Raw genomic sequence first — 228,378 nt, forward strand, 5'->3', positions numbered from 1 at the left:
TCGAAGGTCATTGATCGTCACACATCAAGATCACCGGGCGGCTGTTCTGCGTTACGGGCACTGCCCCACAGAGATCACGATCTACGACTGCCGTACTAGTCATCCTCCACGAATACGACCTCGCGGCGCTTGCGGATCGCCGGGAGGACGGTGACGACGAGCGCCGCCACGGTCAGGGCCAGGAGCGCCGCGGAGATCGGCCGGGTCAGGAAGACCGACGCGTCGCCGCGGGAGATGATGAGCGCCCGCCGCAGGTTCTCCTCAAGCAAGGGGCCGAGGACGAAGCCGAGCAGCAGTGGCGCCGGCTCGCAGCCGCACTTGATCAGGATGTAGCCCAGGATCCCGAAGAACGCGATCGCGTAGACGTCGAACGCGTTGAACCCCAGCGAGTACGTGCCGATCGCGGCGAACAGGATGATCATCGGGAACAGCACCTGGTACGGGATGCGCAGCATGCGCACCCACAGGCCGATCAGCGGCAGGTTCAGCAGCACGAGCAGCACGTTGCCGATCCACATCGACGCGATCAGGCCCCAGAACAGCGCCGGTTCGTCGGTGATCACGTTCGGGCCGGGGGTGATGCCGTGGACGATGAACGCGCCGACCATCAGCGCCATGACGGGGTGGGCGGGCAGGCCCAGGGTGAGCAGCGGGATGAACGACGTCTGGGCAGCGGCGTTGTTGGCCGACTCGGGGCCGGCGACGCCCTCGATCGCGCCGTGCCCGAACTCCTGCTGCCGCTTGGAGATCCGCTTCTCGACGGCGTACGAGGTGAACGAGGCCAGCACGTGGCCACCGCCGGGCAGGACGCCGAGCGCGGCGCCGAGACCGGTGCCGCGCAGGATCGGGCCGACCATCCGGCGCCGGTCCTCGCGGGTCGGCCACAGGTTCTTCACCTTGCCGACGATCGCCGTGCGGGTCTGCTCGTTCTCCAGGTTGCGCAGGATCTCGGCCACGCCGAACATGCCGACGGCGACCGACACGAAGTCGATGCCCCCGTACAGCTCGCGCTGGTCGAAGACGAACCGGGGGGTGCCGGTGTAGAGGTCCTGGCCGACCGTGCCGAGCAGGACGCCGAGCGCGATCATGGCCAGCGCCTTGAGCGCCGTGCCGCGCGCCAGCGCGATCGACACGATCAGGCCGAGCAGCACCAGCGAGAAGTACTCGGCCGGGCCGAACTGTAACGCGACGCGGGCCAGCGGTGGGGCCGCGACGGCGAGCGCGACGGTGGCCACCGTACCCGCGATGAACGAACCGATCGCGGCGACCGCCAGCGCCGCGCCCGCCCGGCCCTGCCGGGCCATCTCGTGCCCGTCCAGCGCGGTGACCGCCGCCGACGACTCACCGGGCAGGTTGATCAGGATGGCGGTCGTCGAGCCGCCGTACTGCGCGCCGTAGTAGATGCCGGCCAGCATGATCAGTGCCGTCACCGGCTCGAAGCTGAACGTGATCGGCAGCAACATCGCCACCGTCGCCGTCGGCCCGATGCCGGGCAGCACGCCGACCGCCGTGCCGAGCAGCACTCCCACGAAGCAGTAGAGGACGTTCTGGACCAGGAGGGCCGTGGAGAAGCCCAGCGCGAGGTTGTCGAGAAGTTCCATGCCTCAATCCGGATGTCGCATCAGAAACCCAGCCACGGGCCCCATAGCGGGATCCGTACCTGAAGTCCGACGACGAAGATGAGCGTGGCGGCCACGGTCAGCCCGGCGGCCACGGCCACGGCCGTGACCGGACGTACGCGCGAACTGGCCAGCGTGGTGAGCAGGGCGGTCACCGCCGACGTCGGCACGAATCCGAGACCCCGTACGGTGAATCCGAAGAACAGGAGCGCGAGCACGATGACGGCGACCGCGCGCCAGGGGATCGGCCCGAACGAGACCACCTCGCCGGCGATGAGTCCCTTGACGACGATCGCCAGGCCCAGGGCGGCCACGGTCACGCCGACCAGCAGCGGGAAGGCGCCGGGGCCCATCCGCAGCGGGGTGCCCAGCTCGTAGCCGAGCGACCCCACCACGAACGCGCCACCGATCAGCACGAAGACGCCCCCGGCGAGGACGTCCGGGAAGGACCGGCGGCGCTCCATCACGTCCTCCCGAGGGGACCGTCGCCTTTAGGCGACGGGGGAATCGGGAGCGGGAGGGCCGCCAGGGCCTGAGCATGCCCTGGCCGGTCAGGTCTGTGCATCGGCATTCTCCGTTCGTCGCGCGTTAGATGAATGGTGCTGTTGTAATGATCGTGTGACTCGTCAGGTGCGCGCCTCCCTTGGCGCGGCGTATGACCTCGGGTACCACGGGGGGTGGTGCTCGAAGTATCGTCGCCCGGTTCTTGGTGGGCGGGTGAAGGATCGCTTGGAGGGGTTGATCCGCGTCAAGGGCGGTGAGCACGGCTGGGGGATCGTGGCGGTGGAGGTGACGCCCGGCCGCGTGCGTCTGTTGGACGAGCCGTATTCGAAGAATTCGCCGTCGTGTGTGGCCGGCCGGTTCAAGGGCTTCATCTCCCGCCACTTGCGTGCTGAGTTTGCGCATCTGCGCTCCTCGCTGCCTGCGCTGTGGTCGCGGTCCTGCTTCGTGGCCACGGTCGGCGTGGTGTCCGCCGAGACGGTGCGGCGCTCCATTGAGACGCGGTACGAGTGGGCGGCCATGGGCGGTGGCCGTGCGTAGGTCGTTCAAGTTCCTGTTGCGCCCCACTACCCGCCAGGCCGTCGCGCTGACCGCGTGCCTGGAAGATCACCGCGCCCTGTACAACGCCGCGTTGGAGCACCGCCGCGCCGCCTACGCCAAAGCGGGCGTGAGCATCAAGTACGGCGACCAATCGGCCGACCTCAAGCACATCCGCGCCGACGACACCGACGGTCAGGGACGGTGGTCGTTCTGCTCCCAGCAGGCCACGCTGCGTCGTCTTGACAAGGCGTTCGCCGCGTTCTTCGCCCGCCTCAAGGCCGGGCGCGCACCGGGCTTTCCCCGTTTCAAGGGCCGGGGCTGGTTCGACACGGTCGAGTGGCCGAAAGACGGCGACGGCTGCCGCTGGGATTCCCAGCCCGGACACCCGAGCGTGACGTTCGTCCGCCTCCAGGGCGTCGGGCATGTCCGCGTGCACCGGCACCGGCCGGTCAAGGGCCGGGTGAAGACGATCAGCGTGAAACGGGGAGGCAACCGCTGGTATGTGATCCTGTCGTGCGACGAGGTGCCCGCCGAGACGCTCCCGGCCACCGCCGCGGTGGCCGGGATCGACATGGGCGTGGCGTCGCTCGTCACCACCAGCGACGGCGAGCATCTGGCCAATCCGCGTCACCTGGCCGCGTCCGCCGAGCGGCTGGCCGCCGCCCAGCGAGACCTGGCTCGCAAGAAGCGCGGGTCCAAGCGGCGGCGTAAAACGGTCGCGCGGGTCGCCGCCCTGCATGGCAAGGTCCGCCGTCAGCGCCTGGACGCCGCGCACAAGACCGCCCTGAACCTGGTCCGTGACTACGACGTGATCGTGCACGAGGACCTGCGGATCGCGAACATGACCCGCTCGGCCTCTGGCACGATCGCGTGGCCTGGCCGGGGCGTCGCACAGAAGTCCGGGTTGAACCGCAGCATCCTGGACGCGGGCTGGGGGGTGTTCCTGACGATCCTGTCGCACAAGGCTGAAAGCGCCGGTCGAGAGCTGATCGCGGTGAACCCCGCCGGCACCTCCCGCACCTGCTCGCGCTGCGGGCACCGCGCGAAGGACAACCGCCTCACCCAAGCCGAGTTCCGATGTACGGCGTGCGGACATACCGCGCACGCCGACGTCAACGCGGCGATCAACATCCTCAGGGCAGGGCTTGCCCTTCGTCAGGCTGCGCAAGCGGCTTAGCGAGAAGCCGCTCCCTTCAGGGAGCGGAGGAGTCACCTCAGGAGGCCTTGACGCCGGCGTCGGCGATGATCTTCGCCCAGGTGCCGAGTTGCTCTTCGAGCTTGGCCCGGTGCGCCTGCGGGGTCGCGTTCTCGGCCGTGACCGGCGCGGTGCCGAGCTTGGCCATCTGATCGATGACCTTCTGGTCGGCCAGTGCAGCCTTCAGCGCCTCGGACAGCTTCTGGACGACCTCCTGCGGCGTGCCCTTCGGGACGTAGAGACCGTGCCACACGCTGACCTGGAGCTGGGGCAGCCCGGCCTCGGCCGTGGTGGGCACGTCGGGCAGGCTCTTCACCCGCTCCGGCGTGGTGACCGCGTACGCCTTCACCTCGCCCGCGGAGATCTGGCCGCTGGTGTTGGTCGTCTGGTCGCACATGAAGTCGACCTGGCCGCCGACCAGGTCGGTCAGCGCGGGGCCGGTGCCTGCGTACGGGACCTCCTGGAGCTTGACCCCGGCGGCGGTCTGGAACAGCAGGCCGCACAGGTGGGACGCGGCGCCGATGCCGGCGTTGGCCAGCGTGACCTTGCCGGCGTTCGCCTTCACGTGGGTCACGAGGTCCTTGAGCGTCGCGGGCGCGAAGTCCTTGCGGGCGACGACCGTCATCGGCACCTCGGTGACGAGCCCGACCGTCTCGAAGTCCTCAAGCGGCTTGTAGCCGAGGTTCTGGTACAGGGCGGGCGCCGTCGACATGCCGATGTGGTGCATGAGCACGGTGTAGCCGTCGGGATCGGCCCGCGCGACCTCGCCGGCGCCGACCGTGCCGCCGGCGCCCTCGACGTTCTGGACGACGATCTTGCCGCCGAGCTTGGCGGCCATCGGCTCGGCGAGCATGCGGGTGACGGTGTCGGTCGGGCCGCCCGCGCTGAACGGCACGACGAACGTGATGTTCTGGTCCGGATAACCTCCGCTGGTGGCACCTCCGCCGGGGGTGCCTCCGTTGCCGGAACAGGCGGCGACGAGCGAAAGGACACCGATCGCGGCGATCATCCGCGCGGCGGCCTGGTACCTGCTGGTCGTTCTCATATCGCGACCTCCTCATCAGCGCATTCGCGTTCGTCGGTGAGTGCGCCGCCTCAGTCTGGGCTGGCGAGGACGCGGATGGTGTCAGAGAAATCCCAAGGAATGCGGCAGATGTCAGAGAAATCCCAAGAACTGAAGGGCTAACGCGAGCGTGGAGCCGGGTCGTACAATCCGGTATGCGGATCACCATCATTGAGGATGACGACCGCGTGGCACGCGGTCTGGTGACCGTCCTGGCCCAGGCGGGCTTCGAGGTCCACCGCATCGCCACCGCCGCGGAGGCCGTGCGTGCCGCCCCATCCGATGTGGTCCTCGTCGACCTGGTTCTGCCCGACGGCGACGGACTCGACGTGATCCGCAAGCTGCGTGACCGCCCGGAGACCGCCGTGATCGCCGTGACAGCACGATCGGAGGAGCACGAACGCGTCCGTGGCCTGCGCGCCGGCGCCGACGACTACATCGTGAAGCCGTTCGGCATCCCGGAGCTGCTGGCCCGGATCGACGCCGTCCTGCGGCGCACCCGGGCGGCTCGTGCTCTGAGCACCCCGGACGAGCCGCTCGTCCTCGGCCCGATGCGCATCTGCGTCGGCACCCGCGAGGTCACGGTCGACGGCACACCCGTGGCGCTGACCCCCAAGGAGTTCGAGCTGCTCCTGCTGCTGGCCCGGCGGGCGCCGAACGTGGTGAGCCGCGACGTCATCCTCGACCAGATCTGGGGCGCGACCTGGGAGTCCTCGAGTCGCACCCTGGACACCCACATCGCGGCGTTACGGCACAAGCTGGTGCCGACCGTGCTCATCGGCACGATCCACGGAGTCGGCTATCGCCTCCTGGCCGATGGCCGGGGCTGATCGGCTGACGCGGTGCATCGTCGGCTGCTCGTCGTCCTGGTGCCCCTCGCGGTGCTGCTCGTCGCGGCGCTCGGGGTGCCGCTCAGCGTCACCGTGGCCGAGCGGGAGATGCAGGAGACGTACGTCGACCGGCTCAACGACATCGGCCGGTTCGCGTCGCTGGCCGAGTCCGCGCTGTCGACCGGGCGGACCGAGGCGCTCCACCAGGAGCTGGTGCACTACCACGAGCTCTACGGCATCCCGGTCGCGGTCATCAACACGTCGGGCACGGTGCTGCTCGGGCCGACCGGCGCGTACCAGGAGGCGGCTCGGGCCGAGCCGGCGCTGCCCCGGATCGTGACCGCGGCGCTGGCCGGGGCGAGGTCCGAACCGTCCGGGGAATGGGCGCCGTGGGACGACTCCAAGCTCGTGGTCGCGGAGCCGGTCGGCCGCGACAGCGAGGTCGTCGGCACCGTCGTGACGATCTCCGACCTGTCGAAGACGCGCCATCGCATCCTCGTGCGATGGGCTCAGCTCGCCGGGCTCGGGCTGCTGCCGTTGATCGCGCTGGTGACCGTCGCCTGGCCGGTGTCGGCGTGGGTGCTGCGGCCGGTGCGCGAGCTGGACGCGGCGAGCTCGCGGATCTCACAGGGCGACCTCACGATCCGGGCGGACGCCGAAGCCGGCCCGGTGGAGCTGCGGCGGCTGGCGGAGTCGTTCAACACCATGATGGACGCGGTCGAGAACGCCGTGCAGCGGCAGCGGGCGTTCGTGTCCGACGCGTCGCACCAGTTGCGCAACCCGCTGACCAGCCTCCGGCTCGCCGTCGAGAGTCTGGAACCATATCTGCGCGCGACCGGCGACGGGCGGCAGGTGTACGACGTCGCCGTCGACGAGCTGAAGGCGATGCAGCGGCTGCTGAACTCACTGCAGGCCAGCGCGCGGATGGAGAGCATCCGGACGGCGTCGCCGGTGGATCTCGACGCGGTGCTGGCGACCCGGGTGGACCGGTGGCGGGCGTTGACGGCGACGGCGGGACAGACCCTGGCGGTCGACGTGCCGCCGGGACTGCGGTTGCTGGAGCCGTCGGGCGGGCTGGGCAGCATCCTGGACGAGCTGATCAGCAACGCGTTACGGCTGTCGGACGCGCGGGTGGTGGAGGTGACCGCCCGGGTCGCCCCCGACAGGGTGGGTGCCGAACACGGCCCCCTTGGCGGAGCGGGCACCGGACCCGGCGCCGGCGCGGCGCCCGGAGGCGTGGTCACGATCGCGGTCCGTGACGACGGCCAGGGGCTCGACGCGTCCGAACGGGCCCAGGCGCTCCAGCGGTTCTGGCGGTCGCCGCGGCACCAGAACGTGCCGGGGACCGGCCTGGGCCTGGCGATCTGCGCCGACCTGGTCGGGGCGGCCGGGGGCGTGCTGCGGCTGGAGGAGGGCCTGCCGCGTCCGGACGGGTCCGGACGCGGATTCGCCGCGGTGGTCGCGTTGCCGGTCGTTCCACGGACGTCGTCGTCATCCGACGGCCCGGCTCCGTTGCCGACCTGAGGCTCCCGGCCCCGTCACCGGCCCGCCGCCGTCTCGAACTCCGTCACCGGGCCGCCGCTCCGCGCGACGGCGGGGCGACGGCGCTCGGCCGCCACCACCGCGTCGGTGCCGCTGTCCCGGGTCAGCGCTTGCGGTCGCGGAACCAGGCGGCCGCGCCTGGGTGGAGCGGCACCGACGCGGTGGAGATCCCGGTACGCACATTGATCTGCCACGCTTCGGGAACGTCCTCGGCGTCGTCACGGCCGGCGGAGATGATCGCACGGGTGTGCGTGAAGATCGTGTCGGTGATGGCGTAGACCAGGTCATCGGGCAGGTCGTTGCGCCCGAGCAGCACGTTCGGCACAGCGACGGTACGGGTGGCCGGGACGTCGGCGTAGGCGGTCGCAGGGATCATGGCCGGAGCGTAGGGACCGGGGAACGCCGTGAAGAGCGCGTCCGCCTGCGCGTCCAACGGGATCAGCCGGATCGGTCGCCGCCGCGCCAGCTCCGTGATGGCCGGTGTCGGAACGCCGGTCAGGGAGAACATCGCGTCGATCTCGCCGTCGCGCAGTGCCGCCGCCGATTCGGCCTGGCTGAGGTACCGACCGTCGGCCTTCAGCATGCCGAGTTCCATGACCCGCAGCGACGTGAACTCCGTGCCCGAGTCGCGGGCACCGAGAGATATGCGTTTGCCCTTGAGGTCCCGGAACTCGTCGATCGCTGAGCCGGCCATGACCACGAGATGCAGGTGACTGTCGTAGAGCCGGCATATCGCCGAGAGCCCCTCGGGCGCGCTGCCGTCGGTCGTGATCAGCGCGTCCAGGCTGGTCAGCCCAAGGTGCACCTCGCCGGCCCGCAGCATCCGAATGTTGTCAGTGGACGCCCCGCTCGGCACGGTGATCACCGCGGCGCCCGGCACCTGCTCAGAGATGTGCTGGGCCAGCGCACCGCCGATGCGCCGGTACACCGCTCCCGCCGGCCCGGTGGCCAGCCGCAGGTGGACCTTGCCGACCTCGGGCGGCTGGGAGCAACCGGCGAGCAGCCCTCCGGCGGCCAGGAGCATCGCCCGTCGGCTGAGCCGTAGCCCCAGGTTCAGCACCATGCCGAGATGATACGTACGTCAGCCCCAGTCTTCTGTTCGGCTGACCACGCGGGAAGACTTTCAGTTGGTTGGTCGCCGCGGCGATGTCGAGAATCCGTGACTGGCTCCGTCCCCGCAATGAACGCGACCACAATGGGTCGCACCAGCACCGAGGAGAACCACGATGGCCAAGTATTTGCTGCTGAAGCACTACCGCGGCGGCCCGGCACCGGTCAACGACGTGCCCATGGACAAGTGGACGCCGGAGGAGATCTCGGCCCACATTCAGTACATGAACGACTGGGCGACCCGGCTGGAGGAGACCGGCGAGTTCGTCGACGGTCAGGCGGTCGCCCCTGAGGGGATGTTCGTCCGGTACGACGGCGAGGGTCGCCCGCCGGTCACCGACGGCCCATTCGCCGAGACCAAGGACCTCATCGCCGGCTGGATGGTGATCGACGTCGACAGCTACGAGCGAGCCGTCGAGCTGGCCGGGGACCTGTCGGCGGCCCCTGGGGCGGGCGGGAAGCCGATCCACGAGTGGCTCGAGGTGCGCCCGTTCCTGGCCGCGCCGCCCACCATCACGGAGTGACCTCTCGGGTGAACGAGATCCTACTCAGGAGCCTCACGCCGAGCGTGCTCGCGATCCTCGTCCGCCGCGGAGCCGACTTCGCGGCGGCCGAGGACGCCCTGCAGGACGCGCTGATCGAGGCGATCCGCGTCTGGCCGGCCGACCTGCCGCAGGACCCGAAGGGCTGGCTGGTCACCGTTGCCTGGCGCCGGTTCCTCGACGCGACGCGGGCGGACGCCGCGCGCCGCCGGCGGGAGGACCTCGTCGACGAGGAGCCGTCGCCCGGGCCCGCGCCCGGGGTGGACGACACGCTCCAGCTCTACTTCCTGTGCGCCCACCCGTCGCTGACGCCGTCGTCCGCGGTCGCGCTCACGCTGCGCGCCGTCGGCGGGCTGACCACCCGCCAGATCGCCCAGGCCTACCTGGTGCCCGAGGCGACCATGGCGCAGCGCATCAGCCGGGCCAAGCGCCTCGTCTCCGGCGTGCGGTTCGACCAGCCCGGCGACGTCGCCACCGTGCTGCGCGTCCTCTACCTGGTCTTCAACGAGGGCTACTCCGGCGACGTCGACCTCGCCGCCGAGGCCATCCGGCTCACCCGGCGGCTCGCGACCGCGATCGACCATCCCGAGGTGGCGGGACTGCTCGCCCTCATGCTGCTCCACCACGCCCGGCGCGCCGCCCGGACCGCCCCCGACGGCAGCCTCGTGCCGCTCGCCGAGCAGGACCGCGCCCGGTGGGACACCAAGTCGATCGCCGAGGGCGTCGGGATCCTGCAGGCGGCCCTCGCCCGCGACCGGCTGGGCGAGTTCCAGGCCCAGGCCGCCATCGCGGCACTCCACGCTGACGCGCCCACCGCCGAGGAGACCGACTGGGTGCAGATCGTCGAGTGGTACGACGAGCTCGCGCGCGTGACCGACAGCCCGGTCGTCCGGCTCAACCGCGCGGTGGCCGTCGGCGAGGCGGACGGCCCGCGCGCCGGCCTGGCGGCGCTCGCGGCGCTGGACACCTCCCTGCCTCGCCACACCGCGGTGGCGGCCTACCTCCACGAGCGGGACGGCGACCTGGCGACGGCGGCACGGCTGTACGCCGAGGCGGCCCGAAAGGCACCCAACCTCGCCGAGCGCGACCACCTGACGCGCCAGGCAGCCCGGCTCAACGCCCGCCGGTCTCGCTGACGCGCGACACGGTGCGGCAGGCGCTGTCCGTCCCGCAACGTGAACGGCCCGCCGTGGCGGGGCCTGACGGGAACGGTTGGTACGTTCCACGGAGGATGGTCGGGAACGCTAGCTTCGGCAGGTCCGAAGCATGTTGAGCAAGGCCACCTTCTCCTTGCGGGTCACGAAGAGCCGGTAGTGGTGTTTCACGCTGATCCATGAGGTCGCGTACCGGCACCAGTGGGCGCGGCGTTGCGGGCGCCAGCTCTGCGGGCCCTGGCCGCCCTTGGCGATGTTGGCGGAGTGGCTGACGGTGAGGAGTTCGGGGCGGGTCAGGTCGTTGGCGAAGGCGCGCCGCTTGGCCTGGCTCCATCGCTTGGCCCCCGAGCGCCAGGCGTAGGCGAGCGGCACCACGTGGTCGACGTCCACGTGCTTCTCGCTCCTCAGCCACTTGCCGTCGTACGGGCTGTACCAGAGGCCCTTGACCGGGTGGCAGGCGGCGTTGCGGCGTACCCGCCGCCCGTCGCGGACCAAGACCGCTTCGCGAACGTCGCACGCGCCCTTGTACTGCGCCCATCGAGGCTGGAACCGCTTGCGGCTGTAGCCGCGGATCGATAAGGGCCTGGCGACCTTGAGCTGGGCCAGCCTGAGCCGGGCGAGGGCTGCGGCCTGGGCCTGTGATCGCTTGCGCGGTTCGGCCGCCGCCTGCGAGGTGGTGAAGACGGCGCTGATCGGGAGGGCCACGAGAGTGAGTACGGCGACGTGGGCTGCCCGCCTCAGGAAGATCATGGTTTCGCCTATACCCAGCGGCATCCCCGTTCACGACGGCGACCTCCAGGTTGCGAAAGCCTTAGGCGGTGGCAGCAGCGCTCGCCCTCGGACACGGAACCCGGCGGCGTGAACGATCACCCACCAGGTTTCGTCACGTCAACCGCCTATTCGAGGAGCTGCCGCGCCATCACCATCCGCTGGATCTGGTCGGTGCCCTCGTAGATCTGGGTGATCTCCGACGCCCTGCCCGCCCGCCTGAGGAAACCTCTCGACCAGGAGCTTGAGCAGGGGTTACGGTTGCGATCGGCTCTCATCGTTTCTCGTTGCTCTCGGCCTTCCCACGGAACAGGGCAGGAGGTTGCTTCATGGCGATCCCGAAGAAGGGCTCGCGGCTCATCACCGTCGACGGCACTAAATTCCGCTGGCGCGTCCGCCGCAAGCCCACGTACTGCCAGGGGAACAGTTGGGGCCCGATGACGTTCGCGGTGGAACTGGCCGACGCGTCGGGCCGCGTGCTCCTGGTGTCGCTTCCTTGCTCACGACCGGACGCGTGGTGGGGAGAGCGGACGATGGCCATACGGCCGGCGCTCGTGACGGCGACCATACGCATAGCGCTTGATCGCGGCTGGGATCCACGGCAAGCAGGCAGCGCCTTCAACCTCGAACTCACCGATGGCGACCTGATTCATGGAATGAACGGCCCGCCTGCGTACGGCGTCCCTTTCATGCGGAGATAGCCTCCTCCGCGACCAGGACGACCGTCCGCCTTCAGACGGACCGACTGCCCTGGCTCCGACACTCCAGGCCGAGGTAAGGGGTGATGTGACGCTGGCGACGTGCGCTCGTAGTGGCCGATGTTGTCGTCACCGTTCTCGTCAACAAGCTCACCACCTCGCTCACGGACATTTGGCGGAAACCCGGAGATGTGCGCGGCCACCGAAGTCAGTGTGGGCGTCTTTTACAATGAGCAAGCCGTCTCGCAAGGCGCTGTCGAAGCGCGCCCCTGTGGGCGGCACAGCACTTATCGGCCTTGGCGTGAATCATCGTTTTTCAGGGCTTGTCGTCGTCGACCGCTACGCTGCCCCGCATGAACGAAACGGCCGCGATCGAGACCTGGCGTCGTCTGCTGGACCCTGCCAAATCTTGGGTACTGTTCGCCCACGGAACCTGCGTGATCTTGATGGAGCCAGCGGAGGATCTCGTCCAGCAGGCGACCTCCCTCCTGAGGGAGTACGGTCCCGTTCACGCAGGCACACCGGCCGGAGACTTCAACACCATCGGCCTGGACGACGCGCCCGGCTGGGCCGTAACCGGCCACCACTCCGACATCCTCACCTATGTCGATCCCAGTGAATTGGAGAATCACGACGACCTCACGGTCGGCCTCTTCGGCCGCAGCAAGCGTGACCAGGACGGGCACGATCTGACCGTCATCCACGTCGAAGACAAACGCGCCTTCTGAGGCAGGCCTCCTGTTTACAAGCCACCTCGTGAGCGTCCTGGACCGTTCACTAAAGTCCATCGGTCCAGGTCGCAGCCCGGGAGTCATCAGGCTCGGCGTCCACCGCAGTCCAAGGTCATACGGGCTGCTGTTAGCATCCGCGTTAGCAAGATCAAGTTAGCGACTTCCCCTGCGCTCCGTACGCACAACCTGCTGTTCCGCTGGACGGACGACCACTTCATCAAGGCCAGGAGCTACAGCGAGACCGTGTGGAAGCCCGCCCTCGTCCAGGCCGGCGTGATTCCCTGCCCCGCTAAGGACTCACGCCAACACGTCCGCTTCCTCACCTCCCGCAAGGAAGGGCTTCATCAGCTTCGTCACACCTAGCCAGCGTCATGCTCGCTGGTGGGGTCTCGGTCAAAGAACTTGCCGAGTATCTCGAGCACGCCGATCCTGGCTTCACCCTGCGTGTCCACGCTCACATGATGCCGGGCTCACATGAGCGTGCCAGGCAGGTGATCGACAACCGGCTGTTCCACGCTTGCCGGGTGTCGGTCTCGAGGGCCGAACGCTCCACCAGCTCCCAGAAGCCGTCAGTGTCCACGGCTGCGATCATGACACCTCACGGGCCTCTTGCCCAGTGATCACGGAACAGCGACGGAACAGCGCCCTTCATACCGCTTGACTGGTACACGAAAACCCGGGACCGCACGCGCTCAGCCCCGGGTTTCTGCAGGCCATAGACCTATTTGAGAAGCTGCCGGGCCATGACCATGCGCTGGATCTGGTTGGTGCCCTCGTAGATCTGGGTGATCTTGGCGTCGCGCATCATGCGTTCGACCGGGAAGTCCTGGGTGTAGCCGTAGCCGCCGAGCAACTGGACGGCGTCGGTGGTGATGTCCATGGCGGCGTCCGAGGCGGCGCACTTGGCCGCGCTGGACAGGAACGTCAGGTCCTTCTGCGGCTTGCCGTGCATGGCCAGTTCGGACTTGGCCGCGGCATGGTAGGTGAGCTGGCGGGCCGCCTCCAGCTTCATCGCCATGTCGGCCAGCATGAACTGCACGCCCTGGAAGTCGGCGACCGGCTTGCCGAACTGGCGGCGCTCCTTGACGTAGCCGATCGCGTAGTCGAGCGCGCCCTGCGCGATGCCCAGCGCCTGGGCGGCGATCGTGACCCGCGTGTGGTCGAGGGTGGCCAGCGCGGTCTTGAACCCGGTGCCCGGCTCGCCGATCATCCGCCAGGCCGGGATCCGTACGTCCTGCAGGATCACCTGGCGGGTCGGGGAGCCCTTGATGCCCAGCTTGCGCTCCTTGGGCCCGAACGACACCCCCGGGTCGGCCTTCTCCACCACGAACGCCGAGATGCCCCGCGCCCCGGCGGCCGGGTCGGTGACGGCCATCAGCGTGTAGTAGTCCGACACCCCGGCGTTGGTGATCCACATCTTGACGCCGTTGAGCACGTAGTCATCGCCGTCGCGCACCGCGCGGGTCTTCATCGCGGCGGCGTCCGAGCCCGCCTCCGGCTCCGACAGCGCGTACGAGAACATCGCCTCGCCCCGCGCGACCGGCTCCAGGTAACGCCGCTTGACCTCCTCCGACGCCGACAGCAGCAGCGGCACCGTGCCCAGCTTGTTGACCGCCGGGATCAGCGACGACGACGCGCACGCCCGCGCCACCTCCTCGATCACGATCACCGCGGCCAGCGCGTCCGCACCCGCACCTCCGTACACCTCCGGCACGTGCACCGCGTGCAGGTCGGAGGCCACCAGGGCCTTGTAGACCTCCCAGGGAAACTCCCCGGTCTCGTCCGCCGCCGCCGCATGCGGGGCGATCTTCTCGTCGGCCAGCGCCCTGACCGTCTCACGGAGCAGATCATGCTCCTCAGCAGGTGCGTACAGAGGAAAGTCCATACCCCAGATACTAGGACGTCCGAGCATCTTGCTACCACTCGGTACGGTTTGCCCAAAACGCCAGGTGGCACAGAACGGTATAGCGGGGGCCCGGTAGCATGCCCTGGCGATCGAAAGGAGCTCACTCGTGCCATATCGCCTCACGGTGATCGGGACCGGTTATCTGGGCATCACACACGCGGCGTGCATGGCGGATCTCGGATTCGACGTCCTGGGCCTCGACATCGACGCCGACAAGATCCGCCGCCTCAACAGCGGTGAGCTGCCGATCCACGAGCCCGGCCTCGAAGCCGTGCTGCGTCGCGGCCTCGACTCCGGCCGCCTCCGCTTCACCACCTCGTACGAGGAAGTGGGCGCGTTCGGCGACGTGCACTTCGTCTGCGTCGGCACCCCGCAGAAGCAGGGCGAGTACGCCGCCGACGTCTCGTACATGGACGCCGCGATCGAGTCGCTGGCCCCGCACCTCGACCGTGAGTGCCTGGTGGTCGGCAAGTCGACCGTGCCCGTCGGCACCGCGGGCCGCCTCGCCGACAAACTCGCCCGGCTCGCCCCGGACGGCGTCGAGACCGAGCTGGCCTGGAACCCCGAGTTCCTCCGCGAGGGCTACGCCGTGAAGGACACCCTCAATCCCGACCGCATCGTGATCGGGGTCCGGTCGGAGCGGGCGGAGAAGGTGCTGCGGGAGGTGTACCAGCCGCTGGGCGAGGTGCCGATCGTGGTCACCGACTTCGCGACCGCCGAGCTGGTCAAGACCGCGGCCAACGCCTTCCTGGCCACCAAGATCTCCTTCATCAACGCCATGGCCGAGGTCTGCGAGGCCGCGCACGCCGACGTCAAGCAGCTGTCGGAGGCCCTGTCCTACGACGACCGCATCGGCGGCCGGTTTCTCAACGCCGGGCTCGGGTTCGGCGGCGGCTGCCTGCCCAAGGACATCAGGGCGTTCATGGCGCGCGCGGGCGAGCTGGGCGCCGACCAGGCGCTGACGTTCCTGCGCGAGGTGGACGCGATCAACATGCGCCGCCGCGCCCGCATGGTCGACCTGGCGCGCGAGCTGGCCGGCGGCTCCTTCCAGGGCTGTACGGTGGGCGTCCTCGGAGCGGCGTTCAAGCCCAACTCCGACGACATACGCGACTCCCCCGCGCTCGACGTGGCGGTCACCATAGGGAACCAGGGCGGGCAGGTCACGGTCTACGACCCGATCGCGCTCGACAACGCCCGCAAGGCGCACCCCGAGCTCCACTACGGCGGCTCGGCGCTGGACGCGGTCCGTGGCGCGAACGTCGTGCTGCTGCTCACGGAGTGGCCCGAGTTCGTCGAGCTCGACCCCGAGGAGCTGGGCCAGGCCGTCGCCACCCGAAAGATCGTCGACGGCCGCAACGCGCTCAACGCCGAGACCTGGCGCTCCGCCGGCTGGCACTACCGCGCCCTCGGCCGCCCGTAACCAACCCCCCGTGACCAACCCCCCGTAATCCCCAGCCGAACACGCCCAGGGCGTCAGTCCAGGCTCGCCGCCTCCGCGCGGAGCCGCTCGCCCTTGGCGTGGGCCTGGGCCTTCAGGTCCTCCTGGAAGTCCGCCATGCGCTGGCGCAGCCCCTCGTCGGAGACCCCCAGGATCCGTACGGCCAGCAGCCCCGCGTTGCGCGCCCCGCCCACCGCCACGGTCGCCACCGGCACCCCGGCCGGCATCTGCACGATCGACAGCAGGGAGTCCATCCCGTCGAGGTACTTGAGCGGCACCGGCACCCCGATGACGGGCAGCGGGGTCACCGAGGCCAGCATCCCGGGCAGGTGCGCCGCGCCTCCGGCCCCGGCGATGATCACCTTGATGCCCCGGGACGCGGCCTGCCGGCCGTACTCGATCATTTCGAGCGGCATCCGGTGCGCCGAGACCACGTCGGCCTCGAACGGCACGCCGAACTCGGCCACGGCCTCGGCCGCCGCCTTCATCACGGGCCAGTCGGAGTCGCTGCCCATCACGATGCCGATGGTCACGCCGCCTCCTTGGCCGCCGGAGCGGGGGTCGGGATCGTCACGAGTATTCTCCGGTGGTCAGGTAGACGGCGGCGTGCCGGGCACGGGCGCGTACGGTCTCGAGGTCGTCGCCGAGGGCGGTCACGTGGCCGATCTTGCGGCCCGGCCGCACCTCCTTGCCGTAGAAGTGCAGTTTGACGCCCGGGTCGTGGGCCATCACGTGTTCGTAGCGCTTGAACAGGTCGGGGTCGTCGCCGCCGAGCAGGTTGACCATCACGACGACGGGCGCGGTCATCGCCGGCGAGCCGAGCGGCAGGTCGAGCACCGCCCGCAGGTGCTGCTCGAACTGCGAGGTGCCGGCGCCCTCGATCGTCCAGTGGCCGCTGTTGTGCGGCCGCATGGCCAGCTCGTTGACCACCATCCCGCCGGCCGTCTGGAACATCTCCACCGCCAGCAGCCCTGTCACGCCGAGCTCGTGGGCGATCTCCAGCGCGATGCGCTGGGCCTGCGCGGCGTCCTCCGGGTCGAGGCCGGGCGCGGGCGCGAGCACCTCGACGCAGATGCCGTCACGCTGCACGGTCTCCACGACCGGGTAGCTGACGCCCTGTCCGTGGGGTGAGCGGGCGACCAGCACGGCCAGCTCCCGCTCGAACGGCACGAACGCCTCGGCCAGCAGCGGCACGCCCGACGCGAAGGCGGCCTCGGCGTCGGCGGCCGAGTGGCAGACCCACACGCCGCGGCCGTCGTAGCCGCCCCGGATCGTCTTCAGCACCACCGGCCAGCCGTGCTCGGCGGCGAAGCGGGTGACGTCCTCGACCCCGGACACCCGGGCCCAGGCGGGGCAGGGGGCGCCGAAGGAGGTCAGTCGCTCGCGCATGAGCGCCTTGTCCTGGGCGTGGACCAGCGCGTCGGCGCCGGGACGCACCGCGACGCCGTCGGCGGCCAGCGCCCTGATGTGCTCGGTCGGCACGTGTTCGTGGTCGAACGTGATCACGTCGCAGCCCTGGGCGAACGCGCGCAGGTCGGCGAGGTCACGGTAGTCGCCGATCCGGGTGTCGACGATCACTCGGGCGGCGCTCTCGCCGGGAGCGGCGGCGAGCACCCGCAACTCGACGCCGAGCGCTATGGCGGGCTGCTGCGTCATCCTGGCCAGTTGGCCGGCGCCGACCACGCCGACGACCGGCCCGATGGGGCTGTATGAACTCACGGCTTGTCAGCTTACCGGGGCGAAATGCCTTCTCATCCGTCGCGTCCCTGTTCAGCGGCACAGGTCGCGGCCGTTGGGGGCGATCTCACCGGGCTTGCCCTCGGGTGCGATAGTGGCCAGTACCCTGGGTAGGTCATGCCCCATATGCACCATGGACAGGAAGGACCGACCCGGAGACGTGGACTTCATAAGGCCCCTCTACCAGCGGTTCTCGGCCCTGCTGCATGAGCTGACCAAGTTCGGCCTGATCGGCATCGTGGCATTCGTCGTCGACACGGGCATGTACAACGTGTTCCTGGGGCTCGACATAGGCCCCATGACGTCCAAGGTGCTGGCCACGGTCATCGCGGCCACCTTCGCCTACCTGGGCAACCGGTTCTGGACGTTCAGGCACCGGGAGCAGAGCGGCCTGGGCCGCGAATACTTCCTGTTCTTCCTGCTCAACGGCATCGCCCTGCTGTTCGGGCTGCTGGTGATCGGTTTCACCAAATACACCCTGCACCTGGACGACCTGCTCAGCCTCAACGTGGCCAACATCGTGGGCGTCGGTCTCGGCACGTTGTTCCGCTTCTGGTCGTACAAGAAGTGGGTGTTCCTGGAGGCGACCGAGCCCATCCCGGTCGAGCTCCCCGACACCGAGATCAGGCAGGACCGCTGACGACCCGCGTCCGTTCGTTCTGCTCGGCGGGACGCAGGAAGATCGCGAACGTGGCGGGGCGGCGGCGGACGAGTTCGAGACGGCCGCCGTCGGCGGCGGCCAGCGCGCGGGCGAGCGTCAGCCCCAGGCCGGTGCCGCCGCCACCGCTGATGTTGCGCTCGAAGATCTTGGGCGCGATGTCGTCGGAGATGCCGGGCCCCTCGTCGGCCACCTCGATCACGATGTAGTTGTCGCCGCTCGTCGTGGTGATGGTGACCGTGCCGCCGCCGTGGCGGACGGAGTTTTCCAGCAGGGTGGCGATGACCTGGCCGAATCCGCCCGTGGTGGCCAGTGCTTTCAGGTCTCGGGTGCCCTGGAGCACCAGGTGGCGGCCCACTCCCCGGAAGACCGGCTCCCATTCGATGACCTGCTGGTCGATGACCTCGTCGATGCGGACGGGCTCGGCTTGGGCGTGGCGCTGGCGGCGGGCCGCGGCGAGCAGCTCGTCGATCACCGCGGTGAGCCGCTCGGCCTGCACGATGGCCGCCTCGCCCTCCTCGCGGACGATGTCGGGCTCCTCGGCGGCCGCGACGATCTCCTCCAGGCGCATGGTCAGCCCGGTCAACGGGGTGCGCAGCTGGTGGGAGGCGTCGGTGGCGAACTCGCGTTCGCGGGTGAGCAGATCGGAGATGCGGGTGGCGCTACGGTCGAGGACCTCTGCCACCCGGTCGAGCTCGGGGATGCCGTAGCGGTGGCGGCTCGGCCGGGCGTCACCGGAGCCGAGCCGTTCGGCGATCTTCGCCAGGTCCTGCAAGGGCAGCGTCAGGCGGCGTGACTGCACGATGGCCAGCCCCACCGCCACGGCGAGCGCCGCGCCGGCCAGGGCCACGATCAGCAGCAGGCGTGCGCGGACGTCCTGCTCGACCTGGGCCCTGTCGCGACTGACCCGGACGTAGATGCCGTTCTCGGACTGGGCGTCCTCGGCCATCTGCCGGCCGGTCGGCGGCGAGGTGCCGACGATGGTCGCCTTGGGAGGGTTCGCGCGTTCGTAGATCTGGATGTAGCGGCCTGGATATTTCTGTTCGAGCTGCTGAGGGTCCAGCGGCGTCTCCTGGATGCGGGCGTACTCGACTTCCCCCACCAGGCGTGTCGCCTCCGCCCTGAGCTCCTGAGCCGCCTCGTCGACGATCAGGCGGCTGACCACGATGCCCAGGGGGACCCCCAGCAACAGGACCGCGATGACCGCGACGACCAGGGTTGAGGAGAGCAGGCGGCGGCGCATCCCCTACTCGCGTTCGAACCTGAAGCCGACTCCCCGGACCGTGGTGATGTAGCGCGGTTTCGCGGCGTCGTCGCCGAGTTTGCGGCGCAGCCAGGAGATGTGCATGTCGAGTGTCTTGGTGGAACCCCACCAGTTGGTGTCCCACACCTCGCGCATGATCTGCTCCCGGGTCACCACCTTGCCCGCGTCACGGACCAGCACGCGGAGCAGGTCGAACTCCTTGGTCGTGAGATGCAGCTCCTTCTCCCCCATCCAGGCGCGCCTGGAGTCGGCGTCGATGCGGACGCCCTGCACGACCGGGGTCTCCGACGTGCCGCGCCGCAGCAGCGCGCGTACGCGGGCGAGCAGCTCGGCCAGCCGGAAGGGCTTGGTGACGTAGTCGTCCGCGCCGGCGTCGAGACCGACGACCGTGTCAACCTCGTCGACGCGGGCGGTGAGTATGAGAACCGGAGTGCCGTGCCCTTCGGCGCGGATCCGGCGAGCGACCTCCAAGCCGTCCATTTCTGGCAGACCGAGGTCGAGAACGATGAGGTCGATGCCCCCCGACAGAGCCCTTTCGAGGGCCTGCGGGCCGTCGGGGCTCACCTCAACCTGATAGCCCTCACGGCGCAGCGCGCGCGCGAGCGGCTCGGAAATCGAGGTGTCATCCTCGGCGAGAAGTACGCAGGTCATGAAGCGATCGTAGGACCTTAGGCGATCGTTTCCCGGGTACAGCGCACGGTTTGACTCGTCGTTGACCTATCCATTGACCTGGGCAAACGATGATAAACATCAGTTAGTCCGGCTTAAATTACCGTGATTGCCGGGATGAAAGGCGAAACTCGACTCTGGCGGGTCCAAAGAAACCCATGCGCCGTCCGGCGTGTCGCGTCGGAGGGTTTCGCACGGAAATGACGCGCGGTGGAACGGCTTGCGGCCGAACGCCTTGCCCCCGGAAACACGGGCGCCCGCCGGAGGCAGTCCGGCGGGCGCGTCGCGTGTCGTGAGTGTCGCCTGTCAGTCCTGAGGGACCTAGGCGTCCAGGAATTCCTTGGCCGACGTGTCCGCGTAGCGGGCGAGGTAGAGCTGCTCACCCAGCGCCTGGATGAGGCCGAGCTCGGTCTCCAGGTAGTCGATGTGCTCTTCCTCGTCGGCCAGGATCTCCTCGAAGATCCGGGCCGAGGTGATGTCGCCCTTCTCCCGCATCAGCGCGATGGCCGGCCGCAACCGCCGCACCACCGACAGCTCGACGTCGAGATCGGCTCTCAGCTGCTCCTCGACCGTCTGCCCGATGTGCAGCGTGCCGAGTCGCTGGTAGTTGGGCAGCCCCTCCAGGAAGAGGATGCGGTCGGTGAGGCGCTCGGCGTGGCGCATCTCGTCGAACGACTCGTCGCGGGTGTGCTTTGCCAGCTTGGTGTAGCCCCAGTTTTCCTGCATCTTGGCGTGCAGGAAGTACTGGTTGATCGCGGTCAGCTCAGCGGTCAACTGCTCGTTGAGCAGCTCAATGATCTGCTTGTCGCCCTGCATGGAACGGGCCCCCTGCGTTTAAGCGGTCGTCAGTTCTTCAGACCGCTTCAGGATTGCACAGATCTTCCGGACACAAGTCGCACAGTCCCCACCAGCGCCCGTGGTGTCGCGAACCTGGCGCGCGCTCCGGGCGCCTGACGCGATGCAGTCGTGCACATCGTTCTCAGTCACGGCACGACAGACGCAGACGTACATCCCGAGGGAGCCTCTCAAGCGACGGAACGCCCAACAAAGGTTAGGCATGCCTAAGATAACCCAATTCGGTAAGGCTTGCCTATGTGACCTGCGCCACATAGGTCGCGCTCCCTCGGAAGACTTCAGTGACCTCGGGCGATCCACTCCTCAAGATGCGGGGCCTCGGCCCTGATCGTGGTGGAGTCGCCGTGGCCGGTGTGCACCACGGTCTCGCCGGGCAGCACCAGCAACCGCGCCCGGATCGACTCGATGATCTGCTCGAACGAGGAGTGGGACCGGCCGGTCGCGCCGGGGCCGCCCTTGAACAGCGTGTCGCCGCTGAACACCGTGCCGGACTCGGGGGCGTACAGGCAGACCGCGCCCGGCGCGTGGCCCGGGGTGTGCAGCACCTCCAGCGCGATCCCGCCGACCTCGATCTTCTCGCCGTCGCTCAGCGGCAGGTAGGGGACCGTGTCGTCGTACACCTGCTCCCACAGCACCTGGTCGGCGGGGTGCAGCCGGATCGGCGCGCCGGTGAGGTCGGCGAGCTCGGCGGCGGCGTTGATGTGGTCGTTGTGCGCGTGGGTGCAGACGATGGCCTTGACCGTGCGCTCGCCCACGCGGTCGGCGATCGCCCGCGCGTCGTGCGCGGCGTCGATCACGATGACCTCGCGGGCGTCGCCGACCAGCCAGACGTTGTTGTCGACGTCCCAGGTGCCGCCGTCGAGCGTGAACGTTCCCGAGGTGATGACCCTGTCGAGCATCTAGAGGATCACCACCGAGCGCAGGACGTCGCCGCGGTGCATCTTGGCGAACGCCTCCTCGACCTGGCCGAGCTCGATCGTCTCGGTGACGAACTTGTCGAGCGGGAGCCGGCCCTGCAGGAACAGGTCGATCAGCATCGGGAAGTCACGGGACGGCAGGCAGTCGCCGTACCAGGAGGACTTGAGCGAGCCGCCGCGGCCGAACACGTCGAGCAGGGGCAGCTCCAGCTTCATCTCCGGAGTCGGCACGCCGACCAGCACGACCGTGCCCGCCAGGTCGCGGGCGTAGAAGGCCTGCCGGTAGGTCTCGGGACGGCCCACGGCCTCGATGACCACGTCGGCGCCGAACCCGCCGGTGAGGTCGCGGATGGCCTCGACGGGGTCGTTGGCGCGCGAGTTGACCGTGTCGGTCGCGCCGAAGTCGCGTGCCCATGCGAGCTTGCGGTCGTCGACGTCGACAGCGATGATCTTCGACGCGCCGGCCAGGGAGGCGCCGAGCACGGCCGCGTCGCCGACCCCGCCGCAGCCGATGACGGCCACCGTGTCGCCGCGCGTGACGTTGCCGGTGTTGAGCGCGGCGCCGAGACCGGCCATGACGCCGCAGCCGAGCAGCCCGGCCACCTCGGCGGGGGCGTCGGCCGACACCTTCGTGCACTGGCCGGCGGCGACCAGGGTCTTGCCCAGGAACGCGCCGATGCCCAGCGCCGGCGACAGCTCGGTGCCGTCGCTCAGCGTCATCTTCTGGGCGGCGTTGTGGGTGTTGAAGCAGTACCAGGGGCGGCCGCGCAGGCAGGCACGGCACTGGCCGCACACGGCCCGCCAGTTGAGGATCACGAAGTCGCCCGGCTCGACCTCGGTGACGCCCTCGCCGACCGCCTCGACCACGCCGGCCGCCTCGTGCCCGAGCAGGAACGGGAAGTCGTCGCCGATGCCGCCCTCGCGGTAGTGGAGGTCGGTGTGGCAGACCCCGCAGGCCTGGACGGAGACGACCGCCTCGCCCGGTCCGGGATCGGGCACGATCACCGTCTCGACTGACACTTCCTGGCCTTTACCTCGGGCGATGACGCCCTGCACTTCGTACGGCATGGCAGCCATCTTGTGTCAGTGGGGTGATCTCCGCAAGACGTGGGGCTGCACCACGCCGAGGCCGCGTGCCGATCGGCGCCTGATGCGGCGCACCTCGAACTCGGGCCGGTCGCCGAGATCCTCGGCCATGCCGGTGTCGACGACGATCGCGCCCGGCCGGGCGATCGTGGTGAGCCGGGCGGCCAGATTGACCGTGGTGCCGAACACGTCGCCCAGGATGGGCAGCACCGGCCCGTACGCGATGCCGATGCGCAGCTCGTCGGCCTCGACCAGGTCGAGCGCGATCGCCGCGGCCTGGGCCGGGGTCGGCGCGGTGAACAGCACCTCGTCGCCGAGCGTCTTGACCAGCCGGGCGCCGTGCGCGGCCACCACGTCGGCGGCGCGGGCCTCGAACCCCTCGACCAGCTCGGCCAGCTCCCGCTCGGTCAGCTCGCTGGACCGCCGGGTGAACGAGACGAGGTCGGCGAAGCCCACCGCCAGCAGCAGGCGGGTCGGCACCGCCTCGGCCTGGGAGTCGGCCATCGTGAGCAGGCGGGTGCCGGCGGCGGCGAGCTGGGTGCGCCAGACGTGGCCCAGCACCTCCTCGAAGCCGGGCAGCAGCTCCCGCGTGGTGTCGAGGATGCGGGTCAGGTCCGCGTCGGACGGCTCCTCGTCCGGCGGCAGCATCGCGCCGATCATGATCTCGGCCTGCCACTGGGCCAGCCTGGCCGTGGTCTGGCCGAGCGCGCGGGCCATCCGGATGACCGTCTGCTCGTCGAGCAGCTCGCTGTCGAGCATCATGCGTACCCGCCGCAGCGCGGCCACGTCGCCGTCGGAGAACGCGACGGCGTCGTCCGCGAGCGAGGCGAACCCGAGGGCCCGCCAGATGCGCTCAGTCAGGTCGGGCGGGACGCCCGCCTCCGCGGCGACCTCGCCGCGCGTGTAGCGGGCGGGCATGCCGAGGAGCAGACCGTCGATCTCCTCGGCGGTCGGCCTGCCCCTGGTCTCTGACGCGTCCACGGTGTGGAGGCTATGTCATGTCAGCGGCCGTCGATGGTGCCGTCGGAGGCGTCCTCCAGCAGGCGGAACAGATCGGTGCGGACATCCTGGATCTTGGGGATGTCGCGGAGCACGATCTGACCCCTGTCACCGGCGGACTCCACGGACAGGGTGCCGCAGCCGAGCAGCCGCTCGGCGAACGTCTGGTCGGAGCTGACCGTGTTGACCTTGGCCATCGGGATCTCGTCGGTCGACTTGTTGAGCACGCCCGTGCTGATCGTGAACCGATGGGTGGTGAGAACGTAGGCGGTGTTCTTCCACTGCAGGTAGGGGACGAACGTCCAGACGGTCAGCAGGATCAGCGCGACGACGCCTACGGCGATGCGCGCGAAGAAGGCGTACTCCCAGTCACCCGGGATGAAGTACAGTCCCGCGCCCGAGGCGGCGGCGATCAGCACGAGCGCGACGGCGGGGACGACGAGTCGCTTCCAGTGGGGATGGAAGGACCTGATGCGCCGCTCACCCTGCGTCAGATGGTGGTCCGGGATGGTCATGCGCAAATCGTGCCACCTCGGGGTCGCCCGCGGCTACGCCAAGGGGCGAACGTGCACCACGTCTCCGGCGCTCAGCGTGTGGCGCTCGCCGCCGGCCGTCACCTGGAGGTGACCGGCGTGGTCGATGCCGGTGGCGGTGCCGCTCAGGATGCGCTCGCCGGGCAGCTCCACCCTGATCTCGCGGCCGATGGTGGCGCTCGACGCCTGGTAGGCGGCGCGCAGCCCGCAGGCGTCGGCGTCGCCGGCGGCCTCGCTCCAGTCGCGGTAGTGCGTCTCGACCTCTCTGAGCACCGCGCGCAGCAGCGGATCGCGGTCGAGGAAGGGCGCGCTCCCGGCCCCGCCGGACTCGATGGCGAGCGAGGTGGCGCTCTGTACGGGCAGCTCGTCGGCCCTGACCGAGACGTTCAGCCCCATGCCGATGACCACGGCGTTGCCGGAGCGCTCGGCCAGCACTCCGGCCAGCTTGCGCTCGCCGATCAGCAGGTCGTTGGGCCACTTGAGGCGTACGTCCACCTCGGCCAGCCGGCGGACGGCCGAGGCGGCGGCCACCCCGAACAGCAGCGGGAGCCAGCCGAGAGTGCCGACCGGCGGCACCGGCCTGAGCAGGACGGAGACCGTCAGGCCCGAACGCGGTGGCGCGCTCCAGGCGCGGCCGAGCCTGCCGCGACCGGCGAACTGCGTCTCGGCCACCAGCACCGCCCCCTCAGCCGTGCCCTGGCGGGCGGCCTGGGCGAGGTCGGCGTTGGTGGAGCCGGTGCGTTCGACGACGGTCACCCCGGTCCACAGGCTGCCTGGACGGACCAGGGCGCGGTTGAGCGCCGCCTCCGAGAGCGGAGGGCGGTCGAGGTCGGAGTAGCGCGAGTCGGGCACCCTTCCATCTTCGCCGACGTATCGGGTGCCCTTCACCGACGCCGCTGTCCGGGCGTTCGAGCACCGCGGGCAAGATGGGGGCGAAAGACGTGAACAACCGGAATGTGGTGAGCGATTCATGGCGCGTCTGGACCCGCGCAACTGGGCGTCGTGGCGGCCGTTCGGTATCGGGCTGCGTAAGCCGAACAACTACCTGGAGCTGGCGAAGGCGTTCCGGTCGGTCAAGGGCAACCGGCGTTACGCGTGGCGGATCCTCAACCAGGGCACCTGCGACGGCTGCGCGCTGGGCACGCGAGGCATGCGCGACTGGACGATGGACGAGATCCACCTGTGCAACATCAGGCTCCGGTTGCTTCCGCTGAACACGATGCCGGCGCTCGACGTCTCCCTGCTGCGCGATGTCTCGGGCTTGACCGGCAGAAAGAGCGCGGAGCTTCGTGACCTGGGGCGGCTGCCGTACCCGATGCTGAGGCGCGCGGGCGAGCCGGGCTTCACCCGCGTCTCGTGGGACGAGGCGCTGGGGGTGGCGGCCGGCGGGCTGCGCGACGCGCGCTTCGGCGCCTACCTGACCAGCCGGGGCGTGCCGAACGAGAACTACTACGCGGCGCAGAAGGCGGTGCGCGCGCTCGGCACCAACAACGTCGACAACGCGGCCCGCATCTGCCACTCGCCGTCGACCGTGGCGCTCAAGGAGACGATCGGCGCGGCCGCCACCACCTGCTCCTACACCGACTGGATCGGCTCCGACCTGATCGTCTTCATCGGGTCCAACCCGTCGAACAACCAGCCGGTGGCGATGAAGTACCTCTTCCACGCCAAGAAGGCCGGCACCCGGGTGGCCATGGTCAACGCCTATCGCGAGCCGGGCATGGACAAGTACTGGGTGCCGTCCAACGCGGAGTCGGCGGTGTTCGGGACGAAGATCACCGATGAGTTCTTCGGCGTCAACGTGGGCGGCGACATCGGGTTCCTCAACGGCGTGCTCAAGCATGTGATCGAGAACGACTGGGTGGACAAGGTGTTCGTCGACGAGCACACCACCGGGTTCGAGCGGCTGCGGCGCACGGTGTCGGAGCAGTCGTGGGAGGAGCTGGAGGCGCTGTCGGGCGCCTCGCGCGAGGAGATGTTCCGGCTGGCCCGGCTGCTGGGCGAGGCCAAGTCGGCGGTGCTCGTCTGGTCGATGGGCATCACGCAGCACACCTACGGCGAGGACAACGTACGGGCGATCGTCAATCTGGCGCTGGCGCGCGGCTTCGTGGGGCGCGACCACTGCGGGCTGATGCCGATCCGCGGGCACAGCGGGGTGCAGGGCGGCGCCGAGATGGGCGCGTACGCCACGGGCCTGCCGGGCGGGCTGCCCATCACCGCCGAGAACACCGCGGCGTTCACCGAGCTGTGGGGCTTCGAGGTGCCCGGCACGCCCGGCCTGACGGCCGGCGAGATGATCGACGCGGCCCACGCGGGCGAGCTCGACGCGCTGGTCTCCAGCGGCGGCAACTTCCTGGAGGTGATGCCCGACCCCGGCTACTGCCGCGAGGCGCTGTCGCGGCTGGGGCTGCGCGTGCACATCGACATCGTGCTGTCGTCGCAGATGCTGGTGCCCTCCGACGGCGACGTGCTGCTGCTGCCCGCGCAGACCCGCTACGAGATGGTCGGCGGAGTGACCGAGACCTCGACCGAGCGGCGGATCATCTTCTCGCCGGAGGTCGAGGGGCCGCGCATCGGTGAGGCGTGGCCGGAGTGGAAGATCTTCACCGAGCTGGCCGCCCGCACCCGCCCCGAGATCGCCGCCGCCGTGCGCTTCACCGGCACGCCCCAGATCCGCGAGGAGATCGAGCGGGCCGTGCCGTACTACGAGGGCATCGCCGGCCTTCGGTCCTTCGGCGACAACGTGCAGTACGGCGGGCGTCACCTGCTCGCCGGCGGCCGGTTCCAGACATCCGACGGCCTGGGCAGGTTCTCGGCCGTCCGGCTGCCCGCCGTGGAACGTTCTGACGGCACGTTCACCGTGGCCACGCGGCGCGGCAAGCAGTTCAACAGCATGGTCCACGAGCACCGCGACGGCTTCAACGGCGCGACGCGCGAGGCGGTCCTGATGAGCCCGTACGACGCCGACCGGCTCGACCTGCCCGACGGCGCCGAGGTCGAGCTACGCTCCGGAGAGCGCACCTACCGAGGCAGGGTGCTGCGGGCGCCGCTGACGCCCGGCAACCTGCAGATCCACTGGCCGGAGGGCAACGTGCTGCTCCACGAGACGCGCCGCTCCCCCGACGCGAAGATTCCCGACTACAACGCCTCCGTGACCGTGCGGCGGCTGTGAAGGGGCGCCCGGGCCCGACGAGGCCGGTCCGCATCCTGGAGCTCTCGGGCGCCGGCTCCCGCGAGCGCCGCGACGACCTGGCCACCGAGGAGCCACTGGAGATCCGCCTCACCGCCCCAGGCGGCGCCCGCAAGACCGTGGCGATCACCATGCGGACCCCCGGCCACGACTTCGAGCTGGCCGCCGGGTTCCTGCACGGCGAGGGCCTGGTCGAACCGGGTGGCATCGCGGCCATCGGCTACTGCGTGGACGAGGACCTGCCGCCCGAGGCCCGCCACAACACGGTCACGGTGCGGCTGCACGGCCCGATCCCCGACCTGCCGGCGCTCGACCGTCACTTCCTGACGTCGAGCGCCTGCGGCGTCTGCGGCTCGGCCAGCCTCGACGCGCTCCGCGACCGCTGCCGCCCGCTCCCCCGCGGCGGCGTCGAGCTCGCCCCCGACGTCCTGTACGGGCTGCCGGAGAGCCTGCGCAAGGCGCAGGGGGTGTTCGGCAAGACCGGCGGGCTGCACGCGGCGGGGCTGTTCACCGCCGAGGGTGAACTGGTGGCGATCCGCGAGGACGTGGGCCGGCACAACGCGCTGGACAAGCTGGTCGGCTGGTCGGCCCTGAACGAGGTGCTGCCGCTGGACCGGCACGTGCTCATGGTCAGCGGGCGGGCCAGCTACGAGATCATGCAGAAGGCGCTGGCGGCGGGCGTCAGCGTGGTGTGCGCGGTGTCGGCTCCCTCGTCGCTGGCCGTCGACGTGGCCAGGGACTTCGGGATGACGCTCGTCGGCTTCCTGCGCGGGGAGCGGTGCAACGTCTACGCGGGACAGGAGCGGATCGCCTTCTGAAAAACTCCCCGGCCAGGGTCATCGGCTCGTCGATCATCGGCTTCCTGTTCCGCCCTGATCGAACCGATTCAGGTGTTCGACTTGAGGTGTTCCGCGCAGCACTGGACCGCGTCCGCGCGCAACTGGTCGAACGATCGGTTGCGCCCCACCGGCCGGGCCAGCAGGCCGAGATTGATGGCCTGTTCGAGCACGTCGGGGGCATCGGATTCGCGGTAACGGCGGCCGCCCCGGCTGACGTCGTTCATCAGAACCTTCTTGGGATCGATCAGTCGCCCGGTGTCCTTGCCCTTGCACTTCGCGGGAAGGGACCACGTCGCCGCAATGGCTGATAAGGCATCCGGAAACAGCAGCAGCCAGGCTTCGATCTCCGAGACGGCCAACGCATAGTGCGCCCGGCCAAGGGCGGACTCCAGGGCCTTCTGCACGCGTTCACGTACGAACGGATAATCATCGCTGTCGGCCTGGTCGAGGTCCTCGTGTACGAAAACGCACGCCACGCTGGCGTCATCCCGTACGGCCCGGGCACGTACCTTGCTTGCCAGGACTTCAGCGCGGGCGGTGAGGTTGGCGCCGGTGGCGTGATGAAGCCTTACCTTGTCGCCGATTTCCACGAGCCGACCGCGCATTTCTGGGCAGAAGTGCTCCAAGAGCACCCTCAGGGCGAGACGGTCATTCCTGTCCTCGCCGGCAACAACCACGACCGGCCTCTTCGTAGGCCGGACGCGGGTGCCTCCTTTCCGGCTCACAGATCACCGCCCAGCGCTCCCGAGAACCACAGTTCGCCGAGTGGAAGCCCTTCACTCGCCCGCACGATCTCCTCGACCTTGGCCGTCGAGATCGCCGGAATAAGGGAGGCTCCGTCGTCGCCACGCTCACAGATCACGATTTCCTCGGGCTTCAGGCGATCGACCAGGGCCGGTGAATGGGTTGCGATGATGAACTGGCTCCTCTCGCTGGCTTCTCGGACTCGCTCCACCAGCAATTCCAGCGCCTGGGGATGCAGGCCGTGATCGATCTCCTCTACGCAGGTCAGCGCGGGCGGGTCCGGATCGTGGAGCATTGCCAGCAATCCGAGCAACCGAATCGTGCCGAACGAGGCGTCCAGCAGTTGCGTGGACTCGCGTAGCCCTCGCTCTTTGAGCACCAGCACGACAGAGTGCGACGCACCGGAGGGATGCTCGAAGTCGAGCGCTTCGAGCTGAGGCAACACCTCAACGGCATCCGCTTGCAGCCGGTTCCAGGCGTCCCCGTGCCGATTACGGAGCCAGAGCAAGAACCCCGCCAGGTTGGCGGCATCGTCCCAAAGCCCTTCGGCTCCGCTCTTCGGCGCTCGCGATGGCAGGGACGCCCTCACCACGTCCACGTCGAAAACCCGGAAGGTACCGAGATGAGCGGCCACGCGCATCGGACCGAGGCTGAATCCCTCAGAGGACAGGCGGGGAAGCGTGGAGAGTCCGCTGCTCAGCGGCTGGATACCGATCTTCTCGACCGAACTCGCTTCCTTGTCGACCGAGAGGCTGTCGACGGCGCCTCCGTGGTCTCCCATCCGAATCACGTTGTCGGACAGCTCATCGGCTTCCGAAACGTCGACCTCCCGGGCCGTCGCCACCTCATCGAGGATCTTGATCGTCCGCAGCCGGTGCCGCTGGGTGCCGAATCGGAAGACCTCCTCTCGGGCCAGCGGTTCGCCGTGGATGGTCAAGATGTACTCGTCCGCGTGACCTTCAGCGGGTGATGACCAGTTGCCCTGAAGGCCGACGCTGATGTGCTCAGGCTGTACCTCGCCCCCACGGAACACCAGACGATCGAAACCGCCTCGTTCCTCGAGCGCAGGGCGGAGATCAGTGCGAACGATGTCGGCCAGGAACCGGAACACCTCCAGCACGTTGCTCTTCCCCGCGCCATTGGGCCCGACCAGCACGTTGACCGGCCCCAAAGCCAGACTGACTCGCCGCAGGCTCCTGAAATTCTCTACATGGAGCTCGGAAAGCCACCGCTCAGCCATCGTTCACCCCCTCCGTGATCCGCCAGAAAGACTGCTGACCATCGTATTCGCCAAGCCGCGCGAGCATCTCGCTCTCCAGCGGAGTCAGAGAATCGGCCGGCGGCATCCCCGCCGGTCACGGCCGGGGCGTTAAGGTGATGTCCGATAAACGGTCAAACCGGTAGCCACTGGGCACCGGCCGATGGTGGCGGAGCGTCCGGAAATGCTCATTCTGTTCGGCGTGCTCGCCGTGGCCAACCTGGTCTCCGTGACGTTGGGTATCGAGGCGCTGGAGTGGGCGACCAAGCCGCTGCTCTGCCTGGTGCTGGCGGTGTACGTGCTGCGGGAGGCGCCCCGGCATCGGCTGCTGGCGGCCGGGCTGGTGTTCGCCATGGCCGGGGACGTCGCGCTGCTGGTGGACGGGCAGGTCGCCTTCGTGGTGGGTATGTCGGCGTTCCTCGTCATGCAGGTCTGCTACCTCGCCGTCTTCACACGGGAGGGCGCCTGGTCCGGGCTGCGGGCCCGGCCCTGGATCGCGGGGACGTACCTGGTGGTCTGGCTGGGTGCCGGGGTCCTGCTGTGGGAGCCGCTGGGCGGGCTGCGGGTGCCCGTGCTGCTGTACGGGCTGGCGCTGGTGACGATGGCGGCGTTCGGGGCCGGGCTGAATCGCGTCGCCGGGCTGGGCGGGGCGCTGTTCGCGTTCTCCGACCTCCTGGTGGGGCTCGGCGTGACCGGGACGGACTTCACCGGCCGGAGCCCGGTGCTGATGGCGACCTATATCGCGGCGCAGTTCCTGATCGTCCGGGGCGTGATCGCCGGGCGATCCGTCGTCCGGAAGGACAGCCCGATCGCGCCCGTGAGCCACCCTTCGTAGGTCCTTCTCAGTGCTGCGGCAGCGCTTCGACGACCACCTCATCGTGCAATCGGGCCATATGCCCATGATCAGGTTGAAGCCGGACCAATGTCCAGGACCGTGGTCCGCCAGGACGCCGTCAGCCGGTGTTCTGCAGGCCCGCCGCCACGCCGTTGACCGACAGCAGGAGCAGCGTGGACAGCCGGTCGCGCTCGTGCTCCGAGGGGTTGCCGGTGCGCAGGGCCCGGAGGGCGCGTAGTTGCAGGTGCGAGAGGGCGTCCACGTACGGGTCGCGGAGCTGGACGGCCCGCGAGAGGACCTTGCGGTTGGCCAGCAGCCGTGCGTGCCCGGTGACCTCCAGCACGAGGGAACGGGTGCGGTCGTACTCCTCCAGCACCTGCCGGGCGAAGTCGGGCCGGCCGCCCAGCGCCAGGTAGCGCTCGGCGATCGAGCGGTCGGTCTTGGCCAGCGACATCTCGGCGTTGTCCAGCAGGGCGTTGAACAGCGGCCACTCCCGGTAGGCCGCCCGCAGTTCGTCCATGGAGCCGACCGAGGCGAGGCCGGTGCCGAGGCCGTACCAGCCGGGCAGGTTGACCCGGGTCTGGGCCCAGGCGAAGACCCAGGGGATGGCGCGCAGGTCGTCGAGCGAGCGCGGCGCGCCGAGGCCCCGGCGGGCGGGGCGCGAGCCGAGACGCAGGGAGCCGATCTCCTCCAGCGGGCTGACCAGGGCGAACCACTCCGGGAAGCCGGGCGCCTCGGTGAGCGAGCGGTAGGCCTGCTCGGAGGCGGTGGCGACCTGTTCGGCGAGAGGGCGGAAGCGGCTCGCGGCGGCGGCCGTGGCGGCGGCGACCGAAGGTGAGGAGGTCATCAGCACGGCGTTGGCGACCTGCTCCATGTGCCGGCGGGCGATCGCCAGGTGCCCGTAGCGGGCGAAGATGACCTCGCCCTGCTCCGTGACCTTGAAGCGGCCGGCGACCGAGCCGGGCGCCTGGGCGAGCACCGCGCGGTTGGCGGGGCCACCGCCCCGGCCGAGGGCGCCGCCGCGGCCGTGGAACATGAGCAGATGGACGTCGTGCTCGGCGGCCCAGGCGGTGAGCCGCTCCTGGGCCTCGTACAGGCGCAGGGTGGCGGCGGCCGGGCCGAGCTCCTTGGCCGAGTCGGAGTAGCCGAGCATGATCTCCAGGCTGCGCCCGGTGGCGGCGAGCCGGTCGCGTACCTGCGGGATCTCCAGCATGCCGGAGAGCACCTGCGGGGAGTTGGCGAGGTCCTCGCCCGACTCGAACAGCGGCACCACGTCCAGCACCGGCGCCCGGCTGCCCAGCGCGTGCTGGGCCAGCTCGTAGACCGCGGCGACGTCGGCCGCGTCGCGGGTGAACGAGACCACGTAGCGCGAGCAGGCTCGCACGCCGAAGCGCTCCTGGATCCAGGCGATCACCCGGATCGTGGCCAGCACCTCCTCGGTGCGTTCGGACAGCTCGCCGCCGGCGCGGAGCTCCTCCAGCGCCGCCGCGTGCACCTGGGAGTGCTGGCGTACCTCCAGCTCGGCCAGGTGGAAACCGAACGTCTCGACCTGCCAGATCAGGTGCTGCAACTCTCCGTACGCCTGGCGGACGGCGTGGCCCGCGAGTGACTCCTGGGCGAGGCGCAGGTCGGCGATCAGGTCGCCGGGCGCCAGGTAGGCGAGATCGAGGTCGCGGCGGCGGGTGGCCGCGATGCGGGCGGCCACGTACAGCAGCCACTGCCGGTGCGGCTCCTTGGGCGAGCGCGTGGCCAGCTCGGAGGCCAGCTCAGGGTGGCCGTCCCTGGCCGCGGCGAGCGCCGCGTTCAGGTCGAGAGAGGGCGGGGCGAACTGCGCGGAGGCGGTGAGCGTGCGGGCGATGCGCGTGGTGGCGGTCTCGAGCGCGGTCAGCACGTGCTCGGACTGGATCTGCACGGCCTCGCGGGTGACCTTGGCCGTCACGTTGGGGTTGCCGTCGCGGTCGCCGCCGATCCAGCTGCCGTAACGGATGAACGGCCTGGCCAGCGGGGGCCGGGTGCCGCTGTCGTCGCCGAGCGCGGCGTCGAGCGAGCGGTAGACCTGGGGGACCACCCGGAACAGCGTCTCGTCGAAGGCGGCCATGGCCGTGCGGACCTCGTCGAGCGGGTCGAGCTTGGTGGAGCGGAGCTGGGCGGTGCGCCACAGCAGGTCGATCTCCTCCAGCAGCCGCCGCGTGTTCTCGGCGCGCTCGGAGGCGCCGCGACCGGGCGTGTTGTAGTCGGTGAGCTGGGTGCTGACCCGCTGGATGGCGGTGACGACCGCGCGCCGGCGCGCCTCCGTCGGGTGCGCGGTGAGCACCGGCCGCAGCTCCATGCTCTCCACCAGCTCGGCGACGCGCTCACTGCCCAGCTCGTCTACGGCCTGCGCCAGCGACTCGCGCTGCACCCCGCCCTCGGTGTCGCGTTCGCGCAGGGTGCGGATGCGGTAGTGCTCCTCGGCCAGGTTGGCCAGGTGGAAGTAGCAGGTGAACGCGCGGGCGATCTGCACCGCCCGGTCGATCTCCCACTCGGCGACCATGGCGGTGATCTCGTCGGCGGAGGTCTCTCCCCTGCGGGCGGCGATGACGGCCTTGCGCAGCCGTTCGACGTCGGCCAACAGGTCATCGCCACCCTGCTCGGCGATCACCTGGCCGAGCAGTTTGCCGAGCAGCCGCACATCGTTGCGGAGCTCGTCGGGCATCTCTGTGACGGCCGCACTGCGACGCTCGATCCGCTGGTCAATCATGCTTCGCAGATTACAGAGTCACTCGGAACGGACGCAGACCGGTCTCGCCAAATGGACTAGACCACTGGTCAGGTGTGCCGCGAGACCGCCGCCACCAGCTCGGGGAACCGGGCGAACCCGATCTTGGCGCCGAGCCGCCTGCCGAGCGTCTCGGCCAGCAGCCCGTAGAACGGCGCCAGCACGCAGACCCAGATCCAGCCGAGCGCGATCGGGACCACGAACGGCAGCGACAGGACCACGATGCCGAGCAGCGCGCCCATGGAGGAGGCGAAGGCCTGGCCGCCCTGGCCGGGCGCGGCCCCGCTGAAGGCGTTGAGCCTCTCGGGCACCGTGTAGGGGATGGTCACGCTGGTCACCGAACCGACGCCGAGCCCGACGCCGAGGGCGCCCCAGCCGGCCAGCAGGGCGGGCGCGATCGCTCCCGGGTCGCCGGTGAACAGGCTCGCGGCGACGGCGATCAGTACGAGCACGGGCGTGGCGAGCGCGGCGTTGGCCAGGTGGCGCCCGGCCAGGTCGGTGCGGAAGCTCTCCTCGGAACCGCAGGCCACGACGTTCATCCAGATCGACGGCCCGTCGATGCCGTAGGTGTTGCCCGACTGCAGCGCGATCATCAGCGCGCCCGACGAGGTCAGCAGGATGGCCAGCCACGGACCGGCCTCGCCGCCGGTGCTGTTGCCGAGCGAGAACGCCAGCACGACGGTGACCACGACCGCGGAGAACCAGCCGACCCGGAACCGGGGCTCGCGCCGGATGTACTTGAGCTCCTTCGTCACCACGGCCGCCAGCGGCCCGTCGGGCAGGAAGCGGTCGACCAGGCCGCTCTCCTTGCGTACGGAGGCCGCCTGGGTGGAGGAGTCGGGCATGACCAGCGCCCGGCTGAGCGCCTTGATCCACAGCCAGCCGACCAGGAGCACGATCAGCGCCAGCACGGCCAGCTCGGCCAGGCCGACGAGCCCGCCGTCGGAGATGGCGTGGGCGGCCAGGCCCGAGGGCGCCCACCGGAAGGCGTCGGCGATGCCGCGCAGGATCGCCACCGGGTCGCCGAGGTCGCTGTTGACGAGCAGGTTGGGCAACTGGGCGAGCAGCACCACGAAGATCGCCGCCACGGCGAGCACGTCGCGCCCGCGCCGGGTGCGCAGCGCGCCGGAGAGCGCGGTGGTGATCAGCCGGGAGGTGACCAGGCAGAGCGCGAACTGCAGGAGCACCGCCACCAGCCCGACCAGCAGGCCGCCGACGCCGGTGGCCAGCCCGGCCAGCGCGCCGGCCGTGACGATCAGGGTCGCCGCGGGCCACACCCCGGTGGCGGACGCGGTGAACATGCCGAGCGCGAGCCGCCCGGTGCTCAGCGGGAACAGCGACAGCCGCGCCGGGTCGATCGTGTCGTCCAGCCCGAACGCGAGCAGCGGCACGATCATCCAGCCGACGAGGAAGAACGTGTAGACGAGGATCACGATGTCGGTCGCGAGGTCGTGCGGCGCCAGCCGGATCAGGCTCATCAGGAAGAAGCCCAGCGCCGCCAGCAGCACGGCCATGACCAGCGTGAAGACGAACCCGAGCTTGCGGGACAGGTCACCGCGCAGGTTGCCGGCCAGCAGGCGGAGCTTGAGCTGGGCGAAGAGCGCGACCGTGGTCACTTCGGCTCCCCGTCTCCGGCGCCGAGGTCTCCGGCTGCGACGTCCCTGGAGCGAATGTCTCCGGCGCCGAGGTCCCTGGAGCCGGTGTCTCCAGTGCCGAGGTCTTTGGCGCCGAGGTCTTTGGCGCCGAGCCAGGTCAGGCCGGTGTCGCCGCCGTCGCGCGGACCACCCACCAACGCCAGGAAGGTGTCGTTGAGGCTGCGGTCGCCGCGCACCTTCTCCAGCGGGCCCTGCGCCACGATGTAACCGCCGTTCATCACCGACACCCAGTCGCACAGCCGCTCGACGAGGTCCATGACGTGGCTGGAGAAGATGACGGTGGACCCCGAGGCGGTGAAGCGCTGAAGCACCTCGGTGAGCGTGTTGGCGCTGACCGGGTCGACCCCCTCGAACGGCTCGTCGAGGAAGAGCACCGAGGGGTTGTGCAGCAGCGCCGCCGCGAGCCCGATCTTCTTGCGCATGCCGGTGGAGTAGTCGACGACCAGCTTGTCGGCCGCTCCGGCCAGGTCCATCACCTGCAGCAGATCCTCCGCGCGCCCCTGGACGTCGGCCTTGGGGATGCCGCGGAGCCGGCCGCTGTAGTGCAGTAACTCCCTGCCCGACAGCCGCTCGAACAGCCGCAGCCCCTCCGGCAGCACGCCGATGCGAGCCTTGACCTGGACCTGGTCGCGCCAGACGTCGAGCCCGTCGACCTCGGCCCGGCCGCCGTCGGGACGTAGCAGGCCGGTGATCATGCTGAGCGTGGTCGTCTTGCCCGCGCCGTTGGGCCCGACGAGTCCGGCGAAGCTGCCCGCCGGGACGACGAGGTCGACCCCCGCCACCGCGATCTGCTGGCCGTACCGTTTGAACAGGCCTTGTGTGCGAACGGCGTCCGTCATGGAACCACTCTAAGAGGAGGGGTTACCCTTGCGCGCATGAGCGCTGTTGCCCCAATGCCGGACATACCGGATATTCACACCACTGCTGGCAAGATTGCTGATCTCGAGCGCCGGCTCGACCAGGCCGCGCACGCCGGGTCGGCGGCGGCTGTGGAGAAGCAGCACGCCAAAGGCAAGATGACGGCCCGCGAGCGCGTGCTGGCCCTGCTCGACGAGGGCTCGTTCGTGGAGTTCGACGAGTTCGCCCGGCACCGGTCCACGATGTTCGGGCTGGAGAACCGGCGGCCCTACGGCGACGGCGTGATCACCGGCTACGGCACCGTGGACGGGCGCCAGGTCTGTGTCTTCTCGCAGGACGTGACGATCTTCGGCGGCTCCCTCGGCGAGGTCTACGGCGAGAAGATCGTCAAGGTGCTGGACATGGCGCTGAAGACCGGCTGCCCGGTCATCGGCATCAACGAGGGCGGCGGCGCGCGCATCCAGGAGGGCGTGGTCGCGCTCGGCCTCTACGCGGAGATCTTCAAACGCAACGTGCACGCCTCGGGCGTGATCCCGCAGATCTCGCTGATCATGGGCGCGGCGGCGGGCGGGCACGTCTACTCCCCCGCGCTGACGGACTTCGTGGTCATGGTCGACCAGACCTCGCAGATGTTCATCACCGGACCCGACGTGATCAAGACCGTGACGGGCGAGGAGGTCACGTTCGAGGAGCTCGGCGGGGCCCACACGCACAACACCAAGTCGGGCGTGGCCCACTACCAGGCGTCCAACGAGGAGGACGCGCTGGAGTACGTCAAGTCGCTGCTGTCCTACCTGCCGTCCAACAACCTGGACGAGGCCCCGGTGTTCGAGCCGGCCGCCGACCTGGAGCCCGACGCGGAGCTCGACACGCTGATCCCCGACTCCGCCAACCAGCCGTACGACATGCACCGGGTGATCGAGCACGTGCTCGACGACGGGGAGTTCCTGGAGGTCCACGCGCTGTTCGCGCCGAACCTGGTGGTGGGCTACGGCCGCCTGGACGGCCAGTCGGTGGGTGTGGTGGCCAACCAGCCGATGCATTTCGCCGGCTGCCTGGATATCGACGCTTCCGAGAAGGCGGCCCGATTTATTCGAACATGTGACGCTTTCAATATCCCGATCCTCACTTTTGTTGATGTTCCGGGTTTCCTCCCTGGAACGGATCAGGAATGGAACGGAATCATCCGTCGCGGCGCCAAGCTGCTCTACGCCTACGCCGAGGCCACCGTCCCGCTGATCACGGTCATCACCCGTAAGGCGTACGGCGGCGCGTACGACGTCATGGGGTCCAAGCACCTCGGTGCGGACGTCAACCTGGCCTGGCCGACCGCGCAGATCGCGGTGATGGGCGCGCAGGGCGCGGTTAACATCCTCTACCGGCGCGAGCTGGCCGCGGCCGGTGACGCCGACGCCGAACGAGCCAGGCTGGTGACTGAGTACGAAGACACCCTGGCCAATCCGTACATCGCGGCCGAACGCGGCTACGTCGACTCGGTGATCAAGCCGTCCGAGACGCGGGCGCACGTCGTCCGGGCCCTGCGCGCGCTACGGAACAAGCGGGCCACGCTGCCCCCGAAGAAGCATGGGAACATCCCGCTATGAGCGGACACCTGCGTATTGTCCGGGGCGACGCCACCGCCGAGGAGATCGCCGCTCTCGTGGCCGTCTTCGCGGCCCGTCAGGTCGCTCCGGAGCCTCCGGCCCCGGCCAGAACACAAACATGGCGAAACCCATCAAGAGCCATGCGTAAGCCGCTCTCTCCAGGGAAGTCGGCTTGGCGGACGAGCGGCCTACCCTAGATAGATCCCGGGAAACGGGTGTCAAGTTCTCCGGGAGTTGGGACTATCTAGAGAAAGTGGACGTATATAGTCGGCCGATCAACTAACGCCGCGGCCTGGAGGACGACATGGCCATCCCAGACCTCATGCCGCACCCTGTGGCAGCTAAGTACGCCGTCCTGGTGGACGTCGGTTATCTCTACGCTGCAGCAGGTGAAGTGCTGCTTGGCGCGAAGGAACGCAAGGAATATCGGGTGGCCGCGGATGAGCTGATCCAGAGCCTCCAGAAACATGCATTGGAACGTATTTCCGGCGAACTCCTGCGGATCTATTGGTATGACGCAGCCCGTGACCGCGTGCCCACCGTCGATCAGCGGGTCATCGCCCAGCTCCCCTGGGTCAAGGTACGGCTTGGCAACCTCAACGCCCGTGGCCAGCAGAAGGGTGTGGACGCGCAGATCAGGAGTGACCTGGAGGCGCTGGCCAGGCACCACGCGGTGACCGACACCATCCTGCTGGCGGGCGATGAGGACATGGTGCCCGCCGTCGAGGCCGCCCAGGCGTACGGCGTTCGCATCCACCTTTGGGGCGTCGAGCCGCCATACGGCACCAACCAGGCCGAACGCCTCGTTTGGGAGTCCGACACCGTCGAAGTGATCACTGCTGATTTCCTGAGGCCCTTTTTCAGCCGTGCTCCGCAGCCTGTTCCGGTCGCACCGCCGGCCGCCGCTCCATCGCCCGCCCAGGTGTTCGCCGGACGGGCTCCGGTCAAGCCGCACGTCAAGCCCGGGCAGGTCGCCAAGCTCGGGCCCAGCCGCCCTCGGGTCGAGGACGTCGGCGAGCACGTGGCACAGAAGTGGATTCTCACCCGGGGCCGCGACAACATCCGCGACCTGCTGCCGGGGCCGATCCTGCCGACCGTCATCGACACGGAGCTGCTGATCGAGGCGGAGAAGGAGCTCGGCCACTCGCTGCGCCCGTTCCCCGAGGCCCGGGTCTGGCTGCGCGACGGGTTCTGGGCGCGCGTCTACCGGGAGTTCGACCTGGGGGTCGGGGTCTCGTCCAAGTGACCTGACCAGGGCCTCCGGCGTGGCCACGGAGGCCCATCGCGAATCGACCTCATCAGGGTGTCCGATTCCCGCCACTCGCCTGCCGTGGCCTGCTGACCTGCGATTTCACGGTGAGGTCCGATTTCCGCCGGTCACCGGATACCACCAGCGCATATCGTCGAAGACATGGCACCCATCGAGCTCGACTTCGACTCCTGCTACCGAGCGGTCTCCGCGCGGGATGCCCGGTTCGACGGGCGCTTCTACACGGCGGTGACGACCACGCGCATCTACTGCCGCCCGATCTGCCCGGCTCGCACCCCGGCGACGCGCAACGTGCGGTTCTACCGCCACGCGGCCTCGGCGGAAGCCGCCGGTTTCCGCCCCTGCAAGCGCTGCCGCCCCGAGCTCTCCCCCGGTGACCCCGGCTGGGACCTGCGCGGCGACCTCGTCGGCCGGGCGCTGCGGCTGATCGACGACGGCGACGCCGACGACAGCGGCGTGGCCGGGCTGGCCAGGCGGCTGCACATCACCGAACGCCACCTGCACCGGCTGTTCGTCGCCGAGCTGGGCGTGGGGCCGCTCGCGGTGGCGCGGACGAAGCGGTTGCTGCTGGCCAAGCAGCTGCTGACCGAGACCGCTCTGCCGGTGACGGAGGTGGCGTTCGCGGCCGGGTTCGGGAGTGTGCGGCAGTTCAACGCGGCCATGCGCGAGACGTACGGCTTCACACCGAGCGAGCTGCGCGCCACGGCCCGCGGCCCCGCGGCGGCCCGCGCCGTCCGCGGCGGTTCCGCCTCCGGAAACGGGGTGAGCGACGCCGGGCCGGACAGCGGGGTGGCCACGGCGCCGGCGGCGTTCCGGCTGCGCCTGCACCGGCGGGAGCCGTACGACGTGGAGGGAGTGTTCGGTTTCCTGGCCTCGCGGGCCATCCCGGGCCTGGAGGTGGCCGATGCCGCCTCCTACAGCCGCGCCGTCCCCGGCGGCACGATCACTCTCACCCCGAAGCCCGGCCACCTGGCCCTGGACGTCGAGGTGAAGGACACCCGGCAGCTTGCCCGCATCGTGGCCCGCTGCCGCCGCCTGCTCGACCTCGACGCCGATCCCCACGCGATCGCCGCCGCGCTGGGCCAGACGTCGCTGGCCCCGCTGGTCGAGGCGCGTCCGGGACTACGGGTGCCGGGCACGTTCGACGGGTTCGAGCTGGCCGTACGCGCCGTGGTGGGACAGCAGATCTCGGTCGCCGGGGCGCGCACCCTGCTGGGCCGCATCGTGGCCAGAGCCGGGCGCGGCATCGAGGGCACCGTGTTCACCCACCTCTTCCCCACCCCGGCCGAGCTCGCCGAGGCCGACCTCCAGGGCCTCGGCCTGACGAACCGCCGGATCGCCACCCTCAACGAGCTGGCCTCCCGTACCAGCGGCGGCCGGATCGACCTCGACGGCGGCCAGGATCCGGCCGAGGCCGTGACCGAGCTGCTCCAGGTCCCCGGCATCGGCCCCTGGACCGCGAGCTACATCGCACTGCGCGCGCTGCGCGACCCCGACGCCTGGCCCGTCGGCGACCTGGTGCTCACCAAGCGCCTGGCCTGCCTGGGCATTCCCGATGACCACATCGAGCGGTGGCGCCCCTGGCGGGCCTACGCCGCCCTGCACCTCTGGAGCTCAACATGATCGAAGCACAGGTCCTGCCGACCCCGATCGGCCCGCTGTCCGTTCTGACGCGCGAGGGCGTGCTCGTCGCGGCCGGCTTCACCGCCGACCCCGAGGAGATGTACGCACGGCTCGCGCCCGCCCTGCGAACCGAGGGCCTGGACGTGGTCGACGACCTCGGCCCCGCCGCCCAGGCGGTTCGCGACTACTTCGACGGCGACCTCACGGCCCTCGACGCCATCCCGGTCGAGCAGCCGGGCAGCACCACCCGCCGGCGCCTGCACCAGGCCCTGCGCGAGGTGAAGCCCGGCACCACGGTCTCCTACGCCCAGCTCGCCGAACGCGCCGGGCTACCCAGGACGGCCGCCCGCGCGGCGGGCTCGGCCTGCGCCCAGAACCTGATCGCCCCGTTCGTCCCCTGCCACCGCGTCCTGCCCAGTACGGGCGGATTCGGCGGCTACTACTACGGCGCTCCGGTAAAGGAATGGCTGCTGGCCCACGAAGCGGGAAAACTTTCGGTCATGACGTGACAGCGGTCGGTAACATCCCCGGGTGACCGGATCTTACGAGCACAAGAGCGAGTTCATCATCAGATGGCTCCGCAAGGAACAAGCCAGATCGGCGCCTCGGTCCGTGATCGGTTTCCTCGACGCTCGCGGCATCCCCGTGACCGACGAGGCCCGGGCCCGCATCTCCGGATGCACGGACGAGGCGCTGCTCGACGAGTGGACGTTCAAGGCGCTCAGCGTGCGAAGCGTTGACGAGTTGTTCGATTGATCAGAGCCTGGCGAGGGCCGGTACGGCAAGACCGTACCGGCCCTCCGGCGTCTGAGCGGACCTCGGCCACGGGTCCGCGCACGCCGCTCCGCACCTCGGGCCACGGTTGCGCACGTTGCTCCGCACTTCGACTACGGGTTGCGAACGTTGCTCTGCACCTCGCCGACCGGCACGTCGCGCGTGGCGCTCACCTCGACCGGGGCGAACTGGAACGGCACCACCCGGTCGGCCACCTGGACCGGCCAGGTGCTCGACACGGTCAGCTCGTAGACCTCACGCGGCTGGTCGATCGAGGCCCGCAGATACTGCACGCCGCAGGTGAACGCGGCGCCCTTGACGTAGGGGGTGCCGACCTGGCCACAGCCGTCCTGGACCACCTTCGCGCGGTCGTCGGTGGTGCCCGACGTGATCGTGATGTTCTGCCGCGTCGCGGTCACGGTCGCGCTCATGATGCCCGGCAGCGTCGCGGTGACCGAACGCTGGGAGTCGCCGGGGTTGTCGAGCCAGACGAAGGTGGGCAGGTTGACGTAGCTCTTGACGTCGGGATTGAGCTTGATGACCGGCTCGGGCACGGTCAGCGCGGCCCTGGCGATCTCCGCCAACTGCTCGAACGTGATCCCGGAAGGCGGCGTGGTGTCGGGCGGCACGAAGAGGAACAGCTCCAGCTCGGCCCAGCACGCCGCGCCCTGGGGATGGCTCGTGTCGTAGGCGGGCGTCCACCAGCGGCCCGGCTGGCCCTTCTTGTCCTTGAACTGCTGGACGAACCTGTTGAAGCTCTCGTCGTCGGCCTTGATCCTGGCGAACTGGGTGCGGGGGTCGGTCTGGAACTTCAGCATCGCTTCGGCGTCCAGGCCCGGTTCGTACCAGCAAGGACGCTTGACGCGGTAGCCGTCGCTCTTGCCGCCCTTGACGTCGCCCTTCAGGACGATGCTGGAGTTGGACAGCGTGATGCCCCGCTCGTTGCCGCGCTCGGTGCCCTCGATCGTCGTGTCGCCACCGGGCTTGGGAGTGGGGGCGAGGACCAGCAGCCCGGCGACCAGTGCCGGGACCAAGGGGTTCATCGAATCTCCTCAAGGCTGGAGACCCCGTCCTTCGGGGCGGGGAGGAAAGCTGTCATCAAAATCGAACAGGTGTACGATATTTAACGGATCTTGCGGTACGGTGTGCGGCGTGACGCAGATCGTGAAGCGGCCTACAGGTACCGCTTCCAGCGGAGAGGCGAAACGCCTGCGGAGCTGGTGTAAGACCTCAAGGGAAGTCCTCCTTCCTGGCGGGCGACCGGCGGTGAAACAGGAACCCGCGCGGGCGACCGGGGGAATCCCCCTCGTTCACGAGGCGGAGGATGTTTTGCACCTTTCGTCGTCGTTGGACACGAGTGCCCTGATGCGCCACACACCGTCGTCGCCGCGGTGCGCGAGCGCGGCCTGGTGGTAGGGCTCACGCGTCCAGTCGGGCTGGGACGCCACCGCCTTACCGGTGCGCGTGGAGATCAGGCGCAGCTCTGACTCGTCCACGCACATGTCGATCTGGGCCCCCTTGCTCCTGGCGGCGCTGACGTGCAGGTCGTAGAGCCGCGCGACACCGCGCAGCGACTGGTCGGTGTCGGTGAACTCCCGGATCCACTCGGTCGCCTGCACCTCCGCGTCGATCTCCAGGTCGCGGCTGTAACGATCGACGCCGGCGACCACGGCCTTACGGGTGCCGAGGTAGTAGTTGGTCAGCACCTTCAGCAGCGGGTCGGGGTTCGCCGGCCACTCGATGCGCACTCTCATCCCGCCGCCGACCGCGACCGTCTGCGGCCCGGCCGTGGGCGAGGCCCGTGCCGCCGTCTTCGCCGGGGACGCCGCCTCGCGCGGGGTGTAGGGCCGCTCGGCCTGGGCTGCGCACCCGGCCACCAGCAGCGCCAACGCCACGGCCCCCGTCATGGCCCTCGCCACGACCCCCGTCACGACCCCCGTCACGACCCCCGTCATGGCCCCCGTCATGGCCCTCGCCATGGCCCCCGAGCGGACTCTCGATGGGGCCCCCGACGGGACCAGCCGCATCACGCCAGCGCCTTTCCCGCCCGTAGGCGGGCGTTCGGTCGCGCATGAGTGCTCGGTCTCGCTGCCGACCTGGCACCGAGGTGGCCGTCGCGTCCGTGAACGGCCGGTCATACGCCCTGGCACGTCCCTTTCCGGTGAACCCGTCACGCGTCTCATGCCGTGGACTCCCTCACCACGTGCAGGCGCCACGACGGCAGCAGCTCGTCGATGAGCGCCTCGGTCTCGGGGGCCAGTCCGCCGCCGTACGCGTGCGAACCGGCCCTTCTGGTCAACGCCTCGACGACCGCGCGCAGCCGTACGAGATCGCCTGTGGCGTGGGTGGCGCGCAGCAGGTCGCGCCAGAGCCCCTCGTCGTCGGCGGCGAGCAGCAGGCCGGCCCGGACGGCCGCGACCGCGGCGTCCGGCTCCCCGTGCGCCAGCCTGATCTCGCACAGGCGGTGCGCGGCGTCGGCGACCCCGGCCGTCACGTCGTACTCCAGCTCGTCGGCGGCCAGCCAGGAGTATCGGCCGGCCGGACGCCCGCTCAGCAGGGGACCTCTGACCAGGCCGAGCGCCCTCTCCAGGAGCACGGCCCGCGCTGTGGGATCGCCGTGGGACCGGCGAACCATCTCGCGGAACAGCGCCCAGTCGGTGCGGACCTCGGGCCCCAGTCTGAGCCTGCCCGCCTCGTCGATGCGCAGGTGCCGCTTGCCCAGCCAGGCGGCGACCCGGGCGATCGTCGCGTCTCTGACCATGGGCTGCACGCCCCTCGGCCACAGCACGCCGCCCAGGACGACCGGATGCACGCCTCCGGGATGGGTGGCGAGGTAGACCAGCAGCTCGGCGGCGAGCGCCATCCGGCCTTCTTCCAGCGGGTCGAGGCCGACGATCTCGATCGGCCCGAGCATCCGCACCTCGACGGCGGGCAGGCCGTAGTCGGCCAGCGGCTCGGCCTCGGGGATGGCCTCGCCGTCGAGCTGCTCGGCCGTACGGAACAGGGCGACCAGGGCCTGGTAGTGGCGGCGTGGCAGGAGCTGCGCGGTCACCTCGAAGCCGAGTTCGGCGATCTTCGCCTTGCCGTCGTCGGTGATCTCCAGGGTCCAGGTGGCGTGCGGCACGTCGCCGGTCACCACGTATCCGGCTGTGTCCTTGCGGGCCAGAAGGGCCAGCCGTCTCGCCTCGTCGTGGCTCGGCGTCACCGCCGACAGCAGGTAGTGGGCGTCACGCGGGCGACCGGTGATCCGGCCGGTCAGCACCTCCTGGCGGGGGGCGGCGGTCGCCTCCAGTTCCGGCAGCACCTCGGCCAGGCCGCCCACGGCCCTGATGCGGTCGGGGGCGATCGCGGTCAGCTCCTCGCCGAACCCGACGAGCGTGATGCGCATGCGGTCGGACCACCGGTTGGTGGCCAGCTCGACGGCCAGCGCGGCGAGGGCGGCGGTGGTCTGCCGGCCGCGGATGTTGATCAGGCCCTGGGCGGCCTCCAGGTCGATCAGCACCCGCCCGCTCGCGTCGGTGCCGAGAGACACCAGCCCCGGGTAGGGGGCGCCGCCCAGTGGGTTCTCCCCCGAATCGGGCAGCAGGCGGCCCTCGTGGGCGGACAGCCGCCACACCTGGCCACCGTCCTGGGCGGCCCACGGTGCGGGCGCGTCGCCGTCAGGGGGATGGATCCACAGGTCGAGGTTGCGCGGCGACAGGTGGGCCGCGTAGACGGTCGGCGGAGTGCGGCCGGTCGTGGCCAGTTCGGCGCCGAGCAGCCTCAGGCCGACGTCGAGGATCCGGGTGCCGGGCGCGTCGGCGCCCAGCCGGAGCGCCACCTCGGCCTCGGCGGCGTCGTCGCGCGGGCGCACGATGCGGTGGCCGAACGCGCGCCGCCACAGCTGCGCGCGGCGCCGCCTGCCGAGCGCGGCCAGCAGCCCGGCGGCGGCCAGGGACGCCCCGGCGAGGTACTCGACGAGCTCCAGCCCGGGCCGCTGCTCCGCCGGTGCCTGCCGTTCGGCCGGACGCTGATCCTCGGCCGGACGCTGTTGGTCGGCGGGGCCCCGCCGGGTGTCGCGCGTCTCGCCGGCCTCGTGTTTTCCGTGCTTCTTCTCGACCGCCTGCTGCTGCTCCGCGCCGACGCGAGCCGGGCTGGTCGTGGCCCTGCCGGGGTGTTCGCGCAGCGTTTCGGCACGCGGCTGCCTGGCGGGGACGACGTGCACGTTGCGCGCGTCGTCGGGCATGTCGAGCACCCAGCCCGGCCTGATCAGGTCGGCCATCCGGAGGCGGGCGGCGTCGGGTTGCTCCTTGTGCTGGTTGAGCCGGAAGATCTCCGGATATCGCCGGCCGTCGCCCAGGCACTTCTCGGCGATCTCCCACAGGCTCTCGTGGTGGCGGCCGTGCGGCGGCTGCACCACGTACACCTTCTTGCTCCGCTGGGTCTCCAGCGGCTGCTCCACGACAGAAGCCGAGAACGCGACCGTCGTCATGGGCGGCGGGGCGGGCGGCGGTGTGCCGAGCCGCGCGATGGGCACGGCCGCCGCCCCGACGGTGAACAGCAGCAGCACCGCCGAGACCAGCCGGTTGGCCAGCCACTGGGTGCCGCCGGACAACGGCACCCTGGCCGGCATGCCGACCCGGCGGACTCCCGCGTACACCTCGACGATCACGCACGCGAACAGCTGCAGCCAGGCCAGCCAGACGAGCAGGACCAGCACGGCGGTGATCGTGGACGGGCCGACGCGGCTGGTGAGCAGGTCGAGGTCGAGCAGTTGCGGCCCGAGCGGCGGCCCGACGAACATGAGCAGGGCGTAGGGGACGCCGCCGACGAGCGCCACCAGCACCACGAGCGCCGCGAGCCCCGCGAGCACGTCGCCCGTGGACCTCCTCGCCGGGATGCGCGCGGGCGGCTGCGCGGGCATGCGCGCATGCGCGCGCCCGGGTGGGCGCACCGGCTCTCGCGTGGGCATCGCCTCTCCTTTCTCGCGTCCAGCGTCCTTCCACACCGATCTCCGGGCCACCGAGTGGTCGGAATCGGTCTGGCTCATCTGGCCTCGGGTCCGGCCGTCGCCGTGCCCTCCATCTCGGTGCCCGGGAACCCGATGGCCCCGAGGAAGAACGCGGTCCAGGCCACCTTGACGGTGACCGTCACCGCGGTCTGCCCCTGCTCAACGGCGCAGGTGCCGGTGGACACGTCGTCACCGCCGTGAGCCGCGATCACCTCGTCGGCCCTGGCGCACACCTGTCCCTCGTCCAGCAGCCGGGTCTGACCGGTGGCACGTAGGTGGTCGACGTCGATCGTGTCAGCGCCCGCGCGGGCGGCCTGCTCAGCGACGTCGGCGGCCCGCAGCCGGGCGTTGATCGCCGCCCCGCCGTCGACCAGCAGCCCGGCGAGCAGGAAGACGACCACGGAGAAGAGCACGGTGAACACCGACATGGACCCGCGCTCCCCGGCGGCCCTGGGGTTCAATCGATCCTCCGCAGCTGTTCGAGCGGCACCACGGCCGTGCCGGTCATCTGTTTGGTGCCGTTGAATCCCAGGAAGCTCAGGTCCAGCTCGCAGCTCACCTCGGCCTGCACCTGGCCACCCGCCTCCCACTCGGAGCCGGCCAGCGAGACGGCGGGCTGCGCGCACTGCCCCTGCAGCGCGGCCGTGGTGGTCGCCTCGGCGGCCGTGCCGGCGTCGTCGAACGTACGCTGCACCGAGGCGGCCCGGGCCGCGTCCCTGGCGGCCCCGTTGACCTGACCCTGAGCTTCGACGACCCGGCCGGCTCCGGCCAGGAACATCAGGAAGAGCAGGAAGACCGGGGCCAGCATGACCGTCTCCACGGCCATCGACCCCCGGTCACGCCTCGTTCGCAGGCTCATGCGCAGTCGTCACCCCCGTCGTCGGGCCGGAAGCACTCCACTGGCCCGCCCGCGGTGGCCGTGATCGTGAAGGTGAGCTCGGGCAGCAACGGGATGACCTGGACGGCGCTGCCCGTCACCGTGACGAAACGCTGGTCGGGCTCCCTGACCGAGGTGGTGGCCGTGGCGTCGGAGAGCAACCGGGGGCCGATCGTCCGCACAATGGACGTGGCCTTGGTCTGGGCCTCGCCCTCCCAGGAGCCCGAGTCGAACGGGGCCGAGCGGGCCACGCGGGCGCCCTCGCGGGCGGCGGCCTCCGCGACCTGGCGTCCGTGAAACCAGAGCGTCACCTGCACGATGAGGAGCACTACCGCGAGAACGACCGGCATCAGCAGGGCCAGTTCGACCACCGTGACACCGCGCTCGCGACCGAGCCGGCGTTCGCGACCGAGCCGGGACGAGATCACGTGTCCCCGCTACCGCCGCCGAAGGAGTTCTGGATATCGCTCTGCTTCTGCTCCACCAGCGTCTTGATCAGCGTGGCGAGGCCGAGCGCGACGCCGGCGATGATGGCGGTGATGATCACCCATTCGACGGCGGAGGCGCCCCGGCTGGGCGCGGTGCGGGCGCGATGGACGCGGACACCGAGGTAGGCCCGCAGGTAGATGATCCAGGGATGGTTCATGAGGACCCCAACATCTTCATAGCGGCTGGAAAACTGAGAAAAATCACGAAACCCGCGCAGAGCAGGAGCTGTGCCACGAGCATCGACTGGGAGCGCTCGCCGGCCCGGCCCTCGATCTCCGCGAGCTCGCGGCGGCGCAGTGTGGCCGCTCTGGCCGTCAGCGACGCCCGGACCTTGGCGCCGTCGTCGGCGACCAGGCCGAGCGCGGCCGACAGGTCGCGCAGCTCGTCGACGTTGATCTCCTCGCCGAGCTGGCCGAGCGCCTGCCACGGGGTGATGCCGACGATCCGGGCCCCGCTGAGCGCGTCGCGGATGCGGGCCATCGCCCAGTTGGGCTGGTCGCCGCTGACCGAGACCGCCATCATCAGCGCCTCGGGAACGCCCCGGCCACCCGCCAGGTTCATGGAGACCAGGTCGAGGAACGCGCCGACCACGTGCCTGAAGTCACGCCGCCGCGCCGCCGCGTCCCGCCTGACCTGTACGTCGGGCAGGAAGAAGAAGAGCAGGGCGGCGAGCACGGCGGCCCAGAACGGAATCGCGAGCGACGTGCCCCACTCCATCAGGACCAGCCAGCCGAGCAGCACGGGGAAGGCCAGCAGCCCGGCCGCCGCCAGCAGCGCCTTGGTGGCCAGGAAGCCCTCGAACGAGCGCCCGACCAAGGCCAGGTCGGCCTTGACCGAGCGGGCCTCCCAGCCGCGCGCGTGGTAGACGCGGGCCAGCCTGACGCCGACGCCCCGGCGGAAGGCGCTGACCTCCTCGTCGGGCAGCACGAGCTGGATGCGGGGCGCGCCCGCGTCCTCGCGCACCGCCTCGATCGCCAGCAATCGCGCCACCAGGCCCGGCTGGGCCGGGAAGATCGCGCGCAGCAGCAGGAACAGGCCGAACCCGAGCGCGCCACCGGCGAGTACGCCTTCAACCATTGCCGCCTCCGACCAGCAGACGTGTGGGCTTGTCGAACCGGGCGAGCCGCCGCATCCAGGCGAACCCGGCGCCGAACAGCCCGGCCACGACGGCGAGCACCGCCTGGCCGAGCAGGCCGGCGTATTCGCTGACGTAGGACGGGTTGAAGACGACGAGCAGGCCGGCGAAGACCAGCGCGGTGATCACCACGATCTGCACGCTGCGCCTCGTGGAGCGGCGCTCGGCCTCGACGCGGCGGCGCATGTCGAGCTCCTCGCGCGCCGACACCGCCAGTGCGCCCAGCACGTCGCGCAGGCCCGGGCCGCGCAGCTTGGAGTTGAGGATCAGCGCCGCCACCACCAGGTCGGCCGACGGGTCGTCGAGCTCGTCGGCGAACAGCGCCAGCGCGTCGGGCAGCGCCATCCTGGTGTGCAGCCGGTCGACCAGCGCCCGCAGGTGGGGTCTCAGCATGGGCGCGGCCGCTCTGATCGACGACGGAATGGCCTGTTCGAGCCCGGCCGCGCCGGCGATCGTGTCACGCAGCGACTCGGTCCAGGCGGCCAGCCCTTCGAGCCGGCGCATCGCCGCGCGCTCCTCGGCCGCGCCACCCGACAGGCCGCGCCAGGCGAACACCAGCAGCACCGAACCCACGGCGACCACCGGCCAGCGGGTGACCGCCAGGACGACGACGGCCACGACCGCGGCGATCGCGCCGCGCGTGGTCAGCATCCTGACCAGGTGGCGCTCGGGCTGCGACGGCTTGGGGCGCAGGCCGTACAGGGAGAGGATGAGCAGGAAGACGCCGCCGCCGGCGGCGGCGCCGGCGAACAGCGCCAGCGGGTCGAGAGGGATCATCACCAGCCTCCCGGGTGGTAACCGTGGGCGGCGAGCTCCTGCAGGCAGGAGACGGGGGCGTGGGGCAGGGCGGAGCCGTCGGGGCCCGGCGCGAACACCTCGCTCGACAGGACCCGGCCGTCGCAGCCGTTGACCTCGCGGATGCTGGAGACGTAGCGGCGCAGGGTGCCGCCGCGGTCGTAGTCGTTGCGTTTCTCGACGAAGACCACGAAGTCGATGGCGCCGGCGATGAGCATGTGGGTGGCGTCGATGGGGAGGCGCTCGTTGGCCTGCAGGGCGTAGGTGGAGATGCGGTTGAACACCTCCATGCTGGAGTTGGCGTGGATGGTGGACAGGGAGCCGTCGTTGCCCTGCGTCATCGCGTTGAGCATGGTGACGATCTCGTCGCCGAGCACCTCGCCGACGATGACGCGGCTGGGGTTCATCCGGAGGGAGCGCCTGACCAGCTCGGCCATGGTGATCTCGCCCTGGCCCTCGGAGTTGGGCAGCCGTTGCTCGAAGGCGACCACGTTGGGGTGGAGCTCGGGGAACTGGTCGAGACCGAGCTCAAGCGCGCGCTCGACGGTGATCAGCCGCTCGCCGGCCGGGATCTCGTTGGCCAGAGCTCGCAGCAGGGTCGTCTTCCCGGCGTTGGTGGAGCCCGCGATCATGAGGTTTTTGCGCGCGGTGACCGCGGCCGTCAGGAACCGGCCGATCTCGGGGCTCAGCGTGCCGTTGCCCACCAGGTCGGACAGGAACACCTTGCCGAGGCGGGCGCGGCGGATCGACACGGCCGGCCTGAGCGTGACGTCCATGACGGCGCTCAGCCGCGAGCCGTCGGGCAGTCTCAGGTCGAGCTGCGGGTTGGCGGTGTCGAACGGCCGGCTCGACAGGCCCGAGTAGGCCGCCAGGATCTGGATCAGCTCGATCAGCTCCTCGTCGGACTCGGCGACCGGATCGTGCGCGAGCTCCTGGCCGTCGGCGTAGCCGACGAAGACCTTGTCGCAGCCGTTGATGTCGATGTTCTCGACGTCGGGGTCGTCGAGCAGCGGCTGGAGTCGGCCCACGCCGAACAGCGCGGCGTGGATGCCGGCCGCCAGTGCCTCCTCCTCCTCGACCGTGGGCGGGGTGCGGCCCAGGCCGATCTCGTTGCGCGCGTGTTCCTCCAGCACCTGGGAGATCAGCGCCCTGGCGAACTGCCGCTCGTCCTCTCCGGTCATCGCGGCCAGCCCATTGGCCTGGTCGAGCCTGCGCTGGTGGGCCAGGCGGTCGCCGACCTCCTGGCGGAAGCGCTTCACGAGGGAGTGGTCGATCACGGGTGGCTCACCAGCCGTCCTGCGAGGTCGCGTGCCGTACGGATGAGCAGCGAACGGTCGAGCCGTCCGCCCCACTGGCCGCGCAGCAGCTCGGCGCCCTTGGGATCGTGGGCCAGGCCGTAGACGAACCCGACGGTCGAGCCCACGATGCGGCGTACGTCGTCGATCGAGGAGCGGTAGTTGCGCGGGTCGGCGATCACGACGACGCCGTGGGCCTTGGTGATCGAAAGGCGTTCGCGCAGGTGGGCGACGTGGTCGAGGGTGGCCCTGGTCAGCAGCACGACCTTCTCGGCCTCGGCCAGCAGGTCACCGAGCTGGGGGTGGGCGCCGAGGCGGCCGCAGTCGGCGATCACGTCGGCGTGCGGCACGGCGGCGAGCGAGCGGCCGAGCGGACCCCACAGCCAGGTCAGCCCGGCCGCCTGCTCGCCATGGGTGAGCCCGGCCAGCACGTCGAGCCCGCCCACGATCTTCTGCGTGTGCTCGTGGATCTGCGCCGGCTCCAGCCCGCGGCGCGCCGTCGCCGCCAGCGTGAGCAGGCCCTTGCCCGGGTTGAGCACGCCGCCGTCGGCGCTGGGCAGCCGGTAGGCGAGGTCACCGCCCGCGGGGTCGCATTCGGCGAGCAGCACGGGCCTCGGCCAGACGGCCGCCAGGGCCGTCGCGGCGGTGGTCACCCCTGGCGCGCCTTTGTCGGCGGCCAGCACGATCAGCGCCACCTCAGCGAGCCCCGGGCAGCACGGCCACCGCGATCTCACCGCTGGAGGCGTATCTGAGAATCTCCGGTGACGCCGTCGAGTCGACGATCACGGTGATCTGCCCGCTGCCGCCGGTCCTGCCCGGCGCTCCGACGCTGACCACGAGCGCACTCTGGGCGAGCACCCGGCTCTCCGTCTGGCTGGAACGGCCCGGCACGTGCACGACCTGCACCCGGTCGCCCTTGACGAGGCCGGCCGGCGCCTGGCCGGGCTTGAGCGCGAGCCCCACCTTGGCCTTACCGGGGCCCAGCTCCTGGCTGGCCGTGACGCCCATGTCGTCGATGAACAGGGTGCCGGGCAGGATGGTGACCGCGGCGAAGCTGTCGAGCACCTTCTGCCGCTGGGACCAGCTGACGTAGTCGATGCCGGTGTCGGCGATCTGCACCTCTTCGATCGCCTGCTCGGTGAACGGCTGGCCCGCGCCGACCTGCTCGGTGATCCTGATCGCGGAGATCCGGTCTCCGCTGCGCATCACGAGCAGCGTCGTGGCCAGCGCCCCGCCCAGGATGAGGAGCACCGCGAGGGCCGCCAGGGCAGGCTTCCGCTCGCGGGGTGGGACGGGGAGCTTGCGCGAGGCCGGGCCGGACAACCCCGCCGTGTTGACGGCAGGGTTGACGGCAGGCTTTTCGCTGGTCCTCATGGGTGGGGGGCTCCCATTTGTGAAATGTCGAATTCACGCCATTATGTGCAACCGCGCGGCGAGGCGGGGCTGGAACGCGAGGAACCATGCTCGTTTCGCAGGTGGGGTGGTGTCAACTCGACCAAATCCATGCCTGTTTTTTCTAGCGAGTTGACGCGCATACTTTCTACGGCTATGAGTCACATCTTCAACATGTGCAGCACTGTTCACGGATGTTTCGCGATTTACGGGCTCCGGGGCCTTTTGATCGCTTGGCCCGGTCCCTGCCGTTTAGCTCCTCGATCGCCGCCATCTGGCCTCTGGCCTGTGGCTACGGGCACCCTACTCGCCGCCGCCGACGATCCTGCCACATGCCCACCGCTTTTCGGACCGCCCCATCGAGGCTTTCGTCCCCCGTACGACAGGGGAGCCGGACTTACCGGAACCGCCCCTCGGAGGGGCCTTTCGAAGGGGTCTACCTGCGGTTAAAAGCGGCAAATAGCATGCGCGCGTTCGGAGGCCACCGGCTTTTCCACAGCCTTTTCGGCGGCGGATCGGTTATCCACAACTCGCGGATTCCATGCCATTGCCGTCAACCAGCGGGCTTAACGTCGCTTCGGGCGCTACCTTGGCGCCCGAGTTCTGACCGAGGAGACGGCCCATGCGGATCATGCTCACCGTGCTCGGCGGGCAGGGCGACCGTGACGTCGTGATCGACGGTGACGACGGCGCCACGGTCGCCGGGGTGAGCGAGGCGCTCGGCGGTCAGGAGCCGCTCGCCAAGGTCGTCCGGCTGCCCGGAGCGCGAGCGCCCTATGGCATGTCGGCCTCCGGCGGCCCGTCCTCCGTGCCCGATCCGCGCCGTTCGGGATCCGGACGGGGCGATCCGGATGGCGGGGCGGCCGGGGATTCCATGACGCTGTGGCGCAACGGGCGGCCCCTTGACCCGCGTGCGCCGGCCACGGCGGTGCTGCGTGACGGCGACAAGGTGACGCTCGATCCCCGCCTGGCGAGGTCCACGATCACCGAGGAGCCGGGCGGAGTGGCCGAGGTGCGGGTCGTGGGCGGGCCTGCCGCCGGCGCCGTGCATCGCCTGGGGCTCGGGGTGCACGTCATCGGGTCCGATCCCATGTGCGCGGTCGCCGTGCCGGATCCGATGCTGGCCCCCGAGGCCGTCACCCTCCGCGTGACCCCTGACGCGATCACCATGGAGCCCGCGCGGCGGGCACCGCCTGAGCAGGCCCCACGGCTGAGGTTGAAGGGCCGGTGGGCCGCGGAGGTCGCCGAGCTCACCGCGCGGGTCGCCGAGCGGGAGGCGGCCGAGCTGTCCTCCGACTCCTGGCAGAGCCCCGAGCTGGACGCGCGGCCACTCACCGAGGCGGCCGACTGGCCCGAGCACGCGGTGCTGACCTGCGGATCATCCGTGTTCACCCTGACCGCGATCGAGCCGAGGGACGCCCACCTCGCGCCTCGCCCCGAGGGCGGCGTGGCCTACAACCGGCCGCCCCGGCTCAGCCGCACCGAGGGACAACGGGCGTTCAAGAAGCCGCAGGAGCCGCGGCGGGCCGAGGGGATGCGGCTGCAACTCCTGGCGGCGTTCCTGCCGGCGGTGGTGGGCGTGACGCTCGCCTACGTGCTGAACCAGTGGTATTTCCTGCTCTTCGCCCTGATGACCCCAGTGATCATGATCGGGCAGTGGTGGAGCGATCGCCGTCATGGCAAAAAGCAGCACCGGAAGGCGGCCAAGGAGTTCAAGGAGCGGCTGGAGGCCTACGAGGCGGCAGTCGAGCGGGCCAGGGCCGAGAACGAGCTGGAGCGCAGGGCCGACGCGCCTGATCCCGCCCAGGTGCTGCTCACCGCCACGGGGCCGCGCAGGCGGTTGTGGGAGCGCCGGATCCACGATCCCGACTCGCTCCGGCTCAGGGTCGGCCTGGCCGACCTGCCTGCCGGGCTGGAGCTCACCGAGGAGCAGAGCGGCGGCCCCATCGACCCGCCCATCTGCCGCGCCGTGCCCGTGGCGCTGGCCATGCGCAGGCTCGGCGTGGCCGGCGTCACCGGCCCGCGCGACGCGGCCGTCGGCCTGGCCGGCTGGCTGATCGGGCAGGCCGCGACCCTGCACAGCCCTCGCGACCTCGCCGTCGTGGTCCTGTCCGCGCACCCCGACGGTGAGCGCCGCTGGGGCTGGGTGCGATGGCTGCCGCACTGCGCGCCACGCGGCGGCGAAGACTGCGTGGCGCTGGTCGGCACCGACCCCGAGTCCGCCGCGCGCCGCGTCGCCGAGCTGGCCTCCCTCATCGACGAGCGCCAGAACACCGCGATCCCCGAGCTCGGCAAGATCCCCACCGGGTGGGACGACCTCGGCGGTCCCGAGGCACCCGCCTTCGCCACCTTCGACGAGCGCCCCTACGACGTGCTGGTCGTGCTCGACGGCGCCCAGGTCCTGCGCGGACTGCCCGGCATGCCGCAGGTGCTGCGTCAGGGCCCGCGCACGGGCGTCTTCACCCTGGCGCTCGACGACGACCAGCGGCTGTTGCCCGAGGAGTGCGCGACGGTCGCGGCGTGCGGGTCCGACGGGCTCGTCCACCTGCGGGGCGGCGGGCTCGACGTCATCGGGCCGGTCCTGGGCGATCTCGTCTCACCGTCGTGGTGCGACCGCCTGGCCAGGGCCCTCGCGCCGATCCGCGACGTGAGCCGCGACGATCCCTCGGGCAACCTGCCCGGCGCGGTCCGCCTGCTCGACCTGCTGGGCCTGCGCTCCCCCTCCGGCCAGGAGATCGCCGCCCGCTGGCACGAGCAGGGCTCGACCAAGGCCGTGATCGGTGTCGGCCCGGACGGCCGCTTCTCGGTCGACCTCGGCCTCGACGGCCCGCACGGGCTGATCGCCGGCACCACCGGAGCGGGCAAGTCCGAGCTGCTGCAGACCCTGATCTGCTCGCTCGCCGTGGCCAACCGTCCCGACCAGCTGACGTTCGTGCTGATCGACTACAAGGGCGGCGCCGCCTTCAAGGAGTGCGTACGACTGCCGCACACGGTCGGCATGGTCAGCGACCTCGACGGCCACCTGACGCAGCGGGCCCTCGACTCCCTCGCCGCCGAGGTCCGCCGCCGCGAGCGCCTGCTTCTGGCGGCCGGCGCCAAGGACATCGACGACTACACCGGTGACCCGCTGCCACGACTGGTGCTGATCATCGACGAGTTCGCCGCGCTGGTGGCCGAGTTGCCCGACTTCGTGGCCGGGCTCGTCGACATCGCCCGCCGGGGCCGCTCGCTGGGCATCCACCTCATCCTGGCCACCCAGCGCCCGGCAGGTGTGGTGACGGCCGACATCCAGGCCAACACCTCGCTGCGGATCGCGCTCAGGGTCACCGAACCCATGGAGTCGACGGACGTCATCGACCTGCCGGACGCGGCCCACATCTCCAAGTCGACGCCCGGCCGCTGCTACGTGAAGTCCGGCGTGGGCGCCGCGACGGCCGTCCAGACGGCACGAGTAGGCGGTCGCAGCCCCCTGCCCGCCTCCGCGCCCCGGCCCGGTCCTTCAGCCGGAATCGGCCCTTCGGGGGATGGCTCCTCCACGGGTGGTTCCTCCACGGGTGGTTCCTCCGTGGACGGCACCTCCAGCGGTGGTTCCTCGTGCGGTGGTTCCTCAGGCAGTGGATCCTCGGGCAGCGGTTCCTCAGGCAGCATCAGGAGAGGACCTCTCGGGAGTGACGTTCCAGGAAGCGGAGTGGCCAGAGGCGGCCTCTCCGAAGGCAGCCCCTCTGGAAGTGGTCCGGGCCTTCCGGGAGGCAGCCCCTCTGCTAGTGGTCCGGGCCTTCCGGGAGGCAGCCCCTCTGGGAGTGGTCGCAGAAGGCTGTCTCCCTACCGGGACGGCACTCCCGGCCAGCGACCCGTCACCGGGCTCCACGCGGCTTCACCCACTCTCCGCACTGCACCTGGCCCACGAGAGGGCGGGCATGCGACAGGGAGCCTTCCCGGGGTCGGGAGGCCGGGTGGCGTGATCGGGATCGGGAGAGGCGCCGGGGACAGCGGGCCGGTGCGGGTGGTCGAGGTCAACTGGCGGTCGCTGGGCCGGGCGCTGCCCGCGCCGCCGGAGCCCACGGAGGAGTCGGCGGTCACCGACCTGTCGATCCTGGCCGACGCGGTCATCGAAGCCACCCGGCTGACCGGCGTACGGCAGCAGCCGAGTCCGTGGCTGGAGCCGCTCCCCACGCGGTTCGTCCTCGACGAGGTGTTCGGCGAGAACGGGGCGCGGGCCGGATCGGGGAAGGGGTCGCTCACAGGGCCGGGGTCACTCACGGGGCCCCGCTGGCTCGGGCCGGACGCGTGGCCCGCGCGAGGCTCGGAAGGATTCGGCGACGGCACCTCCACCGACCAGGGAACGTTCGGCGAGGTGCGGCCGCTGGCGTTCGGGGTCACGGACCGGCCGTGGGCGCAGGACCGGCGCCCGCTCGCGCTGGATCTGAGCCACGGCGGCCACCTCCTCATCGCCGGCGCGGCACGCAGCGGAAGGTCCACGGCGCTGCGCACGATCGCGGGCGCGATCGCCGCCCAGGCCTCTCCCGCCGACGTGCACATCCACGCGATCGACTGCGGCTCGGGCGCGCTGCTGCCCCTCGTGGCGATGCCGCACTGCGGCGCTGTCGTGACTCGCGACCAACTCGACCGCGTCGAACGTCTCCTCTCCCGGTTGAGGGCCGAGGTAGGCCGCCGCCAGCAGTTGCTGGCCGAGGCCGGCCACGCCTCACTGGCCGAATACCGCCAGGCCGGGCATCGCCTGCCGTGGCTGGTGTTCATGCTCGACCGCTGGGAGGGGTTCGTCGCGGCGTTCGAGGGCTACGACTACGGGCGGCTGCCCGAGGCGTTGCTGCAGTTGCTGCGGGAGGGCCCGGCGGTGGGGTTGCGTGCGGTCGTCACCGGCGACCGTTCGAGCCTGATGGGCCAGGTGTCCACGGTGTTCGACGACCGGCTGATCCTCCGTCTGGCGGATCCGTCCGACTACGGCTTGGCCGGGCTGCCCATCAAAGGGCTCCCGGCCTCCATGCCACCCGGCCGGGCCCTGTCGTTGGGTGAGCACGGCATCGTGGAGCACCAGATCGCCCTGCTCTCCAGCGACCCCTCGGGACCCGCCCAGGTGGCCGCCCTGCAGTCCCTGTCCCGCACCCTCACCTCCGGCTCCCGGCAGCGGGAAGAAGAGCGGCCGCTGCGGGTGGACGCGCTGCCGGTGCGGATCACCGCGAGCCAGACGTTCGACCTCGTGCCCGGTTTCCAGCCGCCCTCCCCGCTCTGGGCGCTGATCGGCGCGGGAGGTGACGCGCTGACGCCCCAGGGGATCGACCTGCTCGCCCAGGGGCCAGGCGCGGTGATCGCCGGGCCCGCGCGCTCGGGACGCTCCTCAACGCTGCTCACCGCGGCGAAGTCGTTGATCTCGTCCGGCACACCTGTCATCGCCGTAGCCCCCAGGCGCAGCCCGCTCAGGACTCTGGACGGGACGCTCGCCGTGCTGGACGGCAACAGTGACCAGCTCCAGGGTCTGGTCACCGGGCTGGAGCGCTACGTGGTGCTGGTGGACGACGCCGAGCTCGTCAACCCCGACTCACCGCTCGGGATGGCGCTGGACGAGGTGCTCCGATCGGGAAGGGACGGCGAGCACGGGCTGATCATCGCCGGGACCACAGGTGACCTGGCCACATCCTTCCGGGGCTTCACGGCTGAGACGCGTAAGGCTCGGACGGGCTTACTGCTGTCCGTGCAGAGTCCCTCCGACGGAGACCTGTTCACGATCCGGCTCCCGCGCGGCGCCGTCGGCGGGCCCCCAGGACGCGGCCTCCTCGTCACCGCGGGCGCCACCCTGCCGGTGCAGGCCGCCCTCCCCGACACGAGCACCTGACGACGCTAGACGCGGCCTCCTCGTCACCGCGGGCGCCCCTGCCGGTGCACACCGCCTCCCAGCGTGAGCGTCTGGCGACGCTAGTCGCCCTATCAGGCGCCAACGGGGCAGCCACAGTGCCTCACAGAGGGGGTGCTGCGTGGAGGTGGGTACGTGGGCTCGTCCCCGGTACGGCCACGGGTCTCAACATGGGGGCCGAGGCAGGGGCTCGTAACGCGGGAGCCCGCACTGGGAGCCCGACGCGGGGAGTGGCTATTGAGCGGACTGGAAGGATGACGACCGGCACCCGGGCCGATCGTCAGGCCGTGACCGGCGCCGGGTGGGCGTCAACGGATGGTGTCGTCGACGACTTCCTTGGCGGGGCCGCCCCACACGTCGTCGTCCTCGACGAGCCAGGTGGACGACTCGCTCGTGCGTTCCTCGCCGCCACCCGCGCCCATGCCGCCCATGGGCATGAAAGGCATGCCCATGCCGTTCATGCCGGTCATGTTGCCTCCGGCTCGGAGGCTAGTGGAACCGTTCATGTTCACGGGGAGGTTCGTGCCGACGTTCGTGCCGGTGCCTGGGATGCCTCCGCCCGGGACCGCGGTCGCCGAAGGGTTGCCCGCGGGCAAGATGGTGGTGGGCGAAGTCGAGGAGTTGGGGCCGATAGTGGAAATCGGCGCGGTGTCCAGCTTCGGCGGCTGGTAGTCGGACAGACCGGTCGACCGTGGGTCGGTGCCGTTGGGATTCGCGCTGCCGTTGGTGCCGTCGGGGTTCAGGGAGGCCGGGTCGATCCCAGGCTGATCGGTGCCAGGGATGTTTCCGTTCACGTTGTCGGTGTTCCCTGGCCCGTTGCCGTTCGGGTCGGTCACGTTGGGGTTCGTGGCGTTCGGGTCCGTGGCGTTCGGGTCCGTGGCGTTCGGGTCCGTGGCATTGGGGTCCGTGGCATTGGGGTCCGTGACGTTCGGATTCGTAACGCTCGGATTGTTGCCGTTCGGGTTGTTGTCGTAGGGGTTCGGGTTGTTGCCGTTCGGGTTGTTGCCGTAGGGGTTGGTGTCCTGGGGGCCGTTTTTCGGGTACTTGGGCGTGTCGCCGAGGTCGACCGGCTTGTAGGTGGGAGTTGGAAGAGCGGGAGCCGTGATGCTGGGCAGGTTCTTCTCAACCGTGTCGGGGATCTGCTGGTGGATCTTGGCGAGGTCGTTGGTGAACGCCCTCAGGTGCTGTCCAGCCAACTCGTCCTGCGAGCCCCACTCGACGCCCTTGTCAATGGTCTTGAACCAACCCGGCGTGGAATCGTCCCACGACCCCGACCACTCCTGGCTCCAGGCAAAGCTGTTGCTGTTCACGAAGTCCTGATGCTCGCGGATCGTGTCGCTCAGCGACGCAAGGGGCTTGCTCATCTTCTCGAGACCGTCGGACAGGTTGACGATGGTGTCGTGGAGCAGCCGTAGCGCCTTCTGCGCCTCGACGGACGCCTTCCCCTCCCAGATCTTGCCCAGTTCGACGCTTACCTTGTCGATCTCTTCAAGGGTCTTGACCAGCCTGGCGGACGCATCCTTGTAGGACGTGGAGGCCGTCTCCGTGGCTACGGGATCGAGCGCCTTGATGAAGTTCTTGATCTCGGCGACGCTTCTGCCGTCATCGTCGAGGTCGCCATTCATGCACTGCTTTTTGATCCAATGAGTCTGCTTGTCAGCCATGGGGCCTACACGCCTCCTCTCGGGAGGTTGGCGTTGTTGACGCCTGTGTAGTTACCGCCACCGGCGCGTACGAGCTCAATCGCGATGCGGAACTTCTCGTTGACCTGTCCGTAGATCTTGGTGAACTCTTCGTGTCCCTCCTGCACGGTGCGGACGAACGATCGCCCCGCGTCCCACCGTGCGATGGACATCACCTGATTTTCGAGACCGGAGAGATCGCCCCTGCCCTGTAGCTTCGACAGCGAGCCGGTGCCGGCCCCCGCCAGCTCGTCCAGCTCATCTTGAAGGCGCTGCGCCAGCTGGTCGAACTTGGTCTTCGGATCCTCCGGGTATTTGACACCGTCTCGTTCCGCGTCCAGTCCGGGCCAGCTCTTCCCGCAGGACTGGTGGTCCCCAGCAGCCACGACATCCTCCCGTCAGTAATGATCGTCACTTTACTGCCAGCATCACCACGTCGTACAGAAGATGACATATCCCCCGTGCTCCACATGCGTACCATGTCCCCGGAAGCTTGATCGGGATGGAGTGGCATGCAGACCCGTAAGGACCTTTATCAGGCGCATCGGCTGATGATGCAGCGCCTGGGCATGGCGTTGCTGCAGGCCGAGCCCGATGTGCCCGAGTCGCCGATGCGGCGGCACACGGTGGCGCTGTTCTGCGGGCTGATCATCGCCGCGCTGATCACAGCCGGGTTCGGCATCTGGGGGCTGCTCAAGCCCGGGAACGCGACGAAGCTCACCGATCCCGGGCAGCTGCTCGTGGAGGAGGAGAGCGGGGCGAAGTACGTCTACAGCGAGCAGGACAACAAGCTGCTGCCGGTCGCCAACTACGTCTCCGCGCGGCTGCTGCTCGACGCCTCCGACGTCAAGGTGCGCAACGTGTCCGCCGCCTCGCTGGCGGGCTTCGCCCGGGGACCGTACGTGGGCATCGCCGGGGCGCCCGACTCACTGCCCGCCAAGGAGAAGCTGGTCAAGGCACCCTGGTCGGTCTGCGTGGGTCAGACAGCCGACGCGTCCGGAGTGATCCAGACGTACGTAACGCTGGTGGGCGGCATCGACGTCGGCGGCGCTCCGGTCGGGAACGGCGCGATGGTCGTCACCGACGAGCAGCAGCAGGGCTGGGTGATCTGGTCCGACCAGAAGATGAAGGTCGGGCCTGAGGGCATCAACGCGCTCGGCGCCACCGTGATCAGAAAGGTGCCGGCCGCCTGGATCAACGCCATCCCGACCGGGCGCGACTTCCGCGGGCCGTCCATCCCCAACCGGGGCAAGGTGGTGCGGGGGCCGACCGGGAAGGCGGCACGCGTCGGTCAGATCTTCATGACGCCAGGCATCGCCGGCAGCGCGGACCGGTGGTACGTGCTCGCCCAGGACGGCCTCGCGCCGATCACGGTCACGCAGGCCACACTGATCCGCAACGACCCGGCCAGCAAGAGGGCGTACGGGCGCCGGCCGGTCGTGCCGATCGAGATCGACGCCGCGACCGCCAACTCGGTCCCGTCCAAGCTGCAACTCCTTGGCGGTGGGCTGCCCTCAACGATGCCGAAGGTGATCACGCCCTCGACGGAGGCCCCGCTGTGCGCCGTATACGCGGAGACGCAGAAGGGCTCGACGCGCGCCAAGATCACCAGCGGCGGCAGGATCGCGATTCCGATCCCCGCCACGACCGGCAACCAGGAGCACTTCGACCAGATCCTGCTACCGCCCGGCGGGGCCGCGATGGCGGGGCTGCTGCCGGGCGACGGGCAGTTGTCGGCGATCAACACCTACTACCTGGTCAGCGACCAGAACCGGCTCTATCCCCTGATGTCGGGGGCGCAACTGGAGACCTTCGGGTACGACACCTCGTCCGTCGCGCCACTCCCTGCCCAACTGCTGCACATGATTCCGCAGGGACCGCGGCTCGACCCGGCAGCCGCGCGCACCCCGGTGAAGATCAACGGCTAGCCGGGCCAGCGCCCGGAGCCGTGAAACGGCCCCGGGGCAGCATGATGAGAAGGTGCGCTGGAACCTGAGCCGGTGGTCTCGGTATATCCACACCGGACAGGTTCCCATTCCAGATCTGCCTGGAATGAGCAAAGGTCCGACACCCGATTGTGGTCGCGTTTACCGGAGTAAACGCGACCCCCGCGCAATGTTCCTTGACCCCGACCTATGGCGACGGCCGACGCGGCGCTCGCATCGCAAGCAGAGAAACGAGGCGTCTTAGGTGAGCTTGGGGGTATCCATGACCGGAGTAAGTGCTCCAGATTTTGGATCATTGGTGAGCTTGGCGCCTTGGTAGTGCATTCCGGCTTGCAGACCTTGGAACTTCATCCCCATCTGAGCGGTCAGCGACTGGATGCCGAAAACGATCATAACCGCCGCCATACCGAACTTCAGCATGTGCTTACCCAGTCCCATGATGCTGGTCCGAAGAGCCTGCAGGGTGGCCTGGATCGCCGCGGGGACAGTGGCGAAGGTCAATGGATTCGTATTGCTCAAGATCTGAAGCGTTACCAGCCCCATCATGGCCGTTCCAACTGTGAGCACGAACCATGAGAGACGGTCGTACCATTTCGCACTGCTACCGAGCACGTTACCCAACTCGGTACGCTGCTGAGCAAGCTCCACGGTTTGCGTAACGAACTGCTTGAGTATCTGTTTGACTGTCTCAGCCGTTCCGCCCTCCCAGTTGGCCACCTCTGTCAGGCGCCGATTCAGGTCGTTCACCGATTCCTGAAGGGCGTCGAGCTCACCGTTATTCTGCCACTTGTCTTTTGCATCGGCCATCGTTCCCGGGTTGGCCACAAGGGTCCAGAGAATTGCCGCGATGGCAGCAGCCGCAGGCCCGAGCACCGCCGCGCTGGCAGCGGCCAAAGTCGCCCCGGTAATGAAACGTTCTCGACCACCAACGTCCATGTCAGAAGTCCTCGTGCTTGAGGACCGCTGGCGCTACGTCCTCGTCCGTCTCCCAGTCCTCTTCGTCCCCGCGTAGCAGGTCGGAGCCGGAACCGTCCTTCTCTCTCTCCCCTTGCCCGGCACCCATGGGCGCCATCGGCATGAAAGGCATACCTCCCGGGCCGCCGAGGCCGTTCGCTGCCCCCTTGGCGAGAGCAGGAACCTGATTGCCGGGCCCCAATCCGCCGACACCGGTGCCAGTGCCAGAGCCCGTTCCGGTGACGGTGCCGGTGCCTGGCGAACCGGTGGTGAAGCGCGCCGGGTCCATCGAAGTGGCGCCCTCTGGCAGGCGGGGTTGCTGGATCGACGGCATGGTGGATGGATCGTAGCCGGCAAGGCCCGTCTTCGTAGGATCGGGAAGATTGGGATTGGCGAGATTCGGATCCGTGAGCTTGGGATCGTTGGGGTTCAGATTCGCGAGATCAGGATTCTTGAGGTTCTGATTCGCGAGATCGGGATTCGCAAGGCTCGGATCAGTCAGCCCGGAGCCGGGCAATCCGGAGTTCGGCAGACCAGAACCCGGCAAGCCGGAGTTCGGCAGATCGGTATTCGGCAAATCAGTGTTGGGCAGATCGGTATTCGGCAATTGGTAGTTGGGCAGGTTGGTGTTCGGCAGGCTGGTGTTCGGAAAATTGGTGTTCGGCAGGCTGGTGTTGGGCAGATTGGTGCTCGGAAAATTGGTGTTCGGCAGATTATTGATAGGCGAGTCGTCGTCCGACTTCGTGTACCTGCGATCCGCTTCGACGAACGCGGTCCGCCAGGAGTCCAGGACGTCCTGGGCTACCTTCAACACCTTGGCGTGCTCGTTACGTGCGTCAGTGTGCTTGCCGTTCAACTGCATCAAGTACAAGCCGTAGCCGGGCCACGCGAGGTCGGTGCCGTTGGTTCTTCCCAAAACGTTGTTGACCCGATCGCCGTCCAATTCGAGGGTCTTGCTGGTTTTATCTATCTCGCCTTTTTTGAACTTCACCCCGGACGACGGCGTGTAGTTCACCCCGATTGGCAGATCTCCGTTGGAGTACGGATATTCGTTACCCATCGCTCACCCCTAACCAGCAGGACGCCTCGATCAACCGATGCGTGGTTCGGTCACCGTATGAACCGTAGTCCAGATGTCACGCTCTTCGGTCAGGTTCGTCCCGACTTCTGTGCCCTCTCCCGACGTGCCGAGGCCCATGCCGCCCATCGGCATGAACGGCATCATTCCGGTGCCGACTCCCAAGGACCTCGCGGAGCCCGCAGGGCCGCCGCCAGGCGCTCCACCGATGGTCCCCGGGCCACCGAGGACCGACGGAACACCGGGCGAGTTGCCGGTCGTCACGGGGGTCAGCGTGGTGGCATTCGGAGTGCCCGTGAAGGGGGCACCTGTGTACGGGGAGCCGGTCGGGGTGCCCGTGAACGGGGTGCTCGTGAACGGGCTGGCCGTGGTCGTCTGCGGAGAGAAGTTCGCCACCTCGGTGAGCCGAGGGTCCTCTTTGCCGAGCACGGAAGGCACGGTGCCGTCGGTGAGACCGGTCTGCCGCTGGGTGCTGAGCGGGTCCGACCCGGTACCTTCCGTGACATTGGGATCTGTGGTGTTAGAGCCCGTGCCGTTCGGATCGCCGCCGTTGGTTCCCGTCGGGTCTGTGCCGTTGGGGTTCGAGCCATTGGGGTTCGAGTCGCTGGGATTGGAGTTCGGGTCGCTGCCACTGGACCCGTTGTTGCCGCCATCCGAGCCGGGCGAGAGCTGGTCTCCGGAGCCCGGAGACCCGGTGTCTCCTGAATTCGCCGAGAGATTGGACAGGACGACGGACTGCTGCTGGCCCGGCCCGCCGCCCTCGCCAGGGATCGCCACGGTGGGCAGCTCGTACGAGACGGTCATCGGGACGCTGACCTCGAGGATCTCGACGATCTTCTCGTTCAGCTCGCGCATCGCCTTCTGCGCCGCGGCGTCCTCGGCCGCCTTCTTCTGGAGGTACTGGGCCTCGACGTTCGCCTGCGCTTGACTGGTGCCCTCTACGTCGGGCGGCGGCGCGGGAGTGGCGATGCTCTGGACCTTGCTCAAGGTTACGGGCAACTGCTTGGCGTAGCTTCCGAGGGCTTCGTCCATCTGCTTCAGCTTGCTGGACAGCTCAAGGCCGCTGGCATGCATCAGCTGCATGGCCTTCTGCACCTGGGCCGCGGTCGGGCCCTTCCAGACCTTGGCGAGTTGGCCGGCGTGCTCGGTCAGCGCGTTGACGGCCCGGTCGACCGCCTTGGACGCGTTCTGGTAGGCGGATCCGGCGTCGTCGATCTCCCCCGGCTTGGTGTTGGTGAGGAGTCGCTCGATCTCTTTCCTCGGGGCTTTGACCGTCTCCCCTTGGGGGGTCGCCTCGAAGGAGCGAATGACGAGAACCTTACGCTCGCTACCCACGGTGCCCTTCCTCAGACCTCACTGCCGCCCTCGTTCTTGATGTTCGTGCCGGCGTACACGTCAGCGTTCGCCTCAATGGCCATGACCACGCGGTCATAGGCATTGATGAAGTCGGTGTAGGCCTGGAGGAACTTCGTGCCGGCGCTGTTCTCCCCGATGGTCTTGGTGAACGCCTGAGCGTCGTTCCACTGGCCCACCTGAGCCTCGGACAGCTGGGTGTCGCTCTGGAGCTGTCCAGCCTGCTTGTCGAGGCCCTTCACGGCCGCCAGCTCGCGTGCGACCGCGCGCATCTGACTGACTGAATACTGCACCGGCTCGCCGCCGTCGAGCCCTGGCCACTTCGGGTCAAGGACGAGCGGATCCTCGCCGCCTTCTATAGCATCCTTCTGCGTCATCTCGCCCCGTTAAAGACGTTGGCTCGGCCACCGCTCTCAGGCGATGACCGAGTCAGTGGGTTCGGTCTAGCTCTCCCACAGGCGGCGGTTGTAGTCCTCCGCCTGCTTGTAGTTCTGGTTGGCCAGCCCGACCGCTTGGGCGGCTTGGGCCAGCTGGTTGCCCATTTCCTTCTCCTGGGTGTCCCAGTAGGCGCGGTGCTTGTCGAAGAAGGACTTCGCTCCCTGGCCGTTATCGTCCACCCAGTGCTCCTGCAGCTCTCGCTGGATGTCGGCGTAGAGCTGGTCGGTGATCCGGTCGAGCTCGGTCACCACCTTGAGCAGGCCTTCCTGCGCGGCCTGCATCTGGACGAAGTTGACCTTCGTGAAGTCGTGCACGCGACCATCGGCCACAGCGATCTCCCTTGGTGCTGGTTGAAGAAGGTACGGGGCCTAGGCCCTCACGTTGATGAGCGCGTCGACCGAGTTCGTGTTGCTCTCGATGCCACCGAGGCCGATGTTGTGCGAGTCGGCTTCGGCCGCAGCGTAAGCCCCGGCACCCACGTTGAGGTGGTCGTAGATTTTCTCGAGGTCCTGGATGATCCGCTTGCAGATCACGTCCCAGGTGTCCATGTGCTGCTTGTACTTGACAGCGGCGGTGCCTTCCCACCCGGAGGCCACGCCAGAGGCGGCGAGCTCCTGCACGGTGGTGGCGACTCCCTTACGCAGACCTTCGATGTTCTGGGCAGCGACCTCGACGTACCCTGCTGCCGTCTTCAACTGGGCCGGGCTGGCGCCATAAAGTGCCACAGCGTTTCCTCTCCCGAGTTCTGAGCCTGTGCTTCCCCCGCGTCAAGCTCAACGCAACGGAGGGCATGATCGGCACGTATGCCATCAAAGGACACGGTAACCATCATTGGCAACATGACTAACAAGTACGTAGATCACTTCTAGATAACAGATCAACGACTTTCCGGGAAACATGCAGGTAGATCGCCTGGCGCTGGTTGACCGACTGTGGGGAATCCGAGTTGACGGATTCCTCCGGTTTGCCTTGGCACGGTGTCATCGCCCATGGTTGGTCTAGCGTTTGCGATCAACGTGGGGCGAGGGAGATCGCGGTGAGTGAGCAGAGCGTCGACAGTCTGATCAACTGGGGCACGACCGTCGGCCCGGCCCAGTCCGAGGTGGCCATGACCGGCTCGCCCAGCGAGATCCTGGCCGACCAGGTCGTGATCTTGGATCCGGCCGCCCTGCGCGACTCCCAGACCACCGATCTCCCCGCTCAGCGTGTGGACGAGTCGGCGAACGATGACGACGCGGATGACCAGCCCGGCAACCCGAAGACCACGGACGACGAGTCGGCCACGGATGATCAGGACCAATCCGCCGAGCAGGACACCGACCCGAACAAGACCGACCAGAACAAGACCGACGAGAACAAGACCGACGAGAACGACACCGACGAGCCGACCGACCCTGACAGCACCGGGGCACCGGCCGATCCCACCGACTCCGAAAACCCCGCCACCGGCGAGCCGACCGACCCCGCTTCTCAAGACCCCGCCGACCCGAGCGGTCCACCCGACTCCGCCTCAGACCCGGCCAACGCGGACGTCCCGTCCGCCCCCGAAGACTCCGCCACCGGCGATCCGACCAACCCTGGCGGCCCCGGCTCTGGAGATCCCGCCTCTCCGGGCGGCCCCGGCTCTGGGGATCCCGCTTCCGGAGACCCCACCAGCCCTGGCGGTCCTGGCTCGGGAGATCCCGCCAGCCCCGGCGATCCGGCCATCCCATCGGTCCCGACCGATCCCGGAAAGCCCGAGGATCCCACCGCTGGAAACCCCTTGGTGCCGGGTTCCGACCCCGCGAATCAAGTGCCTGACGTCGGCAAGCCGAAAGACGATCCCGCCAGCTCGGATTCGCCGGCGGTGCCCGGAGGCGGCAACGGCGGAGGCAACCCCGGCAGCGGGTCGCCCACCTCCCCCACGGGACCCGGCACCGGCAACCAAGGGGGCAACAACGGGCCCGACAAAGGGGCCAACAACGGCGACAACCAGGACAAAACGGCCAACAGTGCGGACATCAACAATGTCGCCTACATCATCATCAACCAGGTCACACCCCGCATCTCCAATGCCTTGGATTCCGCCACCGACAACCACGCCAGCGGCATGGCCTTCGGCGTAGCCGGCCTCCCTCTCGGCCTCAGCAACAACCGCACCAGCGACGCCCACGCCGCCTATCTGAGCCACGGTGTCACCCTGCTCCAAACGTGGGATACAAAGCTCAAAACGACCTCAGCCGTCTGGGAAAAAGCGGACGACAAGAGCACGGGCTAAGGACTGAATGCCGATGGACAACGCCTTCCTGCTGTACGGATCCGCCATCGCGGCCAGTTCCTTCGCCGCCACGCTCGTCCCAGGGCCTGCGACCTGGGCGATCCCCGTCACTATCGGCGTGCTCGCCAACAGCCCCGACGCGCAGTCGAGACTGGCCTCCAACTGGGGCACCTCCGCCAAGGAGCTGACAGCGGCCCACCAGGCGTTGGCCAAGACCAAGAGGGCCGGTTACCCCCAGGAATGGAGCGCCGGTGACAGGGAGGCATTCGAAAAGCGGGTGGACACCCTCATGGACCAGGTCACCAAGGCCAAGGACATCGTCGACGGCGCGAGCCAGACCATGAGGCTCTCGTCCACGGCGTCACAGGTCTGCGCCTACGTCTGCATGGCGGCGGCCGGCGTCATGCTCACCGCCGCCTATGCCGCCTCCATGTCAGCCACGGCGGGGCCGGCCGGCCTGATGGGCGGCCAGATGGCAGCGCGGTTCACCGCGTCCAAGGTGCTCACAGCGGTGAGCGGTGTGCTGCGCAAACAAAGCGCCATGTACGGCACGGCAGCCGGCATCCTGGTGCTCGGTGCCAGCTGGCACGGGCTGCAGTTGTACAACCTGAAGAGTCAGATCAGCAGCCCCGAAGGCGGCAAGCCGGACTTCAAGCAGGTGAGCCTCGAATGGAAGTAGGCGACGGTCAGAGGTCGAGTCGGCGGCGGATGCGGTCCAGCTCGCCCATCACGTCCTCGAAGGTCCGGTTGTAGGCCGCCTCGGCGCTCCTGACCTGGCTCAGCGCTCCCTCGGGATCGTTGACGAACCGCATGGGGTTGTCCTCCTCGCCGAAGACCTTCACCATCGCCTCGCTGATCTGCCGCTGCAGATCGTCCGAGGCCTCTCGGATGACCTCCTTGACCTTCTCCGAGAGTTCGGCCGAGCCCAGGCGCATCGCCTTGGGATGGAGTTCGAGCTCCCGCAGCCCCTCCCTGGCGAACTCGACCGTGACCAGGCCGTCCTCGTCCTCCGCCCGGCCGACCAGGCCCGCGATGGTCTTCTCGAGCTCTTCGACACGGGCGAACTGCCCGTCGGCGGTCTTGATGAGTTTCTCGATATCGATGTTCGCGAAATCCCCGAATTCCTGCACCGGCTGCTCCGTCCTGGCGGGATGAACGCCCAGCAAAGTAGCGCTCCGGGATCACATGCGCAATCCGGGAGACGTGCGCGGGTTCAATTCGTTCATCAGCTCCTCTGTGGCCGCCGCGGCGGCTTCCTCCGCGGCGCTGATGGCCGCCAGGATCGCGTCGGCGAGGCCCGTGGCGTCCAGTCGCCTTCTGCTCAACGGGCTGATCTCCAGGCTCACCAGGGCGCCCAGCGGGTCGGTTGCGGCCGTGATCCGGCCGTCGTCGGCCCGGCCGGTGAACTCCCGGGCGGTCCACTCCTCCACCAGCGTCTCGGCCCGCTCGGCGGCGGCCACCAGCTCGTCCAGCCTGGCCTGCGCGTCCCTGATCTCTTCCACGGTTCAATCCCCTCGCAGCACGTTCCGGACATGGGAGTCCAGCGGGTCATCACCGGACGTGGGTCCCGCCAGTCCCCCGGTCACCTCCGTCAGGCGCTCGCCCATCGCGAGGTGGGCCGCGACGATCGCCGCGCGGACCGCCTCGGCCAGCTCGACGTGGTCGAGGTCGCGCAGGCCGCGGGGATCGATGGAGAGCCCGACCAGGCGGCCGACGCCGGACACCTCGGCGCGTACGACCCCTGTCGAGTCGGTGCCTTCGAGCCTGACCTCTCTCATCTCCTCCAGCGCGCCGGTCAGCGAACCGAGCCAGGACTCCACCTCGCGCAGCAGGCCCGGCAGGTCGCCTTCGCCACCCTGGCCGAAGGCGGTGACCTCCTTCATGCCGGGATCCAGTTGTCGTCGATCTGGCCCGGAGCCTCGATCGAAGGAGAGAGATGGAGGTCGCGTGGCCCCAGATCCGGGTTGCCGGACCGGTAGAAAGCGCCCTTGAGATCGTTGAGCTTCAGCTCCAGCTTGTTGAGGTCGCCCTCGTAGGAGTTGTAGACGTCGGCGAACTGCTTGACGAGGTTGCCGACCGCGCTCATGAACAGGCCGACCTGCGTCATCAGGGCGACCCTGCCGATCGGGTGAGCGCTCGACGCCGTCAGCGCCCTGAGGACCGGGGCCGAGGTGGCGTACAGGCCGAACACCGACAGGTCGTACTCGAGGACCTCCTTGTACTGGCTCTGCATGGTGCCGCTCATCTCATCGGAGATCTTGCCGAGCTGGCCGTACAGGACGTTGACGTTGAACCGGATGTACGTCTGGAGCATCCGGACCGCGTGGCCCTTCCAGTGCGGCGCGATCTCGTCGAAGTAGGAGCGCCACAGGTCCGACCTGCTTCCCTCCAGGAGCCCGGACATCTCCTTCCACCGTTCGCGGCGGTCGTGGAACAGGAACGGGTTGCCCAGGTTGAGCGTGGCCGCCACGTCCAGGGCCAGCGCGGCGACGCCGATCCCGGACATCGCCATCGCGAGCCTGCTGGTCTGGCGTAGCGGGTTCAGCCGGCCGATCAGCCGCTGGTAGAAGCCGGGGTCGGTACGTGGAGGCGAGACGGTTACGGTCCGCTGGACGGTGCCGCCGGCGTTGGCGAGGTGAAGTTGCCGGGGGCCGGACGGCGCCGGGGTCCGGCCGGGCACGATCAGCTTCGACGGCTCGTTCGAGGGCATGGACATCGCGATCCTCAGACGGTCTGGACGGCGTTGGCCGTTTCGGCCGCGTGGTAGTTGTCCGCCGCTCTTGACACCTTGCCGCTGTCGGCCCTGAGCACGTCGACGAGGACGCCGGCGCTGTCTCGCCAGGTGTCGGCGATGGTGTTGAAGCGGCCGACGAACGGCAGGCCGATGATGGGGACCCCGGCCAGGGGGACCAGGTTCCAGCCGTCGAAGCGGGGCGCGCTCTGTTTGACGACGTCGACGCCGTCGGCCGAGGTGCCCATGGTGCCGGCGAAGCTCTTCAGGTAGGTCGTGTGGACGCCGTAGCCGCCCGTGCCGGTGCTTCCGGGGCGATCAGGGTCGACCGGGCGGTTGACCGGCTTGGCGGTCACCTGCGTGGCCCCCTGCGGCCGGAGGCTCGGCGCGAGACACACCGGGGGCGGGCAGGCGGGTGTGTGCGGGCACGGACTCACCACCGGCGATGTGCTCGGCCGCGCGGCGGAGGACGGTGTGAGGGACGGGCCCGCCATGGGATCTGAGTGCGACACCCGATCTTTCTACCGTCGATCTCCGTCGGCAACCATGATCAATTTTGTGTTTCCGCAGGTGACGCGGGAATCTTCAGCGCGACTTCACGTCCACGTCACCGGCCGCACCCTCTGTGGCCATCCGCCGGCTCACCCGGACAGGCCGCGTACCCAGGTGTAGACCTCGAGCACGCCGAGCGCGAGCGGGAACAGCGCGGCGACCAGCATCAGGTCGACGATGTCCCCCGCGCGTCCCCAGAACGGGGACGGCTTGCCCGACGGAAGCCAGACGCCGAGGCCCATCGAGATCAGCGCGGCCCACAGCAGCCCGATCACCAGCACGGCGGCCATGACGCCACCGCTGCCCGCGCTCAGCGAGATCGCCAGCATGGCCAGTCCGGCCATACCGGACAGGACGAGCCACAGCCGCTGCCCCACCCCGGCGAACACCCGGGCCCGCAGGATGACCGTCAGCGACAGGACGACGCTCATGGTCAGGGACATCCAGTGGCCGTCGAGCACGAGGAAGAAGTGTGTCGCGACGGTGACCAGCGAGATCCCGACGACCATGCCGGTGCCGTACCTTCTGGCCTGGACGGTGCGTTCCTTGATCTCGGGGGCGTCCAGCAGCTGGTTGTCGTTGCGCAACTCCTCGGCGGTCGTGGGCATCGCGGGCAGTGGCAGCCGGGCGATGCGGAAGGCGAGGGTCGGGATGAGCGGGCTGAGCGCCAGCAGGACGGTGACGGTGACCGCGGCGACCCCGGCGGGGGGAGGGCCGAAGACCATCACGACGGCCGTGCCCGCCGCGCCGGCGACGGAGGCGATGGCCGTGCCGAGGAAGCCCACCACCCCGTCGGAGATCAACGTGCCCGCGAACGTGGCCACGAGCGCCGTACAGGCCAGCGCGGCCAGCAGGCTGGGCGCGCCCGGGTCGAGCACGTTCACGGCGCTGGTGGGCGCGAGCAGCCCGCCCAGGAAGCCGTACGGCAGGGCCGCGTAGCCGGCCGGCACACCCGCCGAGGAGTCGCCCACGGCCCTGGACATGATGGCCCCGGTGATGATCAGCAGCAGGGCGAGAGCGCCCGACACGATGGCGGTCACCGTCCATGGCGGCCCCGCCAGCACCAGGGCCAGCGGTCCCACGCAGAGCAGTGCCGCGGCGGCGCCCAGGCCCAGCCGGCGCGTGTGTCCCTCACCCCAGGTGCCGGCCCGTTCCTTGACGCCCGTGGCGACCAGGTCCGCGACGTCGTCGTACAGGGCGGGCGGCAGCGCGAGCTCGCGCGGACGGAGGTAGAGCACCTCGCCGTCGAGCACGCCGAGCGCGGCGAGGCTCTGCCCGAGGTCCAGCGGCGGGCCGCCGAGCCTCTGGAGCACCCAGCCGGGAGCGGCGGCGGACTCGCCGCCGACCTCCCCCACGGCCCGCAGCAGGCCGGGCAGTACGTGCGGCATCGGGATGTCGACCGGCAGCGCCAGGTCGGCCCGTTTGCGCGGCGCCACGATCGTCACGTGGCACAGGGGAGGCAGCGGCGCGGCCATTTGAGGCAGGGCGCCCTGCGGTATGGGGCCATGGGGGCCTTGAGCCAGCTGCCTCACACCTGTTCTCCCTCTTCCCAAGATTCACAAGACATGACGAACATATCGGGCAACACGGCTTTCCGTCCTTCTGGTAGGAAAGTGATCCAACCCTCACAGGAGGCAGTCCCAGGGTGAGCATCGTCATCGTGCGCCGACCCGAGCGCCGTCCCAGTCCCAAACCGCCCCGCGGCGAGATCCTGCTCGAGTCACCCCCGGAGATCCCAGAAGTTCAGCCCCAGGGGATGATGGCGGTGATGACCTACCTGCCGATGGTGGCGGGCGGCGCCGCGATGGCGCTGATGTTCACCTCGGGTGGCAACGGCAACCCCCTCATGTACGTGGCCAGCGGATTGTTCGCCTTCTCCATGGTCGGCATGACCCTCGGCCAGATGGGCCGCCAGGCAGGCGAGCGCAAGCACCGCCTCAACGGCGCGCGCCGCGACTACTTCCGCTATCTCTCTCAGGCGCGCAAACGCTCCCGCCGGGCGGCCAAGCAGCAGCGCGAGGCCCTGGAGTGGAGCGGACCGGCGCCCGACTCGCTGTGGTGGGTCGCGATGAGCCAGCGGCTCTGGGAGCGCCGCCCGCGCGACGAGGACTTCAGCACCGTACGCCTCGGCACCGGCGTGCAGAAGCTCGGCATCCAGCTCGTGCCGCCCGACTCCAAGCCGGTCGAGGACCTTGACGCGCTTTCGGCCGGAGCGCTGCGCAGGTTCGTCCGGGCCCATTCCACGGTCTCCGAGCTGCCCGTGGCGGTGGCCCTCGGCTCCTTCGCCCGCATCAAGCTGAGCGGCGACCCCGGCGCCATGCGCGACCTGGTCCGGGCGATGATCGCGCAGATGACCGTCTTCCACTCCCCCGACGACATGCGGATCATGGTGTGCGCCTCCAGTGAGCTGATGCCCCAGTGGGACTGGGTCAAGTGGCTGCCGCACGCCCTGCACCCCGAAGAGGTGGACGCCGCCGGTCAGGTGCGGCTCATGGCCGAGAACCTCGCCGAGCTCGACCGGCTGGTCGGCGAGGACCTCAAGGAGCGGGCCCGCTTCCGGCCCGGTTCGCCCTCGGACGCGCTGCCGTACCACATCGTGATCATGGACGGCGGGCACGTGCCGCACGACTCGCAGCTCGCCTCGGACGCCATCCAGGGCGTGACGGTCATCGACCTGTCCGACAGCGCGGGCACCGTCGACGAGCAGAGCACGCTGCGGCTCGAGATCCAGCCTGACGGCTTCTTCATGGTCAAGATCGACCACGCGGGCAAGAAGAGCGCCACCAGGCTGGGCGACCCCGACAAACTCGACTACCTCCGCGCGGAGGGGCTGGCCAGGCAGCTCGCGCCGCTGCGCCTGTCGAGTGGCGTGGGCGGCGGCGAGGTGCAGGACGTGCTGGCCGCCAATACCTCGCTGACCGACCTGCTGGGGGTGGCCGACCCGACCCTGCTCGATCCGGGGCAGACGTGGCGGGCCAGGCCCGCCCGCAACAAACTGCGGGTGCCGATCGGGCTCGGCTCCGACGGCCGGATCGTCGAGCTGGACATCAAGGAGTCGGCGCAGGGTGGCATGGGCCCGCACGGCCTGGTCATCGGCGCCACCGGCTCCGGCAAGAGCGAGTTGCTGCGCACGCTGGTGCTCGGCCTGGCCATCACCCACTCCTCGGAGATCCTCAACTTCGTCCTGGTCGACTTCAAGGGCGGCGCCACGTTCCTCGGCCTGGACACCCTGTCCCACGTCTCCGCCGTCATCACCAACCTCGAGGACGAGCTGCCGCTGGTCGACCGCATGCACGACGCGCTGCACGGCGAGATGGTGCGCCGGCAGGAGTTGCTGCGCGCCGCCGGCAACTACGCCTCGCTGCGCGACTACGAGCGCGCCCGCGAGCAGGGGGCCAACCTGGCGCCGATGCCCACCCTGTTCGTGGTGCTGGACGAGTTCAGCGAGCTGCTGACGGCCAAGCCGGAGTTCATCGAACTGTTCGTGATGATCGGCCGGCTGGGCCGGTCGCTCGGCGTGCACCTGCTGCTGGCCTCCCAGCGCCTCGAAGAGGGGCGGCTGCGCGGCCTGGACACGCACCTGTCCTACCGGATCGGCCTGCGCACCTTCTCGGCCATGGAGTCGCGCGTGGTGCTGGGCGTGGCCGACGCCTACGAACTGCCGTCCTCGCCCGGCAACGCCTTCCTGAAGTTCGACACCAGCGGCATGACCCGGTTCAAGGCCGCGTACGTCTCCGGCGCCTACCAGGGCGACCCCCGTCAGGCCGGAGCCGCCGACGGCAGCACCGCGATCCGCAGGGTGGTCGAGTACACCCCGGCCTTCGCGCCCCTCCCGGTGGTGAAGGAGCCGAAGGCCGAGATCACGACGGGCCAGGAGAACAACGGCCCGCAGGTCAGCCTGCTCGACATCGTCGTGAAGCGGCTGAACGGAGCTGGGCCGGCGGCGCACCGGATCTGGCTGCCGCCGCTGGGCGATCCCTCCACTCTCACCCACCTGCTGCCGCCGCTGTCGATCACGCCGGAGCTGGGGCTGTCGACTCCGGGCTGGCCGGGGCGCGGCGGGCTGCACGCGGTGGTGGGCATCATCGACCGGCCGTTCGAGCAGCGGCGTGACCCGTTCTGGCTGGACCTGTCGGGCGCGGCCGGGCACGTGGGCGTGGCAGGCGGCACGCAGAGTGGGAAGAGCACCGCGCTGCGCACGCTGATCACCAGCATGGCGCTCACCCACACGCCGCGGGAGGTGCAGTTCTACTGCCTCGACTTCGGTGGCGGCTCGCTCGCGGCGCTCGACGGGCTGCCGCACGTCGGCGGCGTCGCGACCCGGCGGGACGGCGACCGCGTGCGCCGCACCATCGCGGAGATAGCCGCCATCCTGCAGGAACGTGAGCGGACCTTCAGCGAGCAGCGGATCGACTCGATCTCCTCCTACCGGCGGCAGGTGGCCGACGGGACCATCGAGGGCGACGGCTGGGGCGACATCTTCCTGGTCATCGATGGCTGGCTGACCATCAGGCAGGACCACGAGACGCTGGAGGGCGTGATCACCGACCTCGCGGGGCGTGGCCTGGGCTACGGCATCCACGTGGTGGCGGCCACCAACAAGTGGTCGGAGTTCCGGCCCGGCATCCGTGACCTGTTCGGCACCCGCATCGAGTTCAAGCTCGGCGACGCGTACGAGTCCGAGATCAACCGCAAGGCCGCGATGGCCGTGCCGGAGGGCGTGCCCGGCCGCGGGCTGACCAAGGACGGCATGCACTTCCTGTCGGCTCTGCCGAGGATCGACGGGGTGCAGAACGCCGAGGACCTGTCGGTGGGGGTTCGCTCACTCGTGCAGGCGGTGCGCGACGCCTGGCAGGGCCCCGCCGCGCCGGGCGTGCGGCTGCTGCCCGCGGTGCTGCCCGCCGAATCGCTGCCCGGCCCCGACCAGACGGGGCCCAAGCGCATCCCGATCGGCATCGACGAGGCCACGCTCTCGCCGGTCATCCTCGACCTCGACTCCGACCCGCACTTCATCGTGGTGGGCGACAACGAGAGCGGCAAGTCCAACCTGCTCCGGCTCATCTCGGAGAGCGTGGTGGCCAGGCAGACCCCGCGCGAGGCGATGCTGATCGTCATCGACTACCGCCGGGCACTGCTCGACACGGCGGTCACCGAGCACCGCATCGGCTACGCCGCGTCGAGCTCGGCCGCCATCGAGCTGATCAACAACGCCCGCGCGGCGCTGCTCAAGCGGCTGCCTCCCGCCGACCTGACACCCGACCAGCTCCGCAGCCGCAGCTGGTGGCAGGGCTCCGACCTGTACATCGTGGTCGACGACTACGACCTGGTCGCCGGCGCCACCAACCCGCTGCTGCCGCTGGTCGACCTGCTGCCCCAGGCCCGCGACATCGGCCTGCACCTGATCATGGGGCGCCAGATGGGCGGCGTCGGCCGGGCCATGTTCGACCCGATCATCACCAAGATCAAGGATCTGGCCAGCCCCGCGGTCGTCCTGTCCGGCAACAAGGACGAGGGATACGTGTTCGGCAACATCCGCCCGCATCCGCTCCCGCCCGGACGGGGCTACTTCATCGAGAGGCGTTTCGGCGCCCGGCTGACCCAGACCGCCTTCCTGCCGCCCCCGGAGACGGGCTGAGGCCGGATCGGTCACCATCCATCCCGACCTACCAGAAAGGGGGCACTCGGTGGCAGGCGTCGAGCAGAGCCGGAAGGCGCTGGAGCAGTTGCAGGAATCGGTGCACGATCGGAGCGTCGACCTGGTCAAAGTCAAGGACGGCAAGCCGGCCGCGTCGGGCGGGGCGTTCCCGGCGAAGCAGCCCGCGTCCACGATCTTCGGCGAACTCACCGACTCCGCCGGGCTGGCCTCGGCCGTGGAGACGGTCGAGACCAAGGTGGGCGACGAGCTCGACGCCGCCAAGAACCGCCTCGAAGGCGTCGAACGCGCCCTCGACCTGGTCCGCCGCAACATCAAGACGGCCAACGACGCCTCCACCGTGCCGGGCCCGTCGTGAGCCTGCGCGACCAGATCGCCGCCCTGCACAACGGCCAGAAGTTCACCGCCCTCATGGACAAGGTGGCCGGCGACCCAGCCGAGATCAGGCGCATCGCCACGCGCTGGACCACCGCCGGCAAAGGCATCGTGGGCAACACCAACGTCCTGGCGGGCGCGGTCGGCAAGATGGACGACTGGTGGAAGGGGGAGTCCGCGGACGCCTTCGTCACGTACATGGCCCGCTACAGCAAGGCGGGGCAGGGCATGAACGACGCCCTGGCATCCTGCGCCGGCTCCCTGAACGACGCGGCCGACGCGCTGGCCAAGGCCCGCAAGGGTGTCGACCAGATCGGCGAGAACCTGATCAAGGACGTCAACGCGCTGCGCACGACGTACGCCAAGGATCCCGAAGCCACCGAGGCCGAGGTCAACGCCGCCATCTCCCAGCGGGTCGGCACGGCCGCCGAGTCGGCGCAGACCTACGTCGACACGGCCACCACCGCGCTCTCCACGTCCCTGAAGAGCATCGGCAAGCGCTTCGGTGACGAGAAGACCCTCTTCTCCGACATCCCGCCCGCGGGCGACCAGACATTCGTCCCCGGCCCCGGCAACAAGGTCGAGTGGATCGCGGTGACGCCCGCCGAGCAGCGGCAGACCCAGCTCAGCGGCAACAGCAACGGCAACGGCAACGGCGGACCCGGTGCCACGGGAGGGCCCGGCGACACCGGAGGGAACAACAACAACTCCGGCACCTCGTCGGGCGGCAACACGCCCCGCCCGAAGCCCGAGGTCGTCGAATGGATCAAGGAAGCCCTCCGCATCATCAAGTCACCGGAGATGGCGGAGATCCTGCGTAAACGCAAGATCGACGTGAGCGACCTCGACCCGGACGATCCCGAGGACGTCGAACGGATCTGGACCATCATCCACCACGAGTCGAGCGGCAACCCCAGCGCGATCAACAACTGGGACATCAACGCCAAGAACGGTGTCCCGTCACAGGGGCTCATGCAGACGATTCCGCCCACGTTCGACGCCCACAGCCTGCCCGGTCACAAGAAGATCCTCGAACCGGTCGACAACATCATCGCGGGCGTGCTCTACACCTACAGCCGCTACGGCGACCTGAGCCGCCACCCGGGCATCGCCTCGCTGGAGAGCGGCGGCGGCTACCGCCCCTACTAGGGCGACCTTCCGGGAGAGGCTCTGCCGGACGGCGAAGGGCGTGCACCACGCGGTGCACGCCCTTGCTCTCGTCATCCGTTCCGGCAGGCCGGTCAGGAGGGTCTAGCCGCAGTTACCCCAGTCGGAGGTCGTGTTGTGCCCGCCGGCCGCGCCGAGGTAGCGGACGCACTTACCCCCGGCGTGGAGCTTCACCGAGGCGTAGTGCGGCTTGTCGCCGCTGTGGACCTGGCTCTGACCGTTCTGCACCTCAAGGGTGACGCTGATCCAGCTGGGGTTGCCGATGTTCGTGGTCTTCACCGTCACCGCGCAGTGCTCGCCGTTGCCGGCGTTGTAGAGCAGGTACGTGATGGCGCCCTCGAACGCGGTGGACCGCTGGATGGCGAAACCGTCGCCACAGACCTGGGTCGGGGAGTGCGGGTTGCCCGACGCGCTCGGGTGAGCCGACGGGGCCGGCTGGGTCGGCGCGCTGGAGGTCGGCTTCTCCGTCGGCGCGGGCTTCTGGGTGGTCGGCGTCGGCGCCTCAGGGGTCGGCGTCGGCGTCGGCGTCGCCGTGACGGTCACCGTCGCCTGGGGCTGCGGGGTGCCGGACGCGCTCGGCGTCGGCGTCGGCTGTACCGTCTTCGTCGCCTCGGGGTCCGGCGACTTCCTCCCGCGACCTCGCTCGGTGCTGGTCGGCGTGGACGTGACCGTCACCGTCGGCTGCGCGATCGCCTGGGTCGCGATCGGCTGGGTCGGCAGCGGGGAGGGCACCGTGCTCAGCTCCGGCACCGCGATGCTGCTCGGGTCGTCCCTGGGCATCTCGAACGGCAGCACACCGGTGGCCTGCGGCTCAGGCGTCTTCGCCCAGGGCACCGTCACCTCCGGCTGACCCGACGACCGCTGTTGCTGCTGCTGTTGCGGCGGGACCACGGGGGTGTCCGCGGAGCCCTGCTCGTTCGACACCGAGCCAGGCGGCGGCGTCTGGTCGCCGGAGGCCGACGCGGGCTGTAGCGACTGCTTCGGCGCGTACTGGCTCGCTCCCCACAGCCCCAGCGCGGAGACCAGGACGACCGCGGCCATCGCCGCGACCAGCCCGACGGGGAACTTCCTGGTCGGAGTGGCACTGGCGACGGACTTCACCGTCTCGGGCTGCGTCCAGGTCTCCTGCGGCTCCGGCGCGGACTGTGGCGGGCCCCACTGCGTGGAGGCGTCCGCCTGCTGGGGCACCAACGGCGCGGAAGGCGGCACCGGCGCGGGCGGCGGCACCGGCAGCCCCTGGATGGTCGCGTCCTGGTTCTGCGGCGCGATCGCCTGGCCGGGAGGCGGCGCCTGCGACGGCACCATGGGCGGCACCGGCGGCACCGGCACGCCGGGGCCGGCACCGGGCACAGCGAGTCCGGCACCCGGCACGGCGGGCGCACCCGGCACAGCGGGTCCGGCACCGGGCACGGCGGCGTTCTTGTCGCCCATCAGCCCCAGCAGCGCCGAGTACGTCGTCGGCCGCTGCCCCACGTCCTTGGACAGGGCCGACAGCACGACACCGCGCAGCGGCTCGGCCATGGCACCCAGCTGAGGCTCCGCGTCCTTGACGGCCTGCGCGTCGTGCCCGAAAGGCGGCCTACCGGTGGCGGCGAACGTCACGACCGCGGCCCACGAGAAGACATCCGTGTAGGGCCCGTACGGCTCCGAACTGAGCTGCTCGGGCGAGCGGTAGCCGATCTCGCCGACCGGCGGGCCGATCGCGATGTCCGTGACCCGGGGACCGTCGGCGCCGATGATCACGTTGTCCGGGGTGAGCCCGCAATGAGCCATGCCGGCCAGGTGGATGGGGGTCAGCGCGGTCAGGACGGAGACGGCCACCCGCTCAAGCGCGTCCCCGGTCAGCGGCCCCTCGGCCTTGACGAGTTCGGCGAGGCTACGGCCCTCGATGTGATCCCGGACGACGTACGGCCGCCCCTCCCATACCCCTGCGTCGATCACGCGCGCGACGTAGGAGCTCGAAATCCGTTTGGCGGACTTGAGGCGCTTGGCCTCCTCCGCGTGGGCAGGAGTCTCCGGCAACAACTTGATCGCGACCGTGGTGCCGTTCTTGCCCTTGCGGCCAAGGTAGACGACTCCCCGTGACCCCTCGCCGAGTCGCCCGATGAGCGTGTAGTTACCTAACTCCGCAGGGTCACGCGGGTGCAACGGGTCCATGTGCGCCCTTCCAAAGAATCATGTTTCGAGTCACATTGAACTAAATGTGACACACCAACATCACAGGCTTCGCCGCCAAACCGATTGTTACTCGATTGATCATTTACTGTGAGGGAACCGTCAGTTCGGGACCGGTCCACCAGGGTCAGCGTGCCCGTCCCCGGCAGTCGCCGCCCCAGGTGGAGGTCGTGCTGAACGAGCCGACCGCGCCCGTGTAGCGCACGCAATCGTCCTCGGCCCGCAGCTTCACCGGCCCCGCGTAGAACTCGTGGTCACCGTTGTAGGACTGGCGCGGCCCGTCCCGTACCTCCAAGGTGGCGCTGACCGGACCGGTCCTGCCGATGTCGCTGTTCTTCAGCGTCACCACGCAGTGCTCGCCGGTGCCGCCGTTGTACAGCTGGTAGGTGACACCGCTGGTGAACTGGGTGGACCGCTGGACGACGAAGCCGTCACCGCAGACCTGGACCGGCGTGTACGGGTTCGTGGTGAACGTCTGCGTCGCGGTCGGCTCGGGCGCCGGCGTGGTCGGCGCGGTCGAAGTCGTCGGCTGCTCCGTCGGCGTGGGCGCCTCGGCCGTCGGCGTCGCCGTGACGGTCACCGTCACCTGGGGCTGCGGGGAGTGTGACGGATTCGGCGCCGGCGGCTGCGTCGGGTGCGGCTCGGGAGACCTCCCGTCCCTCCGCCGGTCGGTCGGCTCCTGGGTGGGCGACGCCGTGACCGTCACCGTCGGCTGCCCGATCGCCTGGGTCGCGATCGGCTGCGTCGGCAGCGGCGAGGGGACCGTGCTCAGCTCCGGCATCGCGATGCTGCTCGGATCATCCCTGGGCATGTCGAACGGCAGCACGCCGGTGGCCTGCGGCTCGGGTGTCTTGACCCGGGACGCCTTCACCTCCGGCTCCTCCGCCGGCTGCTCCTGCTTCAGCGGCACGGCGGGGGTGTCGGCGGAGTCCTGCTCGTCCGCCACCGAGCCAGGCGGCGGCGTCTGGTCACCGGCGGCCGCCGCGGGCTGCAGCGACTGCTTCGGCGCGTACTGGCTCGCTCCCCACAGCCCCACCGCGGAGACCAGAACGACCGCGGCCATCGCCGCGACCAGCCCAACGGGGAACTTCCTGTTCGGAGCGGCACTCGCGGCCTGCACCGTCCTGGGCTGCCACCAGGTCTGCTCCGGCTCCGTCGCGGACGGCGACGGTCCCCACTTCGTGGAACCGTCCGTCTGCCGGGGCACCCACGACGGGGGAGGCGGCACCGGCAGACCCTGCAGCGGCTCGTCTTCGGGCGGCAGGCCCGCACGACCAGGAGGCGGCACCGGCAGACCCAGCATGGGCTCGTCGCCGGGCGGCAGGCCCGGACGACCGCGAGGCGGCACCGGCAGGCCCCACAGCGGCTCGTCGTCGTCCGGCGGCAGGCTCGCCTGACCGGGAGGCGGCATCGGCACGGCGGCGTTCTTGTCACCCATCAGCCCCAGCAGCGCCGAGTACGTCGTCGGCCGCTGCCCCACGTCCTTGGACAAGGCCGACAGCACGATGCCGCGCAGCGGCTCGGCCATGGTGCCCAGCTGAGGCTCCGCGTCCTTGACGGCCTGCGCGCCGTGCCCGGAAGGCGGCCTACCGGTGGCGGCGAACGTCACGACCGCGGCCCACGAATAGACATCCGTGTACGGGCCGTACGGCTCGGAGTTCAGCTGCTCGGGCGAGCGGTAGCCGATCTCACCGGCCGGGTCACCGATCGCCACGTCGGTGAGCCGGAGACCGTCCTCACTCATGATCAGGTTGTGCGGAGTCAGCCCACAATGAGCTATATCGGCCAGGTGGACAGGAGTCAGCGCGGTCAGAATGGAGACGGCGACCCGTTCGAGGGTGTCACCAGCCAACGGCCCCTCGGCCTCGACGAGCTCAGCCAGGCTGCGGCCCTCGATGAACTCCCGGACGAGATACGGACGCCCTTCCCACACCCCCGCGTCGAGCACCCGCGCGACATAGGAGCTCGACACCCGCATGGCGGACCTGAGGCGCCGCGCGACGTCGCCGGCGTCCGGCGCCTCCGCCAGGAGCTTGACCGCGACGACGTCACCGTCCTCGCCCCTGCGGCCGCGATAGACGACACCCCGCGGACCTTCGCCGATCCGCTCCAGCAGGGTGTAACCGTCTAACTCTTCAGGGTCAAAGGGGTCCATAAGCGCCCTTCCGATGACTAATCGTGTTTGCCGTCACAATGCACCAAACTGACACATCAACACCACTAGTCGCCGCCCGGCACCATCGTTATTGGATTGATCATCTACTGTTACGAAATCCCCGGTTCGAGTGACCGGAGCGCGGACGTCAGCGCCCGCCCGCGGACGCGTTCCGCTGGGTGCGGCCGCGGGAACGCCGAAGGGCGTGCACCACATGGTGCACGCCCTCGCTGCTCATCCACCCCGCCCCGGACGCCGGGGCACGAGTGGTCTAACCGCAGTTGCCCCACGTGGAGTTCGTGCTGAACGAACCGGCGGTGCCCGAGTAACGCACGCACTTGCCCTTGGCCTGCAGCTTCACCGGCCCCGCGTAGAACTCGTAGTTACCGCTGTCGGCCTGGCGCGGCCCGTTCTGCACCTCCAGGGTGGCGCTGACGGGGCTGGCCTTACCGATGTTGGCGTTCTTCAGCGTTACCACGCAGTTCTGGCCCGTGCCGCCGTTGTACAGCTGGTACGTGACACCGCCCGCGAACTGGGTGGACCGCTGGACGGCGAAGCCGTTACCGCAGACCTGGACCGGGGTGTACGGGTTCGTGGCGAACGTCTGCGTCGCGGTCGGCTTGGGCGCCGACGTGCTGGGGCGAGACGTCGCCGTCGGCTGGGTCGAGGCGCTGGGTGGGGTGCTCGGCTGGGCCGTCGTGGTCGGCATGGTCGAGGTCGTCGGCCGCTCCGTCGGCGTGGGCGCCTGGGTGGTCGGCCTCAGCGCCTCAGGCGTCGGCGTCGGCGTCATCGTCGGCGTCACCGTGACGGTCACCGTCGCCTGGGGCTGCGGGGAACCTGACGGATTCGGTGTCGGCTGTCCCGTCTGCGTCGCCTGGGGATCCGGCGACTTCCTGTTCCCACGGCCCCGCTGGTCGTCGTCCTCCTGGGAGGGCGTCGCCGTGACCGTAACCGTCGGCTGCGCGATCGCCTGGGGCACGGTCGGCTGCGTCGGCAGCGCCGACGGGACCGTGCTCAGCTCCGGCACCGCGATGCTGCTCGGGTCGTCCCTGGGCATCTCGAACGGCAGCACACCGGTGGCCTGCGGCTCAGGCGTCTTCGCCCAGGGCACCGTCACCTCCGGCTGACCCGACGACCGCTGTTGCTGCTGCTGTTGCGGCGGAGCCACCGGGGTGTCCGCGGAGCCCTGCTCGTTCGACACCGAGCCAGGGGCCGGCGTCTGGTCGCCAGAGGCCGACGCGGACTGCACCGTCTGCTCCGGCGCGTACTGGCTCGCTCCCCACAGCCCCAGCGCGGAGACCAGAGCGACCGCGGCCGTCGCCGCGACCAGCCCGATGGGGAACTTCCTGGTCGGAGAGTCGTTGTGGGCCCGCACCGGCTCGCGCGGCGACCAGTACTGCTGCTGTGGCTCCGTGGGCGGAGGAGGAGGTCCCCACTTCGTGGAGCCGTCCGCCTGCTGGGGCACCAACGGCGCGGGAGGCGGCACCGGCAGGCCCCGCAGGGGTTCGTCGTGGTTCGGCGGCAGGCTCACCTGGCCAGGAGGCGGCGCCTGTGCCGGCACCGGCGCGCCGGGTCCATAACCCGGCACACCGGGTCCGACACCCGGCATGGCAGGCCCCACACCCGGCACACCGGGTCCGGCACCCGGCACGGCAGGCCCCACACCCGGCACACCGGGTCCGGCACCCGGCACGGCAGGCCCCGCACCCGGCACAGCGGCGGGCTTGTCACCCAGCAGTCCCAGCAGCGCCGAGTACGTCGTCGGCCGCCGCCCCACCACCTTGGACAGGGCCGACGACACGATGCCGCGCAGCGGCTCGGCCATGGCGCCCAGCTCAGGCTCGGCATTCAGCACGGCCTGCGCGTCGTGCCCGAAAGGCGGCCTACCGGTGGCGGCGAACGTCACGACCGCGGCCCACGAATAGACATCCGTGTACGGGCCGTACGGCTCCGAGTTCAGCTGCTCGGGCGAGCGGTAGCCGATCTCACCGGCCGGATCACCGATCGCCACGTCGGTGACCCGGGGACCGTCCTCACCCATGATCACGTTGTGCGGAGTCAGCCCACAGTGTGCCAGGCCGGCCAGGTGAACAGGAGTCAGCGCGGTCAGCACCGCCACGGCCACCCGCTCAAGCGGATCACCCGACAACGGCCCGTCAGCCTCGACGAGCTCAGCCAGGCTGCGGCCCTCGATGAACTCCCGGACGAGATACGGACGCCCTTCCCACACCCCCGCGTCGAGCACCCGCGCGACGTAGGAGCTCGACACCCGCTTGACGGACCTGAGGCGCCCCGCGACGTCGCCGGCGTCCGGCGCCTCCGCCAGGAGCTTGATCGCGACGACGTCACCGTCCTCGCCCTTGCGGCCGCGATAGACGACGCCCCGCGGACCTTCGCCGATCCGCTCCAGCAGGGTGTAACCGTCTAACTCTTCGGGGTCACGCGGCAAGGAGTCCATGAGCGCCCTTCCAATGAAAAATCATGTTTCGCGTCACATTGAACCAAATGTGACACATCAACATCACCCGTTTGCGCACCAAAACGATCGCTACCGGATTGATCGTCCACTGTGCGGAACCCGTCAGTTCTGCTGACCGGCCCGCCAGCCACGCCGCCTGCCCATCGGCACCACCACGCGGGCGACGACCACGAACAACGCCAGGGTCAGCGCCCCCGCCCCCAGCGCCGTCGCCACGTCGATCGCCCGCTGGTCGACCGGCGGCGCCTTCGTCACCACCCCCTCGGCCAGCGGGGGCGGCAGCGGCGCGGCCACCGCGACCTGCTCGGACGGGAGCACCGCGGTGACCGCGAGCAGCGGATTGACCATGCCCGCCCCGGTGCCGTCGCCCAGCGCGCCGTCGGCCGTCTTCTCGATGCGCCGCCGTACCTGCTCGTTGTTCAGGCGCGGATACCTCGATCGCACCAGCGCGGCCACTCCCGCGACGTACGGGGCCGCGAAGCTCGTGCCCTTGAGGTCGTTGCGGAAGGACTGACCGGTCCAGGTGCTGGTGATCTTCTCGCCGGGGGCCACGACGCCGACCCTGGAGCCGGTGTTGGAGAAGTCGGACAGCCCGCCCTCCTCGCTCGCGGCGCCCACTGACAGCACGCCCTCGTAGGCGGCCGGATAGGCGGGCGTGGTGACCCCGTCCTTGTCGATGTTCCCGGCCGCCGCCACGATCACGATGTCGCGCGACAGCGCGTCGTTGATCGCCGCCTTCAGGTCGGGCTGGTCGCTCGCCTGCACCGAGACGTTGATCACGTCCACGCCGGCCGCCGCCGCCTTGCTGATCGCGTCCGCGAGCTTCCCGACATCGCCACTCTGCTCGTTGGTCTGCTTGTACGAGATCAGCCGGACCCCCGGCGCGACCCCGTAGAACGGGACGCCCTGCAGGTAGCGGCCCGCGATGATGCCGGCGGTCGCGGTGCCGTGCCCCATGCAGTCGCGATGACCCGTCTGGGTGAGGTCGACCTGCCTCAGGACCTGCCCGGCCAGGGAGGGGTGCCTGATGTCCACGCCGCTGTCGATGACCGCGACCTTGACGCCCTCGCCGCGGCTCAGCCTCCATACGTTGCGCGCGTCCAGGCGGCGCTGCGCCCAGGACTCCCCTACCTGCATCGAGCCCTTCTCGGGCTCACATCGAACGGGCGCGGCGTGTGCGGCGACCGGCACGGTGGCGACCCCCACGGCCAGCCCGCATGCCAGGAGCATCCGTACGATCATGACCGAGAAGCATATATTGCCCCGGTTTCGTATCCGGGCGGAAAACCCGGACACCAGAAGAGCACGGAGAAAAAGGCCCGGGCGTCAGAAAGCCCCGGCACGCTCGCCGGGGCTCTCACGCGGGCTTCAGCGCGTCGCGGACTCGATGTTGCCCCGGTAGGTGTTGATGACCCGGGCGGCCTCCTGCAGCTCCTCCGTCATCCGCTGGAAGGCGACCCGGTAGTTCTGCCAGGCGCCCTGGAAGCGCACGGCGCCCGGACCGGTCCAGGCAGTGCCGACCTTCGCCGCCTCGCGGTCGAGCGCGGTCATCGTGGTGCGCACGGCTTCGGACTGTTGGGTGAACTGGGTGGCCATCAACTGCATCTCGTTGGGGTCGCCACCGAGCAGACTCTGGCTCATGCATACCTCCTGGATCGTCGTGATAGCGCCCTCACCGTAGGCGCGGCACCAATCCATCGCCCGCGTTATACCGAGCGGCTATGGTCATCCAGAGGATTATTCGGATTTAAGGAGCATCCGGCCATGCGCGAGGTTGTGGTGACCGGCGGTGGCACCGGCATCGGATATGCCATCGCATCCGCATTCGTCTCACTCGGCGACCACGTCACGATCACCGGCCGCCGCGAGCACGTGCTCAAGGAGGCGGCCGGCCGTCTCGGCTGCGCGGCCGTGCCGTTCAACGCGGCCAGCCCCGTCGCCGTGCAGGAGGCCGTGACGAGCCTGCCCGAGCGCGTGGACGTACTCGTCAACAACGCGGGCGGCAACACCAACCTGGACCGCCAGGAGCCCGGCGACGGCGACCTGATGGCCGTGGCCGAGGCCTGGTGGGCCAACCTCAACGCCAACCTGATGTCCGCCGTGCTCGTCACGACCGCGCTGCTGCCGCGCATCGGCAAGGGCGGCCGGGTCGTCTCGATCGGTTCGATCGCCGCCCGTGGCACCGGCTCCGGCTCGTACGGCGCGGCCAAGGCGGCGCTCGAATCGTGGACCGCCGACCTCGCGGCCCAGCTCGGCGCCAAAGGGGCCACGGCGAACGTGGTCTCGCCCGGGCTGGTGGTCGACACGGAGTTCTTCCGCGGCCGGCTGACCGACGAGGGCATCAGGGCCCGGGTGGAGAACACCCGCAACGGCCGGCCCGGCACTCCGGCCGACATCGCCGACACCGTGGTCTTCCTCGCCTCACGGGGCGCGAGACACCTCACGGGGCAGGTGCTGCACGTGAACGGCGGCGCATACCTGGGCCGCTGACGGCGAGCCGACAGCCAGCACTTACACTCCCTTGAGTTGCCCGCCGAGGAAGGACGAACGTCGGTGCAGAAGGTTCTGATCGCCAACCGTGGTGAGATCGCGGTCCGTGTGGCCCGCGCCTGTAAGGACGCCGGGATCGGGAGCGTCGCGGTCTACGCCGACCAAGACCTCGACTCACTGCACGCGCGGGTGGCCGACGAGGCCTACGCGCTGGGCGGCCAGTCCCCCGCCGAGACCTACCTCGACTTCGGCAAGCTGCTCGACGTCGCCAAGCGCTCCGGCGCCGACGCGGTGCACCCCGGCTACGGCTTCCTCGCCGAGAACGCCGGCTTCGCCCAGGCCGTCCTCGACGCGGGCCTGATCTGGATCGGCCCGCCGCCCGCCGCCATCGCCGCGCTCGGTGACAAGGTGCAGGCCAGGCACATCGCCCAGAAGGTCGGCGCGCCGCTGGTCGCCGGCACCAAGGACCCGGTCTCCGGGGCCGACGAGGTGGTGGCGTTCGCCGAGGAGCACGGACTGCCGATCGCCATCAAGGCGGCCTACGGCGGCGGCGGGCGCGGCATCAAGGTCGCGCGCACGCTCGGCGAGGTGGCCGAGCTGTACGAGTCGGCCGTGCGCGAGGCCGTGGCCGCCTTCGGCCGCGGCGAGTGCTTCGTGGAGCGCTACCTCGACCGGCCCCGCCATGTGGAGACCCAGTGCCTGGCCGACCACGAGGGCAACGTGGTCGTGGTCAGCACCCGCGACTGCTCGCTCCAGCGCCGCCACCAGAAGCTGGTCGAGGAGGCGCCCGCGCCGTTCCTGAGCCAGGAGCAGCTCGACATCCTCTACTCCAGCTCCAAGGCGATCCTGCGCGAGGCCGGCTACGTCGGCGCCGGCACCTGCGAGTTCCTCGTGGGCCAGGACGGCACGATCTCCTTCCTGGAGGTCAACACCCGGCTGCAGGTCGAGCACCCGGTGACCGAGGAGGTCGCGGGCGTCGACCTGGTACGCGAGATGTTCCGCATCGCCGACGGCGAGACGCTCGGCTACGACGACCCGGTGCTGCGCGGCCACGCGATCGAGTTCCGGATCAACGCCGAGGACGCCGGCCGGGGCTTCCTGCCCGCGCCGGGCACGCTGACCGTCCTGCGCGCGCCGTCGGGGCCCGGCGTCCGGCTCGACTCGGGCTACGAGGCCGGGATGACCGTGCCGCAGACGTTCGACTCACTGGTGGCCAAACTGATCGTGACGGGGCGCACCCGGCGCGAGGCGCTCGAACGCAGCCGCCGGGCACTGGCCGAGTTCGAGATCGACGGCATGCCGACCGTGCTGCCCTTCCACCGCGCGGTCGTGTCCGACCCGGCCTTCGCCGCCGAGCCGTTCACCGTCCACACCCGGTGGATCGAGACCGAGTTCGACAACACGATCGAGCCCTACACGGGCGACGTGGCGGCCGACGAGCCCGCGACACGCGAGACGGTGACCGTCGAGGTCGGCGGCAAGCGCCTGGAGGTGGTCCTCCCGGCGGGCCTCGGCGTCTCGGGGGCTACGCCCTCCGCGAACAAGAAGCCCAAGCGTGGCGCGGGCGGCGCGAAGAAGGCGGCCGCGGGCGGCGACGCCCTGGTGAGCCCGATGCAGGGCACGATCGTCAAGGTCGTGGCCGGCGACGGCGACACCGTGGCCGAGGGCGACACCGTCGTGGTGCTGGAGGCCATGAAGATGGAGCAGCCGCTGACCGCCCACAAGTCGGGCACGGTCACCGGGCTCAGCGCGGCCGTCGGGCAGACCGTCACCTCCGGCGCGACGATCTGCGAGATCAAGGACGCCTGAGGACCTGGCGGTCCCATGCGCCATGCCTCCATCACGCCCCGTACGGGTAACGTGCGGGGTGAGGAACTTTGCCGATCGCCCGTTCGTCCTCATGGGCGAAGGAGGCTTGCTGCCAATGACCCATTCGCTGCGCCGAACCGGGGCCGCGTTCGCGGCTCTGATCGCCGGTCTACTCGTCGTCCTTGCGTTGTCCCCCGCCGCTCACGCGGCCGCGCCCCCTGACGCCGCGACTGTGCTGGCCCATTGGAAGGACCAGAAAGATCCCCTGTATGTGGCGTCCGGCTCCGCCTTGAGCTCGGACCAGCAGGACAAGATTCGCGACATTCTGCAGGATTCCAAGAGCGACATCTACGTCGCCGCGTTGCCCGACGGATCGGTGACCGACCCCAAGACCTATGTCGGCCAGCTGGGCGAGGCGGCCGTCAAGGCCAAGAACGGTGGCCAGGTCACCGTGGCCGTGCTCGACGGCAACTCGTTCTTCGCGGGCTCCAACTTCGGCCGCAGCGGGATGACCGACCAGTTGTCGAAGCTCGCCGTACGCAACAGCGACAACATCGTGAGCGGCATGGAGGACTTCGTCCAGCGGGTCAACCTGATGGCCGACGGCAAGACCAACTCCGCACTCAAGTCCGGCTCGACGAGCAGCGGCGGTGGCGGTGGCGGCGTGCTGGTCGGCCTCGGCGTGCTCGCGCTGGTCGGCGGCGGCGGCTACTTCCTCTACTCGAAGAACCGCAAGAAGAAGCAGGCCATCCAGGACGCCAAGGACCTGGCGGCGGTCAAGGGGACCGTCGAGGAGGACGTCACCAAACTCGGCGAGGAGATCACCTCGCTCGACACCGACGTCACGCTCTCCGGTCAGGGCGGGCAGCACATCGACGAGTGGCAGCAGGCGCTCGACTCCTACGAGAAGGCCAAGACGCAGCTCGCCGCGGTGGAGCGGGCCGACCAGGTGCGCGAAGTGACCCAGACGCTCGAGGACGGCCGCTACGCGCTGGCCGTGGTGAAGGCCAAGGTCAACGACCAGCCGGTGCCCGAGCGGCGCGCCCCCTGCTTCTTCAACCCGCAGCACGGCCCGTCCGCGCGTGACGTGCGCTGGGCTCCGCCCGGTGGCGCGGTGCGCGACGTCCCGGCCTGCGCCTCCGACGCCGAGGCCGTGGAGCGCGGCTTCGACCCGCAGATGCGCGAGGTCATGGTCGACGGCCAGCGCCGGCCCTACTACGACGCCGGCCCGGCCTACCAGCCCTACGCCTACGGCTACTACGGCGGCTTCGGCGACGTCATGACCGGCATGTTCATCGGCACGATGATGGGCTCCATGATGTCCGGCGCGATGATGGGCGGCTTCGGCGGCGGCTACTCCGACGGCGGTGGCGGAGACTTCAGCGGCGGCGGCGACTTCGGTGGCGGCGGCGGCTTCGGAGACTTCGGCGGCGGAGACTTCGGTGGTGGCGACTTCGGCGGCGGCGACTGGTAGTCCCCCGCTCCGACGATCGGGCGCGTTCCCTCCGGGGAGCGCGCCTTCGCCGTTGCAGGCGGTTGTAAGGGGCCTTCGCGCGAACCGCGCCGTGCACAGGGAGGGGGTCAGATGGCCGCTTCGGGCTGCATGAGGCGGCGGGCCGCCTCGGTGATGGAGCCGGAGAGCGACGGGTAGACCGCGAACGTGTGGGCGAGCTGGTCGACGGTCAGACGCTGCTGGACCGCGACCGAGACCGCCAGGATCAGCTCCGACGCCCGGGGCGCCACCACGACGCCGCCGAGCACGATGCCAGTGTTGGGCCGGCAGAAGAGCTTGACGAAGCCATCGTTGAAGCCCTGCATCTTGGCCCGGGCGTTGGTCGCCAGCGGCAGCTTGACCACGTTGGCCTCGATCTCGCCCGCCTCGATGGCCCGCTGCGCCACCCCGACGGCCGCGATCTCGGGGTCGGTGAAGATGTTGGAGGCGACCGTGGCCAGCCGGAGCGGCTGGACGGCCTCACCGAGCGCGTGCCAGACGGCGATGCGGCCCTGCATGGCGGCGACCGAGGCGAGCATGAGCACGCCGGTGCAGTCGCCCGCGGCGTAGACGCCGGGGGCGGAGGTGCGCGAGACCTTGTCGACCTTGACGAAGCCCTGGCGGTCGAGTTGCACCCCGGCCTCCTCCAGCCCGATGCCGCCGGTGTTGGGCACCATGCCGACGGTCATCAGCGCGTGGGAGCCCTCGGCCGTGCGGCCGTCTTCGAGCGTCACCACGACGCCGTCGTCGGTGCGCTTGACGGAGGAGGCGCGCGAGCGGCCCATGACGTTCATGCCGCGGCGGCGGTAGACCTCTTCGAGCACCTCCGCGCCGTCGGCGTCCTCGTTGGGCATCATCCGGTCGCGGCTGGAGACGAGGGTCACCTCGGCCCCGAGCGAACGGTAGGCGCCGGCGAACTCCGCGCCGGTGACGCCGGAGCCGACCACGATCAGGTGCTCGGGCACCTCGTCGAGGTCGTAGAGCTGACGCCAGTTGAGGATGCGCTCGCCGTCGGGCTCGGCACCCGGCAGGACGCGCGGCGTGGCGCCGGTGGCCACGAGCACCACGTCGGCCCGGATCGTACGGTCGCCCGCCCTGACCACCTGCGGGTCGACCAGCCGGCCACGCGCGTTGACGATCTCGACGCCCTCGGCGGCGACCCTGGTCGCGATGTCGGCCGACTGGGCCTGCGCCAGCTCCTTGACCCGCTTGTTGACCAGCGGCAGGTCCACGGTCGCCACGCCGATGTCGCCGTCGCCGCCACCGGAGAACGCGACGCCCAGCGAGGAGGCGTCGAGCAGCGCCTGCTTGCGGACCGAGGTGGCGATCAGCGTCTTGGACGGCACGCAGTCGGTCAGCACGCACGCCCCGCCAGGGCCGTCCTGCTCGACCATCGTGACCTGCGCGCCCAACTGCGCAGCCACCAGCGCCGCCTCGTAGCCGCCTGGTCCGCCACCGATGATCACAATCCTCGTCACATGTCCCATTCTTCCGCATGCCGCGACCCGCTGGAGAAACGGGGCGGCCGGCCGCGCGCTACTCTTGTCTGCTGTGCCTGTCTACGCCGCCTACGGCAGCAACATGGACCCGGAGCAGATGGCCATGCGCGCTCCGCACTCTCCGATGCGTGACGTCGGCTGGCTGCAGGGCTGGCGCCTGACGTTCGGCGGGGAGGACATCGGCTGGGAAGGCGCGATGGCCACCATCGTCGAAGATCCCGACGAGCACGTCTTCGTCGTCCTCTACGACGTGCCCGAGTCGGACGAGCAGTCGCTCGACCAGTGGGAGGGCGCGGCGCGCGGCCTCCACCACAAGGTGCGGCTGCGGGTGCAGACCCTTGAGGGCGACCAGGTGGCCTGGTTCTACGTGCTCGACGGCTACGAGGGCGGCCTGCCGTCCGCGCGCTACCTGGGCATCCTGGCCGACGCGGCCGAGCGGGCGGGCGCCCCCGACGACTACGTCAAGGAGCTGCGGGGACGCCCCTGCAAGTCGCTCGGCGACTAGCGCAGCGCGACGGGAGAGGCGCGCCTACGAACACGGCCACCCGCACAAGTCCGGCATGCTCACCCTGGAGAAGACACCATGACCCCAGCCGAGAAGGAAGTCGCGGAGCTCTGCGTCGAGCTGATCCGCGTCGACAGCAGCAACTACGGCGACGGCAGCGGCCCCGGGGAGCGCGCAGCCGCCGAGGTCGTCATGGCCAGGCTGGCCGAGGTGGGCATCGAGTCCACCTACATCGAGAGCGCGCCCGGCCGGGGCAACGTGATCACCCGCGTCGCGGGCACCGACCCGTCGCTGCCCGCGCTGCTGGTGCACGGCCACCTCGACGTGGTGCCGGCCAACGCGGCCGACTGGTCGGTCGACCCGTTCGCGGGCGAGGTGCGCGACGGCTACATCTGGGGCCGGGGCGCGGTGGACATGAAGGACATGGACGCGATGATGCTGGCCGTGCTGCGGCAGCTCACCCGCGACGGCCGCCGGCCGCGCCGCGACCTGGTCTTCGCCTGGCTGGCCGACGAGGAGGCGGGCGGCACCTACGGCGCCAAGCACCTCACCGCGCACCACCCCGAGCTGTTCGAGGGCGTCACCGAGGCGATCAGCGAGGTCGGCGGCTACTCCCTGGAGGTCGACCCGTCGCTGCGGCTCTATCTGATCGAGACCGCGCAGAAGGGCCTGGCCTGGATGAGGCTCGTCGCCGACGGCACGGCCGGGCACGGCTCGATGCTCAACTCCGACAACGCGGTCACCGAGCTCGCCAGGGCGGTGGCCCGCGTGGGCGCCCACGACTGGCCGATCACGCTCACGCCGACCGTGCGCCGGTTCCTGACCGAGGTCGCCGACGCCTTCGGCATCCCGTTCGACGAGGACGCTCCCGAGCCGATCCTGGAGCGGATCGGGCCGCTGGTCCGGTTCGTCGGGGCCACGCTGCACCACACGGCCAACCCCACCCAGCTCGATGCCGGCTACAAGTCCAACGTGATCCCCGGCCAGGCCACGGCCGTGATCGACGGGCGTTTCCTGCCCGGACACGAGGACGACTTCTTCAAGACCGTCGACTCGCTGATCGGGCCCAAGATCCGCCGGGAGTTCGTGCACCACGACATCGCGCTGGAGACCACGTTCGACGGCGCCCTGGTCGAGTCGATGATCGCGGCGCTGAAGGCCGAGGACCCCACCGCGCGGGCCATCCCCTACTGCATGTCGGGCGGCACCGACAACAAGACGTTCTTCGCCGACCTGGGTGTGCGGGGGTTCGGGTTCGTGCCGCTGCGGCTGCCGGCCGGCATGGACTTCGCCTCGATGTTCCACGGCGTGGACGAGCGGGTGCCGGTCGAGGCGCTTCAGTTCGGGGTGCGGGTGCTCGACAGGCTGCTCCTAAACTACTGACGTGAACAACCCCGACGCGAGCAACCCCGACGCGAGCAACGACGCCTACTCCCTGGCCCAGGAGGCCGCCGCCGCGCTGAGGAGCGCCGCCGGTCACGACACCTTCGACGTCGCCCTCGTCATGGGCTCCGGGTGGGTCCCGGCCGCCGACGCGCTCGGGCGGACGGTCGCCGAGATCCCCTTCACCGACCTGCCGGGCTTCTCGGCGCCCGCCGTGGCCGGGCACGGTGGCCGGATCCGGGTCGTACGCACCGACAGTGGCCGTCACGCGCTCGTCTTCCTCGGCCGCAGTCACCTCTACGAGGGGCACGGCCCCGAGGCGGTCGTCCACGGCGTGCGCACCGCCGCCGCCGCGGGAGTCCGCACGGTCGTGCTGACCAACGCGGCCGGCGGCCTGCGCCCCGAGACCCAGCAGGTCGGCGACCCGGTGCTGATCAGTGACCACATCAACCTGACCGGCACCAACCCGATCACCGGCACCACGTTCATCGACCTCACCGAGGTCTACTCGCGGCGGCTGCGCGCGCTCGTGCACGAGGTCGACCCGACCCTCGCCGAGGGCGTCTACGTCGCCTTCCGCGGCCCGACCTACGAGACACCCGCCGAGATCCGGATGCTGCGCACGTTCGGCGGCGACCTGATCGGCATGTCCACCGTGCTGGAGGCCATCGCCGCCCGCGAGGCCGGCCTCGACGTCCTCGGCCTCTCGCTGGTCACCAACGCGGCGGCCGGCCTGGGCGGTGAGGTGCTCGACCATGAGGAGGTCCTGGCGGTCGGCCGCGCCACCGCCGCCCGCATGGGCGTCCTGCTGGCCAAGGTCGTGGACCGGCTGTGAGCGACGACCTCCTCCGCCGGGCCCGCCAGTGGCTGCTCCAGGACCCCGACCCCGACACCCGGGCCGAGCTGTCCGGCCTGATCGAGCGCGAGGACCTCGCCGCGCTGCGCGAGCGCTTCCACACCAAGCTGGAGTTCGGCACCGCGGGCCTGCGGGGCGAGCTGGGCGCGGGGCCCAACCGGATGAACCAGGTCACCGTCATGCGGGCCGCCGCCGGGCTGGCCGGGGTGCTGGGCCCGGGGCGGCACGTGGTCGTGGGCTACGACGCCCGGCACAAGTCCGACGTGTTCGCCCGTGACACGGCGGCCGTGCTGACCGGCGCCGGGCTGCACGTCTCGCTGCTGCCCGGCCCGCTGCCGACGCCCGTGCTGGCCTTCGCCGTCCACCGGCTCGGCGCCGACGCGGGCGTGATGGTCACGGCCAGCCACAACCCGCCGAGGGACAACGGCTACAAGGTCTACTGGGGCGACGGCTCGCAGATCGTGCCGCCGATCGACAGCGAGATCTCCGCCGCCATCGACGCCGTGGGCCGGGTCGACCGGCTGCCGCTCGACGGGCCCGGCACCCTCACCGAGCTGGGCGACGCCATCGTCGACGACTATCTCGAAGCCCTCACCGCGCTTCCCCTCGGTGAGGCGCGGGAGCTGCGGGTCGCCTACACCCCGCTGCACGGCGTCGGCGGCGCCACCCTGACGGGCGCGTTCCTGGACGCCGGGTTCGAGAGCCCGATGTCGGTCGAGGAGCAGCGCGATCCCGACCCCGACTTCCCCACGGTCGCCTTCCCCAACCCCGAGGAGCCGGGGGCGATGGACCTGACCATCGCGCTCGCCTCCAAGATCAACGCCGACCTGGTGCTGGCCAACGACCCCGACGCCGACCGGTGCGCCGTGGGGGTGTCGCTGGGCGGCGGCACGTTCCGCATGCTGACCGGCGACGAGCTGGGCGGCCTGCTGGCCGAGCACGTGATCACGCACACCACCGGCGACCGCATGGTGGCCACCACGATCGTGTCCTCGACGCTGCTCGGCAAGATCGCGCGAGCGCACGGCGTGCGCTACGGCGAGACCCTGACCGGCTTCAAGTGGATCATGAAGGCGGGGCCCGGCCTCGTCTTCGGCTACGAGGAGGCGATCGGCTACAGCGTCGGCTCCGACGCCGGGCTGCCGGTGCGCGACAAGGACGGCATCGGCGCCGCGCTCACCGTGGCCGCGATCGCGGCGGAGGCCAAGCAGGCCGGCCGCACTCTGGCCGACCTGCTCGACGACCAGGCCAGGCGCTACGGCCTGCACGCCACGTCGCAGCTCTCGCTCCGGGTCGACGACCTGTCACTGATCGCCGACGCCATGGCCCGCCTGCGCGCCAAGCCTCCCGCCACCCTTGGCACCCGTACCGTGACCAGGATCGACGACCTGGCCGAGGGTGGCGAGCTGCCACCGACCGAGGGGCTGCGCTTCCTGCTGTCGGGCGACGCCCGGGTGGTGGTCCGGCCCTCGGGAACCGAGCCCAAGCTCAAGTGCTACCTGGAGGTTGTCGTCCCGGTGACGGGCGAGGTCACGTCGGCCCGCACCCACGCGGCCGAGGAACTGGAAGCTCTGAAAACAGACCTGGCCGCCACCCTGGGGCTATGACGCCGCCTGCCAGGACCACATCTGGACCCACCACTCTGGACCAACCAGACGTGGTCCTGTCGACGAGATGGTCTCATCGTGAGACCAATCTCCGGCATGGGCTCATGGAATCACATCGTGAGACCAATCTCCTTGTCAGTCTCATGGATGAGACTAATGCGGAGGTACAGACTGGCGCCTAGAGTCGAGGGACCAAGTTTGGCAGGTCCAAGTTTGGTGGGTCCAAATTTGGTCCCACCAAACTTGGACCCTCAGGTGTCATGGGGGCCCGGATGGACGGTTTCATCGGCCGGGATCGTGAGCTTTCGTCTCTGCAGCGGTTCTTCACCCGAGTAGGGGCGGGAGATCGGCCAGGGCGCGCCATCCTGATGCGTGGCCGACGTCGAGTCGGAAAATCGCGCCTGGTTGAGGAGTTCATCCTCCGGTCCGGGGTGCCCAGCTTGTTCTACACAGCAGCGCAGGAACCCTTCATCGAACAACTCGAACGGTTCAACGCGGACGCGGCGGCCTCGAATCTGCCTGACGCCTCTCTCTTCAACGAGGTAGCGCCGACCTCATGGGACAGCGCCCTGCGGCTCCTGGCCCATGCCATCCCCCAGGATTCGCCGAGCATCATCGTCCTCGACGAACTGCCCTTTATGATCAACGAGGATCCCCACCTCGAAGGCCAACTTCAGCGCCTCTTCGATCGCGAGTTCTCTCGCCGTCCCACGCTGCTCATCCTGATCGGCTCCGACATGTCCATCATGGAAGCCATCAACCAGTACAACCGCCCGTTCTACATGCGAGCGTCGGAAATGGTGGTAAATCCGCTCACTCCCGCGGATGTCGCGAGCAAGTTGGAATTGCCAGCCGCGGAAGCCATCGATGCCTACCTCATCTCCGGCGGGCTCCCCATGATCCTGGACGAATGGCCCGTGGGCGCCACCGCGAGTGAGTTCCTCGACAGCACCATCCCGGATGGCACGTCCGCGCTGACGGTGAGTGGCGAACGCGCCATGGCCGCGGAGTTCTCGCCCGACGCCCAAGCCAGAGTGCTCCTGAAGGCGCTCGGTTCGGGGCAGCGTACGTACTCGTCCATCATGAAGGCCGCTGGTGGGATAGGCAGCACCTCGGTCAAGAGGGGGCTGCAGATGCTCCTTGAGAAGCGCATGCTCACAGCCGAGCTTCCGCTGTCCACACGCCCAGCGAGAGAGACCCGCTACCACATCAGTGACGCGCATCTGCGGTTCTGGTTGTCCTTCATTGAACCGGGGCTGCCAGAGATCTATCGCGGGCGTGGTGACCTGGTGCTGCGGCGAATCCACACATCATGGACGTCATGGCGGGGGATGGCCGTGGAGCCGCTCATCCGCGAGTCGCTGCGGCGGATGGACGGGCTGCCCGAGGGTACGGGCGCCGTGGGCGGCTACTGGACCAGGACCAACGATCCTGAGATCGACCTCGTTGGCACCGACCGGGAGCCGGTGGCCAAGAAGATCACGATGGTCGGGTCGATCAAGTGGCTGGAGAACCGGCCGTTCGACCGCCATGACCTGAGCGAGCTGATCGTCCACCGGTCCAAGATGCCCGGGGCCGACACCTCCACGCCGCTCTACGCGGTCTCGCGCAGCGGGTGCGACGTGGAGGGGGTCAGGCACGTGACGCCCGAGCAGTTGCTGGACGTCTGGCGTTAGGCCAGGCGGAACTCCAGGTCGATGTCCCACTTGCTGGGGTCGAGCTCCACGCGTGGGTCGGTCCGGTAGAGCTCCAGGCGGCAGCCCCAGTGTTCGGCGCCGTCCTTCTCGGACATGTCCCACGCCAGGTCCCGCTCCGCCGCCCATTTCAGCAGCGCCTCGACGACGCCGGCGAGCTGGTCGGGGTGGCCGTGGTGGGTCACGGTCGCGTAGCGCCCGGCGGGCAGGTGGGCGGCGAAGATGTCGCCCTCGCCCGTCACCGGCTCCACGATCGGCACGCCGGCCTCGACCACCAGCCGGTCGGCCGCCATGTCGATGCTGTCGTAACGGAGAAACGGCGCTCCGGCCGGGGCGATCCCGCGCTGGGCGAGCCAGCCGACCAGCTCGCCGATGCGGTCGGCGACCTCGCTGAAGGTCGTCATGGTGATGGTCCTGCGCACCCCTACGTACGGACGGTCGGGGTGTTCCACGATGTTGGGCATTGTCGTCCTCCTTCACTCACCTGTACGAAGCAACTGCCCGGAACTCATCGGCAGGCCGAAGAACGGGAACAACCGGGTGTCCAGGCAGGTGATCGTCTCGGTGACGAACCCCCGCTCGATTTCGAGCACCACCAGGGCGAACGGCTCCCCTCGTACGTACTGGCCGAAGGCGGGCGAGCCGTTGGCCCGGACCGGGACCAGGCGGGAGCCGCCACAGGGCGCGTCGGCGCCCAGCATCGCCTTGCGGATCTCCGCACGCCCGCGCAGCCACCACGCGAACGGCGGCATCGACATCGTCGCGTCCTCGTGCAGCAACGAGACGAGCACGTCGACGTCGTAGCGTTCGAACGCGTCCACGTAGCGGGCCAGCAACCGCTCGTCCACCTCCTGCCGCGGCTCCGGGGAGGCGGGCAGGGTGGCCCTGGCCCGCTGCAACGCGCTGTTGACCGCCGCGACGCTGCCGCCGAGCAGTCCGGCCACCTCCGCCGCGCTCCAGCGCAGCACGTCGCGAAGGATCAGGACGGCCCGCTGGCGGGGCGGCAGGGACTGCAGCGCGGCGACGAACGCCAGCCGTACCGTCTCCTTCGCGACGGCGAGCTCGGCGGGGTCGGCGGGAAGCACGCGGCCGTCGGGCACCGGCTGGACCCACCTGTGGTCCGGCAGCGGCGCGCCGAGGTCGGCGCCGGGTGAGGAGGCGGGACCGAGGTCCATCGCCCGCGCCCGGCGCTGGGTGCCGCGCAGCATGTCGAGGCAGACGTTCGTGGCGATGCGGAACAGCCACGGACGCAGCGGCGCCCGGGCCGGGTCGTAACCGCCGCGCCAGGCCTTGACCAGCGTCTCCTGCACGGCGTCCTCGGCCTCGAACCCGGAGCCGAGCATGCGGTAGCAGTAGCCGGTCAGCTCGGTCCGGTGCGACTCCAGCTCGGTGGCGTCCACTAGGCCGGGACCACCTCGATCTGGAGCTCGGTCACCCACTCGTCGAGGTCGTCCGGGCAGTGCAGGGAGATCTCCCTGGCCAGGGCGACCGACCGGTAGCCGTTCTCCTCGATCCAGTGGGCCAGCGTCTGGAACGTCGTCCCGACCTCGTCCATGGAGCCGTGGTGGATGATCGTGGCCGCGGTCTCGATGCCGGGCAGGACGACCACCTCGAAGTCGTGGTCGTCGTGCGGGCCGGCGGAGACGGGGAACGCGGTGTGCACGCGCACGGCGCCGTCGTCCTCCGGGACGTAGTAGGCGATGCCGGGTCCCGTGATCGGCACGCCGGCGGACTCCAGCCGCGCGCAGATCTCGGCGAAGAGCGGCTTGATGACCGGGCCGATGTCCTCGGGCTCGTAACTCGCCGCGGTGGCGCTGAGCTCGGCGACCGTGATCGGGTCAAGCTTCTTGACCACGACTTCCTCGGGGTGCATGTATCCCTCTGTCTCGATGGTGCGGAGTCTCGCCTCGACCACGCGCAACCTGGCCAGATCGGCACTGATCTGCGCTTCCAGCTGGGCGCGGCGCAGCCGTACCATTCCGTGGAGCTCTGCCGCGGTCACCTTGTCGTCGAGGATCGTCCTGACCTGCTCCAGCGTGAAGCCGAGGTTCTTGATCGCGACGATGCGGTTGAGCCGGGACAGCTGCGCGGCCTGGTAGGAGCGGTACCCCGTGGCGGGGTCCACGTGCGCGGGTCGCAGCAGCCCGATCGCGTCGTAGTGGCGCAGCATGCGCACCGACACGAGCCCGAGCCTGGCGAAATCTCCGATGCTGAACATGACCTCTCCAGGTGTACGGGCTCACACGGTGTCAGGGTCAACACTAGGCAGGTTTCCTTTGATGGGTTATGTTCCATTTATGGCGACCGAACGTTCGGTAGGTGCGGCGTTGAAGGGCTACCTCACTGACCGCGACGCTGACGCGCGCCTGCGGATCAGGACGGCGGCCGTGCTGTTGTTCGCGCGGCAGGGTTACGCCGCGACGACCATCAGGGACCTCGCCCGGGCCATCAACATGACCAATGCCGGGATCTACCACCACGTGTCGAGCAAGGAGGCCCTCCTCGCCGACCTGATGCGGGCCGGGCACCGCGGGCTGATCGACTCGACCGATCTGATGTTGGACGGCGCCCGGCGGCCGGTGGACCGGCTCGCCCTGCTGATCAGCTCACTGACCGCCATCCACGCCCTCAATCCGATGCTCACCCGGGTGATGGACGGTGAGCTCCGCTCCCTCACCCCCGGATCGACCGCCCACGACGAGATCATCGCGCTGCGCGACGCCTACGAGGAGCGCTGGCGCCGCGCCCTCGACGACGGGGTCTCGGCGGGCGCCTTCCGCGTCGCCGACCGGAGGCTGACCCGCCTCGCCCTGATGTCCATGTGCACCGGCACCAGCGAGTGGTATCGCCCTGACGGTGACTCCACGCTGGAGCAGGTGTGCGCCGAATTCGTGGCGATCGGCCTGGCCGCGGTGCGCGCGCCCGCCCAGACCGTCGCGACGTGCGACTTCTCCCTGCTGCCGGCCTATCCGTGGGAGCCGCCGAATGTCTGACACGATCCCCGACTTACTCAGGTACGCCGCCAGAACGTACGGACGGCGCGAGTTCCTCCGCTTCCCGCACACTTCGCTGAGCTTCACCGAGACCGACGAACGGAGCGACCGGCTGGCCGGGGCGCTGGCCGCCAAGGGCGTGCGACCGGGCGACCGGGTGGCCGTCATGATGGAGAACGTCCAGGAATGGCCATTGAGCTGGCTGGCCATCCTCAAGGCCGGAGCGGTCACGGTGCCGGTGAACGTCCGGTATCGCGCGGCCGACCTGGAACACGTGCTGCGTGACTCGGGGGCCGTCGCCACCCTGACCACCTCCGAGCACGCCGCCCACATCCCCGGCACGGTCTACGACGTGCGGGACCTCGCCGCCGGCCGGTGGAGTCCGCCCGAAATTTCCCTCGACCGGCACGATGTAGCGAATTTTCAGTACACGTCGGGGACTACGGGATTCCCCAAAGCCTGCATGCTCACCCACGACTACTGGCTCAGAACCGCCCGGATCGTCGCCGACCGGATCGGAGTCCGCGACGACGACGTCATGCTGATCGCCCAGGCCTACTCCTACATGGATCCGCAGTGGACCATGCTCCTCTGCCTGCTCGGCGGCATCCCCCAGGTGGTGCTCCCCCGCTTCTCCGCCTCGGGCTTCTGGCCGTCGGTCCGCGAGCACGACGCGACCTTGACCTACGTGCTGGGGACGATGCCGATGCTGATGTTCAAGCAGCCGCCGCACCCCCTGGACCGGGACAACCGGATGCGACTCGTGCTCTGCTCCGGGATCGCCCCCGACCTGCACGCCGCCTTCGAGGAACGCTGGGGCGCGCCCTGGCGCGAGCTCTACGGCTCCACCGAGTCCGGCGCCGACCTGCTGGTCGCCCCAGAGGCGGCCGAGACGGTCGGCACCGGCGCCATGGGCCTGCCTCCCCCCGGCAAGGAGGTCATGATCGCCCGGCCGGGCAGCGTCCCGCCCGAGGAGGTTCCCGACGGGCGACAGGGCGAGATCGTGGTGCGGGGCATCCCGATGATGAAGGGCTACTGGAACCATCCCGAGGCCACCGCCCAGGCCTTCCAGGGCGGCTGGTACCACACCGGTGACCTGGGCTTCCGCGACGACGACGGCTACGTCCACCACTCGGGGCGGATTAAGGACATGGTCCGCAGGGGCGGCGAGAACATCTCCTGCGCAGAGGTCGAGCGCGTGCTCGGCCGGCATCCGGCGGTGCTGTCCGCCGCCCTGGTGCCCATCCCCGACGAGCTCTTCGGCGAGTTGCCGAAGGCCTTCATCCAGCTTCGTCCCGGCCACGCGCCCGACCGTGACACGGCCATGAGCGTGATCGGCCTGGCCAGGGAACGTCTGGCCAGATTCAAGATCCCGGCGTACGTCGAGTTCGTCGACGAGTTCTCACTGACACCGTCGGCCCGCATCGAGAAGCGCCACCTGCTGTATCCCGTACGCGATCAGCGTGCCGGAGCCATCGCCGTGGAACAGGAGACCCGATGATCGACGTGACCGTACGCGACGAGGTGGCCGTGATCACCCTGCGACGACCGGACAAGCTCAACGCCCTCACCGCCGGCATGCGCAGGCAGCTCGCCGCCGCCGTCCGGAGCCACGGGGACGGCAAAGCGGCCAGGGGCATCGTCGTCACCGGCACCGGGCGGGCGTTCTCGGCCGGCGAGGACATCAACGAGGCCGCCGGGCAGTCGCTGCTCGACGAGGTCGAGCTCTTCCACGACCTGACCAGGGCGGTGCTGGAAACCCAGGTGCCGGTCGTCGGCGCGGTCAACGGCCTGGCCGTGGGCGGCGCGGCCGAGTGGACGCTCTGCTTCGACTCCCGCATCGGCACACCGTCGGCTGAGTACTTCCTGCCGGAGAACCACATCGGGCTGTCCGTCTCCAACGCCTCCAGCCATCTGCTGCGCAGGCTGGTGGGAGGCCGGGCACTGCGGCTCGTGCTCGACTCGGCGCGGCTGAGCGCGGCCGAGGCGCAGTCGGCCGGGCTCCTGGACGAGATCGTCGAGCCGGACACGCTCGTGGCGACCGCGATCGGGCTCGTCCACCGGTGGACGCTGCCCGGCACGGCCACCGCCGTCCACCTGAGGCTGCTCCGGCCGTCACTGGAGGAGGTCGAACGGGCCTTCGCGGCCGAGACGGAGGCGGCCAGGCAGGTGGAGGAGACCGGGATCGCCCAGGCGGGCATGGAGCGCTTCATCAACCGGCGGACGGCCTGACGGCGGTCGTCGCGGCGGTCAGGGCACCACGAGCGCGGTGGTCAGGGCACCACGAGCGCGGCGATCACCAGCGCGAGCGCCACGGCGAGGACCGCGAACGAGTCGATCGCCCAGCTCTGCCGGACCGGGGCGGCCTGCTCGCCGCGCCGGCCGACCGCCTCGGCGCGCTCGGTGATCTGCTCGCCCAGCCAGTCGGCGTGCGTCTTGCCGGCGAACGCCTCGGCCGCGGCCTGCTCGCCCTTGGACAGGGTGGGCTCGGTCGGGAACCGGCCTCGCTGGGGCCTCGCCCCGACCCGGCGCCGTGCCTTGGCCCGCTCCCTGGCCGAACTGGTCGGAGTCCACAGGCGCAGGATCCGGTCGTCGCCGAGGTGGACGTTGATCGAGTGCGACACGGTCGCCTCCGTCACCGCCGCCCACGGCGCGTACGTGGTGCGCAGCGGGTTGCGGACGACCAACTCGTCCTCGGCGAGCACCGTGGCGGGCCGCAGCGCGGTCGTGTAGACGATCGTGGTCAGCACCCCGAGCACGGCCAGCGCCACCATCGACGGCTTGCCGGTGTAGCGGTAGATCAAATCGACCGTGTTGATCGCGACGAACGCCACCCACACCCAACCGAGGACGAAGGCGAACCGGGACCGGTAGACGTGCTTCACGACTGCCACTTGATCTGCGCGAACCCCGGCTTGATCACCCCGTTGATCAGCGCCAGCCGCTCGTCGAACGGGATGAACGCCGACTTCATCGCGTTGACCGTGAACCACTGCAGGTCGTCCCACCCGTAGCCGAACGCCTCGGCCAGCTTGGCGAACTCCAGCGACAGGTTGGTCGAGCTCATCAGCCGGTTGTCGGTGTTGACCGTCACCCGGAAGTAGAGGCGGCGCAGCAGCCCGATCGGGTGGTCGGCGATCGAGGTGGCGGCCCCGGTCTGCAGGTTGGACGTGGGGCACATCTCCAGCGGGATGCGCTTGTCACGCACGTAGGCGGCCAGCCGGCCCAGCTTGGCGGCGCCGTCGTCGGCCACGGAGATGTCGTCGATGATGCGCACCCCGTGGCCCAGCCGGTCGGCCCCGCACCACTGGATGGCCTGCCAGATCGACGGCAGCCCGAACGCCTCGCCCGCGTGGATCGTGAAGTGCGCGTTCTCCCTCTGGAGGTACTCGAACGCGTCGAGGTGCCGGGTGGGAGGGTAGCCGGCCTCGGCCCCGGCGATGTCGAAGCCCACCACGCCGACGTCGCGGTAGCGCACGGCCAGCTCGGCGATCTCCATCGAGCGCGCCTTGTGCCGCATCGCGGTCAGCAGGGTGCCGACCCGGATGCCGCGCCCCGCGGAGCCCTTGGCGAACCCCTCCAGCACGGCCTCGACCACCTCGTCGAGGCTGAGCCCGGTCGTGGTGTGCTGCTCGGGCGCGAAACGCACCTCGGCGTAGACGACGCCGTCGGCGGCGAGATCCTCGGCGCACTCGGCGGCGACCCGCATGAGGCTCTCCCGCGTCTGCATCACGCCGACCGTGTGCTCGAACGTCTCCAGGTAGCGCTCCAGCGACCCGGAGTCGGACGCCTCCTCGAACCAGGTGCGGAGGTTGTCGGGGTCGGTGGTGGGCAGCGCGCCGTAGCCGGTCTCCCGCGCCAGCTCCACGATGGTGCCGGCCCGAAGGCCGCCGTCGAGGTGGTCGTGCAGCAGCACCTTCGGCGCCCGCCGAATCTGGTCAATCGTGGGGCTCATCTCGCCATGATACGAGCCCGGCGGCGCCCCGGCTCTCCCGCACGCTCCACGGCTGGTCGGGGCGGGTCAGAGCCGGGTCAGACGCGGTGGGCGGCTTCGGGGGTGAAGGCCGGGAGGCAGACGGCGATGTATTCGGCGCCTTCGGGGCCGGAGCTGTAGCGGACCTTCTCGCCCGGCTCGGTGACCAGGCTCTGGCCCGCGCCGACCTCGATGGTGCCCCCGTCGTGCTCGACGATGACGGTGCCGCGCAGGACGACGGTGTATTCGGTGAACGACGGCGTCTGGGCCGGCTCCTCCCAGCCGGGCGGAGCGACCATGTGGGCGATGGAGACCGCCTCGTCGCCGCTGTTGACGCGGCCGACGTGCTCGTCGATGACCTTGCCGCCGGGCACCGGAATCCGGGTGGGCCCCTCGATCTTTCTCACCCGGTCAGTGTGCCACGTCGATGACCAGGCGGTCGGGGCCGGTGTACTCGCGAATCCGGAACGGCCTGCGCTCGGTGGCGAGCAGGGCGATGCCGACCCGGCCCTCGAAGTCGCCGGTCTTGACCACGTCCTTCACGGTGGTGAGCGAGGCGGGCACCGGGCCGCCCGTCCAGGTGGGGGTGCCGTCCTCGGTGTGGGCGTCGGCGTGGGTCAGCAGGAGGTGGAGGCAGGCGCGGCCGCCGAGGTCGACGGGATCGCCCGAGCCCTCCTGCTGCACCTTGTTCACCCAGCGCGCCGTGTAGCCGGGCAGCTCACCCCTGAAGTCGATCACCACGCGGTCGAACGTGTCGTGACGGCCGTAGCGGACCCCCGTCACCAGGGCCTGCTCGCGCCCCTCGTGCGGGACGTCCACCGCGGCGGTGCTGGTGGGCGCCGGGACCTGCGCGGTCGTCTCGCCGGGTGGCCGCGGCGTGGGGGTGCCGGGCCGCGCCGAGCCCGTCTCCTCGGTGTTCTGGGCGCCGCTCTCCTGGGCGCTGGTGGTCTGGGCGCTGCTGCTCGGCGTGGCGGTGCCACAGGCGGCCTGGGTCAGACCGCAGATCAGCACGGCGGCGCCCGCGATGACGCGAGGGTGCCACGCCGTACCGGGCCTGGGTGCGGGTGTCGGGCTCATGCCCGGTTGATGCCCGGTGGGTGATCGGGTGAAGCGGCGTGGCGGTGGATGGCATCGGGCTGCGGGCTTCCCTCCATTAGGAGCTCCCACTACTGTGATCATTCCCGCCAGGAGTCATATTCGTGAGTTATTCAGATGATTTATCGTCATTTATCGGTGAGTACGCCCCGGGGTTGCTCCGCACCGCGTACCTGATCACCGGTGATGCGCACCGGGCCCGTGGCCTGACCGTCGAAGCGCTGGTCGCGGTCGGCCGCCGCTGGTCGTCGCGAACGCGGCGCCCCGTCGACGCCGCGCTCCGGGAACTGTACCGGCGGGCTCTGGCCGTCCCCGCCTGGTCGCCCGCCGGCTTCCCGCTCGAAGTGCTGGACCCCGGAAACCGCGCCGCCGTGGTCGCCCTCTTCCACGACAGCCTCCATCCGCACCGCGCCGCCGAACTCTGCGGGCCCGGCCCCTTCCGGCACGAGGAGATCACTCGCTCCCTGCACCGCCTCCGCACCGCCTGGCCCCACCTCTTCACGCCGGACCCCGCCGACGACTCCGCCCGACCGGCCGCCCCCGAGACGGCCCCGCGGCCGGAGCCGGACGGGCCCGAGGTCGACCACCGCTCGGAACCGGACGGGCCCGAGATGGCCGCGCGGCCGGAACTCGCCGCCCCGGAGACCGCCCACCGGCCGGAACGGGACGGGCCCGAGGCGGGGGCCGAGGAGGTGTGGGCCGCGCCCGGCGCCGAGGGAGGCGCGGACGAGGCACCCGGATGGAGCACACCGAGCGCCGCCGAGGCTGTTCCGTCGCCGATGGAGGCGGCTCCGGCGGGGTTACCGTCCGAGCCGGCCCTGCACAGGGCCCTCGCGCGGATGTCGGCGGAGGCCACGGCGACGATGCGGGACCCCGCCGCCCTCGCCGTTCTCACCGGCGAGGTGCTCCGGGGGATCAAGCGCGGCAGACGGGTCCGCCGCGCGGTGGTGGGCACGGTGTCGGCGGGAGTGATCGCGTCGTTCGTGGCCGTCGTGTACGTCGGCCTCACACTGATCGCCGAGAACGCGAAGAACGCCGCGGACACCACGGACTCGGCGGCGTTCGCGACTCCGGAGGAGGACTCGTTCGAGTCGGAGACGCCACTGCCGGTCCCGGACCCGGTCCCGGAGCGGCTGGAGGAGGCCGTCCGGTTCGCCTATGTCGGCTATTGCCAGAGCTCCGACGCCGCCACCACCGATCCGGCCCCGTGCTCACAGTGGCGGCTGGTGACCGAGTCGAGCCACGAGTGGCGGATGGATGCCGCGCGAGCCGGGATGGGGAGGGGCACTGAGGGCACGGGCCCGCTGGCGCTGAGCCAGGACGGGCACCGCGTGGCCTACCGGACCACCGCGGGCGGTTACGCGGTCGAGGACCTGTCCACCGGCACCACGAGGACGGTGGACCTGGCTCCGCGATCGGAGACGACCTACATCGTGTCCTCACCCAACGGCCGCTACTTCGCCATCGGCTTCGACGGGGCGAAGGGAGCGGTGCTCGACTTCGACACCGGGACGACCAGCCCGGTGCGCGGCGGCAGAGTGCTGGCCGTGGGCGACGACGGGCTGCGGGTGGTCGTCGGCACCAAGGACGTCACGAACGTCCCCGGCCACGCGTCCATCACCACGCTCGGCATGGAGGACCCGTCCGGCCGGGGCGGTCGGACGTACCGGATCGATCCCGACCTCATCGGGTACGGCGCCGCGCTCTCCCCCGACGGCCGCACACTGGCCGTGGTCACCGGGGACGAGCGGCTGGCCCTGATGGACACACGCACCGGGCTGGTCACCGGGCCGCGTCCGGCACTGGACGCCTACGAGGTCGTCGCGGTCGAACGCTGGCTCAACCGGGACGAGGTGCTCATGCGCCTGTGGGACGACGAGTACATCGTCCTGTCAGCGGTGAACATCCGCACCGGCCAGGCGGAGCCGTACGCCGAGGAGGTCACGGAGGACCTGGACTACGCCTCCCCCCTCGGTCAGATGACCGAGTAGCCCCGTTCAATGCAACTGCATTTAATGCCATTGCATGAGTTTTCGGATAGTGGTAACCTCCGGCCATGGACGAGGAGGTTGTGGTCAGGACCTGGCAGTACGTCCTCTCCACCCACGCCAGGGCGATGTGCGCGCTCGAACGCGAGCTGGGCGACCGGCACGGGCTCGGCCCCAGCGAGTTCGAGGTGCTCGACCGCATCGTCCGTCACGACCGGCAGCTGCGACTGCAGGAGCTCTGTGACGAGGTCCACCTGAGCCAGAGCGCCCTGTCCCGCGTGGTGGCCCGGCTCGAGAAGGCCGGGCTCGTCTCCCGTGGCGCCTGCGACTCCGACCGGCGCGGCGTCTTCGTCTGCATCACCGACGACGGCCGCGCCCGCTACCACGAGGCGCTGCCGACGCAGCGCGCCGTGCTGGCCGAGGTGTTCGACGACAGCACCGCACTCGCCCGCTGACCGACCGCCTAAGCGGTGATGCGGTCGATGACCAGGGGCAGCAGCTCCTGGCCGGCCGGGCCGACCTCGTAGCCACCCTCCAGCGCGGCGAGCGCGCGCTCGAACCTGGCCGTCTCGTCGGCGTGCAGCGTCATCAGCGGCTGCCCCTCGCGCACCAGATCACCCGGCTTGGCGTGCAACGTGATGCCCGCGCCGAACGAGACCGGGTCCTCCTTGCGGGCGCGGCCCGCCCCCAGCCGCCAGGCCGCCAGGCCCACGGCGTAGGCGTCGAGCCGCCCGAGCACTCCGGACGTTGGCGCCTCGACCGTCATGGTCTCGGCCGCCCGGGGCAGGACCGCGTCGGGGTCGCCGCCCTGGGCGCTGATCATGCGGCGCCAGCTGTCCATGGCCGAGCCGTCCCGGAGGGCGTCGGCGGGGTCCTTGCCGGAGATCCCTGCCGCCTCCAGCATCTCCCGCGCCAGCCGTACGGTCAGGTCGACCACGTCGGACGGGCCGCCGCCGGCGAGGACCTCGACCGACTCCTCGACCTCCAGCGCGTTGCCCACGGCCCGGCCGAGCGGCCGGTCCATCGCGGTGAGCAGCGCGACCGTGCGCACGCCCGCGTCGGTGCCGAGCGCGACCATGGTCTCGGCCAGCTCGCGGGCCCGCTCCACGGTCTTCATGAACGCCCCGGAGCCGACCTTGACGTCGAGCACCAGCGAGCCGGTGCCCTCAGCGATCTTCTTCGACATGATGGACGAGGCGATCAGCGGGATCGACTCGACCGTGCCGGTCACGTCGCGCAGCGCGTACAGCTTCTTGTCGGCGGGCGCGAGCCCCGAGCCGGCCGCGCAGACGACCGCACCGGCCGAGCGGAGCACCGCCAGCATCTCGTCGTTGGACAGCGAGGCCCGCCAGCCGGGGATCGACTCCAGCTTGTCGAGCGTGCCCCCGGTGTGGCCGAGGCCGCGACCCGACAGCTGCGGCACGTACGCGCCACAGGCGGCCACCAGCGGCGCGAGCGGCAGGGTGATCTTGTCACCGACGCCGCCCGTGGAGTGCTTGTCGGCCGTCGGCCGGTCGAGCGCCGACCAGTCCATGCGCTCGCCCGAGCGGATCATCGCCTGGGTCCAGCCGGCGATCTCGCTCCGGTTCATGCCGTTGAGCAGGATGGCCATGGCCAGGGCGGACATCTGCTCGTCGGCGACCTCGCCGCGCGTGTAGGCGTCGATCACCCAGTCGATCTGGGCGGCCGTCAGCTCGTGACCGTCGCGCTTGGCGACGATGACCTCGATGACGTCCATCAGGTGGTCTTGGACAGGTCGTCGGGGCCGAACGCGTAGGGCAGGATCTCGGTCATCCGCCTGGGCCCGTCGATGGTCTCCACCAGCAGGTCGTCACCGCCGAACTCGAAGAGCAGCTGGCGGCAGCGCCCGCACGGCATCAGCAGCTCGCCGTGGCCGTCGACGCAGGTGAAGGCCACCAGCCGGCCGCCGCCCGACGCCTGGAGCGCGGAGACGAGGCCGCACTCGGCGCACAGGCCCAGCCCGTAGGAGGCGTTCTCGACGTTGCAACCGGTGACGATCCGGCCGTCGTCCACCAGGGCGGCGGCGCCGACGGGGAACTTGGAGTAGGGGGCGTAGGCGTGGTGCATGGCCTCGGCGGCCGCCGCCCGCAGGGCGTCCCAGTCGATGCTCATCAGTGTTGTTCCCCCCTGCGATAGCGCACGCCGTCGGCCTTGGGCATTCGCAGTCGCTGCGAAGCCACCAGCAGGACGAGCAGCGTGAGCACGTGTGGCGTGACGTTGACGAATTCGTCCGGCAGCTTGTCGACGGTCAGCCAGAGCCAGATCAGCACGATCGAGCCGGCGGCGGCCGCGGCCATGAGAGTGTATTCCCTCGCGCCCCTGGTCACGGCCTCGGCGGGCTGGCCGGACGCCAGCATCCCGCGCAGTTTGATGCCGATGTAGATCACCAGCAGCGCCGCCCCGAACAGCAGGAACGAGGTGACGGCGCCCGAGCTGCGCAGTTGCAGACCGTCGGCGTAACCGAACAGCGCCGCGCCCGCCGCCAGCCCACCGGGGCGCCAGTTGCCGAAGATCATGGCGGCCAGGCCGATGAACCCGCGTCCCCCCGTCTGGCCCTCGACGTACTTCGTGGAGACGAAGACCAGGAACACGCCGCCGAGCCCGGCGAAGGCGCCGGAGATGACGACCGCGACGTACTTGATCAGGGGGACGTTCACGCCCAGCGACTCGGCCGCCCACGGGTTCTCGCCCGCCGAGCGGAGCCGCAGCCCGAAGGCCGTGTGCCAGAGCACGAAGAACGTCAGCGGGAGCAGCAGCACGGCCAGGATGACCAGCACGTCCACGCCGTGCGTGAGGCCGCGCAGGATGCCCGCGACGTCGGAGAGCAGGAACCAGTGTGTTCGTTCCAGGCTGCCGAGCCAGTCCGGACCCGAGGACAACAGCGGCAGGCTGATCTCCGGCGCCTCCGACTTCAGCGCGGGCGAGGTGGTGATGCCGGCGCCCGCCTCACCGGCGCCGGTGCCCTCCTTGTAGAGCACCTCCGACAGGAAGCGGGTGACGCCGGGGCCGAGCAGGTTGATCGCTACGCCGCTGATGATGTGGTCGACGCCGAACGTCACGGTCGCGATGGCGTGGATCAGCCCGCCCAGCGCGCCCGCGATCAACCCGGCCAGCAGCGCGGCCATGGCTCCCCACTGGTAGCCGGCCCATCCGGCGAACCAGGTGCCGAGCACCATCATGCCTTCGAGGCCGATGTTGACCACGCCGGCCCGTTCGGCCCACAGGCCGCCGAGACCGGCCAGGCCGATCGGCACGGCCAGCATCAGCGCGGCGGCGAAGGTGCCGGAGGAGGTGATGTCGTTGGCTCCGGACATGATCCGCACCAGCGACATCAGCAGGATCAGCAGGGCGACGCCGATGAGCGCCAGGTGGTACTTGCGCACCTTGGTCGATGCGACGGTCGTCATGCTGCCACCTCAACGGGAGTGTTCCTGCCGAGCTGCTGCGCGGCCCGCCGTTCCTCGCGCCGCATCGCGATCCTGCTGGTGATCTCGTTGGCGATGACCACCAGGAGGACGATCGCGCCTTGCATGATCATGATGACCGAGGGGGGCACGCTGGCGAACTGCAGCGGCCCCTGCGCGCGGTCGAGGAAGCCGAAGAGCAGGGCGGCGACCGCGATGCCGGCGGGCTTGTTGCGGCCCAGCAGCGCGACCGCGATGCCGAGGAAGCCCAGGCCGGGGGTGAAGTTGGAGCCGAAGGTGTGCTTGTCGCCGAGGATCTCGGGCAGCCCGATCAGCCCCGCGATCGCGCCGGACAGCACCATCGCCGAGATGACCATCTTCTTCGGGTTGACGCCCGAGGCCAGCGCGGCCGACGGGTTGAGGCCGCTGGCCTTGACGTCGAAGCCGAACCTGGTGCGCTCCAGGAGCACCCAGAGCCCCACGCCCAGCAGGATCGCCACGACCAGGAACCCCCACAGCCCGCCACCACGGGGCGCGGGCAGCCCGAACATCTCGAAGAGCACGTTGAGGTTGGGGAACCAGGCCGACTCGGGCAGCAGCGGCGTGTTGGTGGTGAGCTGACCCTCGGTCCGCTGGCCGGTGAAGGGGCCGCGGACGAGGAAGGCGGCCAGCTGGATCGCGATGTAGTTGAGCATGATCGTGGAGATGACCTCGTTCACCCCCCGCGTCACCTTCATCACGGCTGGGATGAGCGCGTACAGGCCGCCCACGGCCGCGGCCACCACGATGATCACCAGGATCTGGATCGGGGCGGGCGCCACGAACAGCGAGCCGACGTAGGCGGCGCAGACGGCCGCGATCTTGTACTGTCCCTCGACGCCGATGTTGAAGAGGTTCATCCGGAACCCGATGGCCACCGCCAGGCCGGCGATGAACAGCGGCACCGACCGATTGAGCATGGTCGCGATGCCGTTGACCACCGAGCGCTCGGTCTCGCCGAAGTCGAAGAACGCGGCGAACGCTTGCATCGGGCTGGCGCCCGCCGCCAGGATCGCCACGCTGGAGATGGCGATGGCCACCACGATGGCGGCGACGGCGCCTGCGACGGTCAGCAGCGCCCGGAAGAGCCCTGCGGGCATCACGTCTCCTCAGTGCCGGTGATGGCACCGGTCATGTAGCCGCCAAGCCGCTCGGGCGTGACATCGGAAGGGTCGAGCCGGGCGACGAGCCGCCCCTTGTAGATCACGTGCAGGGTGTCGGACAGGCCGATCAGCTCGTCGAGGTCCGCCGAGATCAGCAGCACGGCCAGGCCGGCGGCCCGGGCGTTGCGCAGGTGGTCCCAGATGGCGGCCTGCGCGCCCACGTCGACGCCCCGGGTGGGGTGGGCTGCGATGAGGAACGTCGGCTCGCTGCTCATCTCGCGGCCGACGATCAGCTTCTGCTGGTTGCCGCCCGACAGGGCCAGGGCCAGGGTGTCGACACTCGGTGTGCGCACGTCGTAGTCCTTGACGATGCGCTCGGTGTCGGCCTTGGAGGCGCGCCGGTTGATCCAGATGCCGCTGCGCGCGGGTGGTCTGGTCTGGTGGCCGAGCACGCGGTTCTCCCAGAGCGACGCCTCCAGCAGCAGTCCCTGGCGGTGGCGGTCCTCCGGGATGTAGCCGATGCCCGACTCGCGGCGCTTCAGCGTCGACCAGGACGCGATGTCCTCACCACCGAGCGCGAGGTCGCCGTGAGCGGGGCGCATCCCCATGATCGCCTCGATCAGCTCGGACTGGCCGTTGCCCTCGACCCCGGCGATGCCGAGGATCTCGCCCTGGTGGATCTCGAATGACACGTCGTCCAGCAGCAGCCGCCTGCCCTCGGCGCGGAGCCGGTCGGCATAGGCGGAGACCGAGGCGCCCTTCGGGATCGGCCGGTGGCCGTCGGCCTCCATGGTCAGGCCGGACACCTTGAGCATCACGGTGTCGGTCACCGTCGACTCGCGGGTCTCCGGCGTGGGCAGCTCACTGCCGACCATGAGCTCGGCCAGCTGCCGGGCGGTGACCTCGCGCGGATCGACGCTGGCGACGGTGGTGCCGCGCCGGATCACGGTGATCGCGTCGGCGATGTTCAGCACCTCGTCGAGCTTGTGCGAGATGAAGATGACGGTGAGGCCACCGGCCTTGAGCTCCCGGAGGGTCTCGAAGAGCTCGTCGACCTCCTGCGGCACGAGCACCGCGGTCGGCTCGTCGAGGATCAGGATGCGGGCGCCGCGGTAGAGGACCTTGAGGATCTCCACGCGCTGCCGGTCGCCGACGCCGAGGTCCTCGACCAGCCGGTCGGGGCCGACCTGCAGGCCGTGGCCGGCGGCCAGCGCCTTGATGCGCTCACGCGCCTGGCGCGTGTCGAGGATGCCGAACTGCCCCGGCTCGGCGCCGAGGACGATGTTCTCCAGCACGGTGAAGTTGTCGGCCAGCATGAAGTGCTGGTGGACCATGCCGATCCCGGCCGCGATGGCGTCACTCGGCGTACGGAAGGTGACTTCCTGGCCGTTGACCTTGATGGTGCCCTCGTCCGGCTGCTGCATGCCGTAGAGGATCTTCATCAGGGTGGACTTGCCCGCGCCGTTCTCGCCGACGATCGCGTGCACCGTGCCGGGTTCGACGGTGAGGCAGACGTCGTGGTTGGCGACGACGCCGGGGAAGCGTTTGGTGATGCCCGCCAGCTCCACGGCGGGTCGCGCCGCGGCGAGGGGGTCCGAGCTCATGGGGTCTCTCCTAGACCGGCGGGATAAGCCGGAAGGCCCGGAAGCGTGGTCTCCGGGCCTTCCGTCGAAAGTCCTGCCTTGGTTACGGCTTGGCCGGAACCGTGATCTTGCCGTCGACGATGTCCTTCTTCGCCGCGTCGAGCTTGTCCTTGATGTCGTCGATCTCGCCACCGGTGGTGGCCAGGCCCACGCCGTCGACCTTGAGGTCGTAGATGACGTTGCTGCCGCCCTTGGCGCCGCCCTGGAAGGCCTTGACGTACTCGAACACGCCGACGTCCACGCGCTTGAGCATCGAGGTCAGGATGACCGACTGCAGGTCGGTCTCCTTGATGGTCTGGCGCTGGTCGGAGTCGACGCCGATGGCCTTCTTCTTGGCCGCTGCCGCCGCCTGGAACACGCCGAGGCCGGAGTCACCGGAGGCGTGGTAGACGACCTCCGCGCCGTCCTGGTACATCTTCTCGGCCACGACCTTGCCCTTGTCGGGGGCCTTGAAGCCGGTGAAGTCGCCGTCAGGGCTGAGGTACTTCACGTCGATCTTGGCGTCGCTCTTGACCGACTTGACGCCGGCCACGAAGCCCGCCTCGAACTTCTTGATCAGATCGTTCTCGACGCCACCGACGAAGCCGACGTGGCCGCTCTCGGCCTTGGTCGCAGCGGCGACGCCCGCCAGGTAGGAGCCCTGCTCCTCGGCGAACAGCAGGCCGGTCACGTTGGCGGCGTTGGAGGCCGAGTCGACGACCGCGAACTGGATCTCCGGGTATTCCTCGGCCGTCTTCTTGATGTCGTCGCCGTAGGCGAAGCCGACGCCGATGATCGGGTTGTAGCCCGCGTCGGCCAGCTGACGGAGCAGCTCACCGCGGTTGGAACCGTCGGACGCCGGGCTCAGCTCCTTGATCTCCGCGCCCAGCTCCGTCTTCGCCTGCTCCAGACCGGCGTAGGCGGAGTCGTTGAAGGACTTGTCGCCGCGCCCGCCGATGTCGAAGGCCAGGCCGACCTTGAGCGCCCCCTTCGGTGCCTCGCTGGAGGCGTCTCCGCTCGGCTGAGCACTGGTCGTGGATTCCGCCCCTGTGTTGCCGCCGCAGGCCGCGGCCGCCATGAGCATGGTGCCGGCCATCGCGCCAACGGCCATCCTGCCGAATCGCTTGCTGAGCAAGGCGACTCCTTCCGTCTCCCCGCCGCCAAACTTCATCGCGGGCGCGAAGAAATGTACGGCAACCCTGCACGGAAGATAGTTGCTTGACCAGGGCAGACCAAACCGGCACACAGGGTCGAAACCGCTCCGTTATCGACATCACTCGCGTCCGTGACCTGAATCCATGTACGCGTGACACGCGACACATGCGGAAGCTTTGCCGAACTTTGACCTCGAAGGGGCCCTTGCCGTCCGGTCGATCATGGCAGAGATTCCGAGCAAAGGTGGAATTTCCTCTGGAGTTCACATGCATCCTCGTAAGGTGGTGGCGGTGCCGCTGGCAGCGGTCCTCGCACTGGCCATGACCACGACACCCGCCACAGCGGCCGCGCCGTCGATCAGCGTCGCGGACAACGCCACCCAGCCGGTCTTCTCCCGGGCCGACGCGATCAAGCAGACCGTCTACGTCGAGGTGGAGGGGACCGACAGCGACAGCGACGGGAAGCCCGACCGGGTCGCCGTCGACATCCTGCGCCCCAAGGAGACCGACCAGGGCCTCAAGGTCCCCGTGATCATGGAGGCCAGCCCCTACTACTCCGGCGGCAACGACGTCGCCAACCACCCGGTGGACGTCGACGCGAACGGCAACCCCCTGCCCGACCTGCGCTCGGCTCCCACGAACAAGCTCGCCGCCGAGCCCTTCGCCGGCTACTACGACAACTACTTCGTGCCGCGCGGCTACGCGATCGCACTGGTGGAGAACCTCGGCAGCGGCCGCGCCACCGGCTGCCCCACCACCGGTGACCGCAACGAGACCGCCGGCCCCAAGGCCGCCATCGACTGGCTGAACGGCCGCGCCAAGGGCTTCACCCCCGAAGGCGAGCCGGTCTCCGCCACCTGGTCGACCGGCAAGGTCGGGATGATCGGCGTCTCCTACAACGGCACCCTGCCCAACGCGGTCGCCGCGACCGGGGTCAAGGGCCTGGAGACGATCGTCCCGATCGCCGCGATCTCCTCCTGGTACGACTACTACCGGGCCAACGGCGGCGTGCTCGCGCCGGGCGGCTTCCAGGGCGAGGACGCCGACGTACTGGCCAAGTACGTGCTCACCCGGGCCGACGGCCAGCAGGTGTGCGGGCCGGTCGTCGACCACCTCACAACGGCCCAGGACCGGATCACCGGCGACTACAGCCCGTTCTGGGACTCCCGCAACTACCTCAACGACGTGCGCAAGGTGAAGGCCAGCGTCTTCCTGGTGCACGGGCTCAACGACTGGAACGTCAAGACCAAGCAGTTCGCGCAGTGGTGGTACGCCATCTCCCAGCGGAACGTCCCGCGCAAGATCTGGCTGCACCAGGGCACCCACATGAACCCCTTCAGCCTCCGCACCGTCGAGTGGCTGCGCCAGCTGCACGGCTGGTTCGACCACTGGTTGTACGGGATCGACAGCGGCATCATGCGTGAGCCGCAGGCCGACGTCGAGACGGGCCCCGGCGAGTGGGGCCGGTACCGTTCCTGGCCGGTGCCCGGCGCCACCCCGGTCCGCCTGCGTCCGGGGGCGGGCGCGAAGCTCGGCCTGATCCCCCAGCCGCACAGCGCCAAGGAGACCTTCACCGACCAGAAGGCGCGCACGGCAGAGGATCTGGTGCAGTCGTTCCCCGCCGCCGACCCCAACCGCCTGGCCTACGTCACGCCCGAGCTGCCGGCGAACGTCCGGATCTCGGGCACTCCGACGGTGTCGGTCCGGGCCTCCCTGGCGGACGGCTCGTCGCCGTACCTGACGGCGCTGCTCGTCGACTACGGCACGGACGTCCGCGCGAACGGCACGCTCGTCCCCACCGGCGAGACGCTCTGCTACGGCGAGGGCGTGCCGGGTGACACGGGCTGCACCGCGCTGCGCCGGCTGGGCACCGCCACGACCCCGTACAAGATCGTCACGAGGGGCTGGCTGGACGTCCGCAACCGGAACCGCGCGGACCGGACCGAGCCAGTACGGCCCGGCCGCGAGTATTCCTTCGACTGGGACCTGCAGCCGACGGACTACGTGTTCAAGAAGGGGCACAAGCTGGGCCTCGTGATCATCTCCACGGACCGCGACTACACGCTGCGCTACCCGGAGGGGACCAGGATCACCGTCTCACCGTCGCGCTCGTCGCTCACCCTGCCCGTGGCGATCGGCAAGCTGACCTGACCGGCGAGCCGCCCTGGCCCGGAGACCGGGCCGGGGCGGCGCTCAGGCCGGAGTGGTGGTGGCGCCAGGCCGGAGTGGTGGTGGCGTCAGGCCGGAGTGGTGATCGACTCTTCGGTGACCGTGACCGGCCGCGACTCCCACAGGGCGGTGAGCGCGGTGGCGGCCATGAGGCGGACGCCCATGCCGATCGCCTCCTCGTCCACGTCGAAGGTGCCCTGGTGGATGTCGTACGTGAGCCCGCCCGGCGACCGGGTGCCGAGCCGGGCGAAGGCGCCGGGGATCGACTCGAGGTACCAGGCGAAGTCCTCGCCGCCCAGCGACTGCTGGGTGGCGACGACCGACCCGGTGCCCAGCGCGCGCTGAGCCGCCTCGGCCAGCATCTCGATGCTCATCTCGTCGTTGACCACCGGCGGCACGCCCCGGGTGTATTCCATCGTGGCCTCGACGCCGTAGGCGCCGGCGACGGAGTCGAGGAGGGCCTTGATGAGGTCGGGCGCGGCGTGCCAGGCGTTCTCGTCGAGGCAGCGGACCGTGCCCTCGGCGACGCCGTCGTCAGGGATCGCGTTGGCCGCCGAACCGGCCACGACCTTGCCCCAGACCAAGCTGAGCGAGCTGCGCGGGTCGACACGGCGCGACAGGGCGGCGGGCAGCTCGGTGAGGATCTTGGCGAGGGCGAAGACGAGGTCGGCCGTCAGGTGCGGCCGCGCGGTGTGGCCGCCGGGGCCCGACACCCTGATGACCAGCTTGTCGCAGGCCGAGGTGATGGGGCCGGCCTTGAGCCCGATCTGGCCGACGTCGACGCGCGGGTCGCAGTGCAGGCCGAAGATGCGGTCGACGCCGCTGATGCCGCCGTGGGCCATGACCTCGAGCGCGCCGCCGGGCAGCTCCTCGGCGGGCTGGAAGATGAGCCGGACCCGGCCGGGCAGCAGGCCGGCCGCGGCCTGCTGGGCGAGGAAGATCGAGGTGCCGAGCAGGATGGCGGTGTGCACGTCGTGCCCGCACGCGTGGCAGGCGCCAGGGGCGGTCGAGCTGTAGGGCACGTCCTTCTCGTCCGCGAGGGCCAGCGCGTCGATGTCGGCGCGGAGCGCGATGGTGGGGCCGTCTCCGCTGCCCACGTCGCAGATCACTCCGCTGCCTCTCGGCAGCACGGACGGCACCAGACCGGCGGCGGTCAGCCGCTCGGCGATCCGCTGCGTCGTGCGATATTCGGCGAAGGCCAGCTCAGGATGCATGTGCAGGTCGCGCCGGAACGCCACCAGCTCCCGCTCGTGCTCCGCCAGGAACGCGTCGAGTTCCCCCCGCAGCTCACGCCCCTGCATCAGTCACCGTCCCGTCACATGCCGTGCGACGGCCTCTACCCACCGTCACGCGGCTCATAGCATCAAATATCGTTTTTTGTCCGTCGGTGGTCTCACTTGTGGCAGCTGTCCGATCAGGGCAGCAGCCGGCGAAATCGAACCCTCATCCCTGGGATCCGGTGTCAGGGATCGTCAACACGGGTCGCGGGCCTCGGCCTCCTGTGTGTGGGAGAACCGCCGCAGCCTGGACCCCGCTGGCGGTGAGCCAGGAGCCCGATGGCGATGCTTCGACTTTATCGCTCTCGCGAGGTGCTTCGCCGACAACTACACCAAAAGTTGGCCGACGGCATGCCCGTAACCATGGGTGGTCACGGTGCGTGACCGCAGAGTTGATCAGGAAATAGTCATAAGGGATCATTAGCCGGTGACCCGATGAGCCCACTTCCAAACGTGCTCAGCGATTTCGAATCCTGTCACCTTCCGGCATGGTCATCACACTGCGGCGATGGCTGTTTCTGAGAAGAATGCGTGTTTCACTCGCATTATGATCACTAAAATCCCGTTCGGGGAGAAGTATGCACAGTTGAGCATCTTCGAGCCGAGCGAGGGGACCCTGGTGGTCGTACCCTCGCTCTCCCTGCCGCAGGACGAGTTGCGCCGCATCACCGGAGCCAGGTGGTACGAGGAGCGTCTCCTCTTCCTCTTACTCACGCTCCGCGAGCCCAGGGTCAAGGTGGTCTACCTCTCCTCCGCGCCCATCGATCCGGACATCGTCGACTACTACTTCAGCTTCCTGCCCGACCCGGACGACGCCGCCGCCCGGCTGACGTTGATCAGCCTCGACGACCCCACCTCGCAGCCGCTGACCAGAACCCTGCTCGCGCGACCCGACGCGGTCGAGCGGGTGCGCGCGGCCATCGACGGCGACGCCTGGATCGTGCCGTTCGTGCTGAGCACGCTGGAGGAGGAGCTCGCCTCGTCACTCAACGTCCCCATCTACGGTCCGGCCACGTCGCTCGCCTACTACGGCTCCAAGAGCGGGTCGCGCGAGGTCGGGCTGGAGGCCGGCGTGCCGATGGCCAGGGGGTTCGGCGACGTGCGCACGGTGGCCGCGATCGAGGACGCGCTGGAGTCGCTCCCCGGCGACCGGGTCATGGTCAAGCTGAACGACGGCTACTCGGGCCTGGGCAACGCCATCGTCAGCAAGAGCGACCGGCGAGGCACCAGCTTCTCGGCCGCGGGCGAGACCTGGGAGAGCTTCACCGCCAAGATCACCGAGCGGGGCGGCGTGGTCGAGGAGTTCATCGAGCACCGGCCGCTCTACTACCCGAGCGCGCTGGCCCGGATCACGCCGGGAGGCCACTACGACGTGGTCGCCACGCACGACCAGGTGCTCGGCGGCGTCAACAACGACGTCTACCAGGGCTGCACGTTCCCGGCGGCACCCGAGTACCGGGCCGAGGTCGGCGACTCGGCCGACAGGATCGCGCGGATCCTGGCGGAGCGGGGCGTGGTCGGGCTGTTCGGGATGGACTTCTTCGCGATGAAGACCGACGCGGGCTATGCCGCGCTGCTCTGCGAGATCAACCTGCGCATCGGCGGCACCACCCACCCCTTCGGGGCCGCGCTGCTGACCACCGGCGCCTCCTACGACCCCGGCACCGGCCTGCTGATGGCCGGCGACCAGCCGAAGTACTACACCGCGACCGACAACTGCGCCGCCGCCTGCCTGCGGGGACGCACCCCCGGCGAGGTCGTGCGGATGGTGGAGGGGCTCGGGCTCGGGTTCGACCCCGCCAGCCGTACCGGCAACGTCTTCCACCTGTTGGGAGCCATCCCCGAGCACGGCAAGCTGGGGTTCACCTCGATCGGCGACTCCCGCGCGGAGGCCGACGAGTTGCACCGGATCACTCGCCACGCGCTCTGCGGAACCCCCTCCATCCAATGACGCCGAGTACGATCCCCAGCACGACGTTGACGACGATCAGGATGCCGTGCACCACGTAGAAGCCGGTCTCGTGGCCGTCCGCCAGGTTAAACCCAAGATTGATCCACTCGAAGATCATGAAAACGCCGAGAATGATGAGGAATCCGGCGATCTTTCGCGACATAACCATCTCTCTTGTATCGAGGTCGGATCTTCGGGGGATGTGTCGCCACATGGGCAATGACTCGAAGCTACTCTGAGACCCGCCATGTGGACGAAACTGGTGCCTGTCACGGCACTCCTCACGACGGTCGCTCTCACCGGGGCCGCCTACGCCGCCCCCGCCACCCCGGTCGGGGGCGAGTCGCTGGGCAGCCGTGGACTCGTCTCCCCCGACGGCGTCAAGGCGCCGCCGAAGAGCAAGGCCACCTCGTACGTGATCGCCGACGCCGAGACCGGGCAGGTGCTCGCGGCGAAGAACCCACATGGCCGTCTCCTTCCGGCCAGCACACTCAAGGCGCTGACGGCGCTCACGCTCATCCCCCTGCTCGACAAGAAGCTCACGGTCAAGCCGAGCCAGAACGCGGCCAACCAGGAGGGCAGCGCGGTCGGGCTGACGACCAAGCCCATCTACAAGGTGGACGACCTGTTCAAGGCGCTGATGATGTCGTCCGGCAACGACGCCGCCATGGCGCTGGCCGAGACGAACGGCGGCCTGCAGAAGACGCTGCGCGACATGAACGCCGTCGCCAAACGTCTCCAGGCGAACGACACGGTGGCCAAGACGCCCAGCGGCCTGGACAAACCAGGGCAGAGCAGCTCGGCCTACGACCTGGCGCTGATCGCGCGGGCCGGCCTCGCCAACCCTGATTTCCGGCGATATATCAGCACCAAGACCGCCAAGTTCCCGGCGCCCAAGAACTATTACGAGATCAGCAACCACAACAAGCTGCTCTGGCGCTACAAGGGCATGATCGGCGTCAAGAACGGCTGGACGTCGAAGGCGCAGGGCAGCTTCATCGGCGCGGCCACGCGCGACGGCCACACGATCATCGTCACGATCATGCGGCACGAGGGCTACTTCTGGGACGAGGTGGCCGGCCTCCTCGACTGGGGCTTCGCCGCCAGGGGCAATGTCACGCCGGTCGGCCGGCTGGTCGACCCGCTCCCCGTCACGCCGCCGGTGGAGCGGCGGGTCACCGCGTCGCCGACCGCCTCATCACCCGTCAAGCCGCCGCCGATGCTCGACGCGTCCCAGCGCACCGACACCAGCCGCCTGGTGGGCTCGGCCGTCGTCGGCGGCGGGCTGCTGCTCGGGGTGACATGGCTCTGGTACGGCATCCGCCGCAAGCGCTCACGCCGCTGAGGAGCCACCCGCCGGCCCATCCGGCGCCCCGTCCTTCGATGGCCCGCCCGGTGAGGACCCGTCCTCCGGCGACCCGCTCGACGGGATCGGCGAGGGCACGGGAGGCGGGCAGAGCCCGGTCGTGGCCGTCCAGGCGGCGACGTAGAGCACGAGCCGGGCCGAGAAGTTGATCCAGAGCAGCAGGCCCACGATGACGGCGAACGTGCCGTACAGCGGGTTGCTGAGCGTGTGGCTCAGCAACAGCCCGGCCAGTTGCTTGAGCAGCCCGAAGCCGATCGCGCCGAGCAACGCGCCGCGGGCGACGTACCGGAAGGACCCGACCGGCGGGGCGACCCAGCCCAGCACGATCACGAACATCAGCCAGTCGGCGGCCAGCCCCGCCACGAGCCCGGCGAGGAACAGCCCGACCGTGTTGAGCGGCGTCGCGTCGAGGTCGAAGAAGCTCACCACCGTCGCCGTCGCCTGCGTGGCGAAGCCGGAGACCGCCACCGAGGCGAGCATGGTCAGCCCGAGCAGGATGAGCGAGACCAGGTCGCGCAGCTTGCCGAGGAAGAAGTTGAGCGGCGGCGTGGTGGTCATCGACATCTCGCGCAGCGCTCCGCGCAGCGCGTCGACGGCGCCCAGCCCGGCGTAGAGCAGGCCAAGTAGTCCGATGATCCCGGCGGTCGCCTTCGCCTGCCCGATGCCGCCGATGTCGAGTTGACCGGCGATGCCGGGAAGCTGGTCGTTGACGGCCTTGGTCAGCGCGTCGATGGCGTTCTGGTCGTTGCTCAGGACGTAGCCGAGCACCGCGAAGGCCAGCGCGATCAGTGGGAAGAACGACAGGAACACGAAGTAGGTGACCGCGCCCGCCAGCCGGTTGCCGCTCTGAAGCTCGTAGCGCTGGACGGTCCTGATCAGATGATCGAGCCAGTGGCGCCGCACCCTCCAGTCCTCGACCAGGCGGCGCCCCCTGGCCTTCACCGCCGCGATCCGCTCGGTCAGGCCTGACATCGTGCTCGCCCGCCGCCTTTCGACCCCATCCCGGGCTGCTGCCCCGTCCCGGCGGGAAGAGTCTGCCATCGCGGAGCCGGTTCGCCGCGGTTTCAGGCGCGCGTGGCGGGCACCGACCTGGCCCTGGCGGGCCGGTGCCCGGTCCGCCGGCCGTCAGGTGGGCAGGAAGCCGATGCGGTCGCGGACCTCGGTCATGGTCTGCTCGGCGACCCGGCGGGCACGCTCGGCGCCGATCGCCAGCAGCCGGTCGAGCTCGGTCTCGTCCGACAGCAGCTTCTCCGTACGCTCGCGGATCGGCGCGAAGGTGTCGGCCACCGCCTCGGCCACGTCCTTCTTGAAGGCGCCGTAGCCCTGGCCCTGGTAGCGGGTGACCAGCTCGGGGATCGGCGTGCCGGTCAGCGCCGACTGGATGCGCAGCAGGTTGGACACGCCGGGCTTGTTCTCCTCGTCGAAGAGCACCTCGGAGCCGGTGTCGGTGACCGCGCGCATCACCTTCTTGCGCAGCGGGCCGGGCTGCTCCAGCACGTCGAGGATGCCCGCCGGGCTGGACGACGACTTGGACATCTTGGCCGTCGGGTCCTGGAGGTCGGTGATCTTCTCGACCTCCTTGAGGATGTACGGCTCGGGCAGCGTGAACGTGTCGCCGAAGCGGTGGTTGAAGCGCTGGGCCAGGTCACGGGTCAGCTCGAGGTGCTGCTTCTGGTCGGCGCCGACGGGCACGCTGTTGGCCTGGTAGATGAGGATGTCGGCGGCCTGCAGGATCGGGTAGGTGAAGAGCCCGACGCTGGCGGCGCTCTCGCCGAACCTGGCCGACTTGTCCTTGAACTGCGTCATCCGGCCGGCCTCGCCCATGCCGGTCAGGCAGATCAGGATCCAGGCCAGCTCCGAGTGCTGGCGCACGTGCGACTGCACGAACACGGTCGCCCGCTCGGGGTCGAGCCCGGCGGCGAACAACTGCGCGGCGGCCACGCGGGTGCGGCGGCGCAGGTCGGCCGGGTCGGTCGGCACGGTGATCGCGTGCAGATCGACCACGCTGTAGAAGGCGTCGTGGGTCTCCTGCAGCGGAACCCACTGACGGACCGCACCCAGGTAGTTGCCCAGGTGGAAGGAGTCCGCGGTGGGCTGGATGCCGGAAAGAACACGAGGTCTGGCCATAGCAGGTAATTGTGTCAGGAATCCTGGTCGGTCGCCGACTCGATGACCGGACGGCGTTTCACTCTCACGCGGGCGATGCGGCGGACGTCGAGCTCGGTGACGGTCAGCTCGAACCCCGGCACCTCCACTTTCTCCCCCACGGTGGGGACGTGCCCGAGCACGGCCATCACGAACCCTCCCAGGGTCTCGTACGGCCCGCTGGGCAGCTTGATGCCGGTCTCGGCGGCGAAGTCGTTGAGGTTGGTCAGCCCGTCGATCTCGATCTCGCCGGCCGGGAGGACGACCGTGTCGCCCTCCACGTCGTACTCGTCCCTGATGTCGCCGATCAGCTCCTCGACCAGGTCCTCAAGGGTGACGATGCCGGCCGTGCCGCCGTACTCGTCGACCACGATGGCCAGGTGGTGTCCCTCGTCGCGCATCTCCGACAGGGTGGTGAGCACCCGCTTGGAGGCCGGCACGAATTTGACCGGCCGGATCGGCACCAGCTCGCTGATCGGCTCGATGCGGCCGGTGAGCACCGGGTCGAGCAGGTCGCGCACGTGCACGAACCCGATGACCTCGTCGTAGGACTCGCGGTAGACCGGGAAGCGCGAGTGGGGCAGCGCCGCCGCCAGCACCGCCGCCTCGGCCAGCGGGGTGTCGGCCTCCATGAACTCCACCTCGGTCCGCGGCAGCATCACCTCGCGCAGCTGGCGCTTGCCGGCGGCGAACACCTCGGCGATCAGGTGGCGCTCGTCGGCCGTGAGGTCGGTGTGGCCGACCACCATGTCGCGCAGCTCCTCGGTGGTCACCTCCTCGGTGTCGGCCTGCGGGTTGCCGCCCAGCAGCCTGACCACGCCGTCGGTCGACTTCGACAGCGCCCAGATGATCGGCCGCGACAGGGCGGCGATCCGGTCGAGGAAGGGCGCCACGAACAGTGCGAAGCCCTCGGCCCGCTGCCTGGCCAGCCGCTTGGGAGCCAGCTCGCCGAGCACCAGCGACACGTACGAGATGGCCAGCGTGACCAGGACGAGCGCGAGGACGTCGGCGACCGCGGCCGGCGCCCCCCACCGCTGCAGGATGGGCGCGAGCTGCATGCCGAGCCGGTCGGCGCCGAACGCGGCCGACAGCATGGTGGCGACCGTCACGCCGATCTGCACGGCCGACAGGAACCGGTTGGGGTCACGGGCCAGCTTGGCCACCCGCTCGCCCCGGCGGCCGTGCTGGGCGAGCTTGCGGACCTGACTCTCGCGCAGGCTGACCATCGCCATCTCGGCGGCCGCGAAGAAACCGCCGACCAGAATGAAGAGCAGGACCAGGACGATATTGGCCACGACGGTGTCAAACATGGTGGTTGGCAGCGTACTCAACGCCTTTCCCACGTATGCTGAACGGCGAGCCGTACAAAATCGAACATATTCCAACAGGGGTGAACATGAGGCTGCTGGTGACCGGGGGTGCCGGATATGTCGGCAGTGTCGTCGCGGCACAACTCGTCGAGGCGGGCCACGAGGTGACCGTGCTCGACGACCTGTCGACGGGGCACGCCGACGCGGTGCCGGAGGGTGCCCGGTTCGTCCAGGGATCGATCACCGAGCCCGGCGACACTCTGGCGGGCGTCGACGCGGTGCTGCACTTCGCGGCCAAGTCGCTGGTCGGCGAGTCGGTGGCCGATCCCGGTCTCTACTGGTCGCACAACCTCGGCGGCACGCTGGCGCTGCTGGAGGCGATGCACGAGCAGGGGGTGCGCCGGATCGTGTTCTCCTCCACGGCGGCCACCTACGGCGAGCCGGAGCGCTCCCCCATCCTGGAGACCGACCCGACCCGGCCCACCAACCCCTACGGCGCCTCCAAGCTGGCCGTCGACACCGCGCTCAGCGCGTACGCGGGGCTGCGCGGGCTCGGGGCGGTCAGCCTGCGTTACTTCAACGTGGCCGGCGCCTACGGCCGCTACCGCGAGCGGCACGCGATCGAGACCCATCTCATTCCCAACGTGCTCAAGGTCGCCACCGGCGAGCGCGAGTCAGTGAGCGTCTTCGGCACCGACTACCCGACTTCCGACGGAACGTGCGTTCGCGACTACATCCATGTGGCCGACCTCGCCCGCGCCCACCTGCTGGCACTGGAGGCGGTCACCGAGGGGGCGCACGCGATCTACAACCTCGGCAGCGGCACCGGCTTCTCCGTCCAGGAGGTGATCTCCGTCTGCCGCGAGGTCACCGGTCACGAGATCCCCGCCGTCCTCGGGGCCCGCCGCGACGGCGACCCGGCCGAGCTGGTCGCCTCCTCGGCGAAGATCCAGCGCGAGCTGGGCTGGAAGGCCGAGCGGCCGTCGCTGCGCGATATCGTCTCCGATGCCTGGGCAGCGCTTTCCGGCAAATGAGGTATGAGGCCACCAGATATATGCTCTGATACCGAAATGTGAGGAGCTTTTCACCAAGGGTCACGAAGCTGCTCTTCGCCGTCCTCGTCGTCCTGGGCAGCCTGAGCGCCGGCGCGGCCGTGGTCTTCGTCACCCCGAACCCGGCTCCGGCGACGGAACCGAGAGCTCCCTGCACCGTGACGGAAAGCCCCGGCTGACCGTTCAACGGTCGGCCGGGGCCGGGGTCGTCCTGGGGGTCTGGAGTACGAAGACCTAGATGAGGCCGAGGGACTTGACCGCGTCGCGCTCCTCGATGAGCTCGCCGACGCTGGCGTCGATGCGCTCGCGGGAGAAGGCGTCGATCTCAAGACCCTGGATGATCTCGAACCTGCCGTCCACCGCGCGCACCGGGAACGACGAGATGAGACCCTCCGGCACCCCGTAGGAGCCGTCGGAGACCACCGCGGCGGAGGTCCAGTCGGTGCCGTTGACCCAGTCGTGGACGTGGTCGATCGCGGCGTTGGCCGCCGAGGCCGCGGACGAGGCGCCGCGCGCCTCGATGATGGCCGCGCCGCGCTTGGCGACGGTCGGGATGAACGTGTCGCGCAGCCACTCGCCGTCGACCTGCTCGGCCGCGACCTTGCCGCCCACCTCGGCGCGGTAGAGGTCGGGGTACTGCGTGGCGGAGTGGTTGCCCCAGATCGTCATGTGCTTGATCTCGGTGACCGGCACCTGGAGCTTGGCCGCGAGCTGCGACAGCGCGCGGTTGTGGTCGAGGCGGGTCATCGCGGTGAAGCGCTCGGCCGGGACGTCGGGGGCGTTCTGCTGGGCGATGAGCGCGTTGGTGTTGGCCGGGTTGCCGACCACCAGGACCCTGATGTCGTCGGCCGCGTGCCCGTTGATCGCCTTGCCCTGCGGGCCGAAGATGCCGCCGTTGGCGCCGAGCAGGTCGCCACGCTCCATGCCGGCCTTGCGCGGCATGGCGCCGACCAGCAGCGCCACGTTGGCGCCGGCGAAGGCCACGTTGGGGTCGTCGGTGATCTCGATGCCCGACAGCAGCGGGAAGGCGCAGTCGTCGAGCTCCATGGCGGTGCCCTCGGCTGCCTTCACCGCCTGGGGAATCTCCAGCAGGCTCAGCTTGACCGGCACGTTCGCGCCCAGCAGTTGGCCCGACGCGATGCGGAACAGCAGCGCGTAGCCGATCTGACCGGCGGCTCCGGTGACGGTCACCTTTACGGGCGTGGCCATGGCCTTCCCCTAACTCACAGGACGTTGGTTGACTTTCGGATGTTACCCGCTCGTCATCCGCAGGGTTCCATCGCGGGCACCTTCAGCTCCGGAGCGAAGTCGACCTTGCCGAAGTGCCTGGTGAGGAGCTGTTTCATGGTGCCTGACCGGTAGAGGTCGGCGATCACGGCCTTGACCGCCTTGCAGGTCTTGACGTCACCCTGCCTGATGCCGACGGCGTAGCGCTCGTCGGTGAGCTTGGCGCCGAGAATCTTGTAGCGGAGGTTCTCGCGGCCGGCGAACCCGGCCAGGATGAGGTCGTCGCCGGGCACCGCGTCGACCTGACCGCTCCTCAGCAGGTCCATGCACTGCGCGTAGTCGCCGGCCGGCACGGGCTCCACCCGCACCTTGGCCTGCACCCTGCCGACCGACGGGCTGTCGGGGGCGCAGATCCTGCGGCCCTTGAGGTCGGCCAGGGAGTCGATGCCGACGCCGTCGCGGACCAGGAGGTCCTGGTGAGCCAGGTAGTAGGGGCCGGCGAATCCGTTCTCGCTCTTGTCGATGGAATAGGTGGCCAGCACCAGGTCCACCGAGCCGCCGGCCAGCGTGTCGGCCCTGTCGCCGCGCGACACCCTGACGAACTCCGTCTGTCGCGCCCCCAGTTCGGTCGCGATCCGCCTGCCCAGCTCGACGTCGAAGCCCTCGAACCCGCCGTTGCGCTCCAGGCCGATGCCCGGCAGGTCGCCCTTCACGCCGATCACCAGCTTGCCGGTCGTCGCCGCCTTGTCGACCACGCTGGTGAACGGCCCCGGCGACGTCGAGCCGCCCGTGGGCCCGGAAGGCCGCTGGCCGCCGAACGCGCGCTGCGGCCAGCCGTTCGCCACGGCCACGACCACGGCGCCGGCGATCAGGACCAGGGTGACGGCCAGGGCGGCCCACCACATCCGGCGCCGCCCCCGGCGCGCCGGGGACCCCGGCTCCGTGCCGGGCTGCGCCGCCCCTCCCGACGTCCAGGGCGTCGGCACGTCGCCCTCCCGCGCGGGCGCCCCCTGCCATGGCTCGGACGGGCCGGGAGTCGCTACGGGCGCCTCCGGAGGCTGCGGAGACCTCCCGGCCCGCGAGGACGTCCCGGCGCCCGGCGCGGACGTCCCCTGGTGTGGGGCGACGTCGGCGAGGGACTCGCCTGACCTGTGGCCCGCCAGTCCCTGCCGGGACTCGATCCGGGTGGCGGAGACCCGCTTGAAGGGCGTGGTGTCGTCGCTCGCCACCTGGACGCCCCGGGTGAGCAGGGCGGTGGACGCGCCCACCGACTCGGGCTGGCCGAGCAGCCGCAGCAGGATCTGGTCGGCCGAGGGCCGCTCGCCGGGCGCCTTGGCCAGCGCCGACCGCACGACTCCGCGCAGCGGCTCCGGCATCATGCTGACGTCGACCTCGTGGTTGAGGATCCGGTTGAGCACCACGGCGATCGAGTTGCCCTCGAAGACGGTCTGCCCGGTCGCCGCGAACGCGATGGTCGCCCCCCACGCGAACACGTCCGTGAAGGGCCCGACGTCGTCGCCGGCGATCTGCTCGGGCGCCATGTAGGCGGGGGTGCCGATGGCCCGGCTGGTGATCGTCCCGGTGGAGTCGATGATCCGCGCGATCCCGAAGTCGACCACCCGCGGCCCGTCGGCGGCGATCAGCACGTTGTCGGGCTTGAAGTCGCGGTGCACGATCGAGGCATGGTGGATCGCGGTGAGCGCGGTGGCGGTGCCGATGGCCAGCCGGTCGAGCGCCGTGCCCCGCAGCGGCCCGTCGTCGTCGACGATGTCGCGCAGCGCGCGCCCGTCGATGTACTCGCTGGCGATGTACGGCGTGTCGCCGTCGAGGTCGGCCTCGATGACCCGGGCGGTGCAGAACGACGCCACCCGCTGCGCCGCCTTCAGCTCACGGGCGAAGCGCGACCTGGCGATCGTGTCGCCGCTGAACTTGATGTGCAGCAGCTTGATGGCGGCTTGTTCGTCCTGCTCGTTGACGCCCAGGTAGACGATGCCCTGGCCGCCCTCTCCGATCCGTCCGGACAGCCTGAACGACCCCAGCTCGCCGGGGTCGCCGGCAACCAGCGGCGAGATCTGCGGCATTCGTCTTCCCCACATGTACACATTGCCCGACGAGGCAAACTTTACGACGCTCAGGAACTCATCAGTGAACTGTTAACCGTTCGTGACGTCAGGTTTCGCCGACCTTCTGTCAAGAATGGTGACGCACCCCTCCAATTCGCCAGAACCACGCATCGCGAGGAGCCCCACGAAAATGGACCGCGCATATGACATCGTGCTGTTCGGAGCGAGCGGGTTCACCGGCGCCCTTACCGCCGCCTACCTGGCGAAAAACACCGGCCCCGAGGTGCGGTGGGCGCTCGCCGGCCGCAACCACGCCAAACTGCGCGAGCTCGGCATCGACGCGCCGATCCTGGTCGCCGACGCCACCGACCCGGCCTCGCTGGCCGAGGTCGCGCGCCAGGCCCGGGTCGTGGTCACGACCGTCGGCCCCTACCTCACGTACGGCCGGCGGTTGGTGGCGGCCTGCGCGGAGGCGGGCACGCACTACCTCGACCTGACGGGTGAGCCTGAGTTCGTGGACCGTGTGCACGTCGACCACCATGCCATGGCCCAGCGGACCGGAGCGAAGATCGTCCACGCGTGTGGCTTCGACTCCATCCCCTACGACCTCGGCGTGCTCTACACGGTCAATCGGTTGCCCGAGGGAGTCCCGCTCAGAATCAGTGGCTTCCTGCGGGCCGACCTCCGGATGTCCGGCGGCACCCTGCACTCGGGCCTGACGGTCTTCTCCCGCCCGCTCCAGATGATCGCGGCGGCCACCCAGCGCTGGTCGGCCGAGCCCAGGCCCTGGGGGCGCCGGATCAGCTCCCGCGCGGGCGGCCTGCGCTACGTGGGCGGCTGGGCGCTGCCCATGCCGACCCTCGACCCCCGGATCGTCGGCTACTCGGCCCGGCTCCTCGACCGGTACGGCCCCGATTTCGAGTATCGCCAGTACTACGCGGTCAGGCGCCTCCCGGCCGCGCTGACGGCCGTCGCGGGGGCCGGCGCGCTGGTCGCGATGGCCCAGCTCCCCCCGGCCCGTGACTGGCTGATGAGCCGCCTCCAGCCAGGTGACGGGCCCTCTCCTGAGCAGCGGGCGCGGAGCTGGTTCAACGTCACCTTCCTCGGCGAGGGCGGCGGCGAACGCGTCGTCACCGAAGTCTCGGGCGGCGACCCGGGCTACGACGAGACCGCCAAGATGCTCGCCGAGTCGGCTCTCTGCCTGGCCTTCGACGACGTCCCCGAGCGGGCGGGCCAGCTCACCACGGCCAGCGCCATGGGCACGCACCTCATCGACCGCCTCGACCGGGCGGGCATCAGATTCCGAACTCGCACACCGACCGGAACATGACCTCCTGCCAGGGGCCCTCCACCTCGCCCTGCGCCGCGGTCACGGCCGTGGTCCCCCACCAGTGATCGACTTCGAACACGACCGGAGCGATCTCCGAGTCGAAGAGCTCACAGTCGGTGATCTCCAGGCCGAGCGTCAGCCGGAGCTGCCCGCCGGCCCGGATCGTGTGGGGAAACCGGCCGCCGCCCATCGAGGCGGGCGTGAAGCCGTCGACGGTCACCGAGGCGAGCCTGAAGCTGTCGGCGCGGATGCCGACCCCGGTGACCGTGACGGGCAGCCAGCCGTCGTTGACGAAGCTCAGTCGCGCCTCGGCCCTCGGATGCCGCGGCCGGCCGAGGTCGTCCTTGCCCCAGAGCATGTTGCTGCCGCTTCCCCAGGCGTGTGACAGGCGGGGCACGACCCCGCCGGCCTGCCATCCGCCCCCCACGAGGAGGGCGACCAGCGCGAGCGCGCACACCACCTCGGTCAAGCGCCTGCTCTCGCGCCTGGAGGCCAGGCCCGCCCTCTTGTCGAGCCGCTCCCACACGTCATCCCGGATCACGCATTCCCCCTGTCAGGCGTTTCCGAATTCTGCTACTTTTTCCGGCGTGACGAAAGTGGATATTTGTTACTAATCGTATTCCTGGCCGGTTTGGTGCTGGCGCTTCGACTCGCGTTGACGAGTGTTGACACGCCAATGGACCGCACGGTCGCGGAACGGTTCGCCCGCCGCCAACGGGTGGATTTCACCATTTTCAATGGTGATCGGATCCTGCTTTATCTGCAGGTCAGGCGTCGATACCGATGGCTGGGCACGGCAACGGGACTGGTGTGCTGCGTCGCCACTCTCACGCAGGGCGCGATTGTCATCAGCGCCTATCTCCCCCTGGCCGGGTGGCTGCTCGGGTCGATCGTGGCCGAAATCGGATTCGCCCAGTCCAGGCCTCGGGTGCGTCGCCGTCTCAACGTCCGGCTCGCTCCACCGAGACTCACTTCCCTGTGGCGGCTGGGCGCCTCGATCTCCGTTGCCGTCGCGCTCAGCGCCGTCGCGCGTTCGTACGGGACGGAGGTGGGGGTCAGGGAGCGGCTCTACGCCGTGCTCACCCTCGGCGTGGTGCTCGCCGTGCACCTGATCGTCAGGGACCTGCACCGCCGGGCACTGGTGGCGGGCCCGGCGGACCTGATGGGGGCCGAGCTCGCGATCCGCTCCGGATCCGTCCGCTCGCTGCTCGCGACCGGCACGACCGTCGCCCTGGGGACCGCGTTGGGCAGCCTGCCCGACCTTCCCGACCTAGGGCAACTGGCCGCGGCGCTGATCGCGCTCGGCCTGCCGCTCCTCGTCCTGGGCACCGTCACGGACACCTGGCAGGTCACGTACGCGTTGAGCGGACGCCTGGCCTGGCCCGCGCTGACCGCGACCCTGCTCGCCGCGGCGCTCACGGCGACGTCACTCGTCTGGGAACCACGGGAAGCGGGTGGAACCCCGCTGGACAACTGGTACGCCCTCCCCCACGCCCGGTTCGCCGACCTGGAGCAGCGAGCGGGCAAATGGCGGCTGTGGGGCCCGGAGGGCGGGATCCAGGTCGGACAGGCCAGGGCCTACCTCTCGGGTGACGGGACCGCCGCCAGACCGGCGCCTCTGGCCCTCAGCGGCGACGGCCGACACGTCGTCTACCTGGACCGCGCCTCGCGCCGCCTCGTCCTGGCCCACCTGCTGAGCAGGCGGGAGCGGCACCTCACCGGCCCTCTCGCCGACGAGGCCGTACCGGAGCCCGCCCTCTCCCATGACGGCCGGCACGTGAGCCTCACCACCGCCACCGGCGTGGAGCTGATCGACACCTCCACCGGCGCCCGCACTCCTCTCCCGGGCATCAGGCGCGTCCTCGGCCTCGGCCCGGACGGCGGCGTGGCCACGACCGGGCCCGCCGCCCTGCCGGGCTCGCCCGACACCGAGCTCGTCACCTTCGACCACTCGGGCAAGGTGCGGACCCGCGTGCCCTTCGATCCCACACTGCGCGTGCGGCTCTCCCCCGACGGCCGCACGCTGGCCGTCGTCACCCCGGACGAGGTCGTGACCATGGATCCCGGCACGGGCGAGGTACGCGGACGCGCCCGCCTGCGCCTGCCTGCCCACCCCGACGCCCCTGAGCCGCTGGGCTGGAACGAGGAGGGCCACGTGCTGGTGCGGATTGACCTTTATGGGCAGGCTAAAGGCGCCTATCACCTCGTCGACCCGGCCACGGGCAAGAGCCGGCCGCTCAAGGACATCCCCGACGACCTCCGGAACCCGGTGTTCGGCAAGGTTCCGTCCGGCGAGGACTCATGAGGAGCCCGTGGCTCTACGCCGTCGTCGCGCTGACGATCCTGGCCGCCGCCTGGGTCGTCGCTCCCCTGCGAGCCGAGCCGTCGCCCCGGTTCGTCCGCCCCTGGGCGGAGCAGCCCGCGTCCGCCCCCACCGTGCGCCAGCTCACCGGACCGGTGCCGGTCCCCATCCGGTACGCGTACGTGCCCTCCTGCCAGGACAACACCGGCGCGTGCCGTCACTGGATCCTGGTGTCGGCCCGAGGCGAGCGCTGGTGGCTGCCCGGCGCCGCGGACAGCGATTCCCTGACGCTCAGTGCGGACGGCCTGCGCGTGGCCTACTCGAGCGACGCGGCACGCGGATTCGTCATCCGCGATCTGAAGACGGGAACGACCAGACCTCTCCCGGTGAAGCGGGAAGCCTCCATCGGTGAGTTCTTCGGAGTTCGGCCCCCGCTGCTGTCTCCGGACGGCCGTTATCTGCTCGTCCAGCACGACCACTTGGACAAGAACGAGGAGGTGGTATCGGAGAGGCCACTGATCGTGGACACCGACCGGGGCACCGTGACCCGGCTGCCCGGCGGCGAGACGGTCATCGGCTGGACGGCGGCCGGGCTCGCCCTCGTGCGCGAGCGGAGCACGAACTCCCTGCCCGGGCATGTCTCCACGGCGTCGTTCGTCATCCGCTCACCCGGAGGCAAGGTCGTCCGCCGGACGGTCGTGCCGGGCAACCGGTCGCGGTCCTGGTTCTCCCCCTCGGGGCACACCCTGGCCTCGCTGGCCAGGGAGGCCACCCCCGACGACCTGGTCACCACGGGTGTGGTCCTCGTCGGCACGTCGAAGGGACACCCCACGCGCACGGTCACGCCGCGACAGCCGGTCGGCCGGCGGATCGCGGAGATCCTGCGCTGGGAGGACGAGAACACGCTCGTCGTCAGGACGGCCGAGGCCGGAAACGACAGCGCCTACCACCTCCTCGATCTGCAGGACGGAACCACGCGCCCGATCGAGATCAGCATCCCGGACTCTGCTGACCTGTGGGAAACCGCGCCGGTGCTGGGCAGCGTCCGTTAGTACGCCAGCGACCAGGTCTTGTACGAGGTGCGCAGGAACGGATCCTTGAACTTGGGATAGGCCACCGTGCTGACGTCGCCGTCGGAGGTGTAGCGCATGTCGGGGTTGCTCTTCAGCCAGTCGAGCCAGGCCGTGGAGCAGAACTGCGCGCAGTCGCCCTTCTTGTCCATGGCCCGGATGCGCGGGATGCCGAGCGGCTCGAACGACTTGCTGAACGGCGACGGCGACGGCGTGTAGCCGGCCAGGAAGACGCCGCTGTGCTTGTAGGTCGTGTCGTGGAACTTGCCGCGCGCGGCCCACTCCTTGGTGCTCGGCTGGTTGCCGTACGGCAGGGCGATGGTGACCGGTTTGACGCCCGCGAGGGAGCCGACCTCCTGGGCGATGCTGCCGATCTGCTCCATGACCTGCTCGCGTGGGCGGCCGCGCAGGTTGAGGTGGTCGCGCGTGTGGTTGCCGATGTCGAAGTTGTTGGCCTTGAGCCACTGCAGGGTCTGCGCCTGCTCCTCCCTGCCGATCTTGCCGAACATGTCGCGGGTCACGTAGAACGTCGCCACCGGCCGGAAGCCGGGGTTCTTGGCCGCGACGTCCTGCAGGATCGCGATCGCCGTGTCGGGCTTGACCTGGCCCATCTCGTCCAGCGTGAGCTGCGAGGGCGAGGAGTCGTCGAAGGTGAGCACGACGGGGTGCTTGCCCGCCGGGATGTCGATCTTCCCGGTGACGAACTCGGCCGCGGTGACGGGCACGTACCCGTCACGGACCAGCCGTTCGAGGTCCGAGCGGAACTGGCTGGGAGTGCGGTCGTCGGTCGTCGCCGGCTTCTCGATGACCCGATGGAACATCAGCACGGGCACCTGTCCGAGCTCGTTGGCCTTGACCTTGGCCGCGGCGGCGAGCTTGGCCGCCTGCGCCTTCTGGGCCTTGGCCGCCGTGTCGGCCTTGGTGCTCTTGGCCTGGATGACCGGCTCCTCGCCGCAACCGCTCAGGATCACGGCGGCCGCGACCAAACCGACCCCACTCATCAAACGCAGTCGCATCCGAACCCCCCCGAGACGCGCACGACTATTACGGGAAGGCTCCTACCCAGTTGATCAACTGGGCCACGCCCGTGACCTCCCAAGAGATGTCCCGGACAGCGAAAAGGGCCGCCCTCGGGCGGCCCTTCCCACAGCAGATGATCAAGTCATCTTCTTCTTGAGGTTCTCGTCCAGCGCGGCCAGGAAGTCCTGGGTGGTCAGCCACTTGGCGTCGCCGCCGACCAGCAGCGCGAGGTCCTTGGTCATCTGACCGCTCTCGACGGTCTCGACGCAGACCCGCTCCAGGGTGTCGGCGAACTCGGTCACCGCGGGGGTGTTGTCGAGCTTGCCCCGGTGGGCCAGGCCCCGCGTCCACGCGAAGATCGACGCGATCGGGTTGGTGGAGGTGGGGTTGCCCTTCTGGTGCTGGCGGTAGTGACGGGTGACGGTGCCGTGCGCGGCCTCGGCCTCGACGGTGCGGCCGTCGGGCGTCATCAGCACGGAGGTCATCAGGCCGAGCGAGCCGAAGCCCTGCGCGACGGTGTCGGACTGGACGTCGCCGTCGTAGTTCTTGCACGCCCAGACGTAGCCGCCCTCCCACTTGAGCGCCGCCGCGACCATGTCGTCGATGAGGCGGTGCTCGTAGGTGATGCCGGCCTTCTCGAACTCGGCCTTGAACTCGGTCTCGTAGACCTCGGCGAAGATGTCCTTGAACCGGCCGTCGTAGGCCTTGAGGATCGTGTTCTTGGTCGAGAGGTAGACCGGGTAGTCACGGGCGAGGCCGTAGCGCATGGAGGCGCGGGCGAAGTCGCGGATCGACTCGTCCAGGTTGTACATCGCCATCGCGACGCCGCCGCCCGGGAAGTCGTACACGTCGAGCTCGATCGGCTCCGTGCCGTCCTTGGGGGTGAACGTCAGCGTGAGCTTGCCCTCGCCGGGGATCTTCAGGTCGGTGGCGCGGTACTGGTCGCCGAAGGCGTGACGGCCGACGACGATCGGCTTGGTCCAGCCGGGGACGAGCCTCGGCACGTTGGACATGATGATCGGCTCGCGGAAGATGACGCCGCCCAGGATGTTGCGGATGGTCCCGTTGGGGGACTTCCACATCTTCTTCAGGCCGAACTCTTCGACCCGGGCCTCGTCAGGGGTGATCGTGGCGCACTTGACGCCCACACCGTACTTCTTGATGGCATTGGCGGCGTCGATCGTGACCTGGTCGTCCGTGGCGTCGCGGTGCTCGATGCCGAGGTCGTAGTACTTCAGGTCGACGTCGAGGTAGGGAAGGATCAGCTGGTCCTTGATGAACTGCCAGATGATCCGGGTCATCTCGTCGCCGTCAAGCTCGACGACCGGACCCTCCACCTTGATCTTGGGCATGCGAATGGTTCCCCTTCAATGAATCGATGCTTTGAGGCTATCGGACCGCCTCATCAACGGACGAAAAGGGACATCAGTAGCCCCTTGAGCGCGTTGTTCTCCAACAGGAGCGCGGTCAGCACGAGTACGAAGCCGAAGGCGCCGAGCGTGACGGAGTCGGTCCGCCGGCTGCGCACGGCGAGCTGCCCGCCGAAGCCGGAGAAACGGAGCGCGGCGCCGATCATCACGACGCCGCCGAGGGCGAACCCACCCCACCGTGGGTCCACCAGCAAGGTCACGGCAACGGCGATGACCGCACCCGCCAGGATCAGTGGGTACGGTCCCCAGCTCTCGGAGCTACGGCTCAACGCCCTGCTCACTCACGCTCATCGCTCCTCGATGGGCTTCCACTTCTGGTCACGCTCTCCGATGTATTCGCTGTCGGGGCGAATCAGGCGGTTGTCGGCATGCTGCTCGATCACGTGGGCCGTCCATCCGGACATGCGGCTGATCGAGAATACCGGCGTGAACAGGTCTGTCGGTATGCCCAGGTAGTGATAGACGGACGCGGCGTAGAAGTCGACGTTCGGGTAGAGGCCCTTCGTCTCGAAGACGACCTCCTCCATCTCCTTGGACATCCGGAAGTAGGTGTCGTCACCGGTCGACTCGGCCAGTTCCTGTGACATCCGTCGCAGGTGCGTGGCCCGGGGGTCCTCGGTCTTGTAGACGCGGTGCCCGAAGCCCATGATCTTCTCGCCGGCGGCCAGCTTGTCGCGGACGGCCTGGGCCACGCCCGTGGGCGAGATCGACTCCAGCGTCTTCATGACCTGCTCGTTCGCGCCGCCGTGCAGCGGGCCCTTGAGGGTGCCGATGGCGGCCACGATGGCGGAGTGCATGTCGGACAGAGTCGCCGCGCACACCCTCGCGGCGAAGGTGGAGGCGTTCATGGTGTGGTCCGCGTGCAGCACCAGGCAGGTGTCGAAGATGTCGACCTCACGCTGCGCGGGGGTGCGCCCGGTGACCTGCAGGAGGAAGTTCGCCGCGATGCTGAGGGAGGGGTCGGGGTCGGGGACGCTACCGCCCGTGCGGGCCGCGTGGTAGCGGGCGACCAGCAGGGGCTGCTGTGCGGTCAGCCGCGCGGCCTTGCCCAGGTTGGCCTCAGGGGCGATGGAGTCCTTGTCGGGATCGTCGGCACCGGACAGGGAGACCAGCGAGCGCAGCGCCTCCATCGGCTTCTGCTTGTCGGCGATCTCTCCGATGTTGGCGGAGACGAGCGCGCCGAGCTCCCGTCCGCGCACCAGCTCGGCGCCGTAGGCCGCCAGCTCCGCGCTGTTCGGCAGCTTGCCCCGCTGAAGCAGGTAGGCGGTCTCTTCGAACGTCGCTCGGCCGGCCAGGTCGTGGATGTCGTATCCACGGTAGAAGAGCCGACCGGCCTTCCCATCGATGTCGCTGAGCGCTGTGGACGCGGCCACGACGTCGGCCAGGCCTTTGGTGGGCTTGTCAGCCACTGTCGGGGGCGCTCCGCCTCCCGAGGCCCCCTCGCCCGAGGAATTCTGTTTCATGGTGTTTCCTCCGCTTTTCTTCGCTGGAAGTCTACCCGTGAGCAGGCAAAACCGTCCGCAAAGGTCCAGACCAATTTCATGCGGGATTCTGCTTATGGCAAAGAAGATTCCGCATCCCCTCGGTTGGGTAAGCCGGAGCTGTAGTAATAGTTACGGCGGGCTACCTGGGGAGGAACTGCCGTGGAGGGGCCGTTCATACGCATCGAGGACACTGGCGAGGTGGTCCCGTTGCGCCCCGAGATCACAACGGTAGGGAGGGGCCGCGGTGTCGACATCCGGCTGACCGATCCGAGTGTGTCTCGACTCCATGCCGAGTTCGTCAGGCGAGGACCCTACCTGTACGTCGTTGATCTGGGCCTGTCCCGCAACGGCACACGGGTGAATGGCAGGCCGATCGCCCGGAGGGTCCTTGACGACGGCGACGTCGTCTCCTTCGGGGCGGCGCGCGGTCGGGTCGGCGGGATTCCGCGCGAGGACTTCACGCCCGAAGTCGAACTCCGCAGGGCGGCGGCGCCCGAGCTGACCAGACGCGAGGTCGACGTGCTGACCTCGCTCTGCCGGCCGGCACTGTCGGACGAGGCGTTCGTGGCGCCGGCGACCGCACGCGAGATCGCCGACGACCTGGTCGTGACCGAAGCCGCGGTGAAGCAGCATCTGCTGCGGCTCTACCAGAAGTTCCGCATCCCGGAGGGCACCAACCGGCGCACGCGACTGGCCAACGAGGTCGTCGCGCTGGGCCTGGTGCGTCCGACCCCTGTGGTGCCACCGCAGCGGACGGGCACGCCTCCGGCCGAGCAGCAGGCGTCGGCGGCTGGACGCAGGGCTTCCTAGCGAGTGTCACCGCGCCCGGGAACCCGGGCGCGGTCACACCCGGGTTCCCAGTCCGCTCGTGCGATCAGCCGTGTACGAGCGGCGGGTCTTTCAGATGACGCGGAAGCCGTTGCTGGGTTTGCTGGTCCGGTTGACCCGGTCGACCGCCACCGCGTAGTAGTGGTCGCCCCGCTTGCCCTCCGGGTCCAGCCAGCGCACCTGCCGGTCACCGGGGACGACCGCGACCAGGTTGCGAGCGTCGCCGAACGCGTCCGAGGAGGCCCGGTCGGTGAAGCGGAAGATGGCGAACTGGAACGGCTCGTCCCTGCCGGTCGCCACAGCCCGCACCTCGACCCCACCGGAGCGGCGTAGCGCGTAGGCGATCACGGGCCGCTTCGGCGGCTCGCCTCCGGCCAGGCGGGGCAGCACCGGCGCGAGCGCGGGGCGCGTGTAGTGGTCGTTGACGGCGGTGCTGATCGACGCGATCCGGTCGGCGCGCAGGTCGTTGGCGTTGTACCAGATGTCGCCCGAGATCTGCGGGTGGCTCTGGTTGAGCGTGAGGTGCTTGGACAACTCGGCCGGGACCTGCCACTCCGGCGCCTGCGCCGGGTCGCCCGCCTTGTACGCCGCCTGCCCGATCCACAGCAGCGTGCCGGTGCCGTCGGCGACGTCCGACCACCACGGGACGAGCTTGGAGTAGTCGGCCGGCGGCTGCCCGATGTACCAGTAGAGCTGCGGCGCGATGTAGTCGAGCCAGCCCTTCTTCACCCAGCCGCGGGTGTCGGCGTGCAGGTTGTCGTAGGACTGGCCGCCGTTGGTGTCGGAGCCGAGCGGATCGGTGCCCTTGTTGCGCCAGATGCCCGACGGGCTGATGCCCCAGGCGGTCTCCGGCTTGACCTCGCGGACCCGCTGCTGCATCTCCGAGACCATCAGGTCGACGTTGTGCCGGCGCCAGGTGGCCAGGTCGGGGAAGCCCCCGCCGTACTCGGCGAACGCGGCGCTGTCGTCGAAGGCCGTGGTGTTGGTCGGGTAGAAGTAGTCGTCGAAGTGCAGGCCGTCGATGTCGTAGCGGATGAGCGCGTCGAGCATGGCGTCCTGGCAGAACTTACGGACCTCGGGGATGCCCGGGTTGTAGTAGAGCTTGCCGCCGAACGGCAGGATCCAGCCGGGATTTCTGCGACCGGGGTGGTCGGGGTGCAGTTGCGCCGGGTCGGCCTGCATGGAGACCCGGTAGGGGTTGAACCACGCGTGGAAGGCCAGGCCACGCTTGTGCGTCTCGGCCACGGCGAATCCGAGCGGGTCGTAGCCCGGATCCTGTCCCTGGGTGCCGGTCAGCCAGTGCGACCACGGCTCGTACGGGGACGGCCAGAAGGCGTCGGCGGTCGGCCTGATCTGCACGAACACGGAGTTGAGCTTGCGCTGCTGGGCGAGGTCCAGCCAGGCGAGGTATTCGGCCTTCTGCTCGTCGGCGGTGAGGCCCTGCTTCGACGGCCAGTTGATGTTGACGACCGAGGCGATCCACATGCCGCGCATCTGGCGCAGCGGAGGTGCCTGGTCGGCGGCGGCGAAGGCGGGCAGCGGCACGGCCGACGCGGCGACGGCGAGAGCGAGGCCCTTTAAGACGGTCCTTCTGCTGGGCATGGGGGGTGCCTCTCGAACTGTGGTTGTGTCCAGGGCGACGATGGCAGAAAATTACCTTCAGATCAATAATGGTGAAAGAAAATGCCGACTGACCGATCGGGGTGAGGGCGTCACCGGACACCGCCTCTTGGTCATGAGGCCGACCAAGGAGAGCTCATGACGGCTGACCTGCGCCGACTCGCGCTGACGGTGCTCCAGCCCGGCTACGAGGGCACCACGCCGCCCGACTGGCTGCGCCGGGCCCTGGGCGAGGGGCTCGGCGGCGCGGTGCTGTTCGCGCGCAACCGCCCTGACGCGGCGCACGTCCGTGAGCTGCGGGCGGCCAATCCCGAGGTGATCGTCGCGATCGACGAGGAGGGCGGGACGGTCACCCGGCTGGAGGTCGAGACAGGGAGCTCCTTCCCCGGCAACCGCGCGCTGGGCGTGGTCGACGACGTGAAGCTGACCGAGCGGGTGGGCCGGCAGATCGGCCGGATGCTCGCCGAGGCCGACATCACGCTCGACTACGCGCCCTCGGCGGACGTCAACTCCAACCCGGCCAACCCGGTGATCGGCGTCCGCTCGTTCGGACCGGCGCCCGACCTCGTCGCCCGCCACACCGTCGCCTACGTCGCCGGGATCCAGGGCGCCGGGGTCGCCGCCTGCGCCAAGCACTTCCCCGGCCACGGTGACACGACCACCGACTCGCATCTCGCCCTGCCGGCCGTGCACGCCTCCGCGGAGTCGCTGGCCGAGCGCGATCTGCCGCCGTTCCGCGCCGCCATCGAGGCCGGAGTCCAGTCGATCATGTGCGGGCATCTGCTGATCCCCGCCCTCGACCCCGGCACGCCCTCGACGTTCAGCCGGGCCATCCTCACCGAGCTCCTGCGGGACGAACTCGGCTTCGAGGGCATGCTGGTCACGGACGCGATCGAGATGGAGGCCGTGGCGGCGATGTACCCGCCCGGCGAGATCGCGGTGCGGGCGCTCGGCGCGGGCGCCGACGCCATCTGCGTGGGCCTGACGACCGAGGAGGGCCTGAACGAGATCACCGGCGCGATCGTGGCGGCGGTGCGCGACGGCGTCCTGCCCGAGGAGCGTCTGGCCGAAGCGGCCGCGCGGGTGCGCGCGCTCTCCGGCTGGTACGCCCGCCAGGCCGCCCGGCGCGAGCAGGCCGTGGCCGACGTGGATCCCGGCGTGGGCCTCGACGCCGCCCGCGCCGCGCTGACCGTGACGGGCACCGCCCGGCTGACCCGGCCGCCGCTGGTCATCGAGGTCAACACCCGCTTCAGCAAGGCCGTGGACCCGTCGATGCCGACCGGCCTGACGGCGGAGCTCACCCGGCTGCTGCCCGGCACCGAGCGGGTGCGGCTGGAGCCGGGAGGCGAGCTACCGCCGATGGGCGAGCCGGAGGCGACGCGGGCTCCCGAGGACGAGGCGCCGTCGCACGGCGGGCGGCCGGTGGTGCTGGTGGTGCACGACGCCGCCCGGCACGCGTGGGTGCGCGACAGGGTGGCGCAGGCCGTCCGGTCGCGGCCGGACACGATCGTGGTCGACACCGGCATCCCCGACGTCCCCTCAGGGGCGGCCCACCTCGCCACGCACGGCGTCTCCCGGGTCTCGGCGCGAGCGGCCGCCGAATGGCTCACCCGATGACCGACGGGGCCGGCGAACCCGCCAACCCGGTCGCGGCGGTGCGGGCGGTGCTGCCGTCGCTCACCCCGGCGGCGCAGGCCATCGCCCGCATCATCCTGGCCGACCCGAGGGTGGTCGTGCGGAGCACGATCACCGAGTTCAGCGCGGTGTCGGGCACCAGCGAGGCGACGATCGTCCGCACGGCCCGCGCGCTCGGCTTCACCGGCTACTCACAACTGCGCTTCGCGCTGGCGGCGGCCGTGGCCAAGGAGCCCGAACGCCTGGTGCCCGGCGACCTCGGGCCCGACGACCCGCTCACGGACGTGATCGCCAAGGTGGCGCGGGCCGAGTCGGAGGCGCTCGCCGACACGGCCGCCCAGCTCGACCCCGACATGCTGGGCGAGGTGGTGAGCGCCATCGCCGCGGCCCGGCGGGTGGACGTGTACGGCGTCGCGGCCTCGGGGCTCGTGGCCGCCGACATGTCGCAGAAGCTGCTGCGGATCGGCCTGTCCAGCCACCCGTTCAGCGACGCCCACCTGGCGCTGACCAGCGCCGCCCTGCTCCACGACGGCGACGTGGCGGTGGCCATCAGCTGCGGCGGCGAGACGCCCGACGTGCTGGTCCCGGCCCGCATCGCGGCCGAGGGCGGGGCCCTGGTGGTGGCGATCACCAACAACCCGCGTTCCTCGCTGGCGGAGCTGGCCCACCACACGCTGGTGTCGGCGGGCCGCGAGACCGCGTTCCGGCCGGGGGCGCTGGCCAGCCGGATCAGCCAGCTGCTGATCGTCGACTGTCTGTTCGTCGGCCTGGCCCAGCGCACCTACGACAAGGCCGACGCCGCCATCCGCGCCACCCGGGAGGCGACGGACCACTACCGGCGCCGCTGACGGTCACCACAGGGGAGACTGCGGACCGCGGCCGGCGCCGCTTACCTCTCGGCCCGGGTCACGGTCTGCGCCGCGAGGTCCGTCTCGATCCGGCCGGCCGTGGCCAGCAGCGGCGGCAGCAGATCGCGCCTGGCCCGCTGCAACGTCGTACGGCTGGCGTGGGTCGAGACGTTCACCGCGGCGACGGTCCGGCCCGTGCGGTCGCGGATGGGCGCGGCGATGGACCGCAGCCCCTCTTCGAGCTCCTGGTCGACCATCGCCCAGCCACGGGCGCGGACCCGGTCGAGCTCCGCGCGCAACGCGGCGGGCTGGGTGATGGTCCGCGACGTCAGCCGGCGCAGCTCGGCCCCTTCGAGGAACTCATCCAGCAGCTCGGAGGGGAGCGCGGCCAGCAGCACGCGGCCCATGGACGTGCAGTGGGCCGGGAAGCGGGTGCCGATGCTGATGGTCACGCGCATGATCCGGGCCGTGGCGACGCGGGCGACGTAGGCCACGTCCTCGCCGTCGAGCACGGCGACCGAGGCCGACTCGTGCACCTCGGCGGCCAGGCGTTCGAGATGGGGGGCGGCCACCTCGGGCAGCGAGAGGCTGGACAGGTAGGCGTAGCCGAGCTCCAGCACCCTGGGCGTGAGCGCGAAGAGCCGGCCGTCGCTGCGCACGTAGCCGAGGTCGGCGAGCGTGATCAGGAAACGCCTGGCCGCGGCCCTGGTGAGGCCGGTGGCGCGGGCCACGTCGCTGAGGGTCAGCTCGGGCGAGGTGGCGCTGAACGCGCGGATGACGGCAAGGCCCCGGGCCAGCGACTGCACATGATCAACCAAGTGAGGATCCTTGACAAGAGCCGACAAGAGTGTAGCTTCCACGACATCGGGGGCGTTCGGTTAGAGAATACATGTGCGCATCGCGAACAACTGGAGAAGATGTGCGTCGCACTCTCGTTGTCCCAGCCCTGCTGCTCCTCATCGCCGCCTGCGGCGGCCCCACCGGCCCGGCGGCGTCGCCGGGCGGGAAGACCAAGGTCAACGCCGGTGTGATCGCGATCGTGGACACGGCGCCGATCCATCTCGGCAAGGCCAAAGGCTTCTTCGACGAGCAGAACATCGACCTGACGATCACTCCCGTGCAGGGCGGCGCCGCGAGCATCTCGGGCGCCGTCAGCGGGCAGTTCCAGTTCGCCTTCGCCAACACCACCTCGCTGCTGACCGCCAAGCAGCAGGGGCTCGACGTCAAGGTGGTCGCCAACGGCGTCTCCTCCACCGGCGAGCAGGGCAAGGACTTCAGCGCGGTCCTGGTCAAGCCCGACAGCCCGATCAAGACGGCGAAGGACCTGGCGGGCAAGAAGATCTCGGTCAACCAGCTCAAGAACATCGGCGACACCACCGTCCGCGCCTCGGTGCGCAAGGCGGGCGGCGACCCGGCCGGCATCGAGTTCGTCGAACTGCCGTTCCCGGACGCGCCCGCGGCGCTGGAGAACGGCCGGGTGGACGCCATCTGGGTGGTCGAGCCGTTCGTCAGCCAGGCGATCAGCCAGGGAGCGCGGCCCGTCGCGTGGAACTTCGCCGACGCGGCGCCCAACCTGACCGTGGCGATGTACTTCACCACCGGCACGACCGATCCGGAGCTGACCAAGAGGTTCACCGCGGCCATGAGCAAGTCGCTGGAGTGGGCCAACGGCCACCCGGACGAGGTCAGGGACGTGCTCAAGACCTACACCAAGATCTCGCCCGAGGTGATCGCGAAGATCTACCTGCCGAAGTGGCCCGCCCAGGTCAACCGCGAGTCCGTGCAGACCATCGCCGACCTCGCCCTGGCCGACGGCGTGCTGAAGGACAAGGTCGACGTCTCCTCCCTGATGCCGTGAGGCGGCTGCTCTACGGGCTGATCGGGCCGGCCGGGCTGCTGGCGCTGCTGGAGGCGGCGCCGCGGCTCGGCCTGGTCGACGAGCGGTTCCTGCCGCCCGCCTCGGAGATCCTCGGCACGCTCGGCGCCGAGCTGACCACGGCCGCACTGTGGATCGCGCTCGGTGAGACCCTGCGCGGCTGGGCGGCCGGCCTGGCCATCGCCTTCGTCCTCGCGGTCGTGGCCGGGGTGGTCATCGGCATCGTCCCCGGCCTGCGGGCCGCGACGAACTCCACCGTCGAGTTCCTCCGGCCGATCCCCTCGGTCGCGCTGGTGCCCCTGGCCACGCTGCTGTTCGGCCCGTCGCTCGGGTCGACGCTCATGCTGGTCGTCTACGCGTCGTTCTGGCAGGTGCTGATCCAGGTCCTGTACGGCGTGGCGGCCGTGGACTCGGTGGCCGACGACACCGCCCGGTCCTACGGGCTGTCCGCCTGGTCGCGGGTCCGGCATCTGGTGTGGCCGACCGCGCTGCCGTACGTCATGACCGGGTTGCGGCTGGCGGCGGCGGTGGCGTTCATCCTGGCGGTCACCGCGGAGCTGGTGATCGGCAGCCCGGGGCTCGGGCTGGAGATCCAGGTCGCGCAGAGCAGCGGCGCGGTCGCCACGGTGTACGCGCTCATCGTGGTCGCCGGGCTGGTCGGCATCGGCGTCAACAGCGCCGTCCGGCTGCTGGAGCGACGGATCCTGGCCTGGCATCCGGCCGTCCGGGCGGAGGCCGTCACGTGAGGCTGATCAGACTCCTCGGCCTGCCGGTGCTGCTCGTGCTGGCCTGGTGGGCGGTCAGCGGCAGCTCGTTCTACCTGCCCGGCCCCGGCCGGGTGGCCGCCGCGTTCGCCGACACCTGGTTCTCGGCGCGGCTGGTCGAGGACGTGCTGCCCAGCGTGGGCCGGCTGCTCGCGGGCTTCGTCCTCGCCGCGCTGCTGGGCGTGGGGCTCGGGGTGCCGATCGGGCTCTCCCCCACGCTGCGGGCGATCCTGGAGCCGGTGCTGGAGTTCTTCCGGGCCATCCCGCCGCCCGTGCTGGTGCCGCTGCTGATGCTGCTGGCGGGCATCGACACCCCGATGAAGGTGCTGGTCATCGTCTCGGGCTGCGTCTGGCCGATCCTGCTCAACACCGTCGAGGGCGTCCGCGCGCTGGACGAGGTGCTCTCCGACACCTGCCGGATGTACGGCGTGCGAGGCGCCTCCCGGCTGCGCCGCTTCGTGCTGCGCGGCGCCAGCCCGCAGATCATGACCGGCCTGCGGCAGGCGCTGTCCATCGGGATCATCCTCATGGTCATCAGCGAGATGTTCGCCAGCTCCAGCGGGCTCGGCTTCACGATCGTGCTCTTCCAGCGGCAGTTCCAGATCGCCGAGATGTGGAGCGGGATCCTCCTGCTCGGGCTGCTCGGCCTGGCGCTCTCGCTGCTCTTCCGCCGCGTGGAGCGGTGGGTCCTGTCCTGGTACTACGGCAGTGGAGCGGCCCGTGCTTGACATCTCGGAGTTGCGCAAGGTCTACGAGAGCCCCGGCCGCAGCGTGGAGGCGATCCGCTCGCTCACCTTCACCGTCGGCGCGGGCGAGCTGGTGTGCGTGGTCGGGCCGTCCGGCTGCGGCAAGACCACCCTGCTGCGCTCCATCGCCGGGCTGCTGCCGGTGACCGGCGGTGAGGTGCGGGTCGCGGGCGTGCCGGTCACCGGCCCGCCGCCGCGGATGGCCGTGGTCTTCCAGGAGTACGGCCGCAGCCTGTTCCCCTGGATGACCGTGCGCCAGAACGTCGAGCTGCCGCTCAAGGAGAAACGCGTCCCGGCGCCGCGACGCCGGGAACTGATCGCCCGGTCGCTGCACGCGGTCGGGCTCGGTGACGCCGCCGAGGCCCACCCGTGGCAGCTGTCCGGCGGCATGCAGCAGCGGGTCGCCATCGCCAGAGCCGTGGCGTACGAGCCGCAGGTGCTGCTCATGGACGAGCCGTTCGCCGCCGTTGACGCGCAGACCAGGGCCGACCTGGAGGACCTGATCCTGGCCCTGTGGCGCGACCTGGGCGTGACCACGCTGTTCGTCACCCACGACATCGACGAGGCGGTCTACCTCGGCCAGCGGGTGATCGTGCTGTCGTCCTCGCCGACGGTGGTCATGGAGGACCTGAGGATCGACCTGCCACCCGAGCGCGACCAGCTCACCACCCGCTCGCTGCCCCGCTTCGGCGAGCTGCGCGGTCACATCTACGCCCAGATCCAGCGGGCCAGGGGGTCACGTTGACCACGGTCAGGGACGCGACGTTCGACGTGCTCAGGCGCACCGGCCTGACCACGATCTTCGGCAATCCGGGCTCCACCGAGATCACCCTGCTGACCGGGCTGCCCGACGACCTCAGGTTCGTGCTGGCCCTGCACGAGGGCTCGGTGATCGGCCTGGCCACCGGCTGGGCGATGGGGCACGACGCGCCCGCGCTGGCCGTGCTGCACACCACGGCCGGACTGGGCAACGCCGTCGGCGCGATCGCCACCGCGCGGGTCAACCGGGTGCCGCTGGTCATCCTGGTCGGGCAGCAGGACCGCAGGCACCTGGCGTTGGAGCCGTTCCTGGCCGGGCGGCTGACCGGGCTGGCCGGTGACTACCCGGTGCGCGTCGAGCAGCCGGGCCGGGCCCAGGACGTGCCCGGCGCCGTGGCCCGTGCCTGGCACGAGGCCGCCACCTTCCGGGGGCCGGCGCTGGTCGTGGTGCCCATGGACGACTGGGCGGCGCCGTACGAGGGCGAGGTCCTGGCGGCGCCGGCGCGGCTGCTGCGCCCGGTGGCCGTTGCGGACGCCGACCTCGGGCCGCTGGTCGAGCTGCTTGCGGGAGCCCGTTCGCCGGCCGTCGTGGCCGGCGCGGGGGTGCCCGCGCGCGGTGCGGACGGGGCGCCGGGCTGGGACTCGCTGGTCGCGCTGGCCGAGCGGCTGGGGTGTCCCGTCTGGCAGGAGTCCTTCGGGGGGCGGGCCGGGTTCCCGCAGGACCATCCGCAGTACGCGGGCGTGCTGCCCGCCGACCGGCCCCGCCTGCGCCAGGCGCTCTCCGGACACGACGTGGTGCTGGCGGTGGGCGCGCCGGTCTTCCGCCAGTACCCGTTCGCGCCCGGCCCGCTGGTCGAGCCGGGCACCACGATCGCGCTGGTGACCGCCGACCCGGCCGAGGCGCACCGGAGCCCGGCCGACCTGGCCTACCTGGCCGAACCCGCGACCGTCTGCGCGCGGCTGGCCGAGCTGGTGCCCGCCCGTCCCGCGCCGCCTTGGTCCGCGTCGCCGTCTCCGGAAGAGGACCCGCCGCGGGCCGCGCTCGCGCCGCCATCGCCGTTCTTGGGTGAAGACCCGCCGCGGTTCTTGGGTGAAGACCCGCCGCGGGCCGCGCTCGCGCCGCCACGGGAGGGCAGCCCGCTGCGGGCCGCGTACGTGCTGCGTGAGCTGGCCCGGCGGCTGCCGGGCGACGTGGTCCTGATCGAGGAGACCCCGTCCTCGCGCCCCGACCTGCACCGGCTGGTGCCCGCCCGCACCCCGCTCGGGTTCGTCTCGGCGGCCATGGGCGGCCTGGGGTTCGCCCTGCCCGCCGCGGTGGGCCTGCGCATGTCGCTGCCCGACCGGCCGGTGATCGCGGTCGTGGGCGACGGGTCGGCGCTCTACGGGGTGCACGCGTTGTGGAGCGCGGCCCACTACCGGGTGGGAGCGCTGTTCGTGGTGCTCGCCAACAGCAGGTACTCGGTCATGGACCGGCTGGCGGACGAGCACGGGGCCAAGGCGCCGTGGCCGGCGTTCGAAGAGGTCAGCATGAGCGGCCTGGCCCGGTCACTGGGCTGCGCGGCCAGGCGGGTGGTCACCGGCGAGGAACTCGCGGCGGCGCTCGACGAGGTGCTGCCGACGCTCGCGGCCCGCCAGGAGCCCCTGCTGCTCGACGTCGCCGTGGCCGTGGACCCGGGCTTCCAGCCCTGAGGCGCGGGCCCGGCCCCGCGCGGTCCTCGACGACGGCCGGGACGTGCCGACGGGGCTGGCCCCGGCCGGCCCGGCGCCGACGGGTATCGTTCACCCCGATGTTCAGACTGTGGACGACGAGGCGACCGGCTGGATGCCGCTGATGTCGCGAAGATCCGTCCTCTTGCTCGCCGGCCTCATTCTGGCCTCCCTCAACATGCGCCCGGCGCTCGCCGGGGTGTCGCCGCTGCTCGACGAGATCATGGCCGACATGGGGCTGACCGCGGCGGGCGGCGGCGCGATCACCACCGTCATGGTGGTCTGCCTCGGTGTGTTCGGCATGGTCACGCCCGCGCTGGCCAGGCGCATCGGGCTCGATCGGACCCTGTTCGCCGGCCTGCTCCTGCTGGCCTTCGGGATCGTGCTGCGCACCGTCGACGGCGTCTTCTGCCTCTACCTGGGCTCCGCCCTCGCCGGCACCGCCATCGCGGTCATGAACGTGGCCATGCCCGGCGTGGTCAAGCAGCACTTCCCCGACCGGGTCGGGCTCTACACCTCGATCTACGTCTCGGGCCTGGTGGCGGGCGCGGCCGCGGCCTCCGCGTTCGTGATCCCGCTCGAACAGGCCACCGGCGCCGGCTGGCGCGGCGTGACGGCCATGATGGCGATCCCCGCCGTGGCCGCCGCCCTGCTCTGGCTGCCGCAGGCACTCACGAGGCGGGAGGGCTCCGGCGGCGGCACGCGCCCCTTCGCCGCCCTGATGCGCGACAGGGTCACCTGGTACGTGACCGCCTTCATGGGCGTGCAGTCGCTGACCTTCTACATCGTGCTGGCCTGGCTGCCGACCGTCTTCCAGGAGGCCGGGCTGTCGGCCGACCAGGCGGGCTACCTGCTCGGCCTGACCAACCTGACCCAGGTGGTGTCCACGCTGGCGGTGCCCGTACACGCCGGGCGCAGGCGGTCACAGGTGCCGCACGTGACCGTGGCGGCCCTGCTGACCGTCGCGGGCTACACCGGCGTACTGGTCGCGCCCACGACGGCGCCGTGGCTGTGGGTGACCGTGCTGGGCCTCGGGCAGGGGGCGTCGATCGCGCTGGCGCTGCTCATCATCACGCTGCGGGCGCCCGACGCCGCCTCGGTGACGGCCCTGTCGGCGGTGGCCCAGTCGTGCGGCTACGTGCTGGCCGCGCTGGGGCCGGTGCTGATCGGCGTGCTCCGCGAGGCGTCGGGCGGTTGGACGGTGCCCCTGCTGGCCGGGGTGGCGGCCTGCCTGGTGCAGCTCGTGGCCGGCCTCTTCGCGGGCCGGCCACGACCGGACTAGCACGGCCACGCCTCGATCACGACGGCTCGACCGGACCAGCGTGGCCCACGCCTGGATCGACGCGGCTCGGCCGGGCCGCTTGGACTACAGCAGTTCGGCGGCCTCGACCACGTTGGACAGCAGCAGGGCGCGGGTCATCGGGCCGACGCCGCCGGGGTTGGGCGTCAGGAAGCCCGCCACCTCGGCCACGTCAGGGGCCACGTCACCGGCGATCTTGCCGTCGACCCGCGAGACTCCCACGTCGAGCACCGCCGCGCCGGGCTTGACCATGTCGCGGGTGATGAGGCCCGGCACGCCGGCGGCGGCCACCACGATGTCGGCCCGGCGCACGTGGCCGGCCAGGTCCTGGGTGCCGGTGTGGCACAGGGTGACCGTGGCGTTCTCGCTGCGCCTGGTCAGCAGCAGCCCCAGCGAGCGGCCCACCGTGATGCCGCGGCCGACCACGGCCACCTCGGCGCCCTTGACCGGAACGCCGTACTCCTGCAGGAGCAGCACGATGCCGTGGGGCGTGCAGGGCAGCGGCGCGTCGACCATGTGCACCAGCCGGCCGAGGTTGACCGGGTGCAGCCCGTCGGCGTCCTTGGCGGGGTCCATCCGCTCCAGCAGGGCCATCGTGTCGAGATGCTTGGGCAGGGGCAGCTGAACGATGTAGCCGGTGCACTCGGGTGAGGCGTTGAGCTCGTCGATGGCGGCCTCGACCTCGGCCTGCGTGGCGGTGGCCGGAAGATCGACGCGGATGGAGGCGATGCCCACCTCGGCGCAGTCGCGGTGCTTGCCGGCCACGTAGATCTGGCTGCCGGGGTCGTCGCCGACCAGAACCGTGCCCAGGCCGGGCGTGATGCCGCGGGCTCGGAGCGCGGCCACTCTGGTCGCCAGGTCTGCCTTGATCTTTGCGGCGGTGGCCTTGCCGTCGAGTTTCACTGCGCTCATGTCACGTCATCCTTCCACGCTGGCGGCGACAGAGTGGTTCCGGGGCCCTGTCCGGCCTGGTGACATCGTTGTCATTGATCTAGGAAGCGCATAGTGTGACGGTCGCCAGCACCGCGTACTCCGAGGAGTTCCCTTGCCCGCACGCCTGCTCTCAGCGGAGTCGACCGACCTGTTCGTCGGGTCGAAGGCCGAGCCGCACCAGGTGCTGAAGGTCACCGTCAGGCAGGGCGGAAGCGAGACGCCCCTGGACGTCCGGGGACGGGGGGTCTCGTGCGCGACGGCGGTGAGCGTGCCCCCGGGGGTGGGCACGCTCACTCTGGAGGTGCCGCTGAGAGTCTCCGCGCCGCCGGGCACGATCGTCCCGTGCCGGGTCACGCTCGGCGACGAGGCGCTGGAGGCCGAGGTCACGGCCGAGCGGCCCGGGTGGACGATGCACATGGTGTCGCACTTCCACTACGACCCGGTCTGGTGGAACACCCAGGCCGCCTACACCAGCCCCTGGGAGCTGCTGGCCGGCGACTCGACGACCCGGCCGCTCTGGGAGCGCAACGCGTTCGCGCTGGTGGAGGCGCACCTCGAGCTGGCCCTGCGCGACCCCGACTACCGGTTCGTGCTGGCCGAGGTCGACTACCTGAAGCCGTTCTTCGACGTGCACCCCGAGCGGCGGGCCGACCTGCGGGCACTGCTCCGCGAGGGGCGCGTGGAGCTGGTCGGCGGCACCTACAACGAGCCCAACACCAACCTGACCGGGGCCGAGACGACGATCCGCAACCTCGTCTACGGCATCGGCTACCAGCGCGACATCCTCGGCGGCGATCCCCGCACGGCGTGGCAGCTCGACGTGTTCGGGCACGACCCGCAGTTCCCCGGCTACCTCGCGGCGGCCGGGCTGTCCGGCAGCGCGTGGGCGCGCGGGCCGTTCCACCAGTGGGGGCCGATCTCCAAGAACTTCGGCACGGCCAAGGGCGACGCCGCCGTGATGCAGTTCCCCAGCGAGTTCGAGTGGATCTCGCCGTCGGGGCTGGGCGTGCTGACCCACTACATGCCGGCGCACTACTCAGCCGGCTGGTGGATGGACTCGTCTCCGACGCTGGAGGAGGCGGCCGAGGCCACCTACCGGCTCTACCGGTCGCTCAAGCCCGTCGCGGCGTCCCGGCACATCCTGCTGCCGGTCGGCACCGACTACACGCCGCCCAACAAGTGGGTGACGGACATCCACCGCTCCTGGGCCGAGCGTTACGTCTGGCCCCGGTTCGTATGCAGCACGCCGAAGGACTTCCTCCGGGCCGTCCGGGAGGAAATATCGGCATTCAGTCCGCAAACGCGGGACATGAACCCGGTCTACACCGGCAAGGACGTCTCCTACATCGACACCAAGCAGGCCCAGCGCGCCGCCGAGGTGGCGGCTCTCGACGCCGAACGGCTGTCGGCGTTCGCCGCGCTGCTAGGGCTCGGGCGCTACCCGCACACCGCGCTCGACAAGGTGTGGCGGCACCTCGCCTACGGCGCCCACCACGACGCGATCACCGGCTCGGAGTCCGACCAGGTCTACATCGACCTGCTCACCGGCTGGCGCGAGGCGCACGACCTCGCCGCCGGCGCCCGCGACCTCGCGCTGGACGCCCTGACCGGCCGGATCGCCGTGGACGGGCCGAGCGTCGTGGTCACCAACACCCTGCCGTTCGCCCGCGACGGCCTCGTACGCGTGCGGGTCGCTCCCGGCCTGCGCCCCGGCGACGCCCCCGCCGTGTACGAGGACGGCACCCTGACCTTCCTGGCCCGCGACGTCCCCTCGATGGGCTGGCGCGCCTACCTCCTCGCCGAGGGCGCACCGGGCGGCTGGCAGCCCATGGACGGCACGACCATCGAGAACGAACGCTGGCGCGTCACCGCCGACCCGGCCCGCGGCGGCGGCCTGACCTCGATCCTCGACCGGTCGAGCGAGCGCGAGCTGCTCACCGGGCTGGGCAACGAGCTGCGCCTGTACGACGAATATCCGCAGCATCCCGACATGGGCGAAGGGCCCTGGCACCTCATGCCGACCGGCGTCATCACCGGCTCGGGCTCGGCTTCCGGCTCAGACTCGGACTCAGGTTCCGGCTCAGACTCAGACTCAGACTCGGACTCAGGCTCGGGCTCAGGTTCCGGCTCGGGCTCGGGCTCGGGCTCGGGCTCGGGCTCGGGCCTTGTCGAGGCCAAGGTGGCGGGCGTGCGGGCCGAGGTGAGTCCTCTCGGTCAGCGGCTGACCGTCACCGGCCGGGTCGCCGACCTCGCCTACGAGCAGGTGATCACCCTGCTCACCGGCTCCGACCGCATCGACTTCGGCACCCGCGTGCTCGACCACACCGGCGCCGACCGGCTGCTCAGGGTCCGTTTCCCGGCCCGGGTGGAGGGCGCGCTGCCGGTCTCCGACGTCGCGGGCGCCGTGGTCGGGCGCGGCTTCGCGCTGCCCGACGTCGACTCCGCCCGGCACCCGTGGACGCTGGACAACCCGGCGAACACCTGGTTCGGCCTGTCGGCCACGGCCAGGGTCGACCTCGGCGAGGCGGGCGCTCGGGCACTCGGCGTCGCCGAGGTGGTCGTGCCCCGCCAGGAGGACGCTCCCCTGGCCCGCGACCTCGTGGTGGCGCTGGCCCGAGCGGGCGTGACGGCCACCACCTCGTCCGCGACCGGCTCCCGCTACGGCTGGCTGGACGTCGACTTTAACCTGCCCGACGTCCGCGTCATCCTGGGCGGGCCCGATGACAATCCGCTGGCGGCCGAGTTGCTCGACCGCAGCGACCCCGCCTACCGCGACGCGCTCAAGGCGGGCGCGCGGGCCGTCTGGGTGCCCGCCGAACGGCCGCTGGCCGAGGTCTGGCAGCCGAGCGCCGACCTGCGTGACGTACGCGCCCTGCCCGCGCTGATCGTCGCCGGCCCACTGCCGTCGCTGGTGTCGTGGCTGGTGGAGGATCTGGCCGACGCGACGATCGAGGCAGTCTGCCCGCTGGGCGGCGAACGGCTGGAGGACCGGACCGTCGCGCTGCTCACGTACGGGCTGCCGGGCTTCGCGGTCGACCCGTCGGGGGCGCTGCACCTGTCGCTGATGCGTTCCTGCACGGGCTGGCCGTCGGGGATCTGGCTCGACCCGCCCCGCCGCACGGCGCCCGACGGCTCGGCCTTCCAGCTCCAGCACTGGACGCACGAGTTCTCGTACGCGCTGACCGGCGGCGAGGGCGACTGGCGGGCCCGCGCGCTACCCGCGGCCGGCCAGGACTTCATCACCCCGCTGCTCCCCCGCGTCGTGGACGGGCCCGGCGGCGAGCTGCCGCCGGTGCACTCGCTCCTCAGCGTGGAACCCGCCCGCGACGTGCTGCTCGGCACCCTCAAGGCCACCGGCAACCCACACGCCCACGGCCTGGCCCGGCACGACGCCTCGGGCCTCACGATCCGCCTCGTGGAGTCGACCGGCCTCGGCTCGACGGCCGCGCTCCACTCGCCGGTCCTCCAACTCGACCGGCTGACCCGCTCCGACCTGCTGGAACGCCCCGGAGAGCCGGTGCGCGACCTCGTCCTCGACGGAGCGGAGGTGGCCACCTTCCTCGTCCCCGCCCCGCCGCCCGAGGCCACCGTCTTTGCGGCCACCCCTCAACGGCAGGCCCCGGCCGAAGCGTTGCCCGAGCCGGAGGCCACGGCCGGTGCCGCCGCCCCTCAACGGCGGGTCCCGGCCGAGGCCGCGTCGCCCGAGCTGGGAGCCACCGCCGAGGTCGCGCAGCCGGTCTACAGCCGCTACTGGCTGCACAACAAGGGGCCCGCCCCGCTCGGTTACCTGCCGGTGTCGATCGCGGTCACTCCCGGCCTGGTCACGCCGTCGGAGGCGTTCGAGGTGTCGGTGGTGGTCTCGTCACACCTGGTCGACGCGCCGCACGAGGGCGTGGTGGACGTACTCGTCCCCGATGGCTGGGCCGCCACGCCCGCCCGGCGGGTGTACCGCCTCGAACCAGGCGGTCACCTGCGCTTCCCCGTGACCGTCACACCGGGCACACCCGGTTTACCCCACATAACCGGCGAACCGGGCACACCTGGGCCCGGCCAGGGCCTGCACTTCGTCTCGGTCCGCACGTCCGCGGGCGGCCAGCCGATCGAGGACGTGGTCACCGTCGCGCTCGGCGACGCCCCCTCGCTGCCCGCCCCCGGTCCGCCCCCGGCTCCGGGCCAGGCGATTCACGGCACCATGGCCACCGAGGGGCCCGTCACGGGCCTGTCCGTCTCGCCGGCCGAGGAGTCGCTGTCCCTTCGTCCCGGTGAGCGTTCCTCGATCGAGGTACGCCTCACGAACGGCACCTCCGGCGAGATCAGGGGCGAGGCCCAGCTCGCGGCCCCCTGGGGCACCTGGGACCTGCTGCCCGAGGTCATCAAGGGCTTCAGCCTGCCGCCGGGCGGGTCGGTGACCGTCGGCTTCCCCGTCGAGGTGCCCGAGGACGCGCCCGCCGGGCACGCGTGGGCCATGGCCAAGGTCATGTGGTTCGGCCGCTGCCAGTACACCCCGGCCATCCGCCTGGAGGTGACCCGATGACCCGCCGGGGAGCGACCCCGGCGGGGGCCGAGCTCGGTCCGGTGGTCGGCTGGGTCGGCGGCCGGGCGATCCCGAGAGAAGTGCTGGATCGCCGGATCGGCGAGTTGCGCGACGGCCCACTGGCCGGGGCGTTGCCGGTGCCCGGGACCTCCGAGGACCGGCAGTTGGCCAGGTGGCTGGCCCAGGTGATCCTGACCGAGGCGCTCTGCGAGGACGAAGCCGCGGCCCGGGGCCTCGCGCCGGTCGCGGGCGGCCCGCTCGACCGGGTGGCGGCCGTGGAGCTGGGCTCCATCAACGCCTCCGCCTACAACGGCAGCCCCTGGGTGCGCGCGGTCTTCGTGGACGTCACGGCGGCTGTGGACGTACCCCCCGAGTGGCGCCGCCGTCCCCCGGACGCACCCCCCGGCCGACCGATCGCCGACCCGCACGTCGGGGCACCGCGACCAGCGCACGCGCATCCACCAGCTCGCGAGCCGCGACCGAGCGGCGAGGCGCCGGTGCCGCTGGACGAGGAGGCCGAGCGGTTCGCCGTGTGGCACGGGCTGTTCGGCGACCGCGCTCAGGCGGAGGCCGCCACCACCCGCGACCTGGACCCCCTGGGCGTCGTGCCCCTGGGCTCCCTGCCCACCGCCATCGCCGACGCCCTCCGCGCCGCCCCCGAGGGGACACGGGCGGGGCCGGTGGAGGACCCCCTGGGCTGGCACGTCGCGACGGCCCGGCCGGAGCCTGTTCCCTCCTCGGAACGGACCAACGACCACAGAACGGTCCCCGCCCTTGAGGGAGCCGCTCGCCAGGGAACCGTTCCCGCCCGGGAGCGGGCCGAGGACTCGTCGGAGGGTGCGGCGCGGCGACGCTCGTTCGCCCGCTGGCTCGACCAGCAGCGTGCCGAAAGGATCAGACTCGTGCCCGGTCTCGAACATCCTGGCGACCCCCGCCAGCCCGACAACCACCACAAGCACTGATGTCCCGCGTCCTCGCCGTCGACATCGGAGGGACCAAGCTCGCCGCCGCGCTGGTGGACGAGGCGGGGTCCGTTTCGCGTTCCGCCACCCGGCCGACGCCGCGTACGGACGTCATGTCCGCGCTCGCGGACCTCATCGGCGAGGTGAGCGGCGGCGAGTCTGCTCCGGAGGCGGCCGGCATCGGCTGCGCCGGGCCGCTGGACCTGGCGAAGGGGACCGTCAGCCCCGTGAACATGCCGAGCTGGCGCGATTTCCCGGTGCGCGACGAGGTGCGGCGGCTGACCGGGCTGCCGACCGTGCTGGCGGGCGACGCGCAGTGCTTCGCGCTAGGAGAGCACTGGCTGGGCGCCGGTCGCGGCAGCTCGTCGCTGCTCGGGGTCGTGGTGTCCACCGGCATCGGCGGCGGGCTGGTGATCGACGGTGTGCCGCTACTCGGCCCCACCGGCAATGCCGGACATGTCGGCCACATGACCGTGGACCCGTACGGCGAAAAATGCGAGTGCGGCGGGCGCGGCTGCGTAGAGCGCTACTCCAGCGGCCCCAACCTGGCGCGCTGGGCGCTGAGCAACGGCTGGAAGGCGCCGGACGGATCACCCGCCGACGCGCGGGCGCTGGCCCGGGACGCCACGGCGGGAGAGCCCGTCGCGGTGGCGGCGTTCGAGCGGGGGGCCAGGGCGCTGGCCGGGATGATCGCCTCGACGGCGGCGGCCACGGAGGTGACCAGCGTCGTCATCGGCGGCGGGGTCTCGGCGGCCGGGCCGGTGCTGTTCGAGCCGTTGGCACGGGCGCTGGACGACGTGGCGGGGCTGGCGTTCGTCAGGGCGGTGCGGGTGCAGCCGTCGACGCTGGGCGTCCGGGCGGCGCTGGCGGGCGCCGCCAAGCTGGCCTGGGACTACTCGCGCTCGGCGAGCTGAGCCTCGCGCCGCTCGATGATCCTGCGCGTGAACGGGATGACCTCGACGACCCGGCCGCCGAGGTAGGCGCCGGCGAAGGCGAGAGGCACCAGCACGAAGGGGCTGGCGGACAGCTCGTTCAGGCTCACGAAGGCGTACAGGATCGAGTCAAACAGCGCCATAAGGGGACTCCGAGGGAAGAAACAGACGGCGAGGCCCACAGATTAACCTCACCCGCCGCCTGTTCGCTCCCAACTTGGCGGAAGAAGCGCTCAGCGGAAGAAGCGCTCAGTGGAAGAAGCGCTCAGTGGAAGAAGTGGCGCGTCCCGGTGAAGTAGAGCGTGATGCCCGCTTTCTCCGCCGCGTCGATGACCTCCTGGTCACGTACGGATCCGCCCGGCTCCACGATGGCCTTGACCCCGGCCTCGATCAGCACCTGCGGGCCGTCGGCGAACGGGAAGAACGCGTCGGACGCCGCCACCGAGCCCTCGGCGCGCTCACCGGCGCGGGTGACCGCCAGGCGGCACGAGTCGACCCGGTTGACCTGCCCCATCCCGACGCCCACGGTCGCCCCGTCGGCCGCCAGCAGGATGGCGTTGGACTTGACCGAGCGGCAGGCCCGCCAGGCGAAGGCCAGGTCGGCCAGCGTCTCGGGCGAGGCCGCCGGGCCCGCCTTGAGCTCCCACTGCTCGGGCGCGTCGCCCGGTGCGTCGACCCGGTCGGCCTGCTGCACCAGCAGCCCGCCGTCGATCCGGCGGAACTCCGCCGGGTTCGCGGGGCCCTGCGGGCAGACGAGGAGCCGGATGTTCTTCTTGCGGGTCAGCACGTCCAGCGCCGCGGGCTCGTACGACGTCGCCACCACGACCTCGGTGAACACCTCGGCGATCTGCCCGGCCAGCTCGGCCGTCACGACGCCGTTGACCGCGATCACGCCGCCGTAGGCCGACACCGGGTCGCAGGCGTGAGCCTTGCGGTGCGCCTCGGCCACGTCGGAGCCCACCGCGATGCCGCAGGGGTTCTGGTGCTTGATGATCGCCACGCAGGGCCCGGTGATGTCCCACGCCGCCCGCCAGGCCGCGTCGGCGTCGAGGTAGTTGTTGTAGGACATCTCCTTTCCGTGCAGCTGCTCGGCGCCCGCCAGCCCGCCCGTGCCGGCGCTGTAGAGCGCGGCGGCCTGGTGAGGGTTCTCGCCGTAGCGCAGCGTGGACGAGAGCTGCCAGGTGGCCCCCATGAACGCCGGCCAGTCGCCTTCGGGCGCGTAGACGCTGCCGAACCAGGACGCGACCGCCACGTCGTAGGCGGCGGTCTGGGCGTAGGCGATGCCCGCCAGCCGCTTGCGCTCCTCCAGCGTGAACCCGCCTCCGCGCAGCGCGGCCAGCACGTCGCCGTAGTGGCCGGGGTCGACGACGACCGCGCAGGCGTTGTGGTTCTTGGCCGCGCCGCGGATCATCGCGGGCCCGCCGATGTCGATCTGCTCGACGCACTCCGCGTCGGACGCCCCCGAGGCCACCGTCTCCTGGAACGGGTAGAGGTTGACCACGACCAGCTGGAACGGGTCGATCTCCAGCTCCTCGAGCTGGGTCACGTGGCTCGGCTTGGACAGGTCGGCCAGCAGGCCCGCGTGCACGCGCGGGTGCAGCGTCTTGACCCGGCCGTCGAGGCACTCGGGGAACCCGGTCAACTGCTCGACCTTGGTCACCGGGACGCCGTAGGAGGCGATCGCGGCGGCGGTGCCGCCCGTCGACACGATCTCCACGTCGGCCTCGTCGAGCGCCCTGGCCAGCTCTTCGAGACCTGACTTGTCGTACACCGCGATCAACGCGCGCCTGATGGCGATGCGAGTCACGTGGATCCCCCTCCTGGTTGGTTGCCGATGCGGACGGTGCGTCCGCTGACCGTCCAGCCCTCGCGGGCCATCCGGCCGACGATCTCGACGAGCAGGCGCCGCTCGACGGTCTTGATGCGCTCGTGCAGGACCGCCTCGTCGTCGTCGGCCAGCACCCTCACGGCCTCCTGGGCGACGATCGGCCCGCTGTCGACACCGGCGTCGGCCAGCATCACCGTGCACCCCGTCACCTTGACCCCGTGGGCGAGCGCGTCACGCACGCCATGGGCCCCGGGAAAGGACGGCAGCAACGCCGGGTGGGTGTTGAGCACGGGGAAGGCGTCGAGCGTCGGCGCGCCAAGGATCTTCATGAACCCCGCCGACACCACCAGATCGGGCTCGTACGGCGCGATCCGGTCCGCGATGGCCCGATCCCAGTCGGCACGCGTCGGGTGATCGCGCAGTTTCTCGACGAAAGTCGGTACGCCCGCTCGCGCGGCCCTGGCGAGCCCTTCGATCCCCTCCCGGTCGGCGCCCACGGCGACCACCCGGGCACCATAGGACGGATCGGCGGAAGCGTCCAGCAGGGCCTGTAGGTTGGTTCCAGAGCCGGAGACGAGGACGACGAGCCGCCCAGCCTTTGACACGCAACACTCCAATGGGAAAACCGGGGTGGGGCTGCAAGCGTATCGGCTCCTCGCCCGGTCACGCAGAGGAGGTCAGGTGTCGACACCGGTGCAGGCACCGGCGGGTCAGCAGCCCGCCGATGCGGCGAGCCGCCGCGCGATCTGGTTGTCCATCGCCGCGCTGGCGATGACATTCATGCTGCCGCTCGCCGGTCTGGTGATGGCGTTGTTCGCGATCATCGCGGGCGCGCGGGCGGTCCCGCTGCTGAAGAGCGCGGGCAAGCCGGCGGGCATCGCCGTGGGCAGCATCGTGGTGTCCTCGATCGCTCTCACGCTCTCGGCGCTGACCACGGCGACGCAGCTCTACCTGATGGACGAATACTCGGCCTACCAGGAGTGCCTGAAGAGCGCGGGCACGGTCTCCTCACAGGGCGACTGCTTCACCCAGTTCAGGGACGCGGCCCAGAAGAAGCTGCCGCCCGACGTGCTCGACCTCCTGGGCTCCGTGCAGCCCTGACGCTGTCAGGCACCCTGTCAGTCACGGTCCCACGCGTAGGGATCGAGGTAGATGACGTGACCGCCTCGGTCATCTGACTCGTCCACGATGTCCTTGCGCGGCTGGGCCGCCGGTGGCGCCGCCGCGGGACGCGGGCGCGCCTGGGAGAGCGTCTCGGCCTCGGCGGAGGCGTGCTCGTCCTGCCAGTCGTCGCGGATGACCGGGATCGGCTGGGTGTCGGCCTCGGTGGCGTCCATCCAGTGGCCCGGCAGCGGGCGGGGGTCGGCCTCGGCCAGCCCCACCTTGCTCGCCGCCCTGGCGATCGCGGCTCCGGCCTTGCGCACGGGCACCGCGGCCTTGTCGAGCGGGGCGCGAGCGCGCCGGTTGAGCAGCAGCAGGTTGGTCACACCGGCCGAGATGCCCGCCGCGACGCCCACCTCCAGCGTGATGGAGAGGGCCACCTCCCAGGGTGACGGGCCGACGGCCGACATCCGGCCGCCGCCGATGGGGCCGCCGGACAGCGCGGCGAGCACGCCCGCCACGAGCCCGCTGGAGACGCCGGTGAGGAACCCCCACAACGGCGCCGCCTCGTACGACGGCGACGGCGAGATCCGGGCGACCACGACGCCGGCCACCATCCCGGCCGCGAACGGCACCGCGACGACCGCCATCATCCAGCCGGGCACGGTGCCGCTGTCGGGGAGCGCGCCCAGCAACGGCAGGCTCGGCACGGCGCCCAGGTGCACCCCCGTGGGCGCGACCAGCGTGCCCGTGCCGATCGCGAACCCGGGCCCGGCGATGTAGGAGAACGCCCAGATGACGACGTTGAGCAGGTAGAGCAGCTGGAGCAGCAGAAGCAGCAGCCCGCCGACGAGCCCGGGCGACAGCACGCCGGACAGCTCGCGCACCTGCCCGAAGTTGAGCGCCACGGCGACCAGCACCAGGACGAGCCCGGCGGCGAGCATCACCGCGGTGGCGACGGCGGTGCCGACGGTCAGCGCGCGGACCCGCTCGGGCAGCAGCCGCAGCATCGCCCGCCACGGCCCGATCGTGCGCGCGGTGGCCAGCACGCCCGCCAGGAAGGCCAGCGTGAAGTGGCTGAGCAGCGCCTCGCCGATGTACGGCTGGGTGATCTCGTTGCGGGCGACGAGCGCGATCAGACCGGCCAGCAGCGCGTAGGGGGCGGCCAGCGAGACTCCCGCCTGGATCACCAGCACGAGTTGCGCCCGGCGGCGGGCACCGGCCTGCTCGCGCGGGCTGTTCTTGGGCAGCCGCGCGGGCAGCCGCAGCCGCAGGTCGGCGTCACGCGCCATCCATCGCGCGGCACGGTAGAGCAGCAGCGCGGGCAGCAGCGTCAGGCCGAGCGGCAGCAGCCCGATCCGGCCGCCGGGGATCTCGAATCCGGCGTGGTGCGCGGCCAGCCACAGCTGCGCCGCGGTGCGGAACACCCCGGGCAGCCCCGCGCCCAGCGCGCCGCTGGGCGCGGCGATCCAGCCCACCAGCGTGAGCGTGGTGAGGACGGCCAGCCCGACGCCCAGCGTGCAGGCCGCGGCGAGCATCCCGGAGACGGGCAGCGGCCGCCGCGACTCGTCGTCGTCGGGCGAGACCCCGGGGAGCCTGCCGAGGACGGAACGGGGGGTCGTCCGCAGCTGGTCCAGAATCGCCGTCACAGTAGGCGATTTTCTCAATCTTTTCCGACCATCGCTTGGTTGACGCGCCGCACCGGACCGGGTTTGTGTCCGTCTGACGCTGTGGCGTCCAGGAAAGTGCCGAAGGCCCCGCGACCTGAGCGGTGCGGGGCCTTCGGGAAGGCAGGTCAGCGGGCCTGCATGATCTCGCGCATCAGGCGGGCGGTCTCGGAGGGGGTCTTGCCGACGCGTACGCCGACCTTCTCCAGGGCCTCCTTCTTGGCCTGGGCCGTGCCGGCCGAGCCCGAGACGATGGCGCCGGCGTGGCCCATCGTCTTGCCCTCGGGCGCGGTGAAGCCCGCCACGTAGGCGACCACCGGCTTGGTGACGTGCTGCTCGATGTAGGCGGCGGCCCGCTCTTCGGCGTCGCCGCCGATCTCACCGATCATCACGATCGCGTCGGTGCCAGGGTCCTCCTGGAAGGCCTGCAGGGCATCGATGTGGGTGGTGCCGATCACCGGGTCGCCGCCGATGCCCACGGCGGTCGAGAAGCCGTAGTCGCGCAGCTCGTACATGAGCTGGTAGGTCAGCGTGCCCGACTTGGAGACGAGGCCGATGCGGCCCGCGGTGGTGATGTCGGCCGGGATGATGCCCGCGTTGGAGGCGCCGGGAGAGGCGATGCCGGGGCAGTTGGGGCCGATGATGCGGGTCTTGTTGCCCTTGGCGACCGCGTAGGCCCAGAACTCGGTCGAGTCGTGGACCGGGACGCCCTCGGTGATGACCACACAGAGCGGGATCTCCGCGTCGATGGCCTCCTTGACGGCGTCCTTGGTGAAGGCCGGGGGCACGAAGGCGACCGACACGTCGGCGCCGGTCTGCTCCATGGCCTCCTTGACCGTGCCGAACACCGGCAGGCCCTCGTGCTTGGTGCCCGCCTTGCGGGCGTTGACCCCGCCGACGACGCGGGCGCCGGAGGCGAGCATGCGGCGGGTGTGCTTGGTGCCCTCACCACCGGTCATGCCCTGGACGATGATCTTGCTGTTCTCGGTCAGCCAGATAGCCATGTGTCACGCACCTACCGAAGCGAGCTCGGCGACCCGCTTGGCCGCGTCGTCCATCGTGTCTACCAGCTCGACCCGCGGGAGTGCGGCGTCGGCCAGGATCTGCCGCCCGAGCTGGGCGTTGTTGCCGTCGAGGCGCACCACCAGCGGGTGGGTCACGGCCTCGCCGCGGCTCTCCAGGAGCTTGAAGGCCGCCACGATGCCGTTGGCCACGGCGTCGCAGGAGGTGATGCCGCCGAAGACGTTCACGAAGATCGACTTGACCGACGGGTCGGACAGGATGATCTCCAGGCCGGCCGCCATGACCTCGGCCGACGCGCCGCCGCCGATGTCGAGGAAGTTGGCCGGCGAGGGCTTGCCGGGGAAGGCCTCGCCCGCGTAGGCGACCACGTCGAGCGTGGACATGACCAGGCCCGCGCCGTTGCCGATGATGCCCACGTCGCCGTCGAGCTTGACGTAGTTGAGGTCCTTGGCCTTGGCCGCGGCCTCCAGGGGGTCCTCGGCCGACTTGTCGGCGTAGGACTCGTGCTCCGGCTGACGGAAGACCGCGTTGTCGTCGAGCGTGACCTTGCCGTCGAGGGCCTTCACCTGACCGTCGGCCGACAGGATCATCGGGTTGACCTCGACCAGCGTGGCGTCCTCGTCGACGAAGCAGCACCAGAGCTTCTCGATGAGCTCGGCGGCGCCGTCGAGCGCCTGCTCGGGCAGCCCGCCCGCCACCGCGATCTCGCGCGCCCGCTCACGGTCGACGCCGGTCAGCGCCGAGACCGGCACCTTGGCGACCTTCTCGGGCGCGCTGTGCGCGACCTCTTCGATGTCCATGCCGCCGGCGGCGGAACAGATCGCGAGGAAGGTACGGTTCGCGCGGTCGAGCAGGAAGGAGAAGTAGTACTCCTCCGCGATCGCGCTGGCCTCCTCCACGAGCACCTTGTGGACCGTGTGGCCCTTGATGTCCATGCCGAGAATGGCCTGGGCCTTCTCGACCGCGTCCTGGGCGTCGTCGGCCACTTTCACGCCGCCGGCCTTGCCACGGCCGCCGGCCTTGACCTGGGCCTTGACGACGACGCGGCCGGTCAGTTGCTCGGCCGCCGCACGTGCTTCGTCCACAGTGTGCGCGACGATGCCGCGTGGCACCGGGATGCCGTAGTCAGCGAAGAGCTCCTTCGCCTGATGTTCGAACAGGTCCACGAGGGTCCGTCCTTGCTTGTCCGACAGATGTTCGACGGCCCGGGGCACCCCGTGCGTGCCGGGCGATTCCGCCAGTGAAGCCTAGCCCCAAGCTTGACCCGCCCAGGTCATCGGGGCCTCGGTTATCCCGTGATGTGACGGTGATCTTACTTCGCCACCATAACGGGCTACATCTGGAGAAAGGCAGCACCTCATGAGGCGATGGATCGCCGGAGCGCTGGCCGTTTCCGCCCTGACCGTCGGCACCCCCGCGTTCGCGCAGGTCAAGCCGGCGGATCCGGCCCGAGCGCTGAGCAAGCAGTTCGTCGCCGGGCAGGGCGTGCGGCTCACCGAGAAGACCCGCACCTGGGTCGGGCGCGACGAGTACATCGGATCCGTCCGGCAGGGCGTGATCGGGTTCGACGCCAAAGGCGTCACGGCCGTGGAGAACACCCGCACCCCGGTGCTCACCGCCAAGCTCCACAAGGAGTTGAAGGAGTCCGCCGCGAAGAACGAGGACGTGGCCGACGCGCTCGACCTCGCGACCGAACGGCTCTACCTGATCAGCAAAGGCAAGCGGCTCTACGTCAACGGAGGACTGGTCTCGGAGCTACTGCCCGAGGGCAAGTCCTGGGTCGGCATGCCGGGCCACCCCTACTCCGCCGCGTACGGCGACCAGTTGATCAACGTGTTCGAGCCGGCGACGCTCAGGCACCTGCTGGCCACGGCCGGCGGCCGGCGGGGCGACCAGTACCGCGGCTCGACGACGTTCGCGCAGCTGTACAAGGTCTCCCCCTCGTTCCGCGACCAGGGCGGCGCGCCCCCCAAGGGCGCGGTGGCCCGGACCGTCGTGTCGTGGCGGATCACGCTCGACGCGCGGAAGCTGGTCAAGCGGGTGGCGGTCTCGTGGACGATGCCCGTCACCAAGAAGATCTCGCTGAGGGGAGAGACCGAGACCCGCTACAGCGACTGGGGCACTCCGGTGAACATCACCGCTCCCCCGGCGGACCAGGTGGCCGACATGAAGGAAGTGGGCGACAGGTCGTTCGTGCCCCCGGCGCCGATCGACCGCGACTACGTCAGCGTCCCGCCCGACGACGACGGAAACACCGAGTAATTCAATTTCGGTCGCTTATCGTCATGACACAGGGCCCGACGGTGACCGTCGGGCCCTTCTGCACGAAAAATACACATGATTCATCCGCGATATTCCATGCTTTGAGATATTGCCGTGATCTTGATTTGCCAGAATCCCCAGGCGCCTAATTGTGAATCGAAGGGGATCCATATGAAGCGAATCATTACCGGCCTGGCCCTGGCGTCGGCCGCGGCACTCATCACGGCCACTCCCGCGCACGCGGCTCCGAAGAATCCGGTCGTCGCCGTCAAGAAGCAGTTCGTGGCCGGCCACGGGGTGAAGTTCGTCGACCGCGCCACCATTATCGCCGGTGGCATCCGCGACGTCGTCGTCCGCCGGACGGGGACGTACGAGTTCGGCAAGTCGGGTGTGAAGGCCTCCGACATCACCGGCAAGTTCGCCTTCAAGGCCAGCGACTTCGGCGAGGAGGCCGACTCGGAGATGGCCAAGGCGCTCACCACGCCGGAGCGCGTGATCAAGGTGGGCAAGTCGACCTACCTGTCCGGCGGGCTGTGGAACACCATGCTCCCCGAGGGCTCGACGTGGCTCAAGGTGCCCGGCACCACGCTCGGCGGCGTGACCGACGTGTACGGCCAGCCGCTGAACATCACCGAGCCCGCCACGCTCAAGACCCTGCTCAAGGGGGCCAAGCCCGCATCGGGCGGCTACACCGGCAAGATCACCGTGCGTGACCTGCGCGACGTCTCCACGTCCTTCCGCGCCGCGCAGTGGCTCAACAAGCCGACGGCCAAGACGCTGAAGAGCGTCATCTCCTGGCGGATCACCCTGGACGCCAAGGGGCTGCCCACGCGCCTGGTCTCCACCTTCCCGGGGACCGCCCTGGCGGCCGACGCGCCCAAGGGCCTGACCCTCAGCATCGACACCCGCTTCACCGGCTGGGGCAGCAAGGTCTCGATCAAGGCGCCGAACACCGACGAGGTGACGACCAACCTCGAAGAAGGCCAGAAGATCCCGGACAGCCTGACCCTCCCGCTGGGCTCCATCGCGCACTAGTTGGTCGATCAGGTTTTCTACGCTGGTCGGGATGGCCGGCGGTCGTAGGCGATCAACGATCGCCTACGGTCTGCCGATCATCCCGGTCGGCGTTGCTCGCCACCCGTTCGATCCAGATGTCAGCCGGGGCTCAGATCAGCGCAGACGGCGTGGCGCGTGGTCCAGAGGGTCCACTCTCGTGCTGGACGGCCAGCGGAGCGAGGGCGGCATCGATGGCGTCGGCCAGGCGACGGGGATCCGCTTCGGCGCGGGCGACGACATGGAGTCCCTGCATGAGGGTGAGCAGCAAGCGCGCGTGAGCCGCGCAGTCGATGTCAGGGCCGACCTCGCCGGATCGCTGCGCGGCGTCGAGGGCCGACTCCAGGCCGGTTTCCAGTGCGGCGAATCCGCCGCGGACCAGACGGCCCGCCACGTGGTCCTCCGGTAGCAGCTCGGCCGCGGTGTTGCCGAGCATGCAGCCACGGCCGGGTGTGGCCTGCGCGGCCTCGAGGACACTCAGGAGCAGCTCGCGGACACGCGGCAGGACGGGCCCCTCGGCGGCGATCTCGGTCGCCTGCTCCCGAGCGGCGTCTGCGTAACGCTCAAGCGCCCGCAGGAAGAGCGCATGTTTGTCGCCGTAAGCGGCGTACAGGCTGCCCGGCAACACGCCGAGCTCGTGCTTGAGGTCGCGCAGCGACGTTGCCGCGAAGCCCCGTCGCCAGAAGATCTCCAGCGCTCCCTGAACGACCTGGTCGTCGTCGAAGGAGCGCGGTCGGCCGGTTCGTGGCATGACCGGATCGTACAACTTTTTGACATCTCGTTCAAGAAGTGTACTGTCCAGGACATGACTTTTTGGTCATCCGACCAAAAAGTCGTCGGCCACTTCGAGGAGATCCCTGTGAGACGCCTATTCCTGCACATCAACGTGTCGCTCGACGGCTACATCACCACCCCGGCGGGTGACATCGACTGGCGATTCGCCGACGAGGAGTTCGAGCGCCACATCGACACCCTGCTGGAGTCCATTGACGGGATGGTCTTCGGCCGCACGGCCTTCGACCAACTGGCCGCGTACTGGCCGACGGCCGGGGACGAAGTCTCCGCCACGCAGCGACGTCGGATGCACGAACTGCCGAAGTACGTCCTGTCCCGCACTGCGCAACACGCGGAGTGGCACAACTCCCACCTGCTCGGCGACGATCCGGCCGCCGCCCTCGGCGACCTCAAGCGCCAGGGCGGACGCGACCTCGCGCTCTTCGCCGGCGGTCAGGCCGCCAGCTCCGCCATCCGTCTCGGCGTTCTGGACCAGCTACGGCTCATGGTCAATCCCGTCCTGCTCGGTGGCGGGACGCGACTGTTCGACGGTACGTATCCGACGGCGGATCTCCGGCTCACCGACACGCGCCGGTTCGCCTCTGGCGCACTGCTCCTCACCTACGACCTCACAGCTCCCCGAACGCCAACCCGGTGATCTCCAAGCCGGAGAAACAAGGCACGACCCGCCTGAGGGCCAGCTCACGATCCTCCAGTCGACACGAGCGGCCTGGAGCGCGAACTCCGCCGCACCCGCGCCTCCCGGGTGCGCGCCAGGCAGACGCCCGCCGAAACGGAGTGACACTTTCCGCCCTCCGCATACGTCCCTTATGGAGCAAGCGTGTGGCGGACGTGATCGGGGACGGACCATGGCTGAGGCGGTAGCCGAAGAGAGCGCGCTGGTCGCCGCGGCTCTTTCGGGCGACGAGAGCGCGTTCACCGGGCTGGTCGAGCGGCACCGGCGGGAAGTGCGGGTGCACTGTTACCGGATGCTCGGTTCCTTCGAGGAGTCCGAAGATCTGGCGCAGGAGACGTTCCTGCGGGCGTGGCGCGGACGCCAGACCTTCCAGGGCCGTTCCAGCTTCCGCACCTGGCTCTATCGGATCGCGACGAACGCGTGCCTCGACTTCCTCGACCGCAATCCCCGCCGTCCGCGCCCATCTGAGGCAGGACAGGAGCAGGGGCCGCACCCGGGCTCGTCGCCCGCCGAGATCCGATGGCTGCAGCCGTACCCTGACCGATGGCTGGAGCCGGTCGCGCCCGAAGGCGCGGAGCCGGACGCGGCCGTGGTGGGCAAGGAGACCATCGAGCTGGCGTTCCTCGCCGCCATCCAGCATCTGCCTCCCAGGCAGCGAGCCGTGCTGATCATTCGAGACGTCCTCGGCTGGTCCGCCAAGGAGACCGCCGCGCAGCTCGACGCCAGCCTCGACTCGGTCAAGAGCGCTCTGCAACGGGCGCGATCGACGCTGAAGACCCACCTTCCGGAACGGCGGCTCGAATGGGCGCCGTCAACGACTCCGACCGCGCGAGAGCACGCATTGCTGCGGCGTTTCATGGACGCCCACGAGAGAACCGACGCCGCCGCCCTCGCGAAGTTGCTGAGCGACGACGTGCGCATGACCATGCCTCCGCTTCCGTACCGGATCGCTGGTCGTGACGCGGTCGAGGCCTTCGCCGCACATGCCTTCGGGCCCGGGTCACCGCTGCACCGAGCGCGCTGGCGGAGTGTGCTCACCCGGGCGAACCGGCAGCCGGCGGTGGCGGGATACGTCCGGCTGCCCGGAGACTCCGGCTACCGGGCCCAAGTGCTCAACGTGCTGGAAATCACGGACGGGCGGATCACCGAGATCACCATCTTCGAGCCGCACCTGCTGGCCGCGTTCGGACTGCCGCTGGTGCTGCCCTCGGACGGCGACCCCTTTCAGCGGCCTCACCCGTCTCAACGGGGGACGACCGCGACGAGCGCGGTCGACCATGCTGAGGAGCGCACACGATGACGATCGACCATCGCGAAGCTGTGATGACGCTGCCGCAAGGCGACGTCCGGTTGCTGGACAGCGATGTGGCGCGGCGCCTGCTCGACTCGACCGAACTGGCACGGCTGGCGTACGTGGCGGCGGACGGCACACCGCGCGTGTTCCCGATGTTGTTCCACTGGACGGGCGACGACGTCGTCATGTCCACATTCGCGGGAGCGCGCAAGATCGCCGCTCTGCGGGCCAAGCCCGACGCCGCCATCACCATCGACGCCGCCTCGACGCCGCCCGAGGTGCTCCTCATCCGGGGGCGGGCGTCGGTCACCGATGTCGAGGGAATCGTGCCGGAGTACGCCCTGGCCCAGCACCGGTACGCCGGCGCGGAGCAGGGCGCGGCCAATGTGGCGGCGGTGGACCACCCGGGGACGAGGATGGCCCGCATCGCCGTCCGCCCCACCTGGGTCGGAGTGCTGGACTTCCAGACCCGCCTGCCCGGAGGCGCCGGCGTGGAGGACTTCGAGCGCCGGGGCCGATCGTGACTCGGCGCGTGACCTGAGCCGATCTCCAGTGCCCGCCGACAATGGTGTGAACGGTTACTCGCGCGGTAAATCGACGCCGGAGAGCTGAAAATGATCCGCGCGCATCAGTCGCGTGGCAGATGGCCCGCGCATCCAAAAGTCTCGGCCATGTCAGCGGATAACAGCGCACCCTATCCAGAGACCACGAACAGCGCCGCACAATGAATGCCCGGCCACGAATCGCGATGTACGGCGAACGCTTTGCCCACAAGGGTCCCGTAGTTTATGTCGCCCTCGTCGAACATTCGTCTGCCCCGTGAATTCGCGCCGCCCGGTCACCAGTTCGCCGAGGATCACCGTCCATATCAGACGTGCCAACGGGTCCGTGCTCCGAGGAGCCCCGCCCCATCCGAGATCAGCACTCTCACACCCGCCGGGGGGCCGAGATACGCCCGAAGATGAACTCGTTATCCGATTGTTACCCATACCGGTCCTCGTAACGGGTGTTTCGTTTGTCTACATATGTGACGCATCTTGCGAAGCACATAGCTATGGAGTACAACCCTTGAAACCCCTCCCCCGCATGCTGGCCATGGTCGCCCTGCTCTCGATGGCGGCCTGCACGGCGGAAGGCACGCCCGCGCCCGCCCCGCAAGCCGAGCCGGCTCGCGCCGTGAGCACCCCGGCGACGAGGACCCCGGAGGCCCAGGCCGCCGGAGCGGCCCAGAAGGCCACCCAGAAGAAGATCAAAATCGGGATCGCCGACATCACCCCGATGGGCGAGAAGACGGAGAAGGTGGGCGTCGGCTTCCCGATCATCGTCACGTTCGACCGCGACCTCAAAACCGTCAAGGACAAGGCGGCGGTCGAGGCGGTGCTGCAGGTCGAAGCCGACAAACCGGTCGACGGAGCCTGGCGCTGGGTGTCCCCCCGCAAGGTCATCTACCGGACCAAGACCTACTGGAAGCCGCACCAGAAGGTGCTCTTCAGGGCCCGTCTGAGCGAGGTCCCGGGCAACGAGAGCGCGAAGGACGTCAGCCGGAGGTTCGCCGTCGGCACGGCCAACATCTCGCTGGTCGACACCCGCAAGCACGTGATGAAGGTCTACCGCGACGGCAAGCTGGCCAAGAAGATCCCGATCAGCGCCGGCAAGGGCGGCATGATGCGCAACGGGGTCGACGTCTATCTGACGACCAGCGGTGTGCACCTCACGATGGGCAAGAAGGCCGTGGAGACCATGACGTCCTCCTGGCTGGGCGTCACCGACCCCAAGGACCCGCGTTACTACAAGGAGGAGATCCCGTGGGCCGTACGCATCTCCGCCAGCGGTGAGTACGTCCACCAGAGCGCCGGCTACTACCACTTCCTCGGCCGCTCCAACCAGAGCCACGGCTGCGTCCGCGCCACCCCCGCAGGAGCCAAGTGGTTCTACACGATCGCCCAGCGCGGCGACGTGGTCAAGATCACCGGCACCAAGCGCAAACTCGACTGGCGCAACGGCTGGAGCTACTGGCAGCTGAACTGGACCCAGTGGAAGAAGGGCAGCGCGCTGGCGACCACCGCGCGCTGACGGACCGAACGGGCTGACGCTCCGACGCTCCGGCCGGGGAGCCCGACCGCCTCCGGCCAGAGCGTCAGAGCGTTAGAGAGCCAGAGGGCCAGAGCGTCAGAGCGTCAGAGCGTCAGAGCGTCAGAGCGTCAGAGTTTCTCCAGCGGCGCGTACGCGAGCAGCAGCGTCTTCTCGCCACCGGTGCCGAAATCGATCTTGACCTTGGTCTTCTCGGCCATCCCGTCGACGGACACCACGGTCCCGAGGCCGAACGCGTCGTGGGAGACCCTGTCGCCCGGCGACAACGCCGGGATCGCGCGCGCACTCTTCTTGGCCGCCGCCTTGGGCGCGGGCTCGCGCCGGGTGGCCGCGCTCCACGCCGACTTCTCCGGGTCGGTACGCCAGTCGATCAGCTTGCCCGGCACCTCACTCACGAACCGCGAGGCCGGATTGAACGACGGCGAGCCCCACGAGCTCCGCACCGCGGCCCGGGTCAGGTAGAGGCGCTTCTGGGCCCTGGTGATGCCGACATAGGCCAGCCGGCGCTCCTCCTCCAGCTCCTTGGGCTCACCGAGCGAGCGGACGTGAGGGAAGACGCCGTCTTCCATGGCCGTCAGGAAGACGACCGGGAACTCCAGGCCCTTGGCGGTGTGCAGGGTCATCAGCGTGACCACTCCCTGGCCGCCGTCGGCGTCGGGGATCTGGTCGGCGTCGGCCACCAGCGACACCTGCTCCAGGAACTCGACCAGCGTGCCCTCGGGATTGGCCTCCTCGAACTCCGAGGCCACCGAGATGAGCTCGTTGAGGTTTTCCAGCCGTGACTCGTCCTGCGGATCCTCGGACGCCTCCAGCTCGGCGCGGTAGCCGGTGGCGACCAGCACCTCCTCGGCCAGCGCCGACGGGGGCATGCCCGCCCCCTTGGCGATCAGCTCTTCGACCAGCGCGACGAACTCCCTGATCGCGTTGAGCGAACGGGTCGCCATGCCGGGCGCCTCATCGGCCCTGCGCAGCGCCTCCCAGAACGGGATGCGCTCGCGGCTCGCGAACGCCTCGACCATCGCCTCGGCTCGGTCGCCGATGCCGCGCTTGGGCACGTTGAGGATGCGCCGCAACGACACCACGTCGAGAGGGTTGGCCAGCATCCGCAGGTAGGCCAGCAGGTCCTTGACCTCCTTGCGCTCGTAGAAGCGCACGCCCCCGACCACCTTGTAGGGCAGGCCGGTGCGGATGAAGATCTCCTCGAACACCCGGGAGGCCGCGTTGGTGCGGTAGAAGATGGCCACGTCGCCCGCCTTGACGCCCTCCTCGTCGCTCAGCCGGTCAACCTCCTGCGCGACGAACATGGCCTCGTCGTGCTCGTTGTCGGCGACGTAGCCGACGATCTTGGGACCGTCACCCTGGTCGGACCAGAGGTTCTTCGGCTTGCGCGACTCGTTGCGGGAGATGACCGCGTTGGCGGCGGCCAGGATGTTCTGGGTGGAGCGGTAATTCTGCTCCAGCAGGATCGTGCGCGCGTCGGGATAGTCGCGCTCGAACTCCAGGATGTTGCGGATCGTCGCGCCACGGAAGGCGTAGATCGACTGGTCGGCGTCGCCGACCACGCACAGCTCGGACTGGTCGGCGCCCGACCGGACCAGCTCGCCGTCGGAGGTGCGCAGCTCGGGACGGCCCACCAGCTCCCTGATCAGGATGTACTGGGCGTGGTTGGTGTCTTGGTACTCGTCGACCATGACGTGCCGGAACCGCATCCGGTAGTGCTCGGCCACCTCGGGGAACAGCTGGAACAACGTCACCGTGTTCATGATGATGTCGTCGAAGTCCATCGCGCCGGCCTCGGTGAGCTTGAGCTGGTAGCTCTTGTACGCCTCGGCCAGGGTGCGCTCCAGATGGGAGCCCGCCTTGTCCATCGCGGTCTCGTAGTCGATCAGCTCGTTCTTGAAGTTGCTGACCTGGGCGGAGAACGACCTCGGCGGATAGCGCTTGGGATCGAGGTCCATCTCCCGGCAGACCATCGCCATGAGCCGCTGCGAGTCGGCCTGGTCGTAGATGGAGAAGCTGGAGGGGAAGCCGAGCCGCTTGGCCTCGCGGCGCAGGATGCGCATGCAGGCGCTGTGGAAGGTCATCACCCACATGACCTTGGAGCGCGGGCCGACCAGCTTGTCGATGCGCTCCTTCATCTCCCGGGCGGCCTTGTTGGTGAAGGTGATCGCGAGGATCTCGCCCGGGTGCACCTCGCGCTCGGCCAGCAGGTAGGCGATGCGGTGGGTGAGCACCCGCGTCTTTCCCGAGCCTGCCCCCGCCACGATCAGCAGCGGGCTGCCGTGGTGGATCACGGCCTCGCGCTGCTGCGGGTTGAGGCCGTCGAGCAAGGGGTGGTCTACAGAGACATGGGTGGGCACCCATCTAGGTTAAGACGCCCCACCGACAATCGGCGCCCGGAATGCCCACCACGGGAACCCGGTTGACTCGGAGCAGGAGCCTGGAAGGGGAGACCATGCTGGCCGAAGGCGAGATCCACCGCGTACTGGTCGTGGCCGCGCATCCCGACGACGCCGATTTCGGCGCGGCGGGGACGATCGCGCTGTTCGGCGACAGGGGGGTCGAGGTGACCTACCTCCTGGTCACGGACGGTGACGCGGGCGGCAACGAGCGCACCCTGGACAACTCAGGCATGGCCGAGTTGCGCAGGACCGAGCAGACGGCCGCCGCCAAGGTCGTGGGGGTCACGGACCTGCGCTTCCTCGGCTACTCCGACGGCACCCTGGTGCCCTCACTGGAGCTGCGGCGCGACATCTCCCGGGTCATCCGCCAGGTCCGGCCCGACCTGGTAATCACCCATCACCCCGACCGCAACTACCAGTTCATCGGGCCCAGCCATCCCGACCACCGCGCGGTCGGCGGCTCCGCGCTCGACGCGGTCTACCCGGACGCCCGCAACCCCTATGCCGTCCCCGAACTGCTCCGCGACGAGGGCCTGGAGGCGTGGAAGGTGCGCGAGGTCTGGCTCATGGGCGGCTCGACGCCCAACCACTGGGTGGACATCACCGCGTCCGTCGACCGCAAGGTCGCGGCCCTGCAGTCGCACATCAGCCAGGTGTCGCACGTCGAGGGCTTCGCCGACTTCGTCAGGGCCCGCTCCGCCGCCTGGGCCGAACAGGGCGGTCTCGGCGAAGGCCACTACGCGGAGGGCTTCCAGGTCGTACCGACCGCCTGACCGTCGCGTCCAGGAGCACGAGTCGGCGTGAGCGCGGGGCCGCACGAAATCAGAGGCGCGGGGCCGCACGGAATCAGAGGTGCGGGGCCGCGCGGAGCGCACCGACCCCGACGGTACGGCGCACGGCGGGGGCACCCCTCCCGCCGCGCGCCCACGGCCTACGGCACGGAGCCGGGTGGCACCACCCAGAGCGACGCCTGCCCAGTGACCTCGGAGATGAGGTCGAAGTCACGGTCGTAGTGCAAAAGCGTCGCCCCGTGCACCTCGGCACAGGCCGCGATCAGCAGGTCGCTGGGCCCCACGCCTCTGTGCTGCGACTTGCGGGCCAGCAAGGCCTGTACGTCGAGCGCCCGCGCCTGCACGTCGTCATCGATGGCCAGGTGGCGGAAATCCTCGCGGAGATGCCGGGCGTCGCACTCGTAACCAGCGGGGTCACGGGCGCTGAAGAGGACCTCGAGTCGCGTGACTGTGCAGACGGCCAGCATCTTGTCCAGCAGCAGCGGCTCCAGCGCCCGCCCCACGACGGGGTTGGGCATGCGCGCCAGAGCGCTCTTGTCGATCAGGTAGACCACGCCTGTGGTCACCACGCATGCTTCATGAGCTCCGGATCCAGAAGATCGGTATTGTCCCGAGAGGTCCAGTACTCGAACGCTTCTCGCCGCTTTGCCCTTTCGGCGATCTCCGTCAGGGCGGCGTGGACTGTCTCCTTCATGCTCTTCGTCCCAAGTTCCACCTGGGCGACCTCCAAGAGCTCCTTGTCGATGTCGATGACCGTACGCATGCAACACCACCTCCGTACCTCCAGCGTATATCACTGATAGCGATCTTGATATACGCACTCACCGCGTCCGGTCGCTCACGGAAAGGCGTGAAGGTGACCTTAGAGCACGGGAGGCCAGCGCCTCAGGCCGTTTTCGCGCAGCCCACGGCGCCGGTGGAGGATCTTCATCCCCCAGAGGACATCCCTCATCCGCGCTTCGCGGCGAGGCGGGCGAACAGGTAGCCCAGCGAGTTGGTCGACACGTGCAGCATCGACGGCGCGAGCAGCCCGGCACGCCGGCGGAGCTCGCAGAAGAGCACGCCCGCCGCCCCCGTCGACACCACGCTGCCCGCCACCACCCGGGCCGTGTCGAGGCGCCCCGGCGACTCTCCGGCCGTGAGGGCGCCCAGCGCCGGGTTGGCTCGGGCCATGTCGATCGCGGGCAGGATGTGCCAGAGCCCGAACAGCGCCGAGGACACCGTCGTCGCGGTGCCGGTCCCGTGCGTACGGCGAAGCAGGGCGTACAGGACGCCCCGGAAACCGACCTCCTCCAGCAGGACCGTGCCCACCGGCACCTGCAGCAGGGCCTCCTCCAGGGCGCGCGACCGGGACAGCGAGAGCGCGCGGTCGTCGTGGAAGAGGGGGCGGGTGCGCGCCATCGCCACCCCGGCCGTGTAGACGCCGGCCACCCCCAGGGCGAGGACGCCACCGGTGAGGGCGCCGTGCCGTGGACGCTCGAAGCCGAGCTCCCGCCACGACAGCCCCGAGCCGCGCGCCATGGTCACCAGCGCGGCCGTGGCGGCGGCGGACGTGAGCGGGGCGAGCCTCGGCGCGACCCTGTTGTTCAGGATGTTGGCGACGGCGAGCACGGCGATCGAGGGAAGCAGCACCCTCGCAGGCTACGTCCACCCGCCCGCCCAAGACGGCGCGGAGGCGGAGATGCGGGGGGGTTAAGACGCGGCCGGGCTGCGCCAGCCCTCGGGGAAGCGGGTGCGGCGCCGCTCCTGCGGGGTGAGGCCGCCCCAGATGCCCTCGGACTCGCCCGCCCTTAACGCGTAGGACCGGCACTCGGCGACGACCTCGCAGGTAGCGCAGACCGCTTTGGCCCGCTGCTCCTGCGCGGGAGAGGGGGCGAGCGGGAAGAAGAGCTCAGGATCGCTGGATCTGCAAGCGCCCCCGCGCAGCCAGCCGGTCTCCTCCAAAGGCATGCGCCAACGCTACGACGAGGTCATGATCAGTCGCATCATCCTCTGGGTTGACCCTCATCTACATCCCACGTGGTCATCGCGGCTCAGCAGGACTCGACGCCTTCGTTGTAACCGACGGCGAACGACCGCTGGCGCTGCTTGGCCGTGCCGTGGGCGGCTGGGTCCAGCCAGTCGTCGCTGAGGTCTCCCGCGGCCTCCAGGCTCAGCAGCAGCTCGCGGCCGTCGCCCTCCTCGACGTTCAGCGCCCCGGAGTTGACCAGCGACGCCAGGGTGGCGCCTCCGTAGCAGTCGGCCTGCAACTCGGCCTGGATGTTGTGCCGGAAGTCGGCGCGCAGCTGGGCCTGTACGGCGTGCCCGAGCTCATGCGGGATGATCACGTAGACCGAGCCGTCGCCCATCTCCTTCCAGAGTTGTTCCATCCACACGTGGTCGTAGGCGATGAAGTGGCCCTTCCGGCAGTAGAACGCGTTCTTCGGCACGGCCCGGTGACCCGCGCAGGTCGGCCCGGAGTCGCCCGTATAGGCGATGAAGTCGTTGATGGGGTGGTAAGTCCAGCCGAACTTGGCGAACTGCTTCGTCCAGAACGCCTCGGTCAATTCCCTGGCGTCCCGCATGTCGTCCGCGAACGAATCGACCTTGGGGGCCTCCACGGGCAGAGGCACGGGCACAGGCGGCAAGGAGCCGCACCCCGACACCACGAGTGCCAGGGGCACCAGCGGCACCAGGAGAGCAGTCAAGACGCGTGTCACAGACTCACACTTCCCAGGTGTGAACCGGTTCATTCCCATGCATACGCTCGATGTACTCCAACGTCATCAACCGGAGCGCCTCGTGCCGGTCTCCACCGATCGCGCGAACCTTCTCCACCTGCCAGGTCGCACCGGTACGACCGGTCAGGCAGCGCCCCTCGATGACGCCGAGCAGCCGGTCGGCGACGGCCCCGTCCACGTCCCACAGGGCGAGCCCCTCGCCGGCCATCGGCAGCAGCCGGCGCAGGATCAGCTCGGCGGCGGACACCTCGCCCAGCCCCGGCCAGTAAAGGCGGGAGTCAATGCCGTACCGGGCGGCGGCGGCCAGGTTCTCCTCGGCGGCGGCGAACGACATCTGGCTCCAGATCGGCCGCTCGGCGTACGGCAGCACGCGCATCAGCCCGTAGTAGAAGGCGGCGTTGGCCGCGATGTCGACCACGGTCGGGCCGGCGGGCAGCACCCGGTTCTCCACGCGCAGGTGCGGGGCGCCGTCGGCCACCGCGTACACCGGCCGGTTCCAGCGGTAGATCGTGCCGTTGTGCAGGGTCAGCTCGTGTAGTTGGGGGATGCGCCCCTGGTCGAGGACGTCCCTGGGGTCCTCGTCCTCGCAGAGCGGCAGCAGCGCCGGGTAGTAACGGACGTTCTCCTCGAACAGGTCGAAGACGCTGGTGATCCAGCGCTCGCCGAACCAGACCCGGGGCCGCACCCCCTGAGCCTTCAGCTCGTCCGGACGGGTGTCCGTGGCCTGCTCGAACAGCGCGATCCTGGTCTCCCGGTGCAACTCCTTGCCGAACAGGTAGGGAGAGTTGGCCGCGACCGCCACCTGCGGCCCGGCGATGGCCTGGGCGGCGTTCCAGTGGGCGGCGAACGTCTCGGGGCTGACCTGGAGGTGCAGCTGGACGCTGGTGCAGGCGGCCTCGGGCGCGAGACTGTCGGCGTGCGTGTCGAGCTGCTCGACGCCCTCGATCGCGAGGTGCAGGTCCTCGCCCCGGGCGGCGAAGATCTGCTCGTTGAGCAGCCGGTAGCGTGGGTTGGACGACAGCGTCCCCTCGCCGATGTCCTCCTCGCGCAGCGTGGGCAGGATGCCGATCAGGACGAGGTGGCCGCCCTCGGAGCGGGCCCGGATCTCGGCGTGGTTGAGCCGGGCGCGGACGTCGTTCTCCAGCCTGAGCGCGCCGTCACCGCGCAGGTCCTGGGGCTGGACGTTGATCTCGACGTTGAACTGACCGAGCTCGGTCGCCCAGTCGGGCCGCGCTATCGCGGCGAGCACCTCGGCGTTGCGCATGTTGGCCTCGCCGGCCGAGTCCACGATGTTGAGCTCGATCTCCAGCCCGGCGAGCGGGCGGTCGTGCTCGAAGCGGGACTCACGGAGCATTCGTGCGAGGACGTCGAGACATCGCCGCACCTTTTCCCGGTAGTTGCGGCGGTCGTCCCGGCTGAAGACGACGGCTGGTACGTCCCTCCCCATATCTTGAAATGTCGCACGTCAGCCGCACCGAAGCCAGCCCACCCCACCCTCAGCACCGTCCGGGCGTCCAGATCGGCCGGCTAGACCAGGCGGCGCGCCGTCGCCCAGCGGGAGAGCTCGTGCCGGTTGGACAGCTGGAGTTTGCGCAGCACCGAGGACACGTGGGTCTCGACCGTCTTGACCGAGATGAACAGCTCCTTGGCGATCTCCTTGTACGCGTAACCTCGCGCGATCAGCCGCAGCACCTCCCGCTCGCGCTGCGTCAGCGAGTCGAGCTCCGGGTCGATCGAGGGCGCCTCGGAGGAGGCGAACGCGTCGAGCACGAACCCGGCCAGCCTCGGCGAGAAGACCGCGTCGCCGTCGGCCACCCGGCGGATCGCGTCGGTCAGCTCCTTGCCGCTGATGTTCTTGGTGACGTAGCCACGGGCGCCGCCCCTGATCACGCCGATCACGTCCTCGGCCGCGTCGGAGACCGACAGCGCGAGGAACCGCACCTGGGAGCCGGCGCCGAGGACCTTGCGCAGCACCTCCTGGCCGCCGCCGCCCGGCATGTGCACGTCGAGCAGGACCACGTCGGGCTCCAGCTCGGCGATCGCCTTGACCGCCGTGTCGACGTCCTCGGCCTCGCCCACGACCTGGATCGAGTCACCCAGCTCGGCCCGCACGCCAGAACGGAACAACCGGTGATCGTCGACGATCAGCACCCGCGTCATGGCTTCTCCACCTTCATGGTCAACATCACTTCCGTGCCCTCACCTGGCTCGGTGCGCACCCGGGCCGTGCCACCGTGACGTTCCATTCTCCCGATGATGGACTCCCTGATCCCCATCCGGTCGAGCGGCACCGTGTCGAGATCGAAGCCCTTGCCCCGATCCTTCACGAAAATCGTCACCTCTTCACCCTCCACTTCCGCGTATACGGAAATAGACGGACTCTCAGAGTATTTGGCCGCGTTGACCATCGCCTGCCTGGACGCGTTCAGCATGGCGGCGAGCTTGCCGGCCGAGTCGAGTTCGATGTCCCCCACGCAGACCACCTCGATGGCCACGCCGTGCGCGTCCTCCTCCTCGGCGGCGATCCGGCGGACCGCGGCGGCCACCGTGGCGTCCGCGTCCTGGGCCGGCTGGTAGAGCCAGTTGCGCAGCTCGCGCTCCTGCGCGCGGGCCAGGCGGGTGACCTCGCGCGGGTCCTGCGCGACGCGCTGGATCAGCGTGAGCGTGTGGAGCACCGAGTCGTGCACCATCGCGGCGACCTCGGCCCGCTCCTCCTGCCGGATGCGCTCGCGGCGCTCCAGCTGGAGCTCCTTCCACAGGCCCGCGAGCCACGGCGCGGCGATGACGGCCAGCCCGCCGACGACCACCACGGTGAACAGCAGGCCGGGCCGGGCCTGGGCCAGCTCGCCCTGAGCCGCCAGGAAGCCGGCCGCGCCGACGACGACCAGGGCCACGCCGAGCAGCGTGCGGACCCGGTTCTTCCTGATGCTCTGGGTCGCGCCGCTCACCCAGTTGCGGCGGCGTACCGGATCGGCCTGCTGCCACAGGATGAGCGCGCCGATGCCGCCCACCGCGAACGGCAGCATGCCGATGCCGCCCCTGGAGGCGCCGGTCAGCCACCCGAACGCCAGCAGCGCCATCCCGATCGCGCTGAACGCGGCCAGCTGGCTCCAGTCACGCGCGGGCGCGTGCCCCTCGTGCGGCTCGCGCGGCACGATCATCCAGAGCACCGCGTACGCCACGAAGCCGACCCCGTCGACCACGCTCAGCAGCACGAACATCAGCCGCACCACGACCGGGTCGAGCTTCAGCTGGCTCGCCAGCCCCTGCGCCACGCCGCCGACGAGGCGGCCCTCCATGGGCCGTGTCATCCGGCGGTAGGGCGCGTCGCCGCCGGGCTCGGCAAGTGTCTTCTGGTCAGCCATAACGCCACCATCGTCACACGCCACCGACGATTCGGACATCGGGAACAACCCCCAGGGTCAGCTCAGGGGTCTCCCCGATGCAGAGAACCACCGGTTGGGGCCACGATGGTGCCATGACAGAAGCACCGGCGAAGGAACCGGCCGCGCCTCCCCGGGTCCTGCGGCGCAGCGGCGAGGGCCGCTTCCTGATGGGCGTCTGTGCCGGACTCGGCCGCTACACCGGCATCGACCCCGTGGTGTTCCGCGCGGGGTTCGCGGTGCTCCTGTTCGGCTCGGGCGTCGGCCTGTTCCTGTACATCGCGGCCTTCCTGCTGATGAAGGACCCGGACGGCCGCCCCGGCTACATCGAGCACTGGAGTCGCCGCGACTTCGACGCCGACACCGTGATGGCGCTGCTGACGGCGGTGCTCGCGTTCGGGCTGGCGATCAACCTGACCACCGTCTGGCTCGACACCGGCACCCTGGTGGTCGGGCTGCTGCTGGCCGTCGCGCTGCTGGCCGCCCACTCCAAGGGCGTCGACCTGCTCGGCCTGGCCCGCTCGATGCCCGAGCGGCTCACCCGCCGCCAGGCCGCCCAGACCTACCCGCCTCCTCCCGTGGCGCCCGCCCCCGGCTTCCCCCAGCCGTACCCGTACGGCGAACCGCCGGTGGCGGCGGCCCACGGCTCCGTGGGCGTGAACACCATCCCCCGCCCCCCGTCTTCCGCCGAGGTCTCCCTGTCACCAGAGACGCCACCGATCCCGGATCCGACCGTCCCCCACAGGTCACCCGTTCCCTCGGCCACCTCACCGGGCGAGTCGGTCACGGCGCGCATCCCAGCGGACGACCTCCCCCATGCGGACACCCCGGCCGGTGACGCGTCGCGCGAGACCGCGCCGGCCGGAGACGTTCCTCCCGAGGACGGCGCCACCGAGGTGCCGCGCGAAGCCGCCGCGGCGACCGACGCCCCGCCGGCCGGCAGCGGTGACTCCCCGGGCATGGCCGTGAGCAGGGCTCCGCGCGAAGAGACGGCCGGCTCGCGGTACGCGGGCGCGACCGCGAGTGGCTTCACGCGCCTGGACAGGTCCGTGGGCGACGGAGCCTCCGGGGGCGGGCGGGACGGGGAGTTCGCCTCGTACGGAGCGTCCGGGGGCGGACGGGACGGGGAATTCGCCTCGTACGGAGCGCCGTTCGCGCCGCACGGCCCATACCGGCCGCACGACGCGTACCAGCCGCTCGACCCGAGCAGGCGCGCCGACCAATCCCCCTACGACCCGGCCCTGTACGGCAGGACGATGCCGCCGCACCGGCCGCGCCGGCCGCGCCCGCGATCGTTCATCGGCGCCATCACCATGTTGCTCGCCATCATCATTGGAGGGATCGTCGTGGCGGTCCAAGCCGGGTCGAGCCCCGGAGTGAACCCGATCATCGTGGGGGGCGCCGTCCTCGTCACGATCGGGGCGGGTCTGCTGATCGCGGCCTGGTGGGGCCGGGGCACCGGGCTGGTGGCCTCGGGCACGGCCGTGGCGCTCATGGTGGCCCTGGGCCTGACGCTCGGCGGCCTGCCGAAAAAGGTCGGCGACTCGGTGTGGAATCCGGTCACGGCCGCGGAGGCGAGCAAGGTGTACAACGTGGGGGCCGGTAGCGGCCGGCTCGACCTGTCGGAGCTCAAGCTGACCCCGGGCACGAAGGTGACGTTCAACGCGTCGGTATCGATCGGGGATCTGACCGTGATCACGCCGCCGACGGCCAAGGTGGAGGTGCACGCCACCAACAAGGTGGGCGACATCCAGGTGGGCCAGTCGCTGAGGAGTGGCGTGGACGTCAGGTTCGACACGGTGCTGGACCCGGAGACGCCGCCGGTGGGGAAGGTGTCGACGATCGTGCTCAACCTGAAGGGTGGCTTCGGCGACATGGACGTGCGTCATGCGGCATGACGTCGACCGGCCGCGCCGGCTGCACAGGACCGACTGGATGGCGCTGCTCAGTGGTGTGCTGTTCGTCGTGCTGGGCATACTGATCATGACCCGCGCGATCACGGATCCGCTGGTCCTGGTCTCGCTGCTGGTCGTCGGGCTGGGTTTCGCGGGTCTCGTGGCCATCGTCGCAAGGGTGATCCGCGGTAAATAACCCTTGACCGGGAAAAACACCGGCGTACGTTGGCATTTATCCGCCTTTCCCCCTGCTCCTGAGGGAGGACGTATGCCCCGGATCACCGTCACCGTTGACGGAGTCGGATACGAGGAGGAAGTCGAGCCGCGGCTCCTCCTCGTCCACCTGCTACGAGAACGACTGGGCAAGACCGGCACTCCTGTCGGCTGCGACACCAGCAACTGCGGCGCCTGCACCGTGATGCTCGACGGCAAGAGTGTGAAGAGTTGCTCCGTGCTGGCCGTCCAGGCCGACGGATGCGACATCGTCACGATCGAGGGGCTCGGCTCGGCCGGGTCCATGCACCCGATGCAGCGTGCCTTCCACGAAGAACACGCCCTGCAGTGCGGCTACTGCACGCCCGGCATGGTCATGGCCGCGATCGACCTGCTCAGGGATACGCCGGACCCGTCGGAGGAGGCCATCAGGGAGGGCCTGGAAGGCAACCTCTGCCGGTGCACCGGCTACTGCAACATCGTCCGCGCGGTACGGCGCGGCGCCCAGGAGATGGGGCAGGCGGTGAAGTCGTCATGACCGAACTGGACCCCGGCCTGGTCGGCGAGCAGATCGCCGAGAGCGGCCAGATCTCCGAGCCGGACGGCACCGGCGGGGAGATCGGCCGGTCGCGGCGGCGCAAGGAAGACGCCCGGCTGCTGACCGGGCACACCCGCTGGACCGACAACCTCACGCAGCCGGGACTGCTGCACGTCATGTTCCTGCGCAGCCCGATGGCGCACGCCCGGATCACCCGGGTGGACGTGTCGGGCGCGCGCGGCCTGCCGGGGGTGTTCGCCGCGTTCAGCGGCCAGGACTTCGCCGGCGAGCAGGGCAGCCTGCCGTGCGCCTGGCCGGTGAGCGAGGACATCGTGATCCCGGACCACCCGCCGATGGCCGTGTCGGAGGTGCGTTACGTCGGCGAGGCCGTGGCCTGCGTCGTCGCCACGGACCGCTACCGGGCGGCCGACGCGCTGGAGGCCATCGAGGTCGACTACGAGCCGCTGCCCGCCGTCGTGGACATGAACGACGCGCTGGCCGAGGGCACCCCGAAGGTGCACGAAACCGGCAACCAGGCGTTCACCGCCAAGATCACCTCGGGTGACATCGAGGCGGCGTTCAGGGACGCGCCGGTCCTCATCGACCGGACCTACATCCAGCAGCGGCTCATCCCGAGCGCGATGGAGCCGCGCGCGGTGCTCGCGAGCACCGACGGAGACGCCTTCACGCTGTGGACCTCCACCCAGATCCCGCACGTGCTGCGGGTCATGCTGGCCGTGACGACCGGCATCCCCGAGCACAAGATCCGTGTGGTGGCGCCCGACGTGGGCGGCGGGTTCGGCTCGAAGCTGCAGGTCACCGCCGAAGAGGTGTTGTGCCTGCTGCTCGCCCGCAGGCTCGGCAAGCCGGTCAAGTGGACCGAGTCGCGTTCCGAGGGCAACCTGACCGTGCACCACGGCCGCGACCAGATCCAGCACATCAGGGTGGCGGCGGAGTCCGACGGGCGCATCCGAGGGCTCCAGGTGAACCTGCTGGCCGACATGGGCGCCTATCTCATGCTGGTCACGCCGGGCATCCCGATGCTCGGCGCGGCCCTGTACAACGGCATCTACAAGATGGACGCGTACGAGTTCGGCTGCACGGGTGTGTTCACCACCAAGATGCCGACCGACGCCTACCGGGGCGCCGGGCGGCCCGAGGCGACGTACGCCATCGAGCGCGTCATGGACGAGCTGGCCGCCGAGCTGGGCCTGGACCCGGTGGAGGTGCGCCGGCGCAACTGGATCAGGCACGAGGAGTTCCCGTACACGACGATCGCCGGGCTGACGTACGACTCGGGCAACTACGAGGCGGCGACGGACCGGGCGATGGCGCTGTTCGGCTACGACAAGCTGCGGGCCGAACAGGCGGACCGGCGCGACCGGGGCGACCCGGTCCAGCTCGGCATCGGCGTCAGCACCTACACCGAGATGTGCGGGCTGGCCCCGTCGAGGCTGCTCGGTGAGTCCAACTACGGCGCCGGCGGCTGGGAGCACGGCTCGATCCGCATGCTGCCCACGGGCAAGGTCGAGGTGATCACCGGCACCTCCCCGCACGGCCAGGGACACGTGACGGCGTGGAGTCAGATCGTGGCCGACACGCTGGGCGTGCCGTTCGACGATGTCACGGTGCTGCACGGCGACACGGCGATCTCGCACAAGGGCATGGACACCTACGGCTCGCGTTCGCTGGTCGTCGGCGGCGTCGCGGTGCTCCAGGCGTGCGAGAAGGTCAAGGACAAGGCCCGCAAGCTGGCCGCGCACCTGCTGGAGTGCTCTCCGGACGACCTGGAGTTCGCCGGCGGCGCGTACAAGGTGCGGGGCACCGACTCGCAGAAGACCATCCAGGAGCTGGCGTTCGCCGCGTTCACGGCGCACAGCCTGCCAGAGGGCGTGGAGGCCGGGCTCGACTCCGACTCCACGTTCGACCCGGACAACTACTCCTTCCCGCACGGCACCCACCTGTGCGCGGTGGAGGTCGACACCGAGACGGGCATGTCGAAGATCCGCTCGTACGTGGCGGTCGACGACGTGGGCAAGGTGATCAACCCGTTGATCGTCGACGGCCAGGTGCACGGCGGCATCGCCCAGGGCATCGCGCAGGCCCTGTACGAGGAGGCCGTCTACGACGCGGAGGGCAACCTGCTCACCACGACGATGGCCGACTACCTGCTGCCGTCGGCGGCCGACCTGCCCACGTTCGTCACCGACCGGACCGAGACGCCGGCCACGAGCAACCCGCTGGGCGTCAAGGGCGTCGGTGAGGCGGGCACGATCGCCTCCACGCCGGCCGTCGTCAACGCCATCGTGGACGCCCTGCGCCCGCGCGGGATCCACGACGTTCAGATGCCGTGCACTCCCGAGCGTGTCTGGCGGGCCCTGGAAGGAGTTCGGCGATGATCCCTGCCACGTTCGACTACGTCCGTCCCGGCTCACTCGACGAGGCCTGCCAGGCGCTCGCCTCGGACGAGGACGCCAAGGCGCTCGCGGGCGGGCAGTCGCTGCTGCCCTTGTTGCGCCTGCGGCTGGCCTATCCGTCGACGCTGGTCGACCTCGGGCGGCTGCCCGAGTTGACCGGTGTGCACGACCGCGGCGACCACGTGTTCATCGGCGCGATGACCACGCATGACGAGGTGATGCGTTCCAGCCTGGTCAACTCGGCCTGCCCACTGGTGGCGCTGACCACCGCCACGGTGGCCGACCCCGCGGTGCGGCACCGCGGCACGTTCGGCGGCTCGCTGGCCCACGCGGACCCGGCGGCCGACCTGCCGGCCGTAGTGCTGGCGCTGGACGGCGTGCTCGTGGCCCGGTCGGCGGAGGGCGAGCGGGAGATCCCCGCCGCCGAGTTCTTCGTCGACTACCTGGAGTCCGCGCTGCGGCCGGGAGAGATCCTGCTCGGGGCGCGGATCCCCAAGCTGGGCGACGGCTGGGGCCATCACTACGAGAAGTTCCACCGGACCGCGCAGGCGTGGCCCATCGTCGGGGTGGCCGTGGCCGTCCGGCGTTCCAACGGCGCGATCCAGGAGGCCAGGATCGGGCTGACCAACATGGGCCCGACGCCCCTGCGGGCCCATGCGGTGGAGACCGCGCTGCAGGGCGCGGAGCTGGGTGACCAGGTCCGCCAGGCGTGCGAGCAGGCGGCGGCGGACACCTCGCCGTCGGGCGACCTGCACGCCCAGCCCGACTACCGCAGGCACCTGGCCAGGGTGCTGACCCACCGCGCGATCCGCGCCGCCGCCGGTTCTCCCTGACCTCGGCTCCGGGGGCGCCCCCTCTTCCGGGGCGCCCCCTTACCGACGTAACGTCGCAATAGCGGGAAAAGGAGCGGATCGATGGCGATGCGGTTCGAGCACGAGTTCACGGTTCCAGTGCCGATCGAGCAGGCGTGGGCGGTGCTGCTCGACGTGGAGCGGGTCGCGCCGTGCCTGCCGGGCGCCGCGCTCGACACCATCGAGGGCGACGAGTTCACCGGCCGGATGAAGATCAAGGTGGGACCGATCACCGTTACCTATCGCGGCTCGGCCAGGTTCGAGGACGTCGACAAGGACGCGCACTCGCTCACGATCCAGGCGTCGGGCAAGGAGGCCCGCGGCACCGGCACGGCCGCGGCCACCGTCAAGGCGACGCTGAGCCCGGCAGACGGCTCGACCGCCGTCGCGGTGGAGTCGTCGTTCAACGTGACCGGGCGTCCGGCGCAGTTCGGCCGCGGGGTGATGAGCGAGGTGGGCGGCAAGCTGATCGACAGGTTCGCGGCCAACCTCGCCGACCTGCTGGCCGAGCCGGTCCACGAGACCCCGGCCGCGCCCGTGCCGGTCCACGAGACCCCGGCCGCGCCCGTGCCGGACCACGTGACCCCGGCCGCGTCGGCCGCGCCCGTCCCCGAGGAAGTGGAGGAGCGGCACCTCAGCGCGGTGCCCTCGCCTCCCGACCAGGACGTACGGCCGACCGGCACGCTGCGCACCTCGCGCACGCCCGACGAGGAGGCGCTGGATCTCCTGGAGATCGCCGGCACGCCGCTGCTCAAGCGGCTCGCGCCGGTCGCCGGAGCGGTCGCCGCGCTGCTCCTCATCGGCTGGCTGATCAGACGGCTCATGCGCTAATTCCAGCAAAAACACCATCAAGTCCGGACACATCTCCTGAACTGGGGGAATGCCTCTCTGCACGTGTCTGACTCGGGGGTGTTGGCATGCCGGCGTGCAGTGTCGTCGTGATCACGTACAACGATGCCGGACGGCTGCCCAGGGCGGTGCGCTCCGTGCTCCGGCAGTCCCTGCGCGACCTCGAGGTCGTCATAGCCGACGACTCCTCCACCGACGAGACCCCCCGGGTGGCCGAGGAGCTCATGCGCGCCGACCCGCGCGTGCGCTACCTGCGCCGGCGGGCCAACAGCGGCGGCTGCGGCGCCCCGAGGAACGACGGCCTCGACGCCGCCACCGCGCCGTACGTGATGTTCCTCGACAGCGACGACGAGCTCCCCCGGCACGCCTGCAAGAGCCTGCTGACCGAGATCGAGCGGACCGGCGCCGACTTCGTCTCCGGGCAGATCTCCCGCCTGTACGAGTGGAACGGCCGCATGCAGCGCTACTACCCGGCGCTGTTCGCCAGGCGGCGGGTGGTGCCGGGCATCCGCGCCGAACCGGAGCTGTTCCTCGACTCCTTCACCACCAACAAGCTCTACAGCGTCCGCTTCCTGCGCGACGCGATGCTGCGCTTCCCCGAGGACATCCACTACGAGGACCACGTCTTCGCCACCGAGCTGTACGCCACGTCCCGCCGGTTCGCGATCGTGCCGTGGGTGGTCTACCACTGGCGCCGCGGGCGCGACCGCTCGTCCATCTCGCTCAGCATCAAGGAGATGGACAACGTGCGCCACCGGGTCGCCGCGGCCCGGCGGAGCGACGACGTGCTGCGCCGCCACGGCGCGGACGACCTGCTGGCCGCCCGGCAGGAACGCTTCCTGCGCCAGGACCTGCGCGTCTACCTCAACCCGCTGCCGACGCGAGACCGGGTGTGGGTCAAGGAGTTCGCGGCGGTCGTGCGCCCGTACCTGGCGGAGATCCCCGCCGAGGTGCCGCACCGGATCGACCCGATGACCCGGGTCTGCTGCCACCTCATCCTCGACGACCGGATCGACGACCTCAGGATCGCCGCGAGTTCGCTGGCCGGTCCCAAGGCGCCGCCCCGGGCCGCCGTGCACAGCGACGGCCGTACGTACTGGGGCACCACGGTCGCGCCCGGCATGGACATCACCGCCCTGCGGCTGGCCGAGCTGCCCTTCAGCGCCAGCCGGCTGCGGCACGAGGTGACCGAGATCGGCGCCGACGGGGGCCGGATCCGGATGACCGTGCACAGCTACGACCCGTTCGGCGCGCTGCCCGTCGAGTGGAAGGCGTTCCTGCGGCTCGGCCGGACGCGGATCCCCATCGAGCCCGAGCCGTCGGGCGAGGGCGGTTACATCAGCGAGATCACCTTCACCCCCCAGGCCTGCGAGCCGCGCATCGGCTTCACCCGCCTGTCCGACGGCCACACCACGACCGACCGGCTGATGGCCGACCCCGGCCTGCGGCCGATCGAGCTGCCGGGCGTCACCGTGACGACCGACGGCAACGCGGCCTACCTGCGCATAGGCTCCCGTTCGCGGCTGCGCCCACTGGCGCGGCGGATCAGGCGCGCGGCGCTGAGGCGCGTCAGCACGCCCGCCTGCAAGCTGCGCTTCTACAAGGCGATGATCCGCCTGCTGCCGCCCCGGCGCGACCTGGCCCTGTTCGAGTCGGACGTCGGCAAGGGCTGCACCGGCAGCCCGCGCGCCATCTACGACGAATTGCGGCGGCGCGCGCTGCCCATCGACGTGGTCTGGTCGGTGGCCAAGGGCCACCGCCGCGCCTTGCCCGCGGACGCGCGCGTGGTGCGCCGGGGCGGCTGGCGCCACGTCTGGACGATGGCCCGCGCGGGCGTCTGGGTGGACAGCCACGGCTTCCCGCTCGACTACCCGAAACCCCGCCGCACCCGCTACCTGCAGACCTGGCACGGGCAGGGCATCAAGTCCGTCGGCTTCGACGCGCCGGACCTGCGCGCGGACTTCGACCGGCCGCGCGCCCAGTGGCGCGCCGCCGTCGCCCGCTGGGACGCGCTGGTCTCGCCCAGCGAGGAGTTCTCGCGCCACTTCCTGGCCGCCAACGGCTACACCGGCCCCGTCTACAGGTACGGGACGCCGCGCTGTGACGCCCTGGTCAACGGGACGTCCCGGGACGACGTGCGGGCCCGGCTGGAGATCCCCGCCGGGCGCAAGGTGCTCCTGTACGCGCCCACCTACCGCGACCGGGCGAAGGGCAGCGGCGCCTCGGTGCGCGTGAACCTCGACCTCATGGCCGAGGAACTGCGCGGCGAGTGGGTGGTGGTGCTCCGGACCCACCCGGTGGAGACGTACGAGGTGCCGTCGCACCTGCGGCACTTCGTCCGGCCGGCCGGGTCGTATCCCGAGATCAACGATCTGATCCTGGCCTCCGACGCGCTGCTGACCGACTACTCGTCGGTGATGTGCGACTACGCGCTGACCGGCAGGCCGATGCTGTTCCACATCGACGACTGGGACGGCTACCGGCTCTCCGAGCGGGGCGTCTACCACGACCTGCCGGCCATCGCCCCGGGGCCGTGCGTGACCACGACCCGGGAGTTGATCGACCGGATCCGCGACCTGCCCGCCACGCACGCCTCCTACGCCGACCGGTACGCGGCCTTCAGGAAGTTGTGGTGCGCCGACGAGCGGGGCGACGCGGCGGCCAGGATCGTGACGGACTTCTTCGAGACCCGGGAGATTTCGTGAACGTGGTCTTCGCCTGCCTGGACGCCGACACGCTGGGCGGCGTCCAGCAGGTGACGCACACCCTGGCGCAGGGCCTGGCCGGACGCGGGCACGAGGTGCACGTCATCGGCGTGCACCGGGCCCGCGCGCCGTTCCGCTACGTGGACGAGCCGCTCTACCGGCAGCACGTGATCAGCCGCCACCCGCTGGACACCGTCGGCCGGTCGGCGCGCGCGGCGGCCGATCGCCGCCTGGCCAGGGTGCTCGCCGCCATGCCCCCCGGGTTCGTGATCATGACCTCGCCCGGGATGGTGACCCGGATGGCGGGCGCGGTGCCCGCCTGGCTGCGCCCGATCGGCCAGTACCACGGCTCCTACGAGCACGCCCGCGACTGCTGGCACCTCGACTCGATCCGCACCCACTACCCGGAGCTCGACCAGGCCGTCTTCCTGAGCCGGGACGACGCGTGGCGGTTCGCCGAGCACGCGCTGCTGCCCAACACCTGGTCGGTGCCCAACCCGCTGGCCGCCTGGCCGGAGGAGGTGTCGGCGCTGGACACGCCCCGGGTGCTGGGCGTCGGGCGGCTGGAGGGGGTCAAGCGGTTCGACCGGCTGATCAGCGCGTTCGCCAGGTCGGGCGCCTCGCCCGGGTGGGAGCTGCACCTGATCGGCGACGGCGCCGAGTTGGACCGGCTGCGCGCCCACGCGGCCCGGGAGGGCGTCGAGGAGCGGGTCGTCTTCAGGGGCCGCGTGCCCGCCGCCGAGATGTCGCGCGAATACCTCGGCGCCTCGATCCTGGCGGTGACCAGCGAGCACGAGGGGCTGCCCGTCGTGCTGCTGGAGTCGGCCGCGCACGGCGTGCCCGCGGTGGCCTTCGACGTGTCGGGCGGGGTTCGCTCGGTGGCTCCCGTGCTCGTCCCGCCCGGTGACGTGGACGCCTTCGGCCAGGAACTGGCCGGGCTCATGGACTCCACGCAGGAGCGGCGGCGGCTGGGCGCCACCGCCCGGGCCACGGCCGAGGCGTTCCTCCTCGACCACGTCCTGGACGGATGGGAGTCGCTGTTCGCTCACATCGAGCGCTGAGCCCCGCAGCGTCCGGCCGGCCCTCGTAGCCCTACAGCGTCCGGTCGGCCATCTCGGGCGAGTCGACCCGCTGGCGCGGCACGCCGGCGATCGCCCGCTGGCCGGTGGTGAGCAGCGCGGCCACCGGGCTGGGCTCGCGCAGCCGGTTGATGCGGTCGCGCATGTTCTTGCGCAGCCGGCTGGCGCGGCGCTTCTGCATGGTCTTCTGGCAGGCGGCCAGATGCGCCTTGGCCGCCGGAGCGGCGCCGGTCAGCTCGTAGCCCTGGCTCACCAGCCGGTCACCGAGGACGTCCTCGCACAGCGCGATCTCCCAGGTTTCGAGCCGTGCGGCCCAGCTGCCCACGCGGGCGCGGGTGACGTCGCCGTGCGTGTTGCTGTGCCAGACCTTGTGCACGGGCACGGCCACGCTGGCCGCCTCGCGCGGTGAGATCATCGCCTCGTCGAAGTCCTCCTCCAGGAAGACGCAGAGCTTCTTCAGCTCGGTCGACGGGTCGTCGGTGAGGTCCTCGTAGCGCAGCTCGTAGTAGCTGTCGGCGGCCATCGTCCGCCGCAGCTTGGCTCCGGCGTCCATCGCCTCGGCCCAGGTGGAGACCGCGTGGAAGGAGTTGTGCGTGAACCAGGGCATCTCCTTCAGCGAGGCCACGCAGTCGCGGCCGTCCCTGATCAGGTGGATGAACTGGGCGTCGGGGAAGAGCCTGAGCAGCATGTCGACCTGCTTGACGTAGCTGGGCCGCTTGTCGCCCCAGCGGGGCTTGTCGAAGCGGTCGGCGTACATCCGGAAGGTCGTCCCGATCACCGAGCCGAGCGAGCCGGGGCCCTCGACGCACTGCCGGACGAACTCGTCCTTGTCGATCTTGAGCTCGTGGAACTTCGTGGTCCGGTCGCCCGCGATCCACTCGGCGAGGGCCTGGCGGCGCTGCGCGAGGCGCATGTCGCCGAACATCCGGCGGCGTTGGTAGGCGGGTACGAGGTACCGCGTCTCCGGCGGCACCGCGATCCGCGGGTGCGAGTGAAGCATGAGCTGCAGCATGGTGGTGCCGGACCGCGGGCAGCCGACGACGAACACTGGGCGATCGGACATTTTGTTCTAACCCCCGAAAACTTAGACGAGAACGTGCTCTCGGTTCTCCACCTGGACGGGCACGGTGTGCCGGCGGGTGAAGATCCACATCCGGTAGACAAGGAAGATCTCGTTGGCGAGAAGCAGCGCGCCGGCGGCCGCCGCCACGGGGACCAGGGCCACCACTCCGACGAGCGGGGCCACCACGAACACCGCGGCGTGGAACTCGATGCCGCTGATCAGGTGGGACCGGACACGGCGACGCGCCAGATACTTGTTGAGCCGCTTCATGAACCGGCGCACCCTGATGGCCGGTGTGAGCGGCCTGCCCGGCGAGCCGGCCGGGCCCCGCCTGGCGGGCTTGCTCACGCCGAACCCCAGCGCCAGCTCCGCCGCCTCGGCCCGCGCCAGCTTGATCGTCTCCCGCACCCGCTTCATCTGCGGCGCGTTGACGTACCTGAACAGGTCGAGCACGGCCACCCCGGCCCCGAGCAGGATGTAGCGCACGTCCCCCGTGAGCGTGTACTGCCCGTACGCCAGTCCCATCGCGCAGAGGACCACCCTGACCCGATCACCCACGTAGTCGAGCCAGAGGCCGAAGGGCGTCCCCGTGCCCTTGAGCCTGGCGATCTTGCCATCGACGCAGTCGACCATGAAGCTCAGGTAGAACATGGCCGAACCCGCCACCAGCTGGTCCAGCGCGAAACAGACCGCCGAGACCAGGCCGAGGACCAGCGAGAACACCGTGAGCTCGTTGGGCGTGATCCGCGTGTGGTTGGCCACCAGGAGAGCCGCCCGGCACGCGACCGGGTCCACGACGTACACGGTCCACCAGGAATCTCTCCGCTTACGTGTCGCGTGGACGTCATCGAGCGAATAGGTCCTCATGGCTTCCAGCATGGCCACGACTCGCGCTCGGCTGATTACTCTCTGGAACTAATAGGAGATGTCCATGCCCGTTCTTGACCATCCCGGCACGGACAACCGCCACGGACGGTGACCGTCGCCGTCGCGGAAGCGCTCCTCCAGCACCAGCCCCCGGGTCTCGGCCCGGACGTGCAGCCGCCAGTTGGGCCGCCCGCCCTTGAGCCAGGCAGGGTCGATGGTCATGACGATCCCCCGGCCGCGCACCCGCCGCACCTCCAGCGGCACATGACGCTTGCCGTCGGTCAGCCACACCTCCAGCCGGCCCGGCCTGCGCCGCACGCGGTGGATCGACACCTCCGCGCGCACCACGAACCGGTCGCCGGTCCACTGGCAGTCCTCGACCGCGGCCATCAGCCTGAGCTCCTGCGTGGCGTCGTAGACCTCGTCGGGGATCTTGAGCGAGCGGTCGCGGAAGTAGGGGTAGTCGCCGTACCAGCCGGTCGTGCGCAGCCCGCGCGGCACGATCCTGGTGCCGTTCACGGCGGCACGCCGGAACTTGCGCACCTCCCGCAGTTGCTTGACCAGCCCGCGCTCGATCAGGTGCAGTTCGAGCCGGCGCAGCGACGACGCGGCGGCGAGCACGTCCGGACTCAGCGTGGCCACCCACTGGCGGCCCAGGTCGACCAGCGCCGGGATCTCGTCCCTCTCGGCCTGCTCCAGCGCCTGGAACAGGAAGACGGTGTCCTTCTCCAGGACCAGGCCGTCGAAGGCGTCGGCCAGGTCGGGCGCCTCCTCCTTCAGGAAGGACCTGACCTCCTGGATCGCGGTCAGCCGCTCGGCCAGGTTGGCGCACTCGGCCCGCCGCTGCGTGATCGACGTCTCTCCGGAGTCGCGCTCGCGCCAGTGGTAGACGACGTCGGACAGCACGTCCACGCTCGCGGCCAGCACGTGCGCCCGCATGCTGAGCGGCACGTCCTCGTAGATCCCCGAGGCGAACCGCAGCCGCTGCTCGTGCCAGAAGTCGCGACGGTAGACCTTGTTCCACACCGTCCGATCCCTGATCAGCACCCGCCTGTCCGTGATGTGGGTGCGCAGCACCTCACGCCTGAACACCTTCTCGTGCAGGGTCGACTCGGCCAGCTCGCCGTCCCTGAGCCGCCGCACCCCACCGCACGCGAGATCCGACCCGGTCCGCTCCAGCGAGGAGACCAGCGTCCCGTACGCCTCGGACGGCACGACGTCGTCGCTGTCCGCGAACGCCAGGTAGGTCCCGCGCGCCCGCAGCACCCCCTCGTTGCGGGCCGGGCCGGGGCCGCGGTTGGGCTGGTGGACCACGACGAACCGCGGGTCGCGGGCCGCGAAGCCCTCCGCGATCCGCGCGCTGCCGTCCCGCGAGCCGTCGTCGACGACGATGACCTCCAGATCCGGCAGCGTCTGGGCCGCCAGCGACTCCAGGCACTCGGTGATGTACGACTCGACGTTGTAGACCGGGACGACGACGCTGACCAGGGGCGCCATGCCGCGACTCCTTGTGTGCGGGGGATCCTTAGAGGGCAGGATGCCCCGGCCATCGCCGGAGGGCGGCGGGCGATGCCTCTCCCTGGTCAGCTCTTTACCGATCCGGCATCCGCTACGGTGTGAGACCGTGCCGACACCAGGCGTAGGGGGCGACGATGCTGAGGTCCGCCGGAGACCACGATCTGCCCGTCATGCTCCGCTGGCGCAACCATCCACGGGTCCGCGCCGCGAGCTTCACCACCCATGAGATCGGCGAGGCCGAGCACGCCCGCTGGTGGGCGGCGGTCAAGGACGACCCGGCCCGGCGCGTGCTGGTCTACGAGCACGACGGGGCCGCCGCGGGGGTGGTGACCTTCGCCGGGCTGCGGCCCGGCTCGCGGTGCGCCGACTGGGGTTTCTACCTCGACCTCGACGGTCTCGAACGGTCCGGCGCCCTGCTGCGGGCCTGGATCGGGCTGGAGCGGGCGGCCATCGACCACGCCTTCGGCCCGCTCGGGCTGACCACGCTCCGGGGCGAGGTGCTGGCCGGCAACGAGGCGGTCAGGCGGCTGCACCGCCGGTTCGGGTTCGCCGAGACCGGCCGGCACGCGCGAGACCTCGGCGGCGCGCCCGTGGACGTCGTCGCCATCCAGCTCACCAAGGAGGAAGACGCGTGATCGAGATAGCGGGCCGCGCCATCGGAGCCGACCGGCCGCCGTTCGTCATCGCCGAGATGTCGGGCAACCACAACGGCAGCCTGGAGCGGGCCCTCGCGATCGTCGACGCGGCGGCCGCCGCCGGGGCCCACGCGCTGAAGCTGCAGACCTACCGGCCCGACACCATCACGATCGACGCCGACGGGCCGGCCTTCCGGCTGGGCGACGGGCACGAGCTGTGGGGTGGCGAGCGTCTCTACGAGCTGTTCGAGCGGGCCCACACGCCGTGGGAGTGGCATGAGCCGATCTTCGACCGGGCCCGCGCGCTGGGGCTGGTGCCGTTCTCGTCGCCGTTCGACCCGACGGCCGTGGAGTTCCTGGAGAAGCTCGACGCGCCGGCGTACAAGATCGCGTCCTCGGAGATCGTGGACCTGCCGCTGATCCGGCTGGCCGCCGGCACCGGCAAGCCGCTGATCATCTCCACCGGCATGGCGTCGGCCGGCGAGATCCACGCCGCCGTGCAGGCCGCCCGCGACGGCGGCTGCACCCAGCTCGCCGTGCTGGCGTGCACCGCCTCCTATCCCGCCTCCCCCGCCGAGAGCAACCTGCGCGCGCTGCCGCTGCTGGCCGGGCTCACCGGCGCGGTCGTCGGCGTGTCCGACCACACGCCGGGCCTCGGCGCGGCGCTCGCGGCGGTGGCGCTCGGGGCCTGCCTGATCGAGAAGCACGTCACGACCGCCAGGAGCGACGGCGGCGTCGACGCGGCGTTCTCGCTGGAGCCCGCCGAGCTGGCGGCCCTGGTCGTGGAGAGCGAGCGCGCCTGGCAGTCGCTGGGCTCCCCGGTCATCGGCCCGCGCCCCTCCGAGCGCGAGGGGCTGCGCTTTCGCCGGTCGCTCTACGTGGTCCGGCAGGTGCGCGCCGGCGAGCCGGTGACCGGGCAGAACGTCCGCTCCATCCGGCCCGCCGGCGGCCTGCCCCCCGCGGCCGCCGCCGAGGTGATGGGCCGCCGCTTCACCCGCGACGCCGCCCCGGGCACCCCTCTCACCTGGGACCTCATCTGACCCCTCACCGAACCCTCACGGGACGCTCACCGGCCCCGATCTGTCGGTGTGTGACCTGTCAGAGGAGTCAGAGGAGCGCGAGCAGGGCGTCGGCGACGCGTTCCCTGCCCCTGCCGTCGATCAGGCCGCTGCCCCGCCTGCCGTACTTCTCGCGCAGCCCGGCGTCGGCGAGCAGGCGGGCCAGCGTCTCGGTGGCGGCGGCGTCGGCCTCGGGGCCGAGCCCGGCGGCGATGCCGTCGCGCACCAGCGGCTCGTAACCGACCAACTGGTTGGCCGCCACCCAGGTCAGCGCGGTCGGCACGCCCAGGTAGAGCAGCTCCCAGACGGTCGAACCGGCCGCGGAGATCACCAGGTCGGCCTCGGTCATCAGCTGGGGCAGGCGATCGGTGGGCGGGATGACGCTGACGGGCCCCTCGGCCCGGAACTTCCTGGGCGTGATCACCGTGGCGGAGAACGGCAGGCCGGTGTCGAGCAGCGCCCGTGTCCAGGCCGGCGCCACGCCCGCGCTGTCGGTGCCGCCGAAACAGCACAGCACCCGCGGCACAGCCCCCCTGCCTCCGGCGGACACGTCTCCGGCGGACACGTCTCCGGCGGGTTCGCGGACCTCGCGGACCTCGCGGACCTCGCGGACCTCGCGGACCTCGCGGACCTCGCGGACCTCGCGGACCTCGCGGACGTCGCGGACGCTGTCGCGCAGCAGGACGTAGCGGACGCCCGCCAGTCGCTCCCCTGCCATGGCGAAGGGCCGCAGCTCGGCGCCGAGGTTCTGGTCGAGGTAGAGATCGGCCTGCTGGCCGAGGGGGTCGCCGTCGACGATGGCGAGCACCGCCGCGCCGGTCGCCCTGATCGCCGCACCAGTGCCGGGAGCCAGCTCGTACGAGTCGAGCACGACCGCGCCGAGCCCCAGGTCGCGCACCAGCCCGGCGAGCCGGTCGGGCCGGTCGGGAGCCGGAACCAGCGGGAGCCCGCGTTCGAGCAGCTGGGTGCGCGCCCACGGGGAGCCGGCCAGGTTGCCGAGGAAGCACACGTCCACCCCTCGGGCGCACAGCTCCTCGGCCAGCGCGACGCAGCGCACCAGATGGCCCAGCCCGCTCTGGACGCCCGCGTCGCAGCGAATGCCGATCCCGCCCGTCATGCCTCCTGCAACGCCTTCTGCTCGACGTGCGCGTTGAGCAGGCGGATCTCCGGCCGGTCGCGCAGAAAGCCGGCCAGCGTCGCGAACGGCACGCACCGGTCGCCGAACTCGGCGACGACGCGCGAGATGAGCCGCCAGTCGTCCTCGGTGTCGAGCGTGACCCGCAGGTCGGCCGCGGCCGGGGCGTGGGCGAGGCCGAGCAGCCGCGCGCCGCCCGGATGCGTGTAGACGTAGGAGGTGACGTGGACGCGGTGGTGTCCGGTGGCCTCCCGGTCGGCCCGGCGCAGCGCGGGCAGGCCGACGATCTCGACGTCGAGGCCGCGCGGCAGCGTGCGGGCCAGGCCGGTGCTCAGGTAGTCGAGGCCGGGGACCGCCCGGTAGACCAGCGCGGCCTCGCGGATCACCTCGGGGTCGAGCAGCGGGCAGTCGGCCGTGATCCGCATCACCGCGTCACCGGGGCACGCGGCGAGCGCCTCGACGAACCTGGTGAGGACGTCATCGACCGGGCCCCGGTGCCAACGGACGCCGAGGGTGCGGCACTGCGCCACGACCGCGTCGTCGGCCGGCTCGGTCGTGGTCGCCACCACCAGGTCGTCGACGGCGCCCGCCTGGCGTACGGCTCGCACCACCCAGCCCAGCACCGAACGGCCGTGAAGGTCGCGCAGCACCTTGCCAGGCAGCCGCGTGGATCCCATCCGCGCCTGGATGATTCCGACAATCCGCACCGAAGCCCCAATCCCCCATGTGACCGTGCGTGGTCAATAGATCGCGCTATGCTACCGGCCGACTCGGACGACTACAGTGCGTAAACGCCATTCAGGGGGCCACGTGAGCATTCTCAGTGGATCGTCGGTTCTGATCACCGGAGGCACGGGGTCATTCGGCAAGGCGTTCATCCGGCACGCCCTCGACTCTCTCGACCTGCGCCGGCTGGTGGTGTTCTCGCGCGACGAGCTGAAGCAGTGGGAGGCCCGCCAGCTGTTCGGCGACGACCGGCGGCTGCGCTGGTTCATCGGCGACGTCAGAGACCGCGACCGGCTGACCCGGGCCATGCACGGCGTCGACCACGTGGTCCACGCCGCCGCCCTCAAACAGGTCGACACCGCCGAATACAACCCGTTCGAGTACGTCCGCACCAACGTGTCGGGGTCACAGAACGTGGTCGAGGCGGCGATCGACAGCGGGGTGCGCAAGGTCGTCGCGCTCTCCACCGACAAGGCCTCCGGCCCGGTCAACCTCTACGGCGCCACGAAACTGGTCGCCGACAAGCTGTTCGTGTCGGCCAACCACTACGCCGCCGGCCACGTCACCCGCTTCGCCGTGGTGCGCTACGGCAACGTCGTCGGCAGCCGGGGCTCGGTGGTGCCGTTCTTCCAGCGGCTGGCCGAGGAGGGCGGCAGCCTGCCGCTCACCGACAAGCGGATGACCAGGTTCTGGATCACGCTCGACCAGGCCGTGCGGTTCGTCGTCGAGTCCTTCGAGCTGATGCGGGGCGGCGAGCTGTACGTGCCGCGCATCCCCAGCATGCGGATCACCGACCTGGCCGAGGCGGTGGCACCCCGGAGCCCGGTCTACGAGATCGGCATCAGGCCGGGCGAGAAGCTGCACGAGGAGATGATCGGCCCCGACGACGGCCGCCGGGCGCTCCGGCTGGCCGACCGCTACATCGTCCAGCCGACGATCGCCACCTGGGGCTACCAGCCACCGCAGGGCGCCGAGCAGCTGCCGGAGGGCTTCTGCTACCGCTCCGACACCAACGACCGGTGGCTGTCGGTCGACGACCTGCGCGCCATCGTGGCGGCCGGCGTCTGATGCTCCCCTACGGACGCCACTCGATCACCGAGGACGACGTCGAGGCGGTCGCCGAGGTGCTGCGCGGCGACTGGCTGACCACGGGCCCGGCGGTCGGCCGGTTCGAGGCCGAGCTGGCCCGCTGGACGGGCGGCGTGCCGTGCCTGGCCGTCACGTCGGGCACCGCCGCCCTGCACGTCGCCTACGCGGCCGCTGGTGTCGGGCCGGGCGACGAGGTGATCACGTCGCCGCTGACGTTCGTGGCGACCGCCTCCACCGCCGTCCTGCGCGGGGCCCGCGTGGTCTTCGCCGACGTGCAGCCCGACACGGGCAACCTCGACCCCGGCGCCGCCTCGGCGGCGGTGACCGGCCGCACCCGCGCGATCACCGCGATCGACTACGCCGGCCATCCGGCCGACTACGACGAGCTGCGCGAGGTCGCCGGGCAGGCGGGCGCGACGCTGATCGGCGACTCGGCCCACTCTCTCGGCTCGACCTACCGCGACCGCCCGGTGGGGCGGCTGGCCGACCTCACCACGTTCTCCTTCTTCCCGACCAAGACCGTGACCACGGCCGAGGGCGGCGCGGTCGCGGTGGCCGACCCCGAGCGGTTCGCGCGGGCCTCCCGGTTCCGCAACCACGGGCTGGTCAGAGACCCCGCCGAGCAGCGCGACCCCGGACACGGCGACTGGCACCAGGAGGTGCACGAGTTCGGGCTCAACTACCGGCTGCCCGACGTGCTCTGCGCGCTCGGTCTCAGCCAGCTGCGGCGACTCGGGACCTTCCGGGCCCGGCGGGCCGAGCTGGTCGCCCGCTACCACGCGCTGCTCGGCGGTCTGCCCGGTCTCACGCTCCCGGCGCGGCGGCCCTACACCGCGCCGAGCTGGCACCTCTACCCGGTGCGCATCCACGACGGCCGCAGGCGGGAGGTCTACCAGCGGATGCGCGCGGCCGGCATCGGGGTGCAGGTCAACTACGTGCCCGCCTACTGGCATCCGGTGTTCGAGGACCTCGGCTACCCGCGCGGGCTCTGCCCCGAAGCCGAGGCCTACTACGCCGAGCAGCTCTCGCTGCCGCTCTTCCCCGACCTCACCGACGCCCAGCAGGACCGGGTGGCCGGCCACCTGGCCACCATCCTGCGCTGACCCGGCTCAGAGCTCGGCCAGCACCAGGCAGCCGTCGCCGCCCCGGTCCACCTCGAAGCGCCGGTCGGCGACGGTCGCCATGGGCCGCTCCCGGGTGCGCACCAGGGGCCTGATCTCCCGGCCCTGGTCGAGGACGACCTCCCACCTCGACTCCGGGCCCACGGACTCGTCGACGTCGCGCAGCGCGACCCGGGCCCGGAAGCGGTGCCCGGCCATGACCAGGGGAAAGTACATCTCCTCCCCGTCGCTCCTGCGCACCAGCCGGAGCACCGGATCGCCGTCGCCGAGATCGGCCAGCTCTCCCGACAGGACCAGGTCGTCGCCGTCGACCCGGCACTCGCCGATGACCGCCTGGGCCCGGCACAGCCGCAGCCCCCACACCCCTCTGCGGTTGCGGACGGGCACCAGCCAGGTGTTGCCCCGGCGCGCCGGGGCCGGCGGCACGAGCGGCAGCCCGCGCGGCGTGGCGACCCGTCCGGCCAGCCGCAGCCCGGTCGCCCGCAGCTCGACCCGCAGGTCCCACTGCCCCCTGCGGGTGAGCTGCGCCGTGGTCAGCGCGGCCGGGTCGAACGCGAACCCGAAGGGGAAACCGCCTCTCTCCCAGGTGACGCCGCGTCTGCCGGCCGGGCCGATGAGCGGCACGGTCTCCCCGGTGCCGCGCTCCTCCAGCCATACGCGCACAGCGGTCCGGCGCAGGTCCCTGCCGTCGAACCGGCCGGCGGACAACACCCCCTGGCCGTACAGGACGCCGTCGCGCCACTCCAGGGTCGTCAGCCGGGTCACCAGCTCCAGTTCGTCGGTGACGTCCGACAGGTGCTCGGGCATCGCCGGATGCCGGCCGTACCACTGCCTGCGGCCGAAGCCGGGGCGGCACAGGCGCGGCCACAGACGCTCGTCGCGTTCCTGCGTGAACAGGAACGCGAGGTCGTCCAGCCGCCGCCGGTGCAGCAGGTGCACGAGGAGCCGGTGCGCGTACGGGACGCCCAGCCACTCCTCCGGCGCGACACCGTCGAGGTAGCGGACGGCGAGGTCGACCAGCCCGGGATCGGCCGCGTCGCCCACGGCGGCCACGGCCTCCACCGCGACGGTCAGGTCGATGACCAGCGTGTCGCGGTCGAAGCACGGCTTCAGCTCGGGCGCCCGCTCGGCGAGCAACTCGGCCGTCTGCAGGACCGACAGCAGACGGTCGTGGAGGTTGTCCGGCTCCAGGCGGCACTGGGTGATCGAGGCGTTCTCCTCGTCGCGCTGCCGCCAGTGGTAGACGACGCACTTGAGCACGTCGACGGCGGCGGCTCCCACGTGGGCGGCGACGGAGACCGGCTGGTCCTCGTACCTGCGCTCAGGGAAGCTCAGCCCGAGGTCGTCCCAGAAGGAACGCCGGTAGACCTTGTTCCACACCATGCGGTCGCGGATCAGCAGCGGATGGCTGGTGATGTGGGTGCGCTTCAGCGGCTCGGCGAACGCCTTGCGGTGCGCCCAGGACGGCACGAGCAGGTTGCGCTGCAGCCGCATGACGTTTCCGCAGGCCAGGTCGGAGCCCGTGGACTCGAGCGACGACACCAGCCGCTGGAACGCGGTCGGCGGCAGCGTGTCGTCGCCGTCGACGAAGGCGAGGTAGCGGCCGGTCGCGTGCCGCACCCCGGTGTTGCGGGCGTGCCCGGCGCCGTGGTTGGCCTGCCGGATCAGCCGCACCCGCTCGTCGGCCGCCGACATGGCCTCCACCACCGCCGCGCCGTCGTCGTGGCTGCCGTCGTCGACACAGATCACCTCCAGGTCCCGAAAGGTCTGCGCCTCGATCGAGTCGAGGCATGCTCCGAGATACTTCTCCACGTTGTGGAACGGGACGATCACCGAAAGAACCGGCACGAGAGCCTTCTTTCCTCAGCGAGCTTTCCTCAGCGAGCTTCCTCAGCGAGCCACCTCAGCGAGACAGCATGCGCTTGACCCTGCGGGCCACCTTCCGCGGATGGACGAGGCGGCGGGAGAGGCGATATCCGAGCGTTCTGCGGTAGGCGGCCACCTTCCGCTGGCTCCTGCGCACCTTGGCCCGGGCGCGCACCAGCTCGCGCTCGCGGTAGGTGAGCTTGGTCTCCAGGCGCGCGACCCGGGCCAGAGCGGCGGTGAGCTGGTCGGCCAGGCGGTCGCGGGCGCCGAGCAGGTCGCGGTAGGTGGGCGACGCGTCAGGCACCTCGGCGGGCTGCCCCAGCTCGGCGTCGAGCTTCCTGGCCAGGTCGAGGTCGGCCTGGTCGCACGGCTTGCCGGCCATGCCGCACAGCGTCAGGGTCAGCTGGTCGGCCGCCAGCGGCCACGGCCACGGGTGGTGGTGACCCGCCGCCAGCAGCCGGACCGCGAACCTCCACAGGATCCGGCAGAGCAGCACGCGGGCGACCGGCGCGGTGGCCGGGGCGGGGACCGGGATGACGGCGGCGAAGTGCTCGCCGTCCCACACGAGGTTGTCGACCGTGGCTTCGCCGCCGTCGGTGACCCAGTCGGCCAGCTTGGCGAGCAGCTCGCGCACGGCGCGTACGTCCTCGCGGGCGCAGGCCTCGACCAGCAGCTCCTCCACGACCCGGCCACGCGGGATCGGGCGGGCGGCGCCGCCCGGCAGCCGCCTGATGGCCTCCGGCGTGATCTCGTGCACGGCCCGGCCCACCTCGATGAGGCCGGGCGGCAGCTCGACGTCGCCGGGCGGCGGCTCGACGTCGCCGGCGTCGCCCGGTCTGGTGGCGACCGCCACCCACGCCGGGGCCAGCTGCTCGCCGAGCCCGTGCCTGAACGCCAGCCGCGACAGCCGCAGCGGATCGGCGACGCGCATCGTGTCGCCGCCGCGCGCGCTGAGCGGGACCGTCAGGGCCTCCGGCAGGTTCCGCTCCAGCAACTCGCGGCCGAGCAGCGCGCGCGGCGCGCGGCGTCCGGGGTAGGCGGCGTAGCAGCGGTCGACGGCCAGCCCGGACGCCTCCAGCGCCCGGTCGAGGGGGCCGGAGCCGCGCGGGTGACTCGGGTCGAAGCCGTGCGGCTCCCACTGGCCGTCGCCGCCCTCCCGATCGGGAGGCCGGGCCTCGACGAACCGATCGATGCCGAGGTCGTTTGCCACGGCCAGGACCAGCCGGCCGCCCGGTGCCACGAGGGCGGCCAGCGCGTCGAGCGACGTCCGCCAGGCCGGCGCGGGTTCCTCGGCCGAGCTGGTGCGCTGGAGGCCGTCGAGCGCCAGGACCAGGTCGTACGGCTCCTCTCCGGTGAGCGCCCGCAGCCTGCCGCAGTGCACGGTCAGCGCGGGGTGGCGCTCGCCGAGCGCGCACGCGTCGGGATAGGAGCGCACCAGCACCGCGACCGACTCCGCCCGCGCGGCCACCGCGTCGACGAGCGCCTGCGGGTGCGGGCCTGCCAGCAGCACGCGGCCCTCGGCCGGGAGCAGCCGTCTGACCAGCTCCAGACCCGCTCCGCGCCAGTCGACGGGGTCGTCGGCGTCTGACCACAGCAGCATCTCGCCACCGATCAACCGGACGTTCTGGGGGGCCTCGTTCATGCGGATCGCACCCGCTTCCAGCCGAACATGCGCCGTAGCTCCTCCGGTGTCGCCTGGTGGTCGAATCCCAGCTCGCGGCGCGCGGTCTCGGCGGCCAGGGCACGATCGACGTGCACTCCGTGCAGCTCCGGCCACAGCCGCCGCCGCCGGGCCGTGCCGCCGTACTCGGGCCGTTCGTCCTCGTACTGCATGGGATCGCCGTAGACGGCGACGTCACAGCCGACCGAGACGCCGTAGAACAGCGCGCTGCCGAGCCGGTTGGAGGCCACCCGGCGGTGCCTGCGCAGCTCAATGAGCTGCCTGCGCAGGAACCCGCGCCCCTTGCGGTCCCAGCGCGAGCCGCGCTCGCCGTGACAGACCACCCGGAAACCCACCGATTCGTACGCCTGCCGAATGGCCGGATTGGCGAATTCGAGCCAGTAAAGGCAGACGGTCACCGGGCCGGTCTCCACCTCGCGGATCTCGGCGGCGAGACGGGCGTGATCACCGCGGACCGAGCTCTTCTCCCAGCCGTGGAACGGATACCAGATCGTCCCTTTCCGTTCCGGCACCCTGCCGAGATCGGGCTCCAGTTGAAGGAGGTAGACCCAGGGGGCCCCGATGACGTAGTGGCCCCTGCGCCCCATCGACCATCCGCGGCGTCTGAGCACGTCAGACCAGACGAAGCGGGGATATCCGGGGCTGCACCAGTGGTCGTCGGGCGGGAATCCGTGCAGGTAGTTCCAGCCGTGTTGCAGGAATCCCTGGATTCGTTTGGGCGTGTCGTCCGCCAGGCCGCAATATCTGCCGAGTATTCGGGAATGCCCGTACCAGTGATTGGACTTGTCCATCATTTCCCCTGTAGTGACCGGCGTGCCGCGTCTGAGATTCGCAGCCCGGCCATCGCACCAGAGGCGTTTATACGGTTCCATTACCCGCGACGGTTCCGGGTTTGAGCCATGCGCGATCAGGGCTACACTACGTTCCGGCACGACCACAGAGAGTGAGTCATCATGAGTCATCTCGACCGGCTGCGCGACGTCTTCCGCACCGCGCTGAGCCTTCCGGACGGCACCGACGTCGATGGCCTCGAATACCGGGCGATCCCGCAGTGGGATTCGCTCGCCCACATGGCGCTGGTCGCCGCGATGGAGGACGAGTTCGCCGTGATGATCGACACGGACGAGATGATCGACATGAGTTCGTTCGCGCACGCGGCCCGGCTGCTGGAGAAGCACGGTGTCAGCGCCGCGCTCTGACCCGCGCGTGGCGCTGGTCACCGGTTCGACCTCGGGCATCGGGCGGGCCGTGGCCGTCAGGCTGGCGAAGGCCGGGCACGAGGTCGTCGTGCACGGGCGCGACCAGGAGCGCGCGGCGAAGGCCGCGGCCGAGATCGCGGCCGAGAGCGGCGGTCGGGCCGGTTCCGTGCACGGCGACGTGGCCGACCCCGACGCGGTGTCCGCGATGATGCGCGAGGTCCGCAGGCGGCACGAGCGCCTCGACGCACTGGTGATCAACGCCGGGGTGCACGAGGCGGGGCTGCTCGGCATGATGTCCAGCGCCGCCGTGGTCAGGCTGTTCGAGACCAACGCGATGGGCGCCGCCCACACCCTGCAGGCGGCGGTCCGGCTGCTGCGCCGGGGCATGAGCCCGGCCGTGGTCCTGATCTCGTCGGTCATGGGCCACCGGGGGGCGCCCGGCCAGGCGATCTACGCCGCGACGAAGGCGTCCCTGCTCGGTCTGGCCACGGCCGCCGCCAGGGAGCTGGGGCCGGCGGGCATCCGGGTCAACGCGGTGGCCCCCGGCTACATCGAGACCGGCATGCTGGCCACCCTCGACGACCGGGCCCGCGCCGCGACGGTCGCCGCGACCCCGCTCGGCCGCCTCGGCAGCTCCGAAGACGTGGCCGCCACGGTGGCCTTCCTGCTCTCCGGCCACGCCGGCTTCATCACCGGCCAGGTCATCGGCGTGGACGGCGGGCTGGTGCTCTGAGGTGGCCGACTTCCCGCATCCAGACGCCCGGCTGGTCGTCGCCGGTGAGCCCGGCGCGCTCACGGGCGACGCGCTGGCCACCCGGATCGAGCGCACCGCCCAGGTCCTGACCCGGCTGCCACCCGGCCCGCTGTTCTGCGGGATGCGCAACGACCTGGCGTCCGTGGTGCGCTACCTCGCCGCGTGGCGGGCCGGCCGGCCGGTCGCGCTGCTCGACCCCGACCTCTCGGCCGGCGCGCTGACCGAGCTGATCGCGCGGTTCAGGCCCGCCGGGCTGACCGGCTTCGCGCACGCCGTCGAAGGCTCGCCGCGCGGCCGGCGCCCCGACGCCGAGCCGCATCCCGAGCTGGCCGTGCTGCTCGCCACGTCGGGCTCGACCGGCAACCCCAAGCTCGTCCGGCTGTCGCGGGCGGCCGTGCCGGCCAACGCCCGCGCCATCGCCGACACCCTGGCCATCGGCCCCGACGACGTCGCGCCGACCAGCCTGCCCCTCCACTACAGCTACGGGCTGTCGGTGCTCAACAGCCACCTCGTCGCGGGCGCGACCGTGGTGCTCACCGACGCGGGCCTGCTGGAGCGCTCGTTCTGGACCCATCTCGACGGCCACCGCTGCACCTCGCTCGCGGGCGTCCCCTACCAGTACGAGATGCTGCGCCGGCTCCGCTTCGACCCGGCCGAGCATCCCAGTCTCACCACGCTCACCCAGGCGGGCGGGCGGCTGCGGCCCGAGCTGGTGACCCGGTTCGCCGCCGTCGCCGAGCGCTTCTTCGTGATGTACGGCCAGACCGAGGCCACCGCCCGCATCGCCGTCCTGCCGCCCGAGCGGCTGCCCGACAAGCCTGGCTCGGCGGGCCTGGCCCTGCCGGGCGGGCGGCTGGCCGTCGACGGCGGCGAGATCGTCTACCACGGCCCCAACGTGATGATGGGCTACGCCGAGACCGCGGCCGACCTGGCCAGGGGCGACGACCTGGGCGGCGTGCTGCGCACCGGCGACCTGGGCCACCTCGACGACGAGGGTTTCCTCTTCCTGACCGGCCGGGCCAGGCGCATCGCCAAGATTTTCGGTGTCCGGGTCAACCTCGACGACGTCGAGAGGCTGCTGCGCGACTGCGGCCCGATCGCGGTGATCAGTGGCGACGACCGGGTGACCGTCTGGGCCGAGGGGCTCGACCGCGACGGCTGTGGCCGGCTCGCCCGGCGGCTGGGCATGGAGCTGCGGCTGCACTGGAGCGGCTTCGACGTGCGCGCGGTCGACCGGCTGCCGCTGCTGGCCACGGGCAAGGTCGACTACCGCGCGCTGGAGGCCCGCGCGTGACGGTCTTCACCCTGACGGAGGCCGAACGGGAGGCGTTCCTGCTGCCCCGGCTGGCCGCGCTGACCGCACGGCACCGCGACGCCTGCCCGCCTTACGCGCGGATCTTAGCCGCGATCGGGTCGGCGCCCCCCTACGCGCGGGTGGCCGACCTGCCGTGGCTGCCGGTGCGCCTGTTCAAGACCCACGAGCTGCGCAGCGTGCCGGAGGAGCGGGTGTTCCGGGTGCTGACCTCCAGCGGCACCACCGGGCAGGCGCCCAGCCGGATCCACCTCGACCGGGAGGCGGCGGCGGCCCAGCCGCGCATGCTGGCCGCGACGCTGAGGACCGTGCTCGGCGAGCAGCGGCTGCCCATGCTGATCGTCGACAGCCGCGCGGCGGTGCGCGGCCCGGCCCTCAGCGCCCGGGGAGCCGGCGTGCTCGGCATGATGAACCTCGGCAGGCACTACACGTTCGTCCTCGACGAGGGCGGCGAGGTCGACGCCGCGGCGGTGCGCGCCTTCCTCACGCGGCACGGCGGCGGGCGTTTTCTGATCTTCGGGTTCACCTTCATGGTCTGGCTTCACCTGCGTGAGCTGGGTCTCGACCTGTCCCGGGGGATCCTGATCCACTCCGGCGGCTGGAAGCGGCTGGCTGACCAGGCCGTGGACGCCGCCGGGTTCCGGAGCACGCTCCGCCGCGAGTGCGGGCTGACCCGCGTCCACGACTTCTACGGGATGGTCGAGCAGATCGGCACGGTCTTCCTGGAAGGCCCTGACGGCGACGGCCTCTACTGCCCCGACTTCGCCAACGTGCTGGTCCGCGACCCGGAGACGTGGGAGGAGGCTCCGCCAGGCGTGCCCGGAGTGGTCGAGGTGGTCAGCACGTTGCCCACCTCCTATCCGGGTCACGTCCTGCTGACCGAGGATCTCGGCGTCGTGCACGGGGTCGACGACGGCGTGTGGCCGGGCAAGCGCTTCTCCGTCCTCGGCCGGCTGCCCCGTGCCGAGGTCCGTGGCTGCAGCGACACGGCGGTGGCCACATGACACCCGCCGGGGCACTGGTCGAGGTGCTGTTTCCCGCGGCGAGAGCCGTGACGGCCGAGGCCCTGCTCGACGAGCTCGCCTCGGGTGGTGCGTTGCGGGCCGGAGACGGGCGGATGCGCGACTTCCTGGCGGCGTTCGGGCGGCGGCTGCTGGCCCCCGACTTGGCGCGGCGCCATCCCGAGCTGGCTTCGCTCGGCTTCTTCCTGCGGCCCGGCGAGCTGGCGCGCACCGTCGACGGGCTGCGCGGCCGGCACCTGCGGGTGCCGCGCGGCCTGATCCTGCACATCCCGCCCGCCAACGTCGACACCGTCTTCGTCTACTCGTGGGCGCTGTCCGCCCTGATGGGCAATCGCAACGTCGTACGGGTCTCACCGCGCTCTGGGGCCGTGGCCACGACGATCGTGCGGACCCTTCAGGAGACGCTCGCCGGCGCCGACCCGGTGGTGGCGGCGACGCAGCGCATCGTCACCTACGACCGTTCCGACGTCGTCACCTCGGCGCTCTCCGCGGCCTGCGACCTGCGGGTGATCTGGGGCGGCGACCGTACGGTGGCGGAGATCCGCCGGCATCCGCTGGCGCCGCACGCGCGCGACCTCACCTTTCCCGACCGGTCGTCGTTCGCGGTCGTCCGGGCGGCGGCGTGGCTGGAGGCTCCACCGGACACGCGTGACGCGGTGGCCGACGGGTTCGCGAGCGACTCCTACTGGTTCGACCAGGCCGCCTGCTCGTCGCCGCGCACGGTGTTCTGGGTGGGTTCGGCCGCCGACTGCGACGCGGCGCGGGCCGCGTTCACCACCTGCCTGGCGCGGGCGGTGGCGCGGCGGGGGTGGACCGTCGACACCGCGATGGCGGTCGAGAAGCGGGTGTCCACCTACGGCCTGGCCGCCGACGGCGCCGCCGGCACGATCGGCTTCCACGGCAACACCCTGGCCAGCGTGGTGCTGGCCGCCCCCGAAGCGGCGCCCCGGCGCTGGCTGGGCGCGGGCACGTTCGCGCACACCCGGCTCGGCGCCCTGGCGGAGCTGGCCAGGCTGGTGAGGCGCAAGGACCAGACGTTGACCCATTTCGGCTTCGCGCGGGCCGAGCTGGAGGCGCTGGCCGAGTCGCTGGCCGGACGGGGGGTCGACCGCATGGTGCCCATCGGCGGCGCGCTCAGCTTCCACCGGGTGTGGGACGGCGTCGACCTGCCGGCCGAGTTCACCCGCCTGGTCACCATCACCGGTTGACCCGGCGCGCCCGTCCAGATTTGGGCTTAAGGTGTCACCTGTGGTGGTTCACGGCTTGCTGGCCCTGTCACTGGCGACGAGCGTCCTCCCCGCCGCCGACATCCAGGCGAAGATCGACTGTTCCAAGGTCAAGTGCCTGGCGCTGACCTTCGACGACGGCCCGGGCAAGCACACCCGCACCCTGCTCGACCTGCTGAAGAAGGAGAAGGTCAAGGCGACCTTCTTCGTCACGGGCAAGTACGTCGAGGAGTCGCCGTCCGTCGTCAGGCGGGCCGCGCGCGAGGGGCACGCGATCGGCAACCACACCTACTCCCACCAGTCGCTGCCGCCGCTGCTCGCCTACGAGATCATCGACGAGATGCGCGCCGCCTCGACCGCCATCGAGGACGCGACAGGCAAGCGGGTGCGAATGTTCCGCCCGCCGTACGGGCACACGGACCAGCGGGTGCTGGGCATCGCGGGCGAGCAGGACCTCGCGCAGGTGCTGTGGACGGGCACCACGCTCGACTGGAGCCTGCGTGACGTCAAGAAGATCAAGGCCGCGGTGCTCCGGCTGGCCAGACGCGACGGCGTGATCCTGATGCACGACACGGTCCCGCAGACCGTCCAGGCCATGCCGGCGATCGTCAAGGAGCTGAAGAAACGCGGCTACCACCTGGTCACGGTGCCCGCGTTGGCGGGAGCCAAGGGGCTGGAAGCCGGCGTCAGCTACCCCTAGAGTTCGCCCAGTCCGGGGTTCTCCGGCGGCCCGGGAATGGAACATGCAGACCAAGACCGCGAAACGTTCGCGCTGGGTGCCGATCGCCACCTTCCTCGCCATTCAGGCCGTGCTCGCGTGCTGGTGGGCGGCCTTCTACCCGGGCCTGTTCAGCCGCGACTCGGTGCTGTACCTCCGCCACACGATGGCCGGCCCGTGGGTGAGCGACCATTCGGTGGCCTACGACGGGCTGCTGTGGCTGAGCATGCGGATGACCGGCGACGTCGGCCTGGTCACGCTGCTCCAGACGACCGCCATGGCCGCGGTGCTCACCTATCTCGCGGGCGCGCTCAAGGCGCTCGGCGCGCCGCGCAGGTCCACGACGGCGATCGCGATCCTGCTGCCGTTGCTGCCGCCGGTCGGCGCGTTCGCCGTCGCGCTGTGGAAGGACGTGCCGTTCACACTCTGCGCCGTCGCGATCGCCGCGGTGTGCGCGGGCCTGGCGGCGAACCGCACCCTCACCGGCGCGCGACTGGTCGCGCTCGGCGGGCTGATGACCGCTCTCGGGCTGTTCAGGGCCAACGGTTTCCTGGTCGTGGCGGTGGCCCTCGTCGTGCTGGTCGTGGTGGTCAGGACCAGGAGATCGTGGCTGGCGGTCGTCGGCGCCGCGGCGGCGGCCGTGCCCCTGCTGCTGAGCAACGTGGTCCTGCCGCACGTCGGCATCTCCGCCCCGTCCAGCACGTACGTCTACCACACGGCGTTCGGCGACGTCGCCGTCCTCTACCGCGACCATCCCGAGCTGTTCACCGACCGGGACCAGACCTTGATGACCGCCGTCGCGCCGCTGTCCAGGTGGCGTGAGGGCGGCACCTGCCACACGATCAACACGCTGATCTGGCGGCGCGACTTCAGCTGGCAGCAGGCCGACAAGCACGCGGGCAAGCTGCTGGGCCTGTGGAAACGCCTGCTGCTGGAGCACCCCGGCCTGATCGTGGAGGCCAGGCTCTGCAGGGGGCAGATCGCCTGGTGGCCGGCGGAGAACACGTGGGCCGTCGGCGGGGAGACCTACCACTTCTCGCTCCGGCCCACCGCCGAGACGTACATCGGCCCTGGCAAGGTGCCCGACTATCCCGAGCGGCAGGTCTTCTCGCTGCGGCCGAAGTCGCCCGACCTGCACCGGGTGGCCGAAGCCTGGCTGATCGGCAGCACGCAGTACGACTCGCTGATCTGGCGGGGCGCGCTCTGGGCCTACCTGTCGTACGTGGCCGTCGCGCTGGGGGCGTGGGCACTGCGCAACCGCTACGTGGTGGCCGTGGCCGCGGTGGTCGCCGGGCAGCAGTTGGCGATTCTGGCCAACATCTCGGCCCAGGACTTCCGCTACATGGCCACGCCCATCTACGTCGGCATGCTGCTCCTGCCGCTGCTGGTGTCCGCCGCCTGGCGGCTGGTCCGCCGGGGCGTCTTCGAGCGGCCGTCCCGACGCGACAGGCCGGCCGAGTGATCCCGTTCGGCCGCCCGTCGGGGCGGGCGGCCGAGCGAGGCTGTCAGCGGAGGGTGAAGGCGCGGAGCGTGGTCTGCTTGACGCGGTTGCCGGCCGCGTCCCACGCCTCCGCCTTCAGGCTGACCGCGCCCTTGGTGCCGGCCAGGCGCGGATACGTGGCCGAGGCGGTGTAGGCGCCTCCCCGTCCTCGGCGGACGTCAACGGCGGTCCAGCGCTGACCGTCGTCGGTGCTCATCCACAGCTTCAGGCCGGCGATGGCGGGCATCCGGGCGGTCCCCGGCGAGTGGTAGACGTTGACGTCGAAGGTGTGCCGCCTTCCCGCCGGCACGGAGTTGTCGAGCCCGATGTCGTCGGACAGGTCGTAGGAGACGAACACGACCGGCTCCGGCCGGCACGGGTCCGTGGCGCCGACCAGGGAGCCCAGGCAGTCTTGGCCGGGCAACGTAGCGCTCTTGGTGACCGTCTCGGAGCGGAAGGTCCACTCCGCCGTCGTCCGGGTGTTGGGGTTGTCGAGGGTCAGCCGGTAGTCCCCCGCCTCCTTGGGCAACGCGAATCCGGGGAGGCCACTCGTGAGGTCGAGCGGGATCTCCGCGCCGTTCCGGTAGAGGCGCGTGTCACCGAGCCAGATCATTCCGGTCTGGCTCTGTGCCCCGATCTCGTTGTAGTTGGTCCACAGGGTGTCGCCCTGCCGGCAGATCGAGCAGGCGGCGACGCTCTGCGGAGAGTCCTCGAGCAGCCGCTGGACCGAGTCGGGCACGGTGGTCGCGCCCGGCGTGAGCGGCCCGGCGTTCCAGTGCTGGGTGTGGCGGGCCGGCTTGTCGAACACGTGCAGCGTGCGGAGCGAGCGCTGCTGCTCGCTGCTCACCTCGCGGACGACGATCGTCTCGGGTTCGATCGGGCCGACGTACTCGGCGCGCCTGCCCGGTCCGTTGATCACCGGCAAATGCGCGGAGAAAATCCCAAGCTGCCCCTTCCTGATGAAGGACGACGCGACGAGGTAGTCCGTGGGGGCACCGGAGTGGTAGTGGGTGTCAATGGTCGCGAGCTGCTTGTTGGTGATCTTGAAGGTCAGCGTGGCGGGCACCCGGCCTCTCTCGGCGGGAGCCATCTGGTAGCCGTAGGACGCATGCGGCCTGCCCTGAACGGCGATGGTGACCGGCCCCTTGGCGAGCCGCTTGATCAGCGCTCGGGCCTCGCCGGGAGACACGGTCACGTAGGGGATGCCGATGGTCGCGGGGTTCTCCCAGGATTCGGGCCACACTGGCTCGGGGATGTGCGGCCCGTCCCCGCAGGAGTAGAGCGGCGCCGACGGCCACAGCAGGATTCCGGACGCTCCCGCCTCGCGGATGTTCCGGACGCGGTCCAGTTGTGCGCCACACTGGCCGTCGTCGTCGAGGAGCGCCAGCTTGCCGCGCAGGTCGAGCCCGGCCAGGTTCTCCGGCTTGCCGACCCCGGCGTCGACCAGGTTCGCGGTCAGGTCACCGGTGAAGGGGACGTACTCCAGCGGGGTGCCCTTGAGCAGGTCTCCGTCATGCGCCCAGACCTCCGGGTGCAGTTGGAGCGGGTCACGTCCGCGTACCTCCATGGTCACCTCGCGAGGGGCCAGCCCCCAGTAGGTGGCGAAGAGGAACTCGCTCTTGGTGACCTTCTTGGTGGGAGTGATCCAGTGCCGGATGAAAGGAGCGGACGACGTCATGGAGAACCAGGTGGTGCCGTTCTTGAGCTTGTGCTGGAAGTAGGTGAATCCCTGGGAGCCCGGGGACGCGACGGCCGGTTTCGGGGTGCTGAAGCCGATCTCCTTGAGCTTGCGCGCGTCCAGGGTGACCTCGGTGTCCTCGGCGACCTCGACCTCCGGTACCAGCGTCCAGCCGCTGTTCGACAGGTACGAGGACGGATCCACCCAGGTGACCGCCGCGCTGACGCTGTAGAAGCCACGCGGCACCTGGACCCGGAAGACACCGGGCGACTCCCACTGTGCGCGGCGGGCGACATCGCCCCGGTCGCCGGTGAGGTCGAGGACGCCGAGCACGCGCGGGTTCGCGGGCGCCCCTTCGCGGTCGAAGGTGCGGATGGTGAGCGTGACCTTCGGCGGCTCGCGGGTCAGGCCGACGGGGATGGTCAGGCGGGTGCCGTGGTCGTCGGTCGCGGTCACCGCGCCCGTGTACGTGCCCAGTCCGAGATCGGCCGAGGTCAACGTGACGGTGGCCTTGGCCGTCTGGCCCGCCGGAACCGTCAGCGTCCCGTCCACCGTCAGGGCGCCCTGGGGGACGGCTGCGCCGGCGACGGTCGCCAGCTTGGGGGTCAAGGTGAGGGTCACCGGCTGGTCGGACGTGTTGGCGTACACGATCTCCTTGCCGATCGGCGCGCTGCCTTCGTTCACCGCGCCGTAGTCGAGGTTCGCGGTGGCGGCGTAGACCCGCTGGGTGATCGCGTTCGCGAGGTCCAGCCGTCCGGCTCCACGCTCGTAGACGGTTCCGTCCACGTCCTTGGCGGTGCTCATCAGCGCGGCCTTCAGCTCGGCGGCCTTCCAGTCCGGGTGTTGCTGGGCGAGGATCGCCGCGGCTCCGGAGACGTGCGGCGTGGCCATCGACGTACCGGACGCCGCCGTGTAGGAGTCGTCGGCCGGGTTGCCCATGCTCGTACCGGCGGCGCGGGCGGCGACGACGTCAACGCCGGGAGCCGCGATGTCCGGCTTGAGTGCCCCGTCGAGCCGCGGGCCACGACTGGAGAAATAGGCCAGTTTGTCGTCGTTGTCAGTGGCCGCGACGGTCAGGGCGGACTGGGCGGCGCCGGGAGTCCCGACGGACTCGACCGCGCCGGCGTTGCCCGCGGCCACGACGAACAGCGTGCCGGTGTCGGCCGTCAGACTGTCGAGCGCCTGGCTCACCGGATCGGTGCCGTCGGTCGGGTCGCCGCCCAAGCTCATGCTCACGATCTTGGAGCCACTGGTGGCGGCCCACTGCATGCCCTCGATGACGTCGCTCCACAGGCCGCTGCCGGAGTCGTCGAGCACCTTGCCGACGACGAGTTTCACGCCGGGCGCGACGCCCTTGTACTTCCCGTCCGAGGCGGCGCCACTGCCGGTGATGATGGAGGCGACATGCGTGCCGTGCCCGTGGCCGTCCTTGACCGACTCGACGTCGGGGACGAACGACCGGGTCTCGGCGATCTTGCCGGCGAAGTCCGGATGGGCCTCGTCGATTCCGGTGTCCAGGACGGCGACCTTGACGCCGGTGCCCTCGAATCCGGCGGCCCACGCCTGCGGCGCGCCGATCAGCGGCACCGTCCGGTCGAGGTCGGCCGCGATCTTGCGGTCGAGCCACACCTTGGTCAGCCCGGCGCTGAGCGCACTCGCCGTCTTGCCCTCGGCCGTCCGGCCCAGCACAGCGGACCAGAACGTGGCGCTGCCGTCGTGCGGCACGGCCAGCGCGGCGGCGTTGATGCTGTCGAGAGTCCCGGTCGCCGAGCTGGCCGGCAGCGCCTCGGCGGTGGCCTTGAGGCCCTTCGTGGCCTCGGGATACTGCACGATCACCGGAGTGTGGGTCGACCGGTCGTTCGCGTAGCCGTGCTCGGCGAGGTATTTCACGTCGAACAACTCGCGGTCGACGCGCCCCGCCTCGATCGCGGGCAGCACGTCGTCGGGGTAGACGTAGAAGCCGTCGGGCGTCGCCTGGCCGTGGAAGACGGGCAGCGGCCTGCCGGGCCTGACGGCGGGCTTGGTCTCGAAGCCGTAGCGGCCGTCGCCCGCGTCGGTCAGCGTCACCTTGTCACCTGTGATGAGGGTGATCTCGTGCTTGCCCGGCTTGACGCCGTCGAGCGTGATCGGCCCTGAGGTCTGCCTGACCTGGGCCTGGTCCTGGGCAGCGGCGGAGCGGACCGGCACCGCCGTCGCGGCCATCGCGATCACGGCGACGGCCGCGACCGGCCATCGTCGCCGCGCGCCTGAGCGGATTTTCATGGGGGGTCTCCTGGGGGGTGTCAGAGTGGCTCGTACTCGTCGGCGCCGGCCTCAGCCTCGGGCAGGGCTTGCTCCTCGTCGGAAGGGTCGTCCCGAGGCTCATCCGGAGGAATGCACATGGGCAGAGCTTCGGTCAGCCAGAAACCCTTGTCATGAGTCGGATGACCTAATAAATGACGATCGATCCTGGCCCGAAGTCAGGACACGAGCCCGGATTCGAGGGCGCTGACCGCGAGTGCCGTACGGGAGTTGACACCGAGTTTGCGCATGGCCGAGTTAATCTGCGAGGCGACCGTCTTCGGTGAGCGCGACAGGACGACGGCGATCTCCCGGTTGGTCCTGCCGGTGGCGAGCAGGCGGACGACCTCCAGCTCGCGCGGTGAGAGCTGGTCACCGTAGCCGCGCCGGCCGCGCCCGCGCACCTCGACCTTGTGATCGCGCAGCAGGCTCGCCAGTCGCTCCGCCGCCGTCCGGGCGCCGAGGCCGGTCAGGCCCTGCAACACCAGCCGGGCCAGAGGGAGGGCCGCCTCTGTGTCGCCGGCGGCCAGCAGGCAGGCGACCTGCCGCTCCTGGGCGAGCAGCGCGTCGTACGGCCGGGGCAGCCGCTGCCAGGCGTCCGCCGCGCGGGCGTACGCGGCCGCCGCGTCTCCTCGCTCGGCACCCGCTTCGGCCAGAGCACCTGGCTCGATCAGAGCACGAGCCTCGGTCAGAGCACGAGCCTCGGTCAGAGCACGGGACTCGCTCAGAGCACGGGCTTCGGTCAGGATGGCGCGGCTCAGCTCCAGACCGGCCCAGCACGCCGGCGCGTCCCGGTCGCGTACCCAGTCCGCGAACGCGGAGACCAGGTCGGCGGCCTCGCCCAGCCGGCCGGCGGCCACCAGCGCCCGGGTGCGGGCCGGCGCGAGGTCGGCGGCCCACAGCCAGACGCCTTTGTCCGCCACCTGCCGGATGGGCTCGTCGGTGACCCGCAGTGCCTCCCCGACGGCTCCTCGCGCGAGCAGCAGCTCGCACAGGGCCGCCGCCGGCTCGGCCGCGAGCTCGGCGGCGCCGCGCCGACCGGTTTCCGAGAGCACGTGTTCGAGCCGCCCGCCAGCCTCGGGATCACCTGCCGCCGCGCGCAGCAGGGCAGTGACCAGTACCGCCTCCAGTCTCGTCACCGGCTGTAGCTCGTCGTTGTCCGCGAGAGCGGCGGCCCGCTCGGCCAGCCCCTGCCATTGCCCCCTGAACCAGTCCAGATGGACGCGGGTCGCTTCGATGATGCCTCTGTGGCGGAGGAACTGGTGGCGCTCGGCCATCGAGGCGGCCACCGCCAGGTGCCGGGCGGCCTCGGTGTAGCGTCCCCAGCGCACCGCGGCGTCGCCGAGGTTCATGCAGCCCTTGTTGACGTGCCGGGCCTCGTCGGCGGTGGCCGGGTCACCGGGCATCTGGGACGCCTCCGCCCAGCCTTCCTCCTCCCCCAGCATCAGCAGGGCGCTGACCCGCTCGACGAGCAGGCCGAGGCGCTCGATCGGGGGCAACGACTCGGCGGCCTCCGCCGCCCGGCGTAACCAGCGCAGGTGCGTGGACACCGGCGCCGACGGTTCGCGCGGCCAGCCGAGGGTGACCATGATCCGGGCAGCGCTGAGAGAGCCGGGCGGCAGGTGGGCGACCGCCTTCTTCATCTCGGTCTGACCGGCCTCGTACTCCTCCATGATCGTCAGCACCCGGCCCAGCTGGTAGCGGGTCTGCGCCGCCTCCACGGGCGACATCGTGTCCGAGTCGAGCGCTGAGCGCAGGCTCCGGACCAGCCCCTGGAAGCGGTCGTCACCGGTGAACGTGGAGAACGGCACCTTGACGACCAGCCGGGCGGCGTCGGACGCGGGCAGCTCGGGGTGGGTCAGCAGGTCGTACAGCAGCGACGTGGCTCCGGCCTCGTCGGCGGCGGCCAGGGCGAGATCGGCGGCCTGCTCGGCGTACCTCCTCCAGGCGGCCACGTCCCCGGCCTCGCGGAAGTGACGGGCCAGCTGGGACACCGGGGACGGCGTCCGGCCGGCCAGGGCATCGCCTGCTCGCAGGTGCATCGCCCGGCGTTCTGGCGCGGGGGTCGCCTCGTACACGGCCCGGCAGGCCAGTACGTGCCGGAACGACAGCAGCCCGCCGTCCTCGCGCAGCAGTCCGCAGGCCAGCGCCTCCACCAAGCCGTCCAAGGGACCGGCGAGCAGGGCGCCCAGGGTCGCCTCGTCCGCCGGGGCGGACAGCACCGCCGCCGCCTGGAGGACGGCCCGCGCGGGCGGGTCCAGCCGCGCGACTCGTTCGAGAACCGCGTCGCGCACGGTCGGGGGCACGTCGATCTCGGTGAGTTTGCGGCGCGCCCACTGCCCGTCCCGGCGGATCAGGTCCGCGCGGTCGTACAGCAGGCGTACGGACTCCTCGATGGCCAGCGGGATCCCGTCCGTGTGCCGGTGCAGCAGCGTGGCGAACGCCGGGGAGACCGGCTCGTCGCCCAGCATCGACGACACGAGACCACCGGTGTGCGCCACGTCCAGAGGCTCCACCGCCAGCCGCAGCCCCGTCGTGCCCGTGGGCAGCCGCGACGACAGCCGCAGGAGCAACGAGCCCTGCGGCACGTCGTTCGGGCGGTAGGTCACGACCAGGCTGGTCCGCAAAGGGTGCCGGGCGGCCAGGAACAGCAGGAACTCCAGCGTGGCCTCGTCCGCCCAGTGAAGGTCCTCCATCGCCAGCACCGACACCTGGAGGCGGTCCAGCACCTCGGCGAGGGCCCGGAAGAGCAGGTGCCGGGCGGCGCGGGCATCCTCCGGCGGATCCGGCACCCTGGGCAGTTCGTCCGCCCACTCGGGGAACAACGGCCGCAGCGCTCCGCCGAGCGCGCTCAGCCGCAGTCCGGCGACCTGGCCGGTCGCCTGGCGGATCGCGTCGACGATCGGGCCCAGCGTGCACGGCTCGCGAAAGGGCGGGCACGAGGCCACCAGGCTCCGCTTGTCGCGGGCCACCCGCGAACTCAGGAACTCTCGCAGCAGGCGGCTTTTGCCGACCCCGGCTTCTCCTTCGATGAGGACGATCGCCGGGCCTGCGGCCAGCGCCTGCTCGAACGCCGCGAGTTCCCAGTCGCGGCCGACCAGCGCGGGCATCGACATCAGGCGCGAGGCGCCGGCGCCAGGAGTCGCTGTAACAGCCACAGGCGGGAGCTCCCTACCGTGAGACCACGGCCCGCGAGATCCGCTCCCACCCGGCGATCGCCTTGACGAGACCACCGTTCCGGACACGGACTTCGGACCCGAGCGAACTACCGTCCGGCACAGCCGGAGCTAGATCATCATAGTCGTTATAGGCCACACGACACCAGGTTCGATCACCTCCGTGAAAGCGGTGAGCTCGGTGAGCCGCCCACGGGCCGGCTGTGGCGATTCGCGTGACGAAATCCCTGACGACCACCGACAGGATGTGCCGGTCCAGCGCGACGATCCCACGAAGATGAAGAGTTCGAGCGGGGAGGTGCCGGCTGCGCGTAGCGCCCGGTGCGGTCCCGCGCGGTCGATGATGGCGGGCGTCCCGACCTCCTGCTGCGCCTGGACCGCATCGGTGACCAGCAGCTGTGCCCGACACGATGAAGATCCTGGTACCCGGCGCTCCTTGCGGTAGCCACTTTTTTGTGGGTACTTGTCGGCCGCACCGAAGTGGCCTGAAGCTTGGTCGTGGGCGGTCGAAGGCCGTCAGATCCAGGATGAGATGGGCAGGTTGGCGGTGTATCAGGAGACCGGTTGGGGCTTGGCCAGCTGCTCCAGGCGGCGGTGGCCCCAGTCGGATAGAGACTCCAACGCTTCGGAGAGTTCGCGGCCGAACGGAGTGAGGGAGTACACGGTCTTCAGCGGTCGCACATCGTGCACCTCCCGGTGGACCAGTCCATCGACCTCCATCTCGCGGAGCGTCTGAGTCAGCACCTTCTCGGTGAGGCCCGGCAGTCGCCGGCGCAGCTCACCCGGGCGATGCGGACCGGAGTCCAGGAGCCAGAGCAACATCGTCTTCCACTTGCCGTCGATCACGGCGATCGCGGCGGTCACTCCGCAGACGTTCGGATCCTGAGCACGACTACGCGTCATCTTCATCCCCATTCATCACCGTTTGCTGTTTATTGAGGAGTTGAGGCATGACCTCGAACACTGAAGAGTCTGCCGTCACCGTACTCGGCCTGGGGCCGATGGGCCGGGCCCTGGCCGGTGCCTTCCTGGACGCCGGCCTGCGGACCACGGTCTGGAACCGGACGCCGGGCAAGGAACGGGAGTTGGTCGGACGGGGCGCGGTCGGCGCCCGATCGCCCGAGGAGGCGGTCGCCGCAAGCAGGTTGACCGTGCTCTGCGTGGTGAACTATGACGCGGTGGACGCCATCGTGCGGCGTGGCGCGGTCACCGACGCGCTCAAGGGGCGCACTGTCGCGAACCTGACCGCCGACACCCCCGACCGCGCCCGGGACACCGCGGCCTGGGCGGCCGAGCACGGCATCGGGTACCTGGACGGTGCGATCATGACACCGACCACGACCATCGGAACCCCGGACGCGGTGTTCCTCCACAGCGGTCCAGAGGAGCTTCACCAAAAGCACCGGCCGGTGCTGGACGCCCTGGGTGGCACCCACACCCACCTCGGTGCGGACATCGGCCAGGCGGCCGCGTACGACATCGCCTTGCTCGACATCTTCTGGACCGCGATGGCGGGTTACGCGCACGCGCTGGCCGTGGCGAGAGCCGAGGGGGTCACCGCGCGGGAGCTGGCGCCGTTCGCCACAGGCATCGCCACGATCCTTCCGGCGATCTTCGAGCAGTCTGCGGAGGAGGTCGACAGCGGGACGTTCTCCGGCGAGGACAACCCGATCACCTCGGCGGTGTCGTCCATGGCCCATATCGTCCACACCTCCGAGGCCCATGGCATCGACGCGGGCGTGATGCGTGCGGCTGAAGGCCTGGCGCGCCGCGCCATCGGACGGGGCCACGGCACCGACGGATTCCTCCGGATCACCGAGATCCTCAACCCTCGTTGATCACTGATATTCGATACCGCAGGACGAAAGTCAGAGGGCTGCCCGGGCCCGGCTCCGCGTATGTTCGACCGCATGGCCGACGACTGCTTCGCGCATCCACGGCTCGCCGCGATCTACGATCCGCTCGACCCTGACCGCGGCGATCTCGACGCGTACCTCCGGATCGCGGAAGAGTTCGAGACCCGCCGAGTGCTGGACATCGGCTGCGGCACAGGGGTGTTCGCGCTTCTCCTGGCCGACCGCGGGATCGAGGCCGTGGGCGTCGATCCCGCGCTGGCGTCCATCGACGTCGCTCGGGCCAAACCGGGCAGTGAGCAAGTGCACTGGATCTGCGGGGATGCGACAGACCTCCCGCCGCTGCGGGTCGACCTCGCGACGATGACGGCGAACGTCGCCCAGGCCATCGTTGATCCAGAGACGTGGCGGAAGACGCTACGGGGAGCGTACGAGGCACTTCGGCCTGGCGGGCATCTGGTCTTCGAGACCCGCGATCCGGCCGGACGCGCCTGGGAAGAATGGACCCGCGAGATCTCCTACAGCGTGACGGAGATTCCAGGCGTCGGATCCGTCGAGAGCTGGGTCCAGTTGATCGAGGTGAGTTGGCCTCTGGTGACGTTCCGCTGGACCTACGGGTTCGCCGCGGACGGCCAGGTACTGACGTCGGATTCGACCTTGCGATTCCGAGAGCGGGAGGAAGTCGAGCGGGACCTGGTCACGCACGGCTACGTGGTGGAGGACGTTCGCGATGCGCCCGACCGCCCAGGAAGAGAGTTCGTCTTCCTGGCACGACGTCCGTGATCTCAGTCAAGCTTCGATGGCACCGGACCACCACCGACTGAGAGGATGCCCCCCACACGATCTTCAGCGATGGCGGAGAGTTTTCGATGGACGAGGAGCGCGGCCGGAAGCTGGCCGGGATCAGGTCGAAGCTGGAGCTGCTCAAGCAGGTGGAGGCCGAGCACGGCTTCGGCGCCATCATCGAGGAGCCGAAGGAGCTGGAGCCCATCCCCGAGCTTCCCTCGGGGGTGACGGAGGTGTTCGGCCTGTTCCACCGGCTGAGCGGAGACTACTTCCGCTTCCAGCAGCCCCCAGAGATAGCGAGCCGCCAAGCCTGGGCCGACCGCCATGTCAATCCGCATTGCCCCCTGGGCAATCCACTCCATATCGGCTGCGAGCGCTACGGCGCTCCCGAGGACATCGAGTGCGGCAGCGGAATCTACCTCGACCTCCAGGGCGGGGACGTCTACTTCTGTGACGGGGACGACTACGTCTTCGCCTACAAGCACGTCGACGTCGAAGAGGTCGAGACCACGGAGCTGGCACTCGACATCGTCACGTTCTTCGACTTCCACGTCCTCGGCGAGGGCTATCCCCAGCTCATCGCGTCCGTCCTCGGGGGGCAGGCCGTCAACCGCCGCAAGCGGCGGGGCCGGCACCGGGACAGCTGGATGAGACTCCTGGAGAAGAGCGGCCTGGCGGCGGTTGAGGCTGCCTCCGGCAGAGTGCGCCGGCCGTCCAGGCGCTTGGCCAGGTCCGGCATGGACGGGTCAGGCTTGTAGCGTGCGGCCCCACTCGCGTGCTCGATCGAGTTCCCCGCCGCCCAGAGGGCCCGGGGTGCCCATGACGGTGAAATCCGTGCCACGTTCGGCCTGGATCTTGTGGCGCTTGAACGCCTTGACGATCGCCTTGCTCGCTGAACCGGCGAACAGACCACCGGTCGTGGTCGAGAAGGCGATGACCCGGCCGTCGACCGAGTCGATCCGGTCGATCCACTCGCGTACGCCAGAGGGCGGGGCGCTACCGCCCTTCTGCGCTGCCTGACTGCGCGAAGCGCTGCTGGGCAAGCCCATGTTGTGCGTGGGCGCACCGACAAGGACCAGGTCGGCGGACAGGGACGGCGGCGCGGAGTCGGCTGACACCACCTCGACCGCGGCACCGCCTGCGCGTAACCCTTCCATGATGGCCTCGGCCACCTGTGAGGTGTTACCGAAGCAGGACTCGACAACGACCACCACACGCATTGTTCCTCCAGCAGTTGCGAGCATCGAGGGCCGGATCATCCTGGGCGGCTTCGAAACCGCCCTCTTCTCTTCGAGAAGCGCTTGAGACACGATGTCTCATTTGCCATGCTAGCAGTGTGAACAGTCCCCGCCGCAAGCCCGCCGACCGGATCATCGACGCCGCCATCACCCGGGTCCGCGAGCGCGGCATCATGGTGAGTCTCGACGGCATCAGCCTGGAGGAGGCGATCGCCGCCTCGGGAGTCCCCCGGGCCACGGCCTACCGCCACTGGCCGAATCGGGCCGAATTCCTCCGCGAGGTGCTCGTGCGGGTCGTGCGCGACACCCGACTCGAACCGGAGGGCACCGAAGAGATCGACGCTCTCCGGGAGTTCATATCCGCGCACCAGGGCGAACTGGCAACGGAAGCCGGACGCCGGACACTGGTCGTCGAGGGCCTGCGCATCGCCTCGGAGGCTGACTTCCAGCGCTTCGCGACCTCGCGCGAATGGCGCGACTACCTCGCACTCCGCGCGACCTGCAGCGGCCTGCCCGACAGTGACCTGCGCGCGGTCGTCACGGCCGAACTGGCAGCGGCGGAGCGCTCCTTCACGACACAGCGCGCAGCCGTGTACAGCCGCCTTCCGAAGCTGTTCGGGTACCGGCTCACCACGCCGCCGGCCGACGGCGGCGGCTTCGAGTTGATGTCCCAAGCCATGGGAGCGCTCCTGACGGGGTTCGTGGTCCGCGCCTCCGTCAACGAGGAGAGCACGTCATTCCAGGCCCGGGCGTTCGGCTCTTCAATGGAGTCGCACTGGACGAGCACGACCTATGCCCTTGTCGCCGCCACGCTCTCCTACCTCGAGCCCGATCCCTCCGTCCACTGGACCGCGACCCGGATCGCCGCTTCGATCGCCCTCCTCGACGAACTCGCGACACTCATAGAGAAAGGCCATCTTCGAGGCATACCTGCTCGCACGAGATGAAGCGTCTCGGGCGCGGCGCACCGGGGCGGACGGCGTGCGGATCGCCGCGCCGGCGGCCGCGCAGCAGGTGGTCCCACCGAATCCCGCCCGACCCGGGATGTGCACCAGAATGCTGAAGCGGCGGATATCAGGTTTCCCGGTGGAGGGTATAGCGGATCTTGTGCGCGCCGCGCGCGCCGGATCTGTCGTAGAACCGGATGGCATCGGTGTTCCAAAAGGGAGTTTGCCATTGGATCTGTTTCACGCCGATTTGTCGCGCGATGCCACGCAAGTGTTCCAGCAATTCGGTTCCGAGACCGCGCCCACGGTAGTCATCGGTGAGGAACACGCAGTCCAGGTGGACGAATTCCGCTGCCTGCCACGTGGAAAATTCGAGCGTGTAGGAAAGGTAGCCCACGAGCTCGTCTGCCACGCATACGACCAGGCACCACAGCCGGGGGTGCGGCGCGAACAATGCCGGCCGCAGGCGGTCGGCAAGGTCGTGGGGCGGCGGCGGCGCGTGCTCGAACTCGGCGTGTGCCGCACACAGCAGAGCCAACTGCGCGAGGTCTTCCGGCTGGACCGGACGGATCGAGTATGCCTCGGTCGCGGCCGGGAGCCTGTCAGCAGCCACAGCTGATTGCGGATGCCGGTGCGGTCAGTGGATCCGCGGGCTGGACGAGCAGACCGGTCGCGGTTTGCACGGTAAAGCCCTCACGTACCCAGTATTCGTAGCCGCCGATCATTTCCTTCACCCGGTATCCGAGGCGGGCGAACGCGAGGGCCGCGCGGGTCGAGCCGTTGCAGCCTGGTCCCCAGCAATAGGTGACCACCATCGCGTCCGTCATGATCAGCCCGAGGGCGCCTTCGGCGATCTGGTCGGTGGGCAGGTGCACAGCGCCAGGGATGTGTCCTTGGTCCCAGGACTCCTCGCTCCGCGAATCGACCACGATCAGGTTGTCGACCGCGGCATGCAGGTCGGCGTGCACGTCACTGACATCGGTTTGGAAGGTGAGGCGGGCGGAGAAATGGGCGACCGCGTCGGCAGATGCGGCCGGGGCGGTGGAGAGAACAGCGCTCATGTGATCAATGGTGCTGGTGGCGGCCCACCGGAACCAGTGGCGTAAACGCCATCGTCCGATAGGATCTCGCCATGACCTCACTGTCGTTGCGCACACCTCTCGGTCCCCGGGTGTCCGTGCTGCTCTACGAGGGAATGTCCGCCTTCGAGATGGGCATCGTCACCGAGGTCTTCGGGTTGCCCCGCCCGGAATTCGATGTCGACTGGTACCAGTTGGCGATCTGTTCCGAGCGCCCCGGCCCGGTGCCGATCGTCGGCGGCGCCACCATCCACGCCAACGGTGGACTCGACGTCTTCGCCTCCGCCCAGACCGTCATCGTGCCAGGGGTCAGCGACGTCCACGCCGACTGCTCGCCGGATGTGATCGCCGCGCTGCGCCTGGCGCGGCAACGAGGCTCTCGAGTGGTCTCGATCTGCTCGGGCGCTTTCGCGCTGGCGGCGGCCGGCCTGCTCGACGGCCGCCGGGCCACCACACACTGGCAGTACGCCGGGCTGCTCGCACAACGCTTCCCCTTGGTCGAGGTCGATGCCGGCGTGCTCTACATCGACGGCGACGACGTGTTGACCAGCGCCGGCAGCGCCGCTGGTCTGGACCTGTGCATTCACCTGGTGCGCAAGGACTTCGGGCCCACCATCGCCAACGCGGTGGCCCGGCGCCTGGTCATCGCCCCGCATCGGGAGGGTGGCCAGGCCCAGTTCATCGAAGCGCCGGTGGTAGGCGACTCGGAGGACGACCGCGTCACGCAGAGCATGCAGTGGGCGCTGGCCCACCTCGCCGAGCCGATCACCGTCGCGTCGCTCGCGAGACATGCCCACATGTCCGCACGAACCTATCTGCGTCATTTCGCTCGGTCCACCGGCAGCAGCCCGATCCGGTGGCTGATCACCCAGCGGGTGCACGCCAGCCTGTCATTGCTGGAGAAAACCGACCTCCCGGTGGAGGCGATCGCGGCCACCGTCGGCTTCGAGAGCGTGGTGACCTATCGGCACCACTTCGGCCGGACGACGCACACCTCACCATCGGCGTACCGGCGCGCCTTCCGCCCGGTCACAGCCCCGGCGAACGCGTGACCTCGGCGGGCGCCGCCGGTCTCGCTCGCGCGCCCAGGATCAGCAAGGCGGCCACGATCGAGATCGCGACGCACGCCGCCCAGTGCCCAGCAGGGGTGACCGCGTAGAACAACCCGCCTGCTGCGGGCCCGGCGGTCTGGGCGATGCTCACGGCCATGCCCTCGGCACCCTGGTACCTGCCGCGCAGGTGCGCAGGTGCGAGCGTTCCAGGGTAGGTGGTAGCGACCGAGGTGTAGATCATCTCGCCGAATGTCCACACGACGACGGTGAGTACCAGCGTCAGTTCGGTGGTGGTCAGCCCGGTGCCGGCGACACCGATGCCGGTCAAGAGTATGCCGAAGGCGATGACGTGACGAGCGGATCGGCGTTCGATGAGCTTCGTCATGGGAAGTTCGAACAAGATACAGAGGATCGCGTTGAGCCCGAGCAGCAGACCGTAGAAGGAGTTGCTCAAGTGCGCGTCCTTGATGTGCAAAGGCAGTGTCGTGGTGGTCTGCACGTAGACGAACGTCGCAGCGATCATCGACAGCACATACAAGCGCAGCGCGGGATCGGCGAACACCGCGCGGTAGCCGGCCTTGGTCGTCGGAGCATCCGCCATGGGTGCTACCGGTTCGGGCTTGATCTCGGGCAGCATGACCAGCACCAGCACACCGAACAGCACGCAAGCGATCGCGTCTCCTGCGAACAAGTACCAGTAGGACAGTGCGCTGAGAACGCCGCCGATCGCGGGGCCGATCGCCATGCCGAGGTTGATCGCCAGTCTCAGCAAGGCGAACGCGGTCAGGCGCTGCGCGGCCGGGACAGCATCGACCAGGACAGCTCCGGCCGCCGGCCGGTAGAGCTGAGCGAAGAAGCCGACCAGCACCGCCAGCGCGATCGTCAGGTGGACATTCGAGCTCGCCGGCAACAGAACAGTGAACAGAGCCGCGCCGAACATCGACACGGCCATGGCGCTCCGTCGACCGAACCGGTCGGCGATCGAGCCACCCACAACATTGCCGACGAAACCGCCCAGACCCGTTGCGCCAAGGGCCACACCGGCAAGGAACGCCGAGTGGCCCTCACTGGTGAGATACAGAACCAGGAACACGTTCAGAAAGTTGCCGAGCTTGTTGATGAACATGCCGATGCAGATCACCCATGCCGCGCGCGGCAGCATGGCCATCCTGCGCAGCAACGGCAGGGTGTCAGAGTTCGCCGTCATCGTGGCGTGTCG

The 228,378-nt window shown here is 70.3% G+C and carries 206 protein-coding genes (1 of these 206 only partly in view); 90 read left to right on the top strand and 116 right to left on the bottom strand.

Annotated elements, in window-relative coordinates:
• Positions 1 to 95: 95 nt before the first annotated feature.
• Together AB0I38_RS10350 and AB0I38_RS10355 are read right to left on the bottom strand one after the other, a co-directional pair.
• Complete coding sequence (locus AB0I38_RS10350) at positions 96 to 1,601, bottom strand: tripartite tricarboxylate transporter permease (protein WP_358465169.1); 1,506 nt, start codon at positions 1,599 to 1,601, stop codon at positions 96 to 98.
• A gap of 20 nt (positions 1,602 to 1,621) precedes the next feature.
• On the bottom strand, positions 1,622 to 2,083 hold the full coding sequence (locus AB0I38_RS10355; RefSeq protein ID WP_358465172.1) for a tripartite tricarboxylate transporter TctB family protein: 462 nt from the start codon (positions 2,081 to 2,083) through the stop codon (positions 1,622 to 1,624).
• A gap of 166 nt (positions 2,084 to 2,249) precedes the next feature.
• On the opposite strand from AB0I38_RS10355, the gene tnpA reads away from it, so the two are divergent.
• The gene (gene tnpA / locus AB0I38_RS10360) at positions 2,250 to 2,660 is read left to right on the top strand and encodes an IS200/IS605 family transposase (RefSeq protein ID WP_436838737.1); all 411 of its coding nucleotides are present in this window, start codon (positions 2,250 to 2,252) and stop codon (positions 2,658 to 2,660) included.
• Positions 2,653 to 3,837, top strand: coding sequence for an RNA-guided endonuclease InsQ/TnpB family protein (locus AB0I38_RS10365; protein WP_358465178.1), 1,185 nt, complete (start codon positions 2,653 to 2,655; stop codon positions 3,835 to 3,837). Before tnpA ends, AB0I38_RS10365 begins: the two co-directional genes overlap by 8 nt.
• Before the next feature lie 37 nt (positions 3,838 to 3,874).
• Here the strand turns inward: AB0I38_RS10365 and AB0I38_RS10370 are convergent, their stop codons facing one another.
• Positions 3,875 to 4,900: a tripartite tricarboxylate transporter substrate-binding protein gene (locus AB0I38_RS10370; RefSeq protein WP_358465181.1), complete on the bottom strand. Its 1,026-nt coding sequence runs from the start codon at positions 4,898 to 4,900 to the stop codon at positions 3,875 to 3,877.
• 173 nt (positions 4,901 to 5,073) lie between these two features.
• Between AB0I38_RS10370 and AB0I38_RS10375 the strand changes: the two genes are divergently transcribed.
• Together AB0I38_RS10375 and AB0I38_RS10380 are read left to right on the top strand one after the other, a co-directional pair.
• Complete coding sequence (locus tag AB0I38_RS10375) at positions 5,074 to 5,748, top strand: response regulator transcription factor (protein WP_358465184.1); 675 nt, start codon at positions 5,074 to 5,076, stop codon at positions 5,746 to 5,748.
• 12 nt (positions 5,749 to 5,760) lie between these two features.
• Positions 5,761 to 7,272 carry a sensor histidine kinase gene (locus tag AB0I38_RS10380; protein ID WP_358465187.1) on the top strand — a complete coding sequence of 504 codons (1,512 nt, stop codon included), beginning with the start codon at positions 5,761 to 5,763 and terminating at the stop codon, positions 7,270 to 7,272.
• Between the two features lie 121 nt (positions 7,273 to 7,393).
• Here AB0I38_RS10380 and AB0I38_RS10385 read toward each other — a convergent pair whose 3' ends face one another.
• Positions 7,394 to 8,353 (bottom strand): TAXI family TRAP transporter solute-binding subunit, encoded by a 960-nt coding sequence (locus AB0I38_RS10385; RefSeq protein ID WP_358465190.1) that lies wholly within the window; start codon positions 8,351 to 8,353, stop codon positions 7,394 to 7,396.
• Between the two features lie 163 nt (positions 8,354 to 8,516).
• On the opposite strand from AB0I38_RS10385, the gene AB0I38_RS10390 reads away from it, so the two are divergent.
• A complete protein-coding gene (locus AB0I38_RS10390; protein WP_358465193.1) occupies positions 8,517 to 8,924 on the top strand; it encodes a YciI family protein in 408 nt (135 codons plus the stop codon).
• 8 nt (positions 8,925 to 8,932) lie between these two features.
• Positions 8,933 to 10,078 (top strand): RNA polymerase sigma factor, encoded by a 1,146-nt coding sequence (locus tag AB0I38_RS10395; protein WP_358465195.1) that lies wholly within the window; start codon positions 8,933 to 8,935, stop codon positions 10,076 to 10,078.
• Positions 10,079 to 10,186: 108 nt separating this feature from the next.
• Here the strand turns inward: AB0I38_RS10395 and AB0I38_RS10400 are convergent, their stop codons facing one another.
• Entirely contained in the window at positions 10,187 to 10,846 is a 660-nt protein-coding gene (locus AB0I38_RS10400) for an HNH endonuclease family protein (RefSeq protein ID WP_358465198.1), read from the bottom strand.
• A 146-nt stretch (positions 10,847 to 10,992) separates the two neighbouring features.
• Complete coding sequence (locus tag AB0I38_RS10405) at positions 10,993 to 11,142, bottom strand: acyl-CoA dehydrogenase family protein (protein ID WP_358465201.1); 150 nt, start codon at positions 11,140 to 11,142, stop codon at positions 10,993 to 10,995.
• A 51-nt stretch (positions 11,143 to 11,193) separates the two neighbouring features.
• On the opposite strand from AB0I38_RS10405, the gene AB0I38_RS10410 reads away from it, so the two are divergent.
• Entirely contained in the window at positions 11,194 to 11,565 is a 372-nt protein-coding gene (locus tag AB0I38_RS10410) for a hypothetical protein (RefSeq protein WP_358465204.1), read from the top strand.
• Positions 11,566 to 11,915: 350 nt separating this feature from the next.
• Complete coding sequence (locus AB0I38_RS10415) at positions 11,916 to 12,290, top strand: hypothetical protein (RefSeq protein WP_358465207.1); 375 nt, start codon at positions 11,916 to 11,918, stop codon at positions 12,288 to 12,290.
• Positions 12,291 to 12,747: 457 nt separating this feature from the next.
• Here AB0I38_RS10415 and AB0I38_RS10420 read toward each other — a convergent pair whose 3' ends face one another.
• Both AB0I38_RS10420 and AB0I38_RS10425 read right to left on the bottom strand, forming a co-directional pair.
• On the bottom strand, positions 12,748 to 12,873 hold the full coding sequence (locus AB0I38_RS10420; RefSeq protein ID WP_358465210.1) for a hypothetical protein: 126 nt from the start codon (positions 12,871 to 12,873) through the stop codon (positions 12,748 to 12,750).
• Between the two features lie 141 nt (positions 12,874 to 13,014).
• Positions 13,015 to 14,178 carry an acyl-CoA dehydrogenase family protein gene (locus AB0I38_RS10425; protein ID WP_358465213.1) on the bottom strand — a complete coding sequence of 388 codons (1,164 nt, stop codon included), beginning with the start codon at positions 14,176 to 14,178 and terminating at the stop codon, positions 13,015 to 13,017.
• 127 nt (positions 14,179 to 14,305) lie between these two features.
• Between AB0I38_RS10425 and AB0I38_RS10430 the strand changes: the two genes are divergently transcribed.
• Positions 14,306 to 15,619 (top strand): UDP-glucose dehydrogenase family protein, encoded by a 1,314-nt coding sequence (locus tag AB0I38_RS10430; RefSeq protein ID WP_358465216.1) that lies wholly within the window; start codon positions 14,306 to 14,308, stop codon positions 15,617 to 15,619.
• Positions 15,620 to 15,672: 53 nt separating this feature from the next.
• On the opposite strand, the gene purE is transcribed toward AB0I38_RS10430, so the two are convergent.
• Positions 15,673 to 16,152, bottom strand: coding sequence for a 5-(carboxyamino)imidazole ribonucleotide mutase (purE, locus tag AB0I38_RS10435; protein ID WP_358465955.1), 480 nt, complete (start codon positions 16,150 to 16,152; stop codon positions 15,673 to 15,675).
• A 55-nt stretch (positions 16,153 to 16,207) separates the two neighbouring features.
• Entirely contained in the window at positions 16,208 to 17,356 is a 1,149-nt protein-coding gene (locus AB0I38_RS10440; protein ID WP_358465219.1) for a 5-(carboxyamino)imidazole ribonucleotide synthase, read from the bottom strand.
• A gap of 178 nt (positions 17,357 to 17,534) precedes the next feature.
• Here AB0I38_RS10440 and AB0I38_RS10445 point away from each other — a divergent pair, with 178 nt between their 5' ends.
• On the top strand, positions 17,535 to 18,014 hold the full coding sequence (locus tag AB0I38_RS10445) for a GtrA family protein (protein WP_358465222.1): 480 nt from the start codon (positions 17,535 to 17,537) through the stop codon (positions 18,012 to 18,014).
• On the opposite strand, the gene AB0I38_RS10450 is transcribed toward AB0I38_RS10445, so the two are convergent.
• The 9 genes from AB0I38_RS10450 to AB0I38_RS10490 all read right to left on the bottom strand — a co-directional run bounded on the left by AB0I38_RS10450 (position 17,998) and on the right by AB0I38_RS10490 (position 25,207).
• Positions 17,998 to 19,275, bottom strand: coding sequence for an ATP-binding protein (locus AB0I38_RS10450; RefSeq protein ID WP_358465225.1), 1,278 nt, complete (start codon positions 19,273 to 19,275; stop codon positions 17,998 to 18,000). The genes AB0I38_RS10445 and AB0I38_RS10450 overlap by 17 nt on opposite strands.
• 3 nt (positions 19,276 to 19,278) lie before the next feature.
• A complete protein-coding gene (locus AB0I38_RS10455) occupies positions 19,279 to 19,947 on the bottom strand; it encodes a response regulator transcription factor (protein ID WP_043620820.1) in 669 nt (222 codons plus the stop codon).
• Between the two features lie 339 nt (positions 19,948 to 20,286).
• Positions 20,287 to 20,781 (bottom strand): bacterioferritin, encoded by a 495-nt coding sequence (gene bfr, locus AB0I38_RS10460; protein WP_358465228.1) that lies wholly within the window; start codon positions 20,779 to 20,781, stop codon positions 20,287 to 20,289.
• Positions 20,782 to 20,799: 18 nt separating this feature from the next.
• The gene (locus AB0I38_RS10465) at positions 20,800 to 21,075 is read right to left on the bottom strand and encodes a (2Fe-2S)-binding protein (RefSeq protein WP_358465231.1); all 276 of its coding nucleotides are present in this window, start codon (positions 21,073 to 21,075) and stop codon (positions 20,800 to 20,802) included.
• A gap of 23 nt (positions 21,076 to 21,098) precedes the next feature.
• A complete protein-coding gene (locus AB0I38_RS10470; RefSeq protein ID WP_358465234.1) occupies positions 21,099 to 21,719 on the bottom strand; it encodes an MBL fold metallo-hydrolase in 621 nt (206 codons plus the stop codon).
• Entirely contained in the window at positions 21,720 to 22,805 is a 1,086-nt protein-coding gene (locus AB0I38_RS10475; protein ID WP_358465237.1) for an S-(hydroxymethyl)mycothiol dehydrogenase, read from the bottom strand.
• 15 nt (positions 22,806 to 22,820) lie between these two features.
• A complete protein-coding gene (locus AB0I38_RS10480) occupies positions 22,821 to 23,804 on the bottom strand; it encodes an adenylate/guanylate cyclase domain-containing protein (protein ID WP_358465240.1) in 984 nt (327 codons plus the stop codon).
• A gap of 20 nt (positions 23,805 to 23,824) precedes the next feature.
• Entirely contained in the window at positions 23,825 to 24,337 is a 513-nt protein-coding gene (locus AB0I38_RS10485) for a PH domain-containing protein (protein ID WP_358465242.1), read from the bottom strand.
• A gap of 33 nt (positions 24,338 to 24,370) precedes the next feature.
• Positions 24,371 to 25,207, bottom strand: coding sequence for a biotin--[acetyl-CoA-carboxylase] ligase (locus AB0I38_RS10490; RefSeq protein WP_358465245.1), 837 nt, complete (start codon positions 25,205 to 25,207; stop codon positions 24,371 to 24,373).
• 118 nt (positions 25,208 to 25,325) lie between these two features.
• Between AB0I38_RS10490 and AB0I38_RS10495 the strand changes: the two genes are divergently transcribed.
• A complete protein-coding gene (locus tag AB0I38_RS10495) occupies positions 25,326 to 27,527 on the top strand; it encodes an FdhF/YdeP family oxidoreductase (protein WP_358465248.1) in 2,202 nt (733 codons plus the stop codon).
• Positions 27,524 to 28,363 (top strand): formate dehydrogenase accessory sulfurtransferase FdhD, encoded by an 840-nt coding sequence (fdhD, locus tag AB0I38_RS10500; RefSeq protein WP_358465251.1) that lies wholly within the window; start codon positions 27,524 to 27,526, stop codon positions 28,361 to 28,363. The genes AB0I38_RS10495 and fdhD overlap by 4 nt, the downstream gene beginning before the upstream one ends.
• A 68-nt stretch (positions 28,364 to 28,431) precedes the next feature.
• Here fdhD and AB0I38_RS10505 read toward each other — a convergent pair whose 3' ends face one another.
• Complete coding sequence (locus tag AB0I38_RS10505) at positions 28,432 to 29,061, bottom strand: hypothetical protein (protein WP_358465254.1); 630 nt, start codon at positions 29,059 to 29,061, stop codon at positions 28,432 to 28,434.
• A gap of 44 nt (positions 29,062 to 29,105) precedes the next feature.
• Positions 29,106 to 30,368, bottom strand: coding sequence for an AAA family ATPase (locus tag AB0I38_RS10510; RefSeq protein WP_358465257.1), 1,263 nt, complete (start codon positions 30,366 to 30,368; stop codon positions 29,106 to 29,108).
• 202 nt (positions 30,369 to 30,570) lie between these two features.
• Between AB0I38_RS10510 and AB0I38_RS10515 the strand changes: the two genes are divergently transcribed.
• A complete protein-coding gene (locus AB0I38_RS10515) occupies positions 30,571 to 31,221 on the top strand; it encodes a lysoplasmalogenase (protein WP_358465260.1) in 651 nt (216 codons plus the stop codon).
• 118 nt (positions 31,222 to 31,339) lie between these two features.
• Here the strand turns inward: AB0I38_RS10515 and AB0I38_RS10520 are convergent, their stop codons facing one another.
• The 3 genes from AB0I38_RS10520 to AB0I38_RS10530 form a co-directional block, all read right to left on the bottom strand.
• On the bottom strand, positions 31,340 to 33,961 hold the full coding sequence (locus tag AB0I38_RS10520) for a phosphoenolpyruvate carboxylase (RefSeq protein WP_358465263.1): 2,622 nt from the start codon (positions 33,959 to 33,961) through the stop codon (positions 31,340 to 31,342).
• Positions 33,962 to 34,029: 68 nt separating this feature from the next.
• Positions 34,030 to 35,595, bottom strand: a complete 1,566-nt coding sequence (locus AB0I38_RS10525; protein WP_358465266.1) for a hypothetical protein — start codon at positions 35,593 to 35,595, stop codon at positions 34,030 to 34,032.
• Positions 35,592 to 36,473, bottom strand: coding sequence for an ABC transporter ATP-binding protein (locus tag AB0I38_RS10530; RefSeq protein ID WP_358465269.1), 882 nt, complete (start codon positions 36,471 to 36,473; stop codon positions 35,592 to 35,594). The genes AB0I38_RS10525 and AB0I38_RS10530 overlap by 4 nt, the downstream gene beginning before the upstream one ends.
• 36 nt (positions 36,474 to 36,509) lie before the next feature.
• On the opposite strand from AB0I38_RS10530, the gene AB0I38_RS10535 reads away from it, so the two are divergent.
• From AB0I38_RS10535 to AB0I38_RS10560, 6 genes are all read left to right on the top strand, one after another.
• Positions 36,510 to 38,096, top strand: coding sequence for an acyl-CoA carboxylase subunit beta (locus AB0I38_RS10535; protein ID WP_358465272.1), 1,587 nt, complete (start codon positions 36,510 to 36,512; stop codon positions 38,094 to 38,096).
• On the top strand, positions 38,093 to 38,293 hold the full coding sequence (locus AB0I38_RS10540; protein WP_358465275.1) for an acyl-CoA carboxylase subunit epsilon: 201 nt from the start codon (positions 38,093 to 38,095) through the stop codon (positions 38,291 to 38,293). The genes AB0I38_RS10535 and AB0I38_RS10540 overlap by 4 nt, the downstream gene beginning before the upstream one ends.
• Before the next feature lie 107 nt (positions 38,294 to 38,400).
• Positions 38,401 to 39,342, top strand: coding sequence for an NYN domain-containing protein (locus tag AB0I38_RS10545; RefSeq protein ID WP_189128473.1), 942 nt, complete (start codon positions 38,401 to 38,403; stop codon positions 39,340 to 39,342).
• Between the two features lie 165 nt (positions 39,343 to 39,507).
• Entirely contained in the window at positions 39,508 to 40,989 is a 1,482-nt protein-coding gene (locus AB0I38_RS10550) for a DNA-3-methyladenine glycosylase 2 family protein (protein WP_358465279.1), read from the top strand.
• A complete protein-coding gene (locus AB0I38_RS10555; RefSeq protein ID WP_358465282.1) occupies positions 40,986 to 41,498 on the top strand; it encodes a methylated-DNA--[protein]-cysteine S-methyltransferase in 513 nt (170 codons plus the stop codon). Before AB0I38_RS10550 ends, AB0I38_RS10555 begins: the two co-directional genes overlap by 4 nt.
• Positions 41,499 to 41,520: 22 nt before the next feature.
• Positions 41,521 to 41,745 carry a hypothetical protein gene (locus tag AB0I38_RS10560; RefSeq protein WP_358465285.1) on the top strand — a complete coding sequence of 75 codons (225 nt, stop codon included), beginning with the start codon at positions 41,521 to 41,523 and terminating at the stop codon, positions 41,743 to 41,745.
• 131 nt (positions 41,746 to 41,876) lie between these two features.
• Here AB0I38_RS10560 and AB0I38_RS10565 read toward each other — a convergent pair whose 3' ends face one another.
• The 12 genes from AB0I38_RS10565 to AB0I38_RS10620 form a co-directional block, all read right to left on the bottom strand.
• Positions 41,877 to 42,806, bottom strand: coding sequence for a hypothetical protein (locus AB0I38_RS10565; protein ID WP_358465288.1), 930 nt, complete (start codon positions 42,804 to 42,806; stop codon positions 41,877 to 41,879).
• Positions 42,807 to 43,073: 267 nt separating this feature from the next.
• Complete coding sequence (locus tag AB0I38_RS10570; RefSeq protein ID WP_358465291.1) at positions 43,074 to 43,718, bottom strand: hypothetical protein; 645 nt, start codon at positions 43,716 to 43,718, stop codon at positions 43,074 to 43,076.
• Positions 43,719 to 43,942: 224 nt separating this feature from the next.
• Positions 43,943 to 46,714 carry a BTAD domain-containing putative transcriptional regulator gene (locus AB0I38_RS10575; RefSeq protein WP_358465294.1) on the bottom strand — a complete coding sequence of 924 codons (2,772 nt, stop codon included), beginning with the start codon at positions 46,712 to 46,714 and terminating at the stop codon, positions 43,943 to 43,945.
• Between the two features lie 74 nt (positions 46,715 to 46,788).
• Positions 46,789 to 47,181, bottom strand: a complete 393-nt coding sequence (locus AB0I38_RS10580) for a pilus assembly protein TadG-related protein (RefSeq protein WP_358465297.1) — start codon at positions 47,179 to 47,181, stop codon at positions 46,789 to 46,791.
• A 29-nt stretch (positions 47,182 to 47,210) separates the two neighbouring features.
• Positions 47,211 to 47,612 carry a TadE family protein gene (locus AB0I38_RS10585; protein ID WP_358465300.1) on the bottom strand — a complete coding sequence of 134 codons (402 nt, stop codon included), beginning with the start codon at positions 47,610 to 47,612 and terminating at the stop codon, positions 47,211 to 47,213.
• Entirely contained in the window at positions 47,609 to 48,058 is a 450-nt protein-coding gene (locus AB0I38_RS10590; protein ID WP_358465303.1) for a TadE/TadG family type IV pilus assembly protein, read from the bottom strand. Before AB0I38_RS10590 ends, AB0I38_RS10585 begins: the two co-directional genes overlap by 4 nt.
• Complete coding sequence (locus AB0I38_RS10595; RefSeq protein ID WP_358465306.1) at positions 48,055 to 48,276, bottom strand: Flp family type IVb pilin; 222 nt, start codon at positions 48,274 to 48,276, stop codon at positions 48,055 to 48,057. The genes AB0I38_RS10590 and AB0I38_RS10595 overlap by 4 nt, the downstream gene beginning before the upstream one ends.
• A complete protein-coding gene (locus AB0I38_RS10600) occupies positions 48,273 to 49,196 on the bottom strand; it encodes a type II secretion system F family protein (RefSeq protein WP_358465308.1) in 924 nt (307 codons plus the stop codon). The genes AB0I38_RS10595 and AB0I38_RS10600 overlap by 4 nt, the downstream gene beginning before the upstream one ends.
• Entirely contained in the window at positions 49,189 to 50,031 is an 843-nt protein-coding gene (locus AB0I38_RS10605; RefSeq protein WP_358465310.1) for a type II secretion system F family protein, read from the bottom strand. Before AB0I38_RS10605 ends, AB0I38_RS10600 begins: the two co-directional genes overlap by 8 nt.
• Positions 50,031 to 51,326, bottom strand: a complete 1,296-nt coding sequence (locus tag AB0I38_RS10610; RefSeq protein ID WP_358465313.1) for a CpaF family protein — start codon at positions 51,324 to 51,326, stop codon at positions 50,031 to 50,033. Before AB0I38_RS10610 ends, AB0I38_RS10605 begins: the two co-directional genes overlap by 1 nt.
• Positions 51,323 to 52,078 carry a hypothetical protein gene (locus AB0I38_RS10615; protein ID WP_358465316.1) on the bottom strand — a complete coding sequence of 252 codons (756 nt, stop codon included), beginning with the start codon at positions 52,076 to 52,078 and terminating at the stop codon, positions 51,323 to 51,325. The genes AB0I38_RS10610 and AB0I38_RS10615 overlap by 4 nt, the downstream gene beginning before the upstream one ends.
• Positions 52,041 to 52,718 (bottom strand): hypothetical protein, encoded by a 678-nt coding sequence (locus AB0I38_RS10620; RefSeq protein WP_358465319.1) that lies wholly within the window; start codon positions 52,716 to 52,718, stop codon positions 52,041 to 52,043. The genes AB0I38_RS10615 and AB0I38_RS10620 overlap by 38 nt, the downstream gene beginning before the upstream one ends.
• A gap of 640 nt (positions 52,719 to 53,358) precedes the next feature.
• On the opposite strand from AB0I38_RS10620, the gene AB0I38_RS10625 reads away from it, so the two are divergent.
• The gene (locus tag AB0I38_RS10625) at positions 53,359 to 58,587 is read left to right on the top strand and encodes an FtsK/SpoIIIE domain-containing protein (protein WP_358465322.1); all 5,229 of its coding nucleotides are present in this window, start codon (positions 53,359 to 53,361) and stop codon (positions 58,585 to 58,587) included.
• A gap of 326 nt (positions 58,588 to 58,913) precedes the next feature.
• Here the strand turns inward: AB0I38_RS10625 and AB0I38_RS10630 are convergent, their stop codons facing one another.
• Entirely contained in the window at positions 58,914 to 60,269 is a 1,356-nt protein-coding gene (locus tag AB0I38_RS10630) for a WXG100 family type VII secretion target (RefSeq protein ID WP_358465325.1), read from the bottom strand.
• A 5-nt stretch (positions 60,270 to 60,274) separates the two neighbouring features.
• Positions 60,275 to 60,673, bottom strand: coding sequence for a hypothetical protein (locus AB0I38_RS10635; protein WP_358465328.1), 399 nt, complete (start codon positions 60,671 to 60,673; stop codon positions 60,275 to 60,277).
• A 126-nt stretch (positions 60,674 to 60,799) separates the two neighbouring features.
• On the opposite strand from AB0I38_RS10635, the gene eccB reads away from it, so the two are divergent.
• Positions 60,800 to 62,215, top strand: a complete 1,416-nt coding sequence (gene eccB, locus AB0I38_RS10640) for a type VII secretion protein EccB (RefSeq protein WP_358465331.1) — start codon at positions 60,800 to 60,802, stop codon at positions 62,213 to 62,215.
• Between the two features lie 258 nt (positions 62,216 to 62,473).
• On the opposite strand, the gene AB0I38_RS10645 is transcribed toward eccB, so the two are convergent.
• The 6 genes from AB0I38_RS10645 to AB0I38_RS10670 form a co-directional block, all read right to left on the bottom strand.
• Positions 62,474 to 63,169, bottom strand: coding sequence for a hypothetical protein (locus AB0I38_RS10645; RefSeq protein ID WP_358465334.1), 696 nt, complete (start codon positions 63,167 to 63,169; stop codon positions 62,474 to 62,476).
• 1 nt (position 63,170) lies between these two features.
• Entirely contained in the window at positions 63,171 to 64,247 is a 1,077-nt protein-coding gene (locus AB0I38_RS10650; protein WP_358465337.1) for a hypothetical protein, read from the bottom strand.
• Between the two features lie 30 nt (positions 64,248 to 64,277).
• Positions 64,278 to 65,600 carry a WXG100 family type VII secretion target gene (locus AB0I38_RS10655; RefSeq protein WP_358465340.1) on the bottom strand — a complete coding sequence of 441 codons (1,323 nt, stop codon included), beginning with the start codon at positions 65,598 to 65,600 and terminating at the stop codon, positions 64,278 to 64,280.
• Positions 65,601 to 65,611: 11 nt separating this feature from the next.
• The gene (locus AB0I38_RS10660) at positions 65,612 to 65,995 is read right to left on the bottom strand and encodes a hypothetical protein (RefSeq protein WP_358465343.1); all 384 of its coding nucleotides are present in this window, start codon (positions 65,993 to 65,995) and stop codon (positions 65,612 to 65,614) included.
• Positions 65,996 to 66,061: 66 nt separating this feature from the next.
• On the bottom strand, positions 66,062 to 66,385 hold the full coding sequence (locus tag AB0I38_RS10665) for a WXG100 family type VII secretion target (protein WP_358465346.1): 324 nt from the start codon (positions 66,383 to 66,385) through the stop codon (positions 66,062 to 66,064).
• A gap of 39 nt (positions 66,386 to 66,424) precedes the next feature.
• On the bottom strand, positions 66,425 to 66,781 hold the full coding sequence (locus AB0I38_RS10670; RefSeq protein ID WP_358465349.1) for a WXG100 family type VII secretion target: 357 nt from the start codon (positions 66,779 to 66,781) through the stop codon (positions 66,425 to 66,427).
• A gap of 311 nt (positions 66,782 to 67,092) precedes the next feature.
• Here AB0I38_RS10670 and AB0I38_RS10675 point away from each other — a divergent pair, with 311 nt between their 5' ends.
• Both AB0I38_RS10675 and AB0I38_RS10680 read left to right on the top strand, forming a co-directional pair.
• A complete protein-coding gene (locus AB0I38_RS10675) occupies positions 67,093 to 68,313 on the top strand; it encodes a hypothetical protein (protein WP_358465352.1) in 1,221 nt (406 codons plus the stop codon).
• Between the two features lie 13 nt (positions 68,314 to 68,326).
• Complete coding sequence (locus AB0I38_RS10680; RefSeq protein ID WP_358465355.1) at positions 68,327 to 68,992, top strand: hypothetical protein; 666 nt, start codon at positions 68,327 to 68,329, stop codon at positions 68,990 to 68,992.
• Between the two features lie 7 nt (positions 68,993 to 68,999).
• Here AB0I38_RS10680 and AB0I38_RS10685 read toward each other — a convergent pair whose 3' ends face one another.
• The 6 genes from AB0I38_RS10685 to eccD form a co-directional block, all read right to left on the bottom strand.
• Entirely contained in the window at positions 69,000 to 69,443 is a 444-nt protein-coding gene (locus AB0I38_RS10685) for a YbaB/EbfC family DNA-binding protein (RefSeq protein ID WP_358465358.1), read from the bottom strand.
• Between the two features lie 51 nt (positions 69,444 to 69,494).
• A complete protein-coding gene (locus AB0I38_RS10690; protein WP_358465361.1) occupies positions 69,495 to 69,815 on the bottom strand; it encodes a YbaB/EbfC family nucleoid-associated protein in 321 nt (106 codons plus the stop codon).
• A 3-nt stretch (positions 69,816 to 69,818) separates the two neighbouring features.
• Positions 69,819 to 70,196 carry a YbaB/EbfC family nucleoid-associated protein gene (locus AB0I38_RS10695; RefSeq protein WP_358465364.1) on the bottom strand — a complete coding sequence of 126 codons (378 nt, stop codon included), beginning with the start codon at positions 70,194 to 70,196 and terminating at the stop codon, positions 69,819 to 69,821.
• Positions 70,193 to 71,029, bottom strand: coding sequence for a hypothetical protein (locus tag AB0I38_RS10700; RefSeq protein WP_358465367.1), 837 nt, complete (start codon positions 71,027 to 71,029; stop codon positions 70,193 to 70,195). The genes AB0I38_RS10695 and AB0I38_RS10700 overlap by 4 nt, the downstream gene beginning before the upstream one ends.
• A gap of 8 nt (positions 71,030 to 71,037) precedes the next feature.
• On the bottom strand, positions 71,038 to 71,400 hold the full coding sequence (locus AB0I38_RS10705; protein WP_358465370.1) for a hypothetical protein: 363 nt from the start codon (positions 71,398 to 71,400) through the stop codon (positions 71,038 to 71,040).
• Positions 71,401 to 71,685: 285 nt separating this feature from the next.
• Positions 71,686 to 73,041 carry a type VII secretion integral membrane protein EccD gene (eccD, locus tag AB0I38_RS10710; RefSeq protein ID WP_358465373.1) on the bottom strand — a complete coding sequence of 452 codons (1,356 nt, stop codon included), beginning with the start codon at positions 73,039 to 73,041 and terminating at the stop codon, positions 71,686 to 71,688.
• A gap of 200 nt (positions 73,042 to 73,241) precedes the next feature.
• Between eccD and eccCa the strand changes: the two genes are divergently transcribed.
• Genes eccCa through AB0I38_RS10725 form a run of 3 tightly spaced genes read left to right on the top strand, consistent with a single transcriptional unit; the run spans position 73,242 to position 78,773 of the window.
• The gene (gene eccCa / locus AB0I38_RS10715; protein ID WP_358465376.1) at positions 73,242 to 77,231 is read left to right on the top strand and encodes a type VII secretion protein EccCa; all 3,990 of its coding nucleotides are present in this window, start codon (positions 73,242 to 73,244) and stop codon (positions 77,229 to 77,231) included.
• 49 nt (positions 77,232 to 77,280) lie between these two features.
• The gene (locus AB0I38_RS10720) at positions 77,281 to 77,607 is read left to right on the top strand and encodes a hypothetical protein (protein ID WP_358465378.1); all 327 of its coding nucleotides are present in this window, start codon (positions 77,281 to 77,283) and stop codon (positions 77,605 to 77,607) included.
• Entirely contained in the window at positions 77,604 to 78,773 is a 1,170-nt protein-coding gene (locus AB0I38_RS10725) for a transglycosylase SLT domain-containing protein (protein ID WP_358465381.1), read from the top strand. The genes AB0I38_RS10720 and AB0I38_RS10725 overlap by 4 nt, the downstream gene beginning before the upstream one ends.
• A 102-nt stretch (positions 78,774 to 78,875) precedes the next feature.
• Here AB0I38_RS10725 and AB0I38_RS10730 read toward each other — a convergent pair whose 3' ends face one another.
• The 5 genes from AB0I38_RS10730 to AB0I38_RS10750 form a co-directional block, all read right to left on the bottom strand.
• Positions 78,876 to 80,948, bottom strand: coding sequence for a protein kinase domain-containing protein (locus tag AB0I38_RS10730; protein ID WP_358465384.1), 2,073 nt, complete (start codon positions 80,946 to 80,948; stop codon positions 78,876 to 78,878).
• A 145-nt stretch (positions 80,949 to 81,093) separates the two neighbouring features.
• Positions 81,094 to 83,121: a protein kinase domain-containing protein gene (locus tag AB0I38_RS10735; RefSeq protein ID WP_358465387.1), complete on the bottom strand. Its 2,028-nt coding sequence runs from the start codon at positions 83,119 to 83,121 to the stop codon at positions 81,094 to 81,096.
• 271 nt (positions 83,122 to 83,392) lie between these two features.
• Entirely contained in the window at positions 83,393 to 85,579 is a 2,187-nt protein-coding gene (locus AB0I38_RS10740) for a serine/threonine protein kinase (protein ID WP_358465390.1), read from the bottom strand.
• 123 nt (positions 85,580 to 85,702) lie between these two features.
• A complete protein-coding gene (mycP, locus tag AB0I38_RS10745) occupies positions 85,703 to 86,830 on the bottom strand; it encodes a type VII secretion-associated serine protease mycosin (protein WP_358465393.1) in 1,128 nt (375 codons plus the stop codon).
• Positions 86,831 to 86,968: 138 nt separating this feature from the next.
• Positions 86,969 to 87,241 (bottom strand): WXG100 family type VII secretion target, encoded by a 273-nt coding sequence (locus AB0I38_RS10750; RefSeq protein ID WP_358465396.1) that lies wholly within the window; start codon positions 87,239 to 87,241, stop codon positions 86,969 to 86,971.
• A 123-nt stretch (positions 87,242 to 87,364) separates the two neighbouring features.
• Between AB0I38_RS10750 and AB0I38_RS10755 the strand changes: the two genes are divergently transcribed.
• The 3 genes from AB0I38_RS10755 to AB0I38_RS10765 all read left to right on the top strand — a co-directional run bounded on the left by AB0I38_RS10755 (position 87,365) and on the right by AB0I38_RS10765 (position 91,373).
• Positions 87,365 to 88,090, top strand: a complete 726-nt coding sequence (locus AB0I38_RS10755; RefSeq protein WP_358465401.1) for an SDR family NAD(P)-dependent oxidoreductase — start codon at positions 87,365 to 87,367, stop codon at positions 88,088 to 88,090.
• A gap of 63 nt (positions 88,091 to 88,153) precedes the next feature.
• Positions 88,154 to 89,899: an acetyl/propionyl/methylcrotonyl-CoA carboxylase subunit alpha gene (locus tag AB0I38_RS10760; RefSeq protein WP_358465405.1), complete on the top strand. Its 1,746-nt coding sequence runs from the start codon at positions 88,154 to 88,156 to the stop codon at positions 89,897 to 89,899.
• 115 nt (positions 89,900 to 90,014) lie between these two features.
• Positions 90,015 to 91,373, top strand: coding sequence for a hypothetical protein (locus tag AB0I38_RS10765; protein ID WP_358465408.1), 1,359 nt, complete (start codon positions 90,015 to 90,017; stop codon positions 91,371 to 91,373).
• A gap of 107 nt (positions 91,374 to 91,480) precedes the next feature.
• Here the strand turns inward: AB0I38_RS10765 and AB0I38_RS10770 are convergent, their stop codons facing one another.
• Positions 91,481 to 92,869, bottom strand: a complete 1,389-nt coding sequence (locus tag AB0I38_RS10770; RefSeq protein ID WP_358465411.1) for an NAD(P)H-quinone dehydrogenase — start codon at positions 92,867 to 92,869, stop codon at positions 91,481 to 91,483.
• 73 nt (positions 92,870 to 92,942) lie between these two features.
• Here AB0I38_RS10770 and AB0I38_RS10775 point away from each other — a divergent pair, with 73 nt between their 5' ends.
• The 5 genes from AB0I38_RS10775 (at position 92,943) to AB0I38_RS10795 (ending at position 98,917) form a co-directional block, all read left to right on the top strand.
• Positions 92,943 to 93,395, top strand: coding sequence for a gamma-glutamylcyclotransferase (locus AB0I38_RS10775; protein ID WP_358465414.1), 453 nt, complete (start codon positions 92,943 to 92,945; stop codon positions 93,393 to 93,395).
• 78 nt (positions 93,396 to 93,473) lie between these two features.
• A complete protein-coding gene (locus tag AB0I38_RS10780; protein WP_358465417.1) occupies positions 93,474 to 94,778 on the top strand; it encodes a M20/M25/M40 family metallo-hydrolase in 1,305 nt (434 codons plus the stop codon).
• 1 nt (position 94,779) lies between these two features.
• Positions 94,780 to 95,613, top strand: coding sequence for a purine-nucleoside phosphorylase (locus AB0I38_RS10785; protein ID WP_358465420.1), 834 nt, complete (start codon positions 94,780 to 94,782; stop codon positions 95,611 to 95,613).
• On the top strand, positions 95,610 to 97,241 hold the full coding sequence (locus AB0I38_RS10790) for a phospho-sugar mutase (RefSeq protein ID WP_358465423.1): 1,632 nt from the start codon (positions 95,610 to 95,612) through the stop codon (positions 97,239 to 97,241). Before AB0I38_RS10785 ends, AB0I38_RS10790 begins: the two co-directional genes overlap by 4 nt.
• Positions 97,242 to 97,513: 272 nt before the next feature.
• Positions 97,514 to 98,917, top strand: coding sequence for an ATP-binding protein (locus AB0I38_RS10795; RefSeq protein WP_358465426.1), 1,404 nt, complete (start codon positions 97,514 to 97,516; stop codon positions 98,915 to 98,917).
• Here AB0I38_RS10795 and AB0I38_RS10800 read toward each other — a convergent pair.
• Genes AB0I38_RS10800 through AB0I38_RS10810 form a run of 3 tightly spaced genes read right to left on the bottom strand, consistent with a single transcriptional unit; the run spans position 98,914 to position 101,153 of the window.
• Positions 98,914 to 99,399, bottom strand: a complete 486-nt coding sequence (locus AB0I38_RS10800) for a GyrI-like domain-containing protein (RefSeq protein WP_358465429.1) — start codon at positions 99,397 to 99,399, stop codon at positions 98,914 to 98,916. The two genes, AB0I38_RS10795 and AB0I38_RS10800, sit on opposite strands and share 4 nt — an antisense overlap.
• A gap of 12 nt (positions 99,400 to 99,411) precedes the next feature.
• Positions 99,412 to 100,335, bottom strand: coding sequence for a sigma-70 family RNA polymerase sigma factor (locus AB0I38_RS10805; RefSeq protein ID WP_358465432.1), 924 nt, complete (start codon positions 100,333 to 100,335; stop codon positions 99,412 to 99,414).
• Positions 100,335 to 101,153, bottom strand: coding sequence for a MerR family transcriptional regulator (locus AB0I38_RS10810; RefSeq protein ID WP_358465435.1), 819 nt, complete (start codon positions 101,151 to 101,153; stop codon positions 100,335 to 100,337). Before AB0I38_RS10810 ends, AB0I38_RS10805 begins: the two co-directional genes overlap by 1 nt.
• Positions 101,154 to 101,232: 79 nt before the next feature.
• On the opposite strand from AB0I38_RS10810, the gene AB0I38_RS10815 reads away from it, so the two are divergent.
• The 3 genes from AB0I38_RS10815 to AB0I38_RS10825 are packed head-to-tail and all read left to right on the top strand — an operon-like array spanning position 101,233 to position 104,160.
• Entirely contained in the window at positions 101,233 to 101,928 is a 696-nt protein-coding gene (locus AB0I38_RS10815; RefSeq protein ID WP_358465438.1) for a TetR/AcrR family transcriptional regulator, read from the top strand.
• Positions 101,921 to 103,429, top strand: coding sequence for an AMP-binding protein (locus tag AB0I38_RS10820; RefSeq protein ID WP_358465441.1), 1,509 nt, complete (start codon positions 101,921 to 101,923; stop codon positions 103,427 to 103,429). The genes AB0I38_RS10815 and AB0I38_RS10820 overlap by 8 nt, the downstream gene beginning before the upstream one ends.
• A complete protein-coding gene (locus AB0I38_RS10825; RefSeq protein WP_358465444.1) occupies positions 103,426 to 104,160 on the top strand; it encodes an enoyl-CoA hydratase/isomerase family protein in 735 nt (244 codons plus the stop codon). The genes AB0I38_RS10820 and AB0I38_RS10825 overlap by 4 nt, the downstream gene beginning before the upstream one ends.
• A 41-nt stretch (positions 104,161 to 104,201) precedes the next feature.
• Here AB0I38_RS10825 and AB0I38_RS10830 read toward each other — a convergent pair whose 3' ends face one another.
• The 4 genes from AB0I38_RS10830 to AB0I38_RS10845 all read right to left on the bottom strand — a co-directional run bounded on the left by AB0I38_RS10830 (position 104,202) and on the right by AB0I38_RS10845 (position 106,978).
• Complete coding sequence (locus tag AB0I38_RS10830; RefSeq protein WP_358465447.1) at positions 104,202 to 104,813, bottom strand: hypothetical protein; 612 nt, start codon at positions 104,811 to 104,813, stop codon at positions 104,202 to 104,204.
• A complete protein-coding gene (locus tag AB0I38_RS10835; RefSeq protein ID WP_358465450.1) occupies positions 104,810 to 105,883 on the bottom strand; it encodes an adenosine deaminase in 1,074 nt (357 codons plus the stop codon). Before AB0I38_RS10835 ends, AB0I38_RS10830 begins: the two co-directional genes overlap by 4 nt.
• A gap of 77 nt (positions 105,884 to 105,960) precedes the next feature.
• On the bottom strand, positions 105,961 to 106,308 hold the full coding sequence (locus tag AB0I38_RS10840) for a cupin domain-containing protein (RefSeq protein ID WP_358465453.1): 348 nt from the start codon (positions 106,306 to 106,308) through the stop codon (positions 105,961 to 105,963).
• A 4-nt stretch (positions 106,309 to 106,312) separates the two neighbouring features.
• Positions 106,313 to 106,978: an AMIN-like domain-containing (lipo)protein gene (locus AB0I38_RS10845; RefSeq protein ID WP_358465456.1), complete on the bottom strand. Its 666-nt coding sequence runs from the start codon at positions 106,976 to 106,978 to the stop codon at positions 106,313 to 106,315.
• Positions 106,979 to 107,151: 173 nt separating this feature from the next.
• On the opposite strand from AB0I38_RS10845, the gene AB0I38_RS10850 reads away from it, so the two are divergent.
• Together AB0I38_RS10850 and AB0I38_RS10855 are read left to right on the top strand one after the other, a co-directional pair.
• Positions 107,152 to 108,987 carry a hypothetical protein gene (locus AB0I38_RS10850; protein ID WP_358465459.1) on the top strand — a complete coding sequence of 612 codons (1,836 nt, stop codon included), beginning with the start codon at positions 107,152 to 107,154 and terminating at the stop codon, positions 108,985 to 108,987.
• Positions 108,988 to 109,052: 65 nt separating this feature from the next.
• Positions 109,053 to 109,439 (top strand): MarR family winged helix-turn-helix transcriptional regulator, encoded by a 387-nt coding sequence (locus tag AB0I38_RS10855; RefSeq protein ID WP_358465462.1) that lies wholly within the window; start codon positions 109,053 to 109,055, stop codon positions 109,437 to 109,439.
• An 8-nt stretch (positions 109,440 to 109,447) separates the two neighbouring features.
• Here the strand turns inward: AB0I38_RS10855 and AB0I38_RS10860 are convergent, their stop codons facing one another.
• The 6 genes from AB0I38_RS10860 to AB0I38_RS10885 all read right to left on the bottom strand — a co-directional run bounded on the left by AB0I38_RS10860 (position 109,448) and on the right by AB0I38_RS10885 (position 116,308).
• Positions 109,448 to 110,722 (bottom strand): thymidine phosphorylase, encoded by a 1,275-nt coding sequence (locus tag AB0I38_RS10860; protein WP_358465465.1) that lies wholly within the window; start codon positions 110,720 to 110,722, stop codon positions 109,448 to 109,450.
• Positions 110,722 to 111,117 carry a cytidine deaminase gene (locus tag AB0I38_RS10865; protein WP_358465468.1) on the bottom strand — a complete coding sequence of 132 codons (396 nt, stop codon included), beginning with the start codon at positions 111,115 to 111,117 and terminating at the stop codon, positions 110,722 to 110,724. The genes AB0I38_RS10860 and AB0I38_RS10865 overlap by 1 nt, the downstream gene beginning before the upstream one ends.
• Positions 111,117 to 112,412 (bottom strand): ABC transporter permease, encoded by a 1,296-nt coding sequence (locus tag AB0I38_RS10870; RefSeq protein ID WP_358465471.1) that lies wholly within the window; start codon positions 112,410 to 112,412, stop codon positions 111,117 to 111,119. Before AB0I38_RS10870 ends, AB0I38_RS10865 begins: the two co-directional genes overlap by 1 nt.
• Positions 112,409 to 113,548, bottom strand: coding sequence for an ABC transporter permease (locus AB0I38_RS10875; protein WP_358465474.1), 1,140 nt, complete (start codon positions 113,546 to 113,548; stop codon positions 112,409 to 112,411). The genes AB0I38_RS10870 and AB0I38_RS10875 overlap by 4 nt, the downstream gene beginning before the upstream one ends.
• Positions 113,548 to 115,155, bottom strand: a complete 1,608-nt coding sequence (locus tag AB0I38_RS10880; protein ID WP_358465477.1) for an ABC transporter ATP-binding protein — start codon at positions 115,153 to 115,155, stop codon at positions 113,548 to 113,550. The genes AB0I38_RS10875 and AB0I38_RS10880 overlap by 1 nt, the downstream gene beginning before the upstream one ends.
• Positions 115,156 to 115,237: 82 nt before the next feature.
• Complete coding sequence (locus AB0I38_RS10885; protein ID WP_358465480.1) at positions 115,238 to 116,308, bottom strand: BMP family lipoprotein; 1,071 nt, start codon at positions 116,306 to 116,308, stop codon at positions 115,238 to 115,240.
• A gap of 286 nt (positions 116,309 to 116,594) precedes the next feature.
• Between AB0I38_RS10885 and AB0I38_RS10890 the strand changes: the two genes are divergently transcribed.
• Positions 116,595 to 118,478: a Xaa-Pro dipeptidyl-peptidase gene (locus tag AB0I38_RS10890; protein WP_358465483.1), complete on the top strand. Its 1,884-nt coding sequence runs from the start codon at positions 116,595 to 116,597 to the stop codon at positions 118,476 to 118,478.
• Between the two features lie 86 nt (positions 118,479 to 118,564).
• On the opposite strand, the gene AB0I38_RS10895 is transcribed toward AB0I38_RS10890, so the two are convergent.
• On the bottom strand, positions 118,565 to 119,797 hold the full coding sequence (locus tag AB0I38_RS10895; protein ID WP_358465486.1) for a M20 family metallopeptidase: 1,233 nt from the start codon (positions 119,795 to 119,797) through the stop codon (positions 118,565 to 118,567).
• A 562-nt stretch (positions 119,798 to 120,359) separates the two neighbouring features.
• On the opposite strand from AB0I38_RS10895, the gene AB0I38_RS10900 reads away from it, so the two are divergent.
• The gene (locus tag AB0I38_RS10900; RefSeq protein WP_358465489.1) at positions 120,360 to 121,724 is read left to right on the top strand and encodes a peptide ligase PGM1-related protein; all 1,365 of its coding nucleotides are present in this window, start codon (positions 120,360 to 120,362) and stop codon (positions 121,722 to 121,724) included.
• Here the strand turns inward: AB0I38_RS10900 and AB0I38_RS10905 are convergent.
• On the bottom strand, positions 121,684 to 121,887 hold the full coding sequence (locus tag AB0I38_RS10905) for an SCO4848 family membrane protein (protein WP_358465492.1): 204 nt from the start codon (positions 121,885 to 121,887) through the stop codon (positions 121,684 to 121,686). The genes AB0I38_RS10900 and AB0I38_RS10905 overlap by 41 nt on opposite strands.
• An 84-nt stretch (positions 121,888 to 121,971) precedes the next feature.
• Here AB0I38_RS10905 and AB0I38_RS10910 point away from each other — a divergent pair, with 84 nt between their 5' ends.
• Entirely contained in the window at positions 121,972 to 123,069 is a 1,098-nt protein-coding gene (locus tag AB0I38_RS10910; RefSeq protein WP_358465495.1) for a D-alanyl-D-alanine carboxypeptidase family protein, read from the top strand.
• Here AB0I38_RS10910 and AB0I38_RS10915 read toward each other — a convergent pair.
• The 3 genes from AB0I38_RS10915 to AB0I38_RS10925 all read right to left on the bottom strand — a co-directional run bounded on the left by AB0I38_RS10915 (position 123,058) and on the right by AB0I38_RS10925 (position 126,545).
• Entirely contained in the window at positions 123,058 to 124,062 is a 1,005-nt protein-coding gene (locus tag AB0I38_RS10915) for a YihY/virulence factor BrkB family protein (RefSeq protein WP_358465498.1), read from the bottom strand. The genes AB0I38_RS10910 and AB0I38_RS10915 overlap by 12 nt on opposite strands.
• Before the next feature lie 153 nt (positions 124,063 to 124,215).
• Positions 124,216 to 125,217, bottom strand: coding sequence for a tryptophan--tRNA ligase (gene trpS / locus AB0I38_RS10920; RefSeq protein WP_358465501.1), 1,002 nt, complete (start codon positions 125,215 to 125,217; stop codon positions 124,216 to 124,218).
• 14 nt (positions 125,218 to 125,231) lie between these two features.
• Positions 125,232 to 126,545 (bottom strand): hemolysin family protein, encoded by a 1,314-nt coding sequence (locus AB0I38_RS10925; RefSeq protein WP_358465504.1) that lies wholly within the window; start codon positions 126,543 to 126,545, stop codon positions 125,232 to 125,234.
• Between the two features lie 86 nt (positions 126,546 to 126,631).
• Between AB0I38_RS10925 and galE the strand changes: the two genes are divergently transcribed.
• Positions 126,632 to 127,579 (top strand): UDP-glucose 4-epimerase GalE, encoded by a 948-nt coding sequence (gene galE / locus AB0I38_RS10930; protein ID WP_358465507.1) that lies wholly within the window; start codon positions 126,632 to 126,634, stop codon positions 127,577 to 127,579.
• A 252-nt stretch (positions 127,580 to 127,831) separates the two neighbouring features.
• Here galE and AB0I38_RS10935 read toward each other — a convergent pair whose 3' ends face one another.
• Together AB0I38_RS10935 and AB0I38_RS10940 are read right to left on the bottom strand one after the other, a co-directional pair.
• The gene (locus AB0I38_RS10935; RefSeq protein WP_358465510.1) at positions 127,832 to 128,806 is read right to left on the bottom strand and encodes a malate dehydrogenase; all 975 of its coding nucleotides are present in this window, start codon (positions 128,804 to 128,806) and stop codon (positions 127,832 to 127,834) included.
• A 53-nt stretch (positions 128,807 to 128,859) separates the two neighbouring features.
• On the bottom strand, positions 128,860 to 130,905 hold the full coding sequence (locus AB0I38_RS10940) for a protein kinase domain-containing protein (protein ID WP_358465513.1): 2,046 nt from the start codon (positions 130,903 to 130,905) through the stop codon (positions 128,860 to 128,862).
• Positions 130,906 to 131,077: 172 nt separating this feature from the next.
• On the opposite strand from AB0I38_RS10940, the gene AB0I38_RS10945 reads away from it, so the two are divergent.
• Positions 131,078 to 132,217: a saccharopine dehydrogenase family protein gene (locus tag AB0I38_RS10945; RefSeq protein WP_358465516.1), complete on the top strand. Its 1,140-nt coding sequence runs from the start codon at positions 131,078 to 131,080 to the stop codon at positions 132,215 to 132,217.
• Here AB0I38_RS10945 and AB0I38_RS10950 read toward each other — a convergent pair.
• On the bottom strand, positions 132,183 to 132,758 hold the full coding sequence (locus tag AB0I38_RS10950; RefSeq protein WP_358465519.1) for a hypothetical protein: 576 nt from the start codon (positions 132,756 to 132,758) through the stop codon (positions 132,183 to 132,185). The two genes, AB0I38_RS10945 and AB0I38_RS10950, sit on opposite strands and share 35 nt — an antisense overlap.
• Before the next feature lie 351 nt (positions 132,759 to 133,109).
• Here AB0I38_RS10950 and AB0I38_RS10955 point away from each other — a divergent pair, with 351 nt between their 5' ends.
• Complete coding sequence (locus AB0I38_RS10955) at positions 133,110 to 134,522, top strand: hypothetical protein (protein ID WP_358465522.1); 1,413 nt, start codon at positions 133,110 to 133,112, stop codon at positions 134,520 to 134,522.
• A complete protein-coding gene (locus AB0I38_RS10960) occupies positions 134,519 to 135,571 on the top strand; it encodes a hypothetical protein (protein ID WP_358465525.1) in 1,053 nt (350 codons plus the stop codon). Before AB0I38_RS10955 ends, AB0I38_RS10960 begins: the two co-directional genes overlap by 4 nt.
• Here the strand turns inward: AB0I38_RS10960 and AB0I38_RS10965 are convergent.
• From AB0I38_RS10965 to AB0I38_RS10980, 4 genes are all read right to left on the bottom strand, one after another.
• Positions 135,568 to 136,590, bottom strand: coding sequence for a polysaccharide deacetylase family protein (locus tag AB0I38_RS10965; protein WP_358465528.1), 1,023 nt, complete (start codon positions 136,588 to 136,590; stop codon positions 135,568 to 135,570). The genes AB0I38_RS10960 and AB0I38_RS10965 overlap by 4 nt on opposite strands.
• A 156-nt stretch (positions 136,591 to 136,746) precedes the next feature.
• A complete protein-coding gene (locus AB0I38_RS10970) occupies positions 136,747 to 137,961 on the bottom strand; it encodes an NADP-dependent isocitrate dehydrogenase (RefSeq protein WP_358465531.1) in 1,215 nt (404 codons plus the stop codon).
• A 53-nt stretch (positions 137,962 to 138,014) separates the two neighbouring features.
• Positions 138,015 to 138,320 (bottom strand): DUF3017 domain-containing protein, encoded by a 306-nt coding sequence (locus tag AB0I38_RS10975; protein WP_358465533.1) that lies wholly within the window; start codon positions 138,318 to 138,320, stop codon positions 138,015 to 138,017.
• 6 nt (positions 138,321 to 138,326) lie between these two features.
• Positions 138,327 to 139,448: a citrate/2-methylcitrate synthase gene (locus AB0I38_RS10980; protein WP_358465536.1), complete on the bottom strand. Its 1,122-nt coding sequence runs from the start codon at positions 139,446 to 139,448 to the stop codon at positions 138,327 to 138,329.
• A 234-nt stretch (positions 139,449 to 139,682) separates the two neighbouring features.
• Between AB0I38_RS10980 and AB0I38_RS10985 the strand changes: the two genes are divergently transcribed.
• Complete coding sequence (locus AB0I38_RS10985) at positions 139,683 to 140,333, top strand: FHA domain-containing protein (protein WP_189128866.1); 651 nt, start codon at positions 139,683 to 139,685, stop codon at positions 140,331 to 140,333.
• A gap of 90 nt (positions 140,334 to 140,423) precedes the next feature.
• On the opposite strand, the gene AB0I38_RS10990 is transcribed toward AB0I38_RS10985, so the two are convergent.
• Positions 140,424 to 141,953, bottom strand: coding sequence for a glycoside hydrolase family 10 protein (locus tag AB0I38_RS10990; RefSeq protein WP_358465540.1), 1,530 nt, complete (start codon positions 141,951 to 141,953; stop codon positions 140,424 to 140,426).
• A gap of 156 nt (positions 141,954 to 142,109) precedes the next feature.
• Here AB0I38_RS10990 and AB0I38_RS10995 point away from each other — a divergent pair, with 156 nt between their 5' ends.
• Complete coding sequence (locus AB0I38_RS10995; protein ID WP_358465543.1) at positions 142,110 to 143,588, top strand: glycoside hydrolase family 3 protein; 1,479 nt, start codon at positions 142,110 to 142,112, stop codon at positions 143,586 to 143,588.
• Positions 143,585 to 144,454 carry a MurR/RpiR family transcriptional regulator gene (locus AB0I38_RS11000; protein WP_358465546.1) on the top strand — a complete coding sequence of 290 codons (870 nt, stop codon included), beginning with the start codon at positions 143,585 to 143,587 and terminating at the stop codon, positions 144,452 to 144,454. The genes AB0I38_RS10995 and AB0I38_RS11000 overlap by 4 nt, the downstream gene beginning before the upstream one ends.
• A gap of 41 nt (positions 144,455 to 144,495) precedes the next feature.
• On the opposite strand, the gene AB0I38_RS11005 is transcribed toward AB0I38_RS11000, so the two are convergent.
• A complete protein-coding gene (locus AB0I38_RS11005; RefSeq protein WP_358465548.1) occupies positions 144,496 to 145,272 on the bottom strand; it encodes an IclR family transcriptional regulator domain-containing protein in 777 nt (258 codons plus the stop codon).
• Between the two features lie 101 nt (positions 145,273 to 145,373).
• Between AB0I38_RS11005 and AB0I38_RS11010 the strand changes: the two genes are divergently transcribed.
• The 6 genes from AB0I38_RS11010 (at position 145,374) to AB0I38_RS11035 (ending at position 151,588) form a co-directional block, all read left to right on the top strand.
• Positions 145,374 to 146,312, top strand: coding sequence for an ABC transporter substrate-binding protein (locus tag AB0I38_RS11010; protein WP_358465551.1), 939 nt, complete (start codon positions 145,374 to 145,376; stop codon positions 146,310 to 146,312).
• Complete coding sequence (locus tag AB0I38_RS11015; protein ID WP_358465554.1) at positions 146,309 to 147,076, top strand: ABC transporter permease; 768 nt, start codon at positions 146,309 to 146,311, stop codon at positions 147,074 to 147,076. Before AB0I38_RS11010 ends, AB0I38_RS11015 begins: the two co-directional genes overlap by 4 nt.
• A complete protein-coding gene (locus tag AB0I38_RS11020) occupies positions 147,073 to 147,822 on the top strand; it encodes an ABC transporter permease (protein ID WP_358465557.1) in 750 nt (249 codons plus the stop codon). Before AB0I38_RS11015 ends, AB0I38_RS11020 begins: the two co-directional genes overlap by 4 nt.
• Positions 147,815 to 148,585 (top strand): ABC transporter ATP-binding protein, encoded by a 771-nt coding sequence (locus tag AB0I38_RS11025; protein WP_358465560.1) that lies wholly within the window; start codon positions 147,815 to 147,817, stop codon positions 148,583 to 148,585. The genes AB0I38_RS11020 and AB0I38_RS11025 overlap by 8 nt, the downstream gene beginning before the upstream one ends.
• Positions 148,582 to 150,288, top strand: coding sequence for a thiamine pyrophosphate-dependent enzyme (locus AB0I38_RS11030; protein WP_358465563.1), 1,707 nt, complete (start codon positions 148,582 to 148,584; stop codon positions 150,286 to 150,288). The genes AB0I38_RS11025 and AB0I38_RS11030 overlap by 4 nt, the downstream gene beginning before the upstream one ends.
• Before the next feature lie 109 nt (positions 150,289 to 150,397).
• Positions 150,398 to 151,588, top strand: coding sequence for a CynX/NimT family MFS transporter (locus AB0I38_RS11035; protein WP_358465565.1), 1,191 nt, complete (start codon positions 150,398 to 150,400; stop codon positions 151,586 to 151,588).
• Positions 151,589 to 151,672: 84 nt separating this feature from the next.
• Here AB0I38_RS11035 and AB0I38_RS11040 read toward each other — a convergent pair whose 3' ends face one another.
• Positions 151,673 to 152,518, bottom strand: a complete 846-nt coding sequence (locus tag AB0I38_RS11040; RefSeq protein WP_358465568.1) for a bifunctional methylenetetrahydrofolate dehydrogenase/methenyltetrahydrofolate cyclohydrolase — start codon at positions 152,516 to 152,518, stop codon at positions 151,673 to 151,675.
• A gap of 133 nt (positions 152,519 to 152,651) precedes the next feature.
• On the opposite strand from AB0I38_RS11040, the gene AB0I38_RS11045 reads away from it, so the two are divergent.
• The 3 genes from AB0I38_RS11045 to AB0I38_RS11055 are packed head-to-tail and all read left to right on the top strand — an operon-like array spanning position 152,652 to position 158,949.
• A complete protein-coding gene (locus tag AB0I38_RS11045; protein ID WP_358465571.1) occupies positions 152,652 to 157,073 on the top strand; it encodes an NEW3 domain-containing protein in 4,422 nt (1,473 codons plus the stop codon).
• Positions 157,070 to 158,035, top strand: coding sequence for a DUF7158 domain-containing protein (locus AB0I38_RS11050; protein ID WP_358465574.1), 966 nt, complete (start codon positions 157,070 to 157,072; stop codon positions 158,033 to 158,035). Before AB0I38_RS11045 ends, AB0I38_RS11050 begins: the two co-directional genes overlap by 4 nt.
• A complete protein-coding gene (locus AB0I38_RS11055; RefSeq protein WP_358465577.1) occupies positions 158,035 to 158,949 on the top strand; it encodes an ROK family protein in 915 nt (304 codons plus the stop codon). The genes AB0I38_RS11050 and AB0I38_RS11055 overlap by 1 nt, the downstream gene beginning before the upstream one ends.
• Here AB0I38_RS11055 and AB0I38_RS11060 read toward each other — a convergent pair.
• The 3 genes from AB0I38_RS11060 to purN all read right to left on the bottom strand — a co-directional run bounded on the left by AB0I38_RS11060 (position 158,928) and on the right by purN (position 161,400).
• Positions 158,928 to 159,110, bottom strand: a complete 183-nt coding sequence (locus AB0I38_RS11060) for a hypothetical protein (protein WP_358465580.1) — start codon at positions 159,108 to 159,110, stop codon at positions 158,928 to 158,930. The two genes, AB0I38_RS11055 and AB0I38_RS11060, sit on opposite strands and share 22 nt — an antisense overlap.
• A gap of 122 nt (positions 159,111 to 159,232) precedes the next feature.
• Positions 159,233 to 160,774 carry a bifunctional phosphoribosylaminoimidazolecarboxamide formyltransferase/IMP cyclohydrolase gene (gene purH / locus AB0I38_RS11065; RefSeq protein ID WP_358465582.1) on the bottom strand — a complete coding sequence of 514 codons (1,542 nt, stop codon included), beginning with the start codon at positions 160,772 to 160,774 and terminating at the stop codon, positions 159,233 to 159,235.
• On the bottom strand, positions 160,771 to 161,400 hold the full coding sequence (gene purN, locus AB0I38_RS11070; RefSeq protein WP_358465585.1) for a phosphoribosylglycinamide formyltransferase: 630 nt from the start codon (positions 161,398 to 161,400) through the stop codon (positions 160,771 to 160,773). Before purN ends, purH begins: the two co-directional genes overlap by 4 nt.
• A gap of 76 nt (positions 161,401 to 161,476) precedes the next feature.
• Here purN and AB0I38_RS11075 point away from each other — a divergent pair, with 76 nt between their 5' ends.
• Positions 161,477 to 161,896 carry a hypothetical protein gene (locus tag AB0I38_RS11075; protein ID WP_358465588.1) on the top strand — a complete coding sequence of 140 codons (420 nt, stop codon included), beginning with the start codon at positions 161,477 to 161,479 and terminating at the stop codon, positions 161,894 to 161,896.
• Between the two features lie 17 nt (positions 161,897 to 161,913).
• Here the strand turns inward: AB0I38_RS11075 and AB0I38_RS11080 are convergent, their stop codons facing one another.
• From AB0I38_RS11080 to sucC, 3 genes are all read right to left on the bottom strand, one after another.
• On the bottom strand, positions 161,914 to 163,545 hold the full coding sequence (locus tag AB0I38_RS11080; RefSeq protein WP_358465591.1) for a cell division protein PerM: 1,632 nt from the start codon (positions 163,543 to 163,545) through the stop codon (positions 161,914 to 161,916).
• A gap of 146 nt (positions 163,546 to 163,691) precedes the next feature.
• Positions 163,692 to 164,567 carry a succinate--CoA ligase subunit alpha gene (gene sucD, locus AB0I38_RS11085; RefSeq protein ID WP_358465594.1) on the bottom strand — a complete coding sequence of 292 codons (876 nt, stop codon included), beginning with the start codon at positions 164,565 to 164,567 and terminating at the stop codon, positions 163,692 to 163,694.
• Positions 164,568 to 164,570: 3 nt separating this feature from the next.
• A complete protein-coding gene (sucC, locus tag AB0I38_RS11090) occupies positions 164,571 to 165,752 on the bottom strand; it encodes an ADP-forming succinate--CoA ligase subunit beta (RefSeq protein WP_358465597.1) in 1,182 nt (393 codons plus the stop codon).
• 193 nt (positions 165,753 to 165,945) lie between these two features.
• Between sucC and AB0I38_RS11095 the strand changes: the two genes are divergently transcribed.
• Together AB0I38_RS11095 and AB0I38_RS11100 are read left to right on the top strand one after the other, a co-directional pair.
• The gene (locus AB0I38_RS11095; protein ID WP_358465600.1) at positions 165,946 to 166,848 is read left to right on the top strand and encodes a hypothetical protein; all 903 of its coding nucleotides are present in this window, start codon (positions 165,946 to 165,948) and stop codon (positions 166,846 to 166,848) included.
• Between the two features lie 171 nt (positions 166,849 to 167,019).
• The gene (locus AB0I38_RS11100; protein ID WP_358465603.1) at positions 167,020 to 167,883 is read left to right on the top strand and encodes a hypothetical protein; all 864 of its coding nucleotides are present in this window, start codon (positions 167,020 to 167,022) and stop codon (positions 167,881 to 167,883) included.
• 130 nt (positions 167,884 to 168,013) lie between these two features.
• Here the strand turns inward: AB0I38_RS11100 and AB0I38_RS11105 are convergent, their stop codons facing one another.
• Positions 168,014 to 168,652 (bottom strand): TetR/AcrR family transcriptional regulator, encoded by a 639-nt coding sequence (locus AB0I38_RS11105; RefSeq protein ID WP_358465606.1) that lies wholly within the window; start codon positions 168,650 to 168,652, stop codon positions 168,014 to 168,016.
• Positions 168,653 to 168,760: 108 nt separating this feature from the next.
• Between AB0I38_RS11105 and AB0I38_RS11110 the strand changes: the two genes are divergently transcribed.
• The 4 genes from AB0I38_RS11110 (at position 168,761) to AB0I38_RS11125 (ending at position 172,739) form a co-directional block, all read left to right on the top strand.
• On the top strand, positions 168,761 to 169,333 hold the full coding sequence (locus AB0I38_RS11110) for a dihydrofolate reductase family protein (protein ID WP_358465609.1): 573 nt from the start codon (positions 168,761 to 168,763) through the stop codon (positions 169,331 to 169,333).
• A 211-nt stretch (positions 169,334 to 169,544) separates the two neighbouring features.
• Positions 169,545 to 170,672, top strand: a complete 1,128-nt coding sequence (locus tag AB0I38_RS11115; protein WP_358465612.1) for a sigma-70 family RNA polymerase sigma factor — start codon at positions 169,545 to 169,547, stop codon at positions 170,670 to 170,672.
• On the top strand, positions 170,669 to 171,190 hold the full coding sequence (locus AB0I38_RS11120; protein ID WP_358465615.1) for a pyridoxamine 5'-phosphate oxidase family protein: 522 nt from the start codon (positions 170,669 to 170,671) through the stop codon (positions 171,188 to 171,190). The genes AB0I38_RS11115 and AB0I38_RS11120 overlap by 4 nt, the downstream gene beginning before the upstream one ends.
• A gap of 544 nt (positions 171,191 to 171,734) precedes the next feature.
• Positions 171,735 to 172,739, top strand: coding sequence for a L,D-transpeptidase (locus AB0I38_RS11125; protein ID WP_358465618.1), 1,005 nt, complete (start codon positions 171,735 to 171,737; stop codon positions 172,737 to 172,739).
• A 128-nt stretch (positions 172,740 to 172,867) separates the two neighbouring features.
• On the opposite strand, the gene pcrA is transcribed toward AB0I38_RS11125, so the two are convergent.
• Positions 172,868 to 175,087: a DNA helicase PcrA gene (pcrA, locus tag AB0I38_RS11130; protein ID WP_358465957.1), complete on the bottom strand. Its 2,220-nt coding sequence runs from the start codon at positions 175,085 to 175,087 to the stop codon at positions 172,868 to 172,870.
• 125 nt (positions 175,088 to 175,212) lie between these two features.
• Here pcrA and AB0I38_RS11135 point away from each other — a divergent pair, with 125 nt between their 5' ends.
• Positions 175,213 to 175,932 (top strand): PIG-L deacetylase family protein, encoded by a 720-nt coding sequence (locus AB0I38_RS11135; RefSeq protein ID WP_358465621.1) that lies wholly within the window; start codon positions 175,213 to 175,215, stop codon positions 175,930 to 175,932.
• 158 nt (positions 175,933 to 176,090) lie between these two features.
• On the opposite strand, the gene AB0I38_RS11140 is transcribed toward AB0I38_RS11135, so the two are convergent.
• From AB0I38_RS11140 to AB0I38_RS11175, 8 genes are all read right to left on the bottom strand, one after another.
• Positions 176,091 to 176,519: a PIN domain nuclease gene (locus AB0I38_RS11140; protein ID WP_358465624.1), complete on the bottom strand. Its 429-nt coding sequence runs from the start codon at positions 176,517 to 176,519 to the stop codon at positions 176,091 to 176,093.
• On the bottom strand, positions 176,513 to 176,713 hold the full coding sequence (locus tag AB0I38_RS11145; RefSeq protein ID WP_358465627.1) for a type II toxin-antitoxin system VapB family antitoxin: 201 nt from the start codon (positions 176,711 to 176,713) through the stop codon (positions 176,513 to 176,515). Before AB0I38_RS11145 ends, AB0I38_RS11140 begins: the two co-directional genes overlap by 7 nt.
• A gap of 185 nt (positions 176,714 to 176,898) precedes the next feature.
• Positions 176,899 to 177,582: a CPBP family intramembrane glutamic endopeptidase gene (locus AB0I38_RS11150; RefSeq protein WP_358465629.1), complete on the bottom strand. Its 684-nt coding sequence runs from the start codon at positions 177,580 to 177,582 to the stop codon at positions 176,899 to 176,901.
• Between the two features lie 60 nt (positions 177,583 to 177,642).
• Entirely contained in the window at positions 177,643 to 177,900 is a 258-nt protein-coding gene (locus AB0I38_RS11155) for a WhiB family transcriptional regulator (protein ID WP_358465632.1), read from the bottom strand.
• 83 nt (positions 177,901 to 177,983) lie between these two features.
• Positions 177,984 to 178,649 (bottom strand): neutral zinc metallopeptidase, encoded by a 666-nt coding sequence (locus AB0I38_RS11160; protein ID WP_358465635.1) that lies wholly within the window; start codon positions 178,647 to 178,649, stop codon positions 177,984 to 177,986.
• Between the two features lie 4 nt (positions 178,650 to 178,653).
• A complete protein-coding gene (locus AB0I38_RS11165) occupies positions 178,654 to 180,117 on the bottom strand; it encodes a glutamate--cysteine ligase (RefSeq protein WP_358465638.1) in 1,464 nt (487 codons plus the stop codon).
• 80 nt (positions 180,118 to 180,197) lie between these two features.
• A complete protein-coding gene (locus tag AB0I38_RS11170) occupies positions 180,198 to 180,830 on the bottom strand; it encodes a response regulator transcription factor (RefSeq protein WP_358465641.1) in 633 nt (210 codons plus the stop codon).
• Positions 180,827 to 182,035: an ATP-binding protein gene (locus tag AB0I38_RS11175; protein ID WP_358465644.1), complete on the bottom strand. Its 1,209-nt coding sequence runs from the start codon at positions 182,033 to 182,035 to the stop codon at positions 180,827 to 180,829. The genes AB0I38_RS11170 and AB0I38_RS11175 overlap by 4 nt, the downstream gene beginning before the upstream one ends.
• A gap of 113 nt (positions 182,036 to 182,148) precedes the next feature.
• Between AB0I38_RS11175 and AB0I38_RS11180 the strand changes: the two genes are divergently transcribed.
• From AB0I38_RS11180 to AB0I38_RS11215, 8 genes are all read left to right on the top strand, one after another.
• On the top strand, positions 182,149 to 183,951 hold the full coding sequence (locus tag AB0I38_RS11180; RefSeq protein ID WP_358465647.1) for a PspC domain-containing protein: 1,803 nt from the start codon (positions 182,149 to 182,151) through the stop codon (positions 183,949 to 183,951).
• Positions 183,941 to 184,144, top strand: a complete 204-nt coding sequence (locus AB0I38_RS11185; protein ID WP_358465650.1) for a hypothetical protein — start codon at positions 183,941 to 183,943, stop codon at positions 184,142 to 184,144. Before AB0I38_RS11180 ends, AB0I38_RS11185 begins: the two co-directional genes overlap by 11 nt.
• A gap of 72 nt (positions 184,145 to 184,216) precedes the next feature.
• A complete protein-coding gene (locus AB0I38_RS11190; RefSeq protein ID WP_358465653.1) occupies positions 184,217 to 184,699 on the top strand; it encodes a (2Fe-2S)-binding protein in 483 nt (160 codons plus the stop codon).
• Positions 184,696 to 187,098: a xanthine dehydrogenase family protein molybdopterin-binding subunit gene (locus AB0I38_RS11195; protein ID WP_358465656.1), complete on the top strand. Its 2,403-nt coding sequence runs from the start codon at positions 184,696 to 184,698 to the stop codon at positions 187,096 to 187,098. Before AB0I38_RS11190 ends, AB0I38_RS11195 begins: the two co-directional genes overlap by 4 nt.
• Positions 187,095 to 187,949, top strand: a complete 855-nt coding sequence (locus AB0I38_RS11200; RefSeq protein ID WP_358465659.1) for an FAD binding domain-containing protein — start codon at positions 187,095 to 187,097, stop codon at positions 187,947 to 187,949. Before AB0I38_RS11195 ends, AB0I38_RS11200 begins: the two co-directional genes overlap by 4 nt.
• A gap of 81 nt (positions 187,950 to 188,030) precedes the next feature.
• Complete coding sequence (locus AB0I38_RS11205; RefSeq protein WP_358465662.1) at positions 188,031 to 188,798, top strand: SRPBCC family protein; 768 nt, start codon at positions 188,031 to 188,033, stop codon at positions 188,796 to 188,798.
• Positions 188,799 to 188,884: 86 nt separating this feature from the next.
• Positions 188,885 to 191,521 (top strand): bifunctional glycosyltransferase/CDP-glycerol:glycerophosphate glycerophosphotransferase, encoded by a 2,637-nt coding sequence (locus AB0I38_RS11210; protein ID WP_358465665.1) that lies wholly within the window; start codon positions 188,885 to 188,887, stop codon positions 191,519 to 191,521.
• The gene (locus AB0I38_RS11215; RefSeq protein ID WP_358465668.1) at positions 191,518 to 192,582 is read left to right on the top strand and encodes a glycosyltransferase; all 1,065 of its coding nucleotides are present in this window, start codon (positions 191,518 to 191,520) and stop codon (positions 192,580 to 192,582) included. The genes AB0I38_RS11210 and AB0I38_RS11215 overlap by 4 nt, the downstream gene beginning before the upstream one ends.
• Positions 192,583 to 192,613: 31 nt before the next feature.
• Here AB0I38_RS11215 and AB0I38_RS11220 read toward each other — a convergent pair whose 3' ends face one another.
• The 3 genes from AB0I38_RS11220 to AB0I38_RS11230 are packed head-to-tail and all read right to left on the bottom strand — an operon-like array spanning position 192,614 to position 196,027.
• Positions 192,614 to 193,663 (bottom strand): sulfotransferase family protein, encoded by a 1,050-nt coding sequence (locus AB0I38_RS11220; protein WP_358465671.1) that lies wholly within the window; start codon positions 193,661 to 193,663, stop codon positions 192,614 to 192,616.
• Between the two features lie 21 nt (positions 193,664 to 193,684).
• Positions 193,685 to 194,530 carry a CDP-alcohol phosphatidyltransferase family protein gene (locus AB0I38_RS11225; RefSeq protein WP_358465674.1) on the bottom strand — a complete coding sequence of 282 codons (846 nt, stop codon included), beginning with the start codon at positions 194,528 to 194,530 and terminating at the stop codon, positions 193,685 to 193,687.
• Between the two features lie 48 nt (positions 194,531 to 194,578).
• The gene (locus tag AB0I38_RS11230) at positions 194,579 to 196,027 is read right to left on the bottom strand and encodes a glycosyltransferase family 2 protein (RefSeq protein WP_358465677.1); all 1,449 of its coding nucleotides are present in this window, start codon (positions 196,025 to 196,027) and stop codon (positions 194,579 to 194,581) included.
• 155 nt (positions 196,028 to 196,182) lie between these two features.
• Between AB0I38_RS11230 and AB0I38_RS11235 the strand changes: the two genes are divergently transcribed.
• On the top strand, positions 196,183 to 196,683 hold the full coding sequence (locus tag AB0I38_RS11235; protein WP_358465680.1) for a GNAT family N-acetyltransferase: 501 nt from the start codon (positions 196,183 to 196,185) through the stop codon (positions 196,681 to 196,683).
• The gene (gene pseI, locus AB0I38_RS11240; RefSeq protein WP_358465683.1) at positions 196,680 to 197,723 is read left to right on the top strand and encodes a pseudaminic acid synthase; all 1,044 of its coding nucleotides are present in this window, start codon (positions 196,680 to 196,682) and stop codon (positions 197,721 to 197,723) included. Before AB0I38_RS11235 ends, pseI begins: the two co-directional genes overlap by 4 nt.
• Before the next feature lie 67 nt (positions 197,724 to 197,790).
• Here pseI and AB0I38_RS11245 read toward each other — a convergent pair whose 3' ends face one another.
• Together AB0I38_RS11245 and AB0I38_RS11250 are read right to left on the bottom strand one after the other, a co-directional pair.
• Positions 197,791 to 198,858, bottom strand: coding sequence for a PseG/SpsG family protein (locus AB0I38_RS11245; protein ID WP_358465686.1), 1,068 nt, complete (start codon positions 198,856 to 198,858; stop codon positions 197,791 to 197,793).
• A complete protein-coding gene (locus tag AB0I38_RS11250) occupies positions 198,855 to 199,583 on the bottom strand; it encodes a glycosyltransferase family protein (protein WP_358465689.1) in 729 nt (242 codons plus the stop codon). The genes AB0I38_RS11245 and AB0I38_RS11250 overlap by 4 nt, the downstream gene beginning before the upstream one ends.
• 103 nt (positions 199,584 to 199,686) lie before the next feature.
• Between AB0I38_RS11250 and pseB the strand changes: the two genes are divergently transcribed.
• Both pseB and AB0I38_RS11260 read left to right on the top strand, forming a co-directional pair.
• Positions 199,687 to 200,670: a UDP-N-acetylglucosamine 4,6-dehydratase (inverting) gene (pseB, locus tag AB0I38_RS11255; RefSeq protein WP_358465692.1), complete on the top strand. Its 984-nt coding sequence runs from the start codon at positions 199,687 to 199,689 to the stop codon at positions 200,668 to 200,670.
• Positions 200,670 to 201,794: a DegT/DnrJ/EryC1/StrS family aminotransferase gene (locus tag AB0I38_RS11260; RefSeq protein WP_358465695.1), complete on the top strand. Its 1,125-nt coding sequence runs from the start codon at positions 200,670 to 200,672 to the stop codon at positions 201,792 to 201,794. The genes pseB and AB0I38_RS11260 overlap by 1 nt, the downstream gene beginning before the upstream one ends.
• A gap of 6 nt (positions 201,795 to 201,800) precedes the next feature.
• Here AB0I38_RS11260 and AB0I38_RS11265 read toward each other — a convergent pair whose 3' ends face one another.
• The 3 genes from AB0I38_RS11265 to AB0I38_RS11275 are packed head-to-tail and all read right to left on the bottom strand — an operon-like array spanning position 201,801 to position 206,153.
• Positions 201,801 to 203,660 (bottom strand): glycosyltransferase family 2 protein, encoded by a 1,860-nt coding sequence (locus AB0I38_RS11265; RefSeq protein WP_358465698.1) that lies wholly within the window; start codon positions 203,658 to 203,660, stop codon positions 201,801 to 201,803.
• A 55-nt stretch (positions 203,661 to 203,715) separates the two neighbouring features.
• Positions 203,716 to 205,320, bottom strand: coding sequence for a hypothetical protein (locus AB0I38_RS11270; RefSeq protein WP_358465701.1), 1,605 nt, complete (start codon positions 205,318 to 205,320; stop codon positions 203,716 to 203,718).
• A complete protein-coding gene (locus tag AB0I38_RS11275) occupies positions 205,317 to 206,153 on the bottom strand; it encodes a hypothetical protein (RefSeq protein ID WP_358465703.1) in 837 nt (278 codons plus the stop codon). Before AB0I38_RS11275 ends, AB0I38_RS11270 begins: the two co-directional genes overlap by 4 nt.
• Before the next feature lie 159 nt (positions 206,154 to 206,312).
• On the opposite strand from AB0I38_RS11275, the gene AB0I38_RS11280 reads away from it, so the two are divergent.
• From AB0I38_RS11280 to AB0I38_RS11310, 7 genes are read left to right on the top strand one after another with little or no spacing between them, the layout of a single operon-like run.
• A complete protein-coding gene (locus tag AB0I38_RS11280) occupies positions 206,313 to 206,558 on the top strand; it encodes an acyl carrier protein (RefSeq protein WP_358465706.1) in 246 nt (81 codons plus the stop codon).
• Positions 206,539 to 207,291, top strand: coding sequence for an SDR family NAD(P)-dependent oxidoreductase (locus tag AB0I38_RS11285; protein ID WP_358465709.1), 753 nt, complete (start codon positions 206,539 to 206,541; stop codon positions 207,289 to 207,291). The genes AB0I38_RS11280 and AB0I38_RS11285 overlap by 20 nt, the downstream gene beginning before the upstream one ends.
• A gap of 1 nt (position 207,292) precedes the next feature.
• Entirely contained in the window at positions 207,293 to 208,606 is a 1,314-nt protein-coding gene (locus AB0I38_RS11290) for an AMP-binding protein (RefSeq protein ID WP_358465712.1), read from the top strand.
• Positions 208,603 to 209,628, top strand: coding sequence for an acyl-protein synthetase (locus AB0I38_RS11295; protein WP_358465715.1), 1,026 nt, complete (start codon positions 208,603 to 208,605; stop codon positions 209,626 to 209,628). Before AB0I38_RS11290 ends, AB0I38_RS11295 begins: the two co-directional genes overlap by 4 nt.
• Complete coding sequence (locus AB0I38_RS11300) at positions 209,625 to 210,854, top strand: acyl-CoA reductase (RefSeq protein WP_358465717.1); 1,230 nt, start codon at positions 209,625 to 209,627, stop codon at positions 210,852 to 210,854. Before AB0I38_RS11295 ends, AB0I38_RS11300 begins: the two co-directional genes overlap by 4 nt.
• A gap of 40 nt (positions 210,855 to 210,894) precedes the next feature.
• Positions 210,895 to 211,572, top strand: coding sequence for a polysaccharide deacetylase family protein (locus AB0I38_RS11305; RefSeq protein WP_358465719.1), 678 nt, complete (start codon positions 210,895 to 210,897; stop codon positions 211,570 to 211,572).
• A gap of 43 nt (positions 211,573 to 211,615) precedes the next feature.
• Positions 211,616 to 213,052, top strand: coding sequence for a hypothetical protein (locus AB0I38_RS11310; protein ID WP_358465721.1), 1,437 nt, complete (start codon positions 211,616 to 211,618; stop codon positions 213,050 to 213,052).
• A gap of 43 nt (positions 213,053 to 213,095) precedes the next feature.
• Here AB0I38_RS11310 and AB0I38_RS11315 read toward each other — a convergent pair whose 3' ends face one another.
• The 3 genes from AB0I38_RS11315 to AB0I38_RS11325 form a co-directional block, all read right to left on the bottom strand.
• Positions 213,096 to 217,010 (bottom strand): S8 family serine peptidase, encoded by a 3,915-nt coding sequence (locus AB0I38_RS11315; protein ID WP_358465723.1) that lies wholly within the window; start codon positions 217,008 to 217,010, stop codon positions 213,096 to 213,098.
• 197 nt (positions 217,011 to 217,207) lie between these two features.
• Positions 217,208 to 220,186, bottom strand: a complete 2,979-nt coding sequence (locus AB0I38_RS11320) for a helix-turn-helix transcriptional regulator (protein WP_358465725.1) — start codon at positions 220,184 to 220,186, stop codon at positions 217,208 to 217,210.
• Positions 220,187 to 220,756: 570 nt separating this feature from the next.
• Positions 220,757 to 221,107 (bottom strand): winged helix-turn-helix transcriptional regulator, encoded by a 351-nt coding sequence (locus tag AB0I38_RS11325; protein ID WP_358465727.1) that lies wholly within the window; start codon positions 221,105 to 221,107, stop codon positions 220,757 to 220,759.
• Positions 221,108 to 221,154: 47 nt separating this feature from the next.
• Here AB0I38_RS11325 and AB0I38_RS11330 point away from each other — a divergent pair, with 47 nt between their 5' ends.
• From AB0I38_RS11330 to AB0I38_RS11340, 3 genes are all read left to right on the top strand, one after another.
• A complete protein-coding gene (locus tag AB0I38_RS11330) occupies positions 221,155 to 222,042 on the top strand; it encodes an NAD(P)-dependent oxidoreductase (protein WP_358465729.1) in 888 nt (295 codons plus the stop codon).
• Positions 222,043 to 222,114: 72 nt separating this feature from the next.
• Positions 222,115 to 222,840 (top strand): class I SAM-dependent methyltransferase, encoded by a 726-nt coding sequence (locus AB0I38_RS11335; protein WP_358465731.1) that lies wholly within the window; start codon positions 222,115 to 222,117, stop codon positions 222,838 to 222,840.
• An 86-nt stretch (positions 222,841 to 222,926) separates the two neighbouring features.
• Positions 222,927 to 223,601, top strand: coding sequence for a hypothetical protein (locus AB0I38_RS11340; protein WP_358465733.1), 675 nt, complete (start codon positions 222,927 to 222,929; stop codon positions 223,599 to 223,601).
• Here AB0I38_RS11340 and AB0I38_RS11345 read toward each other — a convergent pair.
• Positions 223,590 to 224,063, bottom strand: coding sequence for a flavodoxin family protein (locus AB0I38_RS11345; protein WP_358465735.1), 474 nt, complete (start codon positions 224,061 to 224,063; stop codon positions 223,590 to 223,592). The genes AB0I38_RS11340 and AB0I38_RS11345 overlap by 12 nt on opposite strands.
• Positions 224,064 to 224,179: 116 nt before the next feature.
• Here AB0I38_RS11345 and AB0I38_RS11350 point away from each other — a divergent pair, with 116 nt between their 5' ends.
• On the top strand, positions 224,180 to 225,028 hold the full coding sequence (locus tag AB0I38_RS11350) for a TetR/AcrR family transcriptional regulator (protein ID WP_358465737.1): 849 nt from the start codon (positions 224,180 to 224,182) through the stop codon (positions 225,026 to 225,028).
• Positions 225,029 to 225,155: 127 nt separating this feature from the next.
• Here AB0I38_RS11350 and AB0I38_RS11355 read toward each other — a convergent pair whose 3' ends face one another.
• Together AB0I38_RS11355 and AB0I38_RS11360 are read right to left on the bottom strand one after the other, a co-directional pair.
• Positions 225,156 to 225,641, bottom strand: a complete 486-nt coding sequence (locus tag AB0I38_RS11355; RefSeq protein ID WP_358465739.1) for a GNAT family N-acetyltransferase — start codon at positions 225,639 to 225,641, stop codon at positions 225,156 to 225,158.
• Positions 225,631 to 226,089 carry a rhodanese-like domain-containing protein gene (locus AB0I38_RS11360; protein ID WP_358465741.1) on the bottom strand — a complete coding sequence of 153 codons (459 nt, stop codon included), beginning with the start codon at positions 226,087 to 226,089 and terminating at the stop codon, positions 225,631 to 225,633. Before AB0I38_RS11360 ends, AB0I38_RS11355 begins: the two co-directional genes overlap by 11 nt.
• A gap of 71 nt (positions 226,090 to 226,160) precedes the next feature.
• Between AB0I38_RS11360 and AB0I38_RS11365 the strand changes: the two genes are divergently transcribed.
• Positions 226,161 to 227,159, top strand: coding sequence for a helix-turn-helix domain-containing protein (locus tag AB0I38_RS11365; RefSeq protein WP_436838734.1), 999 nt, complete (start codon positions 226,161 to 226,163; stop codon positions 227,157 to 227,159).
• On the opposite strand, the gene AB0I38_RS11370 is transcribed toward AB0I38_RS11365, so the two are convergent.
• Together AB0I38_RS11370 and AB0I38_RS11375 are read right to left on the bottom strand one after the other, a co-directional pair.
• Positions 227,137 to 228,366 carry an MFS transporter gene (locus AB0I38_RS11370; RefSeq protein WP_358465745.1) on the bottom strand — a complete coding sequence of 410 codons (1,230 nt, stop codon included), beginning with the start codon at positions 228,364 to 228,366 and terminating at the stop codon, positions 227,137 to 227,139. The two genes, AB0I38_RS11365 and AB0I38_RS11370, sit on opposite strands and share 23 nt — an antisense overlap.
• Positions 228,363 to 228,378: the final stretch of a pyridoxal phosphate-dependent decarboxylase family protein gene (locus AB0I38_RS11375; RefSeq protein ID WP_358465747.1), read on the bottom strand. Its footprint extends 1,493 nt past the window's final position; the window shows 16 of its 1,509 coding nt (coding positions 1,494–1,509); the start codon falls outside the window, past its right edge; it ends in the stop codon at positions 228,363 to 228,365. Before AB0I38_RS11375 ends, AB0I38_RS11370 begins: the two co-directional genes overlap by 4 nt.

It is taken from the genome of Nonomuraea cavernae, assembly GCF_040655715.1.
GTDB lineage: Bacteria > Actinomycetota > Actinomycetes > Streptosporangiales > Streptosporangiaceae > Nonomuraea > Nonomuraea cavernae_A.

Bases quoted from the DNA above. Each gene is read 5' to 3' on its own strand.
- AB0I38_RS10350 (WP_358465169.1), bottom strand. From the start codon at position 1,601: ATGGAACTTCTCGACAACCTCGCGCTGGGCTTCTCCACGGCCCTCCTG.
- AB0I38_RS10355 (WP_358465172.1), bottom strand. From the start codon at position 2,083: ATGGAGCGCCGCCGGTCCTTCCCGGACGTCCTCGCCGGGGGCGTCTTC.
- AB0I38_RS10370 (WP_358465181.1), bottom strand. From the start codon at position 4,900: ATGAGAACGACCAGCAGGTACCAGGCCGCCGCGCGGATGATCGCCGCG.
- AB0I38_RS10375 (WP_358465184.1), top strand. From the start codon at position 5,074: ATGCGGATCACCATCATTGAGGATGACGACCGCGTGGCACGCGGTCTG.
- AB0I38_RS10385 (WP_358465190.1), bottom strand. From the start codon at position 8,353: ATGGTGCTGAACCTGGGGCTACGGCTCAGCCGACGGGCGATGCTCCTG.
- AB0I38_RS10390 (WP_358465193.1), top strand. From the start codon at position 8,517: ATGGCCAAGTATTTGCTGCTGAAGCACTACCGCGGCGGCCCGGCACCG.
- AB0I38_RS10400 (WP_358465198.1), bottom strand. From the start codon at position 10,846: ATGATCTTCCTGAGGCGGGCAGCCCACGTCGCCGTACTCACTCTCGTG.
- AB0I38_RS10405 (WP_358465201.1), bottom strand. From the start codon at position 11,142: ATGAGAGCCGATCGCAACCGTAACCCCTGCTCAAGCTCCTGGTCGAGA.
- AB0I38_RS10410 (WP_358465204.1), top strand. From the start codon at position 11,194: ATGGCGATCCCGAAGAAGGGCTCGCGGCTCATCACCGTCGACGGCACT.
- AB0I38_RS10415 (WP_358465207.1), top strand. From the start codon at position 11,916: ATGAACGAAACGGCCGCGATCGAGACCTGGCGTCGTCTGCTGGACCCT.
- AB0I38_RS10425 (WP_358465213.1), bottom strand. From the start codon at position 14,178: ATGGACTTTCCTCTGTACGCACCTGCTGAGGAGCATGATCTGCTCCGT.
- purE (WP_358465955.1), bottom strand. From the start codon at position 16,152: ATGGGCAGCGACTCCGACTGGCCCGTGATGAAGGCGGCGGCCGAGGCC.
- AB0I38_RS10450 (WP_358465225.1), bottom strand. From the start codon at position 19,275: ATGCGCCGCCGCCTGCTCTCCTCAACCCTGGTCGTCGCGGTCATCGCG.
- AB0I38_RS10455 (WP_043620820.1), bottom strand. From the start codon at position 19,947: ATGACCTGCGTACTTCTCGCCGAGGATGACACCTCGATTTCCGAGCCG.
- bfr (WP_358465228.1), bottom strand. From the start codon at position 20,781: ATGCAGGGCGACAAGCAGATCATTGAGCTGCTCAACGAGCAGTTGACC.
- AB0I38_RS10465 (WP_358465231.1), bottom strand. From the start codon at position 21,075: ATGTGGCGCAGGTCACATAGGCAAGCCTTACCGAATTGGGTTATCTTA.
- AB0I38_RS10470 (WP_358465234.1), bottom strand. From the start codon at position 21,719: ATGCTCGACAGGGTCATCACCTCGGGAACGTTCACGCTCGACGGCGGC.
- AB0I38_RS10475 (WP_358465237.1), bottom strand. From the start codon at position 22,805: ATGCCGTACGAAGTGCAGGGCGTCATCGCCCGAGGTAAAGGCCAGGAA.
- AB0I38_RS10485 (WP_358465242.1), bottom strand. From the start codon at position 24,337: ATGACCATCCCGGACCACCATCTGACGCAGGGTGAGCGGCGCATCAGG.
- AB0I38_RS10495 (WP_358465248.1), top strand. From the start codon at position 25,326: ATGGCGCGTCTGGACCCGCGCAACTGGGCGTCGTGGCGGCCGTTCGGT.
- AB0I38_RS10510 (WP_358465257.1), bottom strand. From the start codon at position 30,368: ATGGCTGAGCGGTGGCTTTCCGAGCTCCATGTAGAGAATTTCAGGAGC.
- AB0I38_RS10515 (WP_358465260.1), top strand. From the start codon at position 30,571: ATGCTCATTCTGTTCGGCGTGCTCGCCGTGGCCAACCTGGTCTCCGTG.
- AB0I38_RS10520 (WP_358465263.1), bottom strand. From the start codon at position 33,961: ATGATTGACCAGCGGATCGAGCGTCGCAGTGCGGCCGTCACAGAGATG.
- AB0I38_RS10530 (WP_358465269.1), bottom strand. From the start codon at position 36,473: ATGACGGACGCCGTTCGCACACAAGGCCTGTTCAAACGGTACGGCCAG.
- AB0I38_RS10535 (WP_358465272.1), top strand. From the start codon at position 36,510: ATGAGCGCTGTTGCCCCAATGCCGGACATACCGGATATTCACACCACT.
- AB0I38_RS10540 (WP_358465275.1), top strand. From the start codon at position 38,093: ATGAGCGGACACCTGCGTATTGTCCGGGGCGACGCCACCGCCGAGGAG.
- AB0I38_RS10545 (WP_189128473.1), top strand. From the start codon at position 38,401: ATGGCCATCCCAGACCTCATGCCGCACCCTGTGGCAGCTAAGTACGCC.
- AB0I38_RS10550 (WP_358465279.1), top strand. From the start codon at position 39,508: ATGGCACCCATCGAGCTCGACTTCGACTCCTGCTACCGAGCGGTCTCC.
- AB0I38_RS10555 (WP_358465282.1), top strand. From the start codon at position 40,986: ATGATCGAAGCACAGGTCCTGCCGACCCCGATCGGCCCGCTGTCCGTT.
- AB0I38_RS10565 (WP_358465288.1), bottom strand. From the start codon at position 42,806: ATGAACCCCTTGGTCCCGGCACTGGTCGCCGGGCTGCTGGTCCTCGCC.
- AB0I38_RS10570 (WP_358465291.1), bottom strand. From the start codon at position 43,718: ATGACGGGGGTCGTGACGGGGGTCGTGACGGGGGTCGTGGCGAGGGCC.
- AB0I38_RS10575 (WP_358465294.1), bottom strand. From the start codon at position 46,714: ATGCCCACGCGAGAGCCGGTGCGCCCACCCGGGCGCGCGCATGCGCGC.
- AB0I38_RS10580 (WP_358465297.1), bottom strand. From the start codon at position 47,181: ATGTCGGTGTTCACCGTGCTCTTCTCCGTGGTCGTCTTCCTGCTCGCC.
- AB0I38_RS10585 (WP_358465300.1), bottom strand. From the start codon at position 47,612: ATGAGCCTGCGAACGAGGCGTGACCGGGGGTCGATGGCCGTGGAGACG.
- AB0I38_RS10595 (WP_358465306.1), bottom strand. From the start codon at position 48,276: ATGAACCATCCCTGGATCATCTACCTGCGGGCCTACCTCGGTGTCCGC.
- AB0I38_RS10600 (WP_358465308.1), bottom strand. From the start codon at position 49,196: ATGGTTGAAGGCGTACTCGCCGGTGGCGCGCTCGGGTTCGGCCTGTTC.
- AB0I38_RS10605 (WP_358465310.1), bottom strand. From the start codon at position 50,031: ATGATCCCTCTCGACCCGCTGGCGCTGTTCGCCGGCGCCGCCGCCGGC.
- AB0I38_RS10620 (WP_358465319.1), bottom strand. From the start codon at position 52,718: ATGAGGACCAGCGAAAAGCCTGCCGTCAACCCTGCCGTCAACACGGCG.
- AB0I38_RS10625 (WP_358465322.1), top strand. From the start codon at position 53,359: ATGCGGATCATGCTCACCGTGCTCGGCGGGCAGGGCGACCGTGACGTC.
- AB0I38_RS10630 (WP_358465325.1), bottom strand. From the start codon at position 60,269: ATGGCTGACAAGCAGACTCATTGGATCAAAAAGCAGTGCATGAATGGC.
- eccB (WP_358465331.1), top strand. From the start codon at position 60,800: ATGCAGACCCGTAAGGACCTTTATCAGGCGCATCGGCTGATGATGCAG.
- AB0I38_RS10645 (WP_358465334.1), bottom strand. From the start codon at position 63,169: ATGGACGTTGGTGGTCGAGAACGTTTCATTACCGGGGCGACTTTGGCC.
- AB0I38_RS10650 (WP_358465337.1), bottom strand. From the start codon at position 64,247: ATGGGTAACGAATATCCGTACTCCAACGGAGATCTGCCAATCGGGGTG.
- AB0I38_RS10660 (WP_358465343.1), bottom strand. From the start codon at position 65,995: ATGACGCAGAAGGATGCTATAGAAGGCGGCGAGGATCCGCTCGTCCTT.
- AB0I38_RS10680 (WP_358465355.1), top strand. From the start codon at position 68,327: ATGGACAACGCCTTCCTGCTGTACGGATCCGCCATCGCGGCCAGTTCC.
- AB0I38_RS10695 (WP_358465364.1), bottom strand. From the start codon at position 70,196: ATGAAGGAGGTCACCGCCTTCGGCCAGGGTGGCGAAGGCGACCTGCCG.
- AB0I38_RS10700 (WP_358465367.1), bottom strand. From the start codon at position 71,029: ATGTCCATGCCCTCGAACGAGCCGTCGAAGCTGATCGTGCCCGGCCGG.
- AB0I38_RS10730 (WP_358465384.1), bottom strand. From the start codon at position 80,948: ATGGACCCGTTGCACCCGCGTGACCCTGCGGAGTTAGGTAACTACACG.
- AB0I38_RS10735 (WP_358465387.1), bottom strand. From the start codon at position 83,121: ATGGACCCCTTTGACCCTGAAGAGTTAGACGGTTACACCCTGCTGGAG.
- AB0I38_RS10740 (WP_358465390.1), bottom strand. From the start codon at position 85,579: ATGGACTCCTTGCCGCGTGACCCCGAAGAGTTAGACGGTTACACCCTG.
- mycP (WP_358465393.1), bottom strand. From the start codon at position 86,830: ATGCTCCTGGCATGCGGGCTGGCCGTGGGGGTCGCCACCGTGCCGGTC.
- AB0I38_RS10750 (WP_358465396.1), bottom strand. From the start codon at position 87,241: ATGAGCCAGAGTCTGCTCGGTGGCGACCCCAACGAGATGCAGTTGATG.
- AB0I38_RS10755 (WP_358465401.1), top strand. From the start codon at position 87,365: ATGCGCGAGGTTGTGGTGACCGGCGGTGGCACCGGCATCGGATATGCC.
- AB0I38_RS10765 (WP_358465408.1), top strand. From the start codon at position 90,015: ATGACCCATTCGCTGCGCCGAACCGGGGCCGCGTTCGCGGCTCTGATC.
- AB0I38_RS10780 (WP_358465417.1), top strand. From the start codon at position 93,474: ATGACCCCAGCCGAGAAGGAAGTCGCGGAGCTCTGCGTCGAGCTGATC.
- AB0I38_RS10795 (WP_358465426.1), top strand. From the start codon at position 97,514: ATGGACGGTTTCATCGGCCGGGATCGTGAGCTTTCGTCTCTGCAGCGG.
- AB0I38_RS10800 (WP_358465429.1), bottom strand. From the start codon at position 99,399: ATGCCCAACATCGTGGAACACCCCGACCGTCCGTACGTAGGGGTGCGC.
- AB0I38_RS10810 (WP_358465435.1), bottom strand. From the start codon at position 101,153: ATGTTCAGCATCGGAGATTTCGCCAGGCTCGGGCTCGTGTCGGTGCGC.
- AB0I38_RS10815 (WP_358465438.1), top strand. From the start codon at position 101,233: ATGGCGACCGAACGTTCGGTAGGTGCGGCGTTGAAGGGCTACCTCACT.
- AB0I38_RS10820 (WP_358465441.1), top strand. From the start codon at position 101,921: ATGTCTGACACGATCCCCGACTTACTCAGGTACGCCGCCAGAACGTAC.
- AB0I38_RS10825 (WP_358465444.1), top strand. From the start codon at position 103,426: ATGATCGACGTGACCGTACGCGACGAGGTGGCCGTGATCACCCTGCGA.
- AB0I38_RS10835 (WP_358465450.1), bottom strand. From the start codon at position 105,883: ATGAGCCCCACGATTGACCAGATTCGGCGGGCGCCGAAGGTGCTGCTG.
- AB0I38_RS10845 (WP_358465456.1), bottom strand. From the start codon at position 106,978: ATGAGCCCGACACCCGCACCCAGGCCCGGTACGGCGTGGCACCCTCGC.
- AB0I38_RS10855 (WP_358465462.1), top strand. From the start codon at position 109,053: ATGGACGAGGAGGTTGTGGTCAGGACCTGGCAGTACGTCCTCTCCACC.
- AB0I38_RS10860 (WP_358465465.1), bottom strand. From the start codon at position 110,722: ATGGACGTCATCGAGGTCATCGTCGCCAAGCGCGACGGTCACGAGCTG.
- AB0I38_RS10865 (WP_358465468.1), bottom strand. From the start codon at position 111,117: ATGAGCATCGACTGGGACGCCCTGCGGGCGGCGGCCGCCGAGGCCATG.
- AB0I38_RS10870 (WP_358465471.1), bottom strand. From the start codon at position 112,412: ATGACGACCGTCGCATCGACCAAGGTGCGCAAGTACCACCTGGCGCTC.
- AB0I38_RS10875 (WP_358465474.1), bottom strand. From the start codon at position 113,548: ATGCCCGCAGGGCTCTTCCGGGCGCTGCTGACCGTCGCAGGCGCCGTC.
- AB0I38_RS10880 (WP_358465477.1), bottom strand. From the start codon at position 115,155: ATGAGCTCGGACCCCCTCGCCGCGGCGCGACCCGCCGTGGAGCTGGCG.
- AB0I38_RS10890 (WP_358465483.1), top strand. From the start codon at position 116,595: ATGCATCCTCGTAAGGTGGTGGCGGTGCCGCTGGCAGCGGTCCTCGCA.
- AB0I38_RS10895 (WP_358465486.1), bottom strand. From the start codon at position 119,797: ATGCAGGGGCGTGAGCTGCGGGGGGAACTCGACGCGTTCCTGGCGGAG.
- AB0I38_RS10905 (WP_358465492.1), bottom strand. From the start codon at position 121,887: ATGTCGCGAAAGATCGCCGGATTCCTCATCATTCTCGGCGTTTTCATG.
- AB0I38_RS10910 (WP_358465495.1), top strand. From the start codon at position 121,972: ATGTGGACGAAACTGGTGCCTGTCACGGCACTCCTCACGACGGTCGCT.
- AB0I38_RS10915 (WP_358465498.1), bottom strand. From the start codon at position 124,062: ATGTCAGGCCTGACCGAGCGGATCGCGGCGGTGAAGGCCAGGGGGCGC.
- trpS (WP_358465501.1), bottom strand. From the start codon at position 125,217: ATGGCCAGACCTCGTGTTCTTTCCGGCATCCAGCCCACCGCGGACTCC.
- AB0I38_RS10925 (WP_358465504.1), bottom strand. From the start codon at position 126,545: ATGTTTGACACCGTCGTGGCCAATATCGTCCTGGTCCTGCTCTTCATT.
- galE (WP_358465507.1), top strand. From the start codon at position 126,632: ATGAGGCTGCTGGTGACCGGGGGTGCCGGATATGTCGGCAGTGTCGTC.
- AB0I38_RS10935 (WP_358465510.1), bottom strand. From the start codon at position 128,806: ATGGCCACGCCCGTAAAGGTGACCGTCACCGGAGCCGCCGGTCAGATC.
- AB0I38_RS10940 (WP_358465513.1), bottom strand. From the start codon at position 130,905: ATGCCGCAGATCTCGCCGCTGGTTGCCGGCGACCCCGGCGAGCTGGGG.
- AB0I38_RS10945 (WP_358465516.1), top strand. From the start codon at position 131,078: ATGGACCGCGCATATGACATCGTGCTGTTCGGAGCGAGCGGGTTCACC.
- AB0I38_RS10960 (WP_358465525.1), top strand. From the start codon at position 134,519: ATGAGGAGCCCGTGGCTCTACGCCGTCGTCGCGCTGACGATCCTGGCC.
- AB0I38_RS10965 (WP_358465528.1), bottom strand. From the start codon at position 136,590: ATGAGTGGGGTCGGTTTGGTCGCGGCCGCCGTGATCCTGAGCGGTTGC.
- AB0I38_RS10970 (WP_358465531.1), bottom strand. From the start codon at position 137,961: ATGCCCAAGATCAAGGTGGAGGGTCCGGTCGTCGAGCTTGACGGCGAC.
- AB0I38_RS10990 (WP_358465540.1), bottom strand. From the start codon at position 141,953: ATGCCCAGCAGAAGGACCGTCTTAAAGGGCCTCGCTCTCGCCGTCGCC.
- AB0I38_RS10995 (WP_358465543.1), top strand. From the start codon at position 142,110: ATGACGGCTGACCTGCGCCGACTCGCGCTGACGGTGCTCCAGCCCGGC.
- AB0I38_RS11000 (WP_358465546.1), top strand. From the start codon at position 143,585: ATGACCGACGGGGCCGGCGAACCCGCCAACCCGGTCGCGGCGGTGCGG.
- AB0I38_RS11040 (WP_358465568.1), bottom strand. From the start codon at position 152,518: ATGAGCGCAGTGAAACTCGACGGCAAGGCCACCGCCGCAAAGATCAAG.
- AB0I38_RS11050 (WP_358465574.1), top strand. From the start codon at position 157,070: ATGACCCGCCGGGGAGCGACCCCGGCGGGGGCCGAGCTCGGTCCGGTG.
- AB0I38_RS11055 (WP_358465577.1), top strand. From the start codon at position 158,035: ATGTCCCGCGTCCTCGCCGTCGACATCGGAGGGACCAAGCTCGCCGCC.
- AB0I38_RS11060 (WP_358465580.1), bottom strand. From the start codon at position 159,110: ATGGCGCTGTTTGACTCGATCCTGTACGCCTTCGTGAGCCTGAACGAG.
- sucD (WP_358465594.1), bottom strand. From the start codon at position 164,567: ATGGCTATCTGGCTGACCGAGAACAGCAAGATCATCGTCCAGGGCATG.
- AB0I38_RS11095 (WP_358465600.1), top strand. From the start codon at position 165,946: ATGAGGCGATGGATCGCCGGAGCGCTGGCCGTTTCCGCCCTGACCGTC.
- AB0I38_RS11100 (WP_358465603.1), top strand. From the start codon at position 167,020: ATGAAGCGAATCATTACCGGCCTGGCCCTGGCGTCGGCCGCGGCACTC.
- AB0I38_RS11105 (WP_358465606.1), bottom strand. From the start codon at position 168,652: ATGCCACGAACCGGCCGACCGCGCTCCTTCGACGACGACCAGGTCGTT.
- AB0I38_RS11115 (WP_358465612.1), top strand. From the start codon at position 169,545: ATGGCTGAGGCGGTAGCCGAAGAGAGCGCGCTGGTCGCCGCGGCTCTT.
- AB0I38_RS11120 (WP_358465615.1), top strand. From the start codon at position 170,669: ATGACGATCGACCATCGCGAAGCTGTGATGACGCTGCCGCAAGGCGAC.
- AB0I38_RS11135 (WP_358465621.1), top strand. From the start codon at position 175,213: ATGCTGGCCGAAGGCGAGATCCACCGCGTACTGGTCGTGGCCGCGCAT.
- AB0I38_RS11145 (WP_358465627.1), bottom strand. From the start codon at position 176,713: ATGCGTACGGTCATCGACATCGACAAGGAGCTCTTGGAGGTCGCCCAG.
- AB0I38_RS11155 (WP_358465632.1), bottom strand. From the start codon at position 177,900: ATGCCTTTGGAGGAGACCGGCTGGCTGCGCGGGGGCGCTTGCAGATCC.
- AB0I38_RS11165 (WP_358465638.1), bottom strand. From the start codon at position 180,117: ATGGGGAGGGACGTACCAGCCGTCGTCTTCAGCCGGGACGACCGCCGC.
- AB0I38_RS11170 (WP_358465641.1), bottom strand. From the start codon at position 180,830: ATGACGCGGGTGCTGATCGTCGACGATCACCGGTTGTTCCGTTCTGGC.
- AB0I38_RS11175 (WP_358465644.1), bottom strand. From the start codon at position 182,035: ATGGCTGACCAGAAGACACTTGCCGAGCCCGGCGGCGACGCGCCCTAC.
- AB0I38_RS11180 (WP_358465647.1), top strand. From the start codon at position 182,149: ATGACAGAAGCACCGGCGAAGGAACCGGCCGCGCCTCCCCGGGTCCTG.
- AB0I38_RS11185 (WP_358465650.1), top strand. From the start codon at position 183,941: ATGCGGCATGACGTCGACCGGCCGCGCCGGCTGCACAGGACCGACTGG.
- AB0I38_RS11190 (WP_358465653.1), top strand. From the start codon at position 184,217: ATGCCCCGGATCACCGTCACCGTTGACGGAGTCGGATACGAGGAGGAA.
- AB0I38_RS11195 (WP_358465656.1), top strand. From the start codon at position 184,696: ATGACCGAACTGGACCCCGGCCTGGTCGGCGAGCAGATCGCCGAGAGC.
- AB0I38_RS11200 (WP_358465659.1), top strand. From the start codon at position 187,095: ATGATCCCTGCCACGTTCGACTACGTCCGTCCCGGCTCACTCGACGAG.
- AB0I38_RS11205 (WP_358465662.1), top strand. From the start codon at position 188,031: ATGGCGATGCGGTTCGAGCACGAGTTCACGGTTCCAGTGCCGATCGAG.
- AB0I38_RS11210 (WP_358465665.1), top strand. From the start codon at position 188,885: ATGCCGGCGTGCAGTGTCGTCGTGATCACGTACAACGATGCCGGACGG.
- AB0I38_RS11220 (WP_358465671.1), bottom strand. From the start codon at position 193,663: ATGTCCGATCGCCCAGTGTTCGTCGTCGGCTGCCCGCGGTCCGGCACC.
- AB0I38_RS11225 (WP_358465674.1), bottom strand. From the start codon at position 194,530: ATGAGGACCTATTCGCTCGATGACGTCCACGCGACACGTAAGCGGAGA.
- AB0I38_RS11230 (WP_358465677.1), bottom strand. From the start codon at position 196,027: ATGGCGCCCCTGGTCAGCGTCGTCGTCCCGGTCTACAACGTCGAGTCG.
- AB0I38_RS11235 (WP_358465680.1), top strand. From the start codon at position 196,183: ATGCTGAGGTCCGCCGGAGACCACGATCTGCCCGTCATGCTCCGCTGG.
- AB0I38_RS11245 (WP_358465686.1), bottom strand. From the start codon at position 198,858: ATGACGGGCGGGATCGGCATTCGCTGCGACGCGGGCGTCCAGAGCGGG.
- AB0I38_RS11260 (WP_358465695.1), top strand. From the start codon at position 200,670: ATGCTCCCCTACGGACGCCACTCGATCACCGAGGACGACGTCGAGGCG.
- AB0I38_RS11270 (WP_358465701.1), bottom strand. From the start codon at position 205,320: ATGAACGAGGCCCCCCAGAACGTCCGGTTGATCGGTGGCGAGATGCTG.
- AB0I38_RS11275 (WP_358465703.1), bottom strand. From the start codon at position 206,153: ATGATGGACAAGTCCAATCACTGGTACGGGCATTCCCGAATACTCGGC.
- AB0I38_RS11280 (WP_358465706.1), top strand. From the start codon at position 206,313: ATGAGTCATCTCGACCGGCTGCGCGACGTCTTCCGCACCGCGCTGAGC.
- AB0I38_RS11300 (WP_358465717.1), top strand. From the start codon at position 209,625: ATGACACCCGCCGGGGCACTGGTCGAGGTGCTGTTTCCCGCGGCGAGA.
- AB0I38_RS11310 (WP_358465721.1), top strand. From the start codon at position 211,616: ATGCAGACCAAGACCGCGAAACGTTCGCGCTGGGTGCCGATCGCCACC.
- AB0I38_RS11315 (WP_358465723.1), bottom strand. From the start codon at position 217,010: ATGAAAATCCGCTCAGGCGCGCGGCGACGATGGCCGGTCGCGGCCGTC.
- AB0I38_RS11325 (WP_358465727.1), bottom strand. From the start codon at position 221,107: ATGACGCGTAGTCGTGCTCAGGATCCGAACGTCTGCGGAGTGACCGCC.
- AB0I38_RS11330 (WP_358465729.1), top strand. From the start codon at position 221,155: ATGACCTCGAACACTGAAGAGTCTGCCGTCACCGTACTCGGCCTGGGG.
- AB0I38_RS11335 (WP_358465731.1), top strand. From the start codon at position 222,115: ATGGCCGACGACTGCTTCGCGCATCCACGGCTCGCCGCGATCTACGAT.
- AB0I38_RS11340 (WP_358465733.1), top strand. From the start codon at position 222,927: ATGGACGAGGAGCGCGGCCGGAAGCTGGCCGGGATCAGGTCGAAGCTG.
- AB0I38_RS11345 (WP_358465735.1), bottom strand. From the start codon at position 224,063: ATGCGTGTGGTGGTCGTTGTCGAGTCCTGCTTCGGTAACACCTCACAG.
- AB0I38_RS11360 (WP_358465741.1), bottom strand. From the start codon at position 226,089: ATGAGCGCTGTTCTCTCCACCGCCCCGGCCGCATCTGCCGACGCGGTC.
- AB0I38_RS11365 (WP_436838734.1), top strand. From the start codon at position 226,161: ATGACCTCACTGTCGTTGCGCACACCTCTCGGTCCCCGGGTGTCCGTG.
- AB0I38_RS11370 (WP_358465745.1), bottom strand. From the start codon at position 228,366: ATGACGGCGAACTCTGACACCCTGCCGTTGCTGCGCAGGATGGCCATG.